This is a genomic window from Pseudocitrobacter sp. CD920760, assembly GCF_057782505.1.
On sequence record NZ_CM173490.1, the window covers coordinates 2,125,528 to 2,346,781 of the forward strand.

Consider the following 221,254-nt stretch of genomic DNA (forward strand, 5'->3'; position numbering starts at 1 on the left):
AGCCTTTGGCTGAAAAATGTCGACAGCTGGCTTTGCAGATCCTGCGCCAGGGTGAACGGGCTGGCGAGCAGTAAACACGCGGCCAGCGAGGTAGTGAGCTTTGGCATCGAACACTCCGTCAGAGAGGGTAGTGTGAGTATTTTACGCATCCGCCGCTGACATCAACGGAATAAATAGCGACGCATATTGCGTTTATTCCGGCGATAACGCGCGCATAAGGCGAATTAAGCTGTCGGCTGGAATTTTGTCATCTGCGGAGGAGCCATGCTCGATAAACTCGACGCCGCGCTGCGTTTTCAACAGGAAGCCCTGAATCTGCGCGCTGAGCGCCAGGAGATTCTGGCCGCCAATATCGCCAACGCCGATACCCCTGGGTATCAGGCGCGCGATATCGATTTTGCCAGTGAAATGAAAAAAGTGATGGAGCGAGGACGGGCTGGCACCAACGGCGTGGCGCTGTCGCTCACTTCCGACCGTCACATACCCGCACAAAACCTCTCATCTGCTGCCACTGATTTGCTCTACCGCATTCCCGATCAGCCCGCGCTGGACGGGAACACCGTCGATATGGATCGCGAGCGCACGCAGTTTGCCGACAACAGTTTGCAGTATCAGACCGGGCTGACGGTATTGGGTGGGCAAATCAAGGGGATGATGAGCGTCCTCCAGCAGGGGAATTAATACATGGCTTTACTGAATATTTTTGATGTGGCGGGTTCCGCACTCACCGCGCAGTCCAAGCGGCTGAACGTGGCAGCCAGTAACCTGGCAAACGCCGACAGCGTGACCGGCCCGGATGGCCAGCCGTATCGCGCAAAACAAGTCGTTTTTCAGGTGGATGCGCAGCCGGGTGCGGCAACGGGCGGGGTCAAAGTTGCCGATGTGATTGAAAGCCAGGAGCCCGACAAGCTGGTCTACCAGCCAGGTAATCCGCTGGCGGATGCGAAGGGCTATGTGCGCATGCCAAACGTTGATGTGGTCGGCGAGATGGTCAATACCCTGTCGGCCTCGCGCAGCTATCAGGCCAACGTCGAGGTGATGAACACCGTGAAAAGCATGATGCTCAAAACCCTCACGCTGGGTCAATAACGGAGAGAACAATGTCCATTGCAGTGAACGTTAATAGCGCCAGCGCGACCAGCGCAACCAGTACCAGCGGGTCGCTGACCAGCAGCAGCGCGGATGATTTACAGAACAGTTTCCTGACGCTGCTGGTGGCGCAGCTGAAAAACCAGGACCCCACCAACCCGATGGATAACAGCCAGCTCACCAGCCAGCTGGCGCAAATCAGCACCGTAAGCGGTATTGAGAAACTCAATACGTCGCTGGGTTCCATTTCCGGGCAAATCGACAGCAGCAAATCATTGCAGGCGTCATCGCTGATTGGTCACGGCGTGATGATCCCCGGTACTACCGTGCTGGCGGGCAAAAACAGCGACGGCGACGGCACGGACACCACACCGTTTGGCGTTGAGCTTGAGCAGGCGGCCGACAAAGTGACCGCCACGATAACCGACAGTAACGGCAATGTCGTCAAAACGCTGGATATCGGCGCGCTGACCGCAGGCGTGCACACTTTTACCTGGGACGGCACCGGCACGGACGGCGCGGCGGTGGCGGATGGCGCGTACAACGTCAGCATTACCGCCAGCAGCGGCACCACGCAACTGGTGGCGCAGCCGTTGAAATTTGCGCTGGTGCAGGGTGTGACGCTGAGCGGCAATGGCAACCAGTTGGATCTCGGCACTTACGGCACCACCACGCTCGACGAAGTTCGTCAGATTATTTAATTCAGGAGTGAATCATGGGCTTTTCCCAAGCAGTCAGCGGCATGAATGCCGCGTCCAGTAATCTTGATGTTATCGGCAACAACATTGCTAACTCCGCAACCTACGGCTTTAAATCAGGCACCGCCTCGTTTGCCGATATGTTTGCCGGTTCAAAAGTGGGGCTGGGGGTGAAAGTCGCCGGGATCACCCAGGACTTTACCGACGGTACCACCACCAGTACCGGGCGCGCGCTGGACGTCGCCATCAGCCAGAACGGTTTTTTCCGCCTCACCGACAGCAACGGTTCTGTTTTCTATAGCCGTAACGGCCAGTTTTCCCTCGATGCCAATCGTACGCTGGTGAACTCTCAGGGCTTGCAGGTGACCGGTTATCCGGCGTCCGGCACGCCGCCAACCATTCAGCAGGGGGCGAATCCGACAGCGATTACCATCCCGAACTCGCTGATGTCGGCAAAGACCACGAGCACAGCAGCGATGCAGGTCAACCTTAATTCGACGGATGCTAAGCCGAGCGTTACGACCTTCGATCCGGCTAATGCCGACAGCTACAACAAAAAAGGCACTATCACCGTTTATGACAGTCAGGGTAATGCCCATGACATGAACGTGTATTACGTGAAATCCGATGATAATCAGTGGGATGTTTATACTCAGGATTCCAGTGTTACTGGTGCTGACGCGGTTAAATCGGGGCAGATGACGTTCGATAAGAGCGGTGTGCTGGAGTCAGTTCGCCCTTATGTGAACGGTGTGCTCGGTACGGCGGATGCGAATTCGCAAATCCCGATTGAGGTCGCTGCGCTTAACGGCTCTGCCGCCGGTTCTTTCTCCCTGAGCTTCCTCAACTCCATGCAGCAGAATACCGGTGCCAACAACATCGTCGCCACTTCGCAGAACGGCTACGCGCCGGGCGATCTGGTGAGCTATCAGATTAACGAAGATGGCACCGTGGTCGGGAACTACTCCAACGAACAGAGCCAGCTGCTCGGTCAAATCGTACTGGCAAACTTCGCCAACAACGAAGGTCTGCAATCGGAAGGCGATAACGTCTGGTCTGCCACCCAGTCTTCCGGCGTGGCGCTGCTGGGCACCGCGGGTAGCGGTAACTTCGGCAGCCTGACCAACGGCGCGCTGGAAGCCTCTAACGTCGACCTCAGCAAAGAGCTGGTCAATATGATTGTCGCCCAGCGTAACTATCAGTCCAATGCGCAAACCATCAAAACGCAGGATCAAATCCTGAACACGCTGGTTAACCTGCGTTAATCCCGATAAGGCAGCTTTATGGATCACGCAATATACACGGCGATGGGCGCGGCGAGCCAGACAATGGAGCAGCAGGCGGTCACCGCCAGCAACCTGGCCAACAGTTCGACGCCGGGCTTTCGTGCCCAGCTTAACGCCATGCGCGCGGTGCCGGTCGAGGGTTTGTCGGTGCCGACGCGTACGCTGGTAACGGCCTCCACGCCGGGCGCGGATATGACGCCTGGTCAGCTCGACTACACCTCACGTCCGCTGGACGTGGCGCTGCAACAGGATGGCTGGCTGGCGGTGCAAACCGCCGATGGCGGGGAAGGGTATACCCGCAACGGTAACATTCAGGTGGGGCCCACCGGGCAACTGACCATTCAGGGTAATCCGGTGATGGGCGATGGCGGCCCGCTCACCGTGCCGGAAGGTGCGGAAATCACCATCGCGGCGGACGGCACGATTTCGGCGCTTAACCCTGGCGATCCGCCGAATACGGTGGCGCAGGTGGGACGGCTGAAAATGGTGAAAGCGGATAACACGGAAATCGTGCGCGGCGATGATGGCGTCTTTCGTCTGACCGCAGAAGCGCAAGCCACCCGTGGCCCGGCGTTGCAGGCCGATCAGTCTATCCGTTTGCAGTCCGGCGTTCTGGAAGGCAGTAACGTCAAACCCGTGGCGGCGATGGCCGATATGATAGCCAGCGCCCGCCGATTCGAAATGCAGATGAAGGTTATCAGCAGCGTGGATGAAAACACGCAGAAAGCTAACCAGTTGCTGTCAATGAGCTAAGGAAAATCATGATCAGTTCATTATGGATCGCCAAAACCGGCCTCGATGCGCAGCAGACCAATATGGACGTTATCGCCAACAACCTGGCGAACGTCAGTACCAATGGTTTTAAGCGTCAGCGCGCGGTATTTGAAGATCTTCTTTATCAAACGGTACGTCAGCCGGGGGCGCAGTCTTCAGAGCAAACCACGCTGCCGTCCGGTTTGCAGATTGGTACCGGTGTGCGCCCGGTTGCCACCGAACGTCTGCACAGCCAGGGCAACCTGTCGCAGACCGATAACAGCAAAGACGTGGCGATTAAAGGCCAGGGCTTCTTCCAGGTGCTGCTGCCGGATGGTACTTCTGCGTATACCCGCGATGGTTCATTCCAGGTCGATCAGAATGGTCAACTGGTGACGGCAGGCGGTTTCCAGGTGCAGCCAGCGATCACCATTCCGGCGAATACGCTGAGTATCACCATTGGCCGCGATGGCATCGTCAGCGCGACCCAGCAGGGGCAGACCAACCCGGTGCAGGTGGGGCAGCTTAATCTGACCACCTTTATGAATGACAGCGGGCTGGAAAGCATTGGTGAAAACCTGTATGTCGAAACCCAGGCATCCGGTGCGCCGAATGATTCCACGCCGGGGCTGAACGGCGCGGGGCTGCTCTATCAGGGTTATGTCGAAACGTCCAACGTTAACGTAGCGGAAGAACTGGTCAATATGATTCAGGTACAGCGCGCCTACGAAATTAACAGTAAAGCGGTATCGACCACCGACCAGATGTTGCAGAAATTGACGCAACTGTAGCGGTTGTGCCGGATTTGTCGGATGGCGCTGCGCTTATCCGACCTACAAACGGATAGGCGTAACGCCATCTGGCAAACACAATACCAATGCTACCTCCAGGCCGGATAAGCGCAGCGCATCCGGCGCAAACCAAAAGATGAAAACCATGCAAAAAACCGCAGCGTTTCGTTATCCGTTCTTGACGGTTCTGGTGCTCTCCATTACCGGGTGCGCTTTCATTCCCAGCAAGCCGCTGGTGGAAGGCGCAACGTCGGCGCAGCCGATCCCCGGCCCGGTACCGGTAGCGAACGGCTCAATATTTCAGACGGCGCAGCCGATTAACTACGGTTATCAGCCGCTGTTTGAAGACCGTCGCCCGCGCAATATTGGCGATACGCTCACCATCGTATTGCAGGAAAACGTCAGCGCCAGCAAGAGTTCCTCGGCCAACGCCAGCCGCGATGGCAAAACCAACTTTGGCTTTGACGTCGTGCCGCGCTATCTGGAAGGGCTGTTCGGCAACGCGCGTGCGGATGTTGACGCCTCCGGCGGTAACACCTTCAACGGCAAAGGCGGCGCGAATGCCAGCAACACCTTTAGCGGTACATTAACCGTCACGGTCGATCAGGTTCTGGCGAACGGTAACCTTCACGTGGTGGGGGAAAAACAGATAGCTATCAATCAGGGCACCGAATTTATCCGCTTCTCGGGCGTGGTTAACCCGCGCACCATCAGCGGTAGTAATACCGTGCCGTCCACCCAGGTGGCGGATGCACGTATCGAATATGTGGGCAACGGCTATATCAACGAAGCGCAGAATATGGGCTGGTTGCAGCGTTTCTTCCTGAATTTATCGCCAATGTAATGAGGTGGAACATGTTTAAAACCCTGATTGGCATGGCGCTGATTCTGGTGAGTACTCTGGCGCAGGCCGATCGCATTCGCGATCTCACCAGCGTGCAGGGCGTCAGGGAAAACTCCCTGATTGGCTATGGTCTGGTGGTAGGGCTGGACGGCACGGGTGACCAGACCACCCAGACGCCGTTCACCACCCAGAGCCTGAACAACATGTTGTCGCAACTGGGGATCACCGTTCCGGCGGGCACCAACATGCAGCTGAAAAACGTGGCCGCGGTGATGGTCACCGCCCAGTTCCCGGCGTTTGCGCGTCAGGGGCAAACTATCGATGTGGTGGTCTCCTCGATGGGTAACGCCAAAAGCCTGCGCGGCGGCACGCTGTTGATGACGCCGCTGAAAGGGGTTGATAGCCAGGTGTATGCGCTGGCGCAGGGTAACATTCTGGTGGGCGGCGCAGGCGCGTCGGCGGGCGGCAGTAGCGTGCAGGTCAACCAGCTTAACGGTGGGCGGATTACCGGCGGGGCCACCATTGAACGCGAGTTGCCGACACAATTTGGCGCGGGGAACACCATTAACCTTCAGCTGAATCAGGATGATTTCACCATGGCGCAGCAGATTGCCGACACCATTAATCGTCGCAGTGGTTTTGGCAACGCCACCGCGCTGGATGCGCGTACCGTGCAGGTTCGTGCGCCGCAGGGCGGCAGTGGTCAGGTGCGTTTGCTGGCGGATATCCAGAATCTGGAAGTGGGCGGCGTACCGCAGGATGCGAAGGTGATTATTAACTCACGTACCGGGTCGGTGGTGATGAACCGCGAAGTGACGCTGGATACCTGTGCTGTGGCGCAGGGCAACCTCTCCGTTACCGTGAACCGTCAGGCGCAGGTCAGCCAGCCGGATACGCCATTTGGCGGCGGTCAGACGGTGGTGACACCGCAAACGCAGATCGATCTGCGTCAGAGCGGCGGCTCGCTGCAAAGCGTGCGCGAGAGCGCCAATCTTAACAATGTGGTGCGCGCCCTGAACGCGCTGGGTGCGACGCCGATGGAGCTGATGTCGATTCTGCAATCGATGCAAAGCGCCGGGTGCCTGCGCGCGAAAGTGGAGATCGTCTGATGCTGGGCGACAGCAAATTAACTGCCAGCGCGGCGTGGGATGCGCAATCGCTTAACGAACTCAAGGCGAAAGCCGGACAGGATCCGCAGGCTAACCTGCGGCCTGTCGCCCGTCAGGTGGAGGGCATGTTCGTGCAGATGATGCTGAAGAGTATGCGCGAGGCGCTGCCGAAGGATGGCCTCTTCAGCAGCGATCAGACCCGGCTCTACACCAGCATGTACGATCAGCAAATTGCCCAGCAGATGACCGCCGGGGAAGGACTGGGGCTGGCGGAAGAGATGGTGAAGCAGATGCAGACGCAGAAGGAACCGTCCGCCACGGTGGGCCAGGTACCGATGAAATTTGATCTGCAAACCGTCACCAGCTTCCAGAACGATGCGCTGACGCAGATGGTGCGCAAAGCGCTGCCCAAAACGCCTGGCGGGAGCGATGCGCCGCTCTCCGGCGACAGCAAAGATTTCCTCGCGAAACTGGCGCTTCCGGCGCAGATGGCGAGCGAGCAGAGCGGTATTCCGCACCACCTGATTCTGGCGCAGGCCGCGCTGGAGTCGGGCTGGGGCCAACGACAAATTCGTCGTGAAAACGGTGAGCCCAGTTATAACCTTTTTGGCGTGAAAGCCTCGGGTAACTGGAAAGGACCGGTGACGGAAATCACCACCACCGAATATGAAAACGGTGAAGCGAAAAAGGTGAAAGCGAAATTCCGTGTCTACGGTTCATATCTGGAAGCGCTGTCAGATTACGTCGGCTTACTGACACGCAATCCGCGCTATGCCGCGGTCACCAACGCATCAACGGCCGAGCAGGGGGCGCAGGCGTTGCAGAATGCCGGATACGCCACTGACCCACAGTACGCGCGCAAGTTAACCAATATGATTCAGCAGCTTAAAGCTTTAAGCGATAAAGTCGGCAGCGCGTACCGAAATGATATTGAAAATCTCTTCTGATACACCTCAAGTTTGCCAGGCGGCGACCGATAACGATTAAAGGCCACGCGTCTGAACGTATAAAAGGAAGAACATGTCCAGTTTAATCAATAGCGCCATGAGTGGATTGAGTGCGGCACAGTCGGCACTGAATACCACCAGTAATAATATTGCCAGCTACAACGTCTCGGGCTATACCCGCCAGACCACGGTGCTCGCTTCGGCGAACAGTTCGTTAGGTGCGGGAGGCTGGGTCGGCAATGGCGTCTACGTTTCTGGCGTTCAGCGCGAATACAACGCATTCATCACCAACCAGCTGCGTACGGCGCAAAGCCAGAGCAGCGGGCTGACCACGCGTTATGAGCAGATGTCGAAAATCGACGATATGCTTTCCGGCACCACTAATTCCCTCTCCACCACGCTTCAGGATTTCTTCTCCAGTATGCAAACGCTGGTGAGCAACGCTGAAGATCCCGCCGCGCGTCAGACCGTTCTGGGTAAAGCGGATGGCCTGGTCAATCAGTTTAAAGTCGCCGATCAGTATCTCCGCGACCAGGATAAACAGGTAAATCTTTCTATCGCCACCACGGTTGATCAAATCAACAACTACGCGAACCAGATTGCCAGCCTGAACGATAAAATTTCTCGCCTGACCGGCGTCGGCGCGGGCGCTTCACCTAACGACTTGCTGGATCAGCGCGATCAGTTAGTCGGCGAGTTAAACAAGCTGGTGGGCGTGGAAGTGAACGTGCAGGATAGCGGAACGTTCAACGTCACCATGGCGAATGGCTATACGCTGGTACAGGGCAGTAATGCCCGCCAGCTGGCCGCCGTACCGAGCAGCGGCGACCCGACGCGCACCACCGTGGCGTATGTTGATAACGTTGCGGGGAATATCGAAATCCCGGAAAAGCTGCTTAACACTGGCTCGCTTGGCGGCTTGTTGACCTTCCGCTCGCAGGATCTTGACCAGACCCGTAATAGCCTTAACCAAATGGCGCTGGCTTTTGCGGATGCGTTTAACGCGCAGCATAAAGAGGGTGTCGATGCGAACGGAAAAGACGGGAAGGACTTTTTCACCATCGGCGACCCGTCTGTTGTGGCGAACAGTAAAAATAGCGGTAAGGCGTCGCTGACGGCGGAAGTGACGGATGCCTCCAGCGTACAGGCCACGGATTATCGCGTGAGCTATAAAAACGGTGAATGGCAGGTGACGCGCCTTTCCGATAACACCACGGTGAAAGCGGAACAGAAGGATGGCGCATTAAACTTTGACGGGCTCTCCGTCACGGTGAGTGGCACACCAGCGGAAAACGACAGCTTTACCGTGAAGCCGGTCAGTGATGCGATCGTCAATATGGGTGTGGCGATAAGCGATGAATCTGAGCTCGCACTGGGTATTGATGACGCTGAAAATGGCGAAAGTGATAACCGTAACGGCCAGGCTTTGCTGGACCTGCAAAACGCTAAGCTGGTGGGAAATTCGAAAACCTTCAACGACGCGTATGCGGCCCTGGTCAGCGATATCGGGAATAAAACTTCAACGCTTGAAACCAGCAGCACCACGCAAAGCAACGTCGTCACCCAGCTCAGCAAACAGCAGCAATCCATTTCCGGCGTGAACCTGGATGAAGAGTACGGCAACCTGCAGCTCTTCCAGCAGTACTATCTGGCGAATGCCCAGGTGCTGCAAACGGCAAGCACCCTGTTTGATGCCCTGATTAATATTCGCTAAGGAGAGGAATAACGCATGCGTGTCAGTACCCTGATGATGTATCAGCAGAATATGCGCGGGATCACCAGCTCCCAGTCAGAATGGCTGAAATACGGTGAACAAATGTCGACCGGCAAGCGGGTGAACCGCGCCTCCGACGACCCGGTGGCGGCATCGCAGGCAGTGGTGCTGTCCCAGGCACAGGCGCAAAACAGCCAGTTTGCCACCGCTCGCACGTTTGCCACTCAGCGCGTATCGATGGAAGAAAATACGCTGGCGCAGGTGACTACCGCGATTCAGTCGGCTCAGGAAAAAATCGTTTACGCCGGTAACGGCACGTTAAGCGATGACGACCGGGCCTCGCTGGCAACCGACCTGCAAGGGATCCGCGATCAGCTTCTCAATCTGGCAAATAGCCAGGACGGTAACGGTCGCTATATTTTTGCCGGTTATAAAACCGATACGGCACCGTTTACGGATGACGGTACGTATGTCGGCGGCTCGGAAAATGTCGCGCAGCAGGTCGATGCGTCTCGCTCAATGGTGATTGGCCATACGGGCGACAAGATTTTTGATAGCCTGACCAGTAATGCTAAACCGGGAACGGATAGCAATCTTTTTGAGATGCTGGATACTGCTATTGCACAATTGAAAATTCCAGTTAGTGACGATGAAAGCGCTCAGGAGATAGCATCTGCCGCTATCGATAAAACCAACCGAGGGCTAAGCAACTCGCTCAACAATGTACTGAGTGTACGTGCTGAGCTGGGCACTCAGCTTAATGAACTGGATAAACTTGACGCCCTGGGCGATGACCGCGCGTTAAGCCAGACGCAGCAGATGAGTAACCTGGTGGATGTGGACTGGAATGAGACTATCTCTAACTACGTGATGCAGCAAACCGCGCTACAGGCATCGTATAAAGCGTTTAGTGATATGCAGGGGATGTCGCTGTTTCAGCTGAATAAGTAAGTTGACGGGCCGGATGCGTATATCCGGCCCGATGAATTAAAATCCTGGCTGTAATGCGACGCGGCGCAGCCGTCGGGTTTCCAGCCAACGAACCACCCACGCGCAGCCACCCGCAACCGTCGCCAGCCCGACAACACCTTCCCAACCCGCCAGCGCATACAGTTGGCTACCCAGAACGGACCCCAGCGCCATACCGATAAATACCACCGTAAACAGCAGCGCATTCAGGCGACCGCGTGCCTGAGGTTCCAGGCTATAAACCAGGTTCTGGTGCGCAACCAGGCTTGATTGCAGGCCCAGGTCGAAACCAATGGCGGAGAGGGCGATTAACGCCAGTTGGGCCATCGGTGGCAATACAGGCAGAATAAACATCAGCGCAAAGGAAATCGTGACCAGTGCCGCACCCAACTGGGTGACTTTTTCGGCACCCACTTTATCTGCCAGCCCACCGGCCAGTGGCGCGGCCAGGGCGCCCGCCGCACCGGCAATCCCGAAACCACCCGCAACGGCGCTGCCCATATGATGATGTTCCAGCAGCATGACCGCGAGCGTTGACCAGAATGCGCTGAAGGCAATTGAAAGCAAGCCCTGCGCCAGCGCTGCGCGGCGTAACGTGGGATAACGTTGCCACAGATGCACCAGTGAAACCATTAATGCCGGATAGCTCAGGCTGGAGTGCGCGGTAAAACGTGGCAGCACGCGCCACATCAGCACGCCAATCAGCGCGATACTCACTGCTGCAGCCTGATACACCACGCGCCAGCCGAAGAGTTCGCCAATCACGCCGCTCACGGTACGCGACAGCAAAATTCCCAGTAATAACCCCGTCATCACGGTACCGACCATTTTTCCCTGCTTCCCGGCTGGGGCGAGGATGGCGGCGGCAGGCACGATATCCTGCGCCATTGTTGCCGCCATGCCGATCAGCAGGCTGACGACTAACAGGGGATGAAAATGCTGCGTCACGCTGCACAGCAGCAGAAGGGCTGCCAGCATGACGCTTTTCAACAGGATCAGCGTACGACGATCGTAGCGGTCGCCGAGCGGCAGCAGAAATAAAATCCCCAGCGCATAGCCCGCCTGGGTGAGAGTAGGGATGAGCCCCATTCCTTCAACATTCAGATGCAAGGTGTCGCCCATCAGCGGCAGCAGCGGCTGGGCGTAGTAGATGGCGGCGACGCTAAACCCTGCGCCGAGCGCAAGGATGAAGATAAGCCAGCCCGCATTAACATGTGTTTTCATCAGGTGTTCCTCAGATTCGGTATGGCGCTATTTTTCCCTGAAGCGCGCTGGCGCGGTAGCCAGCGTGGTGGTAAAACAGTTATACGTTTGACGTATAGGTAAGTGGTTAATGAAGAAGCAGGAGCGTATAGATAGGGTTGAGCTGATGCGGACTTTTATTCGCATTGTCGAATCGGGTTCGCTATCGGCTGCCGCCCGTCAGCTGGAGACTACGCAGGCCACCATCAGCCGTCGTTTACAATCGCTGGAATCGCTGCTGGGGGCGAAATTGATTCTGCGGTCCACGCATGCGATGAAACTGACTGACGATGGCGAGCGCTGTTATCAGCATGCGCGTCAGGTCGTGGATGCCTGGCTGGCGCTGGAGGATGAATTACAGCTCACGGACGATCAGCCCGTCGGTACGCTGCGGGTGCGCGCGCCGCATGCGTTCGGCCAGGAGCAGCTGTTGATGCCGCTGATTGGTTTTCTGGCCGATCATCCTCAACTGTCGGTCGAGTGGATGCTTAATGATAAAAACGTCGACTTTATGAGTGACAATATTGATTGTGCGATCCGCGTTGGGGCGGAAGTTGACCCGGCCACCGTCTCCGTACTGCTGGCCGAGGTGCCGCGCTGTACGGTGGCCTCTCCTGAACTGTTAGCAAAATACCCGACAATCACCCATCCGCAGATGATGTCCACATTGCCGTGGATTGCGATCAGTACCTTCTACCAGCATGATGTCACGCTGCACCGTCAGGAGGAGAGTGTGACATTTTCTCTGGTGCCGCGCCTGAGTACGGACAGTCTCTACGTCGCCAAAAACGCAGCGCTGGCGGGGCTTGGGATAGCTATCGTATCAAGCTGGACGGTGGAGGAGGATCTGGCGCAGGGTAGGCTGGTTGAACTGTTACCGGACTGGCAGGCGGCAGCGCTACCTGTTCATCTGGTCTATCCGTGGGCGCGTTATTATCCGACCCGCTTACGTAAGTTTCTTGATTTGATGCGCGAAGTGATGCCGAAAATTGCCGGGATGCAGCTACCGGGAAAAGCATAAAAAAAACCGGCCACAGGGGCCGGTTTGCTTTTTAGCGTGTAAGTTACTCAACAGGCTGCGGACGCGTCGGCGCCGCAGAGGCCTGATGGGTTGCGCTATGGCCACCCGCAGCACCTTTACCGTCGAAGCCGAACGCCGGGCGAACCCAGTCGCTATGGCGCGGCGCTTCCGGCACATAAGCCGGAGCCGGTGCGCGCGTCATCGGCGCGCTGGCGTGATGGGCCGCAGCAGGTGCAGTTTCGACAACAGGCTTAGCCACCACTTCTGGCTCGGTCACAACAACCGGTGCTTCTTCGACCACTGGCGCCTCAACAGGCGCAGCGGTTTCAGCAACCACTTCTGCAACCGGCGCTTCCGGCTCAACTGCGGCAGGCTGCACTTCCTCAACCACTTCCTGCGCAACCACAGCGTCTTCTTCGGCGATGATTTGTGGCTGTTCAGTCACCGGCGCTTCAATCACTTCCGGATGGCTGGTTTCAACCACTGGCTCAACGATTTCAGCAACAGGCTGCGGTTGGGCAACAGGTTCAACGGTTTCTACCGGGGCAACGGGTGCTTCGGCAACGATGGTTTCAGCAACCACAGGTTCAGCGACCGCGACTGGCGCAACAACCTGCTCAATGGTTTCCTGAACCACGACGTCCTGCTCGCGTTGTTCTTCAACAACCTGATCCTGCGGACGGGTTACCGGGTAACGGATCCACACTTTACCTGACGCCAGTTCCGGCGATGCGCACGCTACGGTCAGCGGCATCGGAGACTGGGTCGGATAACGCTCGTCACGATAGCGACGACGACGCTGACCGCTCACGCGCAGATGACGTGGGGAACGGCGTGAACGACGCGGCATACCCGCGGCATCACGTGCTTCGCCGTTGTCATCGTGCTCGGCCTGAACCGGTGCGCTTTCAACGACAGCAGGCAGATCGACTTTCGCCAGCTCGGTACGCGGTGCGGCAGTTTCCTGCGGGATATCATCTTCGAAGGTTTCGCGTGCCGCCGTTTCTTCCGCTGTTTCAATGCGGATTTTCTGCGTCAGCTGACGTTGCTTACGACGCGGCATAGTCTGAACGCGTTCTTCCTGCGCATTGTCGTCAGCAACGATATCTTCACGAACCTGCGGTTTCGCTTCCTGCTGCGTCTGACGTTTTTCGTCGTTGTTACGGCGACGGTTACGTTCACGGCGCGGCTGCTGCTCATCGCGGGATTTCGCTTTATCGCCATCTTCAGCGATGTTCTGCTGACGGTTGTCGCGTGTTTCCGCATTTTGCTGCGGTTTTTCGCGACGATTGCGACGGTTGTCTTCACGGCCTTCGCGGTTTTCACGCGGCTCGCGGGCTTCGCGTCCTTCGTTATCGCCACGGTTGTTATCACGACGTTCGTTGCGGTCGCCACGATCGCCTCGGTCGTTGCGGTCATTACGATCGCGACGGTTGTTTTGACGCGGCTTGCGGCGCTCCTGCTGGCGAGCAGGTTTCTCTTCTTTCTTCTCCGGCTGCGGCTCAACAACGGGCTCTTCGCTACCGCCAAACAGGTTTTTCAGCGCGCTGAAGAAGCGAGACAGCAGGCCCGGTGCGGCAGGTGCAGCAACGGCGGCCGTTTTGACTGCGGTCGGCGCAGAAACTGCTGGTTTTTCAGTCGTCGGTTCCGGCGGAACTTCCGGCATCACAAAGGTCGCGAGAGCCGGTTGTTCAGGCAGTTTACGTTCAGCAGGCTCATCTTCAGACGGCAGCGCCATCTCTTCTTCGTGCAGTTTCGGCAGCAGATAGCTCAGGGTTGAGGTCTCTTCACCTTTACGCACGCGCAGTACGTGATAGTGCGGCGTTTCCATCTGATCGTTCGGCACGATGATGCAGCGAACATCGCCACCCTGACGGGTTTCAATAGCGCTCACAGCGGCACGTTTTTCGTTCAGCAGGTAAGACGCAATCGGCACAGGGACGATGGCGTGAACTTCTTTGGTGTTCTCTTTCAGCGCTTCTTCTTCAATCAGACGCAGAATAGAGAGCGCCATGGATTCGTTGTCACGCACGGTACCGGTACCGGAGCAGCGCGGGCAGACGTGATGGCTGGATTCACCCAGTGAAGGGCTCAGACGCTGACGCGACATTTCCAGCAGACCAAAGCGAGAGATGTGGCTGATTTGGATACGCGCACGGTCCTGACGCACCGCTTCACGCAGACGGTTTTCTACCGCGCGCTGGTGGCGTACCGGCGTCATATCAATGAAGTCGATAACGATCAGACCGCCCAGGTCGCGCAGGCGCAGCTGGCGGGCAATTTCATCGGCGGCTTCAAGGTTGGTGTTGAACGCGGTTTCTTCGATATCGCCGCCGCGGGTGGCTCGTGCGGAGTTGATGTCGATAGCGGTCAGCGCTTCGGTGCTATCGATAACGATAGAACCACCGGACGGCAGGCGAACTTCACGCTGGAAAGCGGATTCGATCTGCGATTCGATTTGATAGTGGCTGAACAGCGGGATTTCACCGGTGTACAGTTTGATTTTGCTGCTGAAATCCGGACGGCCCAGCGCGGAGATATGCTGGCGAGCCAGCTCCAGCACTTTCGGGTTGTCGATGAGGATTTCACCGATGTCCTGGCGCAGGTAGTCGCGGAAGGCACGCACGATAACGTTGCTTTCCTGGTGAATCAGGAACGGCGCAGGGCGGCTTTCAGCGGCTTTTTTGATGGCTTCCCAGTGTTTCAGGCGGAAGCTTAAATCCCACTGCAATGCTTCGGCAGATTTGCCAACGCCTGCGGTGCGAACGATAAGCCCCATGCCATCCGGCAGCTCAAGGCTTGCCAGCGCTTCTTTCAGTTCAGTGCGATCGTCGCCTTCGATACGGCGAGAGATACCGCCCGCACGCGGGTTGTTCGGCATCAGCACCAGATAACTGCCCGCCAGGCTGATAAAGGTGGTCAGCGCAGCGCCTTTATTGCCGCGTTCTTCTTTATCAATCTGAACAATCACTTCCTGACCTTCACGCAGCACGTCTTTGATGTTCGGACGGCCATGTGCGCTGTAGTTAGCAGGGAAGTATTCGCGGGCAATTTCTTTGAGGGGGAGGAAACCGTGACGTTCAGCGCCGTAATCGACAAACGCTGCTTCAAGACTCGGTTCAATGCGGGTAATTTTGCCTTTGTAGATGTTCGCTTTTTTCTGTTCATGACCTGGGCTTTCGATATCCAGATCATACAGACGCTGCCCATCAACGAGGGCGACACGCAACTCTTCCTGCTGAGTTGCGTTGATTAACATTCTTTTCATCGTAACTTACTCATTATTCTTACATTGACGACTAAGCTGCGAGCAGAGTGATACCTTTCCGGGGTAAACCGATGGCCTCGTGACTGTTCACGTCGCCAACCTCACGGTTGTCGCTCGCTTAAGAGGCGCAGAGTGTCGGTAGCCTGTATTTCAAACGGAAACACAGCGCAATTATCAGGGGAACAGCCTGGGATAACTCTCCAGAGAAGATTCCATTTATACTCATCGTCATTCACTCAACAGACGCGTGGCTTCGCCTGCTTACCCCAGTTGCTTTGACTTAGGTAAGCTTCCGGGGACGCCCGGCTTGCCGTCATTCTGTTGGGTGAAATCCAGTAAAGTATCTACCGGTAAGGACTGCAACCCGCAGCCCGCTAACTGTCTGAAAGATCAATACGTCTTACGCCATTGCTGCGTGGATGATCGGACAGACAAAACTGGTCATTCCGTTTAATTCCTTGCACTAACAAGATGAACACGGAAAACGTCTTCATTATTCCTTGCTAACCTTGTTATAGCAAGTTGACTTTCACCTTTTATCACCCGGTTAATCACAGTTTTTTCACTTGCTCGTTGAGATTGCTCTAATAACCATCAACGCATTCAGTGAAGAAGACTGTGAGTCAGGGCAATGATAAATATAAGCACAGAAAAATGAGTGGCGCTATCGAGCGGGGATATTTAGAATCGCCCACCATGAAAACTGAGACTCCAACCGTAAAAATGGTTGCCATTAGCGCTGACGAAGCCGGGCAACGAATTGATAACTTTTTGCGCACCCAACTGAAGGGCGTGCCGAAGAGTATGATTTACCGCATCCTGCGCAAGGGCGAAGTGCGGGTGAACAAAAAACGCATCAAACCCGAATACAAACTGGAAGCGGGCGATGAAGTGCGTATCCCGCCAGTGCGCGTCGCGGAACGTGAAGAAGACGCCGTTTCACCGCATCTGCAAAAAGTGGCCGCGTTGAGCGACGTTATCCTTTATGAAGATGAACACATTCTGGTGCTGAATAAGCCATCGGGGACGGCGGTGCACGGCGGCAGCGGTTTGAGCTTCGGCGTGATTGAAGGCCTGCGCGCGCTGCGCCCGGAAGCTCGCTTCCTGGAACTGGTCCATCGTCTTGACCGTGATACATCCGGCGTGCTGCTGGTGGCGAAAAAACGTTCTGCGCTGCGTTCGCTGCATGAACAGCTGCGTGAAAAAGGGATGCAGAAAGATTATCTGGCGCTGGTGCGCGGTCAGTGGCAGTCACACGTCAAAGCGGTACAGGCGCCATTGCTGAAAAATATTCTGCAAAGCGGCGAGCGTATTGTGCGTGTCAGCCAGGAAGGGAAACCGTCGGAAACGCGTTTTAAAGTGGAAGAGCGCTATGCGTTCGCCACGCTGGTGCGCTGTAGCCCGGTGACGGGGCGTACACACCAGATTCGTGTGCATACCCTTCATGCAGGTCATCCGATTGCTTTTGACGATCGCTACGGCGACCGCGAATTCGATCAGCAGCTCACCGAAGCGGGGACCGGGCTGAAACGTCTGTTCCTGCACGCGGCGGCGTTAAAATTCACTCACCCAGGCACGGGCGAAGTGATGCGCGTAGAAGCGCCAATGGATAACGCGCTGAAGCGCTGTTTGCAGGTGCTGCGGAATATCAAATAAAAGAAGGGCAGCGTCAGGCTGCCCTTCTCAGACAGCTGACAAAGTGCGCTTTGTTCTTGCCGGATGCGGCGTAAACGCCTTATCCGGCCTACAAAGTAGTGCAAATTCAATATATTGCAGAAACCCTGTAGGCCTGATAAGCGCAGCGCATCAGGCAATGTTGCATTTGTCATCAGTCTCAAATAAAAGAAGGGCAGCGTCAGGCTGCCCTTCCTGTCCATGATGTACGGCCTACATACTTAACGGATTAAACCCTTCCCGGCGCAGCATCTGGCACAGCGCAATCAGCGGCAGCCCAACCAGCGTGTTGGGGTCGCGCCCTTCAAGGCGTTCAAACAGCGCGATGCCGAGCCCTTCGCTTTTGAAACTGCCAGCACAATTTAGCGGGCTCTCTTTCTGCACGTAATGGTTTATTTCTTGCTCAGTCAGGTGACGAAAATGGACGTCAAAAGGTTCGCATTCAGTTTGTAACTGACCATTAACAGAATTATAAAGCGCCAAGCCTGTATAAAAGGTCACAATATTGCCACTGGCTTTCTTTAATTGTTTACGCGCGTTTTCTTCCGTGTGCGGTTTGCCGGTTATTTCGCCATCCAGCACGCAAACCTGGTCAGAACCAATAATCAGGTGATGCGGAAAACGCTCGGCCAGCGCCTGCGCTTTCGCCTGTGCCAGACGTAGCACCAGATGGCGCGGCGTTTCGGCGGGCAGGGGCAGCTCATCGACTTCCGGCGCGGCACAGGTGAAAGGGATGCCGAGTTTCTCTAACAGCAGGCGACGGTATGGCGATGTGGAGGCTAAAATAAGTTCAGGCATAATTTTTTAGGTAAACTCTGGCGAATTAGATTGCGACATTTTAAACTACACGCCGCAATGTGTGCGAATTATTGGCAAAAGGCAACCTGAGGCTGCCTTTTTCTTTGACTCTATGACGTTACAAAGTTAATATGCGCGCCCTATGCAAAAGGTAAAATTACCCCTGACTCTCGACCCGGTTCGTACGGCTCAAAAACGCCTTGATTACCAGGGTATCTATACCCCCGATCAAGCGGAGCGCGTCGCCGCGTCCGTAGTCAGTGTAGACAGTGATGTAGAATGCGAGATGTCCTTCGCTATCGATAACCAACGCCTCGCGGTTCTGACCGGTGATGCGAAGGTGACGGTATCGCTGGAATGTCAGCGTTGCGGGAAACCGTTTACTCACCAGGTTTACACAAAGTATTGTTTCAGCCCGGTCAAAAATGATGATCAGGTTGAAGCACTCCCGGAAGCGTATGAGCCGATTGAGGTTAACGAATTCGGTGAAATCGATCTGCTGGCGGTGGTTGAAGATGAAATCATCCTCGCCTTGCCAGTGGTTCCGGTGCATGATTCTGAACACTGTGAAGTGTCCGAGGCGGACATGGTCTTTGGTGAATTGCCTGAAGAGGCGCAGAAGCCAAACCCATTTGCCGTATTAGCCAGCTTAAAGCGTAAGTAATTGAGGAGTAAGGTCCATGGCCGTACAACAAAACAAACCAACCCGTTCCAAACGTGGCATGCGTCGTTCCCATGACGCGCTGACTGCAGTTACCAGCCTGTCTGTAGACAAGACTTCTGGTGAATCCCACCTGCGTCACCACATCACTGCCGACGGTTTCTACCGCGGTCGCAAGGTTATCGCTAAGTAATCACGCGAAAGCGTGGTGAAGCTTAGTGAGGCGTTCCCTGCTTCGACAGGGAACATCCAAACCGAGCGGCGACGATAACCTTGACACATCTAACCCTGGCGTTAGATGTCATGGGGGGAGATTTTGGCCCTACCGTGACAGTGCCTGCAGCACTGCAGGCACTGAATTCCTATTCGCAACTCACACTTCTTCTGGTCGGTAACCCCGACGACATTACGCCATTACTCGCCAAAGCTGATTTTGAGACACGTTCTCGTCTGCAGATTATCCCTGCCCAGTCAGTTATTGCCAGTGATGCACGGCCTTCGCACGCCATCCGCAACAGTCGCGGAACATCGATGCGTGTGGCGCTGGAGCTTGTGAAAGAAGGGCGAGCCGAAGCCTGTGTTAGCGCCGGGAATACCGGTGCGCTGATGGGGCTGGCAAAATTACTGCTCAAACCGCTACAGGGGATTGAGCGCCCGGCGCTGGTGACGGTATTACCGCATCAGCAGAAGGGGAAAACGGTGGTGCTCGATCTGGGCGCTAACGTTGATTGTGATAGCACAATGTTGGTTCAGTTTGCGGTGATGGGCTCGGTGCTCGCGGAAGAAGTGGTTGGCATTGAAAACCCTCGCGTGGCGCTGCTAAATATCGGTGAAGAAGAGACGAAAGGGCTGGACAGCATTCGCGATGCTTCACAGAAACTAAAAACATTGCCGTCTCTGAACTATATTGGCTACCTGGAAGCGAACGAATTGCTGACCGGGAAAACAGATGTATTGGTTTGTGACGGGTTTACAGGTAACGTCACGCTAAAAACCATGGAAGGGGTTGTCAGAATGTTCCTTTCGCTGCTGAAATCGCAGGGCGAGGGGAAAAAAACGGCGTGGTGGCTGATTTTATTAAAACGTTGGTTACAAAAAAGTCTGACCCGGCGATTCAGTCACCTCAACCCCGACCAGTATAATGGTGCCTGTCTGTTAGGATTACGCGGCACGGTGATTAAGAGTCATGGTGCGGCGAATCAACGCGCATTTTGCGTGGCGATCGAACAGGCAGTGCAGGCGGTGCAGCGACAAGTCCCTCAGCGGATTGCCGCTCGCCTGGAATTGTTATACCCGGCTGGTTTTAAGCCGCAGGACGGCGACGCAAAGTAAGCGTGCGACGTGCTGATGTGCCAGGCTGATGGGTATATTACCGGATAAGATTGAGCGTACATGTATACGAAGATTATTGGTACCGGCAGTTATCTGCCCAAGCAAGTGCGTACGAACGCCGACCTGGAAAAAATGGTGGATACGACTGACGAGTGGATTGTCACGCGCACAGGTATCCGTGAACGCCGTATTGCAGGCCCGGATGAATCCGTTGCAACAATGGGCTTTGAAGCCGCTCAGCGCGCACTGGAAATGGCGGGCGTGGATAAAAACGATATCGGCTTGATCGTTGTTGCTACCACCTCTGCAACGCACGCTTTCCCAAGCGCTGCCTGCCAAATTCAGAGCATGTTAGGCATCAAAGGCTGCCCGGCGTTTGACGTCGCTGCGGCCTGTGCGGGTTTCACCTACGCCCTGAGTGTAGCGGACCAGTATGTTAAATCCGGTGCGGTTAAAAATGCGCTGGTGATCGGCTCTGATGTGCTGGCGCGTACCTGCGATCCGACCGATCGCGGCACGATCATTATTTTCGGTGACGGCGCGGGCGCCGTGGTTCTTGGTCAGTCCGAAGAACAGGGAATCATCTCCACCCACCTGCACGCAGACGGAAGCTATGGCGACCTGCTGACGCTGCCTAACGCCGATCGCGTTAATCCAGAAAATTCCATTTATCTGACCATGGCCGGGAACGAAGTGTTCAAGGTTGCGGTCACTGAACTGGCACACATCGTCGAAGAGACGCTGGCGGCCAACAATCTTGACCGTGCTGAACTCGACTGGTTAGTGCCGCATCAGGCCAACCTGCGTATCATCAGCGCGACGGCGAGAAAACTCGGCATGCCAATGGACAACGTCGTGGTGACGCTGGATCGTCACGGCAATACCTCTGCGGCCTCTGTGCCGTGCGCATTTGATGAAGCCGTGCGCGATGGTCGTATTAAGCGCGGGCAGCTGGTGCTGCTGGAAGCCTTTGGTGGCGGGTTCACCTGGGGCTCTGCACTGGTTCGTTTTTAAGTATAAGGATAAAAAAATGACGCAATTTGCTTTTGTGTTCCCTGGGCAGGGTTCTCAAACGGTTGGCATGTTGTCCGAATTAGCGGCAACCTACCCAATTATTGAAGAGACTTTCCGTGAAGCGTCTGACGCACTGGGTTATGATCTGTGGGCATTGACCCAGCAGGGCCCGGCGGAAGAACTGAACAAAACCTGGCAGACACAGCCTGCGCTGCTGACCGCATCCGTTGCGCTGTACCGTTTGTGGCAGCAGCAGGGCGGTAAAGCGCCGGTTCTGATGGCAGGTCATAGCCTGGGTGAATATTCTGCGCTGGTTTGCGCTGGCGTCATTGATTTCGCTGATGCGGTTCGTCTGGTTGAACTGCGCGGCAAGTTTATGCAGGAAGCTGTTCCGGCAGGTACCGGCGGCATGTCCGCTATCATTGGCCTGGACGACGCGTCTATTGCCAAAGCCTGTGAAGAGTCTGCCGAAGGGCAGGTGGTTTCTCCGGTGAACTTTAACTCACCAGGCCAGGTGGTTATCGCTGGTCATAAAGAAGCCGTTGAACGCGCAGGCGCTGCCTGTAAAGCCGCTGGCGCAAAACGTGCGCTGCCGCTGCCTGTTAGCGTGCCGTCTCACTGCGCGCTGATGAAGCCTGCAGCTGAAAAACTGGCCGTTGAGCTGGCAAAAATTACCTTCAACGCACCGCAGATTCCGGTAATCAATAACGTGGATGTGCAGTGTGAAACCGCGCCAGACGCGATTCGTGATGCCCTGATCCGCCAGCTGTATAGCCCGGTTCAGTGGACGAAGAGCGTGGAGCTGATGGCGGCGAAAGGTGTTGAGCACCTGTATGAAGTCGGCCCGGGCAAAGTGCTTACCGGTCTGACTAAACGTATTGTAGATACCCTGACAGCATCGGCGATTAACGAGCCGGAAGCCCTGTCAGCGGCACTTGCGCAATAAAAGAGGAACGCATGAGCTTTGAAGGAAAAATTGCCCTGGTAACAGGTGCAAGCCGCGGTATTGGCCGCGCAATCGCTGAAACTCTCGTCGCTCGCGGCGCGAAAGTTATCGGCACTGCGACCAGCGAAAGCGGCGCGCAGGCGATTAGCGACTACCTGGGTGCGAACGGTAAAGGTCTGATGTTGAATGTGACCGACCCGGCATCTATCGAATCTGTTCTGGAAAATATTCGCGCAGAATTTGGCGAAGTGGACATTCTGGTCAATAATGCCGGGATTACACGTGATAACCTGTTAATGCGCATGAAAGACGATGAGTGGAACGATATCATCGAAACCAATCTTTCATCAGTTTTCCGTCTGTCAAAAGCAGTAATGCGCGCTATGATGAAAAAGCGTCACGGTCGTATTATTACTATCGGTTCTGTGGTTGGTACCATGGGAAATGCTGGTCAGGCTAACTACGCTGCGGCGAAAGCAGGTCTGATCGGTTTCAGTAAGTCGCTGGCGCGTGAAATTGCGTCTCGCGGCATTACGGTGAACGTTGTTGCTCCGGGCTTTATTGAAACGGACATGACGCGTGCGCTGTCTGATGACCAGCGTGCGGGTATCCTGGCGCAGGTTCCTGCGGGTCGCCTCGGCGGCGCACAGGAAATCGCCAACGCGGTTGCATTCCTGGCATCCGACGAAGCAGCTTACATCACGGGTGAAACTTTGCATGTGAACGGCGGGATGTACATGGTCTGACCGCGATTTGCACAAAATGCTCAGGATGCGCGCAGTCTACGTAGTTCTGGGCATAATTAGTGCAAAATGATTTGCGTTATAGGGGGGTATGGCCTCAAAATAACGTAAAATCGTGGTAAGACCTGCCGGGATTTAGTTGCAAATTTTTCAACATTTTATACACTACGAAAACCATCGCGAAAGCGAGTTTTGATAGGAAATTTAAGAGTATGAGCACTATCGAAGAACGCGTTAAGAAAATTATCGGCGAACAGCTGGGCGTTAAGCAGGAAGAAGTTGTGAACTCCGCTTCCTTCGTTGAAGACCTGGGCGCAGATTCTCTTGACACCGTTGAGCTGGTAATGGCTCTGGAAGAAGAGTTTGATACTGAGATTCCGGACGAAGAAGCTGAGAAAATCACCACCGTTCAGGCTGCCATTGATTACATCAACGGCCACCAGGCGTAAGTGAACATCTCCAGGCGGTCATTCGACCGCCTGAGTTTTATCTTTTTATCCCAACGAATCTTATTTTTTCCCTCCCTGGAGGACAACCGTGTCTAAGCGTCGTGTAGTTGTGACCGGACTGGGCATGTTGTCTCCTGTCGGCAATACCGTAGAGTCTACCTGGAAAGCTCTCCTTGCCGGTCAGAGTGGCATCAGCCTGATCGACCATTTCGATACTAGCGCCTATGCAACGAAATTTGCTGGCTTAGTAAAGGATTTTAACTGTGATGACATTATCTCGCGCAAAGAACAGCGCAAGATGGATGCCTTCATTCAATATGGAATTGTCGCTGGCGTACAGGCCATGCAGGATTCTGGCCTTGAAGTGACGGAAGAGAACGCAACCCGCATCGGTGCCGCTATTGGTTCCGGTATCGGTGGTCTCGGCTTGATCGAAGAAAACCACAGTTCGCTTGTCAAAGGCGGACCGCGTAAGATCAGCCCGTTCTTTGTTCCATCCACAATTGTTAATATGGTGGCCGGTCATCTGACCATCATGTTTGGTTTGCGTGGGCCAAGTATCTCTATCGCAACGGCTTGTACTTCAGGCGTACATAACATCGGCCATGCTGCACGTATCATCGCTTATGGCGATGCAGACGCGATGGTGGCTGGCGGCGCAGAAAAAGCCAGTACCCCGCTCGGTGTGGGTGGCTTTGGCGCAGCGCGTGCACTCTCTACTCATAACGAGAATCCGCAGGCGGCGAGCCGTCCGTGGGATAAAGAGCGTGATGGCTTCGTGCTGGGCGACGGTGCAGGTATGGTGGTACTCGAAGAGTACGAGCATGCGAAAAAACGCGGCGCGAAAATCTACGCTGAAGTTGTCGGCTTTGGTATGAGCAGCGATGCTTACCATATGACGTCACCGCCGGAAGATGGCGCAGGTGCTGCGCTGGCGATGGTCAATGCACTGCGTGATGCGGCGCTTGAACCGGGCCAGATTGGCTACGTCAACGCACACGGTACCTCGACGCCGGCGGGCGATAAAGCAGAAGCGCAGGCAGTGAAATCTGTCTTCGGTGATGCTGCCAGCCGCGTAATGGTGAGCTCGACGAAATCCATGACCGGTCACCTGTTAGGTGCGGCGGGAGCGGTAGAATCAATCTACTCCATTCTCGCGCTGCGCGATCAGGCTGTACCGCCAACCATCAACCTGGATAACCCGGATGAAGGTTGCGATCTGGACTTCGTTCCTCACGAAGCCCGTCAGGTAAGCGGAATGGAATACACCCTGTGTAACTCCTTCGGCTTCGGCGGCACCAACGGCTCGTTGATCTTCAAAAAGATCTAACGCTGACGGCGGGCACGCTCGCTGACGGTAAGACCGTTTAAGAAGGCCCGCTCTGCGGGTCTTTTTTTATCTTCAGTTTTCTCTGCTTGTCCTGTACTAATCATCCTGCGACACTATCCGCCCACCGAAAAGGAGCGCCTTATGTTCTTGATTAATGGCCTGGAACAGGACACCCTCGCGGTCAACGACAGGGCCACCCAGTTTGGCGATGGCTGCTTTACAACGGCCCGGATCGAGCAGGGGCGCGTATCTTTACTCTCTGCCCATCTCGCGCGCTTACAGCTTGCCTGCCAGCGTTTAAGCATCGCCTTCAATGACTGGATTCTCCTGCAAGAGGAAATGTGCCAACTGGCGGCCCAACAACAGCAGGGCGTGCTGAAAGTTATTATTAGCCGCGGCACGGGCGGCAGAGGCTACAGCGGTGCGGCGTGTCTCTCCGCTACGCGTATTCTTGCTACGTCCGCATCACCTGCCCATTACTCACGCTGGCGCCGTGACGGCATAACGCTAGCGCTCAGCCCGGTACGCCTGGGGCGCAATCCGTATCTCGCCGGGATGAAACACCTTAACAGACTGGAACAGGTGCTGATTCGCTCTCATCTTGAGCAGACGGACGCTGATGAGGCGCTGGTTCTTGACAGCGAAGGGTGGGTTACGGAATGCTGTGCGGCTAACTTGTTCTGGCGCAAGGGGCAGGATGTTTTCACACCGCGTCTTGATCAGGCGGGCGTGAACGGGATCATGCGCCAGCATATTATTGCGCAGCTTGCCGCATCGCCTTATCAATTGATCGAGGTGGTCGCGCTGCCGGAAGCGTTAGCCGATGCAGACGAAGTGTTAATCTGCAATGCGTTGATACCACTAGCGCCTGTGCAACACTATGCCGGGCTCGATTGGCCGTCGCGCGAACTTTACCAATATTTAGCCCCACTTTGTGAGTTGTCTGATTAGCATGAAGAAATTGTTAGGCGTTATTATGATACTGCTGGTAGTGATGGCTATCGCTGCGGGCATTGGCGCGTGGAAAGTTCGTCAACTGGCGAACAGCACGCTGTTAATTAAAGAAGATACCATTTTCTCCCTCAAAGCAGGAACGGGTCGACTGGCGCTGGGCCAACAGCTTTACGGCGAAAAAATCATTAATCGTCCGCGCGTGTTTCAGTGGCTGCTGCGCCTTGAGCCCGAGCTCTCTCACTTTAAAGCCGGGACCTATCGCTTTACTCCATCGATGACCGTACGCGAAATGCTGCAATTGCTCGAGAGCGGCAAAGAGGCGCAGTTCCCGCTGCGTTTCGTCGAGGGTATGCGGGTGAGTGATTATCTGCGTCAGCTGCGTGATGCGCCGTATGTGAAGCATACGCTGGCCGACGACAGTTACGAAACCGTCGCAAAGGTGCTTGAGCTTGAGCACCCGGATTGGGTGGAAGGCTGGTTGTGGCCAGATACCTGGATGTACACCGCCAATACCAGCGATGTGGCGATCCTCAAACGTGCGCACCAGAAAATGGTGACCGAGGTCGATAAGGTCTGGGAAGGGCGTATGGAAGGGCTACCGTATAAAGACCAGAACGAACTGGTGACGATGGCCTCGATTATCGAGAAAGAGACTGCCGTGGCTGAGGAGCGCGATCGCGTGGCTTCTGTCTTTATCAACCGTCTGCGTATTGGTATGCGCCTGCAAACTGACCCGACCGTGATTTACGGGATGGGTGAGCGTTATAATGGTAAATTGACGCGTAAAGATCTGGAGACACCGACGGCGTACAATACCTATGTGATTGCCGGTATGCCGCCAGGGCCGATCGCGGCACCTGGGGAAGCGTCGCTGAACGCTGCGGCGCATCCGGCCAAAACGCCGTATCTCTATTTTGTTGCTGACGGAAAAGGCGGCCACACCTTTAATACCAATCTGGTCAGCCATAACCGCTCAGTGCAGGACTATCTAAAAGCACTTAAGGAAAAAAATGCGCAGTAACTACATCGTCATCGAAGGTCTGGAAGGCGCAGGGAAAACCACCGCACGCGATGCAGTGGTAAAAACCTTGCAGGAACTGGGCATCACGGATCTGGTTTTTACCCGTGAGCCGGGCGGGACCGTCCTTGCTGAAAAACTGCGTAGCCTGGTGCTGGATATCAAATCTGTCGGCGATGAAGTGATCACCGATAAAGCCGAAGTCTTGATGTTTTACGCCGCGCGCGTACAACTGGTGGAGACGGTCATTAAACCGGCGCTGGCGAAGGGTGAATGGGTGATTGGCGATCGTCATGACCTCTCGACTCAGGCGTATCAGGGCGGCGGACGCGGTATCGATCAACACATGCTGGCGACGCTGCGCAATGCGGTACTGGGCGATTTTCGCCCGAATCTGACGCTCTATCTTGACGTTACGCCGGAAGTGGGCCTGAAACGCGCCCGTGCGCGCGGCGATCTGGACCGTATCGAGCAGGAGTCACTGAACTTCTTCAACCGTACCCGGGCGCGTTATCTTGAGCTGGCGGCGGCAGATGACAGCATTCGCACTATCGATGCGACGCAGCCGCTGGAGCAGGTCATGAGCGACATCCGCCAGACGGTTATCGACTGGGTTGCGGAGCAGCAGGCATGAAATGGTATCCGTGGCTGCGTCCCGCTTTTGAGCAGCTGATTACCAGCTATCAGGCCGGTCGAGGCCATCATGCGCTGCTGGTGCAGGCGCGCGTTGGCATGGGCGATGAAGCGCTGGTCTATGCTCTGACGCGTTACCTGATGTGCCAGCAGCCAGATGGACATAAAAGCTGCGGAAAATGTCATAGCTGCCAGTTAATGCAGGCCGGCACGCATCCGGACTATTACGCGCTTGCGCCAGAAAAGGGCAAGAGCATGCTGGGTATCGATGCGGTGCGTGAGGTCAGCGAGAAGCTGTACGAGCATGCCCGGCTGGGCGGCGCGAAAGTGGTGTGGATTGCCGATGCGGCGATCCTCACAGAAGCGGCCGCCAATGCGTTGTTGAAAACGCTGGAAGAACCGCCGAAAAATACCTGGTTCTTCCTCGCCTGTGAAGAGCCCGCGCGTCTGCTGGCAACCTTGCGCAGTCGTTGTCGTCTTTTCCATCTCGCGCCGCCGTCAGAGCAGTACGGTTTAGCCTGGCTGGAACGCGAAGTGACAATGTCACAAAATGAATTGCTGGCGGCGCTACGCCTTAGCGCCAGCGCGCCTGCTGCGGCGCAAACGCTGCTTCAGGAAGAGAGCTGGCCATCCCGGGCAAAACTGTGTCAGGGGCTCTCTGCTACCCTTAGCAGCGGTGACTGGCTGGCGCTGCTGCCGTTACTGAACCATGAAACGGTCGCCCAGCGTTTGCACTGGCTGGCATCGCTGCTGCTGGATGCGCTTAAACAGCAGCAGGGCATTAGCGCTATCGTGAATGTTGATTATGGCGCGTTGGTGCACCAGATTGCCCATGCAATAGCAGCCACACGTCTCCAGGCTATCGTGGCGGATATCTGTACCTGTCGCGAGCAACTGCTGAACGTGACGGGCCTGAACCGCGAATTGATCCTCACCGAGCGCCTTCTGCGTTGGGAACATTACTTGCAACCTGGTGCGGTACTGCCGGTATCGCATCTCTAAGAGAGACATTATGTTTTTAGTCGACTCGCACTGCCATCTTGATGGCCTCGATTATGAAAACCTGCATAAAGATGTAGATGACGTGCTGGCCAAAGCCGCCGCACGCGATGTGAAATTTTGTCTGGCTGTGGCCACTACCTTGCCCGGATATCGTGGCATGCGCGATCTGGTCGGCCAGCGGTCTGGCGTGGTTTTCTCCTGCGGCGTGCATCCCCTGAATCAGGATGAAGAGTACGATGTAGAAGAACTGCGCCGTCTGGCGGCAGAAGAGGGCGTGGTCGCCATGGGCGAAACCGGGCTCGACTACTATTACACACCGGAAACAAAACCCCGTCAGCAAATCTCCTTCCGCCAGCATATCCAGATTGGTCGCGAACTGAACAAACCGGTTATCGTTCATACGCGCGACGCACGGGTTGATACGCTGGCAATTCTTCGCGAAGAAAAAGTGACGGATTGCGGTGGCGTACTACACTGTTTCACAGAAGACAGAGAAACCGCAGGTAAGTTGCTGGATATGGGGTTCTATATCTCTTTCTCGGGGATTGTGACCTTCCGTAATGCCGAACAGCTGCGTGATGCCGCGCGTTACGTGCCGCTGGATCGTCTGCTGGTTGAGACGGACTCGCCGTATCTGGCGCCGGTACCGCATCGCGGTAAAGAGAATCAGCCCGCGATGACGCGTGATGTTGCGGAGTATATGGCCGTTCTGAAGGGCGTTTCTGTCGAAGAACTGGCGCAGCAGACGACGCAAAACTTCGCCAACCTCTTCCATATCGACCCCGCCCGCCTGCAACTTCCCTGATTTCTCAGCTTATTTTAAAGCTCGTAATTAATAATCAAAGCGAGTAAAGTTCACCGCCATTAAAATGGCGGTGGATGGGGTTTTTGTAACATTTGGCAATCAGTTATGTAAAGTTACATAAGTATTTCATCTGTCGCTCATTGAAACGTGATAGCCGTCAAACAAAGTTCAGGGTATTTATTTTACTCTGTGTAATAAATAAAGGGCGCTTAGATGCCCGTTACACGACGAGGTTACTCCCCCCTCGTTAATGCGTGAAAACGTAGAAAAAATACACAACATCATTCTTGTTGCGTCAGCTGGCACCGTAACTGCCGCTTACGCAGACGTAGCCCGAAAGGTGATGTGTAAAAGCACAAATACTCAGGAGCACTCTCAATTATGTTTAAGAATGCATTTGCTAACCTGCAAAAGGTCGGTAAATCACTGATGTTGCCAGTATCCGTACTGCCTATCGCAGGTATCCTGCTGGGCGTCGGTTCTGCAAACTTCAGCTGGCTGCCAGCCGTCGTTTCCCATGTTATGGCGGAAGCGGGCGGTTCCGTTTTTGCCAACATGCCGCTCATCTTCGCTATCGGTGTTGCACTGGGCTTCACCAATAACGACGGTGTTTCCGCTCTGGCTTCCGTTGTGGCCTACGGCATCATGGTGAAAACCATGGCTGTGGTTGCGCCGCTGGTCCTGCATCTCCCGGCTGAAGAAATCGCCGCGAAGCACCTGGCGGATACCGGTGTTCTCGGCGGTATTATCGCCGGTGCGATCGCCGCGTACATGTTCAACCGCTTCTACCGTATCAAGCTGCCTGAGTATCTGGGCTTCTTCGCCGGTAAACGTTTCGTTCCGATCATTTCTGGTCTGACCGCAATCTTTATGGGCATCGTGCTCTCCTTCATTTGGCCGCCGATTGGTACGGCTATCCAGACCTTCTCTCAGTGGGCTGCTTACCAGAACCCGGTTGTGGCGTTTGGTATCTACGGCTTCATCGAGCGCTGCCTGGTACCGTTCGGTCTGCACCACATCTGGAACGTACCTTTCCAGATGCAGATTGGTGAATTCACCAACGCAGCAGGCCAGGTGTTCCACGGTGATATCCCGCGTTACATGGCCGGTGACCCAACTGCGGGCAAACTGTCCGGTGGCTTCCTGTTCAAAATGTACGGCCTGCCGGCTGCAGCGATTGCTATCTGGCACTCTGCTAAACCGGAAAACCGTGCAAAAGTGGGCGGTATCATGATCTCCGCGGCGCTGACCTCGTTCCTGACCGGTATTACCGAGCCGATCGAGTTCTCCTTCATGTTCGTTGCGCCGATCCTGTACATCATCCACGCGATTCTGGCGGGTCTGGCATTCCCGATCTGTATCCTGCTGGGTATGCGTGACGGTACGTCGTTCTCTCACGGCCTGATCGACTTTATCGTTCTGTCTGGTAACAGCAGCAAACTGTGGCTGTTCCCGATTGTCGGTATCTGCTATGCGATCGTTTACTACACCATCTTCCGCGTGCTGATTAAAGCACTGGACCTGAAAACTCCGGGTCGTGAAGATGCATCCGAAGACAGCAAAGCTGGCGTAACCAGCGAAATGGCACCGGCTCTGGTGGCAGCTTTCGGCGGTAAAGAAAATATCACCAACCTTGATGCCTGTATCACCCGTTTACGTGTCAGCGTGGCGGACGTTGCGAAAGTTGACCAGCCTGGGCTGAAGAAACTGGGCGCGGCAGGTGTAGTTGTTGCGGGTTCCGGCGTTCAGGCGATTTTCGGTACTAAATCCGATAACCTGAAAACCGAAATGGATGAATACATCCGCAATAACTAAGCTCGGTTGAGCGAAGTTGGGGAGAAGAAAAGGGGAGCCGAATGGCTCCCCTTTTTGCAACCTGAGATTGCCTGATGCGCTGTGCTTATCAGGCCTGGCATTCACTGTTTTGTTGGCCTGACATTCGGCATTACGCGATAGCGTTCTCTTCTAACTGACGCATAAACTGACGCACCCATTCCATTCGCGCTTTACGCTCGCTCAGATCCTGGAAGAACTTCAGCCGCGTTGGGCCGTCCAGGCGATAGTGCTGTGGCTGTTTCTGCAACAGACCAATCAGCCAGCTCGGGTTCACATGGTTTTTCTCCGCGAACTCAATCACCCCGCCTTTCTCGTTGCCTTCCAGCTTTCGAATACCCAGTTTCTGGGCCTGTTGGCGCAGACGGGCGATATCCAGCAGCGTACGCGCCGCATCCGGCAACAGACCAAAGCGGTCAATCAATTCCACTTTGATCTCATCCAGTTCGCTTTCGCTTTTCGCACTGGCGATACGCTTGTAGAAGGAGAGACGCGTATTGACGTCAGGAATGAAATCGTCCGGCAGCAGCGACGGCATACGCAGCTCCACTTCCGTTTGCTGGCTGGTGAGATCCTCCAGCGACGGTTCGCGGCCTTCTTTTAACGCATCGACGGCGTTTTCCAACAGTTCCATATAAAGTGAGAAGCCAATGGTTTCCATTGAACCGCTCTGGTCTTCGCCCAGCAATTCCCCCGCGCCGCGAATTTCAAGGTCGTGAGTCGCCAGTGCAAATCCGGCGCCGAGATCTTCCAGCGAAGCAATGGCTTCCAGACGTTTCTGCGCATCGGTGGTCATCGCCTTTGGATGCGGGGTCAGCAGCCACGCATAGGCCTGGTGATGCGAACGCCCCACGCGGCCACGCAACTGGTGCAACTGCGCCAGACCGAAGTGATCCGCCCGCTCAATAATGATGGTATTGGCGGTCGGAATGTCGATACCGGTCTCGATGATGGTGGTACATACCAGCACGTTAAACCGCTGGTGGTGGAAATCGTTCATCACGCGTTCCAGTTCACGTTCGCGCATCTGACCATGGCCTATCGCGATACGCGCCTCCGGCACCAGTTCGGCCAGTTTATCCGCTGTTTTCTGGATATTTTCAACGTCATTGAACAGGTAATAGACCTGACCGCCACGCAGAATTTCACGCAGAATGGCTTCACGAACCACCAGGTTATCGTATTCACGCACGAAGGTTTTCACCGCCAGTCGACGCGCCGGCGGCGTGGCAATAATCGACAAATCGCGCATGCCGCTCATCGCCATATTCAGCGTACGCGGGATTGGCGTGGCGGTGAGCGTCAGGATATCCACATCGGCGCGCATCGCTTTAATGCGTTCTTTGTGGCGCACGCCGAAGCGGTGCTCTTCATCGACAATCAGCAAGCCTAAATCTTTCAGCTTCACATCGTTTTGCAGCAGCTTGTGGGTGCCGATCAGAATGTCGATTTTACCTTCCGCCACCTGTTCCAGAATCTGCGCCTGCTCTTTGGCGCTACGGAAGCGGGAGAGCATCTCAATGCGCACCGGCCAGTTGGCAAAACGGTCGCGGAAGTTATCGTAGTGCTGTTGCGCCAGCAGGGTAGTCGGCACCAGCACGGCCACCTGTTTATTGTTTTCGACGGCGAGGAATGCGGCACGCATCGCCACTTCGGTTTTACCGAAGCCAACGTCGCCGCACACCAGGCGGTCCATCGCCAGCGGCTGGCACATGTCGCTTAACACAGCATTTATGGCCTGCGCCTGATCCGGCGTGGTTTCGAACGGGAAGCTATCGCAGAAAAGCTGATACTGTTCACGGTCGTGTTTAAAGGCAAAGCCTTCTTTCGCTGCACGCTGGGCATAAATATCAAGCAACTCGGCCGCGACATCGCGCACTTTCTCAGAGGCTTTCTGTCGGGCTCGCGCCCAGGCATCGCCGCCCAGTTTGTGCAGCGGCGCATTTTCTTCCGCACCCCCGGCGTAGCGGCTAATCAGGTGCAGCGAGGAGACCGGCACATACAGTTTGGCCTCGTTGGCGTAGGTCAGCATCAGGTATTCGCCTTTGATGCCACCGGCCTCCAGCGTGGTCATCCCTGCGTAGCGGCCAACCCCGTGTTCCAGATGCACCACCGGCTGGCCGATATGCAGCTCAGCCAGGTTGCGGATTAGGGTATCCGGATTAATGGTGCGACGGGAGTCCTGACGACGTCGCGCCACGCGCTCGCCCAGCAGGTCGCTTTCGCAAATCAGCGCCCGGTTATTCTGCGTGTCGATAAACCCGTGTTCCGCCGCGCCAATCATCAGATAGCGCCCGGTGTCCGTGGCTTCATCCAGCCGCAGAATGCGTTTTGGCGATAGCTTGATACGCGCCAGAAGTTCGCCTAACGCTTCCCGACGACCTTCGCTCTCTACGGAGAAAATCACCGGGCCGGTGAACGATTCCAGGAAGCGGCGCAGGTTATCCAGCGGCTCTTTATTTTGCGCCTGAATCGCCAGCTCGGGCAGCGGCTGGAAGCCGAGGTTAGTATTGGCGGCTTTCTCTGCCAGATGCTCTGTTTTAAGCTGAATGCGCGGCCATTTTTTTAGCTCACCGTTGAGCTCGTCCGGGCGCAGCCACAGCAGTTCGGGCTCCAGTAAAGGCCGCATCGGGTCAACGCCGCGATTCTCGAAGCGCGCCTGTGCATCAGCCTGGAAGCGCGTAGCGCTGGCGTCGAGGTCACCGGTATTCACCAGCAGCGTATTGGCCGGGAAATAGCTGAACAGCGGCGGCAACGGCTCGCTAAAGAACAGCGGCTGCCAGTACTCGATCCCCGCTGGCAGCGTACCTTTACTCACCTGTTGATAGATATGCTCGGCGTCGCGTTTTACATCGAACTTATCGCGCCACTGACTGCGGAACAGCTCGATGGCGGTTTTATCCGTCGGGAATTCGTGTGCAGGCAGAAGATTAATGGAATCGACTTCTTCCAGCGTGCGCTGGCTGTCCGGGTCGAACACGCGCAGGCTGTCAATTTCATCATCGAAGAAATCGAGACGATACGGCTGCTCGCTGCCCATCGGGAAAAGATCGAGCAGCGCGCCGCGCGTGGCGTACTCGCCGTGCTCCATGACCTGATCCACGTGGCGATAACCCGCGCTGTCGAGCTGCGCACGCAGGGCATCGCGTGACAGACGCTGGCCTTTTTTCATCATCAATGCGTGGCCGTGCAGATAACTGTGCGGGCAAACGCGCTGCATCAGTGTGCTTACGGGCACTATCAGCACGCCGCGCTGCATCATCGGCAACTGATAAAGCGTTGAAAGACGAGACGAAATAATGTCCTGGTGCGGCGAAAAACTGTCGTACGGCAGCGTTTCCCAGTCGGCAAGGTTCATCACCAGATTATCGGTAAACTGGCTGATTTCATCGTGCAGTCGCAGGGCGTTTTGCATATCCGGCGCAATCAGGATAACCGGGCCGGCATGACGTTCGGAAATCTCCGCGACCAGCGTGGCGCAGGCCGCACCGGTCAGTTCCCCCAGTTGACGCTGATCGCCAGCTTTGGTGGGTAGGGCGTAACGGGCTAGTTCAGGCATAGCGGGGCACGTTCTCCAGAAACCGCAAAGTGACACGGTAAAAATATCAATTTATTACGCTTATTATCCGTGATGGCGGCGGGAGTGCAACTGCGGAAAATCGAGGAGAGAAAACGCCAGGCCCGGAAGCCTGGCGCGTGGGGTCAGGACGTCGCCAGCGCGCTTTTTGCCGGCGGGCTAAACAGCAGATCGTCCGTCAGGCGGCGTGAAATCTGACGCACTAAAAGACCAAACAGTGTGCACACGAAAAGGCTTAGCAGCGGGTAAGTCAGCAGCAACGCCAGTTCGCTGGTCGCCGTGAGCGCATGCCCGTTTACCTGTTTGATGAGTACCAGGCTTGCGCCTTCGACCAGAATACGGTGCGTGGTGTAGATGGCGATGGTGTTTGAACCCACGACGTTCAGCCAGTTATTTTCGCTCGGTTGAATAACGTGACTGGCTCGCCAGAACAGCTTCATGATGACGAAAATCGACAGCAGCGCCATCAGCAGCGGAATACCTTTGAAGTAGAGCGCCACGGCGGCAAGTGCGAAAATCAGAAGCGGAACAAACGCCTTGCGCGGCAGCGCTGTCGTCAGCCAGGTCATCACCGCCGTGCCGTACCACGCGCCCAGCGCATAATAGATAACGTTACGCAGCACGCTGTTCATTCCCCACCACGGTAGCGGCAGGTAGTTGATTGCCACGCTGAGGACGGCTAACGCGACAAGTAGCGGCGCCTTCGCGCGCACAAACAGTTTGCAGAACACGAAATAGACGACCAGTGCGTAGAGATACCACAGGCTGGTGCTGGCGGTGAGCATGCCATACAAAAACTCGCCGGGGTTATCGGCGTAGGCTGCGTTGGCGGCATTACCAAGGTCGCGCTCAGGCGCCAGCCAGCCGTTTAGCTGGCGCAGTGCCAGCCACTGCAACAGCCCCCACAGCGCCAGCACATAAACAATATGCCAGATGCGTTTATCCACGCAGCCTTTCCATGGCACTTCGGCGACATAGCGCTGAATAAGAAAGCCCGAGATAAAGAAAAAGACCGGCATGCGGAACGGGGCGAGATATAAATTGAAGTAGATCCAGCATTTCGAGAGCGTCTCTGACCAGGGATGCTGGAACGCGTAGAGATGCGGATAGAAGGTAATCACCGAGTGATACACCACCACCAGGCAGATGCATAGCCCTTTTATCTGGTTGATCCATAATGTTTTTTGTTGCATGTCGCCGTGCCTTCGTTGCCATAAAATAAAGCGTTATCCTGAAGGCCGTAAAAAGGGATGTAATGGGTAACAGTCTGTATTCAGACCATTTTCAGAAAAGGATCAGGTAACAGCCAGGTATCGTTTTCCACGTTATTGCGCAAATCAATCGCCTGTTTTATCTGCGAATCTGAAATCATTTACTTGATTTTTAGGAATATTTTAACCCGGCGATGACGAAAACTTACTGTTTCACTCATTTACGCTCTTTGCTTTCGCTTATATACTCATGCCTCTGCTATCAGCAAAGACGGATTACATGTATCAACCTGTCGCACTATTCATTGGCCTGCGTTATATGCGTGGGCGCGCAGCGGACCGTTTCGGTCGCTTTGTTTCCTGGCTGTCGACAATCGGCATTACGCTTGGCGTAATGGCGCTGGTTACCGTACTTTCGGTGATGAACGGCTTTGAACGCGAGCTGCAAAACAACATTTTGGGGCTGATGCCTCAGGCCATCCTGACCGCTGAAAACGGTTCGCTCAATCCTCAAACGCTGCCTGAGAAAGACATCAAGCTGCAAGGCGTCACGCGCGTTGCGCCGTTAACCACCGGCGATGTGGTGCTGCAAAGCGCGCGCAACGTCTCGGTTGGCGTGATGCTGGGTGTTGATCCCGCCCAGAAAGATCCGCTGACGCCATATCTGGTTAACGTCAAACAGAGTGCGCTGGAAGCGGGCAAATATAACGTCATTCTCGGTGAACAGCTGGCGGGGCAACTGGGCGTTAACCGTGGCGATCAGCTGCGCGTGATGGTGCCATCGGCCAGCCAGTTTACGCCGATGGGCCGCGTTCCGAGCCAGCGCCTGTTTAATGTCATCGGCACCTTCGCCGCAAGCAGCGAAGTCGATGGTTATCAAATGCTGGTCAACATTCAGGATGCCTCGCGCTTGATGCGCTATCCGGCGGGGAATATCACTGGCTGGCGTCTGTGGCTCGATAAACCGTTGCAGGTCGATACCCTCAGCCAGCAAACGCTGCCGGAAGGCACCAAATGGCAGGACTGGCGCGAGCGTAAAGGCGAGCTGTTCCAGGCCGTGCGCATGGAGAAAAACATGATGGGGCTGCTGCTGAGCCTTATCATCGCGGTGGCAGCCTTCAATATCATCACCTCGCTGGGTCTGATGGTGATGGAGAAGCAGGGCGAAGTCGCCATTCTGCAAACCCAGGGGCTGACACCACGTCAAATTCTGATGGTCTTTATGGTCCAGGGCGCGAGCGCAGGCGTGATAGGTGCACTGCTTGGTGCCGTGCTGGGCGTGTTGCTCGCCAGTCAACTTAACAATTTAATGCCGATAATCGGCGCGTTTCTCGATGGCGCTGCGCTGCCGGTGGCTATCGACCCATTGCAGGTTATCGTGATTGCGCTGGTGGCGATGGCGCTGGCGTTACTCTCTACGCTTTATCCTTCCTGGCGCGCTGCCGCCACTCAACCCGCTGAGGCTTTACGTTATGAATAAGATCCTGTTGCAATGCGACAACCTGTGCAAACGCTATCAGGAAGGCTCTGTGCAAACCGACGTGCTGCACAATGTGAGCTTTAACGTGGGCGAAGGCGAGATGATGGCGATTGTCGGTAGCTCCGGCTCCGGTAAAAGTACGCTGCTGCACCTGCTGGGCGGGCTTGATACACCGACCTCCGGCGACGTTATTTTTAGCGGTCAGCCAATGAGCAAGCTCTCTTCGGCGGCGAAAGCTGAACTGCGTAACCAGAAACTCGGCTTTATCTATCAGTTCCACCACCTGCTGCCCGATTTCACCGCGCTGGAAAATGTGGCAATGCCACTGCTTATCGGCAAGAAGAAACCGGCGGAAATCAATGCGCGCGCATTAGAGATGCTGAACGCCGTTGGGCTTGGGCATCGTGCCCGCCATCGCCCGTCGGAACTCTCAGGCGGCGAACGCCAGCGCGTGGCAATTGCCCGTGCACTGGTCAACAACCCGCGTCTGGTGCTGGCGGATGAACCGACCGGCAACCTGGATGCCAAAAACGCTGACAGCATTTTTAAACTGCTGGGTGAACTGAACCAGTCCCAGGGGACCGCGTTCCTGGTTGTCACCCATGACCTGCAACTGGCGAAACGCATGGGCCGCCAGCTTGAGATGCGCGATGGCCGTCTTACCGATCAACTCTCCCTGATGGGAGCAGATTGATGGCCCCGTCACTCTCCCTTCTGATTGGCCTGCGCTTTAGCCGCGGGCGTCGCCGCAGCGGCATGGTGTCGCTGATCTCCGTGATTTCCACCGTCGGCATCGCGCTGGGCGTCGCAGTATTGATCCTCGGCTTAAGCGCCATGAACGGCTTTGAACGCGAGCTGAACAACCGCGTACTTGCCGTAGTACCGCACGGGCAAATTGAAGCGGTAAACCAGCCGTGGACCAACTGGCGCACCATTCTGCCGCAGGTTGAAAAAGTGAACGGTATCGCGGCTGCGGCGCCTTACATCACCTTCACCGGGTTGGTCGAAAGCGGCAGCAATATGCGCGCGATTCAGGTGAAAGGTGTCGATCCTGCGCAGGAAAGCCGTTTAAGCGCGTTGCCGAAATTTGTGCAGGGCGAAAGCTGGAGCGACTTTAAGGCGGGCGGTCAGCAAATCATTATCGGCAAAGGTGTGGCGGATGCGCTGAAGGTGAAGCAGGGTGACTGGCTGACCATCATGATCCCGAACGCCAATGCGGAACACAAGCTGCTGCAACCCAAACGCATTCGTTTGCATGTTTCCGGCATTTTGCAGCTTAGCGGCCAGCTCGATCATAGCTTTGCCATGATTCCATTGCAGGATGCGCAGCAGTATCTGGAAATGGGTGACAGTGTCACGGGCATCGCGATTAAAGTAAACGACGTCTTTAACGCCAACAAACTGGTCCGTTCGGCAGGCGAAGTGACCAACAGCTATGTCACTATTCAGAGCTGGATTGGCACCTACGGCTATATGTACCGCGATATCCAGATGATCCGCGCGATTATGTATCTGGCGATGGTGCTGGTGATCGGCGTGGCCTGCTTCAACATCGTCTCAACACTGGTGATGGCGGTGAAAGATAAAAGTAGCGATATTGCGGTACTGCGCACATTGGGCGCAAAAGACGGGCTGATCCGCGCAATTTTCGTGTGGTATGGTTTACTCGCTGGCCTGTTAGGCAGCCTGCTCGGTGTGGTGATTGGCGTACTGTGTGCGCTGAATCTGACGCCGATTATGAAGTGGATTGAAGGTGTTACTCGCCATAAATTTTTGTCTGGCGATATCTATTTTATTGACTTCCTGCCGTCTGAACTTCACTGGCTGGATGTCTTTTATGTGCTGGTCACCGCACTGTTGCTGAGTTTGCTGGCGAGCTGGTATCCGGCTCGCCGCGCCAGCCGTATCGACCCGGCGAGGGTGCTGAGTGGCCAGTAATTTAACGTCCTGACGGTGCAGTTTTGCCGCTGTGCGCGTCAGTAAGAGGAATTTACGATGATGCATTATGGATTTGATATTGGCGGCAGCAAAATTGCACTCGGCGTGTTCGATACGAAGCGACAGCTAGTCTGGGAAACGCGTGTCGCGACGCCGAAAGAGAGTTATGACGCGTTTCTTGACGCCGTTTGCGGGCTGGTGGCGCAAGCCGATGCGCGCTTCAACTGTCAGGGAACCGTGGGTATTGGTATTCCAGGCATGCCGGAAACCGAAGACGGTACACTGTATGCGGCCAACGTGCCTGCTGCTACCGGCAAACCGCTGCGCGCAGACTTAAGCCGCTTGCTGGAGCGCGATGTCCGTCTCGATAACGACGCCAACTGCTTCGCAATCTCAGAAGCGTGGGACGATGAATTCACCCAATACCCGTTGGTGATGGGGTTAATTCTCGGCACCGGCGTCGGTGGCGGCATTGTGCAGAACGGCAAATCGATTACCGGCCATCGTTACATTACCGGAGAGTTCGGACACATCCGCTTGCCGGTGGATGCGTTAGAGGTGGTGGGGCGTGATTTTCCGTTAACGCGCTGCGGCTGCGGGCAACTGGGCTGCATCGAAAATTACCTTTCCGGGCGCGGATTTGCCTGGCTTTATACACATTTTTATCACCAGCAACGCACCTCTCCGGAGATTGTCGCATTGTGGGAGCAGGGCGACACGCAGGCGCGCGAACACGTTGAGCGCTATCTGGACCTCCTGGCGGTGTGCCTGGGCAATATTTTAACTATCGTGGACCCCGATTTAGTGGTCCTCGGTGGCGGGTTATCAAACTTTTCAGCTATCACAGATGGGCTAGCGCAGCGCCTGCCGCGCCATTTGCTTCCCGTCGCTGCCGTACCGCGCATAGAACGCGCGCGACACGGTGACGCGGGAGGAATGCGCGGCGCTGCCTTCCTTCATCTCACAAACTAATACATGGAGTAGATATGCAGTCGCGCCGCTTACATCGATTGAGCCGTTTTCGTCGGAATAAACGTCAGCTGCGCCAGCGTCTGCGCCAGCGGATTTTTTTCACTGACAGGGTGATACCAGAGCATATGGATAAACCAAGAGTTCTTGTGCTAACGGGCGCCGGTATTTCGGCTGAATCGGGTATTCGCACGTTTCGCGCGGCTGATGGGCTGTGGGAAGAGCATCGGGTTGAAGATGTGGCGACGCCTGAAGGGTTCCAGCGCGATCCGGCGCTGGTTCAGGCGTTTTACAACGCGCGCCGCAGGCAGCTTCAGCAGCCGGAAATCCAGCCAAATGCCGCGCATATTGCGCTGGCCAGGCTGGAAGAGGCGCTGGGCGATAATTTTATGCTGGTGACGCAAAATATCGATAACCTGCATGAGCGTGCAGGCAGCAAAAATGTGCTGCATATGCACGGCGAACTGCTCAAAGTGCGCTGCACGCAGAGCGGACAAGTGCTGGACTGGACAGACGATGTGACGCCGGACGATAAATGTCACTGTTGTCAGTTCCCGGCGCCGTTGCGCCCGCATATCGTCTGGTTTGGTGAGATGCCGTTCGAGATGGACCACATCTATCTGGCGCTCTCTATGGCCGACATTTTTATCGCCATCGGGACCTCCGGCCACGTCTATCCGGCGGCAGGTTTTGTGCATGAAGCCAAACTGCACGGCGCGAAAACCGTGGAGCTCAACCTCGAACCAAGCCAGGTGGGCAGCGAGTTTGAAGAGAAGTACTACGGGCTGGCGAGTGAAGTAGTGCCCGAATTCGTCGAGCAGTTGCTGCAAAATATCGGTAATACCGATAAGTAGCGTAAAAAAAACGGGGCGTATCGCCCCGTTGTCGTCTTACCGTCCTGCCTTCAACTTCTGATAATACTCTTCATAAATCGCGCTGGCCGCGCCAACGTCATTCTGCCATTCGCCTTTGTTGATGGTATCAGCGTCAGGGTAGAGTGATTTATCGTTAGCCACGTCCGGACTCAGCAGCTTACGCGCCGCGAGGTTTGGCGTTGGGTAGCCGATGGTTTCCGCGACCTGTTTTGCCACTTCCGGGCGCAGCAGGAAGTTGATGAGTTTCAGTGCGCCTTCTTTGTTTTTGGCATTTGCTGGAATAGAGAGACTATCCATCCAGAAGATGCCGCCTTCTTTCGGCCACACGACCTCCAGCGGCGTACCGTTCTGACGCGCGACCCACGCCGAGCCGTTCCACACCATACCCAGGTTTACTTCGCCTTCCATATACGGGTTGGCCGGGTTATCAGAGTTGAACGCGGCCACGTTCGGCATCAGTTTTTTCAGCTCGTTATAGGCGGCTTCAATCTCTTTCGGGTCAGTGGTATTGCCGGAATAACCCAGCTTGCGCAGCGCCATCTGGAACACTTCGCGGGCATCGTCCGTTAACAGCAGGCTGTTTTTATACTCCGGCTTCCACAGATCGGCCCAGCTGGTGATGCTTTTCGGATCGATACTGTCGCTGTTCACGCCGATAGCGGTCGCCCCCCAGATATACGGGATGGAGTAATCATTGTTCGGGTCGAACGGTTTATTGAGCATTTCCGGGTCGAGGTTGCCGAAGTTGGTTAACTTCGTTTTATCGATCTTCTGGATCATGCCCTCTTTGCGCATTTTATCGACGTAATAGGTGGACGGCACCACCAGGTCATAGGCGCCGTCTTTGTAGGTTTTAAGCTTAGCGTACATGGTTTCATTCGATTCATAGGTCGAATAGATAACCTTGATACCCGTCTCTTTGGTGAACTGTTCTAACAGCCCCGGCGGAACATATTCCGTCCAGTTGTAGAAGTAGAGTGTTTTCGTGTCATCAGCGTGAGCGGCGCTCATTCCCAGTGCTAAAGCACCCGCTGCGAGCAGGTGGCGTGACCATTTTTTCATTTAACGTCCCCTGATTGAGCCTTGAAAGGCTGCTGTGTTGATTGGCCTGAATTCAGGCCAACTCCCATTATGCCTGGCGCGCCAGACCTTTCGTTTTATCGCGAGCAATAAGCTGGCTGGCAATGACCAGTATCAGTGATAGCACCAGCAAAATCGTCGCCAGCGCATTCACTTCCGGTGAAACGCCGACTTTAACCATTGAGTAAATTTTTAGCGGTAAAATCTCATAGCCCGGCCCGGTAACAAATGAGGACACGACCACATCATCCATTGAGAGCGTAAAGCTCAACAGCCAACCGGCGGCTACCGCAGGCATCGCCAGCGGCAGTATGATTTTTCGTAAAATAGTGAGTTCGCTGGCACCCAAATCTTTTGCTGCTTCCAGCATTCGCACATCAAACCCTTTCAGGCGCGAGTAGACGGTGACCACCACAAACGGCAGGCAGAAGGTGATATGCGAGAACAGCAGCGACCAGAAGCCGAGCTGGATCCCCAGCAGCATAAACAGCACCAGTAGCGAGATGGCCATCACGATGTCCGGTGACATCATCACCACGAACAACATGCCGCTGACAAACGGTTTGCCGCGAAAACGGTAGCGATAGAGTGCCACCGCCGTCAGCGAACCAATTAGCGTGGCGAAGGTTGCCGAGAAGATAGCCATCGTCAGTGAGTGCTGGGCGGCCTGCAACAGGCTGTCGTTGTTCATCAGCAGGCTATACCAGTTGGTGGTAAAACCCTGCCAGTTAATCCCGAAACGCGAGCTGTTAAAGGAGTTCACGATCAAAATAATAATCGGGATGTAGAGATAAGCGTAAATGGCGGTCATAAAACCGCCGCGCAGCAGTTTACCGATCATTCCAGCTCCACCTTTTTATTCAGCAGACGCGAGGCGCGCCAGTAAACGAGCAGCATCAGACCCATCACTACCGTCAATGTAATGCTGGTGGCCGCACCGAACGGCCAGTCGCGAATATTGAGGAACTGGCTCTTAATGACGTTACCAATGAGCAGGTTTTTCGCGCCGCCCATCAGGTCAGAGACGTAGAACAGGCCCATCGCGGGCAGCATGACCAGCAGACAACCCGCGATAATCCCCGGCATCGTCAACGGAATGATAATGCGTATGAACGTTTGCAGCTTATTGGCTCCCAGATCCTTCGCCGCTTCCAGCAAGGGTTTATCGAGTTTCTCGATGCTGGAGTAGAGTGGCATCACCATAAACGGCAGGAGGATATAGACCAGGCCGATGATGACTGCGCTCGGCGTGAACATGATGCGAATCGGCGTGTCGATAACGCCCAGCCACAGCAAAAACTCGTTCAGATAGCCTTTGGTGCTGAGGAAAATTTTCAGCCCGTAGATACGAATCAACGAGTTAGTCCAGAAGGGAACGATCAGCAGAAACAGCAGCAGCGGGCGCACCTTGTGCGGCAGCTTTGCCAGAAACCAGGCGAAGGGATAGCCCAGCACCAGGCAGGCGAGCGTAGCAATGAGCGCCATGTTCAGCGAGTGCAGCAGCACCTCGAAGTACAGCGGGTCGAGCAGGCGCGCGTAGTTATCCAGCGTAAAGACCATTTTGACGAAACTGGCGTCGTCGCGGGTCAAAAAGCTGGTACCGATGATCATCAGGTTGGGCAGAAAGACAAATAACACAAGCCAACCGACGATTGTGGCAATCACCACATTCTGGAACTTACTTGTGTTCTTCATCAGCCAGTACGACCTCCCAGCTTTCTACCCAGTTAATGGCCATTTTTTGATCGAGCGAATGGTCAAAGTCCGGGTCATCTTCATTAAAGAATTCGCTGACCAGCACCATCTTGCCATTTTCCAGCTCGACGACCGACTCCAGCGTCATGCCCTTATAGTTGCGCTCACGCACGTAGCCAATCAGGCCTTCAATGTGATCGTTGTGGTTGATTTCATCGACGCGCAGATCTTCCGGGCGCAGCAGCACATTCAGTTTCTGGCCGGGCGTCACCGGGAAATTGACATCAATATTGCACTCGCGGCCCTCGACGTTGGCACGTACCCGGCGTTCATCCAGACGCTCAATCACGGTCGCCTCGAAAATATTGATCTCGCCAATAAAACTGGCGACAAACAGGTTTTTCGGCTCTTCGTAAATTTCACGCGGGGTGCCGTCCTGCTCAATACGTCCGTCGCGCATCACCACGATGCGGTCCGACATGGTGAGCGCTTCTTCCTGATCGTGGGTGACAAAAACAAACGTGATACCCAGCTTTCGCTGCAACGCTTTGAGTTCGTTCTGCATCTGCTTACGCAGCTTGTAGTCGAGCGCAGAGAGCGATTCATCCAGCAACAGCAGGCTCGGTTTATTGACCACCGCACGGGCAATCGCTACGCGCTGCTGCTGACCGCCGGAGAGCTGATGCGGTTTGCGCTCAGCGAACTCTTCCAGTTGCACCATACGCAGCGCGTCGGTTACACGAGGGGTAATTTGATCGGCAGGGGTTTTCTGCATGCGCAGACCAAATGCCACGTTTTCGAAGACGGACATGTGCGGAAAAAGCGCATAGCTCTGGAAAACGGTGTTAACGTGGCGATCTTCGGCCGGAACGTTAGTAATATCCTGATTTTCCAGGTGAATCGTCCCAGAGTCTACATTTTCAAGACCCGCAATAAGACGAAGGACGGTTGTTTTACCGCAGCCAGAGGGCCCAAGCAGCGTGAGGAACTCGCCGTTATTGATGGTCAGGTTCAGATCGGAGATGACCGTTTTACCATCGAAGCCTTTGCGAATTCCCGCCAATTGCACCAGCGGTGAAAGCGAACGCGATTGTGTATTCAATTTTTTACTCTGTCCCATTCAGACGCACCGGATGGCTTACCGATGCGGGGTTTGTGGTTAACCACCTTTAGACGTATAGAGGCCTGACACATATTAAGGCCTGGCATTCTACGGCAATCGTGTTAAATCGCCAATCCTCTATGCATACAGATGAGCTATCTTTAAGCCTGTAAATGATTTAGCGAAAAAAAATGGGCTTTGCCGGGGTAAAAGTGACCTGACGCAATATTTGTGTTTTCCCGCTTATTGATAATGTTGTCACAAAAAGTGAGGGTGACTGCATGGATAAATTACTTGAGCGTTTTTTACAGTATGTTTCTCTGGACACGCAATCTAAGCCCGGCGTGCGTCAGGTGCCGAGTACAGAGGGGCAGTGGAAACTGTTGCATCTGCTCAAAGAACAGCTTGAAGCAATGGGGCTGGTGAATGTCACTCTGAGCGAAAAAGGCACCGTGATGGGCACGTTGCCTGCGAATATCGACGGCGATATTCCAGCGGTAGGCTTTATTTCACACGTCGATACCGCACCCGATTTCAGCGGTAAAAACGTCAATCCACAAATCGTGGAAAACTATCGCGGCGGCGACATTGCGCTGGGTATCGGCGATGAAGTGCTTTCGCCAGTGATGTTCCCAGTGCTGCATCAACTGCTGGGCCAGACGCTTATCACCACTGACGGCAAAACGCTGCTCGGCGCAGATGATAAAGCGGGCATCGCAGAAATCATGACCGCGCTGGCGGTACTGAAAGAGAAAAACATTCCTCACGGCGATATCCGCGTGGCGTTTACGCCAGACGAAGAAGTGGGCAAGGGCGCAAAGCACTTTGATGTGGAAGCCTTTGATGCCCGCTGGGCTTATACCGTTGATGGCGGCGGTGTGGGTGAACTGGAGTATGAAAACTTCAACGCCGCATCGGTGATTATCAAGATAGTCGGCAACAATGTGCATCCGGGTACCGCGAAAGGGGTGATGGTCAATGCGCTGTCGCTGGCCGCGCGCATTCATGCGGAAGTGCCCGCTGATGAGAGCCCGGAGAAAACAGACGGTTACGAAGGCTTTTATCATCTAAATACGATGAAAGGTTCCGTTGATCGCGCGGAAATGCACTACATCATTCGCGATTTTGACCGTAAGCAGTTCGAAGCGCGGAAACGCAAAATGATGGAGATCGCCAAGAAGGTCGGCAAAGGGCTGCATCCGGATTGCTACATTGAGCTGATCATTGAAGACAGCTATTACAATATGCGCGAGAAGGTGATGGAGCATCCGCACATCATCGATATCGCTCAGCAGGCGATGCGTGATTGCAATATCGAGCCGGATCTCAAACCGATTCGCGGCGGTACCGACGGCGCACAGCTTTCCTTTATGGGGCTGCCATGCCCAAATCTCTTCACCGGCGGCTACAACTATCACGGTAAACACGAGTTTGTGACGCTGGAAGGGATGGAAAAAGCGGTGCAGGTGATTGTGCGTATCGCGGAGCTGACGGCGAAGCGGGCGGGGTAAGTCTCCCCCTCACCCTAACCCTCTCCCACTGGGAGAGGGGACCGATTGAGCTCATAGTTACGTTCAATGCGGGTTTTCGCCCTCTCCCCGAGGGAGAGGGCCGGGGTGAGGGGCCTCACTCACCCCTCAAAAAACCAGTACCCGCTGTTTACCAGCGCGGCCAGCATCGCGAGGAATGACGGGTCTTCCAGCGCATCGCCGAAGTGTTCGCTTTCCAGCACCATATTTCCTGCCAGCGCATTCAGTGCCGGACGATGAGGTGAGTCGATTTTTTCGCCGTTAACGAAAACATCGTCGCCGATTTTCAGCACGCGTAACCCACCTAAACGCGCCAGTTTATCGCCCTGTTGCAGCGCGTCGTAAATTTCATCTGGTTGATACGGCGGCTCTGGCGGCGCAACGTCCAGCTCGTGGCGTGACTGGCTGATAAACTCGCCGAGCCATTGCTGGAACTGCTCTGGCTGATTCATTAACCCCTGCATCATTTCGCGCAGACGGTCGACTTCCTGCGGCAGAATATCCGCCGGATGCGCGCGCGCAGGCACGTCCGGATCGGTATAACGCTGGCTGCCCAGTTCGCGTTGCAGGATGTAATCGGCAAAACCACTAAACAGTTCGCGACCGCTTGGCGCGCGGAAACCCACGGAGTAGTTCAACGAGTTTTCCAGCGAATAACCTTCGTGCGGGAAGCCTGGCGGGATGTACAGAATATCTCCCGGCTCGAGCTCTTCATCAATGATGCCTTCGAAAGGGTCTACCTGGAGTAAATCAGGGTGCGGGCAGTGCTGTTTCATCGGCACTTTCTCGCCCACGCGCCAGCGACGGCGACCCGTCCCCTGAATGATAAAGACGTCGTACTGGTCAAGATGCGGGCCAACGCCGCCGCCCGGTACGGAGAAGGAAATCATCAAGTCGTCAATGCGCCAATCGGGCAGGGCGCGGAAGGGACGCATCAGCGCCGCAGAGGGCTCGTGCCAGTGATCGACCGCCTGAACCAGCAACGACCAGTTGGTTTCATCGAGGTGATCGTAGCTTTCAAACGGCCCGTGGCTGACCTGCCATTTTCCGTCAAGATGACTCACCAGCCGGCTGTCGACTTCGTTTTCCATCGCCAGGCCAGCCAGCTCATCCGGCGAAATAGGGTCGACAAAGTTAGCAAACCCGCGTTTGAGGACCACCGGGCGTTTCTGCCAGTAGCGTTCGATAAAGTCGGGCCAGTTGAGCGTTAAGTGATAATCCATATTAGTATGTCCGCAGCAGGTGTTTTCTCGGATTATACACGTAATCCGGCAACCTGCCTGCTGCGCAAACCGGATTTAGCCGACGTGGTGCTCCAGGTTCTGGCGACCAAAAACCACGTCCATTTTTGCCCCGCCCAACAGGCTGTCGGCGGTGATGATTTGCCCGTCATACTGCTCGACAATATCGCGAGCGACAGAGAGCCCGACGCCCTGGCCTGGCCTGAGTGTATCGGCGCGCTGGCCGCGATCGAACACCAGATCTCGTTTACCCTGCGGAATGCCCGGACCATCATCTTCAACAATCACGTGCAGCTGGTTGTCGGCCTGATGCGCGGACACCTCCACGAATTCAAGGCAGTATTTGCAGGCGTTATCCAGCACGTTGCCCATCACTTCCATGAAGTCGTTTTTCTCGCCGACAAAGCTAATCTCCGGCGAAATGTCGAGGCTAATGCTCACGCCCTTACGCTGATACACCTTATTCAGCGCGGAAATTAAGCTATCCAGCGTCGGCGCGACCGGGTGAAGCTCGCGACTGATCAGCGTGCTGTCGGTACGCATACTGGCGCGATTGAGGTAATAGCCAATTTGCTGAGAGATGCGGCTAATTTGTTCCAGCATAATGGGTTCGGCTTCGCTGACGCTGATTTTTTCACTGCGCAGCGAGCGTAGCGAACTTTGCAGCACCGCCAGCGGCGTTTTCAGGCTGTGCGTCAGGTCGGTGAGGGTGGTGCGATATTTATCATAACGCTCGCGTTCGCTTTTCAGCAGGCGATTCAGGTTACGCACCAGGCCGGTCAACTCGCGGGTCGTTTCCGGGTTTAACGCTTCGCGGTTATGCTCTTCAAGCTCGCGCACTTCGCGCGTCAACGCCGCCAGCGGGCGCAGGCTCCAGTGCGCCGCCACCCACAGCAGCGGAACCACCAGCAGCAGGTTGGCTGCCAGCACGTAGATAAACCAGCTCCACACCATATAAGAGCGTTTAAGCTCGATAGGGATCGTGTCGATCACCACGATCACCAGCGCGGGCATTAGCTTTGTCGCCGGGTAGCTGTTGACCGCAACAGAGTGCGTCATCTCTGAGTCATCATCTTCTTTGCGGATTTCACTCAGCTGTTCCTGCGCTTCCTGGTTATCGGTCAGTAAGGTGCTGGAGGAATTGATATCCGCTTCTATCTCATGGAAGCCGTTACCGCGCAGCCACTCCTTCTGAATACGGTTTTTCAGCCAGGGAACATCTTTCTGCTGCCAAAGCAAATTGCCTTTGGTGTCATAGATGATGGCCATCGTCGGGCTTTGACGAATGAGGTTATCGGGCATGTCGACGGTTAATTTGCCGTCTTCCCATTTGGAAAAGGTATAGAACAGATTGCTTTCACCGCGCAGCAGGCGGAAGGTGGTTTTGTCGAAGCTGACGCTGTAACCCACCAGGGCCACCATGCCGTAAGCGAGAGAAAGCACCATCACCACGGCTGCGGTCGCCAGCAAGAAGCGAACCCGCAGCGAGAGGGGCAGCATATGCCGCAATAGCTTGTTCATCCGCGCAGTTCGAACAGATAGCCCTGGCCACGGACGGTGTTGATCACGTCATGCGGATATTGCGCCTGAATTTTCTTGCGCAGGCGCCCCATCAGCACATCGATGGTGTGGCTCTCGCGCAGTTCGGCGTCGGGGTAAAGCTGGAGCATCAGGGAATCTTTGCTTACCACTTTGCCGTTATTGCGAATCAGCGTTTCAATAATGGTGTATTCGAACGCCGTCAGCTTGATCACTTCGTCGTTGATCGACAGTTCGCGACGTGAGAGATCCACCTGGAACGGCGGCAGGGAGATCACCTGTGAAGCATGGCCGCTGTTCCGGCGCATCAGCGCCTGCATGCGCGCAGCCACTTCTTCAATATGGAACGGCTTGGTGACGTAGTCATCGGCCCCGGCACTCAGCACCTCGACTTTATCCTGCCAGCCTTCGCGGGCAGTCAGTACCAGAACCGGTAACGAAATATCGTGACTGCGCCAGCGGCGAATCAGAGAAAGGCCGTCTTCATCCGGCAACCCGAGGTCGACAATGGCAATATCCGGCAGATGCTCGCCCAAATAGTAATCCGCTTCCTTTGCGTCTTCCGCCGCATCAACCTGATGACCCAGCTCCTGAAGCTGAACCTTCAGATGGTGACGTAACAGGGCGTTATCCTCTACCACGAGTACGCGCATGTTTTTTCTCCATATCATTATTGAAGTTAATAGTTTAACCCTGGCTGGTTATACTAAAACTAAACACCGGCCAGTAAAAGACGTTGTCCTGATTCGTTTTTTTTATGATTCAATATAGCGCTCAATTTTCTCTTTTGGCTTCGACAGCAATATTTTTACCAGCTCGACAAACTTAACGGGCTTGTAGAAATAGTAACCTTGCAGCAGACTGATATTGTTACGATTGAGGTAGTTCAGCTGCGTTTGTGTTTCGACGCCTTCGGCGACAATCGTTAAGGAGAGTTTCCGCGCCAGGTCAAGTACGCAATCGAGCAATTTTGTTGAATCCTCATCTTCGTTCACGCGACCGACAAAACTCTGATCGATTTTAATGTAATCGATGTTCAGATCGTGCAGGTAAGAGAGGCCGGAATAACCGGTGCCGAAATCGTCCAGTGCAATCGCAAAACCATTCGCGTGCAGCGTGTTGAGGTTACTGATGAGCTGTTCATCCACGTGCAACGGTTCGCGCTCGGTCACTTCCAGCACCAGCGTCAACTTTTTATTCACAAAACCCGCCTGGTATTTCAGGCAATCCTCAACGAAAGAGGCCGCGTTGATGTGTGCGGCGCTGAAGTTAATACCGACGTGAAAGCCCTCCGGCAATTTGCTGCTGATGGCATTCATATGCGCCACCACCTGCCACATAAGCGACTGCGTAAGCGGAATGATTAATCCGGATTTCTCCGCCAGCGGGATAAAAGCCGCAGGGGAAATAAACCCAGCGTCAGGATGTTTCCAGCGCGCAAGGACTTCGATACCACGTATAGAGTTATCTCGTCCATCCATCACCGGTTGGTAATAGGGGATAATTTCACCGTTGTTGATCGCGCGTCGTAGGGCATCCGCCGGGGTTATCGTTTTATTTAAATATTTATTGAGAGACCAGCCAGCAAGACAGGAAATCAGCAGAAGGAAAATGAGGACGCCAGCGCCCTGACGGAAAATACGTTTCAGACTGAAGAAGGCAGGGGACGCGTACTGGACAGAAAATGGATATATTTTGGCCTCAATAATGTCTTCGCGACTGATATGACGCCCCACCTCGCGTACATCTCCATCCTGACCGAGCGAGAGCTGTCCGACAATCATGCGGAGCTGCTCATTTTTTCCGGTGCTGTTCAGCGCATCATGAATATGGGAGTCGCTGATGGTAACCAAAATTATCCCATCCGATGAGTCTGCGCGATAAACGAGCGCTGGATGCTGATGGACATTATCTTTAGCGCGAACCAGCGTTAACTGCGTATCAGGGAGGGAGGCCAGGTTAGTCAGCAGAAGACGGTTACCAGGCAGTGAGGTACACCATGCCTTACCCTCTTTCAGGATGAGAATCGTCCTGAGGTGTGGGCTAAGTACCGCCGTTATTCCTAACTGATACTGCCCCTCAACGGTACAGCCCGATGCAGCAATAGCCATGCCTGTTTTACTGGCGGCCTTAGCCTCATCAAGAATCTGGTTTATATTTTTGACTGCGTGAGTGGCACCTGCAATGTTGTCAATTTTGGCGGAATACCAAAGTTGCACATTCAGAATGAAAATCCCGGCAATAAAAGTCAGCACTGCGGCAATCGGCGGAATGATAGCCCTAAGCATGTTGGGTTTCCTGATGAGCGGGGTTGTCGCTGACAGCGCGTAATATTAAGGAGTATAGAAGATGTATGCGGGGTGTTGATGAGGCAGGAAAAGGAATAAGCAGGAGAATTTCCCTCCCCATTCAGGGGAGGGAATCAGCCATTATTTCAGGTCATCGACCATCTGAATCGCGCGGCCAATATAGTTCGCCGGCGTCATCGCTTTCAGACGCACTTTTTCGTCTTCCGGCAGGGCCAGGCCGTCGATAAACTGTTTCATCCCTTCAGCATCAACGCGTTTGCCGCGCGTCAGCTCTTTCAGTTTTTCGTAAGGTTTTTCAATGCCATAACGACGCATTACCGTTTGAATCGGCTCTGCAAGCACTTCCCAGTTGTGATCCAGTTCGTCCAGCAGACGGTCGCGGTTCACTTCCAGTTTGCTCACACCTTTCAGGGTTGACTGGTAGGCAATCAGCGCATAGCCAATACCCACGCCCAGGTTACGCAGCACGGTGGAGTCCGTCAGGTCACGCTGCCAGCGGGACACCGGCAGTTTGCTCGCCAGATGCTGAAGCACGGCGTTCGACAGGCCCAGGTTGCCTTCGGAGTTTTCAAAGTCAATAGGGTTAACTTTGTGCGGCATGGTGGATGAACCAATTTCACCTGCGATGGTTTTCTGCTTGAAGTGGTTCAGGGCGATGTAGCCCCACACGTCACGGTCAAAGTCGATCAGGATCGTGTTGAAACGCGCCATGCAATCAAACAGTTCGGCGATGTAATCATGCGGTTCGATCTGGGTGGTGTACGGATTCCACTGAATACCCAGAGAAGTCACAAACTCTTCGCTGAACTGATGCCAGTCGACTTCCGGATACGCGACGATGTGGGCGTTATAGTTGCCGACCGCGCCGTTGATTTTACCCAGAATTTCAACCTGGTTAAGCTGGCGATACTGACGCTCCATGCGGTAAGCCACGTTGGCCATCTCTTTACCGATGGTGGACGGGGTCGCCGGCTGGCCGTGCGTACGCGACAGCAGCGGAATATCACGGTACTGCACCGCTAAATCTTTAATGCCGTCGATAAGCTTGCGCCAGTAAGGCAGGATCACTTCATCACGCGCGGTTTTCAGCATCAGCGCATGAGACAGGTTGTTAATATCTTCAGAAGTACAGGCGAAGTGAATGAACTCAGATACCGCATGCAGCTCCGGCACGTCCGCCACTTTTTCTTTCAGGAAATACTCAACCGCTTTCACATCATGGTTAGTGGTGCGCTCAATGGTTTTGATGCGCGCGGCATCTTCTTCATTGAAGTCGGCAACGATTTTATCGAGGAAACCGTTTGCGTCTGCGGCAAAAGCAGGAACTTCCTTGATCGCTGCCTGCGCAGCCAGCTTTTGCAGCCAGCGCACTTCAACTTGCACACGGAATTTCAGCAAACCGAATTCGCTGAAAATGCCGCGCAGCGCGCTGACTTTATCGCCGTAGCGGCCGTCGACAGGGGAAACGGCGGTCAGTGAGGATAATTCCATAGATCATAACTCCGGGGTTAAATGAGCAAGAATTTGTTTTGCCTGAGTGGTCAGGCGATTACGGGAAAACATGAGCTGCAGGCGTCCACCGCCAACCTGGTGCCAGAGCACGGCAGAGCGGATGCCCGCCAGCAATGAGGCGCGGACTTTTGCCTGCACCTGCGGGCTTTGCAGCACGGCAGGGGAGCCGGTAACCTGAATACGCGGACCAAGCGGGCTGATAACATCGACATAGATACCGGCCATCGCGCTCAGCAGGGTTTCAGACTGTAAATCGAAGTGGTCAAGCTGGCGCTGCAGACCAGCGATACGGTCGCCGAGCGTATCCATCGCGCCTTTCGCTGAGGCCAGTTTACGTTCGAGCACCATTAAACTCAGAGTATAGCGGGTGAGCTCGGCGTTGAGCCCCTGACGGCTGCTGGCATTCAGTACGCCTAACAGCGTTTCCAGGCCGAGACGAAGATTGGCTTCACTGCCACCGAACACGCCCAGCGTTGAATCCGGGTTCAGGTCGATAACGCTGTTCAGCGACACATGCAGCGCGTCGCTATCGCAGTGGCCCTGATGAGCCAGTTGTTGCACCAGGCTGGCGGACTGGCAGATACCCGCCAGCGCCAGGGTGATGTCGTAGTAGTTCTTCGCCACGCTAACTCCTTGTTGGTACCCCGCGCTTGAGCGCGGCCAGGGCGTCTGGTGCCCCGGCGTTGGGGAGACGACTGCTGTTTATTATGCCGGCAGCGGTATGCGCTGTTCGATCACGCCGCCGCCCAGGCAGACTTCACCGTTGTAGAACACGGCGGACTGGCCCGGCGTGACTGCGGCAACGGGCTCATCAAAACGCACTTCAATGCGTTCTTCATCCAGCGCGGTGACGGTGCAGGGAATATCCGTCTGGCGGTAACGTGTTTTGACCGTACAGCGGAACGTACCCTGAACAGGCTCGCGATCGACCCAATGCAGCTGCTGGGCAATTAAGCCAACGGACATCAGGCGCGGATGGTCATGGCCCTGCGCAACGACCAGAATATTGTTTTCGACATCTTTATCGACAACGTACCACGGATCTTCCGACCCTTCTTTGGTACCGCCAATGCCAAGACCTTTACGCTGACCCAGGGTGTGATACATCAGCCCCTGGTGTTCGCCAATCTCTTCACCATCAACGGTGACGATTTTGCCCGGCTGGGCAGGCAGGTAGCGGCCTAAAAATTCACGGAATTTACGCTCGCCGATGAAACAGATACCGGTGGAATCTTTTTTCTTCGCGGTGATGAGATCCAGCTCTTCGGCGATTTTACGCACCTGCGGTTTTTCCAGCTCGCCAACCGGGAAGAGGCTTTGGGCAATCTGTTCGTGACCGAGGGTGTAAAGGAAGTAGCTCTGATCTTTATTGCCATCCAGCCCGCGCAGCAGCTGGCTTTTGCCGTTGACATCTTTACGGCGCACATAGTGTCCGGTGGCGATGTAATCAGCACCTAAATCTTCTGCGGCGAATTCGAGGAAGGCTTTGAATTTGATCTCTTTGTTACACAGGATATCCGGGTTTGGCGTGCGGCCCGCTTTGTACTCTTCCAGGAAGAGTTCAAAAACGTTGTCCCAGTATTCAGCGGCAAAGTTAACGGTGTGCAGCTCAATGCCGAGCTTATCGCAGACCGCTTGCGCATCGGCAAGATCGGCGGCGGCAGTACAATATTCCTCGCCGTCGTCTTCCTCCCAGTTCTTCATGAACAGGCCCTCAACCTTATAACCTTGTTGTTGCAACAGGTAGGCTGAGACGGAGGAATCAACACCGCCGGACATGCCGACGATCACTTTTTTCTGGCTTTCTGACATTGGAATACTCACGACATTGAACTTCAAGGCGGCATATTCTAGCACGCAGCCCCTTACTTGACACCCTCTGTAAACGGCCAGTTAAATGCACCGATTAGCGAGAGAGGGTAACGCTCGCCGCTCTGGTAGCTATGAATGCTTTCCGCGACCAGCTTTGAACGCAGATTCGCGGCGTTAAGAATTTCCTCAGCGCTGACCCACAGACAGCGATCAATATCGCTGTCGTGCGGTTCGGTCGGGCAAATATCGTCCAGCTCTATCAAAAACAGAAAGCGCAAAAAGGGGGTTCTGTCGGGCGCTATCCACTGGTGCATACGGATAAAGTGCTGCGGCGTAGCGCGAATACCGGTTTCTTCCCACAATTCGCGCTCGGCAGCCTGCACTAATGTTTCGTCGGCTTCGAGGTGTCCGGCGGGTTGATTCCACAACGCTTTACCGTTGATGGTCTCTTCTACAACCAGAAATTTGTCTTTGGCATGCACAATGCAGGCAACGGTGACATGAGGTTTAAACACAATCTCTCCTGTTAATCGGCGTCGCGCCATTCACCATTCGCCAGCCCATCCAGACGGTAGTCGCCCATCGCGTAGCGAATCAGACGCAAAGTTGGGTGGCCAACGTGAGCCGTCATGCGGCGTACCTGACGGTTGCGGCCTTCGTATAGCGTGACTTTCAGCCAGGTGGTGGGAATCGACTTACGCTCACGTATCGGCGGATTTCGCGGCCACAGCCATTCGGGTTCATTCACCACTTCAATTCCCGCGGGCAACGTTGGGCCATCGTTGAGCGTCACGCCCGTGCGCAGAGCCGTCAGCGATTCCTCGCTCGGTTCGCCTTCAACCTGCACGTAGTAAATTTTTCCGGTGCGCTTGCCCGGTTGCGTCAACCGCGCCTGCAACACACCATCGTTGGTAAGCACTAAAAGGCCTTCGCTATCGCGATCGAGACGTCCGGCGGCGTATACGCCTTGCACCGGAATAAAATCTTTCAGCGTGCTGCGGCCCGCTTCGTCAGTAAATTGCGGCAAAACATCGTAGGGTTTATTGAACAAAACTACGCGTTTTGGCTGGTTATCTTTACGTTGTTTGGCAGCTTGTTTCGTGCTGAATCGCTTAACCGGGTGATTTCTAAAAGAAGTTTTCTGCATGGTATTTTCAGATGTTATGTATTCGCGCATTATAGCCTAATAACGAGTGTCTTTCATGGCGCCGAACAATAAGGTAGTATTGACACGATCATTACAAATCATTAACAAAAATGCTCTAACTCTTTGTGTTGCAGGAAGGCGGTAAGACAGTGCATTCCCGGGGTTTAACCGGCATGTAGTAAACAGCGAGAACCTGTGGCGTAAAGGATGACGAGCACACCAGAAGCGCTCGAAGGAGAGGTGAATGGAAAGCAAAGTAGTTGTTCCGGCAGAAGGTCAAAAAATCACCCTGAAAGACGGCAAGCTGAATGTGCCGCACAATCCGATTATCCCATTCATTGAAGGCGACGGCATCGGTGTTGATGTAACCCCACCGATGATCAAAGTTGTGAATGCCGCAGTTGAGAAAGCCTACAAAGGTGAGCGTAAAATTTCCTGGATGGAAATCTACACCGGCGAGAAATCCACTCAGGTTTATGGCCAGGATGTCTGGCTGCCAGCTGAAACGCTGGATCTGGTACGCGAATATCGCGTTGCCATCAAAGGCCCGTTGACCACGCCAGTTGGCGGCGGTATCCGTTCTCTGAACGTTGCCCTGCGTCAGGAACTGGACCTCTACGTTTGTCTGCGCCCGGTGCGTTACTACCAGGGCACCCCAAGCCCGGTTAAACATCCTGAACTGACCGATATGGTTATCTTCCGTGAAAACTCAGAAGATATCTATGCGGGTATCGAGTGGAAAGCGGACTCCGCTGACGCAGAGAAAGTGATTAAATTCCTGCGCGAAGAGATGGGCGTGAAGAAAATTCGCTTCCCGGAACATTGCGGTATCGGCATCAAGCCGTGCTCCGAAGAAGGCACTAAACGCCTGGTTCGCGCCGCTATTGAATACGCAATTGCTAACGACCGTGACTCTGTGACTCTGGTTCACAAAGGCAACATCATGAAGTTCACCGAAGGGGCGTTCAAAGACTGGGGCTACCAGCTGGCACGCGACGAATTCGGTGGCGAACTGATCGACGGCGGCCCGTGGCTGAAAATTAAGAACCCGAAAACCGGCAAAGAGATCGTTGTTAAAGACGTCATCGCTGACGCCTTCCTGCAGCAGATCCTGCTGCGTCCGGCTGAGTACGATGTGATTGCCTGTATGAACCTGAACGGTGACTACATCTCTGACGCCCTCGCAGCACAGGTTGGCGGTATCGGTATTGCTCCGGGCGCGAACATCGGCGACGAATGCGCCCTGTTCGAAGCGACCCACGGTACTGCACCGAAATACGCAGGCCAGGACAAAGTAAACCCGGGCTCCATCATTCTGTCCGCAGAAATGATGCTGCGTCATATGGAATGGTTCGAAGCGGCTGACCTGATTGTTAAAGGCATGGAAGGCGCTATCGCTAACAAGACCGTGACCTATGACTTCGAACGTCTGATGGAAGGCGCTAAACTGCTGAAATGTTCAGAGTTTGGTGACGCGATTATCGCGAATATGTAATTGAAATAGCGTTAAGCCCCGCTCTTTACTTAAAGGCGGGGCTTTTTTTCGCTCAGGCTTAGAGGGAGATTGCTGTAACCTTACCTTTATCGATGGGGGCGTAGTACCAGAATTGTTGGTTAATTTCTGCCTGTCTCATCTTTTCGGGCTGAATAATTTTCTTCGCACCATCGACAGTTACCGTTATCGGTGAAGCAAGCGGGGTCGCGCTAATAACGGCCAAATCACCTTCTGTATTACTGTAGGCCACGATATCGTTAGCGAGCGTATGCTGCTGCCCATCAGCAACGACTGAATAGTCAAACTTCACTTTCTTCTTGATAATTCTCTGAACGCCATAATAGTCGCCGTAGACCGCAGGATCGTGGAAGAAACCAAAGTGACCGCCACTGTTTTGCAATTTGACAAAATAGTAATCGGGGATGGTAAACGCCTGCTTTCCTGTCGCAAGCTGCTGGCTAATAACTTTTTGCCTGACGACTTCCTGGCGGGCAGTTTTTTCGTACGCGTTATACATCATGGGATAAGACCATAGGAAAGTTATCCCACATAGTGCGGTAACGGCTGCCGTACCGATGACTCCCGCTCTCACACCACTGGTTAATAAGCCATGAGCCAGGAAAGCAATGGCCAGCAGAAAGAACATGAAGGTCCCGTTCATTACCCGATCTGGATAGGAGGGAGAGGCAAACATGATTAATGATGTGCCCAGACCTATGCAAACCACCAGCGCTGCGGTAACAAGATGGCTCTTTTCAATTTTTGCGCGAATTTGCTTGTTGAAGACAACCAACAGCACCAGCAGAAACAATACGACATAACCAATCCAGATAAGTGCCAGATGATTATGCACACGTTCAGTCAGGTGAATGAAAATTCGTTCAAAAACGGATTTCCCATACCAAAAGTCTTTCCCGCTGGCGCGGATAAAGTTACCTGGAGAGAGAATTAAAACACATGATCCCAGGATTGCACTGATGCTGTAGATAATCTTATTGACTGAAACTGACTTTGTACGCCACAGCTCGTACGCGATGGTGAGCACAGAAAGCAAGGAGACAAAAGGCGAGACACTTTCATTAGAACAACCCGCCATAAAGCTCAGCAAGGCAATTAATGGGTTGATCGTTTTGATATTTTGGGTCGTGATACGGTAGATATAAAACAACCACGCCGCGACGAAAAGGTTAGTCCAAAGATAGTTTGCCGCACCCACAATCCAGAAGGTGGTTTGTCCTAAATTTGGGTTCGAAATCCAGTAGGTAAAAAAGATCAGCGGGAACAAAATATAATCAACTTTCGTCCAGCTCAGCGTGCCAGATGGCGTTTTAATAATGAAGTAGCAGAACGCAACCGTTGAGAAGCCTGCGGCAACGGAATAGATAATTTGTGATTGCGTGTAGAGAATCAGCGAACTGGCGTAATCGGCAATGATCCTGCCGCTCCAGGTCATATAATGATGTAAATGAGACTCAGGTGAGATCCCTAAAAGATAGTAGCGATAGTCATCTGAGTGAATCGGGGTAAACCACTCAATGAGAAATATGGCCAAAAAAGCCAGCAGCAATATCGCCGCTTTGGGTAGTAACTTTAGCATGGTCGTAATTATTCCATCGTCCTGTTTTTACTCTTCAAGATGTAACGAGGTCTCTGCTTAACCTCCGTGTAAACGCGGCCAATATACTCACCGAGAATGCCGATGCCAATAAGCTGAATGCCGCCGAGAAAGAGAATAGCGGTCATGAGTGAGGGATAGCCCGGAACAGGATTGCCCCACAGCAGCTTGTCCAGGATCATCCACGCGGCATAAATGAGAGAGAGGGCGGAAACGCTAACGCCAATATAGGTCCAGATCCGTAGAGGAAAAGTGGAAAAGCTGGTGATGCCTTCCAGCGCCAGGTTCCAGAGTTTCCAGCCGTTGAATTTTGAGTCGCCAGCGACGCGGTCCGCCCGCGCGTATTCAACAACATCGCAGCTGCCACCTACCCAGGAAAGTACGCCTTTCATAAAAAGATTTCGTTCAGGCAATAACTTAATATTTTCCACGACGTTGCGGGACATTAGCCTGAAATCACCCACATTTTCTTCAATCTTGGGCGTGCTGATTTTATTGTGTAATTTGTAAAACCATTCAGCGGTCTTGCGTTTCAGCCGGCCGTCAGTCGAACGATCGGTGCGCTTCGCCAGCACCATATCAGCGCCTGCTTGCCATTTTTTAATAAGGTGCGGAATCACCTCGATCGGGTCCTGCAAATCCACATCGATAGGGATTACCGCATCACCGGTGGCATGATCCAGACCTGCAAAGAGCGCTGGCTCTTTACCAAAATTACGCGTAAATGAGAGCGGCACTACCAACGGGTCGGCGACAGCCAGGGCGCTGATAATTGATTCGGTGGCATCACGACTACCATCATTGATAAAGACGATCTCGACATCGAACGGTTTTAATTCATCAAACTCTCTCACCGTCTTATAAAAGATAGGGATAGTGTCCTCTTCATTAAAGACGGGAACCACTAATGAAATTTTCATTTCGTATTCCTGAAAACAATGAACCGGGAATATAAGAATCCGCAAATCAGGCTGATCGCAGAGAAGACAATAAGTGTAATAATCGGCGCCATTGCGCACTCATCGGCTATCCAACCCACAATACCGCTCAGTGCACCCATAAAGCCGACATAGAGCAAATAGCGAGTGGTTGACGTGGTGGATTTGAAGGTAAATCGTGCGTTAGCAAAAAAACTAAAACTAACGGCCACAGCAAACCCGGCCACATTAGCCAGCGCCTGGCTTGTGTGGAAGGCGTAGACACATATGGAGAAAATAATCCAGTGCAAGGCAGTATTAAGTACGCCAATTGACGCATACTTTGTGAATAATTTTAACATTACCAAAATCAACAGGTTGAAATTCTGCGAAGTCTATCAGACTCGCGCCTGACGATCATTATTGCCCTGCGTAATTTGAGGGGCCAGCCAGACGAAATTATGACGTAGTCCTGTGCTCGCTACTGACTTGCCTGCGGGAAGAGGGCGTTATGACTAACATGACACACGACATTCCCGCAAACAGCAGCAGCGCAAATATCACACCATATTCCGCATAAATCTGCCCAAACAGTGCTGATCCAACCACCTGACCCGCTGCCAGCATAAAGAACGCGATGCTGACCCCAGTTGCCGGAGCCTGACGGAGGACATCGGCGGCATACACCAGCAACACGCCAGAAAGCGTGACATACCCGGCGCCGCACATCGCTACGGCGGGGATCAGCCACCCGGAGTAATTTTGCGAAAAAGCCATTAGCAGCAATGGCAGCGCCATGCTCAACTGAGATAAACGATAAATCTGCGCCCAGGCCAGGTAGCGAGCCAGTAACCCGGTGAATACCGCTAAAATGCCTGCCGCACCGCTTATCAGCCATAGCAGGCTGCGAAGCCGTGCATTTACACCAAGATGATGGCCGAGTATATCCGGGCCAAAACTCCACCAGGCCGCGCTGGCCGCGCCGCTTATCAGGGCGATAATGGCTAAGCGGATCATTGCTGGCGAAAACCATTCACGCAGGGCGAGAGGGCTTCGCTGCGGTTTTGCACCAGTTCCGGCGGGGATATGCCGATAAATCAGAAACAGGCACAGTGCTGCCAGCGCGGAAAAGGTCACACACGCCATTCGCCAGCCGCCGGGCAGGGCCAGCAATATCGGAACGCTGATAATAATTCCCGCGCCGGTACCCGCATTAATGACGGTATTCACCTGCGGCTGGTGGTGCGCGGAGATGCGCTGTGAAACGGCCTCTGCAAGCGCTGGAGAAGACAACCCGGCGCTGGTGCCCGCGATGAAAAGCCCGATGGCGAGCATAAGCGGGGAATGTGCCAGTGCCAGCAGAATAAGCCCGACTGCTGCTGCCAGTGCGGCAGTCATTGCCGGCATGCGTGGGCCAAAGCGGGAAACCAGCAGCGGAGTGAAGACGATCGCCAGACAGTAAGCCAGATAGCTGCAGGCCGCGATAATGCCGGCAATTTGTGGGCTAAACGACACCTCTTTCGCCACTTCCGGCATCATCAATCCCCAGGAAAATCTCGCCATCCCGTAGGTGACAGCGATAAGCGAAAAACCGGTGATGCCCAGTGCGATTGAATTTTTCATGGTTTCAAGCCTGGAATAATATCGCGGTAAGATCCAGTCTGCGCGGGGTTATTCAGTCTGAAAGCGGAAGGGGAAAAACGCAGAGGACAATCCTCTGCGTGTGTCGGTCAGAATGCCCAGGAGACGTTCACCGAATAGTTACGCGGTTCGCCATACACCACGTAATCACTGGCCCAGGAATAGTATTCCCGGTCGAAGAGGTTTTCGATATTCGCCTGCACCGCCAGCTGTTTCGTGACCTGGTAGCGAGCAAACAGATTCGCCAGTGGATAACTGCCCTGATGGACGCGGGTGGTTTCGCCATCCGGTCCACTGGCATCCTGATATGTTCGATTCTGCCAGGTGAGGCCGCCGCCCACGGTAAGGTCGCGCTGCATCGGTAACTGGTAACGGCTAAAGAGCTTAAACTGCGTCTGAGGCATGTTACTGTTGAAGCGCCCTGTGGAATCGCGTGCGACGTAGCGCGTGGCGCCAAAGGTCATTTGCAGGTTATCGGTCACCGCACCGTTCAGCTCAAACTCCGCGCCCTTGCTGACGGCGCCCTTTGCTGCGTAGTAGGCCTGCTCGCTGCTGCCGTTGACGTGATTATCGCCATCGGCCTGGCCTACGTTATCCTGCTCAATGCGGAACACGGCAACCGTCGCGGTTAACCGACCGTCCAGCCAGGCGGATTTCAGGCCCGTTTCGTAACTTTTTCCGGTGACAGGCGAGAGGTAACTGCCTTTCTGGTCGCGGTAGGTCTGCGGCTGGAAGATAGAGGTATAGCTGGCATACGCCGACCAGATGTCATTGATGTCATACACCAGCCCGGCATACGGCGTAATGTTGTTTTTACTCATATCCCCACTGGAACCGTGGGTGCTCCATTGGGTGTAGCGCGCGCCTACAATTAAAGAGAGCGGGTCAGCCAGCGAGAAACGCGCCGCCGTGTAAGCAGATTTTTGCCGCACGATGTCATCGGATGTTAGCGTCCAGTCGCTCCACGCTGGCTCTGCGAGGCTACCGTGCCAGTTGTTATCAAACACGCCAATATCTGCTGTATCAATATCCGCTCCGGCGCTGTAATAGCGGTTGGTCTGTCGGCTGTAGCTCATGCCCGCCACCAGCTCGTGCTGGCGCCCCAGCAGCGTGAAGGGCCCGGTGGTGTAGGTATCCACGGAATCGAGTTTCCGCTTGCCGCGATCGAGACTGCCATAACCCGACAGGCCTTCTCCGGTGGAGCGATCCGGGAAGCCGAAGGAGTAGAGCAGTTTCGAATCAAACGAGGCTTCCGCATGTGTGCCATTCATGCGCAGGCTCCAGCCATTATCAAACTCGTGGGTCAGGTCGGCGAAAACTTTGCGTGACTCAAGATAGTAGTGCGCCCAATCTGCTGAGGGGTTAGTGCTACGATCGTAATGGGTTTTTACGCCATTACTGTACCAGGTTGGCAGCCCGCCCCAGGTCGGATTACGGGTGGTGCTTTGCTGATAATCATAGCCCAGCGAAACGGTCGTGTTGTCGGTGATGTCAGCATCGACAACGCCGTAGAAGAATTTTTTGCGTTTATGATAACGATCCAGCCAGCTGTCCTGATCCTGATATCCGGCGATGATTCTGCCGCGCACGGAGCCTGTGTCGTTCAGCGGGGCAGAGAGATCGGCGACATAGCGCTGTTTGTTCCAGCTGCCGTAGGTAACGCCGACGTTGCCCGTGAATTCACGGCTGTCGGCGCGTTTGCGCACCATATTGACCGAGGCCGCCGGGTTGCCTGCGCCTGTCATTAACCCGGTCGCGCCGCGCACCACTTCAATACGATCATAAATGGCGGTATCGTCACCCGCATCGCCAAAGTTCCACTCATCGCTGACGGAGGTTGGAATATCATCAAAGGTATAGTTGTTGATGTAAAAACCACGAGAAAAATAGCTGGAGCGTTCGCTGTCAAAAATATTGGCGGAGATCCCCGTGGTATTCGCCAGCACATCGCCGACAGTTTCCAGGTTTTGATCCTGCATGCGTTGTTCGGTAATGACGCTTACCGACTGCGGCACATCGCGTGGTGTGAGCAGCATTTTGGTACCCGCACGCGTCGTTTTTACACTGTAGTCCTGGCGCGCCTGCGTATTATCAGGCGCGTCCGTCGCTGCGCCATCAACCACCATGACATCCTGCGTATCGGTATTATCCGCAGCGACTGCTGAGCCAGAGGCGAGGGCGAGATGAATCATCGCCGCCAGGCTTGAAAAAAGAAAGCGTGATGCCCTTGCTGAAGATCGCTGTGCGGAACGGGGAACCCTGTTAAAACAACCCATTGTACGTTCTCATATGTTGTGTTTGTTATAGAAAAATCTGCCACTGTGATCACCGCCCAAATGAGCGAATGGCAATGATAATCATTTGCCTTATCGAATTAAGAAATGATCTCATCTAAATTGTAAGTTAATGTAAATTCTTTAATTATCACAGTGTTGTAAGGGTTTTTCGCCAACATGCCTGGGGCGGGCGTTGTGTGAGGGGAAGCATGATTAACCGTCGCAAAGGGCGGGTGAGGCGATATGACAGCAGAGCAGAGACCGTTTGCCAAAATGGCGATAATAAGTATGATTCTCATTCTCTAATGGTTGCCGTCACGGGAACCTTTATCCATTGAATGGAGTACAGAATGAAATTAGTGCTTACGCGCCGTCACGTTACGGTAGCTTTTGCGATTGCTGCTGCGCTGGGACTTTCAGCATGCCAGTCTCCGGCGGCGAAGAATCCGCCGGTAGAATCAAAAACGCAACCGCCAGCCGCCAGCAGTGACGTTACGCAGCGCGTATTAGCGAATGGACTCTATGAGATGAATTACGCGCCGACGGAAAAGGCGCTCTATGTCGCCAGCGCACAGGGTTTTAAAGATATTAACGGTGGCGTGTTGTATCGTCTGGACCCGGCAACCCTTGCCACTACCGGTGAAACGCATACCGATTATAAAAACTTTGGCATGGCGAGCGAGCCGGACGGAAGCCTTTTCTACACCACCAACTCCCTTGATGGTGCCGTATCGAAAGTGGATGCCAAAACCGGCAAAATTCTGCAACGGGTGAAATTTAGCGAAAAAGGCCCGGACGGCGACCCGGTTGGCGCGCGTGAAATCCTGTGGCACGACGGACTGTTGTTTATCGGCGGGGTGGCAGATCCCGGCCTGATTTGGGTGGTGGATGCCAAAACCATGACCCTGAAGACCCGCATCAAAAATGCCGGGAAATGGGTGACCGGGATTATCTACTCGCCCACCACCGATCGTATTTACGCGGCCAATGGCGGCGGTGAAATTCTGGTGATTAACCCGAAAAACTACCGTATTGAAAAACGCCTGACCGCAGGGGATGGCAAAAGCTACCTGTTCCTGAACATGGCGACAGACCCACAAACGGGGCGTCTGTTCGTGACCGATGACTCGAAGGCGAAAACCACGCTGGTGTTTGACGAGCGCACTGGACGCGTGATTAAACGTCTGGAAGGCGATGCGCTGGGCATCAAGTTTGACGCGAAACGCAATGAGATCTTTATCAGCCAACGTGAATCGAAGAAAGTGTTGCAGCTGGATGCCACCACCTATGCGGTGAAGAAAAGCTGGTCATTTGACGCCCGCCCGAACAGCCTGTTACTGACGCCGGACGGTCAGACGCTGTACGTCACGCTGAAGCAAGACTTCAACGATGACAGCACCACCAAAGGCCCGGATAGCGTGGCACGGATTGCGCTGAAGTAATAAAAAACGGGAGCCTGCTGGCTCCCGTTTTCTCTCCCGCCGGATACGTTACCAGCCACACACTTCGTGTTCATTCTCGGTGTCGTACGCACGCACGGTATTGATCAGATCTTTCACCACATCGGCAGCAACATCAGGTATCAGCAATTCCATCGGTTTATCGGTTTCATAATCCACCGAAATGCCGTTGCTGTTGTTCGTGACGGTCACCGTATAGGTTGCTTTACCCATGATGTTTACTCCTTATGCGAATTGACCACTTTGCCCAGGCCTGCGCCTTCAAGTTTGACATCCGGGTCGGCAAAGAAGTCGATATTGAAATAGGTATCGTCAGTCAGAAGCTCAATTCGGTGCCATTTTTGCGGCGGCGAAATACCGAATGACCCGGCTTCGATAACAATGTCGACGTCAGGCTCAGTGGCCTCGGCGTCAGGAAAACCAAAGTAGCGCACCGCGCCCTGCATCACCGACAGGCGGCCATAAACATGTGCTTTGGTGTTGTGGTGAGTGAACAGCGCTTTTGGCGCGGTGTCTTTATTCCAGAACGGTGTTGAACGGGAATGAATAAAATTTTCAGGAATACGCAGCATAATTGGCTCCTTACTTAGTCGCCTTGTGAGCTTAAAGGGATCTCAAAACATCAGCTTCCACGAAAAAATCAATCTGAAAAACAGTATCTTCGGTCATCAGTTCTATCAGATGCCATTTCTCAGGTGGAAACACGCCAAAGTGACCCGCTTCGATCAGTAACTCGGCTTCAGGCTGTTCAATCGTCTCATCAGCATAGCCCAGGTATTTCACCGCCCCTTTATGCACCGACAGGCGAGGGTAGACCCCCTGGCGCGTACCTTTATCGAGATGACGCTGGAAAATACCGGCGGGTGCCGTCTCTTTGTTCCAGAACGGCGTGGAACGCGTATGAACACAACTTTGCGGAATCCGTAACATGTTTCCCCCTGTTTTGTTACGGGTTATTAGAGCACGAAGTGCCGGTCGAAATTTATCAAAAAGTGCATTTTAAATACCACTTTAAAAGGGGTAGATCACTATAGATTCACAAAAACATTCATTTATTGGCACATAAATGTTACAACTACAGCGTAATATATCGCCATGAAGGGGAGCGTTGAGTATGGTGCTGGAAAAATTGCGGACAAGGAACGGCAAAAAATTTCTGCTGTGTGCCTGCACAATATTTGTGATTGCGTTGTTTGTCGTGGGGCGGGCAACGTTTGGCGGCGTAGTACGTGAGTACAACCTGCCTTATTCGGAGTGGACAACGGGCATGTTCTTTTTGCAGGGCGCAATGGTCATGGTCTACAGCTGCATTTTCACCGTGCTGGGGTCGATTCCATTCGGTTTTATTTTCCTGGGTCCCAAAGAGAGCCACAGCTAATTTTATCAGGCGAGCACGGCTCGCCTGAATTTTCCCTCTGTCAACGATGATGCGAGTGGTGATGACCGCCACGGTGATGGCCATGATCGATGATGCATCCGCTGAGTGTGCTGCTCAATACAATTAATAAAGAGAGTGCGAGCAATTTTTTCATTATAAGTGTCTCCTGTAACACGCTGTCGCCGTAAATAGTCTATGCGATTCAGCTGAGACGATTGTTATAAAAGCCCATGCATTAGTAGATAAGATTACTCCGTATTCCTCATGGCTCCCTGCGTCTTTGCGCCTAATTCTCATGCACATAAATTAGTCAGTTGTACATTAATTTGTTAATAACCACACATTTAAAGCATGAATAGCCTATTTTTCTGATAGGTTCTTTCTGGACAAGCTAAAAACGCAAAGTGTGTTACGTTTAAAAGGATGACTTTTATGATGGTGCGCATGTGAGACGTGTTCAGGACAGCTTACGAAAGAAGCAGGCGTTGCTGGTGGCAGCAGGGATCACTGGCCTGTTAATTTTCCTGTATCTCTTTTTTATGTATCAACGTGCGATTACTCAGGTCAATGACGGCATTAATGCGCTGGAAAGCAATATGCTGGCCATCTTTAATGATAATGAATTAATTGCCGATGCCGCAGGCGTGCGTTATCAACAGCTAAAAAGTAATAACCTGTGCGGCAATTTGAGCGATTTTCGTCCACGTAATCGCGATGAATGGGGCATCAATGCTGACAGGTCGGTTCTTAACCCGGGCTACGGCACGCTGATATCCCGGACGCAGAGTGAAGAAGCGCGCTGTATGTTTGCCGCAGGCGAGTTCGTGCGTGCCAGAATGAACACGCTGAATCCTGGGCATTACGATACCCATCGTTATATTGTGGCGCATGACGCGCACTGGTTTTATTGGTTTACCAGTAAAGACTCCGTTCGCTTTTCCTTTGATTCATCACAAATGGCGCGTAATCCTGCCGCCTTTTTCCAGATTCCAGAATCGTTTTATGACCGCTTATTACTCAAAGATTCTCGTAAAAAAGCGCGGAGCTCGACCAATTTTTATACGGATAAAATAACCGGTGAAAAAGCCTACAGTCTGGTGAGTTATATCTACGATCTTTCTGCCGGACAGGTGAGTAATCATATTGTCGGTTATTTACTGTACGATTTTTCAAAGCCCGAGTTACAGCGCGCTTTACGCGAGTCGTTCAAAAATAACGTCCCTTCTGAGCTGATGCTGAAATTTGTTAACCGTCAGGATGGTAGCCATCTTTGTTTAACGGATAACTGTAACTGGCCGACGGTTTATCAGGTTTACGATCTTTCCGATCGCTACGAATTCCGCTATGCGCTGCCGCTTTATTTATACATCTTACATGATCCGATGGCCTCAACGGCCGTGCTGCTGGCACCGCTGCTCTTTTTATTACTGTTTTTTGTTATTCGCCGCAGGCTAAATAAAGGTGACAATCGCTTCTATTCTGATGCGCTCACCGGCAGTTACACGCGCAATATTCTGGAACTGATTCAGAAGCATGAACTACGTTACACCACCGTTCTCCTGTTTGACTGCAACAAGTTTAAAGCGATCAACGATGCCTGGGGGCATAGCGTGGGAGACCGCGCGCTGAAGATTATCGCGCAATGTATGCTGGATAACGTCCGTGCCGTACACGATCTGGTGATCCGAACTGGCGGTGATGAGTTTGTCATTTTACTGGCCAGCGCCAGCAAGGAAGATGCGCGCTATATTGCTGAACGGATTGCTACGCAGGTAACGCAGCATGCCTTTACGGTAGAGGGCGAAGTGGTGCCGTTATCCGTATCATGGGGAATGTCTTCAAGTGCGGATAATCTGGATAGCGCAATCCAGCAGGCGGATGCCGACATGTATCGGATGAAGAAGAACGAACAGCAGGAATCAGGCCGGTAAACCGGCCTTCGTGCAGGTTTACCACCAGCCTAATTGTGTCCCGGCGACGGCAACAACCGCCACAATCAACATAATGATGGTTGTTTTTCTCATTTTGCACCTTCTGGCAGCGCATAGCCGCCAATAAAGAACCAGCTCAGAAAAATGACCGCCACAATAAAGATGACGATGGGGAACGCGATACCTAGCCTCATTATTTTATCCTGAATGTTATTTATTCATGTTGTGTAGGGTGAACCTTAACCGATATGCCAGGGGGATTGTAGCTGGCGGCGCATTTGTTTATCCAAATACATGGCGCTGTCGGCGGCGCGCATGGCGCTTTCAATGTCTGTTGTGTTGGGATCAATATCAATCACGCCGATACTGGTACCCGGATAGTGAAGCGTGGTTTCTGCTAACGAATATTCACCACTGAGCAGCTCCCGTAACGCACTGACGAACTGTGTTTGTTCACTCTTTGAGGCACAGAGTACCGCAGCCAAAAATTCATCGCCACCCAAACGCCCGACCAGGCCATCTTCCGTGTTAAAGGCCAACAACCGTTGTCCAACCTGTTGCAAGAACCGATCGCCACAATGATGGCCGTAATGGTCATTGATGGCCTTAAATTTATCAAGGTCAATATAGGCCAGCGTAATATGGCAGCCCACTTTTTGGGCATGTGAGAACATCGTCTCCAGATTTTCAAATATCGCCCGGCGATTGGGCAATCCGGTTAATGCATCTGTGTAGGAGTGATATATCAGCGCCGCATTTGCCGCGCGCAGCTGATTCACCAGCGACTCCTTCTCAATGTAGCGCGCAATAATACTGGCGAACAGCTGGAGCACTTGCTCCCCGTTCAGGCTAAAAGGCATGGTTTGCTTACTGGAAGCGCACAGCGTTCCATACAGCGACCCGTCGGCCAGATGCACCGGCGTACTGAGAAACGTGGTGATGCCAAGCTCGCGCGCACGTTCGCAATCCGCCCAGTGGACGTCAACGTCGTTACAGAAGAAAAAGTTTTCATCCATTGCTCGTTTGCATAACGACTCTTCCCAGGGAACGGAGGCATTTTCCGGGATGGTCATATCACCGCTATTGCGCGCATAAACAATATGTTGCAGCTGGGCTTCCGTATCGATTTTGGTCAGATACGTAGACTCCATATTAGTGACCAGCTCAAGCATTTCGAGTAACTGGCGAACCAGACACTCCAAAGATTGTTCCGTGGCAAGGGTGTGCGATACCCGGGCAAGAATGTTGTCGGACATGAAAAAAGCTCCCGTACGGCAGGGAGTACGCCGTACGTTGGTAAGAATTTTCTGACTGCTCGATAAGAATACAGCCTGGATATATCAAATTTTATACATTCTGGCGCAGGAACATAAGGCTTTAAGGGCAAAAAAAAGCCCCATCGGGGGCGTTAACCCCCCCTTGATATAACCCGCATCCAACGGTGGAATGCGGGTTAGCGCTGCACTAAAGGCCATTAAAAGCCGCTATAAATCATCCGTCTGTGGACACTGTGTGGACGTTTTTGGCATCCACTCCGCCCCGTAACGGATTGAGTGAAACAGCATCCTGTAAATACTCTGGCGCGAAGTGAGCGTAAACCATCGTTTGCTCAATTCGCGCGTGTCCGAGTATTCGTTGTAGGGTGATGATACTCCCCCCGTTGATCATAAAATGCGTGGCGAAGCTGTGCCTTAGAGCATGGGTCGCCTGGCCTGTGGGTAAATCAGGTTTCACCTCCTTCAGTACCTGCCGAAATAACGTGTAGTCAGCATTGGGGAATAGAAACCCACGCTTCACACTGGTCAGCATTTCGCACACTTCACTCGATACCGGAACCGTGCGCGGTTTGTTTGTCTTGGTTTTAACAAACGTTACCCGGTTATGAATGATGTGTTCCGCTTTCAGCTTTGCCGCCTCTCCCCATCTGGCGCCAGTGCTTAGGCAGAGAATCGCAATCTTTTTGTTGTCGCCATCGAGACGGGAGAACAGGGCGGCGATTTCCTCGCTTGTTAAATACCCTGTTTCTGGCTTCTCTTCCTTGAGTCGTTTTCTCCCTCTTATTGGGTGCTCACCGTGGAACAATTCCGCTTCAATCAGTGCCGTAAACATCCCGCTGATGCAGGTCAGATCGCGATTTATCGTTGAAGGTTTGACGCCTTCGCCACGTCGGGCCGCTATGTACTGGCCTATAACCGCTTTCGTTATCTGAAACGCACAAGGATCACCGGTTATGGCTGTGAATTTATCTACCTTCCCGCGATTGTACTTACCCCATTCCTCATGCTTCGCTTTTAAATCCCACCAGATCTGTGTCAGCTCTGACAGGCGTCTTTTATCTGCCGGTTTCGAGAGCCACTCTTTATCGTGGTAGTTGTACTGAGTATGTTTTTCGAATGCGATTGCCTCGCTCTTCTTGTCAAACTTCCTGCGGATACGCTTTCCGTTGCGTCCCCTAGGTCTAATGTCCACTTCATAACGACCATCATCGAGTTTCTTAATGCTCATAAGACACTCCAATGCGTGGTGGTTACTTTACGATCAGTTATTTCTGAAACAATGTTGCTTGGTTTTACTTTTCGAATGACGTGTTTGTTGTATTTATTAACAAGTAAACACATTTTGTAATAAACAAAAGAATGGTGAATTGTTAACCAGTCTTTTGGCCTGAGTGCTGCGAGGTTGTTACGTCTTGCCCATAGTGTGCGAGGGCCGGTGCAATTTGCCCGGACTCAGGAGATATTTGGTCAGTCATGAACCACAGCGTGTATTTGGTGAATCGTGGGTGTTGGAGAATCTTCATTGTTACATCAGTTGGCGGGGTGGTTCTTCCACTCTCGTAATAGGTCAGTGAGCTATAAGGAACTCCTGTTATTTCAGCAAATTGCTTCCTGTTAAGCCTTTCTGACTCGCGAACTAGCGCGAGTTTTTCACTTATTGGCGTTGACATGTTATCAAGATCCTCTAATATTATCGAAACTCTCTAATGTGGATTTAGATGTTGTCAATGTTCATCAAAGCACATTAAAGAACTTTGAAGCCCATTGGTTAGATCTAGATAAAAGGTTATCAGATGAGCAAACAAGTTGTTAGTACCAGTGACGCAGTTCCTTATCAGGAGTTCGCAAAGCTAATCGGTAAGTCACCAGCGGCTGTAAGAGGGATGATCGAAAAAGGGAAGCTGCCAGTAGTTGAAATGACCGACCCACAATCGACTTCAGGCCGTGCAGGAGAATACTGGGTTTACCTGCCAGCCTGGAACAACGGCATGAAGCTGGCTTACGAGAGCCGCCCGAAAGAAATCAGGGAAGGGTGGTTAATGTGGTTAGGGTTGGGGCAGTAATTACACGAGGGCTTAATGTATGAGCAATAAACTTGAACATAAAGACAAAACAACAGGGTTTCGTCAGCGACGCAGCGGAGAAGGGAGTAGCGCGGGAGTGATTGTGACTAAGGGTGGTTCAGATCTGAATAACATTGAGGTGGTTGAAATCATAGCTGGGGGCGAATTTATTGGCCCTGGGGTGGGAGACTCATCGCCGAGAGTTTTTGCGGGTTTGCTTAGCGATGAAGAGTTAATCGCTTTTCTGGAAGATCTGATAGTGAAACTGATGTCCCGCAAGCATTTGACCGGGAAGCCAGAACACCTGCGGGTAGAAGCCTCCGCTATTGAAGAAAAGCTTAACGCAACAAATAGCTTTATTGATTCAGTCGTTGTTCGGCTAGGTCAAAACTCCATTCGGACTCTGTGAATTTACGCTTGTCGTTGCTAACAGATTTAAAACCATAGTGTGAGAAATTAAATTCGGTCTTCAAATAATTCAGAACCTCATCCGGAACGCTGTAAGAAATAAGTTCTTCGGCAAGAATGGTTAGCTTGTCATGAAGGCTAAGGTTTTTTGTTTCTGAATAGGGGACTCCCTTTTTAGTGAAAAGATAGTGATTCAGAGCATACTCACCAAAAAGGAACAACCGGTCGGGATCAACCTTGTTTTGGTGCTCGATAAGCAAGAGGTCGAGCTTGAAAAGCATCAATGCTCGATATGTAACATAACTTGCTTCATCGCTTCGACTGTCCGGATTGGGTGACACACCAAGTGATTTAGCAATGCATGAGTAATGACCTAAAAACACTCTATAGCAGGAGGATAAATTCAGTTCCATAACGGTTCCTATACGTTGATTAAGGCAAGCCCGCACGGTCTTGGCGGAGCGGCGGGAAAACCGAAAGTACCAAAAAACAACACAATAATCATGGGAATAATTCACCAGGGGTGCGGATGATGCTTATCCAGATCGACAGCAAAACAGCAATCTATCGCGGCTTCACCATTGTGAAGCTGCCACGCAAAAAACCGTATTCACGCCAGCGTTACCAAATCACTAAAGATGGTAATTATCTGGGGCTGGACTTCGGACTGTCTCAGGCTCGCCAAACAATCGATCAGCTTCACCGGGGGCAACAATGACTACTTCAATCGCAGCAATCCTGAACGCTCGCCAGAGTGTGAACGCTTCCCGCCAGGATGGAACCCGTACACCTTCACGCAGTGGGTATGGCCCCGGTCACCAGTACAGCAAATCGCGGAATGTTGTGCATGGCATGGCTCTTTCTGATATTGCCCGAAATGGTTTTGAGGTGCGTTGTAAGGAAACGGGTATTCAATTTTCTATTCTGCCAGATGGCTCTATATGTGATGCCTTCGTTTCAGAATTAGAAAAACACTGGAATAGCGGCGCGCGCTAATTAAATAACTGCAATATGAATCTATTTATTTACGGCATTTTTGCCGGGGCTTCGCTTTGTCTTTTTTCAGGGGGGTGATTATGACAATTCAAACAAATGAACGCGCGCACCTGCTTGGGTTGTTACGCATCAAATTAACCTTGCTGAAGAAAGAAAAACTATCAACCAATGAAATTTATCGCAGCCTGGAAAACTGGATCGACAACAGAGAGCAGGCCGCAGAAGTTAAGGAGCATAAAAATGGTTAACTCCCCTTTAATCTGGGCGGGCGGCAAGTCTCGCGCGATGTCTCACATACTGGAGGCTTTACCGAAGGGTGAATGCCTTGTTGAGCCTTTTGTGGGAAGCGGTAGTGTCTTCCTGAATACTGATTACAAGACCTATGTTCTGTGCGATAGCAATGCAGCGTTGATTAATTTCTTTTCGGTAGTTAAGCGCAACACTGAGTCGCTTTTATCTGCTGCCGCAAAGATTTTTGAAAATGGCAATGATGAAGACACGTATTATAAATATCGCGATGCATTTAATGTGATTAATCGTGAGTTTAAATATGACCGTAGAAAATATGATGATGAAGCATTGACTGAATATGCCGCGCTGTTTCTTTATTTAAATCGTCATTGCTATAACGGTGTTTATCGCGTCAATTTAAAAAATGAATTCAATGTACCGTTTGGCTTCCGTAAAAAACCAATTCTCCCTGTTGCTGAGATTCAGCATTTTGCTAAAAGAGCGTGGGAAAAGGGCGCGATGTTCCTGCATGGTGATTTCAGAGAAACAATCCCCCTGTCAGTCGGGCATTCAGGGTGTGTGATTTATTGTGATCCGCCATATCTGCCAGCCAGCGAAACGGCGAACTTTACCGCTTATGGCAAGCCGTTTACCGATGAAGACCATCGCGCGTTGGTTGCGGTGCTTTCACGCCTTTATAACCTGGCAAAAATCCCTTCTGTTATTTCCGGCAGTGACACCCCGGAAACGCGCCAGATTTACTACCCGTTCACACTTAAATCATTCGACGTCCGCCGGTCAGTGGGGGCTAAAACGCGCAACCTGGCTGGCGAGGTGATTGGCTCTCTATGTGTCTGCGATGAATGCGGTCAGGCGGGGCGCGGTTACTGCGCGACTTGTTGCCCTGCCGTTGCTGGTGATGGCTATGAATCTGGAAGCGATACCTTCTGCTGTCGCAACTGCGAGATCTGCGATTCATACACCATGCCGGAGGACTTCTGATGAATAAAGTCGATGCGGTAGTTACAAAGGTGCTGGACGTTCGCCCGTACCGCAATTTCTGGATTACCCGCGTTGAGGTTCTCAGCGAGGGCGGTTACAGCAACACTGAACTGATCAATTACTCAGAACGTGACGCGCGGGAAGTTAAGCCCGGCGATAGCGTCCAGGTATAGCCAGTGGGCGCGCTTAAATGTGATTCACCCGCGAAATATATTATTTCGCGGGTTCTGAATACCAGGCAGGGTAGGTCTGGCTTTTTGGTGTGTCTGGAGGTCATAAAGCACGGGATTAAAACCCCGATCTATATCGCGCGAGAAACAAAAGCAGAAGTAGACCAGTTAACGCCAGGCGCTTTTATCTCACACGATGAAGGCCAAATATCAAAGGGGAAAGGCCAGGGCTGGAGTAATCCAAAACAGGCCATTTCCGTCGATAAGACTCCCGCTGTTGATCTATATGAATTGGGTCAAGAGCAGGAGTTTTTCGCGTGGGTAGAAGATACCCTCAAGCCGTTACCTACCTTTATTCGCCGCCGCATAGCCTCTTACATAAATACCGTGCATGAGGATAAAGGGCGTCATATAGCAAAACTGAAGTTGCTCGATATCGTTAAGCGCGAGCTTCCACACGTCCGAAGCGTCACGAAACAATACGCGGTACCAGAAGACAATGATTGGATCATTTTCTCGGAACTAGACCCACTGTTTCACACGTTTGAAAATCTACGTGTTCTGGCGCGCCGCTTCAATAATCTGGCTGATAGTACCGACGAAGATATTGATTTGTTGGCACAGGACATCGCCATTTATGCCAATACCGTTTTGGCTGAAGTGAGTGAAGGCGCGAGCGTGTTTAGTGATGCGGAGTACGGCAAACGCATGGTGCGTGAGGGTTCCAGGCTAATCGCTTATTTCAGGTTGGTTCCTCCCTGGGCGAAGAAGCGCCGGATGGCTCTTGATGAAGCAGCGGCAGCAATACAAAAAACCACACACGATCGCTTTTGGTCACGTCTTCTGCGCAAGTACGCCCGCCGCTGGCGTGAGCATTTGCACATTGCTTATGGTGATGTGCGTCGCGATGTTTCACCGTATTGCAGCAAACACCACGTGACACAGTGGGATTCCCGCCGCAAGCGTAGCCGCGCAATTATGAGCCGCCTTGAGCTTGAAGATCAGGTGACTGGCGAGCGCATTCCTCTGATAGAACAGATCGATAAAAGCATTTCTAACCCTGAAAAGCGCCGTGTAGAGCTGATGACGCGCATTGGTGGTTTTGAGAAAGTGGCAACAGAAAGCGGTTTTGCCGGTAGTTTCTTCACGTTGACCGCACCGTCTAAATATCATGCTTTTACAGCGTTCGGGCATCGTAACCATAAATGGAACGGAGAAAGCCCACGCAAAACACAAAATTACCTTAATCATGTATGGCAACTGATCCGCGCGGAGCTTGCGCGCCGTGAGATTCCTGTATTTGGCCTTCGCGTTGCTGAATCTCACCATGATGGTACTCCCCATTGGCATGGTCTTTTGTTCACTGCCCCGGAACATACCGGCGAGTTGCTGGAAGTGATGGAAGACTACGCCACACGTGAGGATGCAGACGAGCTAACCGGTAAGGCTGGCAAGCAACCGCGCTTTGAGCTTAAGCCGATAGATCCGGCTTTGGGGAGTGCTACTGGCTATGTCGTTAAGTACATATCTAAAAATATTGATGGCTACGCGCTGGATGGTGAAAGCGACGACGAAAGCGGACGCCCACTGAAGGAAACAGCAAAACATGCTACCGCCTGGGCTTCATGCTGGGGCATTCGTCAGTTTCAGTTTTTGGGTGGTGCACCGGTGTCTGTCTGGCGCGAGTTGCGTCGCCTGAAGAATCAGGAGATGGCAGATCGTATTAGCCCGGTTTTTGGTGAGTTACACCGCGCCGCCCATGCGGGGAACTGGCAGGACTACATCACCTTGCAGGGTGGCCCGTTCGTCACACGAAATAGGCTTGTGTTGCGCGCCTGGTATCAGTATCGGGATGAGCCGAGTAGCTACGGCGAGTTTCAGAAGGTCATTAAAGGCGTAGTCATGCCAGCATCGAATATTCCTCCGGTAGAAACCCGCCTCCATTCTTATCGCATTGTCAGAATGAAGCCAAATTCAGACGACAACGCCGATCGAGGTTTTGACCTTAAGGGCGCGTCTGCGTCCTCTTGGACTCGTGTCAATAACTGTACTGAGCACAAAAAACATACAGGTTCACCACCTTTAAATCCGCCAGATCTGACTTTGCCAGCTGGCGAAGTACAACCAGAGCAATTTGAAATAGGTCAATTAAGTCTAGATCAGAGAAAACAGATTGCGGAAGGCATCAGAAACCACAAATCAAATCAGCGCGTTTCACCCGCTGATCAGTATGAGGCGCTCGCTTTAAGCATTACTGCCGGTGATTGCACCGATTATGACCGGGCCAGAGCCGAGAGCTATATGAAAGCAGCACATGTCATTCGCCAGGAAGAAAGCGCGGTGAGCGATGAAGTTGAATCCTTAGCCCAGGAAATTATGGAGTGGGCGAAGTTGAGAAAAATTCAAATCAACTCAGTTCAGGCGCTCAAACTGGCGCAAGGGGCAGAAGTAACGGCACTTGATACCACGTATAGAGCAAACCTAATTACAGGAGAATTGATAATGACTGGAGCGGATATGCGCTGGCGCAAGACGCTCGCACGCCACAAGGCAGAGACATTACTTAGCCGATGGCGAGAAGCATTGACAATATCTTACGGGTTTTCTGATGAATCGAATTAACTTTTCATAAAAGATGTACCAATAATAAATTATAAATAGCGCTCTATGTGGTGTGGGAGTTAATTTTCAAGAGCGCGATTTAAGTATCATAATTACATTTTTAAATGTAAATGCCTGAAAGCTGTAAATAGCATACTTTTACTCCGTTTCCATCTTTATCCCATGGTCTAGCTAAGGAGAATCTAATAGGCGTGCCTGAATTGATTCGTGGAGGCATTCTGCTTATATCCATTTCGCCGACATATTTTACTCTTCTAGGGGTGAAAGAACCGACCTCTTGGTAATCAGCACCGTTTCTAATCAGTGTTCGATTTAATTGTGCTATTTGCACGCTAAAGTTAGGTGGGTCAGACTGTAAAGCATAGCCCTTATTATTATTCCATTGAAGTTTCCCTGAAAATAAATCCCGAAGATCACCAAGACTAGCACTATTGCTATAGACGGCAGTATCTAGGTCAGTTTTGTTATAAGTTTTAGTTAAAGAAAACTCATAAACTGCGACATCTTCTAGATGAGGTACATTTCTATTGTATCTTTGAGCGAACTCAATAGTATAAGTTTCACCAATTTTATATGGGTAGTCTTTAGTCAGAGCACTTGCTTTATCGTCGAGCAATCGCAACATTCCCCCACTTTTGAGATCTAATCCACCGACACATATCTTATCTCCGGCCATTTTTGTTCTAGAAAGAATTATTACATCAGTAATCATATTGAATCTCCTTTTTTCAGCGATAAGACTTTCTTGATTTTAGTTTTGGAGTACTTTCTGAAAAAAGATCAAGCTCGCCATTTGAACCTAAAACTTCTTTCATCACGTCATCTTGTGAAGACAAATCTCCTTGTTTGCTTATGTGTTGCATTTCAATCCCTAAGGATTGCAGATAGTCACCTATTAATTTGCTTCTATGACAGTCGCAAGGGGATAACTCGCTGCACATACAAGCAATCTTTAAATTTTTAGAATATGCCGTTTTAATTCGCTCAATGCCTTCAAGGAAAAAGCCTTTGTTTTTTATTTTCTCGTAATCAACTCGCCCATCTTCGTCGTAACATTGATCATCTTTAGGGATTCCTCCCAACTGCTCTCCCATAAAAACATATCGGATGCCGACTTCTTTCAAGTGAAGGGCCAGGGCTTCCCGGTTAAAATGTGGGTGAAACCTGGATCTAGGTTTTGAGCGAACATCTATAACATATCTAATATGATATTTTTTCAGTAAAGCTAAAAATTCGTCCAGCCTACGGGCTCCATGCCCAATACTAAAAATTGTCTCGGGTTTAGTTTGAGTGTTCATAAGGTCACCAATTACAAAAGCATACTTCACATTGCCATTTTTAAACCAATCATGGAAGTCTTGAGCTGATGATTTACAGAAAACATGTGTTTTGCACAAGTGCGCACAAAAATGCACAATAAAATCAGCCTCTTTTTTAGTCGATCGCGGCAGTATCTGCGGGGGCTGGCGGTGGATCTGCAAATGCACGAAAACACGCTCGATCGTTGCGCGCAGGTGACGGGGGGAAAGCCCGCGCGCCGGGGTACATATGGGGATAGGTTCAAATATCGCAAAATAAGGGGTAATTTGGCCCGCTGGCGCGTTGTGAGCGTAGTGTGTTGGTAGAGGCGTGCTTGTGGGAAACGTTGCTTAGAATCGCGCTGGCGCGTCGTGTGGTTATGATAAGGAGTGGACGCCGCCGGGTGGCGGCTTCCGGGTTACTTGCTATTTTCCAGCAGGGCGTATGGTTTAAAGCGGATCACTTCTTCACCAAGCCAGTCGTTTACATGCTTCAGGGCTTCCATTGCGGGCATGAGTTCGTTAATGGCAAACACGCGCGCGGCTTTCTCCACGTCACCGAATGAGCCATTGCCATCAGGCATGGCCCCCATCAGTTGCGGTGGCACACGATGTGCCGCCAGGATGTCATCGCGGGTAACAGATTTGATATTAAGAAACTCATCCTTTGCGGATATCTGGCTGAAGGGCATGAGTTGCACTCCATCTTTTCCGCCGCCTGGCGCGTGCAGCAGCAGGTTTTTAAACGCCCCTTTCCCGCGTGCATCAGTGAGTGTCTTTTTAATACTCTTCATGCTCTCATCATCCACGGTTGAAGCACCGATGTAGAGAATACACCCAGCATGAGAGCCGTTTTCGTAATACATCTTTCGGAACATATCAGCAGAGTGTGACAGGCTGGCAGACAATAGCGCGCCCATATATTCCGGCATGCCGTAGATCTCCTGATGAATGTCGGGGTTCATAACGTGGCAGACCGAGCCAGTTTTGAAGGCAAACTCATCTTTCCACTGACGTATAAACCAGTAGGTATCCAGATCACTTCCCCGGCGGGTGTATTTTGCCGGAGAGTTACGCATAGGAAGCCGCCCGCCGAGGCGGTTTTTTCGTTCCTCAAGATAGAAATTACCGAAGACAAACCAGTCAAGCGCCAGTGCGGAAAATGTCTGACGGGATAAGAGCGGGTGCGGAATGAAGCAGCCCGCCAGGGCATTACGCTTAAAATACAGCGCCGACTGATGCCACGGCGACTGACCAAAAGAACGCGCCAGCCCATACCAGTCAACAGGGGTTTCGTAGTATCTGCCGTTATCCGCACAGTACATGTTATCTAACAGATCATGCGCGCCGGTGACCTGGTATGGCCCATCAAACGTGAAGGCGCTGAGTGAGGGATCACGCTTTATCGCTTCTCCAAAATCAGCCTTGTTTTCAGTAAGCATCGTTAAGCCGCTTTCATGTGTGGTTGTGTTCATTAAAACTCCATTACGGAACCGCCACCGCCGCCGTTCTCGCGTCCGATTGGTTCATTGATTACGGCAAGCATATTGGCCCAGGCCAGGTCGCCGTGGCTGACGCCGCGCGCGCGATCTGTGTCATAGGTTATTTGACCGCCTGGGGTGGTGATCTTTCTTACTGCGTTGAAGGCAGACACTAACGCCTGTTCACTGCGGTCATATTCCCAGCGCCCGGCGCGGATCACCTGCTGCATCTTCAGTACAAGATTCCGCTTTGAAGACAGCGACATGATGAAGCAGATCGCCGCCGGGAAGAATTTTTTGACCAGTTGCCAGACGGCTTCCCCGATCCCTGTTCCATCAATGGCGATGTGACGAACGTTATATTTAAAAGTCATGTCTTCAATGACTTTGGCCTGTTCTTCAAACTCCATCCCGCGAAGCTGGCGCGTTTCAATCGTGCGGAACTTGCCGCCGGTGACGAGGGGTGGCGCAACCACACAGATTGCCCCGCTGTCACCGTTGCCCGTACCGCCGTTTGCGTCATAGCCTATCCATACCTCACGATCACCCAGGGGGCGGGCCGCGTAGGGTTTCCAGTCCTGCCAGTCGTCGTAACCATCTGCGCTGCAAGCCAGTAGTTGGTTAAGGGTGAAGACCGCTTCACCCTCTTTGACGAATTCGCACATGTACAGGTTGGTGTATTCATCTGGTGTGTTTTCATCCTGGATTTCTTCCAGGTCTGTGTATTCCCAGCCGTTATCGATCACATCCTGAAGGGTGACAATTTGCCGCCAGGTTTTATCCGGGCAAAGAACGCCACTGTTAAGCGCTTTCCAGCTTGTGTCGAATTCCACGCGGCTTGCCTTGCTGCGTTTCTCATTCCAGCGCTTGCCCGTCCAGAACGGATAGGCTTCATGGCTTTCACTGGATGGCGTAGAAAAATAGGTACGCGTGAGCCCTTTCAGGGTTGCCATTGCGCCCGCCACCTTTCGGAGGTTGGCGAAGTTACCTACCCAGAAAAACTCATCGAAAAAGAGGTTGCCAGTGTAGCTCTGTGCGGTAGCGGCTGATGTGCCCAGGAAATGAAGTTCAGCGCCATTGGATAACAGAATCTTGTCACCGCCCTTTAATTCAACGTCTACTTCCTCCGCTACTTTCTGAATGAATCCCCTGAACTGGTGCGCCTGGCGGCGAGAAGCAGACAGAAATATCTGGTTTCTCTGATAACCATGCTTCACATCATCCCGCAGCGCCTGCAACAGTGCTTCGCGTGCAAAATACCAGGTCGCCCCGATCTGGCGACTTTTCAGGATCATGCGGTTTCGCTGTCCACGCTGTGCAAACCATCCCTGCTGATGCCAGGCGAGAGACTCCTGAATTTTTTCACGCAGCGCGGCAATCTGCGCTTCAGAGAAGTGATTTTTCTTTTTGCGGGTGCGTGTCTTTTTGCTGAATGGCTCCGCCGGTTGCCCTTCTGAAAGTTTCTTCATCTGCCGGGTAAGTGCGTCCATTTCCTTCAGGTCGCCGCCGGTCTTAGTTGGCTTCATGGTGATTTGGCATAACCGGGCATCAATAGACTGTGTGACGCGCTGAATCGCTGGCGTCTCATCCCATTCGTCACGCTTTTTCCATGAATAGATCGTGTTTTGGCTGATACCCATCAGGCGTGCGATCTCTGCTGGCGGGTAGCCCTGCCAGTAAAGCTGTTTCGCTCTCTGCCTTACAAATGCGTCCTGAATCATGCGGTGTCCTCTCGTTTCGATGGAGAGATTAACCCGCGCGCGAAAGCCGTTCCCGCTCTTTGGGTTGTGGGCTTTCTCTGACAACTAAAACGCGTTGAGACAAGGACTTAGCAACTGACATCATGGATAGACAGAAACCAAACGGCAGGAAAAAACATGAGTGCAACCACTAAACCTACCCGGAAGAAATTCCGCGTTGCCGTCTCCGGTGCAACCGTAGACGGGCGTGAAATCAAACCTGAGCACTTACGCCAGGCTGCGGCAAATTACAATCCGAGCGTCTACGCAGCCCGTGTGAATATTGAGCATTATCTTTCCATGTACCCCGGTAGCGACTTTGGCGCAATGGGGGATGTTGCGGCGCTGAGCGCAGAAGATATTACGGATGGCGCGTTAGCAGGACGCACGGCGCTTTATGCTGAAATCGACGCTTCAGACAAGATGAAGGCCATGACTGATAAAGGGGAAAAAGTTTATTCCAGCATCGAGCTTGCCCCGCAATTTGCCCTGAATGGTGAGGCGTATGTCGTTGGCCTCGCAATGACTGATACCCCGGCAAGCCTCGGAACTGAGCGGCTTCAATTCGCCGCACAACAGCGCCAGCAGGTGCAGGCATTCAATAAGCAGCAGGGTGAATCTGCGATGTTCTCTGACGCCATTGAAGCGGAAGTTATCGAACTGGCGGAACAACGCAGCGATGAAGGCAAGCAGTGGTTTAGCCGCGTGATGGGCATTCTCACCAAAAACCATAAAACCGATAGCGAGCAGTTCAGCCAGGTGCGCCAAGCGGTTGAAGGCGTTGCCACGTCTCAGGCTGACCTGATCGATCAGGTGGTGGAGCTTAAATCATTGCGTGACGGTGACGCAAAAGCCATCCAGAAGCTGACAAGCGATCTGGCGAGCCTGACAAGCACGCTGGCGACACAGGATGCCAGTACCTTTAGCCGCCAGTCCGCACAGGGCGGTAATTCCGGCGTTGAACAAGCCGACTACTAACTAAAAGAGATTCGAATACATGGAAAACAGTACCCGCGTACTTTTTAACGGCTATGTCGATCGCCAGGCCAATTTAAATGGCGTTCGATCCGATGATGTCGCCAAATCCTTCAGTGTTGAGCCTTCTGTGCAACAGCGCATGGAAAAAGCATCGATGGAAAGCGATGACTTCCTGAAAAAAATTAACGTCTTCCCGGTTAAGTCGCAGGAAGGCCAGAAAATCCTGATCGGGAGTAAAGGCCCGACCGCAAACACCAATAACAGCAGCGACGGCACTTCTCGCCGCAATCCGGTAGACAATCACTCTAAAGAGCCGAGCACCTACCGCTGCCGTAAGACTAACTACGACTCAGCCGTAAGCTATTCGCAGTTAGACGCCTGGTCTATGCAGCCTAATTTTCAGTCACTGATCAGTGAGGCGAACGCCAGACAGATCGCACTAGACCGCATCATGATTGGCTTTAACGGTACGTCATACGCCGAAAAATCTGATCGTGTAGCCAATCCGCTATTGCAGGATTGCGGCGTAGGCTGGCTTCAGAAAATCCGCGAAGAAGCGCCGCACCGCATCATCAAGGATGTCACCCTCACCGCGCGTGATGAAGACAACAAAATCATTGCAAAAGGTACTTACGGCAACCTTGATGCGGCTGTCTTTGATGCAAAAAACAGTCTTCTTGCCACCTGGCACCGTAAAGCGCCAGACCTGGTTGTGATCATGTCTTCTGACCTGCTGACCAGTAGTTACTTCCCCAAACTGAATGCGCTTAGCCAGACCAATCCGAACAGTGAAATGATTGCAGCACAGCTGATCGTTTCCAGTGAAAAAGTTGGTGGCCTGCCAGCCTGCTTTGCACCGTACGTGCCTGATGACTGTGTCCTGATCACCTCACTGAAAAACCTGTCCGTTTATTACCAGTTAGGTGCGCTGCGTCGAACCATCAAAGAGGAGCCGGAATACAACCGTGTGGCTAATTACCAGTCCTCCAATGATGACTACGTTGTTGAAGATTACGGCAAGGTCGCATTTATCGACGGCATCACCTTTGCCACCGCCCCGGAAGCGGAAGCCGCAGAGCCTGAAGAACAACAGGGCGCATAACTGATAGCGCGGGCGCATTGCGCCCGCTAACCGGAGAGAACGATGTTAACCCCAGCGCAAAAACACTTTCAGCAAGTGATGGCTGATCGACGCGGAGACAGTGCCGCACAACAATGCGTTGTACGTACTGCGCATGAGCAGATTTTGCACCGGCTGCGCCTCGATCAGGCGTCACTTAAACAAGTGCAGTCCAACGAATCCAAAGCGGTAATGAAGCGCGATATGATGCCGAATTACGAAGGCTGGATTGATGGCACTCTGGATGGTGACAGCGGTCGCCAGGATGAAGTGATTACAACCATGATGCTATGGGCGATTGACTGCCAGGACTACCCGCAGGCGCTGAAAATCGGGCGCTATGTGGTGAAACATGGCTTGTCCATGCGTGATGACTTCAAACGCACCGCACCGGTATTACTGGCTGAAGAAATCAGTAACCAGGCCCTGAGCATCGCGGCGGCTGATGCAGATGCTGATCTGTCCGCGTATGTCGCTGTGCTGGATGAGCTGGCAGAGATCGTCGATGGCTGTGATATGCCGGATGAGGTGTCCTCCAAACTTTGCAAGGCTCGCGGCCTCTCTCGCCGTGGCACGTCTGACAATGAGACCAAAGGCGAAGCCTTGAAGCTGTTTCGCCGCGCTACCGAATTGAACCCAAGCGCGGGTGTTAAGCGTGAAATGCAGGCTTTAACCCGTGATCTGAAAAAGCTGGCAACAGCGCAACCTGAAGCGGCCCCGGTAGAGAAGAAGCCCGCAAAAGCCGCCAGTAAGCCACGCGCCACCAGTAAAGCGAAAAAGCCAGCCGCTAAAGCGGCAAAAGCGAAAAAAGAATCTTAACGACTTCGGCCCCGACCGACAGGCGGCACGCGCGGAGATCTGCCCTTAACCGGTCTTTTCACCGCGTGTCCACCGCCTGATTTTTTGAGGAACGTTCATGAGTAGCCTGGTAGCAACAAAGCATCCGTTTCCGGCCAACAGTGACGTATCTGACGTGGATGATGGTAACGAAACCGTCACGGCTGGCAATTTCTGGCCTGTTATTCAGTTGAAGGAATTGCGCCTTGCCGCACGTATCACCGGCGGTGTGACGACATCAAGACTGAAGCACGTGGCGACAGAGGCCGTGGCGCACGTAACTGAACAACTGGATTTATGGCAGGCCAGCCAGGAAGCGGCGGGCTATGCAAAGTTGCAGGATGTGCCAGCGCGACTGCTGAACGATGAAAGCGTGAAGGTCTACCGCTACCGGCGCGCGGTTTATTCCATTGCCCGCGCCCTGGTGCTGGAAGGTTACAGAGATGTCGATACTACGCCAAAAGGCGACAAAGACGCCGCCGCGCTGGATCTTCAAATCAGTGATCTCTGGCGTGATGCCCGCTGGGGTATTTCAGACATCCAGCGCAAACCGCGCATTTACGCGGAGTTGTGCTGATGAAAGTAAAAGCCTTGCAGGGGGATACGCTGGATCAGCTATGTCACCGGCATTACGGAACAACTAAGGGCGTAACCGAGCAGGTGTTAAGCGCCAATCCGGGGCTGAGTAGTCAAATTTTTTTAGATGCCGGGCAGGTGGTGGAGATGCCAGACATCGACACTCAGCCCGCACAGGAGATGGTACAGCTATGGAGTTGAATTCATTTCACCGGCTGTGGGACTGGGTTACCTGGATAACTTCATCAATCACTGTTGGTGTTGGCTTGATGACCTGGAATGAAAAGCTGGGTATGGCGGGGTTGTTGCTGGGGATTTTATCTGGCTGGCGCGCGTGGGTGCATCGCGCACGCGTGGAGAAGGCTCAGGAAAAACGTAACGCTTTGATTGAGCAGATTCTGAAGCAGGCAGAGCGCCGTGATCTGACTACCTTTGAGCGCCAGGAATTAGCGCAACTCAAAGCGGGGATTGATGATGAAGGCGGTTATTAAACGTTGTTCAATCGCGTTGATTGTCGCTCTGGGGGTGTCGATGTCGCCTGATGCGTTGCGGACGTCGCCAGAGGCACAACAAAAAATAGCGTCCTGGGAAGACTGCCGCAACACGCCTTACTACTGTACCGCCGGGGTGTTGACCGTGGGGATCGGCTCGACCGGCCACGTCCAGAAGCGTGAGTACAGTAATGCTGAAATCGCGCGCCGGTGGATCAACGATATGCAGCATTCCGAGCGCTGCATAAACCAGAATTTCAACGGCGAAGCGATGCCGCAAAGTGTGTTCGAAAGCATGGTTGATGGCGGGCTGAATGTTGGCTGTACGGGCCTGATGTGGTTTACCGATAAGCAGGCCCGCAAGCAGAGAACAACAATCTGGAAAAACGCCCAGGCGCACAACTGGAGCGGGGTATGTGACCGCTTAACTGACTTTGTTAACAGCGCCGGTAAGCGCTCTCAAGGGTTGGTTAATCGACGCACTGATTTTCAGGCGTGGTGCAGGCGAGATCTGGAGGCTAAATGAAAGCGTTAGTGTGGTTATTTTTCCTTAGTTTAAGTGGTTATGCATCCGGTTATTACTGGGGTTACAAAGGCGCTGTAGCAGACAACAACGAACAGTCCTTGCAGCGCATGTTTGATGAAAGTGAGGCAGTGATCGCAGAAATGCGCGGGCTTACTGCTGATGCGCAAGCAGCGGTAGCGGGCGTCAGAAAAGCGGAACAGGAGCGAAACAGTGAAGGTGAAGCAAGGCGTGAAAATATGTCCAGGGCGATGCGTACTGATAAATGCGCCGGTGCTGTTGTGCCTGTTGCTGTCAGTGACGGGTTGCTCAGAAAAAATAAAAGTGCAAACCCGACTGATTCACCAGCCAGTACCACAAAGCCTGACAAATGAAACTCCCGCGCCGGAACTGAAAACGCCGGTTACGTGGGGCGGGATCGCGATTCACGCCGACCAGCTACATGACGCGCTCGACACATGCAACGCTGACAAGCGAGCGATCAGAGATTTGAACATTAAGCAGCAAGCACCACAGGAGTGATTTATATGGGGTTATTTGAATTTATCAGCGCACATCCAGTATGGACGTTTGTTTATCTGGTTGTCATCGGTTGCACCATTTGCACTGCGTTGGGGCGCTAAGGGCGGAACATGCTGAAAATTAACTCCCTGCGCGATGCGCTAACCCATTCGAATCAGTGGTGCAAGGCAAACCCTGAAGCCTTCAGCGTGTTTATTGAATCCGGGCATGTTGAGACGACCGGCGAAACGGCTGATTTTGTTTATGCCTACACGCTGTGTCTTTTTGTAATGAATTTCGCCGGTGATCTGGATGATTTTACTTTGCCGTTGATGGCCTGGCTGTGGCAGGAGCAACCGCAACTGTTGCTGAACCCTGAAAAGAACAAAGAGATTAAATTCACTACGGCAATCAATAACGACGATACAGCAGACCTGTTTTTTGAGTTGCCCATCAGCGAGCGTGTGATCGTAAGCCGCAATGATGATGGCACGCTGAAAGCAGATCACAAACCAGAGCCGCGCCCACGGATACCGCCGGAGTGGAGCGGCATTATCGAGGATGTCACCTGGAGTACGCCCGTATGAATGCCGACAGTGTTCACGTTCTGGATCAGTATTTTGCTGACATTCTGGCTGGGGTGTCTTCCGCCGGTCGTGCAAGAACGGCGCGCACTGTCGGAAAAATGTTACGCATCAGCCAGCAGCAGCGTATACGCGCACAGCGTAACCCGGACGGAAGTCAGTACGCGGCGCGCCGCCGCAAGAAGTTACGCACCCAGCAGGGGATCGCCTTCATCTGGGAGGGGCAGTTACGCCGCCTTAAAAACTGGCACAGCGGGCGCGGAAAGTACGGACGCACTATTACAGGTTTTGATGAAGACCGTAATGAAATCCGCACGTTCTACCGGGCTGATATTGAGCGCTATACAGAGATCAATACGCGCGCGGGCCAAACGCCGCGCACAGTTAAAACCCCCATGTTTGTGAAGCTGCGTACGTCACGATTTATGAAGATGAAGGCCACAGCAGAAGGTGCTGAGGTCGGTTATAGCGGCATGGCAGAGCGTATCGCCCGCATCCACCAATACGGCTTGCGTGAGCAGGTTGGGCCAGGCGCTTTCGCTAAATATGCCCCACGTATATTGCTGGGAATTTCCAGAGCAGATGAAGCGCTGATCCGTAGTGCGGTGATTAACAGCATGGGGAGTGCCGGTAAGTGAACGCCGAACTGATGCGACTGCTGGAAAATGTGCTGCGCGTGGGGATTGTCACTGAGATATCGGAAGACGGTAAAAGCGTGCGCGTACAGAGTGGTGAGCTTAAAACAGCATGGATTCGCTGGAAGACGGGCCGTGCCGGTGATTTTAAGATTTGGTGTCCGCCGTCGCTGGGTGAGCAGGTGTTATTAGGCTGCATTGGTGGCAACCCGGAAACCGCAATTTTGCTGGGTAGTCTGTATAGCAACGATAACGACGCCCCATCTGCAAGCCTCAAACAAATGGTGATTACTGCGCCTGACGGGGCCAGGTTTGAATATGACGCGGCGGTTAGCGCGCTGACCGCCCGCGGTATGAAAACGGCGACAATTCAGGCTGAGACGAAAATCACACTCGATACAGCGGAGGTGGAATGTACTCATCACCTGAAGGCAAAGACTTTTGATTTTACAGAAGGCGGCACGATGACCGGGGATGTGACTCATTCTGGCGGCAAGATGACGTCAAACGGTGTCCGGGCTGATGATCATGATCACGGTGGCGTTGAAAGTGGCGGTAGCTGGACTAAGGGGACTCAATGACAGCGAAATATACGGGCATGAATGAGACCGGCACAGGCACGCTTTCAGATTCTGATCATCTCTGGCAGTCAGTGAAAGATGTCCTGTTAACGCCGCTGGGCTCGCGGGTGATGCGACGCACTTACGGCAGTTTGTTACCTGACCTGCTGGATGAACCCAAAAACGAAACGACACGATTACAGCTAATGAGTGCCACGGTGATCGCTTTAACGCAATGGGAACCACGCATCGCGTTAAATCAGGTTGATGTGACATATTCCGAATCCGGCGCGGTGACTGTTGAGCTTGGCGGGCTAATTACCACCACTATGCAGGCGGCGACAGGCTCTGTGAAGCTGAGGGAGTCGAACAATGGCAACGATTGATTTATCAGAGCTTCCGCCGCCGGAAGTGATCGTCACTCTGGACTACGAAGTCATTTTGTCAGAGGTAAAAGAGGCCATTATTTCTGCTTACCCGGAGGAAAAGCAAAGTGCCATTGCAGCAGCGATGGAGCTTGAATCCGAGCCGCTAAATGTGATTGCCCAGGTATTTGCGTACCGTGAAATGCTTAAGACGCAGGAAGTTAATGATTCCGCCGCCGCGTGTATGTTGAGCCACTCATCAGGATCGAATCTTGACAACCTGGCGGCAAATAACAACACCAAAAGACTCACCATCACTGAGGCGACTGATTCAACAGATGCCGTGATGGAAAGCGATTCGAAGTTGCGTTTGCGTGCTCAGGCTGCATTTGAGGGGTTGAGTGTTGCGGGGCCAACAGCGGCGTATGAGTACTTTGCTAAAAGTGCATCAGGCAAAGTGGCGGATGCCAAAGCATCAAGCCCCGCGCCTGCTGAAGTGATTGTTTCCGTGTTGTCATCAGAAGGGGATGGGACTGCTTCAGCAGAATTAATCGCCACTGTGAATGCGGCTTTATCAGATGAAAGTGTGCGCCCGGTTGGTGACAGGCTGACGGTACAGAGTGCGGAGATAATCAACTATGAGATCGTCGCAAGCCTGTATTTCTACCCAGGGCCAGAATCGGAACCTATCGCTGATGCAGCGGAAAAAGCCTTACAGGATTGGCTGGCTGATCAGGGAAATATTGGGCGTGATGTTGCTCTATCGGCAATCATGGCAGCGTTGCACGTCCAGGGGGTGCAACGTGTGGAAATTCAATCCCCGCCAGGAAATGTTGTGATTAGTGATACCCAGGCGGCGCGATGCACATCTGTAACCATTGCCAAAGGTGGAACGGATGAGTAAGAGCCTGTTATCCCCGAAAGCCAGTGATTTCATGCGCTGCGCGGAAGCGGGAACCGAGCGCATAACAGAAATTCCGGTGGAATTGCACAAGCTGTGGAATCCAGACGAATGCCCTGTTGCCTTGTTGCCTTATCTGGCGTGGGCGCTGTCTGTTGATCGCTGGGATAAGGGGTGGTCTGAACAAACAAAGCGCCAGGTTATTAAATCCGCCTGGGCGGTACATCGCCAGAAGGGGACAATTTCGGCACTGCGCCGGGTGGTTGAGCCTTTTGGTTTTCTTATCAAGGTGATCGAGTGGTGGCAGACCGGCGGCGAGCCGGGAACTTTTCAGCTTGAAATTGGCGTTTCTGACTCTGGCATTACAGAAGAAACCTATCTTGAGCTTGAACGCCTGATTGCTGATGCAAAGCCTTGTTCACGTCATTTGACGGGCCTTGCCATTAATTTGCAGGTATCCGGGGATGTGTACGCACACGCCGGGTGCTATGGCGGTGATGTGATGACTATTTATCCATACATGCCGGAAGCCGTGGAAGTTAGCGGCGGTTATTTCCCCGCAGGGGCAATTCATATTATTGATACGTTAGAGGTAACAAATGGCGCTTAAATACTTTGCCCTGTTAACTAATATTGGGGCGGCAAAATTATCAAATATGGCGGCGCTGGGTGAAAAGCTGGATATTACTTCGCTCGCTGTAGGTGATGGTGGTGGTGTATCTCCTACGCCTAATCAGGCTCAGACCAAACTGATTAATGAGGTACGCCGCGCCCAGCTTAATTCCCTGTCAGTTGATAAAGACAACGATAGCCAAATCATTGCAGAACAAATTATTCCTGAGTCTGCCGGTGGTTGGTGGATTCGTGAGATTGGGCTTTTTGATGCCGATGGGGATCTGATTGCCATTGCCAACTGCCCGGAAACTTACAAAGCAACGACTGAGGAAGGCTCTGGAAGAACGCAAGTTATCAGGATGCTTCTTACCGTATCGAGCACGGACGCAGTTACCCTGAAGGTTGATCCATCTGTTGTGCTTGCTACGCGCCAGTATGTTGATGATGCTGTGATCGAGGTTAAAGCCTACACCGATAAGGTCATGAAAGATCATGAGGGCAAAGCTAACCCGCATTCACAATACCCCTTGATTGCTAATGCCCTAAAAGAAATGGCTGACGCAGGGTTAGTTGCAAAGGTTCTTGAAAACCTTCGTTTAGGAGCAGGTGCGCCAGCGATTGGTATTCCGTTCTTCTGGCCGTCTGCGGCAATGCCAAATACCGTGATGGATGAATGGTCAGATATGGTGTTTCTGAAGTTCAACGGTGCGACGTTCTCTGCGACAACGTACCCTAAGTTAGCAAAGGTTATGCCGGGTCTGACACTTCCCGATACACGCGGTGAGTTCATTCGCGCATGGGATGACGGGCGCGGTGTGGATAGTGGACGAGCGTTATTGAGCGCTCAGGGTGACGGGACGAAAACACAATCAGGTACATTATGGACGCGCCAGTTTAAAATATTTGGTGATACGGGATACACATCAGCAGCCGTGCAAAACCCCTATGGTGTTTTTTCAGTAGATAATAATGCTGCAACCAGTGGATGGGATTACATAGAAAATACGCGCTCAGGTGTAGCCAGCGGGGCAAACCGAATAAATCTTAATATTGGTAACGCTGCTGAAACCCGCCCCCGTAACATTGCATTTAACTTTCTGGTAAGGGCCAAATAATGAAACCTGTTTTTGATGATAAAGGCCTGGCGATTCAGACAGGTGAAATCCGTTGTTTTTATTACGATGCAGTGACTTTTGAATATTCCGGCTGGTCGGATGAATTTATTAATATCGGTGTAAGTATGCCGGGGGATTCTACCGATATTGAGCCCGGTGAAGATGTGGTGGGGAAAGCTGCTGTATTTAACGACGCAGGGTGGGAATACCAAGCCGATCACCGAGGCGAAACCGTATATTCAATAGAAGACGGTACTACCAGCACGGTCGATTACATCGGTGATATCAAGGCAGGATTCACTGCCGTTGCCCCTGCTACACCGTACGATAAATGGAATGGTAGCGAGTGGGTTGTTGATGACAGCGCCGAACAGGCTGCAATAGTTGCAGCAAATGACGTCAAAAAATCACAATTACGCGCTACTGCTGATAATGAAATAGAGTGGCGACAGGATGCCGTTGATGCTGGAATAGCGACGGAAGAAGAAACCGCCGCGCTGGCTGAGTGGAAAAAATACCGGGTGCTACTGATGCGCGTTGATACAGCAGACCCGGAATGGCCTACGCCTCCGACGGCTCAGGTTTAGTAAATTCCTCTCCATCATATAAATAGCCCTGCTCAACGTCAGTGGGGCATTTAACCCATATAAGCGATGGGTGAAAACGACCCTCAGGATTTACATCAGTTAATTCCATTACTGTGTTATTTTCAATTCGCGCCCACATAATTTTCACCATTCAATTAATACATAACCCGGTTTTCCAGCGCCTGCAATACAAGACACCGAAGTATCGGAACCCTGCGCAGCCCCCGAGCCACCTCCACCGAATCCGATTGCGTTTGTTCCGTTATTTACTGATGAAGAAACAGAACCAGGGCCGCCTGCACCGCCACCAGAACCACTACAATATGCACTACCCATTGCGCCTGCGCAGCCTGGCCCAAGAGAGGTATTTAGCGTTCCCCCAACTCCTGTACCTCCCTTTCCAGCTGACGGGGTTGAACCGCCATCACCGCCCGTTGCTGATAAATAGCCACCAAATGATGACGATCCTCCAGCACCACCTGACGCTGTGGATGTACCCAATGCGGCAGGAATGCCGCCAGCGCCAACGGTTATTGTGACGCTGGAAACGCCAGTCAGATCCACAAGCTTTGATGCGAACCCACCACCGCCACCACCGCCGCCAGCGACAGCTCGACCGCCAGCACCACCACCACCAACCACTGTTGCTTTGACGCGCCTGCCATTCTTCACCACATCGGGAACATTCCAGTTTGATATGCCAGCAGTGGAAAAAATGACACTTCCCTGAATGCCTCGATTTGAATCTTGCAAACGAACATATTCAAAAACAGCCTGAAACAATGCAAGTTATCCACCTTCGTTTTGAGTGGCAAAAATGGTGGTTAAAAATTATGCGAATAGGGTATGTGAGGGTGTCAACAATTGACCAAAATCCTGAGTTGCAGAGAGACGCGATAGAGCGTGCAAATTGTGAGCTTGTTTTTGAAGACAAAATGACCGGAACAAAGGCCAAAAGGCCGGGGCTGAATAAGCTGCTTAAGACGCTTAAATCTGGTGATACGGTGGTTGTGTGGAAGTTGGATCGGTTGGGGCGTTCGCTTATCAATCTTGCTGATCTGCTGCAAAAGTTTAAAAAAATGAATGTGGAATTTCTCTCTATTACTGAAGGGATTAACACCAAAACAAGCATGGGCCGGTTCACGTTTCACATCATGTCTGCGCTGGCGGAGATGGAGCGAGAAATAATTATTGAGCGTACTTGCGCGGGGCTGGCGGCGGCAAGAAAAAAGGGGCGTGTTGGCGGGCGCCCGCCAAAGTATTCAAAGGAAGAATGGGATCAGATGGGGCGATTAATTCAGAAAGGAGAGGCAACGCGAGAGCAAGTAGCCATTATTTATGATGTTGGAATATCGACATTATACAAAAAATTTCCAGCCGGTAAGCTGGCGCAATTACAGGAAAGATGCTTAGAACAATGAGTGAGAAAACGCCGCGCTAATTGCGCGGCATTGAGTTGGATTAAAACAGGCTTGAGGCGGCGGCGCTGACGTTGCTATAGGCTGAACTGGCGGTGCTCTGTAGGTTGCTGAGTAAATCACCCACAGATGATGACTGAAGGCTCTCTCTGAGATCTTCATCTTCCCGCTGAAAAGTAATAGAAAATTCTATTTTCTTTGCCTCTCCATACTGATCGAATTCCGTGTGCGTGGTTTGTAGTTGCGTAAGGGCATACATTCCGAAAATCTGACCTGTGCCGCTTATAAGGGGCCAGGGGCGTCCGGTGTATGCCTGCGTATCAAGTACGGCGAGACTAACCTTGCCGCCGGTAATCTGAGGATACAGTACGCCGGAAAGCGTGATCTGATCATCACCTGCACCAATGTATTGCCATTTTGCAGAACGGTTGATGCGTTCGTTTTTGACATGCCGCCATGTTTTTGACTGCTGCAATTGTTGGTGTGGAACGGTCTTCAATTCAAAGACAAACATTCCGTAAACCATCATCATTTTTTATCCCCTTAATCGTTATCGCGGAAGTTGCTACGTGAGCGAAGACGCTTCTCAAATTCCGCCTGAACTGCATCCCCAACCATGCGCGCCGTTTCGCGTGCTGTGTCTGTGATGTTGCCGTGAAGGTGTACATGAACATGTATTTCCCCAAATGGTGTGGCGGCTTGAGGCTGCGCGTTACGATCTGATCTCCCTGGTTGCGCCACCGCCGGTGTTGATAGTGGGGGTTTTACTGGTACGGATGCCGCTGCAATCACTGGTCGTGCGCCAAGCTGCGCCATATTTGCACCTGGTGTTGATCGTGCTTCCTGCCATGCTCCATGCACAGCGAGCGCTTGCGGTAGGTTTTTAAACACGATATCGCCGGGGCCGATGCGTTGCTTTTTGGTTTCATCCAGCATTCCGCCGGTGTTATCAGCTATTTTTTGCAGGCGGCGTTGGGTTCCTGTTTCGGCTGCAATCACTGGTGATGGTGGCGCTGCAACGGGCTTGCTTGCTGCCTTAACGTCACCTGTAAGCGCGCTTACCTTGTCCTGAAGCAGTGCCAGCCCTGCCGGTGTTAATTCCTTCTGTACTTTATCCGCCTTCGCTTTTGCCGCGTCGATTCCTGAAGGTATCAGGCCCAGCTTTTCAAGTATCCAGCCAATCATTTTGGCCAACCCGGTCAGAGGTAACATCAGCCCCTGAATAGCGATGCCAAACACTCTGCCGAATGTCTCACCGGCGCTGGCGCATTTATCAAGTGTTTCTTTGCTGGTATTCATGGGGGCAAGCAGGTTGCTGAACCACTGCCATAATTGAGAGACGGCATTAGCTATCACCCCAAAAATTGGGGCCAGGCCAGCGAAAGCATCACGAAAAGGCGTGAGCGCCTGCATAACCCCGGAAAAGAAGCCCGTAAAAAATGCCTTAATGGGCTCCCAGAATCGCCAGATCAGTAGCCCTGTTGCGATAAATGCTGCACCAATCAAGCCTATTGGACTTAACAGCAAAGATAGCGCGCCACCTAACACACTTAGCGCTGATGAAGCGATCCCCATAATGGCGGGAATGCCGGTTAATCTAAGAAGCAAGCCGCCAATGCCTTTAATCAAGCCACTGAGCGCGGCCCCCGGCGAAATAAACGCTGCTGCCATTATTCCCCGCAGCGGCGTTAATATGCCGGTAAGTTTTCCGGCGCTGCCAGCCATCAGGCTAAATGCCTGGCCCCAGCCACGAATGCTGCCAAGCGGCCCGGTAATTACCTTGCCAAGGCGGGTAAACAGGGGAACCGCGCCGCCCAGCCCGCTTGCGCTGGTCAGCAGGGTAAAGCCGAGTTGTAATTTCGCAAGTGGCCCAAGCAGCAAGCCCACAGCCAGTGAAGTTGCACCAATCCCGGCGGTGAGCGCCAGAGCGCTTCCAAGTGTCACCAGTAGCGCTTTTGACAGTTGGGGGTTGTTGTGTGCCCACTCTGTCATAACCCCGATTGTGCCGCTTAACGCCTGTGTTAATTTTCGTAGCGCACCGTCAGCGAGTTCTTCAATCTGAATGCGGAACGCTTCCCAGGCGCTGTCGAGTTCTTTCAGATCACCGCCAAGGTTATCCGCCATTTTTTTTGCGACGGTTGCTGATTCACCGGCTGCGCCCTGAAGTTCTTTGGTGAGTTTTTGCAGTTCACCAGAGCCCGCCGCCTGTACCAGTGTTTGCAGACCAACAAAGGCTTCCTCACCGGCGATGTTTTTAAAGAAAGAAACTTGATCAACCTGCCCATATTTCTGGGTGGCTTTAAACAAATCCAGTAGCACTGTTTCCATTGGGCGCATTTTGCCGTTGGCGTCAGCCACTGATACGCCAAGCTCTTTTAATGCTTCAGCGGCGGCTTTAGGCGGTGAAGCCAGGCGCGACAGACTGGAACGCAATGCTGTACCAGCATCACTGCCACGTAAGCCGTTATTCGCCAGCATCCCTGCCATAGCTGATGCCTGCTCAAGACTGATCCCCAGATTGGCGGCGACCGGCCCCGCGTATTTCATGGTGTCGCCCAGCGCGCGGAGATCGGTATTGGTTCGGGTAAACGCGGCGGTCAGCGTATCGCCAACTCTGTCCATCTGATCTGAAGACAGTTTGAATTGAGTGAGGACATTCGAACCGATATCAGCAGATTCACCAAGATCCATGCCACCGGCAAGGGCCATATTCAGAACGCCAGGCAATGCCGCCTGAATAGCCTGAGGGGTAAAGCCTGCCATCGCCAGAAATGCCTGCCCGCTGGCTGCATCGCGTGTGCTGAAGGCTGTTTCCGCGCCAAGTTTTTTGGCCTGGGCGCGTAGTGCTGCGTATTGTTCATCGCCTTTATCAAGGCGCGTCAGCGCGCCAACACGAGACATTTCCTCATCAAACCCGACAGCAGGCGCAAGGAATCGCCCGGCGGCATAGCCTGCGCCAGCACTTGCACCAATAGCGACAGCCCCGCCAGTGCGAAGATTGCCAGCCGTAGCGCTGAGACGGTCGTAACGTGCGCGTGCGTTTGTCACGGCGGCAAGTTGACGCCGCTCTCTCTCAAGCGTCTGGTTATATTGTTCGGTGCGCCTGATTGCGCTCTGGATGGTGCGATCACCGCCAGCGAGTGAAACGCCGTGTGCGCGTAGAGCCTGTGATGCCTGCTGAAGTCGTGCTGTTTCTTTTGACCGGCTGGCGCTCAGTCTATCAATTTTAGCCGCCAGTGCGGTCATGCGTTCGCGCTGGGCATCGGTTAGGGTGGCTCCGTCTTTCTGGGCCTTGTTCAGCCCATCAAAGGCACGCTGAGTGGTAGCGAGTTGTTGAGAGGTCTTTTTAACGCGCTCGTTAAGGCGGGTAAATGCCTGGGATTGGGTATCCAGGTCTTTTATTGAAGACTGTGTTTTTTTGAGGGATTCAGATAAACCGCCCACAGAATTGCGGGCGGCGTTTACCGGGCGGGTTAGTTTATCAATCGCACTGAAGGCGACACGAATACTAAGGTCTTTCATCTTCACTGTTTCCGCTTCGGATAGCCGCCCGTTCACGCCAGGCTATCACCTCACTCAGGGACATAGTGAAAACCTCTGAGGGCGGCCAGTTGAAAATAACTGCAATATCAGCAACCAGATCATCGATCAGGTCAAAGTGCGGGGCGTTTACTCGCTCTCCGTCTCCGTTTCGTTCTTCGTGCCAGGCTCCGGCGGCGCTAAAAAAGGCGTGAGCACCTCGCAGCACACAACAAAATCAGTTGTTGCCATTGCTGCGATCTCTGCCTGTTTCAGGCGTGGCGATGTGCAACGGGTTAACAGTGTGCTGATGCTGTCCACGTCCATATTCATTACGTTAACCAGACGCAGGCCGCGCAGAGAGCCCGCCTGTTTCACTTCATCGGTGATGGTGATGGTGGTGATTTCATTGCCATCGCGGATGATAGGTTTTGAAAGCGTTACAGTATTTTTCTCAGTCATCGTTTTAGTCTCTGGCGGCACTCAGTAAGTGCCGCATCATAAAAGGTTGATTAGCTACCCATTCCAAGCGCGGAAATCACGCGGGAAGGTAAAACATTTTTGCCGTCTTTCTTGTAAACGAAGTTCAGCAGATCAATTTCCCAAATCGGTGCATCATCAATCGTTAACTTGTAGTACGTATTTTTGACGGCGTAAGTCACGGAAGTATCTTCCCCTTGCTTGCTCTCGCCACCGTCGATTTCAGTGAATTTGCCGCGCATTTCCACTTCGACAATCTGGCTTTCGCCTGACGTGTAATACTCGCCAACGAAGCGTAAAAGCGTGCCATCGAGATCGCCGCCGTATTCAAGCAGTAGTTCTTTGACCAGACCGCCAACAATCATCGTGGCGTCAAGCGCGCCGCTATCCATACCCAGATCGACAGCGACCGAGCCCATCATGCCGCCACCCTGATAATCTTCAGTTTTACGGGTGAGCTTCGGCAGGGTGACAGAGGTCACTTTGCCGATATTGTTCACGCTGTTAACGAAGCAGGTGAAAAAGCGTAGTTTCGGCGGAATAGCCATTACTCACCTCCCAGCGCGGCAAACGCAGGTTCAATATATTCATCGGTGAAGGTCTGGATCAGCGTGAGATCTTCCATAGGCGGCACTGGCGTATATTTGTAGCGAATAACAACCTTGCCCTGTCGCAGGTCAGTAGTTGCATTGTCCACAATGTCAAACCAGCAATCCGCGCCAAGCAATTTACCCGCAGTGACCAGCGCGCTCAGTTTCTGTTTAATCGCGCTCACCACGTCTTTCACATTGGTAGGCGTGAGCGGCCCATCAATAGTTTCAAACTGTGCTTCAGCGATGGTGTCAGCCAGGATTTGCGCGGTACGCGTGTACACCTCAAAAATGAATTCATTGGTGTCAGTAACGCGGTTGCCCCAGAAGCGGAAGCCGTTACGCTTGATGATGGTGGTGATGTCATCATTGTTCAGCGTTTGTGCGTCGCTGTCTTCTGCCTGTAGCGCCCAGAAAACATCTTTCGACATTCCAAGAACATTACTGACGATGATGTTAGAGAGCGAGCGATGCCAGCCCTTCTCATTGTCAATTTTTGCGCGCAATCCCGCTGCATATGCCGGGGCAGGAAAATCTTCGTTTGCGCCGGATACGGGGTTGTACGCAATAAAGTTAGGCCATAGCAGCATTAATTCGCGTGATGCGAAGGTCTCGCGATAGGTGCGGGCTTCTGCAATGGTTTTACAGCCGTTACAGCTTGCATACACAAAAGCGCGGAGTTGTTTTGCAATCACGCAAAGCTGCGACGTTACCTCTTCAGTGTCGTATTCCGGCACGATCAAAATACGCGGGCGGTAATCTGTTTTCTGTTCCGCCGTTAACAGTGCATACATCCCGGTATAGCTACCATCAGCATCAGAGCCGCCAATGATTAACTGAGACTGCGTTTGTGCTTCTTCGCCTTCTTCCGCCGGTTTCGCTTCAGCTACGCGAACAACAATGACTTTGGGGCTGCACTGGTCTGAAATAGCTTTCAGTGTTTTGTACAGCGTTCCTGTTTTTCCCGCTTTACCCAGCACAGACTGAACGCGGGTTAACAGGATTGGGGTGTTGAGGGGGAATTGATCTTCATCCGCGTCATCAGCCACAGCCACCAGGCCAATGACGCTGGAGTCAATGTCGTTAATTGCCGTGATGAGATCGGTTTCTTCTTTGGTGCGAGCACCGTGAAAACGTGTCTCAGACATGTTTGTCACCATTACGTTTTTATTGAGTTCGGTAACATCATTGCTGATTGGCTGGCTGCGTTCACGCGTTTGCGGTTGTGCTATCCCTCTGACAACTAAAAGTTATTTTGCATCGCGCGCCCGCGTGGAATCATCCTGATATACAGGAGGGTGTATGAGTATTTCTGCAATCAGCAGTGGCATTTCGAAGGCTGTTTCTGGTGTAAACAACACGCTTACAGAAGCGTGCAAAAGCCCGTCTTTCAGCATCAAGATTGGCGGTAAGGTACTGAAGGAACTGGCAGATCGGGTTATCTCTATCAGTCTCACCGATAACCGGGGATTTGAGGCCGACCAGCTTACTCTTGAACTGGACGACACAGCCGGTGATGTCGCATTACCTGGGCGCGGAGTCGAATTATCTTTATGGCTGGGATGGTTGGGGGAGGCGCTGATCTTTAAAGGCGTTTACACCGTTGATGAAGTGGCGCATGACGGCCCGCCAGACCGTATTACCGTTACGGCCCGCAGCGCTGATTTTCGTGAAGAGTTTAACGTGAAGCGGGAAGTGTCCTGGCATGATGTGACTGTTGAGCGGGTTGTGTCTGCAATAGCCAAGCGCTACGACCTGAAAGCGCAAATCAGCGACATATTGATGGGCGTCGAGATAGACCACGCCGATCAGACCCAGGAAAGTGATATGTCATTTTTAACCCGAATGGCGGAAATGCTGGGCGCAATTGCAACGGTAAAAAATGGCTCTTTGTTGTTTATCGTTCCGGGAGGTGGTTTTACCGCATCGGGTAAGCCCATACCGTCGATTGAGATAACTCGCAACAGCGGCGACCGGCACAGATTCAGGGTTGCCGATCGTGATGCGTATACGGGCGTGCGGGCGTACTGGCTGGATCTGGATTTCGGCAAAAAGAAAAAAGTAAGCGTGAAACGCCGCAAGGCATCAACGAAGAAAACAGATAAGAGCAGCAGCCGTGAGGGTGATTACATCGAAGGGGCTGAAGGTAATGTCTATATCATGCGCAAGACCTTTCAGAATGAGCAGGCGGCAACGCGGGCAGCGGCTGCAAAGTGGCAGCAATTGCAGCGGGGCGCGGCTGAATTCTCGATCACCCTGGCGCGCGGGCGCGCGGATTTGTACCCGGAGATGCACTCCACCGTAACCGGCTTTAAGCCTGACATCGACGCGCAGGACTGGATAATCAGCAAGGTGCAACATGATGTTGATAGCAACGGATTTACTACACAGCTTAACTTTGAAGCAAAAATATCTGACTGGATCGCAGAAACTGAATAGAATGGTCATGAGTTCAACTCCCGTGGGGAGTCATCATTATGTTCAAATGTCCACATTGCGGCGCTACGGCCCGCACTCGCACCAGTAAACCACTCAGTGAAGTAACCATCAGGCAGTATCACCAGTGTCAGAACATGGAATGCGGCCTGTCATTTACCACGCTTAACAGCGTTGAAAAGATTGTCACCCGTCGAGAGAGAAGAGAAAAAATAGACCCCGGCTTCATACCGGCGGGAGTTTTCCCCGCGTCTCACTACGGACGCGATCAGCTAAATCTGGCTATTTGATAGAAGCCCCGCAAACGCGGGGCTTTTTTTCGATGTGGACGATGTGTGGACATCCAATGAAATAAATCCTTATATTTCATTTTGTTAGGGTGGTTTTTAAATCACCATCCCCGTCTTGGAATCGACTAGTAATAGGAATATATTAATTGTCATGCTGGTCATCAACAAAATTCTTTAACGTACTATTTATAAATTGATTTGGCTTCCAGCCCAAATTTAATTTATCTAAAAGGAAGGTATCTATTGCAGAAACAAGTAATCCTGCGGTGGGGTTTATAAGACCCAAACTTGTGCTGGCGATATATCTAAATATTTTAACAGAGGTTTGATTTATCCATCCGGAGGATGTCACATCCTGTAAATAGTTTGAAATTAGATTTTCATCTGGGGATTTGTCCTTAAGCCAATTTTTAAACCTGTTAGCTTTTGATAATAGTTCGCAAAACTCATCAAAAGTCCTATTGCCTGAGTTTAATGCGGTAACAATGTCAGGGAATCCACTTAATACAATTGTAAAAAATTCATTTTGAACTTTTTTATTAATTCTGGTTCTGTTGAGAATTTGCTTGTTTTTTACTTGAATAATGTCAGAGCTAATTTCTGATGTATAAAAATCACCGCCATAATGACCAGCCAAGATAAGTCCATATGAAGCGCTGAATAGCTCAGATGCTATGTTTGCTGGTGTGTAATTACCGGCTGTTGGCGATTTTAGTTTTTTGATAGTATTTATTTTATCAAAATCTAAATTTGTTGATATCTGGAATGTATTGGTGTTGGCTATTATGTCGAAACGATAATCATGTGGTAATGTCTCAGTATCAAGAAGATTTTTTGCGACGATACGTGAACCGGCGGACACATATTCTTTATCTGATAAATCATCCATTGCAGCACATATAATTCCGCCTTTAATGAAATGATTGTCACTGACCTTTTTAAATGTGACTAACCTCCGGAATCTATTAAAGAAGTTTTCAACTTGATTTTTTGTAAGGTTATTTCGTAACAGTATGTATTCAAGTCGTTTCTTTATACTTTTTAGTTCACCTGTGTGTTCACCTCCGGACAAATATGCGCTTACCAAAGTATGTTGTTGACCAAATGGTGTTTGCTCGGTATGAACACCTATGAACTCTTCGATGTATGTTGCTTTAACATTGGGGAAGGAAAGGAGCTTTATAACATTGTGTGCCCCGATTTTACGTAAAAGGCTAGTAAGGGTAGAATGATCTAATATGATGTGGACACTTTGATAAAAAAGGAGTGCTTCTGCAATTTCACCAATAGTGAGAGCTGGGCCATCAATAGAACGATTCAACACCACGTGATCAAACATTTACTATTAACTCCGTTGCCTAAGGTATTGCACATTATAAAGCATCTATACCTGATCTGTATTCTTACTATGCAGTAAATCCCTGAAGAATATTACCGGTATGTGATAGTTTGATGTGAGATTATTCGCTCTCTATCTGGATATGATGTTATGTCAAGGAAGTAGTTGCTGGAGCTGTACTACCATAGTGATAGATCTTCACCATTGATAGGAACACTATAACCTGAATGAATGTGGAGTTGCTATCTAAGCTAAGTATGTGTTGAGGCCATGCAATAACATGGCCTTTTTGGATGTGGTCAATGAGTGGACATGACCTGAAATAAATCCATTTACTTCATGCGGTTAGAGCTAAAAAAAAAGCCCCATCGGGGGCGATGGGGCAAAAACTCATTGATTATGGAATGATCTGTTCTCTGGTCAGTTCGAGAACGAGGTGTACTTTATTCGGCAAAAGTGCAGTTAAAATGGAGAAATCGTGGAGTTTAAAGTGAAACCTCATCTAAAAGGAAAAAGCATGTCGAAACAGTATCTGATCGGTGCCGCATTACTTCTCGCTGGATGCGCACAACAACAACCCGATGCGCCACCGCCGCCAAAACAGGTGGGGATGGCTAACCCGGCATCGGTGTACTGCGTGGAAAAAGGCGGCAAACTGATTGCACAGAAGAGTGCTCAGGGGGAGAGTAATCTCTGTCAGTTGCCGGGCGGCGAGCGTGTGGATGAATGGACGCTCTGGCGCCGGGATCATCCGCAGAAACAGTGACAACATCGCGGCTCTTGAGTAAACTTCGCTTAGGATAATTCTTAACCAAAGAACGCGAGTAGAAAGAGAGCATGTTTTTGCATAAACCGGGCAGTACCGCTCTGATTATTGCCGCGCGCACCACAGCAGGTCGCGCGAATATTGGTAAAGCCGTTGAGCTGTTTGCGCTTTGCGCGCCGGGTGAACGTATTTTAAATCCGGTGAATGGCGTGATGACGCAAATCCCTGCGCAATCGCCGCGCGCCTTATGGCTGGTTACCGGTGATGTGCGGGCGGCAGATGGGCAACACGGATTCGCGTTTGTGCGCAGCGAATATCTACTGCCGCTGACGCCGGATGCGTTGCCCGAAGAGGAAAAAGCGCTCAGTCTTGCGTAATGCTACGCCGGGAGGCGTAGCATTGAAGAGTCTTACAGTTTGCTCAGCCAGTCGGCTAACACTCGGGCATGGTTTTGCGTGGTGTTGGTTGCGGCATAAAGTAGCGTAAGGCCCTGCGTATTGGCGATGCCCTGCAGGCGAACGCCTTCCTCGCGATGCTGGTTCAGTTCATCGCGATAGTGCTGGCAGAAGGTCGCAAAATCGATCACCTCGCCATGATACGCCTTACGCAATTCGGCAGACGGCGTGAGATCTTTACACCAGTCATCGTAGACAAGGTTTTCCTTTTTGATACCGCGCGGCCACAGTCGGTCAACGAGCACGCGATAACCATCCTCGGGTGTTGCTGCGTCATAAACGCGTTTACACTGGATCATCTCCTGCCTCCTTTACGCTCATCCAGATGATAGACTTTCCACAATACCACCCCCTCCCGGGTATTGCTATTCAGGGGCGACTCCACCAGGATGACACGCATAATGTTGTTCGAAAAATTGTTACGTATAAGGACCACTCATGGAAAACCCAGCTGTCAAAAACTCCCTTCGCATTGCCCTGGTTGGCGATTACAACCCCGACGTGACAGCCCATCAGGCAATTCCGCTGGCGATTGATGACGCGGCGGCGGTGCTGGATATTCCCGTGGACTACCATTGGCTCGCGACTTCAGATATCCACAGTACCGATGATTTAGCCGAATTTGACGCCATCTGGGTGGTCCCGGCCAGCCCGTATAAGAACAGCGAGGGCGCGTTTTTGGCGATTCGCTACGCGCGCGAAAACAGCCTGCCATTCCTGGGCACCTGCGGTGGTTTCCAGCATGCGGTGATTGAATACGCACGTAATGTCATGGGGTGGGACGATGCTGCTCATGCCGAAACCGACAGCGAAGGCCGCATGGTGATTGCGCCACTGAGCTGTTCGCTGGTGGAAAAAACTGACACTATCGAACTGCGTACAAATACGCTGATTGCTCGCGCGTACGGGCGTGATGAAATTACAGAGGGTTACCACTGTAACTACGGGGTCTCCGCGGATTTTGCGGCGGCGTTACAGGACCAGCCGCTGCGGGTGACCGGCTGGGATGAAGAAGGGGAGATTCGCGCTGTTGAACTGGTGACGCATCCGTTCTTCGTGGCGACGCTTTTCCAGCATGAGCGCAATGCGCTGGAAGGGCGTCCTGCGCCGCTGGTACAGGCTTTCCTGTACGCAGCGGCAAATTAATCGCTTAGTGAATTTCCCGGTCGCGTCCGGCGAGTGCGCCAAACAGCGCCATCACCAGTGAAATGACCGCCACGGCGTAGAGCGGGATATGCCAGTCACCGCTGGCGTCGTGGATTTTCCCCATCAGCGGCGGCCCGCAGGCGGCCAGCAAATAACCCACAGACTGCGCCATTCCCGAAAGCGCGGCGGCCTGATGTGCCGAGCTGGCACGCAGGCCGATAAAGGTCAGACCGAGGATCATCGTCGCCCCGGAGCCGAAGCCGAAAATGAGCGTCCAGACAACAGCCTGCGCCGGGAAGAGCCAGTAGCCCGCCGCACTCACGGCACACATTAGCGCGACGAGTATGGCGATCCCGCGCTGATCTTTGAGCCGATGCAGGATCAGCGGAATCACAAATCCCGGTGCGGCGGTCGCCAACTGCAACAGCCCATGTAGCGATCCAGCCTGCGCTTCACTGTAGCCCTGCCCAATCAAAATGGCGGGCAGCCAGCCAATCACCACGTAATAGACCAGCGAGTTGATCCCCAGAAACAGTGTGACCTGCCAGGCCAGCGATGAACGCCAGATCCCCCGACTTTTCAGGGTGCGCGAGGTGGTCAGCGTGGCGGTTTTTGCCGCGCGCCACTGCGGTAACCACAGCAGGAACGCCAGCAGTGGAAAGACCATCAGCCCCAGTAATGCGCCACGCCAGCCGAAACCGTTCAGGGCCAGCGGCACGACCATGGCGGAGCCCAGCGCGGCGGCGGCACCCATGGTGACAGAATACGCGCCGGTCATGCGGGCGACGTTGCCTGCAAAATCGCGTTTGATTAACCCCGGCAGCAGGACGTTACCCAGCGCAATTCCGCAGCCGATGATCGCCGTACCGATGAACAGCAGGCTGACTGCCGGTAACGAGCGCACCGCAATCCCGATGCAAATCAACAGCAGGGCGACAAACAGACTGCGTTCAATGCCGAGACGCTGCGCGATCCCCGCAGCCAGTGGGGAGACCAGCCCAAAAGCCAGCAGGGGGAGGGTCGTCAGCAAACCGGTTTGGGCAGTGGTTAAGCCGTATTCCGCGCGAATAGCGTCAAGCAGAGGCGCGGCACCGGTAAAGGTGACGCGTAGCGTCGAGGCGATCAGTAAGATGCCCGCAATCAAAAGCCAGGTGTGGCGGGCGGCAGAAGGTGAAACAGTACGCATAGCATTCTCAGTAAAACGATGGGAACAAGACGATACCCTGTTTAGCGCAGGATGAAATCAAGCTAAAATGACAAATTATCGCTAAATTCGGACAAAATTATGTTGGGTCTCGGTCTTGATGGTTATCACCCCGACGGTCATCACGATGTGGCAGTGGCGTTCAGCGTCCAGGTCGCGCCCGATGAGCAGTACATTGCGCAGCATCAGCATCGTAAAGGGCAATTGATTCTGGCGCTGCATGGTGCGATTACCTGCGAGGTGGAAAATGCGCGCTGGATGGTACCGCCCCAGTTTGCGGTGTGGATCCCCGGCGGGATGCCGCACAGCAATCGGGCAACGCCGCAGGCGCAGCTCTGTTTTCTGTTTATCGAGCCTGGGGCGGCGCTGATGCCCGATCACTGCTGTTCGCTGAAAATTTCACCGCTGGTACGCGAGTTGATTCTGGCGCTCGCGCAACGACCTGGCAACGCGCGACAGACGCCGCAAAGCCAGCGCCTGACGCAGGTGCTGTTCGATGAGCTTCCGCAGCAGGCTGAGCAGCAGCTACAGCTACCGGTATCGCCGCATCCGAAGATTCGCCTGATGGTCGAGACCATGGAGGCGCAACCCGCGCAGTGGCAGACGCTCAGCCAGTGGGCCAGCCGTTTTGCCATGAGTGAACGCAATCTGGCGCGGCTGGTGGTCAAAGAGACCGGGCTCAATTTTCGCCGCTGGCGGCACCAGTTGCAGTTGATTCTGGCGCTGCAAATGCTGGTGCGCGGAATGGCGGTACAGCAGGTGGCGCTGGCGCTGGGTTATGACTCCACCACCGCGTTTATCACCATGTTCCGTAAAGGGCTCGGTCAGACGCCTGGACGCTATCTGGCGAGCCTTACGACTTCCCAATAAGAATGGAGACCAGTCCGGCAGCAATCAGCGGGCCCACCGGAACGCCGCGAAACAGCGCCACGCCCAGCACGGTGCCAATCAGCAACCCGGCCACCAGTTGTGGCTGGCTGCCCATCAGCACGACGCCGCGTCCGCCAAGCCACGAGACAAAGACGCCAACCGCTATCGCCACCAGCGATTTCCAGTTAACGAATGAATGCAGCAACGTGGAAGGCGGCAGGGTTCCGCTGGCAATGGGCGCCATGACGCCGATGGTCAGGATAATAATCCCGATGGTCAGCCCCTGTTTCTCAATCCAGGGGAAAAAGGTATTTAGCGGAGTGACACGAACAATAATCAGTACCAGGATGGAGACGGCTACGGTGGTGTTATGACTGACGAAGCTGAGCGCCGCCAGACCAAGGAGGATCAGCAGGGTGGTATCGAACATGAAAGGAAATCCTTGCCAAAAAAAGTAAGCCTGCTTACTTTACGCGCAACCGCGTGAATAAGCAGGCTTTTTTTAACATCTGGCGATCATTCTGGCGTCTGCACAATCAGCCAACCAGCAATGCCACCAGCGGGCTTCCTTCACGGATAAAGACCGGAATCGTTTCCAGCGCGGCATCGACGGTAATTTGCTGCTGCCCGGCGTAACATTCACCGTTCAGTGCTACCCAGCGATGATTGCCAGGAAGCCACAGGGTACGTTCGCGCTGACCCGCCTGCATCACCGGCGCGACCAGCAAATCGTCACCAAACAGGTACTGATCTTCTACCGTCCAGCTTTTGGCTTCATCCGGATAATGCCAGAACAGCGGGCGCATCAGCGGGTCACCGTGCTGCTGTGCATTGCTGAACAGCGCATCGATATAGGGACGCAGCTTCTCGCGTACCGAAAGCCAGTGTTGCAGCGTGGCGAAGTTGGCTTCGCCGTAGCTCCACAGCTCATTTGGCGAACCGCTGTTACACTGTGGAATACCGTTACGGTAGCTTTCCGCTGGCTGAATTTGCGGCTCACGATAGCCGTGCATCCGCAGTACCGGGCAGAAGACCGCCCACTGGAACCAGCGGATCAACAGCTCGTGGAAGGCCGGGTCGTGAATATTGCCACCCTGAAAACCACCGATGTCCGTGGTCCACCAGGGAATGCCCGCGAGCCCCATATTGAGCCCTGCGGCGAGTTGGTTGCGGAACGCATGAAACGAGGAGTGGACATCACCCGACCACGCGAGCACGCCGTAACGCTGGCTGCCTGCCCAGCTACAGCGAACCAGGTTACAGATTTCCTCTTCGCCTTCCGCTTTCAGACCATCATAAAAACCCTGAGCAAAGTCGCGCGGATACTGATTACCCACTTCCAGAACCGGGCCGGCGTGATAGCGATAGTTATCGAAATCGTAGGCGCGATATTCGGGTTCGGCTTCATCCAGCCAGAACAGCTTAATGCCCAGGTCGTGATAGTTCTTTTTCACCGTTTCCCAGACGAACTGGCGGGCTTGCGGATGTGTTGCGTCAAAGAAGGTGGTATTGCCCATAAAATCGAGATTCACCTGCACGCCGCGTTCGCTGGTTACCAGCCAGCCTTTGGCTTTCATTTGCGCAAAGAGCGGGCTGCGGGCTTCGACGGTCGGCCAGACGGAGACCATGAGTTCAATACCGAGCGATTTCAACTCTTCCACCATTGCGCGCGGGTCGGGCCAGTCAACCGGGTCAAAACACCAGGTACCCTGATTAGGCCAATGGAAAAAATCGATAACCATCACCGAGAGCGGGAGATGACGCCGACGATACTCCCGGGCGACCTCCAGCACTTCCTGCTGATTGCGATAGCGCAGCTTGCACTGCCACAGGCCGCTGATAAATGCGGGGGCAGCAGGTGGCGTGCCGGTGACGCGCGCATATTGCCGCGTGATATCGGCAATGCTGTCTCCGGCGGTTACCCAATAGTCCATTTCTCCTGTGACCTGCGCTTTCCAGGTTGTCTGGTTTTTGGCAAAACAGGCTTCGCCGATGGCGGGGTTATTCCACAGCAGGCCATAACCGAGGCTGGATTGCATAAACGGCACGCTGGCCTGTGAATTACGTTGCGCCAGTTCGAGCGTACAGCCTTTTAAATCGAGCCAGGGTTGTTGGTATTGCCCCATACCGTAGATTTTCTCGTCAGGACGCGACTCAAAACGCACCGTGAGCTGATATTTCCCGCCCGGTAGCGGTTTGAATTCGCGCCCATCCAGTTTCAGCGCGCTGACATATTTATCCTGGCTCTTCTCGCTGGCGCCAATACCGACCGTCGAGCGCTGTCGCCACATCTCTTCAAGCAGCAACTCGTTGCGCTGGTTGTAAAAGGCCAGTTGTCCTTTCAGATTGAGCACCGCGCGAATGTTGCCGTTGCGCAGGGTTAGCGTCTCCGGGCCGGCGGTGATTTCCGCCGGGCAGTCGTCAGCGCACAGTAGCGCATGCCGCGCATCGCTGAAGCCGGGCTGGCAGGTCGCACGCACGCGCAGGCTGTTTTTCCCCCACGGCTCAATACGCAGAATTTGTCGCTCAAAGCGCCACTCAATGCTGTTGGTATTTTGAATTAATTCACTCATGTTGGACCCTTAAGAGAAGCTCTGTTTGGCGAGATGGATTTCCTGCATTTTGCTATCGTCCAGCCGATACCAGCGTAGCGTTGCAAAGGCGCACAGCGACAACATACCTGGAATGACAGTGAACAGGGCGACGATACAGTGCATGGCGAGCGGCGATTGTTCCGGGGCATTGGCGACATAACCGCTCAGGCCCAGCGTCCAGCCAACGATCGCGCCGCTGATGGCCATGCCCAGCTTCAGTACCGCGAGGAAAGTTGAGAAAATCACGCCGTCCATGCGTTTACCCTGTTTCCATTCGCCGTAATCGGCGACGTCGGCCATCATCACCCACATTAAGGTGGTGGTGGACTGGTAAAGCGTAGAAACGATAAAGGTGAGGGGAACCAGCACGAAAATGGATTTCGGCGCGAAGAACAGCGCAATGCTGAGAATACCGGCCAGCACCGAGCAGTAGCCGAACATCTGGACTTTGCTGGCGTTGCGGGTAAGGCGCTTGGCCAGCGCGCTGCCTGCGGCTTTACCGATAATATGCGCGGCGAGCATCCACATAAAATAGCCCGCATTGCCGAGATAATAGGTGACGAAATACATCATGGCACCCAGGCGAATCACCCCAAAGCCAATGTTGGTTAATACCAGAACGGCGACAACGCGCCATTGATCGTTACGTAAGAGATCGCGTAACTCGGCAAGGTAATTATTATGCGTGGCGGGCGTTTTAATTCGCTCACGGGTATTCGCAAAGCAGATCCAGAACATGATGACGGCAATACTGGCCATAATCGCCATCGACCAGCGATAGCCCATTAATTTATCCGCGCCACCAATAAATTCAGCTAAAGGCATCATAAAGAACGTGGACATTGCGCCGCCGAGCGTGGCCAGAAAAAAGCGATATGATTGCAAAGAAATACGCTCTTTATTATCCGGTGTAATCACTGCGCCCATTGAACAGTAGGGAATATTAATGGCGGTATACATCAACATCATGAAGGTATAGCTGACGGTGGCGAAAATCATTTTTCCCGTCAGGTCTAACGACTCCGGTACCGCGTAGGTCAGCAGGCAGCTGGCACCGAAGGGCAGGGCCAGCCACAGCATCCATGGGCGGAATTTGCCCCAGCGTGAAGTAGTACGGTCGGCCAGGTAGCCCATGGCCGGGTCGATGATGGCGTCGGCGGTGCGGGCCAGTAAAAACATTGTCCCGACAAAGGCGGCGGGGAGACCCACGACGTCGGTATAATAGAAAGTCAGAAAAATAATAACGTTGTCTAAACCAATATGGCTGGCCATATCGCCTAAACCATAGCTGATTTTTTCCTTGCGGCTAATAAATTGACTCATGATCCACCCTGTCTTTATAAGGTTATTTCAGCGAGCATTACCGGACCATGTTTAGGGAAAGGGGGAGGGGAAACAATTATGAGATTTTGTAATATCGTTATGTAAACTGCTTTTCGTGATACCGGTAACAATTCAATGCAAAATGAATCGTTTCAGTGGCGATAACGGGCATTATCGCCTGGTAATTATTATTTTTTGTTATAGCTCGCGACGAAACGCCACCAGTTCTGGCTGCGCAATGCGTAAATAGTCTTCGGTATTCAGAATAACGGATTTTTCCAGACGACCGGCATTAAACGCAATTTCATCAAACCGCGTGAACAATAACGGGTCTGCAATCAGACGCAGCGAGGGATGAAACGAGAACGGCGGGATTGCACCAAAAACGCAGGCGGTGAGTTGTTCCACCTCGGCCGGGCTGGCGAGGGATGCTTTTAACCCGCCCACGTGCTCAGCAATACGCGATAAATCAGCCTGTTGATCGGCGGCGAGTACTGCCAGAATATGTTGCTTGATGCCGTTGCCTTTTACTTTGCACACCAGCGCTTTGGCTCCCTGGCCCAGCGCCGTGCCGCGCATTTCAGAAACGGCTTCGCATTTACCCACCGCTTCATGGGTCATGACACGGTAGCGCGCGCGGTTTTCCGCTAACAAATCTAACAGATGCTGGTGAACATCCTGGGGCGCGTTGATTTCAGACATATCTTCTCCTTGCGACGAAAAACAGCCTTCAGGGTAGACCTTTTCGCGGCTAACTCAAGTGCTGAACGCTTAGCGAGAACGCTTCCCTTTTTTGTGCAGATACAACGCGCCGTCGGCTTTCGCAAAAGCACTGTCCAGCGGCTCGCCCGGCTGCATCTGATAACCGCCCCAGGAGAATTTCACCGGGAAGCCGGTATCCATCGCCGCCAGATTGTTTTCAATACGTTTCACCACCTGTTGCGCCGCAGCGAGGGTATTATCTATGAGGATAATATTAAACTCGTCACCGCCGAGGCGAATGCCATAATCACTCTTACGAATCGACTGATCGATGGCTTTTCCCAACGCCTGAATCATACGGTCTCCCGCCTGGTGCCCCAGCGTGTCGTTGATACGCTTCAGGCCGTCGCAGTCCAGTGCGATGACGCTCACGGCAATGCCTTTAACAAGCAGCTCATCGATTTTTGCCTGTAGGGAAGGTGAGAGCAGCTTTCTGTTGTACAGACCGGTCATCACATCCGTGATGTTCTCCCGCGAGAGACGTGCATTGCGTGTCAGATGGTAATTTGCGTAAGCGCAGAGCAAATAGGTGGTTAAGAGATAGCTGAAGATCAGCCACGTATTCGAGATGATAAAGTAGACGATATCCAGGCTGATGTGCAGAGAGTAGTATTGGGTGATCGCTTCTTTATGATGAATGAGTGTACGCACCCGCCAGGCAGGGTTATGGAAATCGATTTTTTTCCCGGTGGCGTTGTCTTCGATGTGCATCGACAGAAACTTCCAGATAACCGGTCTGTCGGCGGTATAGAAAGACGTTGCCAGGTCGCTGATATTTATATCGGTGATGATAATGCCTTTAAACGTGCTGTCTTTAAACACCGGCGTTAGCATGCTAATAATATTGTGGTGGGTGTAACCATCCCGATAAACATGAGAGATAATGTTTTCGCCCATCGCCAGATCGTTCAGGCTACTGTCATCAATGCTGATAGTGTGTGCACTTTTTTTGATATCGATTGAATTATGGTGAACAACCAGCCAGTTATTAAAGGTGTACTTATTACTATCGACCAGTTTATTGATATAGATATAGGAATTAGCCACATCTATGTAATAGCGGATGTTATCAAACGCATAGCCGGAATAGTTGGAAAACGTGTACTTTGACGTTTTTCTGGCGGGTAGCGAATTGATCAGAGGCAGATAAGCGACATCGCTGATCCACTGCTCACAGGAGGCGTTGGTGGTCTGCAACGTGCCCGGTAGCGCCTGAAAATCATGGCTGGCAAGGTTAAAACCGTTTACACCGTTGAGATGCTCCAGTTTCTGACAGGCGCGGGTATCATGCTTCTTTATGTTAGCATCCGCTGAAAAAGCGCGCGATAACTGAAAGGCCAGATTCTGATTAATATACTCTTCGTGAAAAAGCGCGGAACGCCCGTTCTCAGAGATATAATTCATATAGTTATTGAGGTTGCTGTACTCTTTATACAAAAGTCCGAGGAATACGCAGGTCGATAAGATGACTATCACAAACGTTGTTTTTTTGCTGCTGAAATGTGACACGTTTATATCCTGAACTTCACTGGCGACGCTGAATTATAGCATGCATTTTTTCAGGATAGGGCACTAAGCGGAAATAACCTTTTCCGCTTAGTGTAAAGATAATTATCGAATAACCAGAACAGAACACTCCGCGTGTCTGACCACCGCCGCAGCGGTTGAGCCCAGGAGATAAGTGGTAAAATCAGGACGATGCGAGCTAATAATAACCAAATCCGCGGGAATGGTTTTCGCCAGTTCGAGGATTTTGTCCTTTGGCGCGCCTTCCGCGAAGTGCTTGTAAACCCGATCTTCCGGCAGGGAAAACTGCTTCACAATCTCGTCGAGCTTTTTCATGGCATCGGTTTCGAGATCGTCCATCACCGGCAGGTCGGCCACATAGCGTGCGCCAAGGGTGGCATAGTACGGATACAAAGGGAGTACGGTCAGGAAATGGACTTCCGCATCATCCAGACGGGCTTGCGCTTCTACCTGCGCAATCACGCGCTGAGTGAGTTCAGTTTCTGAAATATCAATCGGTACAAGAATCTTCTTGGTCATAATACCTCCTTTTGTCATCACCAATTTAAAAGTAACCGTTTATGGTGTGGGGGTATATTAAAAAGTGTACGTTTCGTGAGCTATACCATTTTTTAATGATAATCACCCCGATGAATAGCGTGCTGAGAATGTGCTGATAACAAAAATGAGGAAATCAGCCAGCAAAGGGTATTGCTGGCTGATTAGCGTCAGGCATCTTGCTTATGGAGCAAGTCGCGGAAACTTAACTCGTTGATTGAAAACAATTTATTTTATTCCCCAAAATCCCCCCAATAACCTTCCCCAAAACAGGTCAGATTATAACCTTCTTCCAGTCTAACCCTCGGTCGTCAGCGTACTCGTCACTCATCCCATCTGTTGTATGACCGAGCAATGTTTTCACATCAATTCCCTGCTTCTTGTATATCACTGCTATCACTGAAAATGGCGATGAAGTGACATTTCAGGCAGCAGCTATCGATATTGCTCTTCCTGCCAGAAATAGTGATGGCACACAGGATTTACAGTTTGCTATCGACAACATTGATGGAGTTACTTCTACTGCGATTCGTAATGCGCTGGATAACCTGGCAGAGGCATCTTTAACCTATCGTAACTACGTATCTACCGACCTTAGCGCACCCGCTTCAGTTCCTTACACTCTGGCTATTAAGAGTGGTTCGTGGACATCTACACAGGCGCAGATAACGGCAGGCTATATGAATGTCCTTGATACTGCCTGGCCCCGCCATCGTTACACCCTTCCGTATTATCCTGGCCTCCGCTACATGAGTTAAGGAGCAACAATGTTTAATCCTGACAAATACCTTTCTGTCGTCTGGCAGAAGGGCGGGCGTGTTTATCCTGAACTTGACTGTTTCGGTATCGTCAATGAGGTACGTAAAGACCTTGGGTTACCTCTCTGGCCTGATTTTTCCGGGGTGACTAAAGATGATGGTGGTCTTAACAGAGAAGCAGTAAAGCTGATGCAGTCTCTTGAGAAGTGTGAGCCTTGTGTCGGTGCCGGCGCTGCATGTTATTCCGGGTCAACCGTCACCCACGTTGGTGTCGTTGTTGAGATAAACGGTCAACTTCACGTAGCTGAATGTAATCCGGGAATGAATGTGACATTTCTTCCTGTTTCTCGCTTCAAGCGGCGCTTTGTTAAAGTGGAGTTCTGGAAGTGACTATCCGAATTTATCCCTCCCGCATCCCCGGCGAACCGCTGGAAACACATGAACATGGCGCAGTCACTTTACATCAATGGCTGACAAAAAAAGTAGAGGGCTATAAGCCTGATATGAAGCAGCCAATCACAATCGACGTTGATGGGAAAAATATTCCCCCACAGGCATGGTTTGAGTATGCAATCAGTCCCGATAGTGACGTCAGAATTTATCCTGTTCCTTACGGCGCTGTAGCTATTGCCTGGATTGCCGTAGCCGTATCAGTTGCGTCTGTAGCTTACGCTTTATTCTTTGCTCCAGGTGTTGGTGACCTTGGCGGTTACTCATCAGGAACAGGTAACGCCCTTGATGTAAATCCTGCTAAAGCGAACAACGCAAAATTAGGCGACCCCATACGAGAGTTGTTTGGTCGAAGCCGTATTTATCCTGACTACGCGGTACAACCAGTAACAAGATTCTGAAGTGGTCAACTAAAACTGGCCACAGCTTTAGAGTTTTTCCAGTATCGGTTTTCCGATTCGTTTGGGGGTAACCCACCGTTATAGTCATGCGGCCTTAGCGAGCTGTAATAACCGACGATATAGTCTGTGATCGCATGAGCAGCTTCGCTAAAGTTTATATAACCTGTCACTGGCACCCACTCGTTTTTCAGACTTCTGAAGAAGCGTTCCATCGGGCTGTTGTCCCAACAGTTTCCACGTCGGCTCATACTCTGCCTGATCCGGCAACGCCACAGTAACTGCCGGAACTGCCTACTTGTATAGTGGCTACCCTGGTCACTGTGGAACATCACTCCGACTGGTTTACCGCGAATTTCCCACGCCATTTCCAGCGCTTTGATGGTCAGCCTGCTGTCTGGTGAGAATGACATTGCCCAGCCCACCGGTTTCCTTGCGAACAGATCGAGAACAACAGCGAGGTAAGCCCAACGCTTGCCTGTCCAGATATACGTCACATCGCCGCACCACACCTGATTAGGCTCTGTCACTGCGAACTGTCGCTCAAGACGATTCGGGATAACGATGTGTTCATGACCACCGCGTTTATACCGGTGGGTAGGTTGCTGACAACTCACCAGCCCCAGTTCTTTCATGAGCCTGCCGGCAAGCCAGCGTCCCATTCTGAAGCCTCTCAGGGTTGCCATAATCGCTATACTTCTTGCGCCAGCAGAGCCATGGCTGATGTTATGCAGCTCCAGAACCTGACTGCGTAACACCGCTCGCCTGCCGTCTGGCTTTTCGGGGCTTTTTTCCCAGTATTTGTAGCTGCTGCGATGAACCCCGAACACGTGGCAGAGTGTGACCACAGGATACTGCGCTCTGAGTTTCCCGATTAACGAGAACTGTTCAGGGAGTCTGACATCAAGAGCGCGGTAGCCTTTTTTAATATGTCGTTTTCCATTTCAATGCGTTGTAGCTTTTTCTTCAGCTGACGTATTTCAATCTGTTCCGGGGTTATAGGGGAGGCTTTAGGTATTTTGCCCTGTCGTTCATCCCGCAACTGCTTTACCCATCGCGTCATTGTCGAAAGACCCACATTCATAGCACTGGCCGCAGCTGCAACGGTGTAGTTCTGATCAAGGACCAGTTGAGCGGATTCGCGTTTAAACTCTGCGCTGAAATTTCTTTTTTTCATTGGGACACCTGTATTGTTCTGAGATGAGCATATCACCTCTGTTCAGGTGGCCAAATTCAGTAAACCACTTCATTCTCACCTGATGATCCCACTGTAATGACGATTGAAATGTTCGTGGTGCTGGGTAGGGGACGCTTCTCATTCGGTGATGGAGACATTCGCGTTGGCTCAACGCCAAGCGCCTCTCTTGGTGATGGCTTTTCTTATACTGTTTATCAGCCTGGACAGAATGTTAGCGGTGACCGAAGAACAGAAAACTGGTTCAACTCAACTGAGGTAGGGGGAACTGCGTCCGGTTCTGGCCTTGATATGGCGCAGACTGCACCTGATACCCAGGATGTTGTAGCTGAATCATTAACGGTATCTGGTGCAGATATCACCTTTAACGGGCTTAGTACTGACGATGGCAACACTGCAACAAACGACCTTCCTGACTCATGGACAGAAGGTGCAATTGTTGAATTGATTGTTCCAGATTTTTATGTTGTCACCAACGATGGCGCATACAGCAGAATCACCAGTGACACACTGGAAGAGATTGCTCCATACATCGGCATGCCAGTTACTCTCTGGTACAACAGTATCGATTACCAGCTTTTCATTGCTGATTACATCCCTCATTCAGAGCCTGTTGGTGAAGACGTTATTACGGCGTCAATCACTTTGGTGTATGACAGCGCTACCGGCACCGCATTTACGGGAATTCCTGAAGGATACATTCGTTTATCAGTATCGCACTCAGGCAGCGAATATAAAATTCTGGATATAGACGCCAGCACAGTTACGTTGCAACGGATTGTTGATGGAGCCGTTGACCCGACATGGCCTGGTTTCACACCACGTACAGTACTTGATTTCGAAGCAAACGGTTTAAATCAGAACAATAAATGGATGGGGCCGTTTCTTACATGTCCGGATAATGAAGTCGTTGATATGTTTGAGGTCAACTTCTTCTTCCCTAACGGCATTTGCGGATATAACAAGAAAGGCAAGAAGCAGAACAGGATTGTTCAGTGGGAAATTCAGTACCGTGTTTACGGTTCTGGTTCAGGCTGGACAAGCAAAACAGGGTCTTACAATCAGCAAAATATTAATGGGTTAGGTTTTACCGAACGTATCACGCTGGCATCGGCCGGTTTGGTGGAGGTTAGATGCAGGAGAACGAACGAACAAGGCCAGGATAACAGCAGGGATAACATGTACTGGCAGTCATTGAGGGGGAGATTGCTTTCAAGACCATCATCATACTCTGGTGTAACCACTATGGCTGTTTCAGTCGAAACGGGTGGAAAGCTTGCCGCTCAGTCTGACCGTCGTGTCAATGTAGTCGCCACACGTATTTATGATTCCGGTATTTCCAGGAGCATTTCAGGTGCGCTTTACCACATTGGTAATGAACTGGGGCTTGCGATGGATAACGAAGCGATTGATATGCTGGAATCGTCTTACTGGACGCCAGATAGCGAGTTTTTCGATTATGCAACAACAGACTCAGTCTCCGCTCTTGAAATGCTACAGAAAGTCACTAACGCGGGTAAAAGCTATTTCCTTCTGTCTGACGGCATGGCTTCTGTTGGAAGGGAGGGGATAAAAACGTGGACGGGAATCATTAGTCCTCAGGAAATGACAGAAGCGCTTCAAACGGCTTTCGTTGCACCATCTGCCGATGATTATGATGGCGTGGATGTCACTTACATTAATGGTACAACGTGGGCTGAAGAGACGGTTCAATGCAGAACATCGGGTAATCCTACACCAGTTAAAGTTGAAGATTATACGCTTGATGGCGTGCTTGATCAGAACAGGGCATATCAGATAGGTATGCGCCGATTGATGAAGTACAGGCAGCAACGGCTGACCCATACCACGACAACGGAAATGGATGCACTTTGTTATAACGTTGGTGACAGAATTGTTTTTACTGATGACATTCCCGGTAGCAAAACAATCAGCACGCCGATAGAGGATATGATAACTGAAGGCGGTGTAACAACTATCACTGTATCAGAACCACTTGACTGGACATTTAACAATCCGCGCGCGTTAATTCGCTATCAGGATGGCTCAGCCTCTGGTTTGCTTCCAGTTGCTAAGATTAGTGATTATGAACTATCGGTCTCTGAACAGGATGAATTTATCAACATCTTGTTGAATGATAAATCTATCGAACCTCCACGCCTCATATTCTGCGAATCATCACGCGTAGGTTACAGCTCATTAATTTCAGAGATAGCCCCGCAGTCTGATGGAACGTGCCAGGTAACAGCTAAAGAGTATCGCGATTCCTTCTATCAATACGACAATGCCTCCTACCCCGGCAATGTAGCTTAATCGCAAAAAATATCTTAACAAACCCACTTCGGTGGGTTTTCGTTTATGAGGCCCATATGACGACTTACAACACCCGCAATCCGCTGGGGTCTTCTGCTGCAAAAGATTTATACGATAATGCTCAGAACTTCGACCATCTTTCGAATGATCGTCAGAATAAAGAATGGAATGACAGATTTGGTGTATCCCGCCTTACGTGGTGGGGAATGGAAGAAAATATTAAAACAGCTATAACAAATCTTGGATGGAATCCTGTCGGCACGTTCCAGGATGGTTCTACTGTCACTGCTGCCGGTGACATTATTCAGGACGAGTCCACTGGCGTCTGGTATCGCTGGGATGATCTCTCGACACTTCCTAAAACTGTTCCTGCCGGTTCGACGCCAGATTCTACTGGTGGTACTGGAGAAGGTAAGTGGCTGGCTGTTGATGTCAGTGATGTTCTTAGAAAAGAACTTGCTGGTCCTCTTGGTAGTTGGAGTGTAGGTAAATCAAATAATCTTCAAAATTTAATCAATTTTGATGTACGGAACGGTTTTGTATATGAAACTGAAGGTTATTATTCACCTGGGGATGGCGGAGGCGCTCGTTACCTGATTAGCTCAACGCAAGGTGAAATCCCTGAGCTTGCCTACCTGTGTGATAACGGACTATATGCAATATTACAGCACAACGGAACCATCTCCATTGAGCAGCTTGGAGGGAAGGGGGTTCTGGTTGGTGAGTCGGCCACAGAGGACTCATGGGATGCGTTTTTTAAGGCATATAAAATAAAACGCTCTAATATGTTCAGCACCAACATAGAGTTTGTGTTAACAAAGAATGCTTACCTATCATCCAAGCCGGTACTGTTATGCTCAGGGATGGTGTTAAGAACACCATCTACATCATGGGTATGTAAGGTTTTCTATGGTGGGCAGACAGTTACTGAATCAGAAGTCCCCGATGTTCCCGGGATTTATTCTACAGATGGAGTGGTCAAATACAGCACCATTCATGCGCAAGCAATGTTTGTTCATAGCACAAATTTATATTGCTATTACGCAACATTAAATGGAGTGCAGTTCAGGAATGCTAACTCTGTATCTACATCTAATCTATACGGTATATATGCTCCATATTGCTCAAAGGTTAATCTACTGAACTGTAGGTTTGAGAAGGTATTTTATGGAATGCGGTGGATAGACTTTTGGGGTGGTGCCGTTAAGCAGGTTATATTCCTGGGGGTGGATACTAATACTTCACCACAAAATGGAACAATTGGACTATGGGGAGAGCCATATCTTGGAATCAGTGCATTTGAGTCAGGAGGAACATCAAATGTATTTGAGTGCGTAGGAACATCAGGTTTTCAGTCTGGAATTAAAATAACAAGAATGCTTTATTCATCTTTTAATAGTTGCTACTCAGAAAAAGGCAATGATAGAGCTTTCGAATTTATTTCGTGTGACGGTATAACAATAAACTCATTTGGTCTCGAGAATTTAGTAAATACTATCTTTTCTTGCCTTAGGTTTAGTAATACTAGAGCGACTATTAATAATCTTTGCTTTGCTTACAATAACACTTCATCTGGAGGTAATGGTCTATTCTCGGCAAATGGAAGTAAAGTCAACGTTGTTGGTATAAGTTTCGGTAGGCTGCAAAATACCGGAACAACATTTGCAACATTCAACGTAGATGCGACTTCTGAATTGGGTATAGATGGCCCTGTAGATATACCATCATCACTTATCTCTTCGACTGGCTACGGATTTGCAACTGTTAATGGAAAGCTATTCAGTGATAATGTGTTTAGTGGTTCACTCGGAATTGCAAACGGTTCATCAACAGTTAATGCAGTCACTTTTACCACAAATGAATTAAGTTATAAGTTCAGTGGTGGGTCTATGTGGTTTAACTACATAGCATCATGGACTGGGGGAAGCGGAAGTGATTTTCAGGTGTTTGGATTTCCTAGAACACTTACTAAGGATTGCTTGATAAATGCAGTATGTTCATCAACTACAGTTCCTGTTTATGGTAGGACGCTCCTAGCATCAAATAGATTTAGGATATCGGCCTCTAGCACTGCAGCAAATGTGCCAATCCCTGCAACTGGAACATTGCTGTTGCAGGGGGGAGGTTATAATATAACATGATGGCGCCAGGTTAAGTCTGGCGCTTAATTGTTAATGCATTTACTACTCAAAAACACATCGAAATTATTACCATCTTTGAATATTGAATAGAGACCGTATCTATTTACGAATGCAGTATTACATGCTGGCATCTGTTTTTTACCATAACTTATAGGGTAAACGCGAGATAATCTGAAAAGGGCCAAATTGGACCAGTATGAACCCTGCTTTGCATAAATTGGAGATAAATAATGAAGGAATGGCATCTCCCTATACAGAAAACTGCTCCTGTCAGATATCTTAATCTCCCCGTGAATCGCTACCGTGAACTTACCATTAGCGACTACCGATATATCCCTATAGATGCTATCTCCAATAAAATTAGTTGTTTCGATATTCTCCTTAATGGAACGGGAGTAGACATTAATAAGCATAAATGAGTACAAGATTAGCAATGAAAACACCACATTAACAACCTTCAAATACCTGAAGTGGTCAACTAAAACTGGCCACAGCTTTAGAGTTTTTCCAGTATCGGTTTTCCGATTCGTTTGGGGGTAACCCACCGTTATAGTCATGCGGCCTTAGCGAGCTGTAATAACCGACGATATAGTCTGTGATCGCATGAGCAGCTTCGCTAAAGTTTATATAACCTGTCACTGGCACCCACTCGTTTTTCAGACTTCTGAAGAAGCGTTCCATCGGGCTGTTGTCCCAACAGTTTCCACGTCGGCTCATACTCTGCCTGATCCGGCAACGCCACAGTAACTGCCGGAACTGCCTACTTGTATAGTGGCTACCCTGGTCACTGTGGAACATCACTCCGACTGGTTTACCGCGAATTTCCCACGCCATTTCCAGCGCTTTGATGGTCAGCCTGCTGTCTGGTGAGAATGACATTGCCCAGCCCACCGGTTTCCTTGCGAACAGATCGAGAACAACAGCGAGGTAAGCCCAACGCTTGCCTGTCCAGATATACGTCACATCGCCGCACCACACCTGATTAGGCTCTGTCACTGCGAACTGTCGCTCAAGACGATTCGGGATAACGATGTGTTCATGACCACCGCGTTTATACCGGTGGGTAGGTTGCTGACAACTCACCAGCCCCAGTTCTTTCATGAGCCTGCCGGCAAGCCAGCGTCCCATTCTGAAGCCTCTCAGGGTTGCCATAATCGCTATACTTCTTGCGCCAGCAGAGCCATGGCTGATGTTATGCAGCTCCAGAACCTGACTGCGTAACACCGCTCGCCTGCCGTCTGGCTTTTCGGGGCTTTTTTCCCAGTATTTGTAGCTGCTGCGATGAACCCCGAACACGTGGCAGAGTGTGACCACAGGATACTGCGCTCTGAGTTTCCCGATTAACGAGAACTGTTCAGGGAGTCTGACATCAAGAGCGCGGTAGCCTTTTTTAATATGTCGTTTTCCATTTCAATGCGTTGTAGCTTTTTCTTCAGCTGACGTATTTCAATCTGTTCCGGGGTTATAGGGGAGGCTTTAGGTATTTTGCCCTGTCGTTCATCCCGCAACTGCTTTACCCATCGCGTCATTGTCGAAAGACCCACATTCATAGCACTGGCCGCAGCTGCAACGGTGTAGTTCTGATCAAGGACCAGTTGAGCGGATTCGCGTTTAAACTCTGCGCTGAAATTTCTTTTTTTCATTGGGACACCTGTATTGTTCTGAGATGAGCATATCACCTCTGTTCAGGTGGCCAAATTCAGTAAACCACTTCAACCACCCTCCTATCTTGCTAAACAATATGAAGGGAGGAAGCATTGCAAATGGATAGGCAATCATAGTTCTAGGGGTCATGAACATGCTTTTAAGTATTATGTTAGGGATGAACATAAAACTAAAAATAAGCAGTGTGCAAGCGATCATTATAAGTACATCGGTTGCCCCATGTTCTTTCGAGCTTGCTATGTAATAAATTGATACTGAAACTAATGTGATGATAAAAAGTGTAATAGGAATCAGGTATCGACTGCTCAGTAAGCTTGTAAACATGTGCTCATAGGATTTAATTCTCCACCCAATAACCTCCATTGTTTTACTTCCGACTTCTAAAAATCCAGCGCGGGAAGGCACAACATCTAGTTTATGAATAATGAGTGAATATATAAAATATGCCACTAACATCAATATGAAAGGCAATATTGCATGAATTAATGCTGATGGTTTTCTCTCATTTAAGTATAGTCTAAAAACCATACAAATAACCATGATGGGATATATAACTATAGAGGCCTGGTAAGTACCAAGTACAATTATTAAACCCATTAAAGAGACTGGTGTGAACGCTCTCCCTTTGAAGAATAAAAATGGCAAAATTCCAGCCAGTATTGATATAGACATCGGGATGCTATCATATGTATATGATAGATTTTCTATATAGAATGGAGAAGTTAAAGCGAATAGGCCAAAGAATGCTCCCTGGCATTTTTTGCCATCAAAAAGACAAGCGCCTATTATATAACCAGATATTAAAACTATTGCCGCAGATATGACCTTAACAATGAATGCCATCGGAAGTAATGGAGTTCCAAATGACATAATGCTCATGATAAATGATGCAATGAATCGTCCATCTTGCGACCATCCATATCCAGTAATCGATCTATTAAGGTCATCATAGTAATCAGCATTAATCAACGCTAATGGCGCTATATAGAGCAATGCGACAAAAACAATATATTTAACATTGTTATTGATCACTTTTAGCTCCCTTTTTTAAGATATAACGAGGACGCTTTTTAAGCTCTACATAAATTCTACCAATGTACTCACCAAGAACGCCTATGCCTATAAGCTGGATGCCGCCAAGGAAAAGTATGGAAACGAGTAGAGACGGATAGCCAGGTACGCTGTTTCCGAAAAAGATTTTATCTAAAATCATCCATGCGCCATACAGGAAGGATAATCCGGCAACAAACAGACCAATGTACGTCCACATACGCAATGGGAAAGTTGAGAAGCTCGTGATGCCTTCCAGAGCAAGGTTCCAAAGCTTCCAGCCATTAAATTTGGAATCTCCAGCCACACGTTCTGCACGTGCATATTCAACGACATCAGTCCTTCCGCCGACCCAACTAAGAACGCCTTTCATGAAGAGATTGCGTTCTGGTAATTGTTTAATGTTTTCGACAACTTCGCGAGACATTAGACGAAAATCGCCAACGTTCTCTTCAATTTTTGGTGAACTAATCTTGTTGTGCAGTTTGTAAAACCACTCTGCTGACTTGCGCTTCAATCGGCTATCTGTTGAGCGATCTGAGCGTTTAGCAAGAACCATGTCGGCTCCTGATTGCCATTTCTCAATAAGATGAGGAATGACCTCAATCGGATCTTGCAGGTCAACATCAATCGGAATTACAGCATCGCCAGTAGCGTGCTCAAGCCCGGCAAACAGAGCTGGCTCTTTGCCAAAGTTCCTGGTGAATGAGAGTGGGGTAACTAACGAGTCAGAAACAGCAAGCGCATTAATAATTGATTCTGTTGCGTCTTTGCTTCCGTCATTAATGAACACGATTTCAACATCGTATTGCTTTAGACCTTCGAACTCTCGCACCGTTTTATAGAAAATTGGTATCGTGTCCTCTTCATTGAAGACCGGAACGACCAGAGAAATTTTCATTTCGCTTTCCTAAAGACAATGAACTTAGAATAGAAAAAGCCACATACAAGGCTAATGGCGGAGAAAGCCACCAGTGTGACGATTGGCGGTAACCCACACCTGTCAGCTGCCCAGCCTACAGCAGCACTCAACGTTCCCATAAACCCAACGTAAAGCATGTAACGCAGCGTGGAAGTGGATGCTTTAAAAGTGAATCTTGCGTTAGCGTAGAAACTAAAGCTGACGGCTACCACGAACCCGGCAAAGTTTGCCAGTGCCTGGCTTGTTGATAGTCCATATATGCAAACACCAAACACAACCCAGTGAATGAGCGTGTTGAGTACGCCAATCGATGTGTACTTAGCAAAAAGTTTTAACATTAGAAAAATCAGTCAATTCTGAGAAGGCAGAAGTTTAGCACCAACAGACAACTTGATCGACTATCAGAATAAGATGTTCTGTATATGTATACAGTATTAGTTTTGAGGTGACTACATGCCGCGACGTTCAGATATCGAGATCGCCTTCAGGGCCAGTATTGTGCATGAAAAGTCAGGCCGGAGGATTGTGAAAACAGCTGATTTTGTTCAGGAGCTACTAAAGGTCAACTGGGAGCTTGGCATGGAAGAAGCTAATCAATGGATAGCCAGATACACCACCTGCTTTAAAGACATTACTGCTGATCACAGTGAGAACAAAACGTGGTTCATGTACAACCCTAACGGAGGGCTTTGATATGGGGTTCCCAAGTCCAGCTAAAGACTACATTGAACGCACGCTAACCATAGAGACTATCTGCGGCGTCACGGCTAACAGCCAGGTGATTGAGACATCGCATGGGTTAGCTGTGATTGAGAATGGTATGAAGCCATCGCCAGACAGCACCTACCTGATTTCGTACTCTGGTGGTTGTCACTTTGCCAGGCGTAGAGGTAATGCACTGATAACGGTCGATGGTGAGGTTCTGGAAGGTGAGGTGCTTGATGAGGTGGATGTGAAGGGAATTTTGACGCATCTGATTAACCGAGCCACTGATGACGATAACCCTGCGATCTGAAGTTTTTAAGGGCCAAAACTATGAGAAATTCTGAGCACAACATGACGTAACTTACTGAATTTGTGATGTGCAGTAATTGCACAATTTTCTCAATTACGCGGTTAAGTGTTTGATAGCAATTGAAAGAGGATAGGTCTCGGAAACCGGTCTTATTCTATGTAGATATCCCTAAAAGCTTTCCCCAAAATGAAAAGCAATGGCCTGATAACGTTAGAGATTTTTTAAACCTCAAAATCGGAAAAAATCAGCCAGAAACCAATCGTAACTGGCTGATTTATATTGTTAAGTTGATGGTTCAGGCATCCTGCTTATGGAACAGTTCGCGGAATACCGGGTAGATATCTTCCTGGTCGCGAATATGCTGCATCGCGAAATTCTCAAACGTCGCCTGCAGATGCTCATATTCTCGCCACAGGGTTTGATGTGCCCGGCGGGTTATTTCGATATAGCTGTAATAACGGACTACCGGCAGAATCTTCTTCGCCAGCAGTTCATGACACAGCGGGGAGTCATCCGCCCAGTTATCGCCATCCGACGCCTGTGCGGCATAGATATTCCACTGTGCCGGGTTATAACGCTCCGTCACCACTTCATCCATCAGTTTCAGAGCGCTGGAGACAATCGTGCCGCCGGTTTCCTGAGAATAGAAGAACTCATGTTCATCCACTTCTTTCGCCTGCGTATGGTGGCGAATATAGACCACCTCAACGTTTTTATAGGTTCGGCTCAGGAACAGATAGAGCAGAATGTAAAAACGCTTGGCCATGTCTTTGGTGGCCTGATCCATCGACCCTGAAACGTCCATCAGGCAGAACATAACCGCCTGGCTGGTGGGCTCAGGCCGTTTCTCATAGTTTTTGTAACGCAGGTCAAAGGTGTCGATAAACGGCACGCGATCGATTTTTGCCCGCAGCTCAGCAATCTCTTTGCGCAGCCGCTCCTCTTCCAGCAACTGGGCCGGTTCGCTTTTCGCGACGATTTCCAGACTGGTTTCCAGTTCATGTAATTCGCGCCGTTTCCCCGCCGTCATGGCGGTGCGTCGGGCCAGTGAGTTTTGCAGAGATCGAACCACGCTGATGTTGGCCGGTACACCGTTTGAGGTAAACCCCGCCCGATGCGTTTTATACTCGGTCAGCTGTCGCTGCTGGTTTTTTCTCAGATTCGGTAACGCCAAATCTTCGAAAAGCAGATCCAGATATTCGTCTTTCGAAATCTGAAAAACAAATTCATCCTGCCCCTCGCCATCAGGGCTGGCCTGGCCCTGACCGCTTCCGCCGCCACCGCCGCCCCCTTGTGGGCGCTCGATGCGGTCGTTTTGCACAAAGTGATCGTTACCGGGATGCACCCGATGGCGAAGCCCGCCGCGTCCCTGATGGAACATCGGCTCGTTAATATCATCCGTAGGAATGGAGACAGACTCACCGCTGTCTATGTCGGTAACCGAACGCTTATTGATGGCCTCGGAAATCGACTGTTTAATCTGCGCTTTATAACGGCGTAAAAAGCGCTGGCGATTCACCGCGCTTTTGTTTTTACCGTTAAGACGCCGGTCTATAAACCAGGTCATATTTCCCCTCCCGTACTGCCAACTTTTTACCGTAAGTAAATGCCGGATGGCGCTGCGTTTATCCGGCCTACGGAACGCTGTGATGCCCGGCAGGCAAGCGCTGTCGGGCATGACATCATGACGATTTACGCACGCGCAGATACCATTCGCACAGCAGTCGTACCTGTTTACGGGTATAACCTTTTTCCATCATGCGATCGACAAAGTCGTCGTGTTTTTTCTGCTCGTCCGTCGACGTTTTGGCGTTGAAGGAGATAACCGGCAGCAGCTCTTCGGTATTGGAGAACATTTTCTTCTCGATAACCGTGCGCAGTTTTTCATAGCTGGTCCAGTTCGGATTACGCCCGTTGTTGTGTGCTCTGGCGCGCAGCACAAAGTTGACGATTTCATTACGGAAGTCTTTCGGATTACTGATCCCGGCAGGCTTCTCAATTTTCTCCAGCTCAGCGTTCAGGGATTCGCGGTCAAACAGCTGGCCGGTATCCGGGTCGCGATACTCCTGATCCTGAATCCAGAAATCCGCATAGGTTACATAACGGTCAAAAATGTTCTGGCCGTATTCAGAGTAGGACTCCAGATAGGCAGTCTGAATCTCTTTGCCGATGAACTCGGCGTATTTCGGGATGAGATAACCTTTCAGGAACTCAAGATAACGTTCCGCCATTTCCTGCGGGAACTGCTCGCGCTCAATCTGCTGCTCCAGCACATAGAACAGATGAACCGGGTTGGCCGCCACTTCCGCATGGTCGAAGTTGAACACGCGCGACAGAATTTTAAAGGCGAAGCGTGTTGAAAGACCGTTCATCCCTTCATCCACGCCGGCATAGTCGCGATACTCCTGATACGACTTCGCTTTCGGATCGGTGTCTTTCAGACTTTCGCCATCGTAGACGCGCATTTTTGAGTAAATGCTCGAGTTTTCCGGCTCTTTCAGGCGCGACAGAATCGAGAAGCGCGACAGGGTTTCCAGCGTGCCAGGGGCGCAAGGCGCATGTACCAGTTCACTGTGGTTAAGCAGTTTCTCGTAAATTTTGATCTCTTCCGAAATGCGCAGGCAATAAGGCACTTTGACGATGTACACACGGTCAAGGAACGCCTCGTTGTTTTTGTTATTACGGAAGGTGACCCACTCCGATTCGTTGGAGTGGGCGAGAATAATACCGTTGAACGGCAGGGCGGAGAGCCCCTCGGTACCGTTGTAGTTGCCTTCCTGGGTCGCGGTCAGCAGCGGGTGCAACACTTTAATCGGCGCCTTGAACATCTCGACGAATTCCATGATCCCCTGGTTGGCGCGGCACAGCGCGCCGGAATAGCCATAGGCATCCGGATCGTTCTGCGCGAAGTGTTCCAGCTTACGGATATCCACTTTCCCGACCAGCGCCGAAATATCCTGGTTGTTTTCATCGCCCGGTTCGGTTTTCGCAATCGCCACCTGTTCCAGGATTGACGGCCACACTTTGACCACGCGGAATTTGGTGATGTCGCCGCCAAACTCATGCAGACGTTTTGCCGCCCACGGCGACATGATGGTGCCGAGGTAACGGGAAGGTACGCCGTACTCTTTTTCCAGAATCTGCGCGTCTTCCTGCGGGTTAAACAGGCACAGCGGATGATCGTTTACCGGGCTGCGCTCGCCGTTGGCGCTCAGCACGTAGATAGGCACCCGCTGCATCAGGGATTTCAGTCGTTCCGCCAGTGACGATTTACCGCCACCCACCGGGCCCAGTAAATAGAGGATCTGTTTCTTTTCTTCCAGTCCCTGGGCGGCGTGCTTCAGGTAGGAGACGATTTGCTCAATCGCATCCTCCATGCCATAAAATTCTTCAAACGCCGGATAGCGTCCAATGACGCGGTTCGAAAACAGACGGGAAAGCCGTGGCTCCTGGGCAGTGTCAACCATTACAGGCTCACCAATAGCCATTAATAGCCGTTCTGCCGCATTAGCATAGGCACTGCGGTCTTGCCGACAAATGGTAAGAAACTCCTGCAGTGTGAACTCTTCGTCCTTGGCAGCTTCATAACGCTGGCGATAGTGATCGAATATATTCATGGCATGCCGTCCTTTCGTCTTTTTTAGCACAGGTGGTTAAGAGCCGTTCGTATGAATAGTGGAGGCTCCCGGAAGCGGTCTGCCGCACGACGCTCGCTGCAAGTCCTGCAACCGAAATCCCCGGCTGCTGCACTCTTCACGAAAACATGCCCTGCGATGACGACTTCTAAAAATAAGCGTAGATGGCATTTGCAAAACTTGCATGCTGTCAAAAACGAATTTCAATGACATATCAATAACTCATCAAAAAATACGGTCATTTATTCTTTTTATGGAGATAAGGGATTTCTTTCTGCTGTCACGTGTTTGCAAACGTGCTGTCATCGATTTCCGAGAGAATATCGAGTCAAATTGTGCCATTTTAGGTAAAAAATTTGTGATAAGCGGACCTGACGGGTAAACTTCCGCCGCTGATAAGTTGAAAAAGGAATAAAGGATTGTGAATAAAATCAAACTTCTGACGCTGGGCGTGCTGCTGGCTACTTCTGCAACTGCCGTGCAGGCTGAAAGCAAACTGACCCTGGGGGCAGGCGTTGGTGTCATTCAACATCCCTATAAACAGTACAGCAACGATGTTGTGCCGGTGCCGGTCCTGACCTATGAAAGTGAAAACTTCTGGTTCCGTGGCCTGGGCGGCGGTTACTACCTGTGGAACGACGGTACCGATCAACTTTCCCTGACCGCGTACTGGCTGCCGATGTACTTCAAACCGAGCGACAGCGACAGCCATAAATTGCGCCGCCTCGACAGCCGCCATTCGACGATGATGGCCGGTGTCTCCTGGTTCCACCATACCCAGTACGGTTCTCTGCGTACCACGCTTTCCGGCGATACGCTGGACAAAAGCAACGGTTTGATTTGGGACCTGGGCTGGATTTATCGCTACACCAACGGCAACCTGACGCTGACGCCAGGTATCGGTGTTGAGTGGAACAGCGATAACATGAACGACTACTACTATGGCGTGTCGCACAAAGAATCGCGTAAAAGCGGCCTGCGTGACTACAGCGCTGATGGCGGCTGGAACCCGTATCTCGAGCTGAGCGCGAACTACCGCTTCCTCGGCAACTGGAGCGTATACGGTACCGCACGTTATACCCGTCTGTCGGATGAAATCACCGACAGCCCGATGGTGGACAAAAGCTGGACCGGTCTGCTCTCAACCGGTGTCACTTACACCTTCTGATCCCCGCATCGCTGTATCGAGCCCGCCACTGGCGGGCTTTTTTTTGGCATTTTTCCGGAAACTGTTTAGGGTAAGAGATAACAAAAGGAGGATGTCATGGCAGATAAAACGGTTTTACTCGCCGGGCAACGCTTGCCAGCGATTGGTCAGGGGACGTGGTATATGGGTGAAGACGCCAGCGCGCGGCGTGAAGAAGCCATGGCGCTGCGGGCGGGCGTTGATTGCGGGTTGACGTTAATTGATACGGCGGAGATGTACGCGGAGGGCGGCGCGGAAGAGGTGGTGGGCGAGGCCATTCGCGGGCTTCGCGACCGTGTGTTTTTAGTGTCGAAGGTATACCCGTGGAACGCCGGGGGCAGCAATATGACCGCTGCCTGCGAAGCCAGCCTGCGGCGATTGGGCACCGAACATCTCGACCTTTATCTCTTACACTGGCGCGGGAATTATTCGTTGCAGGAAACCGTGACGGCGATGGAAAAGCTGGTGGCGCAGGGCAAAATCCGTCACTGGGGCGTGTCGAACCTCGATTACGCCGATATGCAGGAATTGTGGCAGGTGAAAGGCGGGGAGGTCTGCGCGGCGAATCAGGTGCTCTATCATCTGGCTTCGCGTGGAATCGAATACGATCTTCTTCCCTGGTGTCAGCAACACTCAATGCCGGTAATGGCGTACTGCCCGCTGGCGCAGGCCGGGCGTCTGCGCAGTGGGTTGTTTAGCAATCCTACGGTTGAAGCCATTGCGGATGCGCACCGGGCGACGGTCGCGCAGGTGCTGCTTGCCTGGGTGATTCGCCAGCAGGGCATCATGGCCATTCCGAAAGCGGCGACAGTAAAACATGTGGAAGAGAATGCGGCGGCGTTGACGCTGACGTTAAGCGAGGAAGAACAGGCATTGCTGGACAGCGCGTTCCCGGCCCCGGGACATAAAACGGCGTTGGACGTCGTCTGAAGAAAATGCCTGATGGCGCTTTCGCTTATCAGGCCTACAGAAAATTGCGGTCATTGTAGGCCGGATAAGCGCAGCGCATCCGGCAAGCAGCCCGCACAAAAGTGCGGGCTAACCACTTAGCCTTTCACAACCTTAATGGTCTGGCTCAAACGAGACGGTTTATCCGCCGTCGCTTTTTGTGTTTTGCTGGCGCACGCGGTTTCTACACACACGAAGGTTTTATAGCCATCGTCCGGCATATCGCCCATGCTGACAGACAGCGCCGGGCCTGGGTTCCAGCCCACAACGTCCGGATTATGATGGTGAATCACGTTAATGCTGCGGTTCAGCGCCGCATCGTGGATCACGCTGCATGATTCCGGGTTCAGATAAACGCGGTCGGTACGGTCCGGGAAGGTTTGTACGCCGTCGCTCAATACGCCTTCTTTGGCATCGTTTACTTTATCGATAAAGCGATCGCCAAGGCCGCTCACTTTTACCGCGTGGATATCGCCCACGTTGAAATAAGTGTGCAGCGCGCTGGTGGTTTCGAAATCACCGTGTGCTTCCAGTTCGATTTCACAGGTTTTACCCAGTTTGAAACGGGCGAGCAGGGTGAAGTCGTGCGGCCAGTACTGGCGAGACGCCTCGCTGCTTTGCAGTTCAAAGGTCAGTACTACGCCGTTGTCATCTTCGTTGTGTGCTTTCAGCGCCCACGGCAGGTTACGCGCAAAACCGTGAGAAGGCAGGCCTTGCTGAGCCGCCGGGCCGAACCATGGCCAGCAGATTGGCACACCGCCGCGCAGCGCAACGCCGTTTTTAAACGGGGTATTGTTGCTCAGCCACAGCACATCCGCTTCTCCCGCCGGTTTCCACGACAGCAGGTGAGCGCCCTGAAGCGCAACGGAAGCTTTAACTGCCGGGTGATCAACAACGATAACTTCCAGCTCATCAAGCTGACGACGGGAGAGCACAGGGGTAAGTTGTTCGATTACCGGAAGTGCAAAAATTTTATTAATCATTACGCAATCCTTCTTTTCAAACAAAAAAAAGAGCGACCGAAGTCGCTCTTTCAGATTACTGTTTCATCTCAACTTATTTGGAGATGTGAGCAATCAGGTCCAGAACTTTGTTGGAGTAACCGGTTTCGTTGTCGTACCAGGATACCAGTTTCACGAAGTTGTCGTTCAGTGCGATACCAGCTTTAGCATCGAACACGGAAGTGCAAACTTCACCGTTGAAATCGGTAGATACAACGTCGTCTTCGGTGTAACCCAGAACGCCTTTCATCGGGCCTTCGGAAGCAGCTTTGATTGCTTTCTTAATTTCTTCGTAAGAAGCAGCTTTTTCCAGACGAACGGTCAGGTCAACAACGGATACGTTCGGAGTCGGAACGCGGAACGCCATACCAGTCAGTTTGCCATTCAGTTCTGGCAGTACTTTACCTACTGCTTTAGCAGCACCGGTAGAGGACGGGATGATGTTCTGGGATGCGCCGCGGCCGCCGCGCCAGTCTTTGTGAGACGGGCCATCAACGGTTTTCTGAGTAGCGGTGGTCGCGTGAACAGTAGTCATCAGACCTTCGATGATACCGAAGTTGTCGTTGATAACTTTAGCCAGCGGAGCCAGGCAGTTAGTGGTGCAGGATGCGTTAGAAACGATGTCCTGGCCTTCGTATTTGTCAAAGTTAGCGCCTTTAACAAACATCGGAGTGTTGTCTTTGGACGGGCCAGTCAGAACAACTTTTTTCGCACCAGCAGTGATGTGTTTGCGAGCGGTTTCGTCAGTCAGGAACAGGCCAGTCGCTTCAGCAACTACGTCAACACCAACTTCGTTCCATTTCAGGTTAGCCGGATCACGCTCAGCGGTAACACGGATTTTTTTACCGTTAACGATCAGATGACCGTCTTTCACTTCAACGGTACCGTTGAAACGGCCGTGAGTGGAGTCATATTTCAGCATGTATGCCATGTAGTCAGCGTCTAACAGATCGTTGATTGCAACGATCTCGATGTCAGAACGTTCCTGAGCAGCACGGAAAACAATGCGACCGATACGGCCAAAACCGTTGATACCTACTTTGATAGTCATATATTCCACCAGCTATTTGTTAGTGAATAAAAGGTTGCCTGTAAAATTACAAAAACCTTACGCAGCGTCAAGCGGAATCGTGTCAATCATTGCGACAAATCAATCCTCAGCACAACCTTTGCTCGATTGAAATGCCTCACTCTCCCTTTGAGCTTGTAACCACATGGGGTCGGCGCGGCGAATTTTAAAGGTTACAGCAGATAAAAATGTGAAATACATCACAATAATCTGGCCGCCTTTTCGCATCGAATAAGTTTAGAACAAAAGTCGATACGCCATTGTTAATGTTTTGTTAGAATCGGAGTTGAGATGTACTTTCCATAGCGAGATGTGAGCAAAATGGCGAACAAACCTACCCCCGAAGAACTCAAAAAAAATTTAAGCGAAATGCAGTTCTACGTCACGCAGAATCACGGCACCGAGCCGCCATTCACCGGGCGTTTGCTGCATAATAAGCGTGACGGGATTTACCATTGTTTAGTGTGCGATGCGCCACTTTTTCACTCCGAAAGTAAGTACGATTCCGGATGTGGCTGGCCAAGTTTTTATGAGCCGGTGAGCGATACGGCCATTCGCTATCTCAACGATTACTCTCACGGCATGCAACGTACTGAAATTCGTTGCGGAAATTGCGATGCGCACCTGGGCCATGTCTTCCCTGATGGGCCTCAGCCGACAGGTGAACGTTTTTGCGTCAATTCGGCGTCCCTGAGCTTCACGGATGGCGAGAAAGGTGAGTCAACTAAAGGTTGAAAAAACGATTCAGCAAATTATTCCTTAACAGTCGGAGTCGGACATGAGTATTGAGCAAATTATCGACAATATGACACCGGACGTTTATCAGCGTTTGATGACGGCGGTGGAACTGGGGAAATGGCCGGATGGCGTGGCCCTGACCGCAGAGCAAAAAGAGAACTGCCTGCAACTGGTGATGCTCTGGCAGGCGCGCTACAACAGCGACGCCCAGCATATGACCATCGACACCAACGGGCAGATGGTGATGAAAAGTAAGCAGCAGCTGAAAGAGGACTTCGGCATTTCACCGAAGCCCATCGCCACCTTTAAGCAGCACTGAGTGTTTTCAGGCCGCAATCCACGGTTCGGCCTGTTCCACTTTCGCATTCCAGATAGCATCGCGTACTGACACGGGCTTGCTCAGCAGGCCCAGGGCGTAAAAGCGGTCGGCGATGGTTTGCTGGGCGCGAATCACTTTCAGATCCATTTCGCGGGTCTGATGGCTGCGACGGGCCAGCGCACACTCCAGCGAGGTGATATCCAGCCCCAGTTCGCTGGAAAGCAACTGCGCCGCGTCATGACGCTGCCTGTCGATAAACTTCCCGGTTCTGCCGAGTGCATCAACAACATGCGCAATGATATCATCGTTATGCTGAGCGTACTGACGGCGGGCGATGTAAAACTGATGATTGTTCACACGCCCCTCGCCGGTGGCGACAATCCGCAGTTGACCGCTTTTCTCTGCATCACTGAGTACCGGGTCCCACATCATCCACGCATCGGCGGCCAGATAGTCGCTGGGCGTCAGCGGATATTTGGGCGGTGCGTACACCACTTTTACATCCTCAAGGCGTAAACCTGCTTCTTCCAGAATCTGCACCAGCAGCCAGTGCACATTGGAACCTTTATTCAGGGCAATGCGTTTACCGCGCAGCTGACGAATGTGCTGAATGTCGCTGTCGTTCGGCACCACCATGGCCACGCTGCGTGGCGCGGGCGGCTCCCAGGCGACGTAAAGCAGCGCGTTTTCGCGCGACTGGGCAAAGACCGGCGGCGCTTCGCCCGTGGTGCCAAAATCAATATCGTTATTGCTCAGCGCCTGCAACATTTGCGGGCCCGCAGGGAATTCGCTCCACAGGACGTTCACGCCGCGCCCGGCAAATTCGCGCTCCAGCGTCTGACGCGCCTTCAGCACGCCAAGGTTGCCGAAACGTTGATAACCAATACGTAGCTCACGCTCGCGAGGGGCAGGCGAGGAGGGGCTCATCAGTACAGCCTCCGGCTTGCGGCGACTTTTTATTACTCCGAGATGCTCCAGGTGAGTGCGCAACGAGTGACGGCTGATGCCCAGCAGCGCGGCGGCCTGGCTCTGATTATTGTCGCTTTGCGTCATCGCCGTGTGAATCATCGCGTTCATCACCCGGTCGTACAACTGCCCGCCGTGCAGCGTTAACTGCTGACGCATAAACGCCGCCAATGTATCTTCTTCTTGCTCATCGATCCTGGCTGGTGCGGAAGTAAAGCGCAGCTGCGCAGGCGTAATAACTTCCTCCTGGCTGAGCAATACGGCCGTATGCAGCATGTTCTCCAGCTCACGAACATTGCCAGGCCATGAATAGTCCATCATCGCGGCCAGCGTATCCGGGGCTAAACGGCGTGAGGGTTTGCCTAAGCGCCTGGCGTAAAGCTGTAAAAAATGCTCTGCAAGTAATGGGATATCCTGGCGCCGCTGACGCAGTGCCGGAAGGTTAACCGCTGCAATATTGAGGCGGTAAAAGAGATCTTCCCGGAATCGGCGCTCGCGGATGGCCTGTTCAAGGTCGACATGGGTGGCCGCAATCACCCGCACATTCACCTTGATGGGTCTGCGCGAGCCCACTCGGGTGATCTCGCGTTCCTGTAACACGCGCAGCAGTTTGACCTGCAACGCCAGGCTCAGCTCGCCAATTTCATCCAGCAGCAGCGTGCCGCCTTCAGCGGCCTCAAACCAACCGGGCTGTGCCTGCATCGCACCGGTAAACGCGCCTTTCTCATGACCGAACAGTTCCGCTTCTGCCAGCGACTCGGTTAACGCACCGCAGTTCACCGCCAGAAACGGCGCGTGGCTACGCGGGCTGTGGTGATGAAGGTAGCGGGCCACGACCTCTTTGCCGCTGCCGGTTTCACCAATGATGAGCACGGTGGCATCGGTCGGGGCAAAGCGGTCAAGCAAGCTTTGAAAGGCTTTGGAAGCCGGGTCAATCAGCACAGGGGTAGAGGCGTTCAGCATAGGTTTGGCTCCGCGTAATTCATATGCCGAAGTTATCTTTTACCGGAGCAATACACCAGAGGGGGGAAGGCCCGGTTTGTTGCATTTGCAGCAGAGCGTGTCCGATGCCTGTCGCATTTGCAACGAGATGCCGATCTCGCTATTTGTGTTAACTATATGATATTTATGGTTTTAATTTTTGTTAAATTTTGGCACGGATTTCGCTAATACCGTTATAACCATCTTGAAGAAACGCTTCGATAAATAGTGAATATAGTTATAAAGGAAAGAGATAATGACAGCGAAATCCGATAATAACCTGAATGTCTTCTGGTTCCTGCCAACCCACGGTGATGGTCGCTATCTGGGCACTACCCAGGGTGGGCGTCCGGTTGATTTGCCTTATCTGCAACAGGTGGCGGTGGCCGCCGATAGCCTGGGCTATTACGGTGTGCTGATCCCAACCGGTAAAAGCTGTGAAGACTCCTGGCTGGTGGCCGCCGCGCTGGCCCCGCAGACGCGTAATCTGCGTTATCTGGTGGCGGTGCGTCCTGGGCTTCAGCCGCCTACGCTTGCGGCACGCATGGCGGCAACGCTGGATCGCCTGTCAGAAGGCCGTTTGCTGATTAACGTGGTGACCGGCGGCGATCCGGTCGAAAACAAAGGCGACGGGATTTTCCTGAATCATACTGAACGCTATGAAGTGACCCAGGAATTCCTCGATGTTTATCGCCGCCTGCTGGCAGGTGAAAAGGTCGATTACCAGGGCAAGCATATCAAGGTGGAAGGCGCGGAGGTGCTGTTCCCGCCGGTACAGGAGAATGGCCCGCCGCTGTACTTTGGCGGTTCATCCGATGCGGCGATTGACGTCGCGGGCGATCATATCGACGCTTATCTGACCTGGGGTGAGCCGCCTGCACAGGTGGCGGAGAAGCTGGAAGTGGTAAAAGCGCGGGCGAAAGCAAAAGGACGCGAGCTGCAATACGGTATCCGTCTGCACGTCATTGTGCGCGAAACGGAGGAAGAGGCGTGGGCCGCCGCCGACAAACTGATCGCGCATCTGGATGATGACACCATCGCGCAGGCACAGCAGATCTTCTCGCGTATGGATTCCACCGGGCAGGCTCGGATGAGCGCCTTACACAAAGGCAATCGCGACAATCTGGTTATCTCGCCCAATCTGTGGGCGGGCGTTGGCCTGGTGCGCGGCGGCGCAGGCACCGCGCTGGTGGGCAATCCGCAGCAGGTGGCGGAACGTATTCGTGAGTACCAGGCTTTAGGAATTACGAATTTTATTTTCTCCGGCTACCCGCATCTCGAAGAGGCACATCGCTTCGCCGAGCTGGTCATGCCGCTGCTGCCGCTGAGTACGCGTCCGCGTAGTCAGTCCGGCAATGTGAATACCGGTCCGTTTGGCGAAACCATCGGCGGTGCGGCGCGTCCGACAAAACAGGTTAGCGCCAGTTAAACAAGGTTTGTGGAGATGTGCGATGAGTGAACCTCATATTGTGATTATTGGCGGCGGCTTCAGCGGGGCGGCGGTGGCAATTCATCTGCTGCGCGAAGCGCAAACGCCTGTACGTATCACCCTCATTGAGCCCCGAGAACTGCCGGGGCTGGGCGTGGCGTACTCCGCTGCCGACCCGGCGCATCGCATCAATGTTCCAGCGTCCAGGATGCAGCTTTCCGGTGAGGAAGAGGGCGCGTTTGACCGCTGGTATCGCCAGCAGGCGAGTTTCCAGCGCGATGCTGACGCCCGTCGCCCCGATGGCAGTGTCTATCCGCAACGCGGCGAGTTTGGTCGCTATGTCGCCCAGGCGTTTCTCACCGAGGCGCAAAAGCAGCCAGGACGCGTCTCCCATCTGCGTGATACAGCCGTGGCCTGGCAGGATAATCAGGTGATCACCGCACAGGGCCGTAAGATCGCTGCCGATCGCGTGGTGCTGGCGGTCAGTCATCCGCCGCCGGATCTCCCTGAAGAAGTGCGGGCGATTGCTGAACATCCGCGCCTGGTAGCCAACCCGTGGGTTGCCGGGGCGCTGGAAAACATCCCGCCCGAGGCCAACGTGGCGATTGTCGGTACTGCACTGAGCATGGCAGACGTTGTGGCATCGCTGACCCGCTTAGGGCATCGCGGCAAACTGCTGGCGTTCTCACGCCACGGCTTGCTTTCACGGCCTAACGCGGCGGCGGGGCTGGCAAAATGGCAGGCGGATTATGCGCACGGCTCGCTGCGCCAGCGTCTGCGGCAGATTCGCGAGGATATTGCTCGTGCCGCTGAAAACGGTCTGCCGTGGCAGGTGGTGCTTGATGAAGTCCGCAGCCAGGGGCAGTCAATCTGGCAACAGTTAAGTGAGCGCGAACAGCGCCAGTTCCTGCGTCATCTGCGTCGCTTCTGGGATGTGCACCGCTACCGCATTGCGCCACAGGTGGCCGATGCCATTACCGCGAAGCAGCAGGCTGGCTTACTCACTGTGCTGGCGGCCAGGCTGAAAACGGTGACGGCGAAGGAGAATCATCTGCGTGTGCAACTGGCGGTGCGCAATGATGAGCAGCAGGATCTGTCCGTCGATTATCTTATTTTAACCACCGGCCCTGCGCACGCTTCGCTCACCGAAAGCCAGCCGTTTTTACGTGATTTGCGCCGGGCTGGCGTGATTCGCCCCGATGCGCTGGGTTTAGGGATCGACGTCGATACCCATTCGCAAACGCTGGACGCACAGGGTAAGCCTTCAGCCATATTCCTGGTCTCCGGGCCTGCTGCCCGTGGCCGCTTTGGTGAACTGATGGGCCTGCCGCAGGTGGCGGATCATGCTCAGGCCGTCGCCCGCGAAGCCCTGCTGACGTTGTCAGCACGATGTCCCACCATCTAAAAAAATCCCCCTTTAAAAACTATGAAATGACATAGCGCCAGGTTCACCCCTGGCGCGACAGGAGAGTGCTATGCCATCGCAACGTGAAATTCGTCTTAATGCTTTTGATATGAACTGTGTCGGCCATCAGTCGCCGGGCCTGTGGGCGCATCCGCGCGATCGTTCCTGGCAGTACAAAGACCTGGATTATTGGGTCGATCTGGCGCGTTTACTGGAGCGCGGTAAGTTTGACGGTCTGTTTATCGCCGATGTGCTGGGCGTTTATGACGTCCTGAACGGTAACGGTGAGGCGGCGATTCGCCAGGCCGCGCAGGTACCGGTAAACGATCCGCTGGCGCTGATCACCCCGATGGCGCTGGTGACCGAACATCTTGGTTTTGGCCTGACCGCGTCGCTGTCGTTCGAACATCCGTACCCGTTCGCCCGCCGTCTTTCGACCCTTGACCATCTGACCAAAGGCCGCGTGGGCTGGAATATCGTCACCTCTTATCTGGAAAGCGGGGCGCGGAATATTGGTCATAAAGCGCAAACGGATCACGACGCGCGCTATGACTACGCCGATGAGTATCTCGATGTGGTGTACAAACTGCTGGAAGGCAGCTGGGAAGAGGGCGCGATCCTGCGTGACCGCGAGCGCCGCATCTTTAGCGATCCGAGCAAAATCCACAACATTAACCACCACGGTAAATTCTTTGACGTACCGGGTTTTCATCTCTGCGAGCCTTCTCCGCAGCGTACGCCGGTGCTGTATCAGGCGGGAGCATCCAGCCGGGGCAAACAGTTTGCTGCCAGCCACGCGGAGTGCGTGTTCGTGGCTGCGCCGTCAAAAGCGTTGCTTAAGAAAACCGTGGCTGATATTCGTCGCCGTGCCGTTGAAGCCGGGCGCGACCCGCACAGCATTCTGATTTTCAACATGCAAACGGTCATTGTCGGCGAAACGGACAAAGCCGCGCAGGCGAAATGGAATGAGTACAAATCGTACGTCAGCTACGAGGGCGCGCTGGCGCTGATTTCCGGCTGGACAGGAATCGACTTCGGCCAGTTTAAACCGGATCAAATCTTCACTTACTCGCAGACCAACGCCATTCAGTCTGTGGTTGAGGCGTTCTCTACGGCCGATCCCAACCGTCAGTGGACGGTAGAAGCGATGGCGGAGTGGGTTGGCATTGGCGGTTTCGGCCCGTTAATGGTGGGCAGCGCGCAAACCGTCGCCGATGAACTGCAATCGTGGGTGGAAGAGACCGACGTGGACGGCTTCAACCTGGCGTATGCCGTGACTCACGAAACCTTTACCGATGTGGTGGAGCTGTTGATCCCGGAACTGCAAAAGCGCGGCGTCTTCAAGAAAGAGTACCGCCCCGGCACCCTGCGCGAAAAACTGTTCGCCGGGGATGCCCGTTTGCAGGCGCCGCACCCTGGCGCGAGCTATCGCATTCATGCGGGGCAGGCCGTAGAGGCAGGAGAAAAGGTCGTATGATTGAAATCGAAAATCTTTCAAAGAGTTACCGTAGCGCAAGCGGCAACGTGACGCCGGTTTTGAAAGGGATTTCGTTGCAGGTGCAGGCGGGCTCGATCACGGCAGTGGTCGGCCCGAGCGGGGCGGGGAAATCGACGCTGGCGAAGTGCATTAGCCTGCTGGAGCGCCCGGATAGCGGCAGCATCAGGGTTAACGGTAACGATCTCTCGCTGCTCTCAGGCGTTGCCCTGCGCCGTGAGCGTCGTGCGATTGGCACCGTTTTCCAGTCCTCGGCGTTGCTCGGGCGTAAAACGGCGTGGCAGAACATTGCCCTGCCGCTGGAATACCTCGGCGTGGTGGAGCGGGATATTCACGCCCGCGTGGGCGAACTGCTTGAAAGCGTCGGGCTGAGTCACAAAGCGCAGGCTTATCCGGCACAGCTCTCCGGCGGTCAGCGTCAGCGTATTGGTATTGCCCGTGCGCTGGCGCTACGCCCGTCGGTGTTATTGGCGGACGAAGCCACTTCCGGGCTGGATCCGCAGGCAACAGATTCTGTGCTGAAACTGCTGCGTCAGTTACGTGATGACTATCGGCTGGCCATTGTGTTGATCACCCACGAAATGGACGTTGTGCGAACCACGGCGGATGCGGTCGCGGAGATTCGCGAGGGCGAGATCGTGCAGTCAGGGGCGCTGAAAACGCTGCTGGCGCAGCCGGATTCCCACCTCGGTCAGCAACTGATGCCGCTGGCACCGGCCTCCACGCCTGCCGATGTGTTACTGCGTGTGAGCTATCGCACCGACGGCAGCGTACGCACGGACTGGATCAGCCAGTTAAGCCAGCAGCACGGTCTGCGTGTCGATGTGCTGGGCGGTCATGTTGAGCAAATTAATGGCTTGCTCAGCGGCAGAATGCAGATAGGCATCAGCTTTACCCATGAACGGATCTCAGTTCCTCGGCTGATCGCGCAGTTAGCGCATCTTGGTGTGGTTGCGCAGGTTCTGGACGCGCCGCGAGCGTTGAAGGAGGCAGTATGAAACCCACCACTGTCAGTCAGGATACGCCGTGGAGTGAGATTCATACGCTGCTGCTGCCCGCACTGGGGGAAACGGCGCTGATGGTCTCTATCGTGATGCTGTTTGTCGTAACGTTGGGGGGCGTGGGCGGCGTTGTCCTGTTCAATACCTCTGCACGTGGGTTGTTTCCACGTCCGGCCCTGCATCGCGTACTCAACAGTATTGCCAACGTCGGGCGATCGTTGCCGTTCCTGGTACTCATGGCCGCCATCATTCCGTTCACCTGGTGGCTGACGGGCACCACCATCGGCATTCCTGCGGCGGTGGTGCCGATGATTGTCGCCGGGATCCCGTTCTTCGCGCGGCTGGTGGAGAACGCGTTGCGTGAACTGCCCTCAGATGTGACGGCGGTCGGGCTGGTTTGCGGTGGCTCCGCCTGGCAAATCATCACTAAAGCGCAACTGAGCGAAGCGCTGCCTGCGCTGGTGGCGGCGGTGACCCTCAACATCATCTCGATGATTGAGTATTCAGCGATCGCGGGCACCATCGGGGCGGGGGGCATCGGTTATCTCGCGGTGGTGTACGGCTATCAGCGTTTCGACAACCACATCATGATTGCCACCATTGTGGTGCTGATTGTGGCTATTCAGCTTATCCAGTTTTTGGGCGACCGCCTGGTTACCCGACTTCGACACACACAGGGGAGCGTCTGATGACGACAGAACAGTTTGAACTGCGTAAAGCCCGGCGCTGGCCGTGGCTGGTGGCGCTGGCAATATTACTCATTGCGATTGCCGCATTCGCCTGGTGGCGTACACAAGGGCCCGCACAGGTGGTGTTTGGCACCACGCTGAAAATTCATTATGAACCGGCGATGGCGGGCGAACAGCGCATTATTGAATATATCGGTGAGCATATCGCGCCAGACTATGGATTGACGCTGGAAGCCGTGGGCGTGCAGGACCCGGTGCAGGCGGATCGCGCGGTGGCGGATGGCACCTATGCGGGCACCATTTATCAACATCAGTGGTGGTTAAAGCAGGTTGTCGATGCCAACGGTTTTGCGCTGAGTACCACCGTGCCGGTCTTCCAGTGGGCGTTTGGTATTTACTCTGACCGTTACCCGTCTATCGATAAGCTGCCAAAAGGCGCAACGATTGTGGTGCCGGACGACGGTGCAAATCAGGGGCAGGCCCTGTGGCTGTTGGCGCGTATCGGGCTGATTAAACTCGACCCGACGGTTGAACCACGGACCGCGAAACTGAAAAACATCGTTGAAAACCCGCATCAGTATCAGTTTAAGGAACTTGACTTGCTGACCATGCCGCGCGCGCTGAACTCGGTGGATGCGGCGATTGGCTATGTCTCGCAGTTTGATGCCGGGAAAATCCCGCGCGAGAAGGGCATTCTTTTCCCGCCCGCACCACGGACCTTTGCATCGCAGCTGGTGATAGGTACACCGTATCTCAACCAGGAAAACATCGAAAAACTGAAACAGGCATTTGCTGACCCCCGGATCCAAACCTGGCTTAAGACCACGGACGATCCGTTAGTCAAAGGTGTGCTGGTACCTGTTTCCGCAGAATAACGATTCTTCGCCGGTCAGCCGACCGGCCTTTTCAGGCAAGGTAAAACTATGAGTTCATTCCCGGTAGAAAATACGGGCGGGGTTTCTGTACCCGTCGGTTCGGTGAGTGATGTCGCGAAGCTGATTAACAACCACGGCGAACAGGCAAAATATGCGCGCATGATTGTCTTTTTAGCGCTTGGTGGCGTCTTTCTGGATGCTTACGATCTCACCACGCTCTCTTACGGTATCGATGATGTGGTGAAGGAGTTTCAGCTAACGCCGCTGCTCACCGGCCTGGTGACGTCGTCAATTATGGTTGGCACCATTTTTGGCAATCTTATTGGCGGCTGGCTGACCGATAAGTATGGCCGCTACTCGGTCTTTATGGCGGACATGCTGTTCTTCGTGATATCGGCGATCGCTGCCGGGCTGGCACCGAATGTATGGGTACTGATTGGCGCGCGTTTCCTGATGGGGATCGGCGTTGGCATCGACCTGCCGGTGGCAATGTCCTATCTCGCTGAATTTTCGAAATTCGCCGGAAAAGGTAATAAAGCCGCGCGCCTCGCCGCCTGGTGCCCGATGTGGTATGCGGCCTCCACCGTCTGCTTTTTAATTATCTTCGCGCTGTACTTCCTGTTACCCACCCAGCATCTCGACTGGCTGTGGCGAGCCTCGCTGTTGTTTGGTGCGGTGCCTGCGCTGTTGATTATTGCCGTGCGCAGCAAGTTTATGAACGAGTCGCCGCTGTGGGCGGCTAATCAGGGCGATTTACAGGGCGCGGCGCGTATTTTGCGTGAATCCTATGGTATCGCCGCCCATGAAGCGCCGGGCCTAAACATCACGCCGCCGCCGAAAGTGAGCTACCGCGTACTGTTCGAAAAACCGTATCGCGAGCGCACGATTGTCTCCGGGGTGATGAATATCTGTATTGCTTTTGAATACACCGCGATTGCCTTCTTCCTGCCGACCATTCTGGCGCAGTTCCTCGGCGCGGGCGTGTTTGAAACCATCGCGGCCTCACTTGGGCTGAATGCGCTGTTCGCGTTTACCGGCGGCCTGCTTGGGATGCATCTGGCGTGGAAATATCCCTCCCGACACGTGGCGATTGCCGGGTTTGCTCTGCAATTTGTCGCGCTGATTGTGCTGGCGCTGGTGGGGCAACCTCACGCGGCGCTGGGCGTGGCGATTGCGGTGGGGATGCTCGGCCTGTGGCTGTTTGCCGAAGGTTTTGGCCCCGGCGCGCAGCTGATGATTTACCCGGCGCTCTCTTACCCGACGCATATTCGTGCGACGGGCGTCGGTTTCAGCCGCGCGCTTTCCGGCGTTGGCAGCGCGCTGGCGCTGTTTATTTTGCCGCTGCTACAGGCCTCGCTCGGTACCAACATGTTCTGGGTGGTGTCGCTTGCTGCGCTGATCCCCATTTTCTTCCTGCTGGCGGTGCGCCATGAGCCTACCCGCCATGATATTGACGACCAATAAGGAGTCTTCGATGACCTTACTTTCAACCGGAACCGATTATGACGTGCTGGCGGCGCGCTTCCGCCCGATATTTGAACGCATCGCCACCGAGACGGTCGCGCGGGAACTTAACCGTACGCTGCCGTACGAACCGATTCGCTGGCTGAAGGAAGCCGGTTTCGGCACGGTACGCATCCCGCAGAAAAAGGGCGGCTTTGGCGCTTCGCTGCCGCAGCTTTTCGCGTTGTTCAGCGAATTGGCGCAGGCGGATTCTAACCTTCCGCAGGCGCTGCGCGGGCACTTTGCTTTTGTTGAAGACCAGCTCAACCGCCCCGAAAGCGAACTGCGCGATCGCTGGTTTCGCCGCTTTCTTGATGGCGATATCGTCGGCAATGGCTGGACGGAAATTGGCGAGGTGAAGCTGGGTGATGTCATCACCAAAGTGACGCCGACAGAGAACGGCTGGCGGCTGACGGGCGAGAAGTTCTACAGCACCGGCACGCTGTTCGCCGACTGGATAGACGTCTTCGGGCGGCGCAGCGATACCGGCGGCGATATCATTGCGCTGGTCAGCACGCATCAGCCGGAGGTTGAGCGTGACGATGACTGGGATGGTTTTGGCCAGCGCCTGACGGGCAGCGGCACCACCCGTTTTCGCGATGCGTTTGTCGAACAGGAACACGTGACGGATTTTGCTGAGAGATTCCGCTATCAAACGGCGTTTTATCAGCACGTGCTGCTCGCCACACTTGCCGGAGTTGGCCGGGCCATTGAACGCGATGCCGCAGAGGGCGTGAAAAATCGCCGTCGCGTTTATAGCCACGGCAACGCGCCCGCCGCCCGCGATGACGCGCAGGTGTTGCAGGTGGTCGGGGAAATCAGCAGTTGGGTCTATGCGGTAGAGGCTACGGTCGAACGCGCCGCACAGGCGATGCAGGCGGCGTATGAAGTACACGCCGATGCCGATCCGTTGGTGGTAACGCGCGCTAACGAACAGGCGGAAGTGGCCTCCGCGCAGGCGCAGGTGGTGGTGAGCGAACTGATCCCGCGTGCAGCAACGGAGTTATTTAACGCACTTGGAGCATCGGATACGCGCACCTCAAAAGCGCTGGATCGCCACTGGCGCAATGCGCGGACGCTGGCATCACATAACCCGGTTATCTACAAGAGCCGCAGCGTTGGCAACTGGCGGGTGAACGGCGTGCCGCCGGTATTTTTGTGGCAGATTGGCAACGGCAGTTAAAAGGCGTAGGCCCGGCATGCGAAGCGCCACCGGGCGGTTGTGCGCGCTTTTTGCCGGATGGCGGCTATGCCTTATCCGGTCTACAAGGATTCTGTAATCTATTGAATATGCGGTATTTTGTAGGTCGGATAAGGCGTTTTCGCCGCATCCGACAAGAACAAAACGCACGTTGTCAGCAATCTGAAATGCTCGCCTTGCGCGAGCATTTTCTTTTTGGGGTGTCACCTTTATGAATTCCGAATTATGCGGCTACCGCCTTTGATAGCGTACAGCGTGACAGGTTGGCTCGCTAGAATGAGACGGTGCAGAATGCGTAAATCACGCTTCAGGGTATGACGGTAGTGTGGCTGGAGGAGCTGTGCAGATAGGGATACGAGCTTACGTCACATAGGTTTCAATAAGGAGTGAAGTGCATACACAATTCATATTGATGCTGTTATTTTTGCTTCAGTTTATGCCTGGAACCTCACTTGCTAAAAAAACTAAGTGGAAGCTTAATCATATTTCTAATGTTGATGTTTTCGGAAAATATGAACTCAATATAATTAGTATGCTTAATGAAACTTATAATAAGATGACAATCGTAATCAGCCAGAATTACTTATCAGTAATCGATGCTTCTATGGGGGAGTTGTGTTTCGCCAGATATATTGAAATCCCAACGACTCCGCTATCATATTTTTTATCCAGAAATACGGTGGAGCTATACAGTCAATAATAGTCATAAGGAGTTTTTAATGTTAATTGCCTTATCAATAATCCTATTATTATTGATGCCCTCATCATTGTATGCAAGTCAACAAACTATTGTAGGTTGTTTCAGTAACGGAACAACCAACCTCAAGTTTACCGAGATAATCAGTAAAGAAGCGAGTCTCGGCTATGTTCTATATGAAAAAGGGTCTGCTTTCATCCCGCTCGCTTTTGTGGGCAGAACTGAGGAAGTTTTCGAAGGAAGACCTTCCGAGTTCACTTATACATGGCGTGAAGTGATAAAAGGTCAGGTTAATGGCACCTATATTGTTTCCACGCAAGGTGCAGTGTTTAACGATTTTTACTATAAGTCAGATGCAGGGAAAATAATCAGATTTAAAGAAAATATCTCTGTGCTCACTGATGATATGAACTGTAAATGGTGAGTCTGGATGCAAACGGTGCGAACAATATTGCAGAATATATTTTCTAAGAACATGGCTCCGGATGCTGCGGTGTTTATAAAAGCATGGCACCTTATGAAAAATGTTGTTCGATACTATAAATTTATATGGCTTATGGTATCTTTGGCGGGAAAGCTGATTTCAGCCTGTAATATATGATAATCATTAATATTGGTTACATTAAAGGTATGTGCCATGAATAATAAAATCCATGTTGATTTTTGCGATGTTAACCGCTTTATCCTGAAAGATAATGATGGTTATAATATCTCCCAGTTGGTGTATTATTTTAGCTTCTTTTTTCCTAATGGTTATAAAATGGAAAATAGGACCAAAGTAGTTTCGGTCTGTGAGGAATATTGGAAGTTATGTGGGGAATCACTTAAATGGATGACTCACCCTCGCAGCCATCGCTGGAAAAAGATTTCTTCGGACTATAATCTGCAAAACTGGCTCTCTGCCTATCCTGAAGGTGATTACGCCTGGCAAATGGTTTTTCATTCTGGTCAGGTTAAATATGAATCACCACAATACTGCATAGATGGCTTGGGAAATTCAACTGTGACGCATAATACCAGCCATCTATATTTATGCGTCCCTGTTACCTGGTTCTTTGAACATTCAGAACAACATCCTATAACACTGTATTTGCGATGGGCAGAAATATTAAATGCCAGACATGGTTCTTCAGGGATAGGTGTTTTTCCAGCTTATGACATGCAAAAAAGGGGGCAAGCATATGGTATCACTCAGGCTTTATCAAGGTATTTTCCTGGCATAGAAATATGCGATAGTCTTCAGTCAGTTTCTGCTGGGATGGGGGTTCTTTCACCAAACTGGCTTAACTTGCTTGATAATAACTACGTGGATAAATTAGGTGGTTACGAAAACCTTCTTAAAAATATCCAGGGGACAAATGCACAAATTTATAAATATAACGGAGGGGTGATAATCTCTGCATCAGAATATCCACAATTATGTGAGAGTGGTGAGGCGTTAACTATTCCAGAAGATTATCGCGTTGTCTCACAAATATTGAAGTCGATCCGCAGTAGATATTTGTTTGGTTTCTGGGGCGTTAATACTGAACGCTCACTGGAATGGCGTGGTCGCATGGATTGAACAAATTAATCACGCTTTAAAGTCGACGACTGTATGGTTGGACGATGATTTCAGGAATGTTTCCATTTTGAAACTATCTTTAGAATCAGGGGATAATTTACCGGATGGACTGGCTGATCAAGATATCTATGAGGGGTGCAGTCATTTATTTTTTAAGTCAGAGAAAAAATGAAACTAAAAAGTGTTATTTTCTCCATTTTATTTTTATGTGCAGGAGAAGTATTATCGACTCCATTACCCGAACCTTCTGGTTTCGGAATTTTCAGAGATAAACCTGTATCATACTTTCATGTAACCACAAAGGAACCATACAGCAGTCAGTACGAAGAATCTTTAAATTATTTGTTGTTATTATATAAAAAGAATTATCTAAAAAATAACTTCTGTATGCTCGGCCTTGATTGGGCAAGCGGAGAGCATAATACGATAGTGTTTTGGGATGAGGGACAGTTACTTTTCGCATGGACGTTGGAATATGCTGATAAGGATTACTATTACAAATCACTGGCTTTGGGGGAGGTGATTTCATTGATGGAGGATGTTATTCCATTATCTGAAATATTAGAAAAACCACATGATGTTATGCAGGTATATTCACAGGAAGGTATTGATATGCTTAGAAATGAATGCGACTCACATGGTGAAATGGTGACAATACATGCTTTTTCACAGCCTAAAAAATGTGATGATGGCAGTGAGATCGAATACGTCTATGATGCAAAAAATGAACATCTTTGTGATGCTATACAACTGAGAGATTATCATGATTAATTTACGCTTTACTTTTGCGGGCTTACTGTCATTTACTTATTAAATGATAAAGAGAGAAACGCTCTTTATGCGATTATTAATAATAGTCATTTTATTGGCGCTTATACCCATTAATTGCCTGTCCGCAACAATCAAAAACCTCCAAACCTGCGCCATCTCAGAAGAAAAAGAAATAACCCTGTTGTCACTACAAACCAGCGATGGTGATACGCCTTACCTTGCTTTTGATAACATCATTACTTCTGCATTTTTGGATGGCAGTGTCAGATCCGGGGAGCTGGTACTGGCGCAATGCGTTAATCACACGCTTATTTTTGCACTGAGTTATGGTCCACCGTATCTCAGCGGTTGTCTGGTGACTGGGGTAAAAGAATCTGACGCGCAAAAAAACGTACCTCAAGGTTTTTGCTTCGCGGAAAGGAATGCGCCAGAAGCTGTCTGGTTTGGCAAAAATCATACGTTATTGGTCATCAGGAACGTCGAGGGAAAAGGAGAGTGGCAGGGGAAATATATCCTCTACGATAGCCGAAAGGATGAAGCGTGGTCCACGGATTTGCTGCCCAGTAATGCCGGTTACGGGATCTTTCCATTAAATGCCCGATAACCATCTGTATCGGGCATTGAGAGAAAAAAATTACCCCTGAGTCTCTTCCCAGTCTGCCAGCGTATACAGCGTTGCGCCCGCCGCCGCCATCTCCATAAACGCCTGATTGCTGTCCTGCGGCTGAATATTCACACCGCGACAGCCGTCGGTTATCACGTTCACGCGGTACCCCAGTTCCAGCGCATCCAGCACGGTGAACTTCACGCAGTAGTCGGTTGCCAGACCAAGCACAATCAGCTCGCTGATTTCATGATGACGCAGCCACGCATCCAGCGCCGTTTTCTGGCGATGACCGTTATCAAAGAATGCGCTATAGCTGTCGATATTGACGCTTTCGCCTTTATGAAACACCGCATCAATCGATTTCTGCGCCAGCAACGGGTGCAGTTCGGCACCCTCGCTGTGTTGCACGCAGTGATCGGGCCAGAAGGTTTGTGGCAGGCCGTCGAGTTGACCTTGCGTGTAGGGCTCTACGCCGTGCTGGCTGGCAAAGCTTCCGTGCCTGGCCGGATGCCAGTCCTGGCTCGCTACAACGGCTTCGTCGCGTGCTTTGCACCAGGTAATTAGCGTATTGGCGACATCAACCGTACTATCACCTTCGGCAACGGCAAGCGCGCCGCCTGCGCAGAAATCATTTTGCAGATCAACCAGTAACAGTGCTCGTGCTTTCATGAAGGCTCCTTAGTCGTCTGGCGTCAGCTCACCGCGCAGGTTTTGCTGCATGGCGCTGCGGATGGCGTCGGCATCAAGGTTCTGGCTTAACAGATAGTGCAGTTTGGTCAGCGTGGCTTCGACGGTCATATCCGCGCCGCCAATAACGCCTGCGTGGGCGAGGGCGTTGCCGGTGGCGTAGCCGCCCATATTGACCTTGCCGGACATGCACTGCGTGAGGTTAATCACCACGATGCCGCGTTGGCTGGCTTCGGTCAGCTCTTTTAAAAACTCGCCGTTTTGCGGCGCATTGCCGACACCGTAAGAACGCAGAATCAGCGCTTTCACCGGCTGGCGCAGGAAGTTGCGCACCACGTCAGCGGAAATGCCGGGGTAAATGGTCACCACGCCAATCGGCTGCGGGGTAATCGGATGGACGATCAGTTCGCCCGAGGTGCTCGGCGCGGGCGGTGTACCCAGGCGGCGGATATGAATCCCCGCTTCCAGCAGCGGCGCCAGGTTCGGTGATGCGAAGGCATCAAAACCGTCGGCGTGCGCTTTGGTGGTGCGGTTGCCGCGATAGAGGCGGTTGTTGAAGAACAGTGAGACTTCGTTGATCGGGTAGTTCGCCGCCACGTATAAGGCATTCAGCAGATTAATTTGTCCATCCGAACGCAGCTCGGCGAGCGGGATTTGTGACCCTGTCACTATTACCGGTTTGCCCAGATTCTCCAGCATGAACGACAGCGCCGAGGCGGTGAAGGCCATGGTATCCGTGCCGTGAAGGATCACGAAGCCATCATAATCGTCGTAGTGCGCTTTAATATCATCGGCAATGTGCTGCCAGTCTTCCGGCGTCATATCGGAAGAATCCATCAGCGGCTGATATTCATGGATGGTGAAATCCGGCATCTCCTGGCGATGGAATTCTGGCATCAGCGCCAGCTGGCGTTGCAGATGCCCAGAGACAGGAATATAGCCGTGTTCGGAACGCTGCATCCCGATGGTACCGCCGGTATAGGCGACGTAAATGGATTTTTTTTGCATGGTGTCGTTTGAGTAAGCGAAAGAAAATCCCCTCCGTAGAGGGGATTATAATTATCGTATATTGGCGCAGGTCAGGCAAAACGCATAGCGATTTTGCGGGTCATTGAAGGCGGCCAGCTTGTCCGTTTCGGCTTTCACCTCTTTAGCGGCTGAGGCCAGCGGCGCAGGCAGATACGCCTGCAATGCCTGCGGCAGTGAGGCGCGCACCGAGCCGGAGACGCTATCCATCACCATATCGAAGAACGTCGGTTCAGACTGATAGTAGTCGATGTGCCACGCTTTCAGTTTCGCCAGTTCAGCGGCTTTGGCGACCGCGTCATCGAAATCGCCGAGGCTGTCGACCAGACCATTGGCTTTCGCATCCTGCCCGGTCCACACGTGGCCCTGCGCGATTTTATCAATCTGCTCCGGCGTGCTGTGGCGTGACTGCGCAACCAGCGTAATAAAGCGCTTATAGCCGTTCTCAATGGTCAGTTGCATCATCTGCTGCACTTCCGGCGGCAGCGTTTTGGTCATCGACACATCTGCCAGCGGAGATGTGGCAACGCCATCCGTGTGCACGCCGATGGAATCCAGAGAGTTTTCCACGGTGTTGATCACGCCAAAGATGCCGATAGAGCCAGTCAGCGTGCTTGGGTTTGCCACGATGTAGCTTGCCGGAGTGGAGATCCAGTAACCGCCGGATGCCGCCATACCGCCCATCGATACCACAACCGGTTTACCCGCATCTTTCGCCGCCGCCAGTTCTGCACGAATTACTTCAGAGGCGCTGACGCTGCCGCCTGGGCTGTTGACGCGCAGAACAATTGCTTTCACTTTCGGGTCGAGACGCGCATCACGGATTTGCGCCGCAGTGGTATCGCCGCCGACGTTACCCGGCGTTTCTTCACCGTCCATAATCGCGCCGTTCGCAAAGACGACCGCGATGCTGGAACCCGTATCTGCCGGGGTTTTCAGCGCATAGTCGTAAATGCTGACTGCACGGTAGTTTTTATCCGCTTTGCTCCAGCCAAACTCTTTGCTGAGCGCTTTTTCGATTTCTGCGCTGCTGCCAAGTGAATCGACCAGTTTGCTATCAAGCGCATATTTTGCCGTATCGCCGTCCACTTTGGTCAGGCCATCAAGCATCGCCTGCGCGCCAGGGAAGACCTGCTGCGCGGTGATTTTGCGGTTTGCCGCCACCGTATTCAGGTAGTTCTGCCACAGCTCGCCAATCCAGCGGCTGTCAGCATCACGTGCGGCAGGGGACATATCATCGCGAATAAATGGCTCAACGGCTGATTTATAAGTGCCGACGCGGAATACATGCGTAGAGACTTTCAGCTTATCAAGCAGGGATTTGTAATAGAGGCCGTTGGTGGCAAAGCCGTGCAGGTCAACAACGCCCTGCGGCGAGAGCCAGATTTTATTGGCAAAACTTGCGAGGTAATACTGACCCTGGCTGTAGCTGTCGCCCACGGCGTAAACCGGCTTACCGCTGTCGCGGAACTCACGTAGCGCTTTGCCGATATACTGCATCGAAGGCTGATCGCCCCCGGCGAAGTTCTTGAGATCCAGCACGATACCGGTGATATTGCGGTCATCTTTCGCCTGGCGGATGGCCTGGACGATATCGAACAGCGAGTTTTCCTGTAAACGATCGGAGCTTGAACCAAACAGCTGACGACCAATCACGCCCAGCTTACTGCTGGCGGAAGGCTTATCGACAATCACGCCGCTGATGTCCATCAACAGCGCGCCGCGCGTGCTGTTGCTTTCAGGCGTGCTGCTAAGCTGCATCCAGATCCCCACGCCAACCAGCACAAGGAAAATAAAGAACAGGTTCAGCACCAGTTCGCGGGCAAAATTGAGTAATCGCCACGTCCATTTAAAGAATCCGGCGATAAAACGCCATAGGGTCCGCATGTTTTCTCCCTGATAAAGACAGTAAACGGTCCACCGAAAGCGGTGAAACATCTGGCTATCCTAAATAGAGCGCCGCCCGTTGTCAGCAGGAATCGCCTTCGGCGCTGTAACAAATTCCCCGCGCATGTTAATTTTGTGAAAAATAACATGACAGGAGCGAATCAATGGACGCACTTGAATTACTGGTAAATCGCCGTAGCGCTTCCCGCCTGGCTGACCCTGCGCCAGCCGGTGAGCAACTGGAAAATATCCTGCGAGCCGGGATGCGTGCCCCGGATCACGGCACGCTACAGCCGTGGCAGTTTTTTATCATCGAGGGAGAAGGCCGCGAACGTTTCAGCCAGTTGCTGGAAAAAGGCGCAATTGGTGCAGGCAGCGATGAGAAAGCGATTGATAAAGCACGTAATGCGCCATTCCGTGCGCCGCTGATTATCGCGGTAGTGGCGAAATGTCAGCCACATCACAAAGTGCCGAAATGGGAACAGGAGATGTCCGCGGGCTGTGCGGTGATGGCGATGCAGATGGCGGCGGTTGCGCAGGGTTTTAACGGTATCTGGCGCAGCGGCGCGTTAACCGATAGCCCGGTCGTGCGTGAAGGGCTGAAGTGCGGGGAACACGATAAAATCGTCGGATTTCTCTATTTAGGCACGCCACAGCTGAAGGCGTCTACCACCGTCTCGGTGCCCGAAACGGCCCCGTTTGTGGTGCGTTTCTAACCAGGCTGATCGCCCGGCGGTAAGAACCACCGGGCGTTTTTCATTAAGACTTATGTTGTTTGGCGAATTCGTCTTTCGCTTTTTGCAGCTGCTGCTGGAACGCCGGGTTGGTGTGCAGTGTGGCAACAACGGCGGAACCGACGATGCGCGCGGCATCTACGTCGCTCTGCCAGTGGTAACCGCAAATCACGCGGCTTTCGCCCAGCTCATATCCACGTTTTAAAATCTCGTTCTGACGATCCGGGTTAATCTCTGCCAGCACCAGCGCGGTGGCCCAGCCGATAGAGGTATGGCCAGACGGATAAGAACCGTTTTTCGACAGCTTATCCTGCTCGGTGGTGTTACAGGTTGGTACGCCATAGAAGGCGAATGGACGAATGCGCATGTATTTATCTTTCGCGCCACGGGTTGCCAGGTCGCCCGCATCTTCAATCATATTGGTCAGCAGTTTGTGCAACTGCGGCGCATCTTTTTCGGTGATCGGCGATCCAAACGCGCCGGAGAAGGCATTCGCCACGCCGCCGCCGCTCAGGTTGGCATCTTCCACCGCCAGCTTACCGCGTTCGGTATTGCGCAGCAGGCGGCCTTGTTCATACATCGCCTGATCGTTCAGGAATGCAATGCTCCCTACGGCTGGCGGAGGCGGCAGCAGAGCGAGGCTATCAATGGCTTGCGCATTTTTCAGATAATAGAGGTCTGGTTTGGTGGTGGCGTCGTTCCCGGCCGGAGCAAGAGCAAAAGCGCTGGACGTAAAAAGGGTTGCCAGGCAAAGGGCGATAATGCGTTTTTTCATCGATATTTCCTTTTGATTTTTATCCTGATATGCAGGTTTTGACATTGTTATATTCATGCCACTAATTAGTAGAAGGAAAAACGCAACAAGAAAAATTGCCCTGTGTCGCAAAACGGACAATTGCTTGCGAAGTGAGCAGTAGTGAGCGATTTCGGAGTGTCGGACTTACCTCGCCGCCATTTGGGCGCTACCATAGTGGGATTGGCAAAATCAGGAGATGCCCATGAGCGAGCAAGCCATTCGTTTAACACAGTACAGCCACGGAGCCGGTTGCGGTTGTAAAATTTCCCCAAAAGTGCTGGAAACCATCCTGCACAGCGAGCAGGCGAAGTTTGTCGACCCGAACCTGCTTGTCGGCAATGAAACCCGTGATGACGCGGCAGTGTACGACCTCGGCAACGGCACATCGATTATCAGTACCACCGATTTCTTTATGCCGATCGTTGATAACCCGTTTGATTTTGGTCGTATCGCGGCCACCAACGCCATCAGCGATATCTTCGCGATGGGCGGCAAACCGATTATGGCGATTGCGATTCTCGGCTGGCCTATCAATACGCTGGCGCCGGAAATCGCCCGCGAGGTGATTGAAGGCGGGCGTTTTGCCTGTCAGCAAGCCGGTATCGCCCTGGCGGGCGGTCACTCCATTGATGCGCCGGAGCCTATCTTTGGGCTGGCAGTCACTGGCGTCGTGCCGACCGAGCGCGTGAAGAAAAACAGTACCGCGCAGGCGGGCTGCAAGCTGTTTCTCACCAAACCACTGGGTATTGGCGTACTCACCACCGCTGAGAAGAAATCGCTGCTGAAACCTGAACATCAGGGGCTGGCGACGGAAGTGATGTGCCAGATGAACCTCGCTGGTGCGGCGTTTGCCAATATTGACGGCGTTAAAGCGATGACGGACGTTACCGGTTTTGGTCTGCTGGGCCACCTCAGTGAAATGTGCCAGGGCGCTGGCGTGCAGGCGCAGGTGAACTTTGCCGACGTGCCGAAACTGCCGGGTGTGGAAGAGTACATCGCGCAGGGCGCGGTGCCGGGTGGTACCGGGCGCAACTTCGCCAGCTATGGTCACCTGATGGGTGAGATGCCGGACGAATGGCGTTCGCTGCTGTGCGACCCGCAAACCTCTGGTGGCCTGCTGTTGGCGGTCACGCCGGATGCCGAGCAAGAGGTACAGGCTGCGGCGGCGGAGTATGGCATTACCTTAACCTCGATTGGTGGTCTGGTTGAGGCCCGCGCGGGTCGCCCGATGATTGAGATCCGCTAAGCTGATGCGCCTGTTTATTGCGGAAAAACCGAGCCTGGCGCGTGCCATTGCCGATGTATTGCCGAAACCCCATCGAAAGGGCGACGGTTATATCGAATGTGGCAACGGTCAGGTGGTGACCTGGTGTATTGGCCATCTACTCGAACAGGCGCAGCCGGACGCGTACGACAGCCGTTATGCGCGCTGGAATTTGCAGGATTTACCGATAGTCCCGGAGAAGTGGCAACTTCAGCCGCGTCCGTCGGTGACAAAGCAGCTCAACGTCATTAAGCGTTTTTTGCACGAAGCCAGTGAAGTCATTCACGCAGGAGACCCCGACAGAGAAGGGCAACTGCTGGTGGATGAAGTGCTGGACTACCTCTCACTGGCTCCCGAAAAGCGCCAGCAGGTTCAACGCTGTTTAATCAACGACCTGAACCCACAGGCGGTGGAACGGGCGATTACGCGCCTGCGTTCCAACAATGACTTCATTCCGCTGTGTGTTTCCGCGCTGGCTCGCGCCCGTGCCGACTGGCTTTACGGCATCAATATGACCCGCGCCTACACCATTTTAGGGCGTAACGCCGGGTATAACGGCGTGCTCTCCGTTGGTCGGGTACAAACGCCGGTGCTTGGGCTGGTAGTACGTCGCGATGAAGAGATTGAAAACTTCGTCTCAAAAGATTTCTTCGAAGTGAAGGCGCACATTGTAACGCCAAATGATGAACGCTTCACCGCCGTCTGGCAGCCGAGCGAAGCCTGCGAGCCGTATCAGGACGAAGAGGGGCGATTGCTGCACCGCGCGCTGGCCGATCATGTGGTCAAACGCATTGAAGGTCAGCCGGCGATTGTCACCGCCTATAACGATAAACGGGAATCAGAATCGGCCCCGCTGCCGTTTTCGCTTTCTGCCTTGCAGATTGAGGCCGCCAAACGTTATGGCCTGAGCGCGCAGAACGTGCTCGATATTTGCCAGAAACTTTACGAAACTCACAAACTGATCACCTATCCGCGTTCTGATAGCCGCTATCTGCCCGAAGAGCATTTCGCCGGGCGACATGCGGTGCTGAATGCGATAGGCGTTCACGCGCCGGATCTTTTGCCGCAACCGGTGGTGAATCTGGACACGCGCAACCGCTGCTGGGATGACAAAAAGGTTGATGCGCACCACGCCATTATCCCTACTGCGCGGTCGAGCAATGTCAATCTCACCGAAAACGAATCGAAGATCTACACCCTGGTAGCGCGTCAGTATCTGATGCAGTTCTGCCCGGACGCGGTTTTCCGTAAGTGTCAGATAGACCTTGATATTGCTAACGGCAAATTTATCGCTAAGGCGCGTTTTCTTGCTGAAGCAGGCTGGCGCACGCTGCTCGGCGGGAAAGAACGCGATGAAGAAAACGACGGTACGCCGTTGCCGGTGGTTGCCAAAAGCGATGAACTGCTGTGCGAAAAAGGTGAAGTGGTGGAACGGCAAACCCAGCCGCCGCGCCACTTCACCGACGCAACGCTGCTTTCTGCTATGACCGGTATCGCGCGTTTTGTGCAGGACAAAGATCTGAAAAAGATCCTGCGTGCAACAGATGGCCTCGGCACGGAAGCGACGCGCGCAGGGATTATCGAACTGCTGTTCAAACGCGGCTTCCTGACCAAAAAAGGGCGCTATATTCACTCGACTGACGCGGGTAAAGCGCTGTTCCACTCGCTGCCGGAAATGGCGACACGGCCGGATATGACGGCGCACTGGGAGTCGATTCTGACGCAAATCAGCGAAAAACAGTGCCGCTATCAGGACTTTATGCAGCCGCTGGTGGGCACGTTATATCAACTGATTGACCAGGCTCGCAGCACGCCGGTCAGACGTTTTCGTGGCATTGTCGCCCCGGGCAGCGGCGGCGATAAGAAAAAGAGTGCCCCGCGTAAACGTAGCGCGAAAAAAAGCCCGCCATCGGATGAAGCGGGCAGTGGGGCGATAGCGTAAGCGGAGGATGCCGTTTTCAATGAATGGCACCCGTCCGTAGGCCTGATAAGCGCAGCGCCATCAGGCAATTGCACGCCTCTGCTTAAATCACACCCTGTGACAGCATCGCGTCGGCAACTTTAACGAAGCCTGCAATGTTAGCGCCGCGCACATAGTTGGTTTGCTTGCTTTCGCCGCCGTGCTCAACGCAGGCATGGTGAATATCCAGCATGATGTGGTGCAGACGCGCATCGACTTTCTCGGCTTTCCAGCCCATACGCGCGGCGTTTTGCGCCATCTCCAGGCCGGAGGTGGCGACACCGCCCGCGTTCGCCGCTTTACCCGGTGCGAATAGTACGCCCGCTTCGAGGAACAGTTCGGTGGCTTCGATGGTGGTTGGCATATTCGCACCTTCGGCTACGGCTTTGACGCCGTTAGCAACCAGCACGCGAGCGGCATCGGTATCCAGCTCATTCTGCGTGGCGCACGGCAGGGCGATATCAACCGGCACAGACCACGGCTGCTGGCCTTCCAGATAGACCAGACCAAACTCACGCGCGTAATCGGCCACGCGACCGTCACGACTGGCTTTGATTTCAATCAGACGCGCCAGTTTTTCTTTGGTAAAGCCGCTTTCGTCCACCACGGTGCCGCTGGAGTCGGATGCGGTGACGACGCGAGCGCCAAATTCCATTGCTTTTTCAATCGCGTATTGCGCCACGTTACCGGAGCCGGAAACAGAAACGCGCATGCCTTCAAAGCTCAGACCATGACGCTTGAGCATCGCTTCGGTGAAGTAAACCAGACCGTAACCGGTAGCTTCTGGACGAATCAGGCTGCCGCCGAACGAAAGCCCTTTACCGGTAAACACGCAGGCGGTGTTGTTGGAAAGTTTTTTCATCATGCCAGCCATGAAACCGACTTCGCGACCGCCCACGCCGATATCGCCCGCCGGGACGTCGGTGTCTGCGCCAAGATGACGATAGAGTTCAGTCATCAGCGCCTGACAGAAGCGCATGACTTCGCCTTCGCTTTTGCCTTTCGGGTCAAAATCGCTGCCGCCTTTGCCGCCACCCATAGGTAGCGTGGTCAGCGCGTTTTTGAAGGTTTGCTCGAAGCCGAGGAATTTCAGAATCGACAGGTTTACGGAAGGGTGGAAACGCATCCCGCCCTTGAACGGCCCAATCGCCGAACTGAACTGTACGCGCCATGCGCGGTTCACCTGTACCTGATTGCGATCGTCCACCCATACTACGCGGAACTGGATCACGCGCTCTGGTTCAACCAGCCTTTCGAGCAGCGAGAGGCGACGATATTGCGGGTTCTGTTCCAGAAATGGCCATAGGGTGGTCATGACTTCGCGTACGGCCTGAGAGAATTCTGTCTGGTGTGGGTCGCGTTGCTGAACGTGGGCAAGGAAGTTTTCCAGAGAGCCAACCTGATCCATAAGTATAAGTTCCTCTTATAGTTAATGATGTATGTGCTTGTTGTGATTTATGTTTTAACGTCGTGATTTTTTTTGACTATATCATTACGTTGCTAACTTTTGACAAGCAAAATTGAGCCCGAAAGGAAAATTAATACGCAGCGGTGGGTCATAATAAAAACCGATAGGCGTTTACACTTAAGGAAGTGAGCAAATGGGTCGATATAAAGATACACAGAAGCAGATAACAGGAGCTCGACGATGAAAACGCACTGGCTGACAGGGTTACTGGTGGTAATGGCGGGGGCGGCATTCGCGCGCCCGCAGGTCGAAGTCAATGTGCCGCCGGAAGTCTTTAGTACTCAGGGGCAACAGGTACAAAACTGTAGCCAGTGTTGCGTCTATCAAAATGAATATTATTCCGAAGGCGCGGTGATTAATACGGACGGCGGTTTGCTACAGTGTCAGCGCGATGAGAAAACCATCAGTACCAACCCGCTTATCTGGCATCGCGTGAAGCCATAAATGCCTGTAACAGGGGAATATCGGCGGGAGCAAGTGGATAGCTGAGCGCTAGTTCAGGGGAACACCACGTCAACGCACTATGTTCGTGGGCGACAATTTCGCCAGCATAAACCGGGACGTGCCAGGCGTGCAGGTGAATGATTCGCCCGGAGACTTCCCGTTGATGACTGGCGATGTAGCGAGTGGGCTGCGCTTCAATACCTAATTCTTCACGTAACTCGCGGATCAGCGCTTCCGGCTGGCTCTCGCCTTGCTCGACTTTCCCCCCGGCAAACTCCCATAATCCCGCCTGATCGGCGTGGGACGGGCGTTGGGCAAGTAAAATTTGTCCATTTTGTTCAATAATGGCAGCAACAACATCGATGGTTTTCAGCATAACGGTCAAAGATCCAGTGAATGTATTACCATAATATCCTTGCCCTGAAGTTTGCTAAAGCGTTGTTACAGGAAAAACATGTTCGACCGTTATCTACACCCGCGTCTCAAGCCCTTGCTCAATCGCGTTGCTGAAAGCGTCGATCGTCCTCAGATTACCCCAGATGGCATCACGCTGGTGGGGTTTGCTGTCGGCGTGCTGGCCTTGCCGTTTCTGGCGCTGGGATGGTATGGCGCGGCGTTAATGGCGATTGTGGTTAATCGCCTGTGTGATGGGCTGGATGGTGCGCTTGCAAGGCGGCGGGGTTTATCGGATGCTGGCGGGTTCCTTGATATTGCCCTCGACTTTCTCTTTTACGCGCTGGTGCCGTTTGGTTTTGTCCTTGCTGATCCGTTGAACAATGCTATTGCGGGCGCGTGGCTGCTGTTTGCGTTTATCGGTACCGGCAGCAGCTTTCTGGCGTTTGCCGCGCTGGCAGCGAAATACAATATCGATAACCCCGGCTATGCGCACAAATCGTTTTATTACCTCGGCGGCCTGACGGAAGGCAGTGAAACTATCGCGTTATTTGTGCTTTGTTGCCTCTTCCCGGCGTACTTTTCCTGGCTGGCGTGGGTTTTTGGCGCGCTGTGCTGGCTGACGACGTTTAATCGGGTGTGGGGAGGGTATGTGACGCTGAGGGCGTGTCAGCGTCACGAAGAGAAACCTTAAAGCGAGCTATCCGGTTTGCGATCGCCTGTCGCCACCGGGTTTTTCGGGTTAGCGCTCCATTCGTACCAGCCGCCGTCATAGACTGCGACGTTTTGCCAACCCATGGCGCGGGCGTACATAAAGGTTTCAGACGCGCGCCATCCGGTACCGCAGTAAAATGCAACATGCTGTTCAGGCAGGATATTCCAGCTCTTCCACATCTCCGCAATATCATCCGCGCTGCGCATGGTGCCGTCCGGGTTGTGGAAATCTTCCATATGCGTGGAGTCGCTGCCCGCATGGCCCCAGCGTGCGCCAGCGATATCGCCTTTTGGCTTAATGTAGCTATAACCGCTGGTGGTGCCGATAAATTCTGGCCAGGAACGAATGCTGACCAGCGAGGCGTCTTTGCGATTCAGCAGGCCACGCGCTTGTTCCATATCCAGCATTAACTGCGGCTGAGCGGGAATAGTGACGCCGAAATCTGGAGCTGATTTTTCTTTAGGCGCGGTACCGCGTTCAACGGGCAGCCCTGAATCAGACCAGGTTTTCCAGCCGCCATCGAGCAGCCGGACATCTTTTACGCCGGCGTAGAGCATGATCTGCGCAACACGCGCGGCGGCATAGACGTCACGTCCGTAGAGGATCACCGTGGTGTCGTGGCGGATGCCGTGCTTCGCCAGCATCGCTTTCAGCTGTTCGTCAGAGACTTTGTTCCACAGCGGCTCACTTTCCACTTCGTTGGTGTCGATATAGCCTGCGCCCGGAATGTGGCTAAGTAAGTAAAGTTTCGGTGCGCCCCAACCGGCTTCAAATACTTTCCAGTCACCCGTCGGTTTGGCCTCTACAGATTTGTTTTTCTGGAGGTCGTGAAGCCACTGTGGGTACACCAGTTGTTCAAAGTGGGGGAGTTTCTGCAGACGATTTTGCTGTTGCAGGGCGTCGCTTAAACGGACGATCTGCGTGTAGCCGATTTTTTCTAAACGTTCCGCGACGGCCTCGTTATCTTTATCGTTGCCGTACAGCGCAATGGCGGTCTCTTTTTGCAGTTTATGCTGCTGCGCCCAGGTCGCAAGCTGCTCATCGGTCATGGATGATAGCCAGCTTGCCGACAGGTTGAGCGCCATGGGTTCATGCCCCTGTGGGCCATTAGTACTTTGCGGCCAGCCGTTATAAAACGCGCTCATGCGCGTATCGATAGCGACCCCGTTTTGTTGTAACAGATGAGAGAAACTCAATGTTTTCGCCATATCAGTGGCAAAAACTGAGGTGGAGAGTCCAAGCGCGAGGGCCAGCAAAGACAGTTGAGAAACACGTTTCATCGAATCGTCCGACAAATAGAAAAAGGTACGTCATTCTGAACGTCGGACCTCACAAATACTTTGCGTTAACGCAGTATTATAGCGCCTGAACAGTTCGCTTGATGAAATATCACGTTACTAAACTGTTTCGTGCCAGCGCATCATATCCAGACATGGCATATTTTCAGGCGCATCCGCCTGGTCGTGGGTAACCAGAATTGTCGGGATATTTTGTTCGATAAGCGTGTCAAATACCCACTGGCGGAAAGAAACACGCAATGTGCTGTCGAGCCGGCTGAAGGGCTCATCTAGCAGTAGTGCATTGGGCTGTGCCAGCAAGGCACGCAGTAAAGCGACGCGTGCGCGCTGGCCTCCGGAAAGGGTTGCCGGGTCACGCGTATAGAAATCGTGCAGCCCGGCCTGCGCCAGCGCGTGGTGAACGGCGTCTTTACGCTGGCCTCCTCGCACCGAGGCGGGCAGCGCCAGCTGGAGATTGTGGCCCACACTGAGATTATCGAACAGCAGCGCATCCTGAAACAGGATACCGATGCGCCGTTGCTCCGTTGGAAGTTTGTCAATGCGCGAGTCGTTGAGCCATAGCTCGCCGTGGGCCTGAAATGCGCAAGGCAGCGCACCGATCATCCATGAAAACAGGGTCGATTTTCCGCAGCCAGATGGGCCCATTAGCGTGACAATTTCGCCCGGACGAACGGTAAAGGAGACATCGCGCAGCAACGGTTGTTGACCCTGCATCAGCGTGACGTTGTTTAACTGCAACATTAGCGTAGACCTCGTCGATAGTGGCCAATGAGTCGGGCCAGGACGGCCGTTAACGAGAAAAACAGCACGGGCATGATCAACTGCCAGAGCCCCTGAGCGGCAAGTTGCGCCGAAGCGCCGCCGCTGGAAAGCGCCACCGCTTCTGTCGTAAGCGTCGGTACGCGGCCAGCGCCCAGCCACTGGGTGGGTAAATATTGCGCGATACTGACTGAAAAACCGATCGCCAGCGCAGAGAGCAAGGGTTTGATTATCAACGGGCATTTGATTTGCGCAAAAATGCGTACCTGGTGCCAGCCGAGGGTGCGGGCAATCAACACCAGCCGTGGGTCGATGCGCTGCCACGCCGGGCGCAGCACAAATAGCATCCACGGGATAACCCACAAAAGATGTCCCCACAGCACGGTGGTGAACTCTCCATCCATCCAGCCATATAATGCCATCTCATACTGGCCCGCCGCTAATGGCAGGGCGGGCAGTATCAGCGGCAACCACAGACAGCGTGTCAGCGCTGCGGGCCCCCATTCCAGCCACAGCAGGCAGAGTGTTGCTCCCAATAATGCCGCCAGCAAGGCCAGCCAGAAACTGTTGCTGAACGTCAGTGTATCTGGCAGCGCGGCGTGGGCCAGCACCAATAGTGTCAACGCGCAGGCCACGCCGCACAGGGGGATAAGCTGGCTGGCAACCGTCCCGTATAGCGGCGAAGCGTGCGGGCGGCGACGGCCATGCAGGCCGGGGCAAACGCGTCGTGCGGTAACCCACACCAGGCAGGCGGTGAGCGCCAGTACCGCCAAAAGCGCCAGCAGCATCACACAGGCCAGTTGGCCTTTGATTTGCGTGCTTTCGTCACCCTGGTTTAGCCATTGCCAGGCCAGCACGGCAAGCGTCGGTGGGTTTCCTGGCCCGAGAATAATCGCCACATCGACAACCGAGAGAGTCCATGCGGTGGTTGCCAGAAGGGCGATACCCAGCGCAGGCAGCAGAACCGGGAGAATCAGATAACGCAGGCACTGCCCCCGACCATAGCCGAGGCTGCGCAGCACAATAAGCTGTTCACTCAGCCGCTTTTCACCTAATACCGCCCAGCTTACCCACAGCAGAAACGCGCTCTCTTTCACTGCCAGTACCAGCCCCAGCCCAATACCATAACGGTCCGGGATGGCGTGCAAACCCGGGAGAAAGCGGTAAATGACGCCCCCCTCAGCGAACAGCAGCAGTGCGCCGGTGGCGAAGGCGACGTGCGGCAGTGCCAGCAGTATCGGTAAACGGGTTGTAAGTCGCTGCCAGCCAGGAGAAGGCCAGAGCGCGGCAATAATGAGCAGCGTCAGAGCGAGCGCGCCGCCCACTGCAATGAGCGATGAAATAAGCGTGGCGCTGAGTGCCTGGCTGAATTGCGGGTCCTCAGACAACAGACGCCAGTTCTCCGGTATCAATGCCGGGCGCAGAAAGCCTGCCGCAGAAAACAGCGGCAGATAGACAAGCAGCATTGCGGTGCAGCATAACGCGATTAATGTGTACCGTAGCGGCGTAGCCATTCCTGCTCCAGCGCGTTTACCCATGCGGCATGAGGTTCTGCCAGCACGGGCGGCAGATCGGCAGGCTCATGGGCGGAGAGTGCCTCTCGCTGCGCGGCGGGTAGCGTTTCCGGGGCCAGAACGCTGGGATCGCCCCATATCGCCGGGTCAGCTTTTCGACGCTGAGCCTCAGGCGACAGCAGGAAGTTTGCGACCACCTGCGCCGCCGCACCGGCGCGTGCATTTGCCGGAATGGTTACAAAATGAACGTTTCCAAGCATGCCATCCTGAAATCCAAAACTGTAACTGTCTTCAGGCAGCACCTGAGTGGCCACTTTTTGCTGAGCATGCATGGGATTAAACGTCAGCGATAACCGCAAAGTACCGTTTGCCAGCATGCTATCCATTCGCGCAGGAGACGGTGGGAAGTCGCGCCCCTCACGCCACAGCAAGGGATGAAGCGAATCGAGATAGCGCCAGAGTGGGGCGGTAACCTGCGCAAAGGTCTTTTCCTGCGGAGGGTGTTTCAGCGCGTCAGGATACGACGTCAGGTTAATCAGAAACTGCTCAAGCAGCGCCGTGCCGGTGAAATCAGGCGGACGAGGGTAGGTTACTGTCCCCGGATGCTGCCGGGCATAATCCAGCAGCGCCTGCGGGGTTTGCGGCGGCTGCGGCGTCTGCGTGCGACGCGCGATAAACGTCAGTTGCGCGCTGCCCCACGGCGACTCCGCCCCCTCGACGGGCACAGAAAAATCCTCGCGCACCGGTTTTTGTGTATCGACATACTGCCAGTTGGGCAATTGTTCAGCCCAGCCGGTGCGCAGCAGACCACCTTCTTTCAGGGTGCGAAAGTTTTCCCCGTTTACCCATAGCAGATCCACTGAACCGCCGGAGGTACGCCCGGCTTTGGCTTCGGTCTGAATACGTTTGACCGTATCAGCCGCATCGGCAATGTGCACGATCCGCAGATTTATCGCGTAATCGCGCTTAACCTCGTCACGAACCCAGTCCAGATAGTTGTTGACTGCGCTATCTCCGCCCCAGGCATTGAACCAGACAGTTTGACCTTTAGCGTGTTGCTCAATTGCCTGCCAACGTGCATCCTGGGCTACCGCGAGCTGTGAACAGAGCAGCAACGTACTCAGGCACGCTATCCCTTTACGCATACCGCGCATAATGACCTCTCAGAATCGCGAATCATAATTTTGACGTTGTGTGACTTTCGTCCGGCAAGCGGCAAAGCCCTTGTGCAGGAATGTCCATTGATGAATTAAACCGTGCAGAAAGGTTTTGTAATCCAATCAGCGCGGTAAGTTCAGTCAGAGCCTGTGCATCGAAGTGTGCAGATAACTTTGCTCTCAGGTCGTCATCGACCTGTGGCGGCGTCAGGCTGGCCGCTTCTGCGTAGGCCAGCGCCAGCTTTTCTGTTTCGCTGAATAGCGTACTGCTCTGCCATTCAGACACGGCCAGCAATTTCTCCATACTGCCCGTACGCTGCGCAATTTTCATATTGGTAATATCAACACAAAACGCGCAGTGACACAGTTGTGCAATACGGGCGCTTACCAGAGAGCGTAGAAGCGGGTCCACAGGCGATCGCTTACGCTCCAGATAGCCGACAAACAGAGATACTAAATAAAAAATAAAGGGAATTCGTCCCCACCAGTAAATAGGATTTAGCACCTGGCCATAATGGCGTCGGTGCAACCAGGCCTGGGGACGTAAAATAAGCGGGATCGCGCGCAGAGGCGGTAAAGCCATCAGGAGTTCCTCTTCTGACGTTCACGGTAAAGGCTTTTAGCAACAAAAACGACTACAGATAAAGCGAACAGCGTAAACAGCCCGGTAATAAACCAAAAAGTGCCGCCGGTCAGCATGCTTCCAGCCCATGAGTATACCAGGGTTGCAGGCAGTTGGCCGATGGCCGTCGCCAGGAAGAAATGACGAAAGCGAATTGATGTCAAACCTGCAGCATAGCTAATCGGATCGAAAGGGACAAAGGGCAACAGGCGGCAAATGAGGATGGTATGTTGTCCATAGCGCGCGAAAAACGTATCCATGCTCTGCAGAACCGTTTTACCCGTCAGTTTCTCAACGATGTCGCGTCCCAGGATTCTGGCAATGTAAAAACAGAGGGTTGCCCCCGCCATGGCGCTGCTCCAGGACAATACTGCGCCCCAGAAGGCGCCAAACAATGAGGCGTTAGCGAACGTGATGAGAAAGGCGGGTAGGGGGGCAATGATGGCCTGGAGTATCATCAGGAAAAAGGAGACCGTTGCCGCCTGCGCGCCATATGAATCGATAAAACGTTCAATCGCGTGCTGATCTAACGAAGCAAACGCGCTGATACTTTGCTGAATAAAGGTATTGACCGCCGGAACCCCTATCCACAGGGCGACGCACAGAAGCGCCAACAGGATGAGGATAATGCGGAGATAACCGATTCCCGGTTTTTTGCTGTGCATTTTATATCCGTGATAGCGGAGAACATGGGTTTACAGCGTTTCAGATTGTAGTAATGACAACCTGAAACGCGAAGGGTTAGGCGTTACTCAACGACTTTAAATGTGACGGTTGCCAGCGTGCCATCTGGAGGTAATATCGCGCTATTGCCGACAAATTTAACTTCATTCCGTTTTTCTACCGCGCCATAGGTATAAGTAGCGTTACTGACAATACCGACAGGACAGCTATCAAGACAAACCAGACATCCGGTTTTTTTCTCTTCCGCCGCCTGTAAATTACCGCCAAAATGCATCTCAAGCTTCTTACCGTTACTGTCGGTTATCACGTCATCAAAAGGGTAAGACTGCGAAGCATTTGCCCATTTAACGGATAAATCCAGTTTACTGCCCGCGACGTGTGTTGTTTCTTTATTATCCATGGTCATATTATCACCCGGCGTAGCGCTGGCCTGCTTTAATGCATCATAGAGTGATTTTGGATCGGCGAAGCCAACGAAGAGTGATTTATGCCCGTTTGACCCCTCTTTATACACAATACCGTGACGGGTATCGTCGGTCAAAAAACGCCCGTTCACCTGAACCAGCAGCGTGACGCTATGCGCTTGTGCATCGACGCGCAGCGGAGATGTCGGCGTCAATCCATCATATTCGAGTTTTGTTTCGGCGGAATCAACGGACTGTTTTTGATCGCACCCGCTCAACGCAAAAGCGCTTAGCAAACAGAATGCAGCCATGCTTTGTTTCCCTAACCTCTTATTTAGTTGCATTATTATTCTCTCCTTGTGTTTTTGCTTTTCGGTCAGGCAGAACAATTTGTTTATACCGACCATACTGTTTAGCTACGTGTATTAAAATAAATAATAAAACCCCGGCCAGACTGAGTTTGATAATAAAAGCACCATTTATACCCTGTGTCGCAAGCTCATTAGCCATTACTGAATAAATGATGATGCCGGGGAGTGTCGTGAGTGCTGAAATAAGCGTGAATGACCAAAAAGGTATTGCTGTCAGTCCGTAGGCATAATTCTGGATGTTATAGGGGAAAAGAGGGATCAGACGCGTCAGGATTAAAAAATCGGTTCCACTGCGGGCGATTCCTTTTTCAATAGCCTGAAAGACAGGCGTGTGGCCGATATATTTGAGTAAGAATTCCCGCCCAAGGCAACGGGCTAGCAGGAAAGAGAGCGCGGAGGCGAGGGTGGCGGCGATCAATGAAAGCAGAGACCCCCAGAAAGCGCCAAAAACAATGCCTCCGGCGATCACCAGCAGGCTGCCGGGCATGAGGCACAGCGTGGCAATCACAAACAGACAGATAAATATCCCATATCCCCAAAGCCCGCTGTGCTGAATAGTTTCTTGCAAATGCTGGAGATCGCTAAAGAGATTAAATAGACCAAATGAATGAATAAAAAGAACGGCAAGCCCAAAAAGAAGACAGGCAAGGACAAATTTATACTCTGCTGTTAGATTGACTTCTTTGGCATTCTTTCTCTTTCCAGTTGTGGTGGTGGGTAAAAGAGGCGGTCAGTTTAAAATTGAGCTGACGGTATAGTAAAATCGCCGCTACAACAAATTTAAACTGTAATTTTATTGATTTGACTCAAAGTCGTGAGGACTCCTGACCGTCGCCAGCCAGGAGTGTATGAAGGGATTATTCTTTGAATGTTGCCCAGATTGGCGCGTGGTCAGAGGGTTTTTCCATGCTGCGGATTTCGTAATCAATCCCTGTTTCAATGCAGCGCTCCGCCAGCGGCGGGCTCGCCAACAGCAGGTCAATGCGCAGACCACGATTATCGTCAAAGCCTTTAGAACGATAATCGAACCACGAGAAGCGATCGTTGGTTTCCGGGTTGGCATGGCGGAACGTATCGACCAGGCCCCAGTTCAGCAGACGTCCCATCCACTCGCGTTCTTCCGGCAGGAAGGAGCATTTGCCGGTACGCAGCCAGCGCTTACGATTCTCTTCGCCGATACCAATGTCCAGGTCCGTCGGGCTGATATTCATATCGCCCATAATCAGCACCGGGTTGGTACTTTTCAGCTCGTTCTCCAGGTAATCCTGAAGGTCCTGATAAAACTTCGCTTTCGCCGGGAATTTGGTTTCGTGATCGCGGCTTTCGCCCTGCGGGAAGTAACCGTTGATGACGGTGACATTCCCCAGCGGCGACGGGATTTCGGCGATGATCAGACGACGCTGTGCTTCTTCGTTATCGTTGGGAAAACCACGGCGCACGGCAACAGGCGTGGCTTTGGTCAGCAGGGCAACGCCATAATGACCTTTCTGCCCGTGATAGAAAATGTTGTAACCGAGCTTTGCCACCTCTTCGAGAGGGAACATATCGTCGTGAACTTTTGTCTCCTGCAAGCCGATGACATCAGGTTGATGCTTCTCAACGATGGCTTCCAGTTGATGAGGGCGTGCGCGCAGGCCGTTGATATTAAAAGAGACAAATTTCATAGTCGCTGCCACTTTGCAAGGTGAATTGTAACGGAATGGTATCAGAAATGGTGGCGAACGTGAACGATTCGTCAGAATTTGCGAGGCGCTACGAGGAACCGGCAATTGGTCGTCAAAAAGCCGAAAAGCAGGTCGATTTTGTCAGGGGATGAGCAGAGAATTCGCGTGGGTGCTTGAGGCTTTCTGGCTTCAGGCAATCGATGAGGTTCAGAAGGACGAAAGCCCCAGGAAGATGTTTAAAATCAACCTGAGGCTAGCTTCCGAACCCAAACATTCGGATGTTAGTCTCTTCTTTGCATGGAGGCAAGACATGCTGACGAAATACGCCCTTGTGGCAATCATAGTGCTATGCCTAACGGCACTGGGATTCACGCTGATGGTACGAGACTCGTTATGTGAGCTGAGTATCCGGGAGCGTGGTATGGAGTTTAAGGCCATTCTCGCTTACGAACCGAAGAAGTAGCCTGACGCGCGGGGAGCCATCCCCGCGTTTCGGATGGCTGGGTTTAGCATTCAATGCACCCAATTCTTTTCTTTTGCTGTCAGATCACCCCATAGTCCGCAGCGTAATAGAGCAAAATCTGCACCACATTGACGCGTCTGGCCCCCAAATGGCGCATAAAACTACGATAAATTTCGTATCGGATCACAATTCCAGAATTATATTTTATTAATGCATAATCGTGCGAATGATATCTCTGGAATCATCGATTGAATGCATTTTATTCACTATTTATGCAAGTTTAATGAATAGCGGTTATTCATAACTCATTGATATTACATACCCATCTTCTGGCTATGCATTTTTAGCGCTGGCTGGCACGAACCGTGCAACCTACATTTACAGCGCAAACACTTATATTTATTAACATAAATGAAACCTTTCATTTACCAGAAGAGGTCGCTATGTCTCAGTCAATTACCCGTCAGGATTTCGATCAGTGGATGATGCCGGTTTACGCGCCGGCACCGTTTATTCCGGTGCGAGGCGAGGGTTCTCGCCTGTGGGATCAACAGGGGAAAGAGTATATCGACTTTGCGGGTGGGATTGCGGTCAATGCACTGGGGCATGCGCATCCGGCGATGATTCAGGCGCTCACCGAACAGGCAAATAAGTTCTGGCATACGGGCAATGGCTACACCAATGAACCTGCGCTGCGTCTGGCAAAGCAGCTGATTGATGCCACGTTTGCCGACCGGGTATTTTTCTGCAACTCCGGGGCCGAGGCTAACGAAGCAGCGCTTAAGCTGGCGCGAAAATACGCGCACGATAAGTTTGGCAGCCATAAAAGTGGCATTGTCGCGTTCAAAAATGCCTTCCATGGCCGCACGCTGTTCACCGTTTCGGCGGGCGGACAACCAGCCTATTCACAGGATTTCGCGCCGCTGCCCCCGGATATTCGTCACGCGGTCTATAACGATCTGGCTTCCGCCAGTGCGCTGATTGATGACGGCACTTGCGCCGTGATCGTCGAACCGATGCAGGGAGAAGGCGGCGTGGTGCCTGCCGATCCAGCATTTTTACGCGGCCTGCGCGAACTGTGCGATCGCCACGATGCATTGCTGATTTTTGATGAGGTGCAAACCGGCGTAGGACGCACGGGCGAGCTGTACGCTTATATGCACTACGGCGTGACGCCCGATCTCCTGACTACCGCAAAAGCGCTGGGTGGCGGCTTCCCGGTGGGCGCATTGTTGGCAAAAGAAACGTACGCCAGCGTGATGACGGTGGGCACCCACGGGACGACCTACGGCGGGAACCCTTTAGCCAGCGCGGTGGCGGGAGCGGTCTTTTCCATCATTAATACTCCGCAGGTACTCAACGGCGTGAAGCAGCGTCAGCAGTGGTTTACCGAACGTTTGCTGTCGATTAATGCCCGTTACAGCCTGTTTAACGAGATACGGGGACTGGGGTTGTTGATTGGCTGTGAGTTGAAAGCGGTTTATGCGGGGAAAGCGAAACAGATCAGTCAGCTGGCTGCGGAAGAGGGGCTGATGGTGCTGATCGCGGGGGCCAATGTCGTGCGCTTTGCGCCTGCGCTGATTATCACAGAAGAAGAGGTTACTCATGGCCTCGACCGTTTTGAACGCGCCTGTGAACGTTTCCTGGCAGGAGTCTCTCCATGATGATTATCCGTCCGATCGAACGCGAGGACCTGCCTGGCCTGCTACGATTAGCGGGAGAGACGGGTGGCGGGCTGACTTCGCTCCCAGCCGATGAATCTACCCTGTCGGCACGTATCACCCGATCGCTGGCCACCTGGCGGGGTGAGCTTCCACGCAGTGAGCAGGGTTACGTTTTCGTGCTTGAGGAGAGTGAAAGCGGCAACGTGGTGGGCATTTGTGCCATCGAGGTGGCGGTGGGGTTGAACGATCCCTGGTACAACTATCGGGTCGGTACGCTGGTACACGCCTCGAAAGAGCTGAACGTTTACAACGCGCTGCCAACCCTCTTTTTAAGTAACGATCACACCGGCAGTAGTGAACTTTGCTCGCTGTTCCTTGAACCTGAGTGGCGTAAAGAGAACAACGGTTATCTGTTATCGAAAGCGCGTTTTCTGTTTATGGCGGCTTTCCGCGATCGCTTCAGCGAGAAAGTGGTGGCAGAGATGCGCGGTGTGATTGATGAACATGGCTACTCACCCTTCTGGGATGCGCTGGGAAAACGCTTTTTCTCTATGGATTTTTCTCGCGCGGATTATCTGTGCGGCACGGGGCAGAAGGCGTTTATTGCTGAACTGATGCCGAAGCATCCGATCTATACCGATTTTTTGTCCGACGAGGCGCGGGCAGTCATTGGCCAGGTACACCCGCAAACCGCGCCCGCACGTAAAGTGCTGGAAAAAGAAGGTTTTCGCTACCGCGATTACATCGATATTTTCGACGGCGGCCCGACGCTGGAGTGCGATCTCGACCGCATCCGCGCGATTCGCAAAAGCCGGCTGGTGACGGTGGCGGAAGGCCAGCCGGCGCCGGGTGAGCTACCCGTCTGCCTGGTGGCTAACGAACAGTACCAACACTTCCGCGCCATGCTGGTGGCGGCGGACCCCCATTGCGACAAGCTGTTACTCAACGCACAACAGCTGGATGCCCTGAAATGTCGCGCCGGTGATAGCGTTCGCCTGGTGCGCCTTTGCCCGGAGGAGAAAAAAATATGAGTTTATGGATTGGTGGGGAATGGCTCGATGGGCTCGGGCAGGCGCGGGAGAAAACTAACCCGGTCACCCAGCAGTCGCTCTGGCAGGGGCAGGATGCCGATCCCGGTCAGGTAGCCCAGGCGGTCGCTGCCGCCCGCGCGGCGTTTCCCGGCTGGGCGGGTGAACCGTTCGAATTACGCCAACGCATTGCTGAAACCTTCGCCCAGTTGCTTGAAAGTCGTAAAGCATCGCTGACCGAGATTATCGCCAGTGAAACGGGGAAGCCGCGTTGGGAAGCGGCCACGGAAGTGGCGGCGATGATCAATAAAATCGCTATCTCCGTTCGGGCATACCACAGCCGCACCGGCGAGCAACATACAGATATGCCGGACGGCGCGGCGACGCTGCGTCATCGCCCGCACGGCGTGCTGGCGGTGTTCGGCCCCTATAACTTCCCCGGCCATTTACCGAATGGACATATTGTCCCGGCGCTGCTGGCGGGGAATACGGTGGTTTTTAAACCCAGCGAGCAGACGCCGCTGAGTGGCGAAGTGGTGATGAAATTATGGCAGGAAGCCGGGCTGCCAGCGGGCGTGCTGAATCTGGTGCAGGGTGGACGAGAAACCGGGGAAGCCTTAAGCAGCGATCCGGGTATTGATGGGCTGCTTTTCACCGGCAGCTCCCACACCGGCTTTCAGCTGCATCGCCAGCTGGCGGGGCAGCCGCAGAAAATTCTTGCCCTTGAAATGGGCGGCAATAACCCATTAATTGTTGATGAGCCGGAGGATATTGATGCGGCGGTACATCTGACGATTCAGTCGGCCTTTATTACCGCCGGGCAGCGTTGTACCTGTGCACGACGTCTGCTGGTGAGTCGCGGCGATCGTGGCGATGCGTTTTTACGCCGGCTGGTGACTGTTGCACAACGTATTATTCCCGGTGCATGGGATGCTGAGCCGCAGCCCTTTATGGGCGGCTTAATTTCACCGCAGGCCGCGCAGCTGGTGCATCAGGCGTGGTTGCAGCATGTCGCTAACGGCGGAGTCACGTTGCTCGAACCGCGTGTATTGCAAAGCGGCACCTCGCTGCTTACGCCCGGGATTGTCGACCTCACGGAAGTGAGTGAAGTGCCCGATGAAGAGGTCTTTGGCCCGTTGCTGTGCGTGTGGCGCTATGACGATTTTGATGAAGCGATCGCTCTTGCCAACAATACCCGCTACGGACTGGCAAGCGGGTTAATTTCGCCCGATAGAGAAAAATTCGACCGCCTGTTGCTGGAAGCGCGCGCCGGGATACTGAACTGGAATAAACCCCTCACCGGTGCCGCAAGCACCGCACCGTTTGGCGGCGCGGGGGCCTCGGGGAATCATCGTCCGGGAGCATGGTACGCCGCAGATTACTGCGCCTGGCCAATGGTAAGCCTGGAATCACCGACGATTGCGCTACCGCAGAGCCTGAGCCCTGGGCTTGATTTTAGCCAGGAGAGTGCGTCATGAACGCCTGGGAGGTCAATTTTGATGGCCTGCCAGGCCTGACGCACCATTACGCCGGTTTATCTTTTGGCAATGAAGCCTCGACGCGCAATCAGTTTCAGGTATCGAACCCTCAGCGCGCAGCGAAGCAGGGTCTGCTGAAAATGAAAGCGCTGGCGGATGCGGGATTTAAGCAGGGGATCATTCCTCCGCAGGCGCGCCCCAACGTCAGCGTGTTGCGCCAGTTGGGGTTTGACGGCAGCGATGAGCAGGTGGTGGCGAAAGTTGCCGCGCAGGCCCCTCAATTGCTGAGCGCGGTAAGTTCCGCATCGTCGATGTGGGTAGCGAATGCGGCAACGGTGGCGCCCTCGGCGGATACGCTGGATGGACGTGTACACCTTACCGTGGCCAACCTGAACAATAAATTCCATCGCGCGACGGAAGCACCGATCACCGAAGCGCTGCTGCGGGCCATTTTCGCGGATGAACGCCGTTTTGCGGTGCATCGTGCGCTTCCCCAGGTGGCGATGTTTGGCGATGAGGGTGCGGCAAACCATAACCGGTTAGGCGGTGACTACGGTCAGCCGGGTCTGCAACTGTTTGTCTATGGTCGCGACGAGCGGCAGGAGACACAGCCTCAGCGGTATCCGGCGCGTCAGACTCTCGCGGCCAGTGAAGCGGTGGCGCGTCTGAATCAGGTCAATCCCAATCAGTTGCTGTTCGCACAGCAAAACCCGGCGGTTATCGATCAGGGCGTCTTCCATAATGATGTTATCGCCGTGAGCAACCGACAGGTGCTGTTTTGCCATCAGCAGGCGTTTGTTAATCAGCCCGCGCTAATGACGGAACTGGCTCGCCGGGTCCCCGGCTTTGTGCCCATTGAAGTCCCGACAGCGCGCGTGACGGTCGCGGACGCGGTTGCCACTTACCTGTTTAACAGCCAGCTGTTGTCGAAACCGGATGGCAGTATGTTGTTGGTGCTCCCGGCGGAATGCGAGACAAATCCGCGCGTCTGGCGCTATCTGAACGAATTGCTGGAGCGGGATAACCCGATTAACGAGCTGAAGGTTTTTGATTTGCGAGAAAGTATGGCCAACGGCGGCGGCCCGGCCTGCTTGCGCCTGCGCGTGGTGCTGACTGACGCGGAGTATCGCGCGGTGAATCCGTCGGTGTTGATGAATGACACGCTGTTTGCCACGCTCAATGACTGGGTTGACCGTTACTACCGCGATCGTCTGACGCAGTCTGACCTCGCTGACCCGCAGCTGTTACGGGAAGGACGCGAAGCGCTCGATCGTTTGACACAAATTCTGCAACTGGGATCGGTCTATGACTTCCAGCAATAAGGAGCCGCCATGCACCATTTTTTATCCCTAACGCTGGCGGGAACGCAGCCAGAGACAGTACAGGGCGAAGGGCCATCATTTTACTGGCGCTGGCGTGGGGCGGGAATTCTTGAACTGACGCCTTATCAGCCGTGTCGCCGCGCGCTGGTGCTTTCAGCAGGGATTCATGGTAACGAAACCGCGCCGGTAGAAATGGTTGATGCGCTGCTTGCCGGGCTGTTGGCGGGAAGTGTTGTTTTGCGCTGGCGGCTGCTGGTGATTCTGGGCAATCCGCCCGCGCTGCGAAATAACCGGCGTTATATTCACAGCGATATGAACCGCATGTTTGGTGAGCGCTGGCAGCAGTTCTCGCCTTCCGATGAGACGGCCAGAGTCGCGGAGCTTGAACAGGCGATGACGGCGTTTTACCACGCCCAGCCTGCCGACAGCTTGCGCTGGCATCTCGATCTGCATACGGCGATTCGCGGCTCGCATCATTTGCGTTTTGGCGTGCTGCCTGCGCGTGATGCGCCGTGGGATGACAATTTCCTGAACTGGCTTGGGCGCGCAGGCTTGCAGGCGCTGGTGTTTCATCAAACGCCTGGCGGTACCTTCACGCACTACAGCTGTGAACGCTTTGCGGCACTTGCCTGTACGCTGGAACTGGGGAAGGCGCTACCGTTTGGTCACAATGATCTCTCCCGTTTTGCACTCACGCAGCAGCAACTGGGATATTTACTGGCAGGCGAGTGGGGCGGCGGTTCATCAGATACGCCGCTTCGTTATCGTGTTGTGCAGCAAATTACCCGGCGCAGTGAGGCGTTTCACCTCTATATGTCGGCTCAGACGCTGAACTTTACCCCGTTTGCGCGGGGGACACTGCTTGCGGAAGATGGTGATACGCGTTACGTGGTGGAGAGACCCTGTGAATACGTGCTGTTTCCAAACCCTGATGTGGCGTTAGGGCTGCGGGCGGGGCTCATGCTGGAGCGCTGCGGTTAATATGCCGATACCGCTGAGGTAACGCAGCGGTATTATTTTTTTGCTTGTCTATTTAATACGGATTATTCCTATCAAATTGCTTTATTAATCGGCAGTGCTGTTTTATACTTCTCCATATTCCCTTCGTAATCAGTGCGTTGTTTATTCTTGTTGCAACTCTCCATTGTTTTTCCTTAATTCCTTCACAATTGGCGTAAAATTGTTTTTTACACTTTCATTGTTTTACGCACACTCTGATTAATTGACGATAAACCCCGTAAAGTTAATCTCGTCAACACGGCAACGCGCCGTTATAGAAGAACTTCAAAGTAAGGAATTAATGATGAAAAAGATGACTGCACTGTTTGTTGCCTCTACTCTGGCTCTGGGCGCGGCTAACCTGGCACACGCTGCCGATACCTCTACGACGCCAGCCGCACAGCCGGATGGCAAAACCATGATGCATCACCACAAAGGCAAACCGGGTCCGCGTCATCATGAAATGATGATGTTCCAGGGGCTGAATCTGACCGATGCACAGAAACAACAGATCCGCGACATCAAGAAAGCGGAACACGACAAAATGCAGGACAACCGCCGTGCGATGCACGACCTGATCGCCAGCGACAGCTTCGACAAAGCGAAAGCACAGGCGCAGATCGACAAAATGGATACCCAGCGTAAAGAGATGATGCTGTCTCACATGGAAACCCAGAACAAGATCTACAACATTTTAACGCCGGAACAGAAAAAACAGTTTAATGCTAATTTTGAGAAGCGTCTGACAGAACGTCACGCGCCAGAAGGTAAAATGCCGGTACCTGCTGAATAACTCAGCGCACTGACTTAAGACCGCCGGACCTGCTCATACGCTCTCAGAAGCTGTGGGCAAGTCCGGCGGTTTTTCTTTATAGATTCTGAAACAGGGCGGCTCACCTCGTCTCGCGTGTTCGGCAGGAGTACGATGTTTCCATAAGGATACGGAACATCGGGAACTCTGGGTATGGACAAGATGATTGGTTTGCTTTTTTTGCTTTGTGCCAGCATCCCTCTCGGCTATGCCAGTGACAGCATTACGCCAAATGAAATGTATGAGCACATTGCTGATTTTGATTCACACGCGAGCTTCAACGCCGATGGCAGCATGGATGTTGAAGAGAAAATTGCGGTGGTTGCTCTTGGGCAAACTATCCGACGCGGCATTTTTCGCACGCTCCCGTTGGCATGGTGGCGTGCCGACGGCAAAGCGTTTTACGTTGATTATCAGATAACCTCTGTAACACGCGATGGTATGATAGAACCTTATTCCGCGGATCGTACGGCCCGCACGTTAACGCTGCGAATTGGTCGGGACGATCAGATTCTGCGCTCTGCTATCCATCACTACACAATCCATTATCGAATCAAAAATCACTTCAGCCGCTTCCGGGAATGGGATGAGCTCTACTGGAACGTCACCGGCAATGACTGGGCCTGGCCGATTAGCCACGTCAGTTTTCATCTGCAATTGCCAGATGCTGCGCCAAACCTCAACCAGGACGGGCGAGATACCCGGTTACGCAGCATCGATGTGTATACCGGCAGGCATGGTGCGAAAGGTCACGCCGCGACCATCCTGGGTGATGGTAGTGTAGTGACCAGTAAGCCACTGGCAGAAGGCGAAGGGTTAACGGTGGCTTACACCTGGCCACGCTCGGTGCTGGCGAATGCGCCCGATCCAGAAGCATTTTTTCCGTGGGTGCATTTGCTGCTGCCCGACAGCAAAACGTGGGTGTTATGGCTACCGTTGCTGTTGCTGGCGAGCTATTTCTTGTGGTGGAGCTGGAAGAATGTCTCTGCCGCTGGCCTGAAAATGCCCGCGGTGGTGCCTCTGTATGAACATCCGGCAAAGATGACGGCGGGTTATCTGCGTTTTCTGTGCCAGCGCGCTTATGATGACGTGGTTTTTAGCAGCGATGTGCTGGATTTAGTGGGAAAACGCGCCGTTACGCTGACGGTCCGGGAAAACAACATTCCCAGTGTGTGGGGGAAAACAGGTAAAAATGATTTCTCTTTAACCCGCTTAGCAGATGACGGCAGGAAGCTGCTGAATGCCGATGACCGTAGCCTGCTGAGTGCCTTATTTCGTGGTAAACGAAAAAGTCTCAACATTAGCGTGCCGCATCAGGAGCGAATGCAGCAGGCGCGAAACGCGACAGAGAAACGTTACCGCGATCTTGAAGAGAAACTGTTTTTTAAATGGGGTAAAGCGCTTTGGAGGGGGATCTGGCTTGCGATGCTCATACCTTTACTGTGTGGCATCACGTCTGGCGGTAAGGTTGCGGCCCTGACGTTACCTATAGTCATTGTGGTGGGGGTAGGCATTGCGCTGGCCTGTTTTACGCTATCCTCCCTCTGTCGCCCAGGAGCGCGGCGCAGGATCGGAATAATGGTTTGCCTGATGGTCTCTCCTTTTCTGATAGGGTTTGGAAGTCTTTTTTTCAATGTACTGGTAACGATGCCCATTCCCGCCGGCTACTTTGGTGCGGTTTCGCTGGCCGCGCTGATGTGTTTAGTTTTTGCCTGGCGCGCACCGCGCTACACCCAGCGTGGACTTAACGAGCTGGCGATTGCCAAAGGCCTGAAACGCTATCTCAGCGCGGCGGAGAAACATCGCTATGAGACGCTTTTTCCACCCGATCAACTGCTCACGCATTTTGAAAGTTTGCTGCCGATTGCGCTGGCTTTAGGTGTTGGCAAAACCTGGGCAAACACTTTTGCCCGGCATCTGGCCCACACAAGCGCCGTGCCGGGCGTATACAGCCTCGCGGACTGGAACACCATCAGCGACTTTAATAGGTGCTGTCATTCATCCTCAAGCGCAACGCCGAGCGCCAGTGGTGATTCCGGATCATCATCGGGCTCAAGCGGTTCAGGCTCATCTGGCGGAGGTTCATCCGGCGGCGGTTCTGGCGGCGGTGGGGGAGGAGGTTGGTAAAAAACGCCCCGGCATGACACCGGGGCGGGAAAGTTACTTTTTCCAGAAATCGTCAAACACCGTAATCGGCGGGCGGCGTTTATGCTCCGTCTTCACGTACCAGCCTTCGATGATCTTCGCCAGCTCAGGCGCGACGGTTTTGCCTTCCAGATAGTCGTCGATGTTTTCATAAGTCACACCCAGCGCCACTTCGTCGGGCAGAGAAGGGCGATCGTCTTCCAGATCCGCCGTTGGCGCTTTCAGATACAGATGCTCCGGGCAGCCCAGCGCGGCCAGCAGCTGTTTTCCCTGACGCTTATTCAGACGGAAAATCGGGTTAATGTCGGTACCGCCGTCGCCGTACTTGGTGAAGAAGCCCGTCACGGCTTCCGCCGCATGGTCGGTGCCAACCACCACACCTTTGGTCATCCCGGCGATGCTGTACTGGGCCTTCATGCGTTCACGTGCTTTTTCGTTGCCGCGAACGAAGTCGCTCAGTTCAATTCCCGCTTCGCGCAGGGCCTCTTCGCTGGCGAGGACTGCGCCTTTAATATTAACGGTCAGTACGCGATCCGGTTGAATAAAGGCGATAGCATCCTGGCAATCCTGCTCATCGGCCTGTACGCCGAATGGCAGACGCACAGCGATAAATTGCAACTCGTTATCACCACGTTCTTTACGCAGTTCACTGATGGCCTGCTGGCACAGTTTCCCGGCGAGGGTGGAGTCCTGGCCGCCGCTGATGCCTAATACCAGTGATTTAATAAACGGATAGGTTTGCAGATACGATTTCAGGAAATCGACGCTGCGGCGGATCTCCTGTTGCACGTCAATCTGTGGTTTCACGCCAAGCGCCTGGATGATTTCCTGCTGTAAACTCATTTACCCCTCCAAAAGATGTTGCCGATACCCATCAGAACAAGACCTTAAAGCTACCTCTTTGAGGCTGAAACGACAAGGCGTGGCGCGCTGAGTGACGTAAATTAGCGCAATTCAGCGACTTACTTTTTTGTCAGCAGAATGTTCTTAAAACCATCCGATTTTCAGCGTAAGGTTGAAAAATAAGATCCTTTATTCCAGGCTTAAACTACACAAAACAACAAAGAGGATGTTTTATGAACAAGTACGTTACAGGATTTCTGGGTGCAGCAGCCGCTCTGACCATGCTAGCCGGGTGTACGACTTACGATCGCACCAAAGATCAGTTCACCCAGCCGGTGGTAAAAGATGTTAAGAAAGGTATGTCGCGCAGCCAGGTTGCGCAGATTGCAGGTAAGCCGTCTTCTGAAGTGAGCATGATTCATGCGCGCGGTACCTGTCAGACCTACATTTTGGGTCAACGTGATGGTAAAACTGAGACTTACTTCGTAGCCCTCGATGATACGGGCCATGTCATGAACTCTGGTTACCAGACCTGTGCCGAGTACGACACCGACCCGCAGTCCGCTAAACAGTAATCGTTCATTTTCCTGAGCACTACGTAAGCCCGACGAACCCGTCGGGCTTTTTTGTGGTTTCTGATGCTTATTTAATTGCGCGAATTATTTTGACCAAAGTGTGAAGGGAATCATAAGGCGAGGTCAATGAGAGACAATTTTGGATGAGGAGGAATTATCCTGGTCTAAAGAGATACCGTATACTCAACTCATAAACAAAAGTGAAACATCTGATGTTGAAATGGGTTCATGGGCGGATGGAACGAAGCCCGATGATGGCAGATTCGATAAGTTGAGGAAGCGTGAATGGAAAAGAAACATATCTATCTTTTTTGCTCTGCAGGGATGTCGACTTCATTACTGGTCTCCAAAATGCGTGCGCAGGCGGAGAAATATGAAGTACCAGTAATTATTGAAGCATTCTCAGAAAGCTTTGCCGCAGAAAAAGGCCCACAGGCCGATGTCGTATTACTGGGGCCACAAATTGCGTATATGAAGGCAGATATTCAAAAATTGCTGCCTAATAAACCGGTAGAGGTTATTGATTCAGCGCTCTACGGTAAAGTCGATGGTTTAGGTGTTCTTAAAGCAGCCGTTGCTGCTATTAAAAAAGCTGCTGCGCAGTAATTTTTTTATTTTTCCCGTCAAAGAGTTATTTCACATTTAACGCCGCGGTATTCGCTGCGGCCTTTAAGGGTATTTTTCTATGAGTAAAGTGATCAGTTCGCTTGAAAAGGTACTCCTTCCTTTTGCTATTAAAATAGGAAAACAGCCTCACGTTAACGCGATTAAAAACGGTTTTATTCGATTAATGCCATTGACCCTTGCGGGTGCGATGTTTGTCTTAATCAATAACGTTTTTCTGAGCTTTGGTGAGGGTTCCTTTTTCTATTCAATGGGCATTCGCCTCGATGCGTCTACCATTGAGAACCTGAATAGCTTTAAGGCCATCGGCGGTAATGTTTACAACGGTACGTTGGGCATTATGTCGCTGATGGCACCTTTCTTTATCGGTATGGCGCTGGCGGAAGAGCGTAAAGTCGATTCGCTGGCGGCTGGCCTGTTATCCGTTGCAGCCTTTATGACCGTAACGCCATACAGCGTGGGTGAAGCCTACGCCGTCGGCGCTAACTGGCTGGGGGGGGCGAACATTATTTCCGGTATTATCATTGGCCTGGTGGTCGCGGAAATGTTCACCTTTATTGTGCACAAAAACTGGGTTATTCGCCTGCCGGATAGCGTGCCTGCCTCCGTATCCCGTTCTTTCTCGGCGGTTATTCCTGGCTTTATCATCCTCTCTATTATGGGGATCATCTCCTGGGCGCTGACGCACTGGAGCACCAACTTCCACCAGGTCATCATGGACGGCATCTCTACACCGCTGGCTTCGATGGGTGCGGTTGTTGGCTGGGCATACGTTATCTTTGTTCCACTGCTGTGGTTCTTCGGTATCCACGGTTCCCTGGCGCTGACCGCGCTGGACAGCGGCATCATGACGCCGTGGGCGCTGGAAAACATCGCGACTTATCAGCAGTACGGCTCTGTTGCCGCGGCGCTGGAAGCCGGTAAATCGTTCCACGTTTGGGCGAAACCGATGCTCGACTCCTACGTCTTCCTGGGCGGTAGTGGTGCGACTCTGGGCCTGATTATCGCTATCTTTATCGCTTCACGTCGCGCAGATTACCGTTCTGTTGCCAAGCTGGCGCTGCCATCAGGCATCTTCCAGATTAACGAACCGATTCTGTTTGGTCTGCCGATTATCATGAACCCGGTCATGCTGATTCCGTTCGTACTGGTTCAGCCAATCCTCGCCGCTATTATGATTATCGCGTACTCACTGGGCATCATTCCGCCGATTACCAATATGGCGCCATGGACCATGCCAACCGGCTTAGGCGCCTTCTTCAGTACCAACGGAAGTATCGCCGCGCTGCTGCTGGCGCTCTTCAACCTGGTTATCGCCACGCTTATCTACATGCCATTTGTCATCGTAGCCAACAAAGCGCAAACGGCCATCGAAGAAGAAGAGACCGAAGAAGACATCGCGAATGCACTGAAATTCTGATGACGTGCGGTAGGGGAAACCTTACCGCCATCACTAAAAGGAAAATGTATGTTTGATCTGGACAATATTACAGCAGAACCTGTGCAGGAAAATGACCTCGAAGAAGTGGTGATGGGCCTGATTATTAACTCCGGGCAGGCGCGTAGCCTCGCTTATATGGCACTGAAACAGGCCAAGCAAGGCGACTTTGCCACCGCCAAAACGACGATGGAGCAATCGCGCATTGCACTGAGCGAAGCGCACCGTGTGCAGACGCAACTCATCGAAAGCGATGAGGGTGAGGGAAAAATGAAGGTGAGCCTGGTATTAGTTCATGCTCAGGATCATCTTATGACCTCAATGTTGGCCCGCGAGCTGGTTGCCGAATTGATCGAGCTTCACGAGAAGGTACAATAGGTTATCCGTATTATGAGGCAGCCTAAGATGATGACCATGGAAATTAACACCGCACGAGAACAGCAACTGTTTGATGGCCGGAATTTTCATGTCTTTATCTACAATAAAACGGAGAGCGTAAGCGGCCTGCATCAGCATGATTACTATGAGTTCACACTGGTGCTCACGGGCCGCTACTACCAGGAGATTAACGGTAAGCGCGTCCTGCTGGAACGTGGCGACTTTGTCTTCATCCCGTTGGGGTCACATCATCAGAGCTTCTACGAGTTTGGTGCGACGCGTATCCTCAACGTCGGAATCAGCAAAGATTTCTTCGCCACGCACTATCAGCCGCTGTTGCCATTTTGTCTGGTGGCGTCGCAGGTTTACTCTGTTAAAAGTACTTTTCTCAGCTATATCGAGTCGGTTATTGCTTCGCTACATTTTCGCGAGACTGAATTCGATGAATTTATTGAAGTGGTGGCTTTTTATGTGATTAACCGTCTGCGTCATCATCGTGAAGATCAAGCTCAGGATGTTACACCGCAGTGGTTAAAAACAACCGTCGAAGCCATGCACGATAAAATGAAGTTCGGTGAAGGTGCGCTGGAAAATATGGTTGCGCTCTCCGGGAAGTCTCAGGAGTATTTAACGCGTGCGACCCAGCGCTACTATGGCAAAACACCCATGCAGATTATTAATGATATCCGCATCAACTTTGCCATGAAACAACTGGAAATTACGAACTACTCCGTCACCGATATTGCGTATGAGTCCGGGTACAGCAGCCCAAGTTTGTTTATTAAAACATTCAAAAAGCTGACTTCGTTTACCCCGAGCAATTATCGCAAACGACTGACGGTCATTAAGTAAAATAATTCACGCACTACGGTATTATCCGTAGTAATGCGACAGCAAATTTAATATCCGCGCTGAATGTGGAGGGTTGACTGCATTTAGCGGGTGGATCACGAGGGAGAAAGTATGAGCCAGAAATTAAAAGTTGTAACCATCGGCGGCGGCAGCAGCTATACACCAGAATTACTGGAAGGTTTTCTCAAACGTTACCATGAATTGCCGGTAAGCGAATTGTGGCTGGTTGATGTTGAAGGCGGTAAAGAGAAGCTGGATATCATTCATGCGCTGTGTGAGCGGATGGTGGAGAAAGCAGGCGTACCGATGAAAGTCTTCAAAACACTCGACCGTCGTGACGCGCTGCGTGATGCCGACTTCGTGACCACCCAGCTGCGTGTTGGCCAACTGAAAGCGCGTGAAAAAGATGAGCGTATTCCGCTGAGCCACGGCTACCTCGGTCAGGAAACGAACGGCGCAGGCGGCTTGTTCAAAGGTCTGCGTACCATTCCGGTTATTTTTGACATTATTAAAGATGTCCAGGAACTGTGCCCGAATGCGTGGGTGATTAACTTCACTAACCCGGCCGGGATGGTCACCGAAGCGGTATACCGTCACACCAATTTCAAACGCTTTATCGGCGTGTGTAACATTCCGATTGGCATGAAAATGTTTATTACCGATGTGTTGAATCTTTCCGAAAAGGACGATCTTTCTATCGATCTCTTTGGCCTGAACCACATGGTGTTTATCCGAGATGTGCTGGTGAATGGCAAATCGCGTTTTGCTGAGCTGATTGATGGTGTCGCTTCCGGTACCCTGACGGCCAACTCGGTGAAAAATATCTTCGACCTGCCGTTCAGCGAAGGGTTGATTCGTTCTCTGAACCTGATTCCATGCTCTTACCTGCTTTACTATTTCAAAACCAAAGAGATGCTGGCGATTGAAATGGGCGAGTACTACAAGGGCGGTGCGCGTGCGCAGGTGGTGCAGAAGGTTGAAAAGCAGCTGTTCGAGCTGTACAAGAACCCGGACCTCAACGTCAAACCGAAAGAGCTGGAGCAGCGCGGCGGGGCGTATTACTCCGATGCCGCATGCGAAGTGATCAACGCTATCTACAATGATAAGCAGGCTGAGCACTACGTTAACTTCCCGCACAACGGCCACGTGGATAACATCCCGGCAGACTGGGCGGTTGAAATGACGGCGATTCTGGGCCGCGATGGGGCGAAACCGCACCCACGCCTGACGCACTTTGATGACAAAGTGCTGGGGCTTATCCATACCATTAAAGCCTTTGAAATTCAGGCAAGCCATGCGGCACTGAGTGGGGACATTAACGACGTCGAGCTGGCGATGAACTTAAGCCCGCTGATCGGCTCCGACAAAGACGCGGAGATCCTCGCGCGCGAAATGATCCTCGCGCACGAAGAGTGGTTGCCGAACTTTGCCGCCACGGTGGAGAAGCTGAAAAAGTGACAGGAGGTACGATGGAACGACTGCTGATCGTCAATGCTGATGACTTCGGCCTGAGCAAAGGGCAGAACTACGGCATTATCGATGCCTGTAAAAATGGACTGGTGACCTCGACCACCGCACTGGTGAACGGCGCGGAGATTGACCATGCGGCTCAACTGAGCCGCCGTACGCCGGAGCTGGCCGTCGGGATGCACTTTGTCCTGACGCTGGGCGAACCGCTTTCTGAGATGCCAGGGCTGACCCGTGAAGGCAAACTGGGGAAATGGATCTGGCAGATGGCGGAAAACGATACGCTGCCGCTGGACGAAATTGCGCATGAGCTGGCGTGCCAGTTCGATCGTTTCGTCGCCATTTTCGATACTGCGCCAACGCATATTGATAGCCATCACCATGTGCATATGATCCCGCAGATCTACCCGCTGGTGGCGAAGTTTGCTTTAGAGAAGGGCGTGGCGCTGCGTATTGACCGCTCTCTTCCGCAGGCAGAGGGCGCACCGGATGATGTACGCAGTAGCGCTGGATTCAGCAGTGAGTTCTATGGTGATGAGATTTCCGAAGCGTTATTCCTGCAGGTACTGGATAAATCTGTGCAACGCGATGAACCCTCAGTTGAGGTGATGTGCCACCCGGCGTTTGTTGATCAGACAATCATGGGCAGCGCTTACTGCTACCCAAGACTGGCTGAGCTGGATGTCCTCACTTCGCCATCGCTGAAATATGCCATTGCGGAACGTGGTTATCGTCTCGGCACCTATCGCGACGTCTGATTCTGCGAGTTGAGAGAATGTTGTGCTTTTCGCCCGGTCATCCGTCACCGGGCTTTTTTTTATGCCGGTATCGCCGCCGTTTTCCCTGCACGTGACCAAACGCGGTGCGCTGCGACCAGACGGAGCAAATCTTCCACGCTTGATTTGGCAATCGTATCGCCTTCAACAATACCTTCTTCGCCCTGGCTATCGACGTTTAGCAGGCCTTTAAACTGACGCGCATCGCCCGCCAGCAGGATTGGCTTAAGATGTTTGTAGGCTTCCAGCAGATAGTATTGTGCGTCGCCACTTTTGAGCAGATCGCTGAGATCGCCGCCAGGCACTACCACCGCATCCACCGTCAGCGAAGGCGAACCGGCAAACGTACCGGCGATAGGCAGTTTTGAACCATCATCGGCGGTCACTTCCCCCATACGCGAATAGAGCAGTTTGGCATGCACGCCTTGTGCTTTTAGCCCTTTCAGAAGTGTCAGCACGTCAGCAGACGCAGTCTCCTGATTAAGCAGAACCGCCACCACACGTCCTTTTACGCCGCCACCGGGGATAGCATACAGGCTGAGGGTGGGATCTTTATCCAGACCGTTCACACCGGCAGGAGGTTGTCGGTTCTGCTGCTCGTCGCTGAGAGTAATGCCTAAATTTTCCGCGACGGCCTGCGCGAGGCGAATATCGACGCTGACAAGTTGATCAACGACGCGTTCACGGATCCACTCGCGTGCGACTTTGCTGAGTTCGAAACTAAAGGCATCAATAATATGCTGCTGCTCAATGGGCGTCTGACTGTTCCAGAAGAGGCGTGGCTGAGCGTAATACTCGCCAAAGTATGGGCTACGCTCGCGCACTTTATGCCCGTCAACACGCTCCTGATACGATTCGAAACCGCCACGTTTTGGCCCCGGTGGCGTTTCACGCGGCCAGTTATCGTTGATTGAGTTTGGCTCGTAGTTTGCCGGATTGTTGTCAATATCCTGACGATGCATGCCATCGCGCTGGAAATTGTGATACGGGCAGGTTGGGCGGTTGATGGGGATCTCGTGGAAGTTTGGCCCGCCAAGACGGCTGATCTGCGTATCGGTGTAAGAGAACAGACGCCCCTGGAGCAGGGGATCGTTGCTGAAATCCAGGCCGGGAACAATATGCCCTGGGTGGAACGCGGCCTGTTCATTCTCGGCGAAGAAGTTATCCGGATTGCGGTTAAGCACCATTTTCCCGACGAGCTGCACCGGGACCAGCTCTTCGGGAATAAGCTTGGTGGGGTCGAGCAGGTCGAAGTCGAATTTGAATTCATCCTCTTCCGGGATCAATTGCAGCCCCAGTTCATATTCCGGGTAATCGCCAGCTTCGATGGCTTCCCACAGATCGCGGCGGTGGAAGTCGGGATCGCGGCCCGTAAGTTTCTGCGATTCATCCCACAGCAGAGACGCTTTTCCGGCAACGGGCTTCCAGTGGAAACGTACAAACGTCGCTTTACCCTCGGCATTGATTAAACGGAAGGTATGAATGCCAAAGCCTTCCATGGTGCGATAGCTTCGGGGGATCCCTCGGTCCGACATCGCCCAGAACACATTGTGCAGCGTTTCCGGTTGCAGCGAGACATAGTCCCAGAAGGTATCATGCGCGCTTTGTCCCTGCGGCATCGCCGAATGGGGCTCGGGCTTCACGGCATGCACGAAATCGGGGAATTTCAATGCATCCTGAATAAAGAAGATAGGCGTGTTATTGCCAACCAGGTCAAAAACACCCTCATCGGTATAGAACTTGGTGGCAAAGCCACGGATATCGCGCACGGTGTCAGCAGAACCCGCACCACCTTGTACGGTTGAGAAACGCACGAAAACGGGCGTGATTTTCTCCTTTGAGGAGAGGAAGTCCGCTTTCGTGACATCACTCAGGCTTTTATAAGGCTGAAAATAACCGTGCGCCGCCGAGCCACGGGCGTGGACGATGCGCTCTGGAATGCGTTCATGGTCGAAGTGGGTGATTTTCTCGCGCAGAATAAAATCTTCCAGCAGCGTAGGGCCACGGCTCCCGGCACGCAGAGAATTCTGGTCATCAGCAATACGAACGCCCTGATTAGTGGTCAGCGGGAAGTTTTCACCGCCTTTACGGTGCTTATCAAGCGCTTTAAGTTTCTCATTGCTGTTTTTTGGCGCTTTCAGACTTCCCGGCGCGGTAGGTTCTTCGCCTGGAGCGGTAGGTTTTGGCGTCGGTCGCCAGGAACCGTCCGCAGGCGCCAGGGAATCCAGTCCGGGTTTTGATTCGCTGGAATCGTGGACCGGTGATTGATGGGTTTTGGGTTTATTGTGTTGATCCGACATGCTCATCTCCTGTTTTCATTACTGAAAATTGGCCGATTTTGCGGCAAAACCCCTCTAACTATAGAGCAATATCATGTTTTATCAGGAACTCAGGCTGTTGTTGTGCGGGTAAAAGCGCCATTCCGCCGCCAGAAAACCACGTAAGGCGCGACGGGGCGGGGATAAATCGGCTATTATAGAATTTTCCTGTTTTTGCCCGAGTGATTGAAATAACCGTTTATGAAACCGCTTCGCCAACAAAACCGACAGGTCATCAGCTACATTCCCCGAACCGAACCCGCTCCTCCCGATCACGCTACCAAGGTGGACGGCTATCGTGACGTGTGGCTGCTGCGCGGGAAATATGTGGCGTTTGTGCTGATGGGCAGTGCATTCCGGCGTTCGCAGGCGTTTAGCGTACCGGAGTCTGCACAGCGTTGGGCGGTGCAGATGAAGCAGGAAGGGGATATGAGCGATGAGTGATCGTTAATGCTGAATACAAAAAAACCGCTGATTTATCAGCGGTTTTTTTGTGCCTGAAAGGTCATTAACGATGCGCCAGTTCCGCATCATCCTCACTGTTCAGAATTTCTTTGTCCGTCTGGCGCAGCCATTGGCTGGTCAGGGTACCGGCTGTCATGGAGCCACTTACGTTCAGTGCGGTACGACCCATGTCGATCAGCGGCTCAACGGAAATCAACAGCGCGACCAGCGTGACAGGCAAGCCCATTGCCGGCAGCACAATCAGCGCAGCGAAGGTTGCACCGCCGCCGACGCCTGCCACACCCGCAGAACTCACGGTGACGATACCGACCAGAGTGGCAATCCACAGCGGATCGAGCGGGTTGATGCCAACGGTTGGCGCAACCATAACGGCGAGCATTGCCGGGTAAAGACCCGCACAGCCGTTCTGACCGATCGTCGCGCCGAAAGAGGCGGAGAAGCTGGCGATAGATTCTGGTACACCCAGACGGCGCGTTTGTGCTTCCACGTTCAGCGGGATGGATGCGGCGCTGGAACGGCTGGTGAAGGCGAAAGTGATAACCGGCCACACTTTACGGAAGTATTTCAGCGGGCTGACGCCGTTCACGCCCAGCAACAGACCGTGTACGGCGAACATGATTGCCAGACCGATGTAAGAGGCAACCACGAAGCTGCCGAGTTTGATGATGTCCTGCAGGTTAGAACCGGCCACGACTTTGGTCATCAGCGCCAGCACGCCGTATGGCGTCAGTTGCATGACCAGGCGAACCAGTTTCATCACCCAGCTTTGCAGCGTGTCGATTGCCGCGATAACGCGCAGGCCTTTCGGTTCATCATCTTTCAGCAGTTTCAGCGCCGCAACACCCAGGAACGCGGCGAAGATGACGATGCTGATGATAGAGGTTGGGTTCGCGCCGGTCAGATCGGCAAACGGATTTTTTGGCACGAAGGAGAGCAACAGCTGCGGCACGTTCAGGTCAGCAACCTTGCCAGCATAGTTGCTGTGAATGGCATCGAGGCGCGCGGTTTCAGCAGTACCCTGGACCAAACCTTCCGCCGTCAGGCCAAACAAATTGGTGACCAGTACACCGACCAGTGCCGCAATCAGCGTAGTGAACAGCAGCGTACCGATGGTCAGGAAGCTGATTTTACCCAGTTGTGACGCATTATGCAGACGGGCTACGGCGCTCAGAATCGAGGCGAAAACCAGCGGCATCACGATCATTTGTAGCAGTTGCACGTAGCCGTTACCGACGACATTGAACCACTGAATAGAATCTTTAAGAATCTGGCTGTCGGAACCATAGATAAATTGTAGCGCGAGGCCAAACACGACCCCCATCACCAGACCGACCAGTACTTTTTTTGCCAGACTCCACTGTTTGTGACGCGTTTGCGCCAGCAGCAACAGCAGTGCCGCGAACACGATAACGTTCGCGATTAATGGAAAGTTCATCCCCGTTCTCCTGATTTCATTATATAGCCAGCCTCACCGGGCTGGTCAGATGTGAAAAGGGTAACAGAACTGGGAATCGTCGCTTATATCCAAATGGAATGGATTATGACAAAAGTGATAGTTTTGTGCGGTTATTGTTCGATCTGGTGATTTATAAAGCGATTGAAGGTCATTTGCAGAGAATTAATCATCCCTGAAGACCAGCGTACGGCGCTGTTTTCCGGCAAAGACTGCGGCATCCAGACGGCATAAGCGAACAGCGCCATGCACAGAAAACGTTCCAGTTGATTACCCTTTTGTGGCGCGAGTATCGGCAAACGAAAACGCCAGCGGCATGGCCATAACAGCGGCACACCCGCAGGGGTGAGCATGTCGGCCAGGATATGGCTGAGGTAGCCCAGTACCATTCCCTGAAGCGCGTCGGCGGGAACAAACCAGCTGTCCGGCACTTTAAGATAGAAAACCGTGAGCAGGGCGAAAACGGCCAGTAAACTGTGGGTGAATCCGCGATGGCCAAATGCGCGGGCCACAGGTTTCGACAGCCAGCTTAGCCGCTGACCCAGAAACGATTTCGGGTGATCGATATCCGGTAGCAGGCAGGTCAGCACCGCTGACGGCACAATATGCCACCAGTCGCCTTGCGCCAGCACAGGCGTAAGCTCGGCATTTTTAGCAAATACCGCACAGGCGATGGAAAAGAGCAGGTGGCCTTCCGCCGTCATGATAAAACCCGATAAAACTGTCAATTCATACAGTATAGGGTTTTTATACAGTAGGCGGAAGAGGTTACGGTGTAACTCTTTGTTAAAAAATTAACGCGCCAGCCAGCCGCCATCCACTGCCAGCGTGTAGCCGTTGATATAGTCAGACGCGGAAGACGCGAGGAATACTGCCGGACCTTTTAAATCTTCAGGCGAACCCCAGCGCCCGGCGGGAATACGGTCGAGAATTTCTTTGCTGCGTTCAGCATCATCACGCAGTTGCTGCGTATTGTTGGTCGCCATATAACCCGGCGCAATCGCGTTAACGTTGATGTTATGCTGCGCCCATTCGTTAGCCAGCAGACGCGTAATGCCCAGCACGCCGCTTTTAGACGCGGTATAAGACGGTACGCGGATCCCGCCCTGGAAGGAGAGCATCGAGGCAATATTAATAATTTTCCCGCCTCCGCCCTGATGCAGAAACTGTTTCGCCACCGCCTGAGACAGGAAAAATACCGACTTCAGATTCAGGTTAATCACGTCATCCCAGTTCTTTTCGCTAAAAGAGAGCGCATCTTCCCGACGGATGGTTCCGGCGTTGTTTACCAGAATATCAATGTGGCCCATCGCCGCGACCGCCTTCGTCACGATATCCGTAATCGCATCCTGACGGCTGAGGTCCGCCTGAATAGCGGTGAACCGGCGTCCGAGGGCCTGTACTTTGGCGGATGTTTCTTCGGGTATTTTGCGGCTGACGCTAATGATATCGCAGCCCGCTTCCGCGAGCCCCAAAGCCATTCCTTGTCCCAAACCCGTATCGCACCCGGTGACAAGCGCAACTTTACCGTTCAGGTTGAAGGCGTTCAGTATCATAGTGACCTCTGTATGCTGTTATTGTCGTTATGGCTGATCCACACGACAAGCATAGAAGGGCGTGATGAAAAACTCAAACTAAAATGAAACGATGTTTCAATAATTTGACGGGCGTTGGATTTGCGGACAACCAGACGTTGCCCGCGAAAGGTGTTAACCGCGAAGATCGCTCAGCGTTAAATCGGCTAAGGAGTGCAGTTTCACGTTGGCCAGCACGAAGCGAGGATCGTTTTGTCCTTCCTCTGCGGGCACCACTACCGAGCGCATACGCGCGGCTTTGCTGGCAATCATGCCATTGACTGAATCTTCCAGCGCCACGCAGGTGAGCGGATCGACGCCCAGTTTCGCGGCGCAGTCGAGGTAAACCTGCGGATGCGGCTTGCTGTAGGGCAGTTTTTCCGCCGATGCCAGCGCGTCGAACTGGTCGCGCAGCTCAAACATAGTCAGCACTTTTTCCAGCATATGCAGCGGAGAGGCCGACGCGAGTCCGACCTTCAGGCCGCTTGCTTTGCACAGGGCGACGGCTTCACGCACACCCGGCAGCAGCGGGCGGGTTTCTTCCACCAGACTGATAGCGCGTTCGATGATGCGCGCAGTGACATCTTGACGGCTCGGCCCGTTCCATGGCTGCTGGGCAAACCACAGATCCACCACCATATCGATGCGCAGACCCAGGGTATCCGGCAGTTCGTTGCGGCGGGAAATATCAACGCCAAGGCTCGCAATGACCTCCAGTTCGGCACGATCCCACAGTGGCTCGGAATCGATCAGTAATCCATCCATATCAAAAATAGCGGCGAGTATCTGGCGCTCTGCTGACATAACAACCTCTCTGTTGAGTAACTTAGGCGATGAATGCCGTTTAATATGGTATATCATATCGCGCGTAAAGTCGGGAAAAATGGCTGCCAGCAGGTAGACTGATAGGATATAGCCTGACAAAAAGACGTCTGAACAAGGGGAACCCATGACGTATCAACAAGCGGGACGCATCGCGATTCTCAAACGTATTTTAGGCTGGGTGATTTTCATTCCTGCGCTCATTTCAACGCTAATCTCGGTACTGAAATTTATGTACGATCACAGCGAAAAGCAGCCGGGCATCGATGCGGTGATGATGGATTTCGCGCACGTGATGATCGAGATGATGCGTTTCAACACGCCGTTCCTGAATTTCTTCTGGTATAACTCGCCGACGCCAAATTTCCAGCAGGGGCTGAACGTGATGTTCTGGGTGATTTTCGCGCTGGTCTTCATTGCGCTGGCCTTGCAGGACTCTGGCGCGCGCATGAGTCGCCAGGCGAAGTTTCTGCGTGAAGGCGTTAACGATCAAATGATCCTGGAAAAAGCGAAGGGCGAAGAGGGAATGACGCGCGAGGCGCTGGAAGCGAAAATTAAGGTGCCGCATAACACCATCTTCCTGCAAATTTTTCCGCTTTATATCCTGCCGATTGTGGTTATTGTGATTGGTTACTTCTTCTTTAAAGTACTCGGTTTTATCTAACGTTTTTTGGCGCCCGGTGAATGGCCGGGCGTCGTCTTAGTCGGCAGGGATCGCGCGCGGCTTGCCGGAAGGATCAACCGCCACATAGATAAACAGCGCTTCAGTGGCTTTATAACGCTGGCCAATCGGCTCAGACGACACCTTCTTAACCCACACTTCAATATTCACCGTAATCGACGTATTGCCTTTTTTTACACAGCGCGCATAGCAGCAGACAACATCGCCCACGGCGACTGGACGCAGGAAAGTCATGCCGTCAACCCGTACGGTGACCACACGGCCATGAGCAATCTCTTTTGCCAGAATTGCGCCGCCAATATCCATTTGTGACATTAACCAGCCGCCGAAGATGTCTCCGTTGGCGTTGGTATCCGCTGGCATGGCGAGCGTGCGTAAAACCAGTTCACCCTGCGGGGCGTCATTTTTCAGTGTCATTATAATCCCTGTGCTTATTCAAAAGACGTCGGGCGGGATGCTACTACGAAATGGGCAAGGAGAATAGTGAAACGCGCGTCAGACGGGGCTCACGGGAGAAAAAACGTGCAATCTTAAGATAGTACATCGTGCTGAAGCCCGGGAAAATATTGGCAATTTCCGGTGATAAAAATGCAGGTGAGACTAAACTAAAATTGTAGCAATAGTCTGGGCGGGAGATTGAACATGTATACGCCACTCGTCGCTATTATTTTTATCCTCCTGACTGCGCAGGCGCTCATTGAGATGGGTGTTATTCATCAATGAATTGCCTCAAGGGTTCCCCGGTGATGACAATAAAAAAGGCACACAATAAATGCTGTGTGCCTGTTTGTGTGTCCGGAAGAAGACGGTGTTACTTGTCTTCCTGAAGAATACGTTTTTGCTTTGTTTCAGTTAACGGTGTTTTATTGCAGTTTATTTTTACCACCCCTGAACCGCATCACGTCTGCCTTTCTTATTTATAATGTTTGAACGTGTTTTATTAATGGTGATTGCAATTTACCAGATTTGTGTACACTAGTGCGTACATTGCTTAGGAGTGTACACGGTGCTCACTGATACCAAATTGCGAAAGGCGCTTGGAAAGCGCAGGGAGAAGGTCGAAGTTCTCTCAGACTCAAACGGCCTCAATGTAAGGTTAAGCATAACGGGTGGCGTAACTTTCTTCTACCGTTATCGGTGGCAAAGCAAACCAGTGCAGTTGAGCATTGGTGATTACCCGGCGGTTTCTCTTTCTCAGGCACGTGACCGTAGGCAGCAATTTAGAACCTGGCTAAGTGAGGGTTTTGACCCTCGCCAGAAAGTGCTGGTCGAAAAAACCGAAAGACTTGAAGCATTGACCGTTGATGATGCATATGAGTACTGGGTTAACCATTACTGTATCCCTGAAGGGATAGTCAAGATTGATGCGAATGGTAAAAGCTTCAACAAACACATCAGCCCGCGCATCGGTAAGGCCATTGTTGATCAAACCTCGAAAGCGAACTGGCTGGAGGTGTTCGACAAAATGGGCAGGACAGTTATTGCCGGTGAAATGCTTTCCCTTACCAAGCGAGCTCTTCGGTTCTGCCACAACAGGGGCGTAATTAAAAACAACCCTCTGGAGTCGCTCAGACGTTCCGATGTGGGGTTGGCTTCCAAAATGAAAGAGAGGAGACTGGCAGACGATGAGATAAAAATTGTCTGGGATGCCTTATTCTCAATGCCACCGTCACAGCAACTTGTTATCCGGTTTATGCTTCTTACTGGCTGCCGCGCCGCAGAGATCAGAAAATCAAAGTGGGAATGGTTTGATTTGAACGATAAGACATGGACCGTACCGGCTGAAGATTATAAGACCGGACGTACCATAAGGCGCGCTCTTCCCGACGTGGCGATCCGTTTATTGAAAGAGCATAAGAGGGGATCCGCAACTAAGCATGTTTTAACACCTGCTCAGTTCAGGGATAAAGAGGATGTACCACCAGGCCAGACGCTGGTATCAACGTATTCAGCCCAGGTGATAAGAAAGACGGGAATGAAGGAGTGGTCACTGCATGACCTGCGTAGGACCGTGGCAACCCGGTTATCAGAACTTGGTGCGCCACCGCATGTCATTGAAAAACTGTTGGGCCATCAAATGTCAGGAGTGATGGCCAGATACAACCTTCATGACTATATGGGCGATCAGCATGAGTGGTTAACTATCTGGCAGCATCACCTGCAGGACATTATTGGTTATCCGCTTTAGAAGCATTGACCTGATCTTCCCATGATGCGATCTCAGATTCCCGCCAGCGCTTAGGGTTGCCGGGAATCGTTGGTTTAGGGAAGGGGCAGGTGAAGCTCGAAGGCATGCGCGCCGGTGTACTCCAAAAGTACAGCGTACTCCGGGAAATTTTGTATCGAGCCAGGATGTCACTGGTAAACAAGATGCCGTCATTCATTATTCTTTACTCCAGGCAAAAAAACGCCCGGGCGAGCCGGGCAAAATGTGGGTTGGTTACATCCGATAACCGACTCAGTGAATCGGCTATCAGTTGTGTCATTCGAGTTCTTTAAGCAGCGATAGATAATCGACAACCACTGCGCCAAGTTTGGAATAATCACTGCCGGATGATTTCATGAACCCATCAATCAGGCCGTCAACTGTTTCTATCAATGCTGCACGTTTCTTTTCCTCCTCTGTAATTGCAGGGCGAAAGCTAAGAGTTTTATGTCTATATGCGTCAACGTCATCAATTCTGTAGTCGTGCAGAACCACTACTTCTCCGCACATATACTCAACTCTGAATGGAGTCCAAACCCGACTATCATCACCGTCAAAGTGAACTTCCACTTCTGTGCCTGGTGGAATAGGAAATTGTCCATTCCATGGCTTTTTGTGTCCGGAAATTGCAACTTCATATTGAGATTTGGTAACCGTTTCATCTCCATAAGTGACAGAGATGAATTCATTGCTTTCTTTACTCCATCGCCAAGAAGTAACGAGTTCGTTTCCTGCCAGAGGCAGGTCTGCACTATCGATTGGTTTTGGCCAGCCTCCAGTAGATGGGAGCTTCGCCACTAATTTTTCTAAAAGAGTCATATTCTTCCTTACGCCGCGCGCTTGGCGCGGAGCGATTTAATGTGCTCACTCGTCTCCAGTTCGGCGCGTATCTGTGCCGCCTCACGGTGATCGAGGTGCTCAAAGTCATTGTTGAATCGGTCGATTGAGGCGGTGTTGATCCGGCCCTGTCGCCAGTAGCGGACTATCTGTGATGTGCTGCTGTGAACTATGACGGGCCAACCCGCTGAGTCAGCGTATATCTGACCCCGTTGAATTAGCTGGAACATTGGCTGAGTCCAGGTGATGGTTAGCGTCAAAAACTGCCCTGGCAAATCCGCGAGGGGTGAGTGAGCGGAGTTGTTTAGTCCTGGCGCTATTACCGCCTAATGACTTCCAGCCCCAAAAGCAGCCGATGTTTATCGGTCCCGGTCTTTTCTCTGGCATAACAAATCCGCCTCCAGCCCAAATGCACGTTTTCTTTGTGTAGCCATCACAAGCAGGCATTTTCGGATGATAGGAGCCCTCATCTCGATGTAGGTATGCCCCGTATTCGTGTGGGTTAAAGTAATAGTCCGGCTTTCGCCAGTGGGTCGACATTTTCCCTACCGGATTCTCCACCATCCACGCCGCGCCGTACTCCTCTGCCATTTTCTCTACCATCTGCGCATGCTCCACTGATGCGAGTGACGTGTGCCCCTCGTGCTTTGCGCCTGATACGGCTAAATCAGTGCAATCTGGGAAGGCGAAAATCATTTGTGGCTTGGGTATTTCAGTCAACTCTGGCTTATATGGGAAATTCTGGCTAATCCAGCAATTAACGTAGCGCAGTTTTTCATGCTGCATTTTGACGTGATAAGCGCCGTGGTTTCCCTCGTCTGCGTTAAAGCAGTAAACACTGTGCCCCGCCTCTGCCCACGGAAGGCCCATAATTCCAGAGCCATCAAATAGCGACCAGATAACCATTACCCACCCCTCTGCTTATTCCGTAACTCGACAATCTTAAGGCATACCACGCACATCGTGCATCCCGGATACGCTTTCCGGCGCTCATCACTAAGCTGATCGCCGCATTCCTCACAGTGCGTTGCTGATACTGCTGAGTGGTTGAGTCTGTGAGCGGCTACCGCCATTTCTATTCGCTGCTGAGTTAGCTCGCTTGCAGCATCAAGGGTATCTGGTGTCATAGTCAGTGCTCCATGAACTGTCGGTTAATTCGGTTGAAGGTGAATGCCAGCAATAAAAAAGGCCGCTTTAGCGACCTGGTTATTAGTGCCTTCATGCTGCACCGCCTTCATTCTTCTCGGCTTCGACTGCCATCTGCTCAAGCCGTCGTGAAAGCTCGGCGGCCAGCGTCTGGAACTCTTCCTCTGTCGCCACCGGGATCGGCACGAAGCGAATCCCGATGTGCGCCAGGTGGTTGGCAATTTCGAGGCTTTTCCTCAAATCAACGGGTGCGGCTCGGTTCATGCGGCGCGTTCCTCTTCCTGGAAGATAATTTCCATTTCAAGCTTCTCGGCCAACGCATTCTCCGCTCGGGCACCAGCGGAGTGCTCCCAGCCTTCAAGCATGTAGATAGCATCAGCACAGCGAAGCATAGACAGGCAGATGTCCATGTACTCGGCCTGGGTTAATCCATCTGGTAGACGGGTGGGATTCAGAACAATATGACCTTTCGACCAGAGATGAAAATGCGCATGGTTAAAAGCGGCGCGGTTAAAATTAGGTAGGCCGCTCATTGGCCCGGCGATGTAAATATTCATGATTCCACTCCGTACCGACCGTTCATGCGGCCGATGCTGCTAACGAATGCCACCAGGCTGATACCCAGCGGCGCAATTTTGGCGTGATGCTTCTTGAGTATCGGCGGCACTACTGCATTCCATTTCGGCTTAGGCCTGTATTTCAGTGCCTGCTGAATCTCTGCTACACACTTACGTCCCTGTGAGCGGACTACGTTGTCTTGCTCTGGTGTCATGCGGCCTCCGTTCTAACTACGTCAATTGCACAGCCTGGAAGTAGCTGAACCGCCTGGCCGTCACACTGATTTCCCCACACATCGAAACCGTGAGATGACTGGCGGGCAAACAACTCAATTCGCGGTACGTCGCCAAGTAACTGCACCAGTTTTTCGCGGATGACGTCCGGCTTTCGTGAGTTCTCCAGCCTGTGTGCTGTCACGTGCTGGCAGATTGAGGCATCCATCCGTTCCGGCAATTTTCCGCGCACCGCAAACAGGCAGTCTTCGCTATTCGCCCGGGTCATGTGTCCCATGCCGAACGCGCTATTGCCTTTGTGCTTATTCGTCTTGTGCCAGGTGAATCCCTTCATTGTCATCAGGCGGAAGCCCCACGCATCCATAACTTTCAGCGCTTCTAGCGGCTGCGTCGGGACCCACCACATAGCTAACAGGCAACTTTCTGCCGACAAATCCCACACTGGTAGACGGCAAATATCCTGCACGCTCATAACCGGGTATTTGAACCCGGAGCCGCGTTCTCCGTCGGCGGCCTTGTCTCGGTATGTCCAGGGTGGGTCTGCATAGATAAGAGAATATTTTCCGCTCATAGCACCGCCTCGAATTCGTCAATGTAGAGATTGGCCTTTATCAACCTGCTGCGTCGTGCAGCTTTATCCATGCACTCCTGGTGGGCCTTTTTAGATGCATGGAGAACAGCACCACGGGTACAAAGGCGCGTCTTTCCTTTTGGTATAACCACTTTGGCTTGGGTTACTAAGTTGAATTGTCGATCGACAATTCCCGATTCAGTAACCCAGGTAGGAGACGCTTCAAGGCGGGCAACTTTGCCGGTACCACGCGTGAGGTTCTTTGCGGAGCGGTTGAACTCGATGAGTGTTACGCCAAAAGAGGCGGCTATCTCAGAACCGGTAACCGGGCGGCCGCGCGTCTGAATCATCCAGATAACGCGTTCACGGAGGCCGGAGAATTGCCCGGTGCGCCCGGGCCTGCGGTAGAAGGGTGTGCGTTTCATTTCCACTGTTCCCCGAACGTGAATCCGATTTCCGCCAGCGCCTCGTCCATCTTCTCGATGAACTCCGGCACCATTTCGTTGAAATCGGTCATGTACTGCGGATCCCGCTCAACGACGACATGGTGAATGCCTTCTCGCTTCATTCGCGGGTCGTAGTTGGCAAAGAACCAGGCGTCTTTTCCGGTTACCCACATGCTGTACTGCACCTGGGCCATGTACTCGGACTTAATGGCTTCGAAACCGCCGAGGCGGAATTTCATGAAATCGCGGGAGGTGAACGGACATTTCAATTCGAGGCCGAAATTGTTACTGCAAAGGCCGTCAGGGGAGCACGCGGTGCGCATGCTCTCGTCACGGAACAGGATCGGAGACTCCGTGACTTTCACGTCGGTGGTGAACTCGAAGAGGGTACGAGCGTCTTCCTCGTACTGCTTTCCCCAGGCCAGCGCCTTGGCGTTAACCTCCGGTGCCACGCCGGTACATACCTCGGCGAGCAGGGTGTGGAAGTAGGACATCTTCATGCCCGTCCATTTGGTACCGGATCGCGGTTTTGAGATGACGTTGTGCACTTCAGAGGCGGTGATTACGCCGAGGCGCAGCCGGTGCCAGGCCTCGTCGCCCTGTTGTATAGTGGTTACGTCGATGCCAGTCCGCGCCAGGATAATTTCTGGTGTCATGCTGCCGCCTTCTGTTTGAGGAAGCCGAGAGCTTTCACAGCTTCGATTTGGGTCAGTTCCGTTGATTCGCGAATATCACGACGGAAGATTTTGGAACAAAGAGGAAGCAGGTCGTCATCCCACGTCTTATTCATCGTGATAAGCACGTCGTTAATTTCAGTGATGATCTCGCTATCCGCTGGAGTTACGTCGCGTTCAGGTTGGCGCTCTGCCGCGAAGTTGATACCTTCCTCGCCTTCGGTGTTAACGTGGTCGATAGCGGCATCCAGACGCTCACGGCGCGGCCAGTACTTGGCTGCTTGCTTCACGACCGTCTTGAGGATCATTTGCTCTTCGTCAGTTACCCACGGGCATGATGTGCCTTTGTTCTTGTAGGCTTTCCACGCTTCTGAACGATCACGAATCGTGTATATATCGGCGATGCGCATCGTATGAGTGAGGTAATCACCATCGTCAGTCTTGATAACGACATAAGCACCGACGATGTCGCCGCGCTGTTCCGTTGTGTCGAAATCGTTGTAGATATGTACTGGAGGCTTATCCAGGCCTTCACGTCTGAACTGGTCATTCTTGCGGACGATTGCTGACTGGCACCACTTAATCGCGCCAGATTGCTGGGCAATGTGCATTAGGCCCATGTAGCTTATATCGAGGCAGATTGAGCCTTTACGCGGCACCAGATAAGCCAGCTTCTGCGCCGGGTTCAGTGAGATGCCGATCCCGGCAACATTCATTACCGCGCTGCGTGTACTTACCGGGTTAGCTACAGCAACCTTCGCCAGATAGTCATTGTTAGCGAAGATCTGCATCGCGAACTCTGATTCGCGTTTGAAGTTGATTGAAGGCTCAGAGCAGACCTGCTCAAAGTCAGCTTTTAGTGGGTTAACCAGGCCAAAGACCTGGTCGATAAGTTGAGTCGCCATCATTGCTCCTCTTCGACATTGATTTGATGCCGTGCGACAACCTCAGACAGGTAACGCATAAACTCAGCCGAACGATCCTGAAACTCGACGTCGTCGTCGAATGCTCGGCTAATTGCCTGTTTGCTGGCACCGCGACGCAGCAGGTTATCCACGCAAAGCGACTCCAGGAGATGCGCCGGCAATCCTTTCTCCAGATCGTCAGCCAGCCCTGCCTCTTTCTCTTCCCGAGCAAGTTGCTGGTAATGACGAGTCCAGTCCTGAGCTTCAATCCGTTCGTTGGCGAGAAATGCGTTCATGGGAACCTCAGTATTGAATTTTGGTGTGCGGCACCAGGCCATCCTTTAAAACGGTAAGGACCTGAATTGCCTGTTCACGGGTAAGGTTGGTGTGAGCGGTGAGGGCGTTAACAATTTCGGCGCCGACTGTTTTGCGATGCTTAACATCGGCCTCACGTTTTGCAGCCTCATCGGCGATGCGCCTCTCTTCGTCCAGGCGTTTCTCTTCTGCCTGTTTTGCCTTGAGACGTTCAGCTTCCACTGCCGCAGCTTTTTCGCGCTCTGCCCGTGCTTCCGCCTCCTGCTTCTCACGTGCTGCACGCTGCTCCGATTCAATTCGCTGGCGCTCCGCAGCTTCAGCGCGAGCTTTCTCCTCAGCTTCACGGCGCGCTGCGGCTTCAATCTCTGCTTTATGTCTCTCTTCGGCTTCGCGCTTGGCTTTGTCAGCTGCTTCCTGCTTCAGTCGCTCGTCACGCTCACGTTGAACCTGTTCCGCCAGGCGGCGCTGCTCTTCGCGGTCACGGTCAAACTTGTCATTCATCAGCAGAGCCATTTCGTGGTCTGCTTCGATTTTCGCGGCTCGCTGGCGGTCAAACTCTTCGTTCATTTCCAGCGCTTCGGCGTGCAGCGCGTTCATGGCTTCTTCTGCCTTAATGCGTTCCTGTTCTGCTTCCCATTCGGTTAGAGGACGGCGGGTCGCATCGCGCAGCTCGTCGCAGGCATCAACGAACCGCTTAATTTCTGCCTCAGCGGGGCGCACAGCCTCTTTCAGGCGCTTCAGGTACTCACGGCCTGGCTTTTCGATTGCCGTCTTGCTGCGAGACACCTGCGCCGCCAGAGAGGCGACACGGTCACGGCCTTTCTTCGTGGACAGGTCCGGCACTTCGTTTACTGCCTGGCGGATTTGCTCGAGATAAGCGTCAAGGCCGCCCGCTACGTAAAGCACTGGCGCTTGCTCCGGATTGATTTCGATGACAGTTAAGTCCGTTACTTCGCTCATGGGTTCTCCTGAAATTTGGATGTGCGTCACCCGGCACCGATTGGCTGCCAGAGAGGAAAGGGGGAATTGGTTATTTGCCTGAAATCATCGATGAAAACGCGTTTGACACTTCCGATTTATAACGAGTAATGTCGTCATCCATATCTTTGAATGGGACGTCTTTTCGTGATTTCTGGAGCGTGTACCCGCAGCGCGCCATATACCAAAGAAAGGTATCAATCACGTAGATATGACCATCGCGTGGATTGCCATTTTCGTCTGCGTTTTTAATGGTGTTATGCATTGCCTTGAACACGTCTTTCTGGTCGTGAAAGTCGCGCATGAAGTGCGGGAGGTATTCACCACTGGTAAGCCATTCAGAAAGCTTGTCCATTTCCACCTCCATGCTGCATCAAATTCCCGAGATACCACGGCATACCAGCCGCTTTCTTCATCTCTTCGTTGGCTTCCATCCACTTAGCGCCGTCGCCGTCCTGACGGGCTGCACGGGCTTTCTGTTGAGCCTGAATGAGTAACTTATGGTTGATTGTCATGATGCCTCCCGGGCTTTGGAATTTGCCGCATTAATGGAGTCAATGTTCATCAGACAGTAGATTGCGCATTCAGCGTCGTAATCACTCAACCCGCCGCTTGCCAGCTTATTAAGGGCAGCGCCAGTTAAGCCGATTTTGAAGCAGATAGAGCCGTGTTTAGGGCCATATCCATAACGATGGTCTTCACGCTGATCGCTCCATTGGGCGTAGTTTTTAGTGCCAAAATAACGCTCGCTCAGGCGGGGAAACCCGGATGCAATGTCGTTAATCGCATCTTCAACACACCCGCGCCGCTCCATGCTTTGCTTCGGGTCTCCGAAATTAACGATCGTCATGCCATGCTGGACCATCTCAACCGTTAGGCCTTTATTGGCCTGGTTGATACCTTCAGACACAGCAATCAACTCCTTGCCTATGCGTGAGCTGTCATCAACAAACTTCGCCTTCAACTGAGCCAGTTCGGCTTCAATTGCCATTTTCTTTTTGGTTAATTCGATAAGAGTCATAATCATCTCCGCGCTTAAGCCGCGCCGCTGAACGTTAACAAAGACTTCTGCGCTAATGGGCGGTGGATGGCCGCCGGTTGTCATAAATGGGCAGACTCGAAAATCTGCCTATGTATGGCCGATAAAAAACCCGCCGTGGCGGGTCTTCAGAAATAGTATTTGTGGTCGTGCATCGCTCGCTCGAGGATTACCTTTGCATCTTCAAAGTTGGCGGATTCAAAAGCCTCTCTTACGGCCTTAGCCAGGCAAGTTGCATCGCTTTCATAGTCGTCAGCTCTGCTTTCCCAGTTTGATGCTTCTTCTTCAGCCTCATAAAGACGATCGCCATACTCGCACTCGAGTTCCTGGCGCACTTCATCACGAAGCTTCTCCTTGATGATCTCGGAGGCTTCTTCAATCGGCATTGTTTCCAGGATCGTCTCTGGCTGATGAGTGCCATATTTCAGTGAGATATCAGTAGCAAACATGCAACCTCCAAAAAAATGCCCGCGCGCTGGCGGGCCAAGAAGACTTTTCCAATCCAACCAGAACAGGATCATCGTCTCCTGTGCGGTTGAGATGGCAGTATTACCATCACCAAGCATCGGCGCCCGGTGCTTGAGGCTGGCTCTGTAGTTACCCGCTGATGCGGGAGAAATGCTTTGGTGATTGGATGGCCGGCGCTGATCTCCGGCTTGCTGAGTTCTCACTCAATCTCATGGTGTCGGCTATGCCGTCTTTACGCTTTCGCACCGTAGCGCATCAGCCTGCTCAATCATCCAATCCCAAAACATTCCAGTTATTGCCGGGGTATTTATCCACGCCCGGCGCGTGGTTTCCTTGCTTTCCACAGACAAAGGAAATTGATAAATTGGTTATTCCACAGACAATTAAGGACTAATCATGGATGTAGGATTAATCATCGCGTCCCTTAAAAACGGACTTGGTGCTCTCTCGACGATCCAGAGCAACGAGGTACTCCGCGAACGCATCGCTTTCATTGGCGAGCAGATTGACGTACTTCAGAAAACCCATGCTGCCACCGTAGAAGAACTTGCCCAAGCGAAGGCCAAATGCGTAGAACTTACGAATGAGGTAGAGCGTTATCGGGCACAGGAGCAATTTGTCCAGCATATGGGAGCGGCCTTTAGAAAAGATACCTCTGGTGGCTATGCAAGGGCGGTTTATTGTCCCAACTGTTTTAAAGCGGTCGGCTCTTTCTTCGACGATTTTACTTACCATTGTGAATCCTGTGGTTGGTCATCTAGTTTTTTGGGAAGAGATCTCGATAGTGTGATGAAAACCCTCCCGTAAAATGTCAGGCGAGGATCACTCCCTCGCCACCTCTCTGTTTGTTTACCGTCAGCCCCTCGCAAAGAGCTATCGGTAAACCTGCACCCAACCCTGTCCGCCGCGAGCCCGGTATGCCATGCCCCCTTGAGGGCTGGAGATAGCGGGGTACTGAGTTATGCGAATCTCTTCGCTCAGCGCCAGGTGCAATTTGCATGTTGTTAATGAGCAGCCTGACCGGAGTCTGGCGCGGCTCGGTTGCCGCATCGCTGTGTTGTTGCGATGGAGTGATATTGTACCAATAGTTCATGTAAGTAAAGTACCAAAAGTACATTATTTTTGAATGTAAAGTTCAAATCAACGTAACAAATTGAACTTTAAGGTAATTTATTTTTATCTTGCATGGTGTTATGCTCAAAAAAACATCAGTGAGGGCATGGTTATGGAATTGGGTATGGATATGGAACGGGATGAGCCAAGGGATTACTGAGGGATGCAGCTGAGTTCGTGAGGAAAGGGCGATAAGGCGATTAAGTGATGGCAAAAAAAAGGCCCGGAGTGGCAACCGGGCTAAAGACAGCACAGAGAGATAGAACTAAATAAATACTAGGTGTTTGAATTTTGTTTAGTAGCCATGGAGAGTAAAACAAGCAATTGAATTGTATGGTTTTATCTGGTCTAAGCGTCATGTCTTAGACAGAAAAAAGCCCGCACGGGAGCGGGCAATGAATACAGATATTTATTTTTTTCAATCTCAGAACGAAGATTATCGGCAGTCTGGGGAAATACTTTAGGAAGTAAATGTCTGGCGCGAAGGTGCGCTTGATATCCTGAATTAGTCAGCCCAGCCTGTTTTTGTGTTGATAGCAGATTCAGCCATCGTGTACTTCTGGACTGTGTCGTCTTTGAAGAGAATGGTCAATTCTTTCTTGGTTCCGTTCGTACCGTTATGGAACAGTCCGTAGAATGGAATGAATGATGTTCCATTTACCTTAACCTTGGCAAATGAGTACTTCCAAATTTCATTGCCGCCGTCAGTGTAAGACACCCCATCCGGGGAGCCAAAGAAAGTTTTCACTTCGGCTTTTGTGGTCTTTCCTTCCTGAATCTTGGTCTGAACGCTGGTTTCAGTTTCGTTCTTAAGTTGCTGGTTGCCTGAAGATGCGCATCCTGCAAGGGTTACAGATAAAGCTACTGCCAGAGCTATTTTTTTCATTTAATGTTTCCTTTGATTACAATCGGAAACATCTTAGCATTATGAATTCACTGGTCAAATAAAAACCCGGCTCAGAGGCCGGGGTGGTTGTCGTGAAGTATTTTAGTCGAACATCAACACAGGGATGTTGATTTTGTCATGACCCGCAAGCTTCAATGTTGCAATTGTAAAGGCCCGAAGGTAAGGGTAGAGCAATTTAGCCGATCCAACTTCAGATATAGTCTCATTAGCTTCTTCTAAGCTCATGTCATCTTCAAAGTTCACTATAGCCACCTGGCAAGCTTTGAAGATGAATTTCTTGTCTTTATGTAACTCAATTGACAATGACAGTTTGAAGTCTCTTTTGTTTTTGTCATTGTAATAAACATTTGATGTTGCATTCATAAAAAACTGCTGACCAGTTTTAGTTGGTTCATCAGTTTGTGCAAGCTCAAAGCTCTCAACCCAGAAATTTTCCAGTTTGAATTTTTTATCTTTACTCAATGAAAATTCTCCACTATATCAGGCTGAGCCGACATGGTTTCTGCACTGCCTGACCATGTGAAAACTGTGCGTTTAACCGTGATGGTGGTAGCTATTGCAGTCAAAGGTGTTACCCCGGCTGCGCTGCATAAATCAGAAAAAACTTGCGGGAACTTGTTTGCCGTTCTGATTAACTTATCCATAGATTCTGATTGAGCAACATCATCATTTTCATATTTTGAAAATGCCTTCGGCCCGCCACCAAAGATGCGTGAGGCATCATCCTGAGATATGCGCCAGCTGGTGCGGATCGCTTTCATTTCATCGCCAGTGAGGAGTCCATCAATGACTTTTTTGAGTCGAATCACAGACCGTTTATTGGCGCGCATTTCTTCTGCATCTACCTGATCAACATGACATATATCACAAACACTGAAAAGGTGAGCATAGCTCTCTGTAAAACCTTTATAGGTGATGCTTTCAATCGTTGATTGACGAGTTAAATGCCCAGATCCGCAGACAGGGCATAATTTTATCATGCTCATGATGGTACCCTAATGTCTTTGCCTTGGTGGGTGAAAGGATACGATCAAAACGACCGCGCCAGTTATGCCAATACAAAATTTAATGTAAAACTCACATTCCATTTCCTTGTGAGCCGCCTCTACCCAAGACCACTCAGTGAAAGAGTAAGCGTCGCAGGCAGCCCAGACATCATTGGTGTTTATCTGGCACCATTCAGAACCAATATATCGGCCTCGCGAAACGGCAAGCCTAATCGATTCCTTTAAAGAATTCTCATCCTTACCCAGGGATGCAACATCTTTTCTACATTGCTCAGTAACAGCTGAAATGTTGGCTGCACTTAAGATTGAAAGTATGTTTTTATACAGCGGGCCGCCCGTAATCTTAGATGCCGATTTTGTAAATCCATCTTTATGCGAGCTTACTATGGTTACCATTATGGTAAGTTCACTCCTTGAGTGTCAATACAAATAGCACGATTAGCTCCAGCTATCACCCAAACGTCTCATCAGGCCACAATCAAAAAGATAACCGTGGCAGTAAGCACAGTTACCGTTCCTACTATCAGATATTCTCTCATCACCCAAACGTCTCATCAGGCCACTAAACACCTACTATCCATGCTTACGGTAGGTCTGGGGCATGCTTCCTATCACCTTTCCGAAAACGAATATTTTGTTCATCTCTTCTTTTTCGATAGGTTCCCAAGGGTGATAGGTATGGTTGTCTGAGATGACCAACAACTTGTCTTTCATCTTCTGTAGGCGCTTAACGTGAGCTGTTTCATCGTAGAGGAACGCGTAGATACCATCACCATCAAAATGCTGAATGCTGATGTCTACAAAGAGTAGATCCCCAGGCTCAATCGTGCCGGACATGCTATCTCCACGAACGTTGATAATCCTTATCTGCTCAGGGCGACGCCCATTAAACATCTGCCGAGCATCTTCAACCGAATATTCTACGGAGCGTAGCACCTCCATGAACTCACTATTGATCACACCCGGCCCCGCGCTTACAGAGACATCAAGCACATCGATACGAAATGTTTCGGTAGACTTCTGCAAATGCCCTTCCTCAATCCCATCAGCTTTGCTGTCTCCCAGCAGGTAAGACGAAGACGTGCCAATGCTCGCGGCAAGCTCCTGTAGCTTTCCACGCCTTGGAATCGATTCCCCGTTAAACCACTTGCTTACGGCTTTTGGTGTCAACTTCATCTTTTTGGCTATCTCAGCCTGACGACCATGTACCGGTAAACCAGCTTTATCGCAGGCCAGCGCTAGCCTTTGGGAAAATTCTTTTCGCGCTTTTTCTTCCTGAACCATGGGTTCAATCATAATATCACTTGCGTGAACTATCAGTTCCGACATAATATGTACTTACAGTTCAATTTGAGGGTTAAAAAATGCAACCTAAGAACCTTGGCGACATCATCAAGCAAATCCGCGTGCCGGTGGTGGCGAAGGCGTGCGAGCGTACCCCGCGAGCAATTTATAAATGGATTAACAGTGGCTGCCTGCCACGTACCGATTACACAGGTGAAACAGAATACGCATCGAAAATTGCTGCTGTATCTGGTGGTCAATTCACAGCAATCCAGATTCTAGAAATCAGCAAACCTAAATCAGTTCAACAAGCTGCGTAACAGCTCACCGCTCTTTAACAATCTGGAACCCTATTAAACCGGCTGAGTAATCAGCCAATCATTAACTATTCAACGAAAGGGATAGCGATATGCAATCACTTACGTATCAACAGAGTACCGGAATACACAGCAGCGTGATGATAAATCGCGCTCAACCGGAACCGGACAATAACCATGAGTTGATCCGCGCAGCAGTTCGCGCCTGGTCAGCTGCTATCGACAATCAGGACGTGGTATGCGCGCTGATTATCAACGAGTACCGGGAGCAGGGCGGCACAGCGATCAGCTTTCCGGAAGATGTCAGCCGGGCCCGGCAGAAGTTATTTCGTTTTCTCGATAACCGATTCGACTCAGACCAGTACCGCGAGAACGTTCGCGAGCTGACGCCAGCAATTATGGCTGTCCTGCCGCTTGAATATCGCACGCGGTTGCTTCCGCAGGACTGCTTCATGTCTCGATTAGCCACGATGGAGAAGGAGGTTAGCGAGGCTAAACAAGCCGTCATGCTCAACGCGCCGACTCATCAGAAGCTGAAAGAACTTAGCGAGGGGATCGTGTCGATGTTCCACGTTGAGCCTGATATGTCTGGCCCGTTAATGGCAATGGTCACGACCATGCTGGGGATGGTGTGAGATGGGAAGTATCAAAAAGTCGAAAGCCCCTCTGCTGGAACAGAAAGGGCTCTCAGGTGGAATTAACTGGATCAATTCACAGGAGCAATTATGGCAAACACTGCCGAAGTAATCAATTTCCCTGTGCCTGACGTGGCACTTAAGGAGCCGCGCGTGGCAGATCTTGAAGATGGGTTTACGCGCATCGCTAATGAGCTACTGGAGGCTGTCATGCTGTCGGGAATGTCCCAGCATCAACTTCTGGTCTTCATGGCTGTTATGCGCAAAACATACGGCTTTAACAAAAAATCTGACTGGGTCAGCAATGAGCAAATTTCGGTTCTGACTGGAATGCTTCCGCACAAATGCTCAGCGGCTAAAAGTGCATTGGTTAAGCGTGGGATCTTTACCCAAATCGGGCGCGCGGTAGGCATCAATAAATCGGTCAGCGAATGGGTTAAATTACCCGCATCAGGTAAGAAAGATAATGTTTACCTGAAAGAGGTAAATTTACCTGAATCAGGTAAGGAATGTTTACCCGAATCAGGTAACGACACTTACCCAAATCAGGTAAACACAAAAGACAAACATACAAAAGACAATAAAGACAATAGTAATAACCCCCCTAAATCCCCCAAATCGGCCTCATTCGATCCGGCAGGGGTTTCGCTCCCTGAATGGCTGTCACAGGCGGTCTGGAAGTCATGGGTCGATTATCGTCGCGACCTGAAGAAACCGATTAAGTCTCAGCAGACGGTAACTCAGGCCATCAACCTGCTTGAGCGTTGCAAGTGCAGCGGATACCAGCCTGAAGAAATCATCAACCAGAGCATCGCGAATGGCTGGCAGGGTTTGTTTGAGCCAAAGATCGCCAAGCAGACCCCTCGCGCGCAGTCTCGCGTATCTGAGAACTTTGCTGGCAAAGACTATGGCCAGACTGAAATTCCTGCATGGGCGAGGGACTGATCATGACGCTGGATGAAAAAATTACCCACCTTGAAAAATGTATTGCTGAGCTGAGCCAACCACCTGTTCAGATTGAAGATGTCGAGGTCTCAGTCAGTACTGAAACCTGTGAAAAACATGGTCAGTTTGAATGCCGGACAAGAACTTTCCCTAACTCGCTCATAAAAATACCACCGCGCCCAAGCCGTTGTCCTGGTTGCCTTCGTGATGAGCTGATCAAACTTCAGGCTGAGAAAATTCGGCTCGACGATGCATCACGGCAGCGGAATATTTCCCTTCTGCTGGAACGCCTGGATATCCCAACCCGGTTTGAGTCATGCACCTTGCAGAACTATGAGCCGGTTAACGATGACGCTAAGCGCGCGCTTAAGGTATGTCAGGCGTATGCAAGCCGATGGCCTGAGCGTTTACAGAAGGGCGGTGGTCTCGTCATGTGCGGGAAGCCCGGCACTGGCAAGAATCACCTTGCCCTTGCAATAGCCCGGCACGCTATTACTGAGCACCAAAGTTCAGCGGTTTTTACCACCGCGCTGAGGATCGCCAGAGCTTACAAATCGACGTGGTCAAAAACCGCCGAAAACACGGAAGACGACGTTATCAGGTTCTACACGAAGCCTGACCTTCTGATTATCGACGAGGTTGGTGTGCAGTTCGGTAGTGATGCTGAAAAGCTGATCATGTTTGAAATCATCAACACCCGGTACGAGCGCATGAAGCCCACCATCCTGATTAGCAACCAGACCAAAGACGAGCTGGCAGCTTTCATTGGTGAGCGCGTTCTCGACCGCATGAGCGATGGTGGCGGATGTACGCTGTCATTCACCTGGGATTCATACCGTTCTAAAGGGGCTGCATGATGGATTCACTGAAACAACGCATTCTGGACCACGTAACAGCAAATCAGCCAATCACCCGTAAGAACCTGATGATGGCCATCGGCATTTCTGGTCATGCACTCGACAAAGAAATCGCAGTGCTCCGTGAAACCGGGCTGATTTACAGCATGGCTGGCTTCGGTTACTTCGCCGGGAAGGCGGCATACGAAGAATGGCGTGCCGGCATCGGTGGTGAACTCCTCCGCGAGCGCAGCCTGAAGGGCGCGGAGTCCAGCCTGATGTCACGCCGCGAAGGGATGATGACGATCCCATCGAAAATTGCACTGCTGCTGTCGGATGGTCGACGCATGTCATCGCCGCAGATAGCGGAATCTCTGAGCCTGACTGTGAAACAGGTATCAGCAGCAATCTGCGAAATGGCAAAGGCAGGCGAAATCAAATTCACCGGGCGCACCGGCCATCGGATTTATCACCTGTCCGGCTTGAAGCGTAAGGCTGCGGTCAAGCGTCAGTCAGTGAATGTGATTTGCCAGGAATGCCGCCAGAGTCCGGCTATGAAGCGAGTATTGATGGTTTGGGGGAGGGTAGGGGTATGAGCGAATGGAGTGATTATCGCTTGATGGTTAGGACCATGGCGAAGGATAACGGTGTAACGCTCATCAGCATCGCCAAGCACTGCGGCGTATCGAACAGGAAACTTAATCAGATTCTCCAAGCGGGGCCATCCAAAGAACAGGAAGAACTCATAGCCGAAGCTCTGGGGTGCGCAGGGTGTGACCTTGCGGAAATCCACAGGCAAATGGGCGAGTTATCAGACAAGTACGGGAGGGTAGGGGTATGAAAATTTACATCGCAGGACCAATGACGGGTTACGAAAACTACAACCGTCCGATGTTTAACGCAGTAGCACAGCAGATGTTATCAGGTGGTCATGTGGCATTAAATCCGGCCACGCTCCCGGATGGTTTATCTCAGCGTGAGTATATGGACATCTGCCTGGCGATGCTTCGCTGCGCCGACGCCATTCACATGCTGCATGGGTGGCAAGAGTCGGAAGGTGCCGTCGCTGAGCATGCCATGGCTAAAAAGTTGGGAATTAAAATTTCTTACCAATTTGAAGGAGCTGCCGCATGAAACCAACATACGAAGAGTTAGAGCAGCAACTGGCTGCGGTGGTCGCGGAGAATGCGGGGCTGAAGGGTTTTGGTAAAACGTTATCCGAAATGCACGAAGGGCTTAACGGCTCTGGAACCGGCATTCAGGGTGAGTATGAAGACACTTGCCAGCAGGTGGCACTTGATGCGGCGATGGATGCGTTTGACGAAATCAAAACCCCGGCCACCGACGCTTTCCTGGCTGAAGTGCGGGCGAAAGGGGCCGAGCTGGCTGGCGAATACTTGAAACAGTATGCCCAGAGCGTTCATGAAGAGGCTCGCCTTGTCCTGCAGGATGCCGGTGAACTCTGCAACGGGTTCGCCGCCCAGTTACGACAGGGAGCAGCACTATGAGTAAGTCATACATCGTCATTCAGCAGTACCTGTGGTGCAACGAAAATGGTGGAGGCATTGGGTACACATCTGATTGCGTCGAATTCGATAAGCGCGATAAGGCCATTAAGCACGGCTTTAAGATGCAAGGCAGTGATGACTTCAATATCGGAGTAGTCGAAGCGGGTCGCTTGGTATCGTTTGACTGGATGAATAAACCGGTTGGGGAAAGCGGAGAATCAGCAGAAGTATTAGCTCAAATTGCAGAGGCTATCGGCCTCCAGGAGTCAGCCCAATGACCATCAACAAACAGGCTTGCGAAAAATTGAAAGCAGCAGCTGCGAAAGCGAATGATGAATTTGACCCTAATATGTTCGTCATGACACGCGACATACTGGCGCTTCTGAATGAGCTGGAAGCCGCAGAGAAGCGGATTGCTGAGCAACGCGAGTATTACGAGAGCGTCATCGCTGACGGTAGTATGCGCATCGCCTCGCTTGATGCCAGAACGCTCACCGTGAAGCTGCCACCGCGAGTTGATAGATCAAACGTGCCATTCACAGCGCACACGTGGAACTGCTGCCTTGATGCGGTTAAGAAGTGCCTCACAGCCGCTGGCATCCAGGTTATCGAAGGAGAGGGACAATGAGCGAAATCAGCCGAACAGAACGAGTGCCAGACGAAGAACTCGACCAGATGATATGGAAGTTAGAACGGGACGGCATGACGCCCAAGATGCTGTCGCTGATGAGAGAGCTGCGGGAAGTACGGAGGGAGAAGGGGGAGCCGGTCGCGTGGATGTATGATGGTGAAGATGGTCGTGAATATAACGGACACAATGAGTTCTCTGGCGGCGGAAAAGGTGTTCCGCTCTACACCGCACCGCCAGCGCATCCCGCCTACAAGAAAACGGAGAATTTCACTGATTATCACGCAGGATGGAACGCCTGCCGCGCCGCAATGCTTCAGGGTGCAGATGGTACCCTCACCAATGAAGGTACCATACCAGTCACGCAATTTAAGCCGGTAGCAGACCTGTACGGCTTAACCTCACCAACTGGCGGCGAAACATCATTCACCTTTGATGCTGTCGAAGCGCGCGATTTCATTGATGGAGGATGGTTATGTCAGGAGTATGTGGAGCTTGAACGCTTTCAGGAAGCGATAACCAACCATACCGAGGATAAGCTCGCTATGGTTGACCATTCTGGTGACTCCAACAATATGGTTGAACATGTAACGACGGCTTACAAGTTGCGCGATGCGGTGGATGCCATTCGCAACTCCGGCATAGCAATTGACGGTGAGAAGATTAAGGCTGAACGAGATGCTCTCAATGAACCTACGTGTTGGTGCCACATCTGCCGCCCCGTGACGGTGACTGACATGCGCTTCGTCGTTTGTCCTGATTGCGGTAACAAGCGCTGCCCGCACGCCAATGACCACCGGAATACATGCACAGGAAGCAACGAGCCAGGGCAGGAAGGTAGCGCATACCCAGCAGCACCGCAGCAGGAGGATTGAAAATAACTACCATCAATAATTCACCGTTCTTAGATGGATTCCGAAGAGAAATATTATACTATTGAAATTAAAGGGATTTATTTTGTAAAGACCATTCCCTTCCGTGTTTGAATTGATATCATCGTTTTGCAGTCCAATGCAAACCGGAGGGGTTATGATCTGTCCTAAATGTCGTTCTATTGCCGTTGGGAAGGAAGTAACACGCAGGGGGTGGAGTGGTGACTATGCCTGCTTTGAATGCGGCTACAATGATGCCAAAGACGGCTTTCAAGAAATAAGCAAACCTCCTGTCAGGAAGATAAAATGGAAGCTGAAAGAGCAACCAAAGTTAGTTTGATTTTGTAATATCAACCAGCCATAATTAAGTCGCCGTCGGAGTTGAACGCCCGGCGGTGACTTCTGCGCATTTAAGGGGACTTAAATGCGACCACAATCTGAACTCCTCACCTTGTCACAGATGCAGAAATGCACCTGCGATTTTCTGCATTCTGCGTTTGACCTCTGCGGAGGTGAAGCGTGAAGCAACAATACTGCCTCGTTAACGACAACGTGAAACGCAACGTCGTCGCCTTCATCCAGTCACTCCCGGTTAACCCCCGCGCTCCGATGGTTATCGAAGCGAGAGAAGAAACTCGCACCGACAAGCAAAACCGTCTGATGTGGCCATTACTCAAAGACCTGTCTGAACAGGTTGTCTGGCACGGCGAGAAGCTGACACGTGAGGAATGGAAGGACCTCATCACCGTTCTGGTGAATCAGACTCATGACCAGCAGCAAAAATCCGCGCCGGGCATCAACGGCGGCCGTGTTTATTTCGGCGTCCGCACATCCAAATCCAGCAAGCGCTACATGGTCGACGTCATCGAGGCGATTTACTGGTTCGGTACTGAGCGCGGCGTGAAGTTCTCCGAAGCATCAAGTGCTCGAATCTCCTGGGCGCAGGAGTGGAGGGTATCCCATGCGTAAGCCATCCCGCCGTAAGTGCAAAGTCTGTGATGAGTGGTTCGTGCCGAAGTACCACGATATCAGGATCCGCTGGTGTTGCCCGGAGCATGGCGCCATCCTGGCAATTGAGGAGCGAGCCAAGGAGAAAGTGAAGGAGGCCGCGAAGCGCATTAAAGAGCAGAAAGAGGCCGAGAAAGCAGGGCGCAAGCGCCGCAAGGAGCGACTGGCAGAGCTACGTCCTGCCGGTTATTACAAGGCTCAGGCTCAACAAGCATTCAACGCCTTCATCCGTGCGCGTGATGCTGATTTGCCATGTATCAGTTGCGGAGAGACGAATCCGCCAGATTTGCATGGCGGACAGTGGGACTGTGGCCACTTCAAGACGGTTGGCGCTAACCCTGAACTGCGCTTTGAAGAGCGCAATGCCCATAAGCAGTGCAAATCCTGCAATGCCGGAGCGGGCAAATACACCGCCAAAGAGGCGACGGTCGCGCAGCAATACGAAGCTGGCCTGGTCGCTCGTTACGGCCAGAAATACGTCGACTGGCTCAACGGCCCCCATGAAATGACCAACTACCGCCGGGAAGACTTCATTCGTATCCGCGATGAGTACCGCGCGAAGTTGAAAGCATTGAAACTGCGGGAGGTCGCATGATTTACGACCTCAAACTTCCGCACTGGGCCTCTTTACTGAGCTGTCCATTCTGTGGTGGTGATGCAGAACTGATTGCAGATGGCGATGGTGTTTACGCCGGATGCACTACCAAGCAGTGCCTGATCAAGCCCATAACCGATACCTATCTTACAAAGCGAGATGCAATCCGCGCCTGGAATCGGAGGCCATCATGACACGGGAGCAAATAGACCGATACGAGGAAGAAAGCGTTAAGCGCGCCAGCATGCCGCCAGTAGCAAAGCACAGCCAGACCAAAACCAACCAGCCACAGAAGGAAGCCGCGTAATGAATACTCAATATCTGCAATACGTTCGTGAGCAGCTCATTGTGGCTACCGCAGACCTGAGCGGGGCGACGAAAGGGCAACTGGTAGCTTTCGCTGAGAACGCGATGTTTGAGGCAACACCACGCAGTCGTGGCCGCAAGAAAGTGCTTAACCCTGCTAACGGTCGACTGATGAACCCGACAAGCCCACCGATTCCAGGGCAGCAGTCACGCGCCAAAGGTTCATCTATCGCACTGGTGCAACCTGTTGAGTATTCAACAGCATCATGGCGTCGTGCAGTGCTGTCGCTCGATGAACATCAGAAGGCGTGGCTACTCTGGAACTACAGCGAGAATGTGCGATGGGAAAATCAGGTTTCGATTACTAAATGGGCTTGGTCAGAGTTTAAATCCTCTCTTGGCACAAAGAAGGTAGCAGGGAAGACGCTGGATAGGCTGAGGGCCCTTATCTGGTTAGCTGCGCAGGACGTGAAAGCAGAACTGGCAGGGCGCGAAACTTACGAATACCAGCAACTGGCAGAGCTTGTTGGCGTCACACCAAAGAACTGGTCTGAGACATTTACCGATCGATGGCTGGAGATGAAACGTACATTCATGCGTCTTGATAGCAGTGCTTTATTGCAAGTAACGCGATCACGTTCACAACAAAAGGCGACAAATTTACATACAAGTCTTGCAAAACTGGATTGAAAAGCATATATTTCACGTAAATCTGATATCGTCGCCATAGCTTTGATTGTCGACACAAATAATTCAAGCCTCGCAATCACGCGGGGCTTTTTATTTTCCTGAAGTAAATCTCACGCCATGCCCGGCGCAAATTCAACACAGAGCCCTACAGAAACGAACCTCGGAGATAATCGCTAAAGGCGGCGGCCTCTCTGTGGGCGGTTTTCTGGGCAGCGAGGCTCGTTTCTATAGGTAAATACGCATGAAAACTATAAGCATCCCTCTGGAAGAGGTTCGTCGAATTTTCGAATTAGACCCTAAGTCTCCATCCGGATTGAGGTGGATGGTTGCCCCAAACCACAGAATAAAATGTGGGATGCCAGCTGGTAGCAAAGTTGGAAACGGTTATTACCAAGTTAAAATTGCTGGTATTAGCTATGGAGCTCATAGAGTGGTTTGGTCTATTGCAAATGGCGAAATACCGCAAGGCATGACTATCGATCACATTGATAGAAATCCAGGAAACAATGAAATATCAAACTTGCGACTTGCTGACAAATACTTGCAAGCAAGGAACAGGAAGCCATACAAAAGAGTTGGTATGGCTGGAAAAAGCAAGGGGAATATTCATCTGAGAAAGAGCGGTCGATATGATGCCACGGTGGGCATCAATGGAACGGTTTACTATTCTAGCGGCAGGGATAAGTCAGTTCTGCAAGCCTGGATACAGGAAATGCTTGATAAGCATCAGGCGCAGCCTAATAAATAGTTTTTAATCATTTGCCTGTAGCTCAGAGGAAAGAGCAACCGCCTTCTAAGCGGTTGGTCGCTGGTTCGAATCCAGCCGGGCGAACTAAATACCTACCAGGACCATAAGAGCGAAAGCTCAACGCACTACCCTCTATTGCCAGCCGCGCCGCTGGCTTTTTTATTCTCAGGTTCCGGGAATCATCATCGACACGCTTTGTTGTTAAATTCAGCCCGAGAACCTGACCCCTTTCAAACACAGCTCCCGCTTCTACTGCGAGGAGAGAGACTATGAAAATGCCTAACACTCCACACGGATGGGCAGACATCAGCGAGATTCTGGCGTCCTGGTGGCGCGGTGACGTGCCTATTGGTGGTGTCGTCATGGCAATCGTGATGGCTGTCCTGCGAATGGCTTATTCCGGAAGCAGCTGGAAAGAAACGTTTTTTGAAGGATTAATGTGTGGCGCGCTGGCGCTAACCACATACTCCGCCCTTGATTACTTCGACGTTCCGAAAGCTCTCACCGTTGGTATTGGTGGTTTTATCGGTTTCGTTGGCGTGAAAAAGCTCAGCACATTCCTGTCAGGCTATGTTGGTAATCGTTTTGGAGGCGGTAATGCAGACCGTTAACAATCAGCGAAAAGCATTCCTCGATATGCTGGCCTGGTCTGAAGGAACAGATAACGGAAGACAGCCTACAAGGAATCACGGATACGATGTAATTGTTGGTGGATCGTTATTCACTGATTATTCCGATCACCCTCGTAAGCTGGTAACGCTGAATCCTAAGCTGAAGTCTACGGCAGCCGGTCGCTATCAACTGCTGTCTCGTTGGTGGGATGCCTACCGCAAACAGCTTGGACTGAAAGATTTCTCTCCTGCCAGCCAGGATGCTGTCGCATTGCAGCAGATTAAAGAACGCCGAGCTCTGGAGTTAATCGACGCTGGTGACATCCGTCAGGCTATCGATCGTTGCAGCAATATCTGGGCATCTCTGCCCGGTGCTGGATATGGTCAGTTTGAACACAAAGCTGATAACCTCATCGCCAAATTCAAAGAGGCAGGCGGTACGGTAAACGAGCCAAAATCATGAGCAGCGTAACTGCAACTATATGGGCTGTGATTATCTGCCTGGTGGTATCGCTTGGCTGGGCTGTTAACCACTACCGCGACAACGCCACCGAATACAAGAAGCAGCGAGATGAGAAAACTCAGGAGCTGAATCTGGCAAAGGCCACCATCACCGACATGCAGACCCGCCAGCGTGAAGTCGCTGCACTGGATGCTAAATACACGAAGGAGTTAGCTGATGCTAAAGCTGAGAATGATGCTCTGCAGCGCAAGCTTGATAATGGTGGTCGGGTGCTCGTCGCCGGCACCTGTCCGAAGCAGGCCACCCAGCCCGCCAGCCTGGACGATGGAACCACCGTCGAACTCTCTTCAGCTGCTGGACGAAACGTTCTCGATATCAGAAACGGAATCAATGAAGACAGAATAAAAATAGCGGCACTACAGCAGTACATTATTGAGCAGTGCCGCTAGTAAATCGAGCTAATCACTAACTTTGTTTAATCACCCAACTTTGCGATAAGGGTAGCCAGCTTTTTTGATATGCACATCAAAATACTGCCCCTTAGAAGGTGCGTTAATCAATGCTGTGTGTACGGAGGCCGGAACTCTAGCATATTGATAGATGCCGCCCCCATGGAATGCAATCTCCAAGGTTGAAGTTGCAGGATCGTAACCCACTGACTGAAGGTTTGAAGATGAAACAGGCTGACGAATCAATTGTTAACTCTCCATTGGTTGGCAAAAGCGCCAATGAAATGTTAAAGCATTTTAATGATTACAACTTTGTTGATGATCACGGTCACCGATTGGAATTTTGCGAGGATTTCATTGATCTTGTAAAGCTAGCCTCTCAAAACAAGGTTGGTTGATCATCACAAGGCGCATTTGCGAGTGCGCCTGATGATGAAAATGCTTGGTCTTTTTTTAATGCCAGCTGTAATTTAAGTAAACCTAATAAAAGACGGAGTTTATATGGTTTACGTGAAAAAAGGTTATCTTAAAGAGACTGTCCAATATGTCAGTAACAGCGGCATAAACTACAAATATGAGATATACCAGCGAAGTGATGGATCAAGCTTTTACGCGGTGGTTTCGCGATTAGATGAGGCTATCCCAGGTTCAGGGCATTACATTTGGGTGTATGATGGAAGTGAAATTAACTTTCCAGATGGCACCGACAATGTCCAGTTCGCTGTGGATGAAGTCACTGACCACTTCAAGTTTAATTTTCAGGATTCCTAACCGCCTCCGGGCGGTTTTTTGTTGCCATCACCATGGGTAGACCCATCGTAATGGCTTTATGCAAAAGCTCTGGCGCTGGTATGTAATTACTTTGCTAGTAATGCCTCGGCTATGTAATCCCAACGGTCAAGATACTGCCCCTCATCAGCTTTGCTTATTTTGAATAGGGGGGCACTGTGATGCCAAGTGGCATGGCTGGCGACTACTTCGCTCGGAACGATGAAAACTTCGGGAAAGGTTTTATTGGCTATATCTTCAGACATATTGCAGAACACGTAAAAGAAATCAGGAGATGCAGCGGGCATGTGCTTGCCGACCATCCATTGACGTGGCTGGCTTCTTGCCCAAGACCCTTTAACCTGAATACTGATACTCTTTGAACCGTCAATAGTGGCAATTATATCTACAGCGCTAGAACCACTCGTTGTTAGTGCTGCGGATATTCCCAGACGTGACAGCATATAGGCAACGAAGTATTCACCGGCATCACCAGCGTTTTTAGAAGAGCGCTTAACAATTTCTGACATACTCAATCCTTTGGAATAAAACATGGCACTCACCGACAAACAAGAAATGTTCTGTCGCGAGTACCTCATCGATTTAAACGCCACGCAAGCGGCTATTCGGGCGGGGTACAGCGCAAAGACAGCTAACCGCACTGCGTCCGAAAACCTGTCAAAACCTGACATCCAGTCCAGAATTGCCGAACTTAAAGCGCAACGCAATGATCTGGTTGGCATAAATGCGACATACGTGCTGAATCGTCTGGTTGAGATTGACCAGATGGACGTGCTCGACATCCTCAAAGACGACATGAGTCTGAAGCCAGTAAGCGAGTGGCCTTCATCCTGGCGTAGATATCTTAGCGGATTCGATGTGGCTGAGATGTTTGAAGGCCGCGGGGAAGAGCGTGAAATGGTCGGGCTACTTAAGAAAATTAAGTGGCCGGATAAAATCAAAAACCTCGAACTGCTTGGGAAGCACATAGATGTGATGGCTTTCAAAGAGCAGGCCACTCATGAGCATACAGGCAAGAATGGTGGGCCAATCGAAATGGCTACACTGACCAAAGAAGAGTATAAGGCTGCCCGGCGGGAGATGTTGGAGGATGACGACTGCTGAGCAAAAGGCTTACGCCCGCAAGATTGAGTGCGAAGTAGACGGGCTTTACTACGCTCGATACTTCTTCAAGCAACGTACTGGCGGCAAGATGATTGTCGCGCCGCACCACAAGGTGATTCAGCAGACGCTGGACCGCGTCATTGATGGTGAGATACAGCGATTAATCATTAACGTTCCCCCTGGCTACACAAAGACCGAACTGGCAACCATCAACATGATGGGGCGAGGGCTGGCACTCAATAACCGCGCTCGCTTCATGCACTTGTCCTATTCCCACAATCTGGCACTGCTGAACTCATCGACAGCACGCGGCATGATTAAGTCTCAGGCTTATCAGTCAATGTGGCCTATGGCGCTGCGCGATGACGCCGACAGTAAGGCTATGTGGTGGACTGAACACGGCGGCGGCGTTTACGCGTCGTCAGCTGCCGGACAGGTTACCGGCTTTCGTGCCGGACACATGGAGCCA

The 221,254-nt window shown here is 52.4% G+C and carries 249 protein-coding genes, 1 tRNA gene and 1 pseudogene (2 of these 251 running past the window's edge); 142 read left to right on the forward strand and 109 right to left on the reverse strand.

From position 1 onward, the window contains the following. Positions 1–107, reverse strand: the start of a protein-coding gene (flgA, locus tag AC1MKH_RS09785; RefSeq protein WP_276220218.1) for a flagellar basal body P-ring formation chaperone FlgA. It extends 553 nt beyond the left edge of the window; the window shows 107 of its 660 coding nt (coding positions 1–107); it begins with the start codon at positions 105–107; its stop codon lies beyond the left edge, outside the window. A gap of 157 nt (positions 108–264) precedes the next feature. Here flgA and flgB point away from each other — a divergent pair, with 157 nt between their 5' ends. The 11 genes from flgB (at position 265) to flgL (ending at position 10,182) form a co-directional block, all read left to right on the forward strand. Beyond that, positions 265–681, forward strand: a complete 417-nt coding sequence (gene flgB / locus AC1MKH_RS09790; protein ID WP_276220217.1) for a flagellar basal body rod protein FlgB — start codon at positions 265–267, stop codon at positions 679–681. A gap of 3 nt (positions 682–684) precedes the next feature. Further along, on the forward strand, positions 685–1,089 hold the full coding sequence (flgC, locus tag AC1MKH_RS09795) for a flagellar basal body rod protein FlgC (RefSeq protein WP_015964875.1): 405 nt from the start codon (positions 685–687) through the stop codon (positions 1,087–1,089). Between the two features lie 11 nt (positions 1,090–1,100). After that, on the forward strand, positions 1,101–1,790 hold the full coding sequence (gene flgD, locus AC1MKH_RS09800) for a flagellar hook assembly protein FlgD (RefSeq protein ID WP_276220216.1): 690 nt from the start codon (positions 1,101–1,103) through the stop codon (positions 1,788–1,790). Positions 1,791–1,804: 14 nt separating this feature from the next. Beyond that, a complete protein-coding gene (gene flgE / locus AC1MKH_RS09805; RefSeq protein ID WP_276220215.1) occupies positions 1,805–3,052 on the forward strand; it encodes a flagellar hook protein FlgE in 1,248 nt (415 codons plus the stop codon). An 18-nt stretch (positions 3,053–3,070) separates the two neighbouring features. Then, positions 3,071–3,826, forward strand: coding sequence for a flagellar basal body rod protein FlgF (locus tag AC1MKH_RS09810; RefSeq protein ID WP_327621851.1), 756 nt, complete (start codon positions 3,071–3,073; stop codon positions 3,824–3,826). Between the two features lie 8 nt (positions 3,827–3,834). After that, entirely contained in the window at positions 3,835–4,617 is a 783-nt protein-coding gene (gene flgG, locus AC1MKH_RS09815; protein ID WP_015964871.1) for a flagellar basal-body rod protein FlgG, read from the forward strand. 145 nt (positions 4,618–4,762) lie between these two features. Continuing rightward, a complete protein-coding gene (gene flgH / locus AC1MKH_RS09820) occupies positions 4,763–5,461 on the forward strand; it encodes a flagellar basal body L-ring protein FlgH (RefSeq protein WP_276220213.1) in 699 nt (232 codons plus the stop codon). A gap of 11 nt (positions 5,462–5,472) precedes the next feature. Beyond that, on the forward strand, positions 5,473–6,570 hold the full coding sequence (locus AC1MKH_RS09825) for a flagellar basal body P-ring protein FlgI (protein ID WP_276220212.1): 1,098 nt from the start codon (positions 5,473–5,475) through the stop codon (positions 6,568–6,570). Continuing rightward, entirely contained in the window at positions 6,570–7,517 is a 948-nt protein-coding gene (gene flgJ, locus AC1MKH_RS09830) for a flagellar assembly peptidoglycan hydrolase FlgJ (RefSeq protein WP_276220211.1), read from the forward strand. Before AC1MKH_RS09825 ends, flgJ begins: the two co-directional genes overlap by 1 nt. A 73-nt stretch (positions 7,518–7,590) precedes the next feature. Continuing rightward, the gene (gene flgK / locus AC1MKH_RS09835; RefSeq protein ID WP_276220210.1) at positions 7,591–9,231 is read left to right on the forward strand and encodes a flagellar hook-associated protein FlgK; all 1,641 of its coding nucleotides are present in this window, start codon (positions 7,591–7,593) and stop codon (positions 9,229–9,231) included. Between the two features lie 15 nt (positions 9,232–9,246). Further along, complete coding sequence (gene flgL, locus AC1MKH_RS09840) at positions 9,247–10,182, forward strand: flagellar hook-associated protein FlgL (RefSeq protein ID WP_276220209.1); 936 nt, start codon at positions 9,247–9,249, stop codon at positions 10,180–10,182. Between the two features lie 36 nt (positions 10,183–10,218). Here the strand turns inward: flgL and AC1MKH_RS09845 are convergent, their stop codons facing one another. Next, complete coding sequence (locus AC1MKH_RS09845) at positions 10,219–11,424, reverse strand: MFS transporter (protein ID WP_276220208.1); 1,206 nt, start codon at positions 11,422–11,424, stop codon at positions 10,219–10,221. Positions 11,425–11,533: 109 nt separating this feature from the next. Between AC1MKH_RS09845 and AC1MKH_RS09850 the strand changes: the two genes are divergently transcribed. Beyond that, complete coding sequence (locus AC1MKH_RS09850; protein ID WP_276220207.1) at positions 11,534–12,463, forward strand: LysR family transcriptional regulator; 930 nt, start codon at positions 11,534–11,536, stop codon at positions 12,461–12,463. Positions 12,464–12,506: 43 nt separating this feature from the next. Here the strand turns inward: AC1MKH_RS09850 and rne are convergent, their stop codons facing one another. Next, a complete protein-coding gene (gene rne / locus AC1MKH_RS09855; protein ID WP_276220206.1) occupies positions 12,507–15,731 on the reverse strand; it encodes a ribonuclease E in 3,225 nt (1,074 codons plus the stop codon). Positions 15,732–16,427: 696 nt separating this feature from the next. Between rne and rluC the strand changes: the two genes are divergently transcribed. Further along, entirely contained in the window at positions 16,428–17,387 is a 960-nt protein-coding gene (rluC, locus tag AC1MKH_RS09860) for a 23S rRNA pseudouridine(955/2504/2580) synthase RluC (protein WP_231827666.1), read from the forward strand. A gap of 231 nt (positions 17,388–17,618) precedes the next feature. Here rluC and AC1MKH_RS09865 read toward each other — a convergent pair whose 3' ends face one another. Continuing rightward, complete coding sequence (locus tag AC1MKH_RS09865) at positions 17,619–18,203, reverse strand: Maf family protein (RefSeq protein ID WP_276220205.1); 585 nt, start codon at positions 18,201–18,203, stop codon at positions 17,619–17,621. A gap of 142 nt (positions 18,204–18,345) precedes the next feature. On the opposite strand from AC1MKH_RS09865, the gene yceD reads away from it, so the two are divergent. The 14 genes from yceD (at position 18,346) to ptsG (ending at position 30,905) form a co-directional block, all read left to right on the forward strand. Continuing rightward, positions 18,346–18,867 carry a 23S rRNA accumulation protein YceD gene (yceD, locus tag AC1MKH_RS09870; RefSeq protein WP_276220204.1) on the forward strand — a complete coding sequence of 174 codons (522 nt, stop codon included), beginning with the start codon at positions 18,346–18,348 and terminating at the stop codon, positions 18,865–18,867. Positions 18,868–18,883: 16 nt separating this feature from the next. Next, on the forward strand, positions 18,884–19,057 hold the full coding sequence (gene rpmF / locus AC1MKH_RS09875) for a 50S ribosomal protein L32 (protein WP_002440227.1): 174 nt from the start codon (positions 18,884–18,886) through the stop codon (positions 19,055–19,057). Positions 19,058–19,137: 80 nt separating this feature from the next. Then, complete coding sequence (plsX, locus tag AC1MKH_RS09880; protein ID WP_149464701.1) at positions 19,138–20,196, forward strand: phosphate acyltransferase PlsX; 1,059 nt, start codon at positions 19,138–19,140, stop codon at positions 20,194–20,196. Positions 20,197–20,256: 60 nt separating this feature from the next. Further along, the gene (locus tag AC1MKH_RS09885) at positions 20,257–21,210 is read left to right on the forward strand and encodes a beta-ketoacyl-ACP synthase III (protein ID WP_015964858.1); all 954 of its coding nucleotides are present in this window, start codon (positions 20,257–20,259) and stop codon (positions 21,208–21,210) included. A gap of 16 nt (positions 21,211–21,226) precedes the next feature. After that, positions 21,227–22,156: an ACP S-malonyltransferase gene (fabD, locus tag AC1MKH_RS09890; protein ID WP_231827664.1), complete on the forward strand. Its 930-nt coding sequence runs from the start codon at positions 21,227–21,229 to the stop codon at positions 22,154–22,156. Between the two features lie 11 nt (positions 22,157–22,167). Further along, complete coding sequence (gene fabG / locus AC1MKH_RS09895) at positions 22,168–22,902, forward strand: 3-oxoacyl-ACP reductase FabG (RefSeq protein WP_015964856.1); 735 nt, start codon at positions 22,168–22,170, stop codon at positions 22,900–22,902. A gap of 209 nt (positions 22,903–23,111) precedes the next feature. Next, positions 23,112–23,348 carry an acyl carrier protein gene (acpP, locus tag AC1MKH_RS09900; RefSeq protein ID WP_003857954.1) on the forward strand — a complete coding sequence of 79 codons (237 nt, stop codon included), beginning with the start codon at positions 23,112–23,114 and terminating at the stop codon, positions 23,346–23,348. Between the two features lie 88 nt (positions 23,349–23,436). Continuing rightward, complete coding sequence (gene fabF, locus AC1MKH_RS09905) at positions 23,437–24,678, forward strand: beta-ketoacyl-ACP synthase II (protein ID WP_149464704.1); 1,242 nt, start codon at positions 23,437–23,439, stop codon at positions 24,676–24,678. 141 nt (positions 24,679–24,819) lie between these two features. After that, entirely contained in the window at positions 24,820–25,629 is an 810-nt protein-coding gene (gene pabC / locus AC1MKH_RS09910; RefSeq protein WP_276220203.1) for an aminodeoxychorismate lyase, read from the forward strand. Position 25,630: 1 nt separating this feature from the next. Next, positions 25,631–26,653, forward strand: a complete 1,023-nt coding sequence (gene yceG, locus AC1MKH_RS09915) for a cell division protein YceG (RefSeq protein WP_276220202.1) — start codon at positions 25,631–25,633, stop codon at positions 26,651–26,653. After that, positions 26,643–27,284: a dTMP kinase gene (tmk, locus tag AC1MKH_RS09920; RefSeq protein ID WP_276220201.1), complete on the forward strand. Its 642-nt coding sequence runs from the start codon at positions 26,643–26,645 to the stop codon at positions 27,282–27,284. Before yceG ends, tmk begins: the two co-directional genes overlap by 11 nt. Next, positions 27,281–28,285, forward strand: a complete 1,005-nt coding sequence (gene holB, locus AC1MKH_RS09925) for a DNA polymerase III subunit delta' (RefSeq protein ID WP_276220200.1) — start codon at positions 27,281–27,283, stop codon at positions 28,283–28,285. Before tmk ends, holB begins: the two co-directional genes overlap by 4 nt. Positions 28,286–28,295: 10 nt before the next feature. After that, a complete protein-coding gene (locus tag AC1MKH_RS09930; protein WP_276220199.1) occupies positions 28,296–29,090 on the forward strand; it encodes a metal-dependent hydrolase in 795 nt (264 codons plus the stop codon). 381 nt (positions 29,091–29,471) lie between these two features. After that, a complete protein-coding gene (ptsG, locus tag AC1MKH_RS09935; protein ID WP_276220198.1) occupies positions 29,472–30,905 on the forward strand; it encodes a PTS glucose transporter subunit IIBC in 1,434 nt (477 codons plus the stop codon). 130 nt (positions 30,906–31,035) lie between these two features. Here ptsG and mfd read toward each other — a convergent pair whose 3' ends face one another. Both mfd and AC1MKH_RS09945 read right to left on the reverse strand, forming a co-directional pair. Next, complete coding sequence (gene mfd, locus AC1MKH_RS09940; RefSeq protein ID WP_276220197.1) at positions 31,036–34,482, reverse strand: transcription-repair coupling factor; 3,447 nt, start codon at positions 34,480–34,482, stop codon at positions 31,036–31,038. Positions 34,483–34,625: 143 nt separating this feature from the next. Continuing rightward, complete coding sequence (locus AC1MKH_RS09945) at positions 34,626–35,693, reverse strand: acyltransferase family protein (RefSeq protein WP_276220196.1); 1,068 nt, start codon at positions 35,691–35,693, stop codon at positions 34,626–34,628. Between the two features lie 298 nt (positions 35,694–35,991). On the opposite strand from AC1MKH_RS09945, the gene lolC reads away from it, so the two are divergent. Genes lolC through cobB form a run of 5 tightly spaced genes read left to right on the forward strand, consistent with a single transcriptional unit; the run spans position 35,992 to position 40,952 of the window. After that, positions 35,992–37,191: a lipoprotein-releasing ABC transporter permease subunit LolC gene (lolC, locus tag AC1MKH_RS09950; protein WP_276220195.1), complete on the forward strand. Its 1,200-nt coding sequence runs from the start codon at positions 35,992–35,994 to the stop codon at positions 37,189–37,191. Next, complete coding sequence (gene lolD / locus AC1MKH_RS09955) at positions 37,184–37,885, forward strand: lipoprotein-releasing ABC transporter ATP-binding protein LolD (protein ID WP_276220194.1); 702 nt, start codon at positions 37,184–37,186, stop codon at positions 37,883–37,885. The genes lolC and lolD overlap by 8 nt, the downstream gene beginning before the upstream one ends. Further along, a complete protein-coding gene (gene lolE, locus AC1MKH_RS09960) occupies positions 37,885–39,129 on the forward strand; it encodes a lipoprotein-releasing ABC transporter permease subunit LolE (protein WP_276220193.1) in 1,245 nt (414 codons plus the stop codon). The genes lolD and lolE overlap by 1 nt, the downstream gene beginning before the upstream one ends. A gap of 60 nt (positions 39,130–39,189) precedes the next feature. Next, positions 39,190–40,101, forward strand: coding sequence for an N-acetylglucosamine kinase (gene nagK, locus AC1MKH_RS09965; protein WP_276220352.1), 912 nt, complete (start codon positions 39,190–39,192; stop codon positions 40,099–40,101). Between the two features lie 14 nt (positions 40,102–40,115). Further along, positions 40,116–40,952 carry a Sir2 family NAD+-dependent deacetylase gene (gene cobB / locus AC1MKH_RS09970; RefSeq protein ID WP_276220192.1) on the forward strand — a complete coding sequence of 279 codons (837 nt, stop codon included), beginning with the start codon at positions 40,116–40,118 and terminating at the stop codon, positions 40,950–40,952. Positions 40,953–40,988: 36 nt separating this feature from the next. Here cobB and potD read toward each other — a convergent pair whose 3' ends face one another. From potD to potA, 4 genes are all read right to left on the reverse strand, one after another. Further along, the gene (gene potD, locus AC1MKH_RS09975) at positions 40,989–42,035 is read right to left on the reverse strand and encodes a spermidine/putrescine ABC transporter substrate-binding protein PotD (RefSeq protein WP_276220191.1); all 1,047 of its coding nucleotides are present in this window, start codon (positions 42,033–42,035) and stop codon (positions 40,989–40,991) included. Positions 42,036–42,102: 67 nt separating this feature from the next. Beyond that, positions 42,103–42,894: a spermidine/putrescine ABC transporter permease PotC gene (potC, locus tag AC1MKH_RS09980; RefSeq protein ID WP_276220190.1), complete on the reverse strand. Its 792-nt coding sequence runs from the start codon at positions 42,892–42,894 to the stop codon at positions 42,103–42,105. Next, the gene (gene potB, locus AC1MKH_RS09985) at positions 42,891–43,748 is read right to left on the reverse strand and encodes a spermidine/putrescine ABC transporter permease PotB (RefSeq protein WP_276220189.1); all 858 of its coding nucleotides are present in this window, start codon (positions 43,746–43,748) and stop codon (positions 42,891–42,893) included. Before potB ends, potC begins: the two co-directional genes overlap by 4 nt. Next, complete coding sequence (potA, locus tag AC1MKH_RS09990; RefSeq protein ID WP_276220188.1) at positions 43,732–44,868, reverse strand: spermidine/putrescine ABC transporter ATP-binding protein PotA; 1,137 nt, start codon at positions 44,866–44,868, stop codon at positions 43,732–43,734. The genes potB and potA overlap by 17 nt, the downstream gene beginning before the upstream one ends. Before the next feature lie 263 nt (positions 44,869–45,131). Here potA and pepT point away from each other — a divergent pair, with 263 nt between their 5' ends. Then, positions 45,132–46,361 (forward strand): peptidase T, encoded by a 1,230-nt coding sequence (gene pepT, locus AC1MKH_RS09995; protein ID WP_188016901.1) that lies wholly within the window; start codon positions 45,132–45,134, stop codon positions 46,359–46,361. A 119-nt stretch (positions 46,362–46,480) separates the two neighbouring features. On the opposite strand, the gene AC1MKH_RS10000 is transcribed toward pepT, so the two are convergent. The 9 genes from AC1MKH_RS10000 to rluE all read right to left on the reverse strand — a co-directional run bounded on the left by AC1MKH_RS10000 (position 46,481) and on the right by rluE (position 55,969). Beyond that, positions 46,481–47,602 (reverse strand): ribosomal protein uL16 3-hydroxylase, encoded by a 1,122-nt coding sequence (locus AC1MKH_RS10000; RefSeq protein ID WP_276220187.1) that lies wholly within the window; start codon positions 47,600–47,602, stop codon positions 46,481–46,483. 75 nt (positions 47,603–47,677) lie between these two features. Then, positions 47,678–49,141: a two-component system sensor histidine kinase PhoQ gene (phoQ, locus tag AC1MKH_RS10005; RefSeq protein ID WP_231827648.1), complete on the reverse strand. Its 1,464-nt coding sequence runs from the start codon at positions 49,139–49,141 to the stop codon at positions 47,678–47,680. Beyond that, positions 49,138–49,812, reverse strand: a complete 675-nt coding sequence (phoP, locus tag AC1MKH_RS10010) for a two-component system response regulator PhoP (RefSeq protein ID WP_015964830.1) — start codon at positions 49,810–49,812, stop codon at positions 49,138–49,140. The genes phoQ and phoP overlap by 4 nt, the downstream gene beginning before the upstream one ends. A 102-nt stretch (positions 49,813–49,914) precedes the next feature. Further along, entirely contained in the window at positions 49,915–51,447 is a 1,533-nt protein-coding gene (locus AC1MKH_RS10015; RefSeq protein ID WP_276220186.1) for an EAL domain-containing protein, read from the reverse strand. Between the two features lie 141 nt (positions 51,448–51,588). After that, positions 51,589–52,959: an adenylosuccinate lyase gene (gene purB / locus AC1MKH_RS10020; protein WP_015964828.1), complete on the reverse strand. Its 1,371-nt coding sequence runs from the start codon at positions 52,957–52,959 to the stop codon at positions 51,589–51,591. Between the two features lie 3 nt (positions 52,960–52,962). Next, the gene (gene hflD / locus AC1MKH_RS10025) at positions 52,963–53,604 is read right to left on the reverse strand and encodes a high frequency lysogenization protein HflD (protein WP_015964827.1); all 642 of its coding nucleotides are present in this window, start codon (positions 53,602–53,604) and stop codon (positions 52,963–52,965) included. Between the two features lie 81 nt (positions 53,605–53,685). After that, positions 53,686–54,792, reverse strand: coding sequence for a tRNA 2-thiouridine(34) synthase MnmA (gene mnmA, locus AC1MKH_RS10030; RefSeq protein ID WP_276220185.1), 1,107 nt, complete (start codon positions 54,790–54,792; stop codon positions 53,686–53,688). Positions 54,793–54,845: 53 nt separating this feature from the next. Next, a complete protein-coding gene (locus AC1MKH_RS10035) occupies positions 54,846–55,307 on the reverse strand; it encodes an NUDIX hydrolase (protein WP_327621852.1) in 462 nt (153 codons plus the stop codon). Between the two features lie 11 nt (positions 55,308–55,318). Then, positions 55,319–55,969 (reverse strand): 23S rRNA pseudouridine(2457) synthase RluE, encoded by a 651-nt coding sequence (gene rluE / locus AC1MKH_RS10040; protein WP_276220183.1) that lies wholly within the window; start codon positions 55,967–55,969, stop codon positions 55,319–55,321. 214 nt (positions 55,970–56,183) lie between these two features. Between rluE and icd the strand changes: the two genes are divergently transcribed. Continuing rightward, the gene (icd, locus tag AC1MKH_RS10045) at positions 56,184–57,434 is read left to right on the forward strand and encodes an NADP-dependent isocitrate dehydrogenase (protein ID WP_276220182.1); all 1,251 of its coding nucleotides are present in this window, start codon (positions 56,184–56,186) and stop codon (positions 57,432–57,434) included. A 58-nt stretch (positions 57,435–57,492) separates the two neighbouring features. Here icd and AC1MKH_RS10050 read toward each other — a convergent pair whose 3' ends face one another. The 5 genes from AC1MKH_RS10050 to fhuE form a co-directional block, all read right to left on the reverse strand. Then, positions 57,493–59,040: a DUF6056 family protein gene (locus AC1MKH_RS10050; protein WP_276220351.1), complete on the reverse strand. Its 1,548-nt coding sequence runs from the start codon at positions 59,038–59,040 to the stop codon at positions 57,493–57,495. Continuing rightward, positions 59,040–59,969, reverse strand: a complete 930-nt coding sequence (locus AC1MKH_RS10055; protein WP_276220181.1) for a glycosyltransferase family 2 protein — start codon at positions 59,967–59,969, stop codon at positions 59,040–59,042. Before AC1MKH_RS10055 ends, AC1MKH_RS10050 begins: the two co-directional genes overlap by 1 nt. Beyond that, positions 59,966–60,328, reverse strand: a complete 363-nt coding sequence (locus AC1MKH_RS10060) for a GtrA family protein (protein ID WP_276220180.1) — start codon at positions 60,326–60,328, stop codon at positions 59,966–59,968. Before AC1MKH_RS10060 ends, AC1MKH_RS10055 begins: the two co-directional genes overlap by 4 nt. A 97-nt stretch (positions 60,329–60,425) precedes the next feature. Beyond that, positions 60,426–61,589: an MFS transporter gene (locus AC1MKH_RS10065; RefSeq protein WP_276220179.1), complete on the reverse strand. Its 1,164-nt coding sequence runs from the start codon at positions 61,587–61,589 to the stop codon at positions 60,426–60,428. Between the two features lie 107 nt (positions 61,590–61,696). Continuing rightward, positions 61,697–63,799 carry a ferric-rhodotorulic acid/ferric-coprogen receptor FhuE gene (fhuE, locus tag AC1MKH_RS10070; protein ID WP_488452064.1) on the reverse strand — a complete coding sequence of 701 codons (2,103 nt, stop codon included), beginning with the start codon at positions 63,797–63,799 and terminating at the stop codon, positions 61,697–61,699. Positions 63,800–64,233: 434 nt separating this feature from the next. On the opposite strand from fhuE, the gene AC1MKH_RS10075 reads away from it, so the two are divergent. Then, positions 64,234–65,325, forward strand: coding sequence for a YncE family protein (locus tag AC1MKH_RS10075; protein WP_276220177.1), 1,092 nt, complete (start codon positions 64,234–64,236; stop codon positions 65,323–65,325). A 48-nt stretch (positions 65,326–65,373) separates the two neighbouring features. Here AC1MKH_RS10075 and AC1MKH_RS10080 read toward each other — a convergent pair whose 3' ends face one another. From AC1MKH_RS10080 to AC1MKH_RS10090, 3 genes are read right to left on the reverse strand one after another with little or no spacing between them, the layout of a single operon-like run. After that, entirely contained in the window at positions 65,374–65,556 is a 183-nt protein-coding gene (locus AC1MKH_RS10080) for a DUF1869 domain-containing protein (protein WP_015964818.1), read from the reverse strand. Positions 65,557–65,561: 5 nt separating this feature from the next. Next, positions 65,562–65,915 (reverse strand): TehB family protein, encoded by a 354-nt coding sequence (locus AC1MKH_RS10085; protein ID WP_015964817.1) that lies wholly within the window; start codon positions 65,913–65,915, stop codon positions 65,562–65,564. 31 nt (positions 65,916–65,946) lie between these two features. Further along, the gene (locus AC1MKH_RS10090; RefSeq protein WP_015964816.1) at positions 65,947–66,273 is read right to left on the reverse strand and encodes a TehB family protein; all 327 of its coding nucleotides are present in this window, start codon (positions 66,271–66,273) and stop codon (positions 65,947–65,949) included. A 184-nt stretch (positions 66,274–66,457) separates the two neighbouring features. Here AC1MKH_RS10090 and AC1MKH_RS10095 point away from each other — a divergent pair, with 184 nt between their 5' ends. Further along, a complete protein-coding gene (locus AC1MKH_RS10095; protein WP_015964815.1) occupies positions 66,458–66,721 on the forward strand; it encodes a DUF2534 family protein in 264 nt (87 codons plus the stop codon). 446 nt (positions 66,722–67,167) lie between these two features. Further along, on the forward strand, positions 67,168–68,652 hold the full coding sequence (locus AC1MKH_RS10100) for a GGDEF domain-containing protein (RefSeq protein ID WP_327621853.1): 1,485 nt from the start codon (positions 67,168–67,170) through the stop codon (positions 68,650–68,652). A gap of 89 nt (positions 68,653–68,741) precedes the next feature. Here the strand turns inward: AC1MKH_RS10100 and AC1MKH_RS10105 are convergent, their stop codons facing one another. The 4 genes from AC1MKH_RS10105 to AC1MKH_RS10120 form a co-directional block, all read right to left on the reverse strand. Continuing rightward, positions 68,742–68,846: a YoaK family small membrane protein gene (locus AC1MKH_RS10105; protein WP_015964813.1), complete on the reverse strand. Its 105-nt coding sequence runs from the start codon at positions 68,844–68,846 to the stop codon at positions 68,742–68,744. 45 nt (positions 68,847–68,891) lie between these two features. Continuing rightward, positions 68,892–69,908 (reverse strand): sensor domain-containing diguanylate cyclase, encoded by a 1,017-nt coding sequence (locus AC1MKH_RS10110; protein ID WP_276220174.1) that lies wholly within the window; start codon positions 69,906–69,908, stop codon positions 68,892–68,894. Positions 69,909–70,143: 235 nt separating this feature from the next. Beyond that, complete coding sequence (locus AC1MKH_RS10115; protein WP_276220173.1) at positions 70,144–71,157, reverse strand: phage integrase; 1,014 nt, start codon at positions 71,155–71,157, stop codon at positions 70,144–70,146. 142 nt (positions 71,158–71,299) lie between these two features. Beyond that, positions 71,300–71,599 (reverse strand): helix-turn-helix domain-containing protein, encoded by a 300-nt coding sequence (locus AC1MKH_RS10120; RefSeq protein ID WP_276220172.1) that lies wholly within the window; start codon positions 71,597–71,599, stop codon positions 71,300–71,302. Between the two features lie 123 nt (positions 71,600–71,722). On the opposite strand from AC1MKH_RS10120, the gene AC1MKH_RS10125 reads away from it, so the two are divergent. After that, entirely contained in the window at positions 71,723–71,992 is a 270-nt protein-coding gene (locus AC1MKH_RS10125; protein ID WP_276220171.1) for a regulatory phage cox family protein, read from the forward strand. Positions 71,993–72,011: 19 nt separating this feature from the next. Further along, on the forward strand, positions 72,012–72,401 hold the full coding sequence (locus AC1MKH_RS10130; protein ID WP_276220170.1) for a hypothetical protein: 390 nt from the start codon (positions 72,012–72,014) through the stop codon (positions 72,399–72,401). On the opposite strand, the gene AC1MKH_RS10135 is transcribed toward AC1MKH_RS10130, so the two are convergent. Then, entirely contained in the window at positions 72,349–72,813 is a 465-nt protein-coding gene (locus AC1MKH_RS10135) for an ECs1072 family phage-associated protein (protein ID WP_276220169.1), read from the reverse strand. The two genes, AC1MKH_RS10130 and AC1MKH_RS10135, sit on opposite strands and share 53 nt — an antisense overlap. Before the next feature lie 116 nt (positions 72,814–72,929). Between AC1MKH_RS10135 and AC1MKH_RS10140 the strand changes: the two genes are divergently transcribed. From AC1MKH_RS10140 to AC1MKH_RS10165, 6 genes are all read left to right on the forward strand, one after another. Beyond that, entirely contained in the window at positions 72,930–73,118 is a 189-nt protein-coding gene (locus AC1MKH_RS10140; protein ID WP_276220168.1) for a DUF4761 domain-containing protein, read from the forward strand. Then, positions 73,115–73,396, forward strand: coding sequence for a hypothetical protein (locus tag AC1MKH_RS10145; protein ID WP_276220167.1), 282 nt, complete (start codon positions 73,115–73,117; stop codon positions 73,394–73,396). Before AC1MKH_RS10140 ends, AC1MKH_RS10145 begins: the two co-directional genes overlap by 4 nt. Positions 73,397–73,476: 80 nt before the next feature. Continuing rightward, a complete protein-coding gene (locus AC1MKH_RS10150) occupies positions 73,477–73,644 on the forward strand; it encodes a hypothetical protein (protein ID WP_276220166.1) in 168 nt (55 codons plus the stop codon). Next, positions 73,637–74,629, forward strand: a complete 993-nt coding sequence (locus AC1MKH_RS10155; protein ID WP_276220165.1) for a DNA adenine methylase — start codon at positions 73,637–73,639, stop codon at positions 74,627–74,629. The genes AC1MKH_RS10150 and AC1MKH_RS10155 overlap by 8 nt, the downstream gene beginning before the upstream one ends. Further along, positions 74,629–74,802: a hypothetical protein gene (locus AC1MKH_RS10160; protein WP_276220164.1), complete on the forward strand. Its 174-nt coding sequence runs from the start codon at positions 74,629–74,631 to the stop codon at positions 74,800–74,802. The genes AC1MKH_RS10155 and AC1MKH_RS10160 overlap by 1 nt, the downstream gene beginning before the upstream one ends. Before the next feature lie 3 nt (positions 74,803–74,805). After that, on the forward strand, positions 74,806–77,421 hold the full coding sequence (locus AC1MKH_RS10165; protein ID WP_276220163.1) for a replication endonuclease: 2,616 nt from the start codon (positions 74,806–74,808) through the stop codon (positions 77,419–77,421). Positions 77,422–77,521: 100 nt separating this feature from the next. Here the strand turns inward: AC1MKH_RS10165 and AC1MKH_RS10170 are convergent, their stop codons facing one another. The 4 genes from AC1MKH_RS10170 to AC1MKH_RS10185 all read right to left on the reverse strand — a co-directional run bounded on the left by AC1MKH_RS10170 (position 77,522) and on the right by AC1MKH_RS10185 (position 81,921). Next, the gene (locus tag AC1MKH_RS10170; protein WP_276220162.1) at positions 77,522–78,133 is read right to left on the reverse strand and encodes a dual OB domain-containing protein; all 612 of its coding nucleotides are present in this window, start codon (positions 78,131–78,133) and stop codon (positions 77,522–77,524) included. Positions 78,134–78,149: 16 nt separating this feature from the next. After that, the gene (locus AC1MKH_RS10175; RefSeq protein ID WP_276220161.1) at positions 78,150–78,908 is read right to left on the reverse strand and encodes a DUF488 domain-containing protein; all 759 of its coding nucleotides are present in this window, start codon (positions 78,906–78,908) and stop codon (positions 78,150–78,152) included. 230 nt (positions 78,909–79,138) lie between these two features. Next, on the reverse strand, positions 79,139–80,161 hold the full coding sequence (locus tag AC1MKH_RS10180; protein WP_276220350.1) for a phage portal protein: 1,023 nt from the start codon (positions 80,159–80,161) through the stop codon (positions 79,139–79,141). 32 nt (positions 80,162–80,193) lie between these two features. Beyond that, positions 80,194–81,921 carry a terminase large subunit domain-containing protein gene (locus tag AC1MKH_RS10185; RefSeq protein ID WP_276220160.1) on the reverse strand — a complete coding sequence of 576 codons (1,728 nt, stop codon included), beginning with the start codon at positions 81,919–81,921 and terminating at the stop codon, positions 80,194–80,196. A gap of 156 nt (positions 81,922–82,077) precedes the next feature. Between AC1MKH_RS10185 and AC1MKH_RS10190 the strand changes: the two genes are divergently transcribed. From AC1MKH_RS10190 to AC1MKH_RS10270, 17 genes are all read left to right on the forward strand, one after another. Beyond that, positions 82,078–82,917: a GPO family capsid scaffolding protein gene (locus AC1MKH_RS10190; RefSeq protein WP_276220159.1), complete on the forward strand. Its 840-nt coding sequence runs from the start codon at positions 82,078–82,080 to the stop codon at positions 82,915–82,917. A 19-nt stretch (positions 82,918–82,936) separates the two neighbouring features. Continuing rightward, positions 82,937–84,019 (forward strand): phage major capsid protein, P2 family, encoded by a 1,083-nt coding sequence (locus AC1MKH_RS10195; RefSeq protein ID WP_276220158.1) that lies wholly within the window; start codon positions 82,937–82,939, stop codon positions 84,017–84,019. A gap of 42 nt (positions 84,020–84,061) precedes the next feature. Then, positions 84,062–84,856: a phage terminase small subunit gene (gpM, locus tag AC1MKH_RS10200; RefSeq protein ID WP_276220157.1), complete on the forward strand. Its 795-nt coding sequence runs from the start codon at positions 84,062–84,064 to the stop codon at positions 84,854–84,856. A 97-nt stretch (positions 84,857–84,953) separates the two neighbouring features. Continuing rightward, positions 84,954–85,451 (forward strand): head completion/stabilization protein, encoded by a 498-nt coding sequence (locus tag AC1MKH_RS10205; protein WP_276220156.1) that lies wholly within the window; start codon positions 84,954–84,956, stop codon positions 85,449–85,451. Continuing rightward, the gene (locus tag AC1MKH_RS10210; protein WP_276220155.1) at positions 85,451–85,651 is read left to right on the forward strand and encodes a tail protein X; all 201 of its coding nucleotides are present in this window, start codon (positions 85,451–85,453) and stop codon (positions 85,649–85,651) included. The genes AC1MKH_RS10205 and AC1MKH_RS10210 overlap by 1 nt, the downstream gene beginning before the upstream one ends. Continuing rightward, positions 85,642–85,941 carry a phage tail protein gene (locus AC1MKH_RS10215; RefSeq protein WP_276220154.1) on the forward strand — a complete coding sequence of 100 codons (300 nt, stop codon included), beginning with the start codon at positions 85,642–85,644 and terminating at the stop codon, positions 85,939–85,941. The genes AC1MKH_RS10210 and AC1MKH_RS10215 overlap by 10 nt, the downstream gene beginning before the upstream one ends. After that, the gene (locus tag AC1MKH_RS10220; protein ID WP_276220349.1) at positions 85,925–86,467 is read left to right on the forward strand and encodes a lysozyme; all 543 of its coding nucleotides are present in this window, start codon (positions 85,925–85,927) and stop codon (positions 86,465–86,467) included. The genes AC1MKH_RS10215 and AC1MKH_RS10220 overlap by 17 nt, the downstream gene beginning before the upstream one ends. Further along, positions 86,464–86,838: a hypothetical protein gene (locus AC1MKH_RS10225; protein ID WP_276220153.1), complete on the forward strand. Its 375-nt coding sequence runs from the start codon at positions 86,464–86,466 to the stop codon at positions 86,836–86,838. Before AC1MKH_RS10220 ends, AC1MKH_RS10225 begins: the two co-directional genes overlap by 4 nt. Beyond that, positions 86,789–86,986: an Rz1-like lysis system protein LysC gene (lysC, locus tag AC1MKH_RS10230; RefSeq protein ID WP_442961903.1), complete on the forward strand. Its 198-nt coding sequence runs from the start codon at positions 86,789–86,791 to the stop codon at positions 86,984–86,986. Before AC1MKH_RS10225 ends, lysC begins: the two co-directional genes overlap by 50 nt. A 110-nt stretch (positions 86,987–87,096) precedes the next feature. After that, positions 87,097–87,552, forward strand: a complete 456-nt coding sequence (locus AC1MKH_RS10235; protein ID WP_276220152.1) for a phage tail protein — start codon at positions 87,097–87,099, stop codon at positions 87,550–87,552. Continuing rightward, positions 87,549–88,187, forward strand: a complete 639-nt coding sequence (locus tag AC1MKH_RS10240) for a phage virion morphogenesis protein (protein WP_276220151.1) — start codon at positions 87,549–87,551, stop codon at positions 88,185–88,187. Before AC1MKH_RS10235 ends, AC1MKH_RS10240 begins: the two co-directional genes overlap by 4 nt. Beyond that, positions 88,184–88,765, forward strand: coding sequence for a phage baseplate assembly protein V (locus tag AC1MKH_RS10245; RefSeq protein WP_276220150.1), 582 nt, complete (start codon positions 88,184–88,186; stop codon positions 88,763–88,765). The genes AC1MKH_RS10240 and AC1MKH_RS10245 overlap by 4 nt, the downstream gene beginning before the upstream one ends. Continuing rightward, positions 88,762–89,130 (forward strand): GPW/gp25 family protein, encoded by a 369-nt coding sequence (locus AC1MKH_RS10250; RefSeq protein ID WP_276220149.1) that lies wholly within the window; start codon positions 88,762–88,764, stop codon positions 89,128–89,130. The genes AC1MKH_RS10245 and AC1MKH_RS10250 overlap by 4 nt, the downstream gene beginning before the upstream one ends. After that, on the forward strand, positions 89,117–90,013 hold the full coding sequence (locus AC1MKH_RS10255; protein WP_276220148.1) for a baseplate assembly protein: 897 nt from the start codon (positions 89,117–89,119) through the stop codon (positions 90,011–90,013). Before AC1MKH_RS10250 ends, AC1MKH_RS10255 begins: the two co-directional genes overlap by 14 nt. Then, positions 90,006–90,620 carry a phage tail protein I gene (locus AC1MKH_RS10260; RefSeq protein WP_276220147.1) on the forward strand — a complete coding sequence of 205 codons (615 nt, stop codon included), beginning with the start codon at positions 90,006–90,008 and terminating at the stop codon, positions 90,618–90,620. The genes AC1MKH_RS10255 and AC1MKH_RS10260 overlap by 8 nt, the downstream gene beginning before the upstream one ends. Next, a complete protein-coding gene (locus AC1MKH_RS10265; RefSeq protein ID WP_276220146.1) occupies positions 90,610–91,740 on the forward strand; it encodes a phage tail-collar fiber domain-containing protein in 1,131 nt (376 codons plus the stop codon). Before AC1MKH_RS10260 ends, AC1MKH_RS10265 begins: the two co-directional genes overlap by 11 nt. Then, positions 91,740–92,327, forward strand: coding sequence for a tail fiber assembly protein (locus AC1MKH_RS10270; RefSeq protein ID WP_276220145.1), 588 nt, complete (start codon positions 91,740–91,742; stop codon positions 92,325–92,327). The genes AC1MKH_RS10265 and AC1MKH_RS10270 overlap by 1 nt, the downstream gene beginning before the upstream one ends. Before the next feature lie 144 nt (positions 92,328–92,471). On the opposite strand, the gene AC1MKH_RS10275 is transcribed toward AC1MKH_RS10270, so the two are convergent. After that, complete coding sequence (locus AC1MKH_RS10275; protein ID WP_442961905.1) at positions 92,472–93,002, reverse strand: glycine-rich domain-containing protein; 531 nt, start codon at positions 93,000–93,002, stop codon at positions 92,472–92,474. A 158-nt stretch (positions 93,003–93,160) separates the two neighbouring features. On the opposite strand from AC1MKH_RS10275, the gene AC1MKH_RS10280 reads away from it, so the two are divergent. Next, a complete protein-coding gene (locus AC1MKH_RS10280) occupies positions 93,161–93,748 on the forward strand; it encodes a recombinase family protein (RefSeq protein ID WP_276220348.1) in 588 nt (195 codons plus the stop codon). Positions 93,749–93,788: 40 nt separating this feature from the next. Here the strand turns inward: AC1MKH_RS10280 and AC1MKH_RS10285 are convergent, their stop codons facing one another. The 6 genes from AC1MKH_RS10285 to AC1MKH_RS10310 are packed head-to-tail and all read right to left on the reverse strand — an operon-like array spanning position 93,789 to position 99,482. Further along, positions 93,789–94,277 carry a phage tail protein gene (locus AC1MKH_RS10285; protein ID WP_276220143.1) on the reverse strand — a complete coding sequence of 163 codons (489 nt, stop codon included), beginning with the start codon at positions 94,275–94,277 and terminating at the stop codon, positions 93,789–93,791. Positions 94,278–94,288: 11 nt separating this feature from the next. Further along, positions 94,289–97,267: a phage tail tape measure protein gene (locus AC1MKH_RS10290; RefSeq protein ID WP_276220142.1), complete on the reverse strand. Its 2,979-nt coding sequence runs from the start codon at positions 97,265–97,267 to the stop codon at positions 94,289–94,291. Then, complete coding sequence (locus AC1MKH_RS10295) at positions 97,254–97,394, reverse strand: GpE family phage tail protein (RefSeq protein ID WP_032237403.1); 141 nt, start codon at positions 97,392–97,394, stop codon at positions 97,254–97,256. Before AC1MKH_RS10295 ends, AC1MKH_RS10290 begins: the two co-directional genes overlap by 14 nt. A gap of 20 nt (positions 97,395–97,414) precedes the next feature. Further along, the gene (locus AC1MKH_RS10300; RefSeq protein WP_276220141.1) at positions 97,415–97,726 is read right to left on the reverse strand and encodes a phage tail assembly protein; all 312 of its coding nucleotides are present in this window, start codon (positions 97,724–97,726) and stop codon (positions 97,415–97,417) included. 50 nt (positions 97,727–97,776) lie between these two features. Further along, the gene (locus tag AC1MKH_RS10305) at positions 97,777–98,292 is read right to left on the reverse strand and encodes a phage major tail tube protein (RefSeq protein ID WP_276220140.1); all 516 of its coding nucleotides are present in this window, start codon (positions 98,290–98,292) and stop codon (positions 97,777–97,779) included. Continuing rightward, the gene (locus tag AC1MKH_RS10310; protein ID WP_276220139.1) at positions 98,292–99,482 is read right to left on the reverse strand and encodes a phage tail sheath family protein; all 1,191 of its coding nucleotides are present in this window, start codon (positions 99,480–99,482) and stop codon (positions 98,292–98,294) included. The genes AC1MKH_RS10305 and AC1MKH_RS10310 overlap by 1 nt, the downstream gene beginning before the upstream one ends. A gap of 154 nt (positions 99,483–99,636) precedes the next feature. On the opposite strand from AC1MKH_RS10310, the gene AC1MKH_RS10315 reads away from it, so the two are divergent. Next, positions 99,637–100,773 carry a phage late control D family protein gene (locus tag AC1MKH_RS10315; protein WP_327621855.1) on the forward strand — a complete coding sequence of 379 codons (1,137 nt, stop codon included), beginning with the start codon at positions 99,637–99,639 and terminating at the stop codon, positions 100,771–100,773. Positions 100,774–100,811: 38 nt separating this feature from the next. Further along, on the forward strand, positions 100,812–101,060 hold the full coding sequence (locus tag AC1MKH_RS10320; RefSeq protein WP_063501787.1) for an Ogr/Delta-like zinc finger protein: 249 nt from the start codon (positions 100,812–100,814) through the stop codon (positions 101,058–101,060). A 142-nt stretch (positions 101,061–101,202) separates the two neighbouring features. On the opposite strand, the gene AC1MKH_RS10325 is transcribed toward AC1MKH_RS10320, so the two are convergent. Further along, positions 101,203–102,399 carry a hypothetical protein gene (locus AC1MKH_RS10325; protein ID WP_276220137.1) on the reverse strand — a complete coding sequence of 399 codons (1,197 nt, stop codon included), beginning with the start codon at positions 102,397–102,399 and terminating at the stop codon, positions 101,203–101,205. A 517-nt stretch (positions 102,400–102,916) separates the two neighbouring features. Here AC1MKH_RS10325 and AC1MKH_RS10330 point away from each other — a divergent pair. Together AC1MKH_RS10330 and AC1MKH_RS10335 are read left to right on the forward strand one after the other, a co-directional pair. Continuing rightward, positions 102,917–103,165: a putative hemolysin gene (locus tag AC1MKH_RS10330; protein ID WP_041686470.1), complete on the forward strand. Its 249-nt coding sequence runs from the start codon at positions 102,917–102,919 to the stop codon at positions 103,163–103,165. A 71-nt stretch (positions 103,166–103,236) separates the two neighbouring features. Beyond that, a complete protein-coding gene (locus AC1MKH_RS10335; RefSeq protein WP_015964810.1) occupies positions 103,237–103,542 on the forward strand; it encodes a hypothetical protein in 306 nt (101 codons plus the stop codon). A 32-nt stretch (positions 103,543–103,574) separates the two neighbouring features. Here AC1MKH_RS10335 and AC1MKH_RS10340 read toward each other — a convergent pair whose 3' ends face one another. Further along, on the reverse strand, positions 103,575–103,919 hold the full coding sequence (locus AC1MKH_RS10340; RefSeq protein WP_149464741.1) for a DUF488 domain-containing protein: 345 nt from the start codon (positions 103,917–103,919) through the stop codon (positions 103,575–103,577). Between the two features lie 139 nt (positions 103,920–104,058). Here AC1MKH_RS10340 and AC1MKH_RS10345 point away from each other — a divergent pair, with 139 nt between their 5' ends. Continuing rightward, positions 104,059–104,766 carry a CTP synthase C-terminal region-related (seleno)protein gene (locus AC1MKH_RS10345; RefSeq protein ID WP_276220136.1) on the forward strand — a complete coding sequence of 236 codons (708 nt, stop codon included), beginning with the start codon at positions 104,059–104,061 and terminating at the stop codon, positions 104,764–104,766. A 4-nt stretch (positions 104,767–104,770) separates the two neighbouring features. Here AC1MKH_RS10345 and AC1MKH_RS10350 read toward each other — a convergent pair whose 3' ends face one another. Next, positions 104,771–105,952, reverse strand: a complete 1,182-nt coding sequence (locus tag AC1MKH_RS10350; RefSeq protein WP_276220135.1) for a CynX/NimT family MFS transporter — start codon at positions 105,950–105,952, stop codon at positions 104,771–104,773. Between the two features lie 99 nt (positions 105,953–106,051). On the opposite strand from AC1MKH_RS10350, the gene AC1MKH_RS10355 reads away from it, so the two are divergent. Continuing rightward, complete coding sequence (locus tag AC1MKH_RS10355) at positions 106,052–106,840, forward strand: AraC family transcriptional regulator (RefSeq protein WP_276220134.1); 789 nt, start codon at positions 106,052–106,054, stop codon at positions 106,838–106,840. Here AC1MKH_RS10355 and AC1MKH_RS10360 read toward each other — a convergent pair. The 6 genes from AC1MKH_RS10360 to uspF form a co-directional block, all read right to left on the reverse strand. After that, positions 106,824–107,270 (reverse strand): DUF441 domain-containing protein, encoded by a 447-nt coding sequence (locus AC1MKH_RS10360; RefSeq protein WP_015964805.1) that lies wholly within the window; start codon positions 107,268–107,270, stop codon positions 106,824–106,826. The genes AC1MKH_RS10355 and AC1MKH_RS10360 overlap by 17 nt on opposite strands. Positions 107,271–107,376: 106 nt before the next feature. After that, positions 107,377–109,413: a glycoside hydrolase family 31 protein gene (locus AC1MKH_RS10365; protein ID WP_276220133.1), complete on the reverse strand. Its 2,037-nt coding sequence runs from the start codon at positions 109,411–109,413 to the stop codon at positions 107,377–107,379. A 9-nt stretch (positions 109,414–109,422) separates the two neighbouring features. Further along, positions 109,423–110,757 (reverse strand): glycoside-pentoside-hexuronide (GPH):cation symporter, encoded by a 1,335-nt coding sequence (locus tag AC1MKH_RS10370; protein ID WP_276220132.1) that lies wholly within the window; start codon positions 110,755–110,757, stop codon positions 109,423–109,425. Positions 110,758–110,955: 198 nt separating this feature from the next. Then, complete coding sequence (locus tag AC1MKH_RS10375) at positions 110,956–111,459, reverse strand: YbaK/prolyl-tRNA synthetase associated domain-containing protein (protein WP_276220131.1); 504 nt, start codon at positions 111,457–111,459, stop codon at positions 110,956–110,958. A 69-nt stretch (positions 111,460–111,528) separates the two neighbouring features. Next, positions 111,529–113,028, reverse strand: coding sequence for a diguanylate cyclase DgcJ (gene dgcJ / locus AC1MKH_RS10380; protein ID WP_276220130.1), 1,500 nt, complete (start codon positions 113,026–113,028; stop codon positions 111,529–111,531). 102 nt (positions 113,029–113,130) lie between these two features. Beyond that, entirely contained in the window at positions 113,131–113,565 is a 435-nt protein-coding gene (gene uspF, locus AC1MKH_RS10385) for a universal stress protein UspF (protein ID WP_015964802.1), read from the reverse strand. Positions 113,566–113,951: 386 nt separating this feature from the next. Between uspF and AC1MKH_RS10390 the strand changes: the two genes are divergently transcribed. The 3 genes and pseudogenes from AC1MKH_RS10390 to AC1MKH_RS10400 all read left to right on the forward strand — a co-directional run. Then, the gene (locus AC1MKH_RS10390) at positions 113,952–114,341 is read left to right on the forward strand and encodes a DUF1833 family protein (protein ID WP_442961906.1); all 390 of its coding nucleotides are present in this window, start codon (positions 113,952–113,954) and stop codon (positions 114,339–114,341) included. A gap of 9 nt (positions 114,342–114,350) precedes the next feature. Beyond that, on the forward strand, positions 114,351–114,731 hold the full coding sequence (locus tag AC1MKH_RS10395; protein WP_137496086.1) for a nitrite transporter: 381 nt from the start codon (positions 114,351–114,353) through the stop codon (positions 114,729–114,731). Further along, a pseudogene (locus AC1MKH_RS10400) lies at positions 114,728–115,189 on the forward strand (host specificity factor TipJ family phage tail protein); the annotation flags it as partial. The gene AC1MKH_RS10395 and the pseudogene AC1MKH_RS10400, both read left to right, overlap by 4 nt. An 8-nt stretch (positions 115,190–115,197) precedes the next feature. Here AC1MKH_RS10400 and AC1MKH_RS10405 read toward each other — a convergent pair. Then, a protein-coding gene (locus AC1MKH_RS10405) for an IS3 family transposase (RefSeq protein ID WP_488451776.1) occupies positions 115,198–116,366 on the reverse strand; the annotation gives its coding sequence in 2 pieces (ribosomal slippage) (positions 115,198–116,117 and positions 116,117–116,366; 1,170 coding nt in all). Positions 116,367–116,462: 96 nt separating this feature from the next. Here AC1MKH_RS10405 and AC1MKH_RS10410 point away from each other — a divergent pair. Both AC1MKH_RS10410 and AC1MKH_RS10415 read left to right on the forward strand, forming a co-directional pair. Then, entirely contained in the window at positions 116,463–118,697 is a 2,235-nt protein-coding gene (locus tag AC1MKH_RS10410) for a host specificity factor TipJ family phage tail protein (protein ID WP_327622025.1), read from the forward strand. 56 nt (positions 118,698–118,753) lie between these two features. Beyond that, positions 118,754–120,838 carry a tail fiber/spike domain-containing protein gene (locus AC1MKH_RS10415; RefSeq protein ID WP_276223469.1) on the forward strand — a complete coding sequence of 695 codons (2,085 nt, stop codon included), beginning with the start codon at positions 118,754–118,756 and terminating at the stop codon, positions 120,836–120,838. Between the two features lie 474 nt (positions 120,839–121,312). Here AC1MKH_RS10415 and AC1MKH_RS10420 read toward each other — a convergent pair. The 4 genes from AC1MKH_RS10420 to AC1MKH_RS10435 form a co-directional block, all read right to left on the reverse strand. Beyond that, positions 121,313–122,481, reverse strand: a protein-coding gene (locus AC1MKH_RS10420; protein WP_488451776.1) for an IS3 family transposase whose coding sequence is annotated in 2 segments (ribosomal slippage) — positions 121,313–122,232 and positions 122,232–122,481 — 1,170 coding nt in all. Because the reading frame shifts where the segments join, the coding sequence is not laid out codon by codon here. After that, on the reverse strand, positions 122,450–123,535 hold the full coding sequence (locus AC1MKH_RS10425) for a glucosyltransferase domain-containing protein (protein ID WP_327621980.1): 1,086 nt from the start codon (positions 123,533–123,535) through the stop codon (positions 122,450–122,452). Before AC1MKH_RS10425 ends, AC1MKH_RS10420 begins: the two co-directional genes overlap by 32 nt. Next, positions 123,525–124,454 (reverse strand): glycosyltransferase family 2 protein, encoded by a 930-nt coding sequence (locus AC1MKH_RS10430; protein WP_276223464.1) that lies wholly within the window; start codon positions 124,452–124,454, stop codon positions 123,525–123,527. Before AC1MKH_RS10430 ends, AC1MKH_RS10425 begins: the two co-directional genes overlap by 11 nt. After that, complete coding sequence (locus AC1MKH_RS10435; RefSeq protein ID WP_276223462.1) at positions 124,451–124,813, reverse strand: GtrA family protein; 363 nt, start codon at positions 124,811–124,813, stop codon at positions 124,451–124,453. Before AC1MKH_RS10435 ends, AC1MKH_RS10430 begins: the two co-directional genes overlap by 4 nt. Positions 124,814–124,928: 115 nt before the next feature. On the opposite strand from AC1MKH_RS10435, the gene AC1MKH_RS10440 reads away from it, so the two are divergent. Beyond that, positions 124,929–125,168, forward strand: coding sequence for a DNA polymerase V (locus tag AC1MKH_RS10440; RefSeq protein WP_276223460.1), 240 nt, complete (start codon positions 124,929–124,931; stop codon positions 125,166–125,168). A gap of 1 nt (position 125,169) precedes the next feature. Beyond that, on the forward strand, positions 125,170–125,490 hold the full coding sequence (locus AC1MKH_RS10445) for a hypothetical protein (protein ID WP_276223458.1): 321 nt from the start codon (positions 125,170–125,172) through the stop codon (positions 125,488–125,490). 295 nt (positions 125,491–125,785) lie between these two features. On the opposite strand, the gene AC1MKH_RS10450 is transcribed toward AC1MKH_RS10445, so the two are convergent. Both AC1MKH_RS10450 and yeaG read right to left on the reverse strand, forming a co-directional pair. Further along, the gene (locus AC1MKH_RS10450; protein ID WP_149464747.1) at positions 125,786–127,057 is read right to left on the reverse strand and encodes a YeaH/YhbH family protein; all 1,272 of its coding nucleotides are present in this window, start codon (positions 127,055–127,057) and stop codon (positions 125,786–125,788) included. Between the two features lie 115 nt (positions 127,058–127,172). Then, positions 127,173–129,107: a protein kinase YeaG gene (yeaG, locus tag AC1MKH_RS10455; RefSeq protein WP_015964800.1), complete on the reverse strand. Its 1,935-nt coding sequence runs from the start codon at positions 129,105–129,107 to the stop codon at positions 127,173–127,175. A gap of 439 nt (positions 129,108–129,546) precedes the next feature. On the opposite strand from yeaG, the gene AC1MKH_RS10460 reads away from it, so the two are divergent. Together AC1MKH_RS10460 and AC1MKH_RS10465 are read left to right on the forward strand one after the other, a co-directional pair. After that, complete coding sequence (locus AC1MKH_RS10460) at positions 129,547–130,293, forward strand: MipA/OmpV family protein (RefSeq protein ID WP_276223454.1); 747 nt, start codon at positions 129,547–129,549, stop codon at positions 130,291–130,293. Between the two features lie 96 nt (positions 130,294–130,389). Next, positions 130,390–131,241: an aldo/keto reductase gene (locus AC1MKH_RS10465; protein ID WP_276223452.1), complete on the forward strand. Its 852-nt coding sequence runs from the start codon at positions 130,390–130,392 to the stop codon at positions 131,239–131,241. Positions 131,242–131,357: 116 nt separating this feature from the next. On the opposite strand, the gene AC1MKH_RS10470 is transcribed toward AC1MKH_RS10465, so the two are convergent. Further along, the gene (locus AC1MKH_RS10470; RefSeq protein WP_276223449.1) at positions 131,358–132,242 is read right to left on the reverse strand and encodes a D-hexose-6-phosphate mutarotase; all 885 of its coding nucleotides are present in this window, start codon (positions 132,240–132,242) and stop codon (positions 131,358–131,360) included. Between the two features lie 73 nt (positions 132,243–132,315). Beyond that, positions 132,316–133,311: a glyceraldehyde-3-phosphate dehydrogenase gene (gene gapA / locus AC1MKH_RS10475; protein ID WP_149464751.1), complete on the reverse strand. Its 996-nt coding sequence runs from the start codon at positions 133,309–133,311 to the stop codon at positions 132,316–132,318. Positions 133,312–133,650: 339 nt separating this feature from the next. Here gapA and msrB point away from each other — a divergent pair, with 339 nt between their 5' ends. Next, entirely contained in the window at positions 133,651–134,064 is a 414-nt protein-coding gene (gene msrB / locus AC1MKH_RS10480) for a peptide-methionine (R)-S-oxide reductase MsrB (protein WP_015964795.1), read from the forward strand. Positions 134,065–134,107: 43 nt separating this feature from the next. Continuing rightward, positions 134,108–134,386, forward strand: coding sequence for a YeaC family protein (locus AC1MKH_RS10485; RefSeq protein WP_015964794.1), 279 nt, complete (start codon positions 134,108–134,110; stop codon positions 134,384–134,386). Between the two features lie 6 nt (positions 134,387–134,392). Here the strand turns inward: AC1MKH_RS10485 and AC1MKH_RS10490 are convergent, their stop codons facing one another. After that, positions 134,393–136,315: a sigma-54-dependent Fis family transcriptional regulator gene (locus tag AC1MKH_RS10490; RefSeq protein ID WP_276223447.1), complete on the reverse strand. Its 1,923-nt coding sequence runs from the start codon at positions 136,313–136,315 to the stop codon at positions 134,393–134,395. Positions 136,316–136,589: 274 nt separating this feature from the next. On the opposite strand from AC1MKH_RS10490, the gene ssuD reads away from it, so the two are divergent. The 12 genes from ssuD to AC1MKH_RS10550 all read left to right on the forward strand — a co-directional run bounded on the left by ssuD (position 136,590) and on the right by AC1MKH_RS10550 (position 149,567). Continuing rightward, a complete protein-coding gene (gene ssuD, locus AC1MKH_RS10495; RefSeq protein ID WP_276223445.1) occupies positions 136,590–137,762 on the forward strand; it encodes an FMNH2-dependent alkanesulfonate monooxygenase in 1,173 nt (390 codons plus the stop codon). Positions 137,763–137,784: 22 nt separating this feature from the next. Beyond that, positions 137,785–139,167: an FAD/NAD(P)-binding protein gene (locus AC1MKH_RS10500; protein ID WP_276223443.1), complete on the forward strand. Its 1,383-nt coding sequence runs from the start codon at positions 137,785–137,787 to the stop codon at positions 139,165–139,167. Between the two features lie 70 nt (positions 139,168–139,237). Next, positions 139,238–140,644 (forward strand): LLM class flavin-dependent oxidoreductase, encoded by a 1,407-nt coding sequence (locus AC1MKH_RS10505; RefSeq protein ID WP_276223441.1) that lies wholly within the window; start codon positions 139,238–139,240, stop codon positions 140,642–140,644. Further along, positions 140,641–141,660 carry a methionine ABC transporter ATP-binding protein gene (locus AC1MKH_RS10510; protein ID WP_276223439.1) on the forward strand — a complete coding sequence of 340 codons (1,020 nt, stop codon included), beginning with the start codon at positions 140,641–140,643 and terminating at the stop codon, positions 141,658–141,660. The genes AC1MKH_RS10505 and AC1MKH_RS10510 overlap by 4 nt, the downstream gene beginning before the upstream one ends. Next, positions 141,657–142,352 (forward strand): methionine ABC transporter permease, encoded by a 696-nt coding sequence (locus AC1MKH_RS10515; protein ID WP_276223438.1) that lies wholly within the window; start codon positions 141,657–141,659, stop codon positions 142,350–142,352. Before AC1MKH_RS10510 ends, AC1MKH_RS10515 begins: the two co-directional genes overlap by 4 nt. Next, entirely contained in the window at positions 142,352–143,227 is an 876-nt protein-coding gene (locus AC1MKH_RS10520) for a MetQ/NlpA family ABC transporter substrate-binding protein (RefSeq protein WP_276223435.1), read from the forward strand. The genes AC1MKH_RS10515 and AC1MKH_RS10520 overlap by 1 nt, the downstream gene beginning before the upstream one ends. Positions 143,228–143,275: 48 nt before the next feature. Beyond that, on the forward strand, positions 143,276–144,691 hold the full coding sequence (locus AC1MKH_RS10525; protein WP_276223433.1) for an MFS transporter: 1,416 nt from the start codon (positions 143,276–143,278) through the stop codon (positions 144,689–144,691). Positions 144,692–144,701: 10 nt separating this feature from the next. Next, the gene (locus tag AC1MKH_RS10530; RefSeq protein ID WP_276223430.1) at positions 144,702–145,913 is read left to right on the forward strand and encodes an acyl-CoA dehydrogenase family protein; all 1,212 of its coding nucleotides are present in this window, start codon (positions 144,702–144,704) and stop codon (positions 145,911–145,913) included. 737 nt (positions 145,914–146,650) lie between these two features. Further along, positions 146,651–147,052, forward strand: coding sequence for a hypothetical protein (locus AC1MKH_RS10535; RefSeq protein WP_276223428.1), 402 nt, complete (start codon positions 146,651–146,653; stop codon positions 147,050–147,052). 213 nt (positions 147,053–147,265) lie between these two features. Continuing rightward, the gene (locus AC1MKH_RS10540) at positions 147,266–148,192 is read left to right on the forward strand and encodes a type VI immunity family protein (RefSeq protein ID WP_276223426.1); all 927 of its coding nucleotides are present in this window, start codon (positions 147,266–147,268) and stop codon (positions 148,190–148,192) included. Between the two features lie 168 nt (positions 148,193–148,360). Next, entirely contained in the window at positions 148,361–148,963 is a 603-nt protein-coding gene (locus AC1MKH_RS10545) for a hypothetical protein (protein WP_276223424.1), read from the forward strand. 67 nt (positions 148,964–149,030) lie between these two features. Beyond that, positions 149,031–149,567 carry a hypothetical protein gene (locus tag AC1MKH_RS10550; RefSeq protein WP_276223422.1) on the forward strand — a complete coding sequence of 179 codons (537 nt, stop codon included), beginning with the start codon at positions 149,031–149,033 and terminating at the stop codon, positions 149,565–149,567. A 30-nt stretch (positions 149,568–149,597) separates the two neighbouring features. On the opposite strand, the gene pncA is transcribed toward AC1MKH_RS10550, so the two are convergent. Genes pncA through sppA form a run of 3 tightly spaced genes read right to left on the reverse strand, consistent with a single transcriptional unit; the run spans position 149,598 to position 153,170 of the window. Continuing rightward, a complete protein-coding gene (pncA, locus tag AC1MKH_RS10555; RefSeq protein ID WP_276223420.1) occupies positions 149,598–150,239 on the reverse strand; it encodes a bifunctional nicotinamidase/pyrazinamidase in 642 nt (213 codons plus the stop codon). 9 nt (positions 150,240–150,248) lie between these two features. Further along, positions 150,249–151,265 (reverse strand): asparaginase, encoded by a 1,017-nt coding sequence (gene ansA, locus AC1MKH_RS10560; RefSeq protein WP_015964783.1) that lies wholly within the window; start codon positions 151,263–151,265, stop codon positions 150,249–150,251. A 51-nt stretch (positions 151,266–151,316) separates the two neighbouring features. Next, positions 151,317–153,170 (reverse strand): signal peptide peptidase SppA, encoded by a 1,854-nt coding sequence (sppA, locus tag AC1MKH_RS10565; protein ID WP_276223417.1) that lies wholly within the window; start codon positions 153,168–153,170, stop codon positions 151,317–151,319. Positions 153,171–153,334: 164 nt separating this feature from the next. Between sppA and AC1MKH_RS10570 the strand changes: the two genes are divergently transcribed. Next, positions 153,335–153,886, forward strand: a complete 552-nt coding sequence (locus tag AC1MKH_RS10570) for an NAD(P)H nitroreductase (RefSeq protein WP_276223415.1) — start codon at positions 153,335–153,337, stop codon at positions 153,884–153,886. A gap of 43 nt (positions 153,887–153,929) precedes the next feature. Here the strand turns inward: AC1MKH_RS10570 and phoC are convergent, their stop codons facing one another. Then, on the reverse strand, positions 153,930–154,679 hold the full coding sequence (gene phoC / locus AC1MKH_RS10575; RefSeq protein WP_253897020.1) for an acid phosphatase PhoC: 750 nt from the start codon (positions 154,677–154,679) through the stop codon (positions 153,930–153,932). Between the two features lie 223 nt (positions 154,680–154,902). Between phoC and selD the strand changes: the two genes are divergently transcribed. Both selD and AC1MKH_RS10585 read left to right on the forward strand, forming a co-directional pair. Further along, positions 154,903–155,946: a selenide, water dikinase SelD gene (selD, locus tag AC1MKH_RS10580; protein WP_276223413.1), complete on the forward strand. Its 1,044-nt coding sequence runs from the start codon at positions 154,903–154,905 to the stop codon at positions 155,944–155,946. A 4-nt stretch (positions 155,947–155,950) separates the two neighbouring features. Next, a complete protein-coding gene (locus tag AC1MKH_RS10585) occupies positions 155,951–157,906 on the forward strand; it encodes a DNA topoisomerase III (RefSeq protein ID WP_276223411.1) in 1,956 nt (651 codons plus the stop codon). 82 nt (positions 157,907–157,988) lie between these two features. Here AC1MKH_RS10585 and gdhA read toward each other — a convergent pair whose 3' ends face one another. Beyond that, positions 157,989–159,332 (reverse strand): NADP-specific glutamate dehydrogenase, encoded by a 1,344-nt coding sequence (gdhA, locus tag AC1MKH_RS10590; protein ID WP_276223409.1) that lies wholly within the window; start codon positions 159,330–159,332, stop codon positions 157,989–157,991. A 240-nt stretch (positions 159,333–159,572) separates the two neighbouring features. Here gdhA and AC1MKH_RS10595 point away from each other — a divergent pair, with 240 nt between their 5' ends. Next, entirely contained in the window at positions 159,573–159,836 is a 264-nt protein-coding gene (locus tag AC1MKH_RS10595) for a DUF1496 domain-containing protein (protein WP_276223407.1), read from the forward strand. Here AC1MKH_RS10595 and AC1MKH_RS10600 read toward each other — a convergent pair. Then, on the reverse strand, positions 159,811–160,212 hold the full coding sequence (locus AC1MKH_RS10600; protein WP_276223405.1) for a pyrimidine (deoxy)nucleoside triphosphate diphosphatase: 402 nt from the start codon (positions 160,210–160,212) through the stop codon (positions 159,811–159,813). The two genes, AC1MKH_RS10595 and AC1MKH_RS10600, sit on opposite strands and share 26 nt — an antisense overlap. A gap of 78 nt (positions 160,213–160,290) precedes the next feature. Here AC1MKH_RS10600 and AC1MKH_RS10605 point away from each other — a divergent pair, with 78 nt between their 5' ends. After that, complete coding sequence (locus tag AC1MKH_RS10605) at positions 160,291–160,923, forward strand: CDP-alcohol phosphatidyltransferase family protein (protein ID WP_276223403.1); 633 nt, start codon at positions 160,291–160,293, stop codon at positions 160,921–160,923. On the opposite strand, the gene AC1MKH_RS10610 is transcribed toward AC1MKH_RS10605, so the two are convergent. From AC1MKH_RS10610 to xthA, 9 genes are all read right to left on the reverse strand, one after another. Further along, entirely contained in the window at positions 160,920–162,224 is a 1,305-nt protein-coding gene (locus tag AC1MKH_RS10610; RefSeq protein WP_276223401.1) for a sulfurtransferase, read from the reverse strand. The genes AC1MKH_RS10605 and AC1MKH_RS10610 overlap by 4 nt on opposite strands. 117 nt (positions 162,225–162,341) lie before the next feature. After that, the gene (locus AC1MKH_RS10615) at positions 162,342–162,983 is read right to left on the reverse strand and encodes an ATP-binding cassette domain-containing protein (protein ID WP_276223398.1); all 642 of its coding nucleotides are present in this window, start codon (positions 162,981–162,983) and stop codon (positions 162,342–162,344) included. Next, positions 162,983–164,515, reverse strand: a complete 1,533-nt coding sequence (locus AC1MKH_RS10620) for an ABC transporter permease family protein (protein ID WP_276223397.1) — start codon at positions 164,513–164,515, stop codon at positions 162,983–162,985. The genes AC1MKH_RS10615 and AC1MKH_RS10620 overlap by 1 nt, the downstream gene beginning before the upstream one ends. Then, on the reverse strand, positions 164,488–165,660 hold the full coding sequence (locus AC1MKH_RS10625; RefSeq protein WP_442961942.1) for an ABC transporter substrate-binding protein: 1,173 nt from the start codon (positions 165,658–165,660) through the stop codon (positions 164,488–164,490). The genes AC1MKH_RS10620 and AC1MKH_RS10625 overlap by 28 nt, the downstream gene beginning before the upstream one ends. 31 nt (positions 165,661–165,691) lie before the next feature. Beyond that, the gene (locus AC1MKH_RS10630) at positions 165,692–166,255 is read right to left on the reverse strand and encodes a carboxymuconolactone decarboxylase family protein (protein ID WP_276223393.1); all 564 of its coding nucleotides are present in this window, start codon (positions 166,253–166,255) and stop codon (positions 165,692–165,694) included. Beyond that, entirely contained in the window at positions 166,255–166,959 is a 705-nt protein-coding gene (locus tag AC1MKH_RS10635; RefSeq protein WP_327621979.1) for a TVP38/TMEM64 family protein, read from the reverse strand. Before AC1MKH_RS10635 ends, AC1MKH_RS10630 begins: the two co-directional genes overlap by 1 nt. A gap of 83 nt (positions 166,960–167,042) precedes the next feature. Continuing rightward, entirely contained in the window at positions 167,043–167,726 is a 684-nt protein-coding gene (locus tag AC1MKH_RS10640) for a YdjY domain-containing protein (protein WP_276223389.1), read from the reverse strand. Beyond that, entirely contained in the window at positions 167,713–168,366 is a 654-nt protein-coding gene (locus AC1MKH_RS10645) for a TVP38/TMEM64 family protein (RefSeq protein WP_276223475.1), read from the reverse strand. The genes AC1MKH_RS10640 and AC1MKH_RS10645 overlap by 14 nt, the downstream gene beginning before the upstream one ends. A 244-nt stretch (positions 168,367–168,610) precedes the next feature. Continuing rightward, positions 168,611–169,417, reverse strand: coding sequence for an exodeoxyribonuclease III (xthA, locus tag AC1MKH_RS10650; RefSeq protein ID WP_231827591.1), 807 nt, complete (start codon positions 169,415–169,417; stop codon positions 168,611–168,613). A 310-nt stretch (positions 169,418–169,727) separates the two neighbouring features. On the opposite strand from xthA, the gene AC1MKH_RS10655 reads away from it, so the two are divergent. From AC1MKH_RS10655 to AC1MKH_RS10690, 8 genes are all read left to right on the forward strand, one after another. After that, the gene (locus AC1MKH_RS10655; RefSeq protein WP_276223473.1) at positions 169,728–169,880 is read left to right on the forward strand and encodes a Hok/Gef family protein; all 153 of its coding nucleotides are present in this window, start codon (positions 169,728–169,730) and stop codon (positions 169,878–169,880) included. 443 nt (positions 169,881–170,323) lie between these two features. Then, positions 170,324–171,544 (forward strand): succinylornithine/acetylornithine transaminase, encoded by a 1,221-nt coding sequence (astC, locus tag AC1MKH_RS10660; RefSeq protein WP_276223387.1) that lies wholly within the window; start codon positions 170,324–170,326, stop codon positions 171,542–171,544. Beyond that, positions 171,541–172,575, forward strand: coding sequence for an arginine N-succinyltransferase (gene astA, locus AC1MKH_RS10665; protein WP_276223385.1), 1,035 nt, complete (start codon positions 171,541–171,543; stop codon positions 172,573–172,575). Before astC ends, astA begins: the two co-directional genes overlap by 4 nt. Then, the gene (astD, locus tag AC1MKH_RS10670; RefSeq protein WP_276223383.1) at positions 172,572–174,050 is read left to right on the forward strand and encodes a succinylglutamate-semialdehyde dehydrogenase; all 1,479 of its coding nucleotides are present in this window, start codon (positions 172,572–172,574) and stop codon (positions 174,048–174,050) included. Before astA ends, astD begins: the two co-directional genes overlap by 4 nt. Further along, a complete protein-coding gene (gene astB, locus AC1MKH_RS10675; RefSeq protein WP_276223380.1) occupies positions 174,047–175,372 on the forward strand; it encodes an N-succinylarginine dihydrolase in 1,326 nt (441 codons plus the stop codon). The genes astD and astB overlap by 4 nt, the downstream gene beginning before the upstream one ends. A gap of 9 nt (positions 175,373–175,381) precedes the next feature. Further along, positions 175,382–176,353 carry a succinylglutamate desuccinylase gene (gene astE, locus AC1MKH_RS10680; protein WP_276223378.1) on the forward strand — a complete coding sequence of 324 codons (972 nt, stop codon included), beginning with the start codon at positions 175,382–175,384 and terminating at the stop codon, positions 176,351–176,353. A gap of 319 nt (positions 176,354–176,672) precedes the next feature. Continuing rightward, positions 176,673–177,164, forward strand: coding sequence for an ATP-independent periplasmic protein-refolding chaperone Spy (gene spy, locus AC1MKH_RS10685; RefSeq protein ID WP_188016895.1), 492 nt, complete (start codon positions 176,673–176,675; stop codon positions 177,162–177,164). Positions 177,165–177,335: 171 nt separating this feature from the next. Further along, positions 177,336–179,309: a DUF2207 domain-containing protein gene (locus AC1MKH_RS10690; protein ID WP_276223376.1), complete on the forward strand. Its 1,974-nt coding sequence runs from the start codon at positions 177,336–177,338 to the stop codon at positions 179,307–179,309. A 33-nt stretch (positions 179,310–179,342) separates the two neighbouring features. Here AC1MKH_RS10690 and nadE read toward each other — a convergent pair whose 3' ends face one another. Further along, complete coding sequence (gene nadE, locus AC1MKH_RS10695) at positions 179,343–180,170, reverse strand: NAD(+) synthase (RefSeq protein WP_276223374.1); 828 nt, start codon at positions 180,168–180,170, stop codon at positions 179,343–179,345. A 233-nt stretch (positions 180,171–180,403) separates the two neighbouring features. Between nadE and osmE the strand changes: the two genes are divergently transcribed. The 7 genes from osmE (at position 180,404) to chbG (ending at position 186,262) form a co-directional block, all read left to right on the forward strand. Next, positions 180,404–180,745, forward strand: a complete 342-nt coding sequence (gene osmE, locus AC1MKH_RS10700) for an osmotically-inducible lipoprotein OsmE (RefSeq protein WP_276223372.1) — start codon at positions 180,404–180,406, stop codon at positions 180,743–180,745. 285 nt (positions 180,746–181,030) lie between these two features. Beyond that, positions 181,031–181,351, forward strand: coding sequence for a PTS sugar transporter subunit IIB (locus AC1MKH_RS10705; protein ID WP_108475646.1), 321 nt, complete (start codon positions 181,031–181,033; stop codon positions 181,349–181,351). Positions 181,352–181,430: 79 nt separating this feature from the next. Then, positions 181,431–182,789: a PTS N,N'-diacetylchitobiose transporter subunit IIC gene (chbC, locus tag AC1MKH_RS10710; protein WP_276223368.1), complete on the forward strand. Its 1,359-nt coding sequence runs from the start codon at positions 181,431–181,433 to the stop codon at positions 182,787–182,789. A 48-nt stretch (positions 182,790–182,837) separates the two neighbouring features. Then, on the forward strand, positions 182,838–183,185 hold the full coding sequence (gene chbA / locus AC1MKH_RS10715) for a PTS N,N'-diacetylchitobiose transporter subunit IIA (RefSeq protein ID WP_276223366.1): 348 nt from the start codon (positions 182,838–182,840) through the stop codon (positions 183,183–183,185). Positions 183,186–183,212: 27 nt separating this feature from the next. Further along, positions 183,213–184,037 (forward strand): transcriptional regulator ChbR, encoded by an 825-nt coding sequence (gene chbR / locus AC1MKH_RS10720; RefSeq protein ID WP_149464579.1) that lies wholly within the window; start codon positions 183,213–183,215, stop codon positions 184,035–184,037. 111 nt (positions 184,038–184,148) lie between these two features. After that, entirely contained in the window at positions 184,149–185,495 is a 1,347-nt protein-coding gene (locus AC1MKH_RS10725) for a 6-phospho-beta-glucosidase (RefSeq protein ID WP_276223364.1), read from the forward strand. Between the two features lie 11 nt (positions 185,496–185,506). Then, positions 185,507–186,262: a chitin disaccharide deacetylase gene (chbG, locus tag AC1MKH_RS10730; RefSeq protein ID WP_276223362.1), complete on the forward strand. Its 756-nt coding sequence runs from the start codon at positions 185,507–185,509 to the stop codon at positions 186,260–186,262. Between the two features lie 59 nt (positions 186,263–186,321). Here the strand turns inward: chbG and katE are convergent, their stop codons facing one another. Continuing rightward, positions 186,322–188,580 (reverse strand): catalase HPII, encoded by a 2,259-nt coding sequence (gene katE / locus AC1MKH_RS10735; protein ID WP_276223360.1) that lies wholly within the window; start codon positions 188,578–188,580, stop codon positions 186,322–186,324. A gap of 219 nt (positions 188,581–188,799) precedes the next feature. On the opposite strand from katE, the gene cedA reads away from it, so the two are divergent. Further along, positions 188,800–189,042: a cell division activator CedA gene (gene cedA / locus AC1MKH_RS10740; protein WP_276223357.1), complete on the forward strand. Its 243-nt coding sequence runs from the start codon at positions 188,800–188,802 to the stop codon at positions 189,040–189,042. Between the two features lie 64 nt (positions 189,043–189,106). Here cedA and AC1MKH_RS10745 read toward each other — a convergent pair whose 3' ends face one another. From AC1MKH_RS10745 to hxpB, 4 genes are all read right to left on the reverse strand, one after another. Next, positions 189,107–190,498 (reverse strand): L-cystine transporter, encoded by a 1,392-nt coding sequence (locus AC1MKH_RS10745; protein ID WP_015964744.1) that lies wholly within the window; start codon positions 190,496–190,498, stop codon positions 189,107–189,109. 131 nt (positions 190,499–190,629) lie between these two features. Next, positions 190,630–191,220: a metal-dependent hydrolase gene (locus tag AC1MKH_RS10750; RefSeq protein ID WP_231827526.1), complete on the reverse strand. Its 591-nt coding sequence runs from the start codon at positions 191,218–191,220 to the stop codon at positions 190,630–190,632. 90 nt (positions 191,221–191,310) lie between these two features. After that, positions 191,311–192,072, reverse strand: coding sequence for a 2-dehydro-3-deoxy-D-gluconate 5-dehydrogenase KduD (gene kduD / locus AC1MKH_RS10755; protein WP_276223353.1), 762 nt, complete (start codon positions 192,070–192,072; stop codon positions 191,311–191,313). A 153-nt stretch (positions 192,073–192,225) separates the two neighbouring features. Beyond that, the gene (hxpB, locus tag AC1MKH_RS10760; protein WP_276223351.1) at positions 192,226–192,894 is read right to left on the reverse strand and encodes a hexitol phosphatase HxpB; all 669 of its coding nucleotides are present in this window, start codon (positions 192,892–192,894) and stop codon (positions 192,226–192,228) included. Positions 192,895–193,039: 145 nt separating this feature from the next. Between hxpB and AC1MKH_RS10765 the strand changes: the two genes are divergently transcribed. After that, positions 193,040–193,576 (forward strand): YniB family protein, encoded by a 537-nt coding sequence (locus AC1MKH_RS10765; RefSeq protein ID WP_149464588.1) that lies wholly within the window; start codon positions 193,040–193,042, stop codon positions 193,574–193,576. 36 nt (positions 193,577–193,612) lie between these two features. Here the strand turns inward: AC1MKH_RS10765 and yciA are convergent, their stop codons facing one another. Then, entirely contained in the window at positions 193,613–194,011 is a 399-nt protein-coding gene (gene yciA, locus AC1MKH_RS10770) for an acyl-CoA thioester hydrolase YciA (RefSeq protein ID WP_015964739.1), read from the reverse strand. Positions 194,012–194,600: 589 nt separating this feature from the next. Between yciA and AC1MKH_RS10775 the strand changes: the two genes are divergently transcribed. After that, positions 194,601–195,782, forward strand: a complete 1,182-nt coding sequence (locus AC1MKH_RS10775; protein ID WP_327621978.1) for a tyrosine-type recombinase/integrase — start codon at positions 194,601–194,603, stop codon at positions 195,780–195,782. Here the strand turns inward: AC1MKH_RS10775 and AC1MKH_RS10780 are convergent. From AC1MKH_RS10780 to AC1MKH_RS10865, 18 genes are all read right to left on the reverse strand, one after another. After that, positions 195,763–195,978, reverse strand: coding sequence for a helix-turn-helix transcriptional regulator (locus AC1MKH_RS10780; protein ID WP_001514144.1), 216 nt, complete (start codon positions 195,976–195,978; stop codon positions 195,763–195,765). The genes AC1MKH_RS10775 and AC1MKH_RS10780 overlap by 20 nt on opposite strands. 98 nt (positions 195,979–196,076) lie before the next feature. After that, positions 196,077–196,619 (reverse strand): hypothetical protein, encoded by a 543-nt coding sequence (locus tag AC1MKH_RS10785; RefSeq protein WP_327621977.1) that lies wholly within the window; start codon positions 196,617–196,619, stop codon positions 196,077–196,079. An 8-nt stretch (positions 196,620–196,627) separates the two neighbouring features. After that, complete coding sequence (locus AC1MKH_RS10790; RefSeq protein ID WP_327621976.1) at positions 196,628–196,867, reverse strand: DUF4222 domain-containing protein; 240 nt, start codon at positions 196,865–196,867, stop codon at positions 196,628–196,630. Next, on the reverse strand, positions 196,830–197,543 hold the full coding sequence (locus AC1MKH_RS10795; RefSeq protein ID WP_327621975.1) for a DNA cytosine methyltransferase: 714 nt from the start codon (positions 197,541–197,543) through the stop codon (positions 196,830–196,832). Before AC1MKH_RS10795 ends, AC1MKH_RS10790 begins: the two co-directional genes overlap by 38 nt. After that, a complete protein-coding gene (locus AC1MKH_RS10800) occupies positions 197,543–197,764 on the reverse strand; it encodes a TraR/DksA family transcriptional regulator (RefSeq protein ID WP_327621974.1) in 222 nt (73 codons plus the stop codon). Before AC1MKH_RS10800 ends, AC1MKH_RS10795 begins: the two co-directional genes overlap by 1 nt. A gap of 91 nt (positions 197,765–197,855) precedes the next feature. After that, positions 197,856–198,047 carry a DUF1382 family protein gene (locus AC1MKH_RS10805; protein WP_042889502.1) on the reverse strand — a complete coding sequence of 64 codons (192 nt, stop codon included), beginning with the start codon at positions 198,045–198,047 and terminating at the stop codon, positions 197,856–197,858. After that, entirely contained in the window at positions 198,044–198,340 is a 297-nt protein-coding gene (locus AC1MKH_RS10810; protein WP_327621973.1) for a DUF4406 domain-containing protein, read from the reverse strand. Before AC1MKH_RS10810 ends, AC1MKH_RS10805 begins: the two co-directional genes overlap by 4 nt. Further along, complete coding sequence (locus AC1MKH_RS10815) at positions 198,337–198,555, reverse strand: hypothetical protein (protein ID WP_327621972.1); 219 nt, start codon at positions 198,553–198,555, stop codon at positions 198,337–198,339. Before AC1MKH_RS10815 ends, AC1MKH_RS10810 begins: the two co-directional genes overlap by 4 nt. Next, entirely contained in the window at positions 198,552–199,145 is a 594-nt protein-coding gene (locus AC1MKH_RS10820; RefSeq protein ID WP_327621971.1) for an MT-A70 family methyltransferase, read from the reverse strand. Before AC1MKH_RS10820 ends, AC1MKH_RS10815 begins: the two co-directional genes overlap by 4 nt. Further along, positions 199,142–199,570: a regulator gene (locus AC1MKH_RS10825; RefSeq protein ID WP_327621970.1), complete on the reverse strand. Its 429-nt coding sequence runs from the start codon at positions 199,568–199,570 to the stop codon at positions 199,142–199,144. Before AC1MKH_RS10825 ends, AC1MKH_RS10820 begins: the two co-directional genes overlap by 4 nt. Further along, entirely contained in the window at positions 199,567–200,247 is a 681-nt protein-coding gene (locus AC1MKH_RS10830; protein WP_125093399.1) for a lambda exonuclease family protein, read from the reverse strand. The genes AC1MKH_RS10825 and AC1MKH_RS10830 overlap by 4 nt, the downstream gene beginning before the upstream one ends. Further along, positions 200,244–201,170, reverse strand: a complete 927-nt coding sequence (locus AC1MKH_RS10835) for a recombinase RecT (protein ID WP_276224353.1) — start codon at positions 201,168–201,170, stop codon at positions 200,244–200,246. The genes AC1MKH_RS10830 and AC1MKH_RS10835 overlap by 4 nt, the downstream gene beginning before the upstream one ends. Further along, complete coding sequence (locus tag AC1MKH_RS10840; protein ID WP_276224355.1) at positions 201,170–201,466, reverse strand: host-nuclease inhibitor Gam family protein; 297 nt, start codon at positions 201,464–201,466, stop codon at positions 201,170–201,172. The genes AC1MKH_RS10835 and AC1MKH_RS10840 overlap by 1 nt, the downstream gene beginning before the upstream one ends. 7 nt (positions 201,467–201,473) lie before the next feature. Continuing rightward, positions 201,474–202,445, reverse strand: a complete 972-nt coding sequence (locus tag AC1MKH_RS10845) for a hypothetical protein (protein ID WP_327621969.1) — start codon at positions 202,443–202,445, stop codon at positions 201,474–201,476. Between the two features lie 70 nt (positions 202,446–202,515). Beyond that, positions 202,516–202,818 (reverse strand): hypothetical protein, encoded by a 303-nt coding sequence (locus tag AC1MKH_RS10850; protein ID WP_327621968.1) that lies wholly within the window; start codon positions 202,816–202,818, stop codon positions 202,516–202,518. Further along, positions 202,802–202,978, reverse strand: a complete 177-nt coding sequence (locus AC1MKH_RS10855) for a host cell division inhibitory peptide Kil (protein WP_327621967.1) — start codon at positions 202,976–202,978, stop codon at positions 202,802–202,804. Before AC1MKH_RS10855 ends, AC1MKH_RS10850 begins: the two co-directional genes overlap by 17 nt. Continuing rightward, positions 202,975–203,484: a hypothetical protein gene (locus AC1MKH_RS10860; RefSeq protein ID WP_327621966.1), complete on the reverse strand. Its 510-nt coding sequence runs from the start codon at positions 203,482–203,484 to the stop codon at positions 202,975–202,977. Before AC1MKH_RS10860 ends, AC1MKH_RS10855 begins: the two co-directional genes overlap by 4 nt. A gap of 146 nt (positions 203,485–203,630) precedes the next feature. Next, positions 203,631–204,173, reverse strand: coding sequence for a hypothetical protein (locus tag AC1MKH_RS10865; RefSeq protein WP_327621965.1), 543 nt, complete (start codon positions 204,171–204,173; stop codon positions 203,631–203,633). A 193-nt stretch (positions 204,174–204,366) separates the two neighbouring features. On the opposite strand from AC1MKH_RS10865, the gene AC1MKH_RS10870 reads away from it, so the two are divergent. Next, a complete protein-coding gene (locus tag AC1MKH_RS10870; RefSeq protein ID WP_327621964.1) occupies positions 204,367–204,777 on the forward strand; it encodes a hypothetical protein in 411 nt (136 codons plus the stop codon). An 811-nt stretch (positions 204,778–205,588) separates the two neighbouring features. Here AC1MKH_RS10870 and AC1MKH_RS10875 read toward each other — a convergent pair. The 5 genes from AC1MKH_RS10875 to AC1MKH_RS10895 form a co-directional block, all read right to left on the reverse strand. Beyond that, positions 205,589–205,969, reverse strand: coding sequence for a hypothetical protein (locus AC1MKH_RS10875; RefSeq protein ID WP_327621963.1), 381 nt, complete (start codon positions 205,967–205,969; stop codon positions 205,589–205,591). 102 nt (positions 205,970–206,071) lie between these two features. Next, a complete protein-coding gene (locus AC1MKH_RS10880) occupies positions 206,072–206,452 on the reverse strand; it encodes a hypothetical protein (RefSeq protein ID WP_327621962.1) in 381 nt (126 codons plus the stop codon). After that, positions 206,449–206,976: a type II toxin-antitoxin system MqsA family antitoxin gene (locus AC1MKH_RS10885; RefSeq protein WP_327621961.1), complete on the reverse strand. Its 528-nt coding sequence runs from the start codon at positions 206,974–206,976 to the stop codon at positions 206,449–206,451. The genes AC1MKH_RS10880 and AC1MKH_RS10885 overlap by 4 nt, the downstream gene beginning before the upstream one ends. Before the next feature lie 9 nt (positions 206,977–206,985). Continuing rightward, complete coding sequence (locus AC1MKH_RS10890) at positions 206,986–207,393, reverse strand: hypothetical protein (RefSeq protein ID WP_488452102.1); 408 nt, start codon at positions 207,391–207,393, stop codon at positions 206,986–206,988. A gap of 177 nt (positions 207,394–207,570) precedes the next feature. Continuing rightward, on the reverse strand, positions 207,571–208,293 hold the full coding sequence (locus AC1MKH_RS10895) for an XRE family transcriptional regulator (RefSeq protein WP_327621960.1): 723 nt from the start codon (positions 208,291–208,293) through the stop codon (positions 207,571–207,573). Between the two features lie 68 nt (positions 208,294–208,361). Between AC1MKH_RS10895 and AC1MKH_RS10900 the strand changes: the two genes are divergently transcribed. The 22 genes from AC1MKH_RS10900 to AC1MKH_RS11005 all read left to right on the forward strand — a co-directional run bounded on the left by AC1MKH_RS10900 (position 208,362) and on the right by AC1MKH_RS11005 (position 218,892). Continuing rightward, positions 208,362–208,601, forward strand: a complete 240-nt coding sequence (locus AC1MKH_RS10900; protein ID WP_189622951.1) for a Cro/Cl family transcriptional regulator — start codon at positions 208,362–208,364, stop codon at positions 208,599–208,601. A gap of 89 nt (positions 208,602–208,690) precedes the next feature. Beyond that, on the forward strand, positions 208,691–209,233 hold the full coding sequence (locus AC1MKH_RS10905) for a toxin YdaT domain-containing protein (RefSeq protein WP_327621959.1): 543 nt from the start codon (positions 208,691–208,693) through the stop codon (positions 209,231–209,233). A gap of 90 nt (positions 209,234–209,323) precedes the next feature. Next, a complete protein-coding gene (locus AC1MKH_RS10910; RefSeq protein WP_327621958.1) occupies positions 209,324–210,178 on the forward strand; it encodes a replication protein in 855 nt (284 codons plus the stop codon). A gap of 2 nt (positions 210,179–210,180) precedes the next feature. Then, positions 210,181–211,035, forward strand: a complete 855-nt coding sequence (locus tag AC1MKH_RS10915) for an ATP-binding protein (RefSeq protein WP_327621957.1) — start codon at positions 210,181–210,183, stop codon at positions 211,033–211,035. Next, positions 211,032–211,610 (forward strand): ArsR family transcriptional regulator, encoded by a 579-nt coding sequence (locus AC1MKH_RS10920; RefSeq protein WP_327621956.1) that lies wholly within the window; start codon positions 211,032–211,034, stop codon positions 211,608–211,610. Before AC1MKH_RS10915 ends, AC1MKH_RS10920 begins: the two co-directional genes overlap by 4 nt. Further along, complete coding sequence (locus AC1MKH_RS10925) at positions 211,607–211,855, forward strand: XRE family transcriptional regulator (RefSeq protein WP_327621955.1); 249 nt, start codon at positions 211,607–211,609, stop codon at positions 211,853–211,855. The genes AC1MKH_RS10920 and AC1MKH_RS10925 overlap by 4 nt, the downstream gene beginning before the upstream one ends. Next, the gene (locus AC1MKH_RS10930; RefSeq protein ID WP_023303592.1) at positions 211,852–212,148 is read left to right on the forward strand and encodes a DUF4406 domain-containing protein; all 297 of its coding nucleotides are present in this window, start codon (positions 211,852–211,854) and stop codon (positions 212,146–212,148) included. The genes AC1MKH_RS10925 and AC1MKH_RS10930 overlap by 4 nt, the downstream gene beginning before the upstream one ends. Further along, positions 212,145–212,522, forward strand: a complete 378-nt coding sequence (locus tag AC1MKH_RS10935; protein WP_327621954.1) for a hypothetical protein — start codon at positions 212,145–212,147, stop codon at positions 212,520–212,522. Before AC1MKH_RS10930 ends, AC1MKH_RS10935 begins: the two co-directional genes overlap by 4 nt. Continuing rightward, entirely contained in the window at positions 212,519–212,800 is a 282-nt protein-coding gene (locus AC1MKH_RS10940) for an antitoxin (RefSeq protein WP_279275062.1), read from the forward strand. The genes AC1MKH_RS10935 and AC1MKH_RS10940 overlap by 4 nt, the downstream gene beginning before the upstream one ends. Beyond that, a complete protein-coding gene (locus tag AC1MKH_RS10945; protein WP_442961941.1) occupies positions 212,797–213,150 on the forward strand; it encodes a hypothetical protein in 354 nt (117 codons plus the stop codon). The genes AC1MKH_RS10940 and AC1MKH_RS10945 overlap by 4 nt, the downstream gene beginning before the upstream one ends. After that, positions 213,147–214,025 (forward strand): hypothetical protein, encoded by an 879-nt coding sequence (locus AC1MKH_RS10950; protein WP_327621953.1) that lies wholly within the window; start codon positions 213,147–213,149, stop codon positions 214,023–214,025. The genes AC1MKH_RS10945 and AC1MKH_RS10950 overlap by 4 nt, the downstream gene beginning before the upstream one ends. 421 nt (positions 214,026–214,446) lie before the next feature. Continuing rightward, positions 214,447–214,545 (forward strand): hypothetical protein, encoded by a 99-nt coding sequence (locus tag AC1MKH_RS10955; RefSeq protein ID WP_226852650.1) that lies wholly within the window; start codon positions 214,447–214,449, stop codon positions 214,543–214,545. Then, complete coding sequence (locus AC1MKH_RS10960; protein WP_327621952.1) at positions 214,542–214,991, forward strand: recombination protein NinB; 450 nt, start codon at positions 214,542–214,544, stop codon at positions 214,989–214,991. The genes AC1MKH_RS10955 and AC1MKH_RS10960 overlap by 4 nt, the downstream gene beginning before the upstream one ends. Continuing rightward, entirely contained in the window at positions 214,984–215,625 is a 642-nt protein-coding gene (locus AC1MKH_RS10965) for a recombination protein NinG (protein WP_327621951.1), read from the forward strand. The genes AC1MKH_RS10960 and AC1MKH_RS10965 overlap by 8 nt, the downstream gene beginning before the upstream one ends. Further along, the gene (locus AC1MKH_RS10970; protein WP_442961940.1) at positions 215,622–215,819 is read left to right on the forward strand and encodes a Lar family restriction alleviation protein; all 198 of its coding nucleotides are present in this window, start codon (positions 215,622–215,624) and stop codon (positions 215,817–215,819) included. The genes AC1MKH_RS10965 and AC1MKH_RS10970 overlap by 4 nt, the downstream gene beginning before the upstream one ends. Beyond that, positions 215,816–215,932 carry a hypothetical protein gene (locus AC1MKH_RS10975; RefSeq protein ID WP_327621950.1) on the forward strand — a complete coding sequence of 39 codons (117 nt, stop codon included), beginning with the start codon at positions 215,816–215,818 and terminating at the stop codon, positions 215,930–215,932. Before AC1MKH_RS10970 ends, AC1MKH_RS10975 begins: the two co-directional genes overlap by 4 nt. Next, positions 215,932–216,621: a bacteriophage antitermination protein Q gene (locus tag AC1MKH_RS10980; protein WP_327621949.1), complete on the forward strand. Its 690-nt coding sequence runs from the start codon at positions 215,932–215,934 to the stop codon at positions 216,619–216,621. Before AC1MKH_RS10975 ends, AC1MKH_RS10980 begins: the two co-directional genes overlap by 1 nt. A gap of 241 nt (positions 216,622–216,862) precedes the next feature. Beyond that, on the forward strand, positions 216,863–217,369 hold the full coding sequence (locus tag AC1MKH_RS10985; RefSeq protein WP_081333843.1) for an HNH endonuclease: 507 nt from the start codon (positions 216,863–216,865) through the stop codon (positions 217,367–217,369). A gap of 11 nt (positions 217,370–217,380) precedes the next feature. Then, a tRNA-Arg gene (locus tag AC1MKH_RS10990) sits at positions 217,381–217,453 on the forward strand. A 185-nt stretch (positions 217,454–217,638) separates the two neighbouring features. After that, positions 217,639–217,980: a phage holin, lambda family gene (locus AC1MKH_RS10995; RefSeq protein ID WP_327621948.1), complete on the forward strand. Its 342-nt coding sequence runs from the start codon at positions 217,639–217,641 to the stop codon at positions 217,978–217,980. Further along, positions 217,967–218,443 (forward strand): glycoside hydrolase family 24 protein, encoded by a 477-nt coding sequence (locus AC1MKH_RS11000; protein WP_327621947.1) that lies wholly within the window; start codon positions 217,967–217,969, stop codon positions 218,441–218,443. Before AC1MKH_RS10995 ends, AC1MKH_RS11000 begins: the two co-directional genes overlap by 14 nt. Next, a complete protein-coding gene (locus tag AC1MKH_RS11005) occupies positions 218,440–218,892 on the forward strand; it encodes a lysis protein (RefSeq protein WP_327621946.1) in 453 nt (150 codons plus the stop codon). Before AC1MKH_RS11000 ends, AC1MKH_RS11005 begins: the two co-directional genes overlap by 4 nt. A 30-nt stretch (positions 218,893–218,922) precedes the next feature. On the opposite strand, the gene AC1MKH_RS11010 is transcribed toward AC1MKH_RS11005, so the two are convergent. After that, positions 218,923–219,099 carry a KTSC domain-containing protein gene (locus AC1MKH_RS11010; RefSeq protein WP_316396054.1) on the reverse strand — a complete coding sequence of 59 codons (177 nt, stop codon included), beginning with the start codon at positions 219,097–219,099 and terminating at the stop codon, positions 218,923–218,925. A gap of 17 nt (positions 219,100–219,116) precedes the next feature. On the opposite strand from AC1MKH_RS11010, the gene AC1MKH_RS11015 reads away from it, so the two are divergent. Continuing rightward, complete coding sequence (locus AC1MKH_RS11015) at positions 219,117–219,290, forward strand: hypothetical protein (protein WP_169815280.1); 174 nt, start codon at positions 219,117–219,119, stop codon at positions 219,288–219,290. Between the two features lie 103 nt (positions 219,291–219,393). Beyond that, positions 219,394–219,663, forward strand: coding sequence for a hypothetical protein (locus AC1MKH_RS11020; protein WP_063944654.1), 270 nt, complete (start codon positions 219,394–219,396; stop codon positions 219,661–219,663). 86 nt (positions 219,664–219,749) lie between these two features. On the opposite strand, the gene AC1MKH_RS11025 is transcribed toward AC1MKH_RS11020, so the two are convergent. Beyond that, the gene (locus tag AC1MKH_RS11025) at positions 219,750–220,190 is read right to left on the reverse strand and encodes a hypothetical protein (protein WP_327621945.1); all 441 of its coding nucleotides are present in this window, start codon (positions 220,188–220,190) and stop codon (positions 219,750–219,752) included. Between the two features lie 22 nt (positions 220,191–220,212). Here AC1MKH_RS11025 and AC1MKH_RS11030 point away from each other — a divergent pair, with 22 nt between their 5' ends. Beyond that, on the forward strand, positions 220,213–220,785 hold the full coding sequence (locus AC1MKH_RS11030; protein ID WP_327621944.1) for a terminase small subunit: 573 nt from the start codon (positions 220,213–220,215) through the stop codon (positions 220,783–220,785). Continuing rightward, positions 220,772–221,254, forward strand: the start of a protein-coding gene (locus AC1MKH_RS11035; protein ID WP_327621943.1) for a phage terminase large subunit family protein. The gene runs 996 nt beyond the window's last position; only the first 483 of its 1,479 coding nucleotides appear in the window; its start codon is at positions 220,772–220,774; its stop codon lies beyond the right edge, outside the window. The genes AC1MKH_RS11030 and AC1MKH_RS11035 overlap by 14 nt, the downstream gene beginning before the upstream one ends.

What these genes read in the sequence shown, in the direction of transcription:
- AC1MKH_RS10370 (WP_276220132.1), bottom strand. Translation starts at nt 110,757, where the DNA reads ATGAGTCAATTTATTAGCCGCAAGGAAAAAATCAGCTATGGTTTAGGC.
- AC1MKH_RS10120 (WP_276220172.1), bottom strand. Translation starts at nt 71,599, where the DNA reads ATGTCAACGCCAATAAGTGAAAAACTCGCGCTAGTTCGCGAGTCAGAA.
- fhuE (WP_488452064.1), bottom strand. Translation starts at nt 63,799, where the DNA reads ATGATTCATCTCGCCCTCGCCTCTGGCTCAGCAGTCGCTGCGGATAAT.
- ssuD (WP_276223445.1), top strand. Translation starts at nt 136,590, where the DNA reads ATGACAGCGAAATCCGATAATAACCTGAATGTCTTCTGGTTCCTGCCA.
- AC1MKH_RS10985 (WP_081333843.1), top strand. Translation starts at nt 216,863, where the DNA reads ATGAAAACTATAAGCATCCCTCTGGAAGAGGTTCGTCGAATTTTCGAA.
- AC1MKH_RS10980 (WP_327621949.1), top strand. Translation starts at nt 215,932, where the DNA reads ATGAATACTCAATATCTGCAATACGTTCGTGAGCAGCTCATTGTGGCT.
- AC1MKH_RS10215 (WP_276220154.1), top strand. Translation starts at nt 85,642, where the DNA reads ATGGAGTTGAATTCATTTCACCGGCTGTGGGACTGGGTTACCTGGATA.
- AC1MKH_RS10280 (WP_276220348.1), top strand. Translation starts at nt 93,161, where the DNA reads ATGCGAATAGGGTATGTGAGGGTGTCAACAATTGACCAAAATCCTGAG.
- AC1MKH_RS10205 (WP_276220156.1), top strand. Translation starts at nt 84,954, where the DNA reads ATGAGTAGCCTGGTAGCAACAAAGCATCCGTTTCCGGCCAACAGTGAC.
- AC1MKH_RS10510 (WP_276223439.1), top strand. Translation starts at nt 140,641, where the DNA reads ATGATTGAAATCGAAAATCTTTCAAAGAGTTACCGTAGCGCAAGCGGC.
- astD (WP_276223383.1), top strand. Translation starts at nt 172,572, where the DNA reads ATGAGTTTATGGATTGGTGGGGAATGGCTCGATGGGCTCGGGCAGGCG.
- potC (WP_276220190.1), bottom strand. Translation starts at nt 42,894, where the DNA reads ATGATCGGTAAACTGCTGCGCGGCGGTTTTATGACCGCCATTTACGCT.
- AC1MKH_RS10015 (WP_276220186.1), bottom strand. Translation starts at nt 51,447, where the DNA reads ATGCTTAGGGCTATCATTCCGCCGATTGCCGCAGTGCTGACTTTTATT.
- AC1MKH_RS10500 (WP_276223443.1), top strand. Translation starts at nt 137,785, where the DNA reads ATGAGTGAACCTCATATTGTGATTATTGGCGGCGGCTTCAGCGGGGCG.
- AC1MKH_RS10840 (WP_276224355.1), bottom strand. Translation starts at nt 201,466, where the DNA reads ATGAACGCATTTCTCGCCAACGAACGGATTGAAGCTCAGGACTGGACT.
- AC1MKH_RS09865 (WP_276220205.1), bottom strand. Translation starts at nt 18,203, where the DNA reads ATGCCTGAACTTATTTTAGCCTCCACATCGCCATACCGTCGCCTGCTG.
- AC1MKH_RS10365 (WP_276220133.1), bottom strand. Translation starts at nt 109,413, where the DNA reads ATGAGTGAATTAATTCAAAATACCAACAGCATTGAGTGGCGCTTTGAG.
- potB (WP_276220189.1), bottom strand. Translation starts at nt 43,748, where the DNA reads ATGAAGAACACAAGTAAGTTCCAGAATGTGGTGATTGCCACAATCGTC.
- sppA (WP_276223417.1), bottom strand. Translation starts at nt 153,170, where the DNA reads ATGCGGACCCTATGGCGTTTTATCGCCGGATTCTTTAAATGGACGTGG.
- pepT (WP_188016901.1), top strand. Translation starts at nt 45,132, where the DNA reads ATGGATAAATTACTTGAGCGTTTTTTACAGTATGTTTCTCTGGACACG.
- yciA (WP_015964739.1), bottom strand. Translation starts at nt 194,011, where the DNA reads ATGACACTGAAAAATGACGCCCCGCAGGGTGAACTGGTTTTACGCACG.
- AC1MKH_RS10305 (WP_276220140.1), bottom strand. Translation starts at nt 98,292, where the DNA reads ATGGCTATTCCGCCGAAACTACGCTTTTTCACCTGCTTCGTTAACAGC.
- AC1MKH_RS10440 (WP_276223460.1), top strand. Translation starts at nt 124,929, where the DNA reads ATGCCGCGACGTTCAGATATCGAGATCGCCTTCAGGGCCAGTATTGTG.
- AC1MKH_RS10470 (WP_276223449.1), bottom strand. Translation starts at nt 132,242, where the DNA reads ATGATTAATAAAATTTTTGCACTTCCGGTAATCGAACAACTTACCCCT.
- AC1MKH_RS10535 (WP_276223428.1), top strand. Translation starts at nt 146,651, where the DNA reads ATGTTAATTGCCTTATCAATAATCCTATTATTATTGATGCCCTCATCA.
- mfd (WP_276220197.1), bottom strand. Translation starts at nt 34,482, where the DNA reads ATGCCTGAACTAGCCCGTTACGCCCTACCCACCAAAGCTGGCGATCAG.
- AC1MKH_RS10465 (WP_276223452.1), top strand. Translation starts at nt 130,390, where the DNA reads ATGGCAGATAAAACGGTTTTACTCGCCGGGCAACGCTTGCCAGCGATT.
- AC1MKH_RS10375 (WP_276220131.1), bottom strand. Translation starts at nt 111,459, where the DNA reads ATGTCTGAAATCAACGCGCCCCAGGATGTTCACCAGCATCTGTTAGAT.
- AC1MKH_RS09810 (WP_327621851.1), top strand. Translation starts at nt 3,071, where the DNA reads ATGGATCACGCAATATACACGGCGATGGGCGCGGCGAGCCAGACAATG.
- osmE (WP_276223372.1), top strand. Translation starts at nt 180,404, where the DNA reads ATGAACAAGTACGTTACAGGATTTCTGGGTGCAGCAGCCGCTCTGACC.
- AC1MKH_RS10355 (WP_276220134.1), top strand. Translation starts at nt 106,052, where the DNA reads ATGTTGGGTCTCGGTCTTGATGGTTATCACCCCGACGGTCATCACGAT.
- AC1MKH_RS10540 (WP_276223426.1), top strand. Translation starts at nt 147,266, where the DNA reads ATGAATAATAAAATCCATGTTGATTTTTGCGATGTTAACCGCTTTATC.
- AC1MKH_RS10870 (WP_327621964.1), top strand. Translation starts at nt 204,367, where the DNA reads ATGGATGTAGGATTAATCATCGCGTCCCTTAAAAACGGACTTGGTGCT.
- mnmA (WP_276220185.1), bottom strand. Translation starts at nt 54,792, where the DNA reads ATGTCAGAAAGCCAGAAAAAAGTGATCGTCGGCATGTCCGGCGGTGTT.
- AC1MKH_RS10240 (WP_276220151.1), top strand. Translation starts at nt 87,549, where the DNA reads ATGAATGCCGACAGTGTTCACGTTCTGGATCAGTATTTTGCTGACATT.
- AC1MKH_RS10885 (WP_327621961.1), bottom strand. Translation starts at nt 206,976, where the DNA reads ATGAGCATGATAAAATTATGCCCTGTCTGCGGATCTGGGCATTTAACT.
- AC1MKH_RS10950 (WP_327621953.1), top strand. Translation starts at nt 213,147, where the DNA reads ATGAGCGAAATCAGCCGAACAGAACGAGTGCCAGACGAAGAACTCGAC.
- AC1MKH_RS10890 (WP_488452102.1), bottom strand. Translation starts at nt 207,393, where the DNA reads ATGGTAACCATAGTAAGCTCGCATAAAGATGGATTTACAAAATCGGCA.
- AC1MKH_RS10635 (WP_327621979.1), bottom strand. Translation starts at nt 166,959, where the DNA reads ATGCACAGCAAAAAACCGGGAATCGGTTATCTCCGCATTATCCTCATC.
- AC1MKH_RS10320 (WP_063501787.1), top strand. Translation starts at nt 100,812, where the DNA reads ATGTTCAAATGTCCACATTGCGGCGCTACGGCCCGCACTCGCACCAGT.
- tmk (WP_276220201.1), top strand. Translation starts at nt 26,643, where the DNA reads ATGCGCAGTAACTACATCGTCATCGAAGGTCTGGAAGGCGCAGGGAAA.
- astE (WP_276223378.1), top strand. Translation starts at nt 175,382, where the DNA reads ATGCACCATTTTTTATCCCTAACGCTGGCGGGAACGCAGCCAGAGACA.
- AC1MKH_RS10330 (WP_041686470.1), top strand. Translation starts at nt 102,917, where the DNA reads ATGTCGAAACAGTATCTGATCGGTGCCGCATTACTTCTCGCTGGATGC.
- nadE (WP_276223374.1), bottom strand. Translation starts at nt 180,170, where the DNA reads ATGAGTTTACAGCAGGAAATCATCCAGGCGCTTGGCGTGAAACCACAG.
- AC1MKH_RS10570 (WP_276223415.1), top strand. Translation starts at nt 153,335, where the DNA reads ATGGACGCACTTGAATTACTGGTAAATCGCCGTAGCGCTTCCCGCCTG.
- AC1MKH_RS10765 (WP_149464588.1), top strand. Translation starts at nt 193,040, where the DNA reads ATGACGTATCAACAAGCGGGACGCATCGCGATTCTCAAACGTATTTTA.
- uspF (WP_015964802.1), bottom strand. Translation starts at nt 113,565, where the DNA reads ATGACCAAGAAGATTCTTGTACCGATTGATATTTCAGAAACTGAACTC.
- yeaG (WP_015964800.1), bottom strand. Translation starts at nt 129,107, where the DNA reads ATGAATATATTCGATCACTATCGCCAGCGTTATGAAGCTGCCAAGGAC.
- AC1MKH_RS10135 (WP_276220169.1), bottom strand. Translation starts at nt 72,813, where the DNA reads ATGGAACTGAATTTATCCTCCTGCTATAGAGTGTTTTTAGGTCATTAC.
- flgJ (WP_276220211.1), top strand. Translation starts at nt 6,570, where the DNA reads ATGCTGGGCGACAGCAAATTAACTGCCAGCGCGGCGTGGGATGCGCAA.
- yceG (WP_276220202.1), top strand. Translation starts at nt 25,631, where the DNA reads ATGAAGAAATTGTTAGGCGTTATTATGATACTGCTGGTAGTGATGGCT.
- AC1MKH_RS10490 (WP_276223447.1), bottom strand. Translation starts at nt 136,315, where the DNA reads ATGCTGAACGCCTCTACCCCTGTGCTGATTGACCCGGCTTCCAAAGCC.
- AC1MKH_RS10185 (WP_276220160.1), bottom strand. Translation starts at nt 81,921, where the DNA reads ATGATTCAGGACGCATTTGTAAGGCAGAGAGCGAAACAGCTTTACTGG.
- AC1MKH_RS11015 (WP_169815280.1), top strand. Translation starts at nt 219,117, where the DNA reads ATGAAACAGGCTGACGAATCAATTGTTAACTCTCCATTGGTTGGCAAA.
- AC1MKH_RS10855 (WP_327621967.1), bottom strand. Translation starts at nt 202,978, where the DNA reads ATGACAATCAACCATAAGTTACTCATTCAGGCTCAACAGAAAGCCCGT.
- AC1MKH_RS09930 (WP_276220199.1), top strand. Translation starts at nt 28,296, where the DNA reads ATGTTTTTAGTCGACTCGCACTGCCATCTTGATGGCCTCGATTATGAA.
- AC1MKH_RS10830 (WP_125093399.1), bottom strand. Translation starts at nt 200,247, where the DNA reads ATGACACCAGAAATTATCCTGGCGCGGACTGGCATCGACGTAACCACT.
- AC1MKH_RS10520 (WP_276223435.1), top strand. Translation starts at nt 142,352, where the DNA reads ATGACGACAGAACAGTTTGAACTGCGTAAAGCCCGGCGCTGGCCGTGG.
- AC1MKH_RS10085 (WP_015964817.1), bottom strand. Translation starts at nt 65,915, where the DNA reads ATGCTGCGTATTCCTGAAAATTTTATTCATTCCCGTTCAACACCGTTC.
- AC1MKH_RS10115 (WP_276220173.1), bottom strand. Translation starts at nt 71,157, where the DNA reads ATGAGCATTAAGAAACTCGATGATGGTCGTTATGAAGTGGACATTAGA.
- yceD (WP_276220204.1), top strand. Translation starts at nt 18,346, where the DNA reads ATGCAAAAGGTAAAATTACCCCTGACTCTCGACCCGGTTCGTACGGCT.
- ptsG (WP_276220198.1), top strand. Translation starts at nt 29,472, where the DNA reads ATGTTTAAGAATGCATTTGCTAACCTGCAAAAGGTCGGTAAATCACTG.
- AC1MKH_RS10505 (WP_276223441.1), top strand. Translation starts at nt 139,238, where the DNA reads ATGCCATCGCAACGTGAAATTCGTCTTAATGCTTTTGATATGAACTGT.
- AC1MKH_RS11020 (WP_063944654.1), top strand. Translation starts at nt 219,394, where the DNA reads ATGGTTTACGTGAAAAAAGGTTATCTTAAAGAGACTGTCCAATATGTC.
- flgH (WP_276220213.1), top strand. Translation starts at nt 4,763, where the DNA reads ATGCAAAAAACCGCAGCGTTTCGTTATCCGTTCTTGACGGTTCTGGTG.
- astC (WP_276223387.1), top strand. Translation starts at nt 170,324, where the DNA reads ATGTCTCAGTCAATTACCCGTCAGGATTTCGATCAGTGGATGATGCCG.
- AC1MKH_RS10900 (WP_189622951.1), top strand. Translation starts at nt 208,362, where the DNA reads ATGCAACCTAAGAACCTTGGCGACATCATCAAGCAAATCCGCGTGCCG.
- AC1MKH_RS10875 (WP_327621963.1), bottom strand. Translation starts at nt 205,969, where the DNA reads ATGAAAAAAATAGCTCTGGCAGTAGCTTTATCTGTAACCCTTGCAGGA.
- astA (WP_276223385.1), top strand. Translation starts at nt 171,541, where the DNA reads ATGATGATTATCCGTCCGATCGAACGCGAGGACCTGCCTGGCCTGCTA.
- AC1MKH_RS10060 (WP_276220180.1), bottom strand. Translation starts at nt 60,328, where the DNA reads ATGTTAAAATTATTCACAAAGTATGCGTCAATTGGCGTACTTAATACT.
- pabC (WP_276220203.1), top strand. Translation starts at nt 24,820, where the DNA reads ATGTTCTTGATTAATGGCCTGGAACAGGACACCCTCGCGGTCAACGAC.
- acpP (WP_003857954.1), top strand. Translation starts at nt 23,112, where the DNA reads ATGAGCACTATCGAAGAACGCGTTAAGAAAATTATCGGCGAACAGCTG.
- AC1MKH_RS10905 (WP_327621959.1), top strand. Translation starts at nt 208,691, where the DNA reads ATGCAATCACTTACGTATCAACAGAGTACCGGAATACACAGCAGCGTG.
- AC1MKH_RS10445 (WP_276223458.1), top strand. Translation starts at nt 125,170, where the DNA reads ATGGGGTTCCCAAGTCCAGCTAAAGACTACATTGAACGCACGCTAACC.
- AC1MKH_RS10360 (WP_015964805.1), bottom strand. Translation starts at nt 107,270, where the DNA reads ATGTTCGATACCACCCTGCTGATCCTCCTTGGTCTGGCGGCGCTCAGC.
- gpM (WP_276220157.1), top strand. Translation starts at nt 84,062, where the DNA reads ATGTTAACCCCAGCGCAAAAACACTTTCAGCAAGTGATGGCTGATCGA.
- AC1MKH_RS10915 (WP_327621957.1), top strand. Translation starts at nt 210,181, where the DNA reads ATGACGCTGGATGAAAAAATTACCCACCTTGAAAAATGTATTGCTGAG.
- ansA (WP_015964783.1), bottom strand. Translation starts at nt 151,265, where the DNA reads ATGCAAAAAAAATCCATTTACGTCGCCTATACCGGCGGTACCATCGGG.
- AC1MKH_RS10945 (WP_442961941.1), top strand. Translation starts at nt 212,797, where the DNA reads ATGACCATCAACAAACAGGCTTGCGAAAAATTGAAAGCAGCAGCTGCG.
- kduD (WP_276223353.1), bottom strand. Translation starts at nt 192,072, where the DNA reads ATGATACTGAACGCCTTCAACCTGAACGGTAAAGTTGCGCTTGTCACC.
- AC1MKH_RS10150 (WP_276220166.1), top strand. Translation starts at nt 73,477, where the DNA reads ATGACAATTCAAACAAATGAACGCGCGCACCTGCTTGGGTTGTTACGC.
- AC1MKH_RS10235 (WP_276220152.1), top strand. Translation starts at nt 87,097, where the DNA reads ATGCTGAAAATTAACTCCCTGCGCGATGCGCTAACCCATTCGAATCAG.
- holB (WP_276220200.1), top strand. Translation starts at nt 27,281, where the DNA reads ATGAAATGGTATCCGTGGCTGCGTCCCGCTTTTGAGCAGCTGATTACC.
- AC1MKH_RS10545 (WP_276223424.1), top strand. Translation starts at nt 148,361, where the DNA reads ATGAAACTAAAAAGTGTTATTTTCTCCATTTTATTTTTATGTGCAGGA.
- AC1MKH_RS10655 (WP_276223473.1), top strand. Translation starts at nt 169,728, where the DNA reads ATGCTGACGAAATACGCCCTTGTGGCAATCATAGTGCTATGCCTAACG.
- AC1MKH_RS10170 (WP_276220162.1), bottom strand. Translation starts at nt 78,133, where the DNA reads ATGATTACTGATGTAATAATTCTTTCTAGAACAAAAATGGCCGGAGAT.
- gdhA (WP_276223409.1), bottom strand. Translation starts at nt 159,332, where the DNA reads ATGGATCAGGTTGGCTCTCTGGAAAACTTCCTTGCCCACGTTCAGCAA.
- AC1MKH_RS10145 (WP_276220167.1), top strand. Translation starts at nt 73,115, where the DNA reads ATGACTACTTCAATCGCAGCAATCCTGAACGCTCGCCAGAGTGTGAAC.
- lolC (WP_276220195.1), top strand. Translation starts at nt 35,992, where the DNA reads ATGTATCAACCTGTCGCACTATTCATTGGCCTGCGTTATATGCGTGGG.
- gapA (WP_149464751.1), bottom strand. Translation starts at nt 133,311, where the DNA reads ATGACTATCAAAGTAGGTATCAACGGTTTTGGCCGTATCGGTCGCATT.
- AC1MKH_RS10550 (WP_276223422.1), top strand. Translation starts at nt 149,031, where the DNA reads ATGCGATTATTAATAATAGTCATTTTATTGGCGCTTATACCCATTAAT.
- AC1MKH_RS10805 (WP_042889502.1), bottom strand. Translation starts at nt 198,047, where the DNA reads ATGAACCGAGCCGCACCCGTTGATTTGAGGAAAAGCCTCGAAATTGCC.
- AC1MKH_RS10515 (WP_276223438.1), top strand. Translation starts at nt 141,657, where the DNA reads ATGAAACCCACCACTGTCAGTCAGGATACGCCGTGGAGTGAGATTCAT.
- AC1MKH_RS10850 (WP_327621968.1), bottom strand. Translation starts at nt 202,818, where the DNA reads ATGGACAAGCTTTCTGAATGGCTTACCAGTGGTGAATACCTCCCGCAC.
- AC1MKH_RS10250 (WP_276220149.1), top strand. Translation starts at nt 88,762, where the DNA reads ATGACAGCGAAATATACGGGCATGAATGAGACCGGCACAGGCACGCTT.
- flgB (WP_276220217.1), top strand. Translation starts at nt 265, where the DNA reads ATGCTCGATAAACTCGACGCCGCGCTGCGTTTTCAACAGGAAGCCCTG.
- AC1MKH_RS10975 (WP_327621950.1), top strand. Translation starts at nt 215,816, where the DNA reads ATGACACGGGAGCAAATAGACCGATACGAGGAAGAAAGCGTTAAGCGC.
- AC1MKH_RS10780 (WP_001514144.1), bottom strand. Translation starts at nt 195,978, where the DNA reads ATGAATGACGGCATCTTGTTTACCAGTGACATCCTGGCTCGATACAAA.
- lolE (WP_276220193.1), top strand. Translation starts at nt 37,885, where the DNA reads ATGGCCCCGTCACTCTCCCTTCTGATTGGCCTGCGCTTTAGCCGCGGG.
- AC1MKH_RS10160 (WP_276220164.1), top strand. Translation starts at nt 74,629, where the DNA reads ATGAATAAAGTCGATGCGGTAGTTACAAAGGTGCTGGACGTTCGCCCG.
- chbR (WP_149464579.1), top strand. Translation starts at nt 183,213, where the DNA reads ATGATGACCATGGAAATTAACACCGCACGAGAACAGCAACTGTTTGAT.
- AC1MKH_RS10995 (WP_327621948.1), top strand. Translation starts at nt 217,639, where the DNA reads ATGAAAATGCCTAACACTCCACACGGATGGGCAGACATCAGCGAGATT.
- AC1MKH_RS10485 (WP_015964794.1), top strand. Translation starts at nt 134,108, where the DNA reads ATGAGTATTGAGCAAATTATCGACAATATGACACCGGACGTTTATCAG.
- AC1MKH_RS10210 (WP_276220155.1), top strand. Translation starts at nt 85,451, where the DNA reads ATGAAAGTAAAAGCCTTGCAGGGGGATACGCTGGATCAGCTATGTCAC.
- AC1MKH_RS10825 (WP_327621970.1), bottom strand. Translation starts at nt 199,570, where the DNA reads ATGAAACGCACACCCTTCTACCGCAGGCCCGGGCGCACCGGGCAATTC.
- AC1MKH_RS10315 (WP_327621855.1), top strand. Translation starts at nt 99,637, where the DNA reads ATGAGTATTTCTGCAATCAGCAGTGGCATTTCGAAGGCTGTTTCTGGT.
- AC1MKH_RS10625 (WP_442961942.1), bottom strand. Translation starts at nt 165,660, where the DNA reads ATGCGTAAAGGGATAGCGTGCCTGAGTACGTTGCTGCTCTGTTCACAG.
- AC1MKH_RS10965 (WP_327621951.1), top strand. Translation starts at nt 214,984, where the DNA reads ATGCGTAAGCCATCCCGCCGTAAGTGCAAAGTCTGTGATGAGTGGTTC.
- AC1MKH_RS10595 (WP_276223407.1), top strand. Translation starts at nt 159,573, where the DNA reads ATGAAAACGCACTGGCTGACAGGGTTACTGGTGGTAATGGCGGGGGCG.
- rne (WP_276220206.1), bottom strand. Translation starts at nt 15,731, where the DNA reads ATGAAAAGAATGTTAATCAACGCAACTCAGCAGGAAGAGTTGCGTGTC.
- xthA (WP_231827591.1), bottom strand. Translation starts at nt 169,417, where the DNA reads ATGAAATTTGTCTCTTTTAATATCAACGGCCTGCGCGCACGCCCTCAT.
- chbG (WP_276223362.1), top strand. Translation starts at nt 185,507, where the DNA reads ATGGAACGACTGCTGATCGTCAATGCTGATGACTTCGGCCTGAGCAAA.
- phoC (WP_253897020.1), bottom strand. Translation starts at nt 154,679, where the DNA reads ATGAAAAAACGCATTATCGCCCTTTGCCTGGCAACCCTTTTTACGTCC.
- AC1MKH_RS10180 (WP_276220350.1), bottom strand. Translation starts at nt 80,161, where the DNA reads ATGCTTACTGAAAACAAGGCTGATTTTGGAGAAGCGATAAAGCGTGAT.
- AC1MKH_RS10415 (WP_276223469.1), top strand. Translation starts at nt 118,754, where the DNA reads ATGACGACTTACAACACCCGCAATCCGCTGGGGTCTTCTGCTGCAAAA.
- AC1MKH_RS10225 (WP_276220153.1), top strand. Translation starts at nt 86,464, where the DNA reads ATGAAAGCGTTAGTGTGGTTATTTTTCCTTAGTTTAAGTGGTTATGCA.
- AC1MKH_RS10925 (WP_327621955.1), top strand. Translation starts at nt 211,607, where the DNA reads ATGAGCGAATGGAGTGATTATCGCTTGATGGTTAGGACCATGGCGAAG.
- AC1MKH_RS10930 (WP_023303592.1), top strand. Translation starts at nt 211,852, where the DNA reads ATGAAAATTTACATCGCAGGACCAATGACGGGTTACGAAAACTACAAC.
- AC1MKH_RS10110 (WP_276220174.1), bottom strand. Translation starts at nt 69,908, where the DNA reads ATGTCCGACAACATTCTTGCCCGGGTATCGCACACCCTTGCCACGGAA.
- AC1MKH_RS10895 (WP_327621960.1), bottom strand. Translation starts at nt 208,293, where the DNA reads ATGATTGAACCCATGGTTCAGGAAGAAAAAGCGCGAAAAGAATTTTCC.
- potA (WP_276220188.1), bottom strand. Translation starts at nt 44,868, where the DNA reads ATGGGACAGAGTAAAAAATTGAATACACAATCGCGTTCGCTTTCACCG.
- AC1MKH_RS11000 (WP_327621947.1), top strand. Translation starts at nt 217,967, where the DNA reads ATGCAGACCGTTAACAATCAGCGAAAAGCATTCCTCGATATGCTGGCC.
- AC1MKH_RS10080 (WP_015964818.1), bottom strand. Translation starts at nt 65,556, where the DNA reads ATGGGTAAAGCAACCTATACGGTGACCGTCACGAACAACAGCAACGGC.
- AC1MKH_RS09885 (WP_015964858.1), top strand. Translation starts at nt 20,257, where the DNA reads ATGTATACGAAGATTATTGGTACCGGCAGTTATCTGCCCAAGCAAGTG.
- AC1MKH_RS10055 (WP_276220181.1), bottom strand. Translation starts at nt 59,969, where the DNA reads ATGAAAATTTCATTAGTGGTTCCCGTCTTTAATGAAGAGGACACTATC.
- AC1MKH_RS10605 (WP_276223403.1), top strand. Translation starts at nt 160,291, where the DNA reads ATGTTCGACCGTTATCTACACCCGCGTCTCAAGCCCTTGCTCAATCGC.
- AC1MKH_RS09945 (WP_276220196.1), bottom strand. Translation starts at nt 35,693, where the DNA reads ATGCAACAAAAAACATTATGGATCAACCAGATAAAAGGGCTATGCATC.
- msrB (WP_015964795.1), top strand. Translation starts at nt 133,651, where the DNA reads ATGGCGAACAAACCTACCCCCGAAGAACTCAAAAAAAATTTAAGCGAA.
- hxpB (WP_276223351.1), bottom strand. Translation starts at nt 192,894, where the DNA reads ATGTCAGCAGAGCGCCAGATACTCGCCGCTATTTTTGATATGGATGGA.
- AC1MKH_RS10435 (WP_276223462.1), bottom strand. Translation starts at nt 124,813, where the DNA reads ATGTTAAAACTTTTTGCTAAGTACACATCGATTGGCGTACTCAACACG.
- AC1MKH_RS10820 (WP_327621971.1), bottom strand. Translation starts at nt 199,145, where the DNA reads ATGAGCGGAAAATATTCTCTTATCTATGCAGACCCACCCTGGACATAC.
- AC1MKH_RS10860 (WP_327621966.1), bottom strand. Translation starts at nt 203,484, where the DNA reads ATGACTCTTATCGAATTAACCAAAAAGAAAATGGCAATTGAAGCCGAA.
- AC1MKH_RS10095 (WP_015964815.1), top strand. Translation starts at nt 66,458, where the DNA reads ATGGTGCTGGAAAAATTGCGGACAAGGAACGGCAAAAAATTTCTGCTG.
- cedA (WP_276223357.1), top strand. Translation starts at nt 188,800, where the DNA reads ATGAAACCGCTTCGCCAACAAAACCGACAGGTCATCAGCTACATTCCC.
- rluE (WP_276220183.1), bottom strand. Translation starts at nt 55,969, where the DNA reads ATGCGCGAATACATAACATCTGAAAATACCATGCAGAAAACTTCTTTT.
- flgK (WP_276220210.1), top strand. Translation starts at nt 7,591, where the DNA reads ATGTCCAGTTTAATCAATAGCGCCATGAGTGGATTGAGTGCGGCACAG.
- AC1MKH_RS10815 (WP_327621972.1), bottom strand. Translation starts at nt 198,555, where the DNA reads ATGACACCAGAGCAAGACAACGTAGTCCGCTCACAGGGACGTAAGTGT.
- flgD (WP_276220216.1), top strand. Translation starts at nt 1,101, where the DNA reads ATGTCCATTGCAGTGAACGTTAATAGCGCCAGCGCGACCAGCGCAACC.
- nagK (WP_276220352.1), top strand. Translation starts at nt 39,190, where the DNA reads ATGCATTATGGATTTGATATTGGCGGCAGCAAAATTGCACTCGGCGTG.
- AC1MKH_RS10325 (WP_276220137.1), bottom strand. Translation starts at nt 102,399, where the DNA reads ATGTTTGATCACGTGGTGTTGAATCGTTCTATTGATGGCCCAGCTCTC.
- AC1MKH_RS10585 (WP_276223411.1), top strand. Translation starts at nt 155,951, where the DNA reads ATGCGCCTGTTTATTGCGGAAAAACCGAGCCTGGCGCGTGCCATTGCC.
- cobB (WP_276220192.1), top strand. Translation starts at nt 40,116, where the DNA reads ATGCAGTCGCGCCGCTTACATCGATTGAGCCGTTTTCGTCGGAATAAA.
- AC1MKH_RS10300 (WP_276220141.1), bottom strand. Translation starts at nt 97,726, where the DNA reads ATGACTGAGAAAAATACTGTAACGCTTTCAAAACCTATCATCCGCGAT.
- AC1MKH_RS10600 (WP_276223405.1), bottom strand. Translation starts at nt 160,212, where the DNA reads ATGCTGAAAACCATCGATGTTGTTGCTGCCATTATTGAACAAAATGGA.
- AC1MKH_RS10065 (WP_276220179.1), bottom strand. Translation starts at nt 61,589, where the DNA reads ATGAAAAATTCAATCGCACTGGGCATCACCGGTTTTTCGCTTATCGCT.
- AC1MKH_RS10920 (WP_327621956.1), top strand. Translation starts at nt 211,032, where the DNA reads ATGATGGATTCACTGAAACAACGCATTCTGGACCACGTAACAGCAAAT.
- AC1MKH_RS10310 (WP_276220139.1), bottom strand. Translation starts at nt 99,482, where the DNA reads ATGTCTGAGACACGTTTTCACGGTGCTCGCACCAAAGAAGAAACCGAT.
- icd (WP_276220182.1), top strand. Translation starts at nt 56,184, where the DNA reads ATGGAAAGCAAAGTAGTTGTTCCGGCAGAAGGTCAAAAAATCACCCTG.
- AC1MKH_RS10265 (WP_276220146.1), top strand. Translation starts at nt 90,610, where the DNA reads ATGGCGCTTAAATACTTTGCCCTGTTAACTAATATTGGGGCGGCAAAA.
- AC1MKH_RS10430 (WP_276223464.1), bottom strand. Translation starts at nt 124,454, where the DNA reads ATGAAAATTTCTCTGGTCGTTCCGGTCTTCAATGAAGAGGACACGATA.
- AC1MKH_RS10910 (WP_327621958.1), top strand. Translation starts at nt 209,324, where the DNA reads ATGGCAAACACTGCCGAAGTAATCAATTTCCCTGTGCCTGACGTGGCA.
- AC1MKH_RS10105 (WP_015964813.1), bottom strand. Translation starts at nt 68,846, where the DNA reads ATGAGGCTAGGTATCGCGTTCCCCATCGTCATCTTTATTGTGGCGGTC.
- katE (WP_276223360.1), bottom strand. Translation starts at nt 188,580, where the DNA reads ATGTCGGATCAACACAATAAACCCAAAACCCATCAATCACCGGTCCAC.
- rpmF (WP_002440227.1), top strand. Translation starts at nt 18,884, where the DNA reads ATGGCCGTACAACAAAACAAACCAACCCGTTCCAAACGTGGCATGCGT.
- AC1MKH_RS10690 (WP_276223376.1), top strand. Translation starts at nt 177,336, where the DNA reads ATGGACAAGATGATTGGTTTGCTTTTTTTGCTTTGTGCCAGCATCCCT.
- pncA (WP_276223420.1), bottom strand. Translation starts at nt 150,239, where the DNA reads ATGAAAGCACGAGCACTGTTACTGGTTGATCTGCAAAATGATTTCTGC.
- AC1MKH_RS10260 (WP_276220147.1), top strand. Translation starts at nt 90,006, where the DNA reads ATGAGTAAGAGCCTGTTATCCCCGAAAGCCAGTGATTTCATGCGCTGC.
- AC1MKH_RS10345 (WP_276220136.1), top strand. Translation starts at nt 104,059, where the DNA reads ATGGAAAACCCAGCTGTCAAAAACTCCCTTCGCATTGCCCTGGTTGGC.
- AC1MKH_RS10935 (WP_327621954.1), top strand. Translation starts at nt 212,145, where the DNA reads ATGAAACCAACATACGAAGAGTTAGAGCAGCAACTGGCTGCGGTGGTC.
- AC1MKH_RS10140 (WP_276220168.1), top strand. Translation starts at nt 72,930, where the DNA reads ATGATGCTTATCCAGATCGACAGCAAAACAGCAATCTATCGCGGCTTC.
- AC1MKH_RS10340 (WP_149464741.1), bottom strand. Translation starts at nt 103,919, where the DNA reads ATGATCCAGTGTAAACGCGTTTATGACGCAGCAACACCCGAGGATGGT.
- AC1MKH_RS10130 (WP_276220170.1), top strand. Translation starts at nt 72,012, where the DNA reads ATGAGCAATAAACTTGAACATAAAGACAAAACAACAGGGTTTCGTCAG.
- AC1MKH_RS10610 (WP_276223401.1), bottom strand. Translation starts at nt 162,224, where the DNA reads ATGAAACGTGTTTCTCAACTGTCTTTGCTGGCCCTCGCGCTTGGACTC.
- chbC (WP_276223368.1), top strand. Translation starts at nt 181,431, where the DNA reads ATGAGTAAAGTGATCAGTTCGCTTGAAAAGGTACTCCTTCCTTTTGCT.
- AC1MKH_RS10785 (WP_327621977.1), bottom strand. Translation starts at nt 196,619, where the DNA reads ATGACTCTTTTAGAAAAATTAGTGGCGAAGCTCCCATCTACTGGAGGC.
- AC1MKH_RS10835 (WP_276224353.1), bottom strand. Translation starts at nt 201,170, where the DNA reads ATGGCGACTCAACTTATCGACCAGGTCTTTGGCCTGGTTAACCCACTA.
- flgG (WP_015964871.1), top strand. Translation starts at nt 3,835, where the DNA reads ATGATCAGTTCATTATGGATCGCCAAAACCGGCCTCGATGCGCAGCAG.
- AC1MKH_RS10750 (WP_231827526.1), bottom strand. Translation starts at nt 191,220, where the DNA reads ATGACGGCGGAAGGCCACCTGCTCTTTTCCATCGCCTGTGCGGTATTT.
- AC1MKH_RS10125 (WP_276220171.1), top strand. Translation starts at nt 71,723, where the DNA reads ATGAGCAAACAAGTTGTTAGTACCAGTGACGCAGTTCCTTATCAGGAG.
- flgC (WP_015964875.1), top strand. Translation starts at nt 685, where the DNA reads ATGGCTTTACTGAATATTTTTGATGTGGCGGGTTCCGCACTCACCGCG.
- fabG (WP_015964856.1), top strand. Translation starts at nt 22,168, where the DNA reads ATGAGCTTTGAAGGAAAAATTGCCCTGGTAACAGGTGCAAGCCGCGGT.
- AC1MKH_RS10810 (WP_327621973.1), bottom strand. Translation starts at nt 198,340, where the DNA reads ATGAATATTTACATCGCCGGGCCAATGAGCGGCCTACCTAATTTTAAC.
- AC1MKH_RS10705 (WP_108475646.1), top strand. Translation starts at nt 181,031, where the DNA reads ATGGAAAAGAAACATATCTATCTTTTTTGCTCTGCAGGGATGTCGACT.
- chbA (WP_276223366.1), top strand. Translation starts at nt 182,838, where the DNA reads ATGTTTGATCTGGACAATATTACAGCAGAACCTGTGCAGGAAAATGAC.
- AC1MKH_RS10335 (WP_015964810.1), top strand. Translation starts at nt 103,237, where the DNA reads ATGTTTTTGCATAAACCGGGCAGTACCGCTCTGATTATTGCCGCGCGC.
- AC1MKH_RS10255 (WP_276220148.1), top strand. Translation starts at nt 89,117, where the DNA reads ATGGCAACGATTGATTTATCAGAGCTTCCGCCGCCGGAAGTGATCGTC.
- AC1MKH_RS10845 (WP_327621969.1), bottom strand. Translation starts at nt 202,445, where the DNA reads ATGAGCGAAGTAACGGACTTAACTGTCATCGAAATCAATCCGGAGCAA.
- AC1MKH_RS10940 (WP_279275062.1), top strand. Translation starts at nt 212,519, where the DNA reads ATGAGTAAGTCATACATCGTCATTCAGCAGTACCTGTGGTGCAACGAA.
- AC1MKH_RS10285 (WP_276220143.1), bottom strand. Translation starts at nt 94,277, where the DNA reads ATGATGATGGTTTACGGAATGTTTGTCTTTGAATTGAAGACCGTTCCA.
- AC1MKH_RS10620 (WP_276223397.1), bottom strand. Translation starts at nt 164,515, where the DNA reads ATGGCTACGCCGCTACGGTACACATTAATCGCGTTATGCTGCACCGCA.
- AC1MKH_RS10640 (WP_276223389.1), bottom strand. Translation starts at nt 167,726, where the DNA reads ATGCAACTAAATAAGAGGTTAGGGAAACAAAGCATGGCTGCATTCTGT.
- selD (WP_276223413.1), top strand. Translation starts at nt 154,903, where the DNA reads ATGAGCGAGCAAGCCATTCGTTTAACACAGTACAGCCACGGAGCCGGT.
- AC1MKH_RS10970 (WP_442961940.1), top strand. Translation starts at nt 215,622, where the DNA reads ATGATTTACGACCTCAAACTTCCGCACTGGGCCTCTTTACTGAGCTGT.
- AC1MKH_RS10450 (WP_149464747.1), bottom strand. Translation starts at nt 127,057, where the DNA reads ATGACCTGGTTTATAGACCGGCGTCTTAACGGTAAAAACAAAAGCGCG.
- AC1MKH_RS10790 (WP_327621976.1), bottom strand. Translation starts at nt 196,867, where the DNA reads ATGTTCCAGCTAATTCAACGGGGTCAGATATACGCTGACTCAGCGGGT.
- fabD (WP_231827664.1), top strand. Translation starts at nt 21,227, where the DNA reads ATGACGCAATTTGCTTTTGTGTTCCCTGGGCAGGGTTCTCAAACGGTT.
- AC1MKH_RS10155 (WP_276220165.1), top strand. Translation starts at nt 73,637, where the DNA reads ATGGTTAACTCCCCTTTAATCTGGGCGGGCGGCAAGTCTCGCGCGATG.
- lolD (WP_276220194.1), top strand. Translation starts at nt 37,184, where the DNA reads ATGAATAAGATCCTGTTGCAATGCGACAACCTGTGCAAACGCTATCAG.
- purB (WP_015964828.1), bottom strand. Translation starts at nt 52,959, where the DNA reads ATGGAATTATCCTCACTGACCGCCGTTTCCCCTGTCGACGGCCGCTAC.
- AC1MKH_RS11030 (WP_327621944.1), top strand. Translation starts at nt 220,213, where the DNA reads ATGGCACTCACCGACAAACAAGAAATGTTCTGTCGCGAGTACCTCATC.
- AC1MKH_RS10630 (WP_276223393.1), bottom strand. Translation starts at nt 166,255, where the DNA reads ATGGCTTTACCGCCTCTGCGCGCGATCCCGCTTATTTTACGTCCCCAG.
- spy (WP_188016895.1), top strand. Translation starts at nt 176,673, where the DNA reads ATGATGAAAAAGATGACTGCACTGTTTGTTGCCTCTACTCTGGCTCTG.
- AC1MKH_RS10195 (WP_276220158.1), top strand. Translation starts at nt 82,937, where the DNA reads ATGGAAAACAGTACCCGCGTACTTTTTAACGGCTATGTCGATCGCCAG.
- AC1MKH_RS10410 (WP_327622025.1), top strand. Translation starts at nt 116,463, where the DNA reads ATGACGATTGAAATGTTCGTGGTGCTGGGTAGGGGACGCTTCTCATTC.
- AC1MKH_RS10270 (WP_276220145.1), top strand. Translation starts at nt 91,740, where the DNA reads ATGAAACCTGTTTTTGATGATAAAGGCCTGGCGATTCAGACAGGTGAA.
- flgL (WP_276220209.1), top strand. Translation starts at nt 9,247, where the DNA reads ATGCGTGTCAGTACCCTGATGATGTATCAGCAGAATATGCGCGGGATC.
- AC1MKH_RS10745 (WP_015964744.1), bottom strand. Translation starts at nt 190,498, where the DNA reads ATGAACTTTCCATTAATCGCGAACGTTATCGTGTTCGCGGCACTGCTG.
- AC1MKH_RS10090 (WP_015964816.1), bottom strand. Translation starts at nt 66,273, where the DNA reads ATGTTACGGATTCCGCAAAGTTGTGTTCATACGCGTTCCACGCCGTTC.
- AC1MKH_RS10000 (WP_276220187.1), bottom strand. Translation starts at nt 47,602, where the DNA reads ATGGATTATCACTTAACGCTCAACTGGCCCGACTTTATCGAACGCTAC.
- phoP (WP_015964830.1), bottom strand. Translation starts at nt 49,812, where the DNA reads ATGCGCGTACTCGTGGTAGAGGATAACGCCCTGTTACGTCACCATCTG.
- AC1MKH_RS10530 (WP_276223430.1), top strand. Translation starts at nt 144,702, where the DNA reads ATGACCTTACTTTCAACCGGAACCGATTATGACGTGCTGGCGGCGCGC.
- AC1MKH_RS10795 (WP_327621975.1), bottom strand. Translation starts at nt 197,543, where the DNA reads ATGGTTATCTGGTCGCTATTTGATGGCTCTGGAATTATGGGCCTTCCG.
- AC1MKH_RS09850 (WP_276220207.1), top strand. Translation starts at nt 11,534, where the DNA reads ATGAAGAAGCAGGAGCGTATAGATAGGGTTGAGCTGATGCGGACTTTT.
- phoQ (WP_231827648.1), bottom strand. Translation starts at nt 49,141, where the DNA reads ATGAACAAGCTATTGCGGCATATGCTGCCCCTCTCGCTGCGGGTTCGC.
- AC1MKH_RS09825 (WP_276220212.1), top strand. Translation starts at nt 5,473, where the DNA reads ATGTTTAAAACCCTGATTGGCATGGCGCTGATTCTGGTGAGTACTCTG.
- AC1MKH_RS11005 (WP_327621946.1), top strand. Translation starts at nt 218,440, where the DNA reads ATGAGCAGCGTAACTGCAACTATATGGGCTGTGATTATCTGCCTGGTG.
- AC1MKH_RS10615 (WP_276223398.1), bottom strand. Translation starts at nt 162,983, where the DNA reads ATGTTGCAGTTAAACAACGTCACGCTGATGCAGGGTCAACAACCGTTG.
- AC1MKH_RS10350 (WP_276220135.1), bottom strand. Translation starts at nt 105,952, where the DNA reads ATGCGTACTGTTTCACCTTCTGCCGCCCGCCACACCTGGCTTTTGATT.
- potD (WP_276220191.1), bottom strand. Translation starts at nt 42,035, where the DNA reads ATGAAAAAATGGTCACGCCACCTGCTCGCAGCGGGTGCTTTAGCACTG.
- AC1MKH_RS10955 (WP_226852650.1), top strand. Translation starts at nt 214,447, where the DNA reads ATGCGACCACAATCTGAACTCCTCACCTTGTCACAGATGCAGAAATGC.
- AC1MKH_RS10395 (WP_137496086.1), top strand. Translation starts at nt 114,351, where the DNA reads ATGTTTAATCCTGACAAATACCTTTCTGTCGTCTGGCAGAAGGGCGGG.
- flgE (WP_276220215.1), top strand. Translation starts at nt 1,805, where the DNA reads ATGGGCTTTTCCCAAGCAGTCAGCGGCATGAATGCCGCGTCCAGTAAT.
- AC1MKH_RS10075 (WP_276220177.1), top strand. Translation starts at nt 64,234, where the DNA reads ATGAAATTAGTGCTTACGCGCCGTCACGTTACGGTAGCTTTTGCGATT.
- AC1MKH_RS10220 (WP_276220349.1), top strand. Translation starts at nt 85,925, where the DNA reads ATGAAGGCGGTTATTAAACGTTGTTCAATCGCGTTGATTGTCGCTCTG.
- AC1MKH_RS11025 (WP_327621945.1), bottom strand. Translation starts at nt 220,190, where the DNA reads ATGTCAGAAATTGTTAAGCGCTCTTCTAAAAACGCTGGTGATGCCGGT.
- AC1MKH_RS10800 (WP_327621974.1), bottom strand. Translation starts at nt 197,764, where the DNA reads ATGACACCAGATACCCTTGATGCTGCAAGCGAGCTAACTCAGCAGCGA.
- AC1MKH_RS09845 (WP_276220208.1), bottom strand. Translation starts at nt 11,424, where the DNA reads ATGAAAACACATGTTAATGCGGGCTGGCTTATCTTCATCCTTGCGCTC.
- rluC (WP_231827666.1), top strand. Translation starts at nt 16,428, where the DNA reads ATGAAAACTGAGACTCCAACCGTAAAAATGGTTGCCATTAGCGCTGAC.
- astB (WP_276223380.1), top strand. Translation starts at nt 174,047, where the DNA reads ATGAACGCCTGGGAGGTCAATTTTGATGGCCTGCCAGGCCTGACGCAC.
- AC1MKH_RS10190 (WP_276220159.1), top strand. Translation starts at nt 82,078, where the DNA reads ATGAGTGCAACCACTAAACCTACCCGGAAGAAATTCCGCGTTGCCGTC.
- AC1MKH_RS10525 (WP_276223433.1), top strand. Translation starts at nt 143,276, where the DNA reads ATGAGTTCATTCCCGGTAGAAAATACGGGCGGGGTTTCTGTACCCGTC.
- AC1MKH_RS10725 (WP_276223364.1), top strand. Translation starts at nt 184,149, where the DNA reads ATGAGCCAGAAATTAAAAGTTGTAACCATCGGCGGCGGCAGCAGCTAT.
- AC1MKH_RS10290 (WP_276220142.1), bottom strand. Translation starts at nt 97,267, where the DNA reads ATGAAAGACCTTAGTATTCGTGTCGCCTTCAGTGCGATTGATAAACTA.